Genomic DNA, 230,686 nt, shown 5'->3' on the forward strand with positions numbered 1-230,686 from the left:
GAAACGATGCTTCATTTAGCAGACCTATTGCCGACGCACGCCCATCAAAATGTATTATGGGTAATGGCTTATGATGATTATCCGATGACATCGATTGAAAATAAGCAAAAGTGGATGAAGTATGGTGCTGAAAACGATGCTTGGTTCACTTTTTATCATGACGCGTATTATCGCGCAGTAAAGTGGAATGAGGAAGGTCATATCGTAGAAAAAATAGAACGGAAAACGGGTATAGAAGCATAAAAATGGGAGGGTGTTCCAGCAGTCTGTTGGAGCAGTCTCCTTTTTGTTGTCGTTTTTTGTCGGTAAGTCGATATATTTCAAAAAACGCCGATATAATTTCAAGCACTATCTGCAATTAAAAAATAAGAGGTTCACCTAATGGGAACCCTCCTGTTTATGCTGCTATAACCTCTAAAACAGTACCTGTTTTAGCATCAACTAAAAATTCAAATCGTTCTTGTATATCATTTAACATCGTTGTAAGACCGCCGCGATACACTTCATACGCGACATCATATTTTTCAAATGTCTCTGGAACCATATGTACCCAAGAGCCAGTAATTTCACCTTTATGACTTAATGCTTGTTTTACCATTTTCAATGCTTTTTCTGAAGAAATATGGGATTGTTCTTGTACTTTGTTTGCAACGAAATAACCAGCTGCGAACCCAACGCCAAGACCTGCTACTAAACCTTTCCAGCTCATATATTCACCTCAATTCTATAAAATAAAAATAGTGTACCGATAATAATTATAAAGCAAATACAGCTAAAAAAGAAGAAACTAGAAACATTTCGAAAATTTCGTTACAATAAAAGAGGTATTCTACTAAGGTTTGAAAGAAGGGGACTTCGTGAATAAAGAGACATTACAATTATTTCGTACGTTAACAGAATTACAAGGTGCATCAGGTTTCGAACATGATGTACGCCGTTTTATGAAGCAAGAATTAAGCAAATATGCAGATGAAATTGTACAAGACGGTTTAGGTAGCGTATTTGGTCTGAAAAAAGGGGACGAAACTGGCCCGCGTGTTCTTGTAGCAGGTCATATGGATGAAGTAGGTTTTATGGTTACGCAAATTACGAAAAACGGAATGCTTCGTTTTCAACCTTTAGGCGGCTGGTGGAGCCAAGTACTATTAGCTCAGCGCGTTCAAGTTATGACGAAGAATGGCCCTGTTATTGGGGTTGTTGGTTCTATTCCTCCTCATTTATTAAGTGACGCGCAACGTGCAAAACCGATGGATATAAAAAATATGTTAATTGATATAGGCGCAGATAGCTATGAAGATGCGATTGAGATTGGTGTAAAACCAGGACAACAAATCGTGCCAATCTGCCCGTTTACGCCGATGGCAAACGAAAAGAAAATTATGGCGAAAGCTTGGGACAACCGTTATGGGTGTGGCCTTGCAATCGAATTACTAAAAGAATTAAAAGACGAAACATTACCAAACACATTGTACTCTGGTGCGACTGTACAAGAAGAAGTTGGTCTTCGCGGTGCTCAAACTGCTGCAAATATGATTCAACCAGATATTTTCTATGCGCTTGATGCAAGTCCAGCTAACGATGCATCTGGTGACAAAACACAGTTCGGTCAATTAGGAAAAGGTGCTCTTCTTCGTATTTATGACCGTACGATGGTAACGCATAGAGGAATGCGCGAATTCATTTTAGATACAGCAGAAACACACAACATTCCGTACCAATACTTTATTTCACAAGGTGGTACAGATGCGGGCCGTGTACATACAAGTAACTCAGGTATCCCATCAGCAGTAATTGGTGTTTGCGCACGCTACATTCATACACATGCTTCTATTTTACATGTTGATGACTATGCAGCAGCGAAAGAACTAATTACGAAGCTTGTAAGAGCAACAGATAAAACGACGTTAGAGACAATTAAGAATAACGCGTAGAGAAGAAGGGCTGAAGAGCCTTTCTTTTTTTGGATTGAATAGATGACCCATCCATGTGTGGGAGCGGTCAGTGCCTAATTGGTGTTCGAATGGTGTATTAAGACCCTGAGTAGGAAAAGAGAGGAAGGCTGTTTTTGTGTTCGAAGACGGTAATGGTGAGGAAATCCACCTTCTTTTTTTAGGTTGAATAGATGGCCCGGTGATGTATGGTAGTGATTGATGTTTAATTTAAGTAGAACAAAATGATAAATTTTTATAGAGGTGAATGAAATGAAAGTAGTAGTTGGATCGAAGAATAAAACGAAGGTTGGAGCTGTGGAGAAGGTTTGGAAAGATGCCGAAATTACATCTCTTTCTGTTCCTTCAGGAGTAGCAGCACAACCGTTTTCAGATGAAGAGACGATGCAAGGAGCGATCAATAGAGCGAAGCGAGCGCTAGAGGAAGGGGAAGCTCAAATTGGCATTGGACTAGAAGGCGGCGTGATGAAAACGGAGTACGGTTTATTTATGTGTAATTGGGGCGCACTAGCAACAAGTGATGGTAAAACATTCGTGGCCGGCGGGGCGCGTATTACGTTACCGGATGATTTTTTAGCACCTCTTGAAGAGGGCAAGGAGTTAAGTGAAGTGATGGAAGAGTTTGTACAGAGAAAAGATATTCGTAGTCATGAAGGTGCTATCGGTATTTTTACGGATGATTATGTGGACCGTACGGAATTATTTGTACACGTTGTTAAGTTACTTGTTGGGCAATATAAGTATGATGAAAAGCAAGCATAAACCTTGCACCGTGCGCGATGTATGGTAGTATAAAAGAAAGATTATAACATGAAAAAATGCACTCGTTAGAGGAGGAAATATAGATGAAATCATTAGAAAGCATGGAGCAATTCCAAGAGTTAAAAAATGAAGAGAATGTAATCTTTATGTTCTCAGCAGAATGGTGTCCAGACTGCCGCTTCGTAGATCCATTTATGCCAGAAGTAGAAGAGAAATATAGTGATTTCTCATTTTACTACGTAGATCGTGATGAGTTTATTGATTTATGCGTAAAATTAGACGTATTTGGCATTCCGAGCTTTGTAGCGTACAATAAAGGTGAAGAAACAGGTCGCTATGTAAACAAAGATCGTAAAACACAAGAACAAATCGAAGAGTTCATTGAAGGTTTAAAATAAGGCAATTTGCCAATTGAATTGTAAAACAACCTCTACCTTCGCGGGGGAGGTTATTTTTTTGGAAGGGAGGAAAAAGAGATGAAGATGACAAGTAAAAAGATGAAAGACGAGTTAATGAAGAGATTATCTCGCCCGGAATGGGACTTTCAGTATGATAGTGAGAAAGAAGTTCTACGTATAGAACAGAAAGACTCAAAAAAAGGTATTAACGTATCGCTTCCAGGAGTTGTAGCAAAATGGGAAGTGAATAAAGAAAAGGCGATTGAAGAGGTTGCCTACTACGTACAAGAAGCGTTAATTGCGATGCATAAGGAAGAAAATAGCGCGGCGAAAATTTTACCTGTTATTCGCTCTACTTCTTTCCCGAAACAAGCAGAAGAAGGAAATCCGTTTATTATGACGGATCATACGGCGGAAACACGTATTTACTATGCGCTAGATTCGAATAAAACATATCGTCTCATTGACGAGCGTTTATTACAAAAATTAGGGCTTACAGAGCAACAAGTACGTGAAATGGCATTATTCAACGCTCGCTCATTAAGTTATGAATTTAAACAAGACACAGTAGCAGGTAATACATTCTACTTTTTAAACACAAATGATGGGTATGATGCCACTCGTATTTTAAACGAATCGTTACTACAATCGATGCGTGAAAAGATTTCTGGTGACATGGTTGTTGCTGTTCCTCACCAAGATGTATTAATTATTGCTGATATCGTCAACGAAATCGGTTATGATATTATTGCACAAATGACAATGAAATTTTTTGCCGAAGGGCATGTTCCGATTACATCACTTTCATTCGTATATGAAGATGGGGACTTTGAACCAATCTTTATTTTAGCGAAGAATCGGAAGAAGACAGATGGAAAAGAGAAAGGATGAACGAAGTGAACGTTTTTTACAACCTTGAAGGAATTGGTGACACTTTAATTGTTGCCTTACAAGATATTACTTTAGAGAACCGTACTTTTGATCGCAAAGGAGATGTTGCACGCGTATATGACCGTGAAAGCAACGAAACAGCAGGATTCAACATCTTTAATGCATCTTCTTACTTAGAAGTAAAAGAAACAGGTAACCTTACATTAACGAAAGAACTTGTAGAAAAAATTAACGAAATTTTAGCGAAGAACGGCTTTGAAGAAACAGTAGAAGCAGATCTTTCTCCGAAATTTGTTGTAGGCTATGTAGCTGAAAAAGAGAAACACCCAAATGCCGATAAGCTAAACATCTGTAAAGTAGAAATCGGTACAGAAACATTACAAATCGTATGTGGCGCACCAAACGTTGATGCAGGACAAAAAGTTGTCGTTGCAAAAATCGGCGCTGTAATGCCAAGCGGTATGTTAATCAAGCCAGCTGAGCTTCGCGGAGTTCCTTCTGCTGGAATGATTTGTTCAGCACGTGAATTAGAGCTTCCAGATGCTCCACAAGAAAAAGGTATTCTTGTATTAGAAGATAGCTTTGAAGTTGGACAAGAGTTTAAATTTTAATTGATATAAGAAAAGAGAGGTTGTCCTTTTGGATGACCTCTCTTTTCGTTTTTTTTGTCAGTAAATCGATATCCTGTGTTGAATCGTTGATATATTGCGAGTTGTGACAGATATATTCAAAAAATCATTCATATTATAAGGATGTCACCTTTTTTCACAAAATCTATATTGTATTTTATAAATAATCTAGTTAAAATTTAGAAAAATAGAAGGGGATAGACGTATGAAACAACAACTAAAAATCGCAGAACTTCTGAAACGAATTGAAACTTCAAAACAGCAAGATATCGAGTTAGGTACTTATGAGATATATTTGTTTAGTGAAAATGAATTAGAAAAAGGACAAATTGGTTATCGATATGATAAACATAAAAATTCATTAATAAGTAAAGAACACGGAAAATGGAAAGATGAATGGATTGTTATTGGATATGAAACAGATATGGGAGACCCAGTTTTCGTGAATATCGATGATGATGCGTATCCAGTGTATACGGCAGAGCGTGGTACAGAATTGTGGCAACCCGTTCATATTGGAAATATAGATGAGATTATAAAACAATTATAAAAAACTTTGAGACCGGTGCAAAGTGTAACGGATAGTGTAGATGAGTATCGGAAGAGTAAAGCTTGAACGCATTCTTACATGTAAGAATGCGTTTTTCTATATGAAAACACTCGTAAATTAGAATATTATGGATAAATATGACATGCTTAATTTTACCTGCACTTTTTGCCGAATGCTGATACAATAAAGGATGTTACTATTTAGTAGAAAGAGTGGTAAGCATGTTAGATTGGATGAAAAAGCTGTTTAACAAAGAGGAAGAACAAACAGCGATGAATAAAGAAGTACAAAAGCAAGTTGAAAGTCAGCCGAAAATTCCTCGTGTAAACCACTACACTGAAGCAAGAGAAGCACAAATGGCAAGTAGGAATGCAGGTAAATGCCGTTTTCCATTAGTACCGGATAATGGGTTCGATGAAGAGGATGTTATAGAAACAGGGCGTTTTGAAGAACAACCTGTTCAAGCTGTAACATATGAGAATCAGCCTATTCAAAGAGGAATCAAAGTGGAAAGAAGCAGACGACAGTATGTGGAGAAGGTAGTTTCTACATATGAAGAGCCGGAAATACAATATGAACCGGAGCGAGAGCCTGTCGTAAAGAAAGCATCTACACCAGCGCAAGAAAGTAACCGTAGACCATTTCGTCCAACAGAAATGATTTCGCCAATTTACGGATATAACCGTCCTTCAGTAGAGAAAAAGGAAGAAAAGCAGGAGGAAGTAAAGGAAAGAGAAGACCTTGAAATATCTGTAGAGGGCAAATCAGTCGTTGATGCATGGTTAGAGAAAAAAGGATATACATTATCTGATTTCTCAGAAGGACAAGCACCGACTTCTTCTAGTCATAGAGCTGCTAACGAGCAAGGAGAGCAACAATATGAAGAGAGTAAAAAGGAAGAAAAGTCAGTTGTTGATCAATGGCTAGAGAAAAACGGTTATGAAATCGAACGCCAAGAGCCTATAGTGGAAGAAAAAGAAGTGGTTCAAGAAATGAGTGCACCGCAGGAAGTTCCAGCGGCTGAATTACTTCATGAAACAATTGCTGAGCGCATGGAAGGTGCGAAGCAAGAAAGTGATGTAGTGGACAAAAACATTCTACAAGAGGAATTAGTAGATTCTAAAGTAGAGCACGAGGATACAATATTATCAGAAGAAATTAAACGTAGTACAGAAATAGAACAACCTACTATTGAAGTAGAAAAACAAGCACCAGAAGAATCAGTGATTGTCAAAGCAGAAGAAAAACTTGAAGAAACAATTATTGTAGAAATACCAGAAGAAGTGGAAGTAATTGCGGAAACAGAAGAGTTAGAAGAAATAGAAGTAATTGCAGAAACAGAAGAGTCAGAAGAAGTGGAAGTAATTGCGGAAACAGAAGAGTCAGAAGAAGTGGAAGTAATTGCAGAAACAGAAGAGTCAGAAGAAGTGGAAGTAATTGCAGAAACAGAAGAGTCAGAAGAAGTGGAAGTAATTGCAGAAACAGAAGAGTCAGAAGAAGTAGAAGTAATTGCGGAAACAGAAGAGCAAAAAGAAGTGGAAGTAATTGCGGAAGCGGAAGCACCAGAAGAAGTGGAAGTAATTGCGGAAACAGAAGCACCAGAAGAAGTGGAAGTAATTGCGGAAACAGAAGAGCAAGAAGAAGTAGAAGCAATTGCGGAAGCGGAAGAGCGAAAAGAAGTAGAAGTAATTGCAGAAACAGAAGCACCAGAAGAAGTAGAACCTGTAGCACTTGAAGAAATGCAACAAGAAATGGTGTTAAATGAAGCAATTGAACAAAAGAATGAATTCATACATGTTGCTGAGGCTGATGAACAAACGAAAAAAGATGTTCAAAGCTTTGCGGATATTTTAATTGCAGAAGAACAGCCAGTTGCAGAAGAAGCACCGGTCGTAGAAGAACAACCAGCTGCAGAGGAAGCACCGGTCGTAGAAGAACAACCAATTGCAGAAGAAACACCGATTGTAGAAGAACAACCAGTTGTACAAAAAGAAGAACCAAAACGTGAGAAAAAGCGTCACGTACCATTTAATGTTGTTATGTTGAAACAAGATAGAGCGCGATTAATGGAAAGACATGCGTCTAGAACGAATGCAATGCAACCTTCTATGAGTGAACGAGTAGAGAATAAGCCTGTACATCAAGTAGAAGAACAGCCACAAGTGGAAGAAAAACCAATGCAACAAGTAGTAGTGGAACCACAAGTGGAAGAAAAACCAATGCAGCAAGTAGTGGTAGAACCACAAGTGGAAGAAAAGCCAATGCAGCAAGTAGTAGTAGAACCACAAGTGGAAGAAAAACCAGTGCAACAAGTAGTAGTGGAACCACAAGTGGAAGAAAAACCAGTGCAGCAAGTAGTGGTAGAACCACAAGTGGAAGAAAAACCAATGCAGCAAGTAGTGGTAGAACCACAAGTGGAAGAAAAACCAATGCAGCAAGTAGTGGTAGAACCACAAGTGGAAGAAAAACCAATGCAGCAAGTAGTAGTGGAACCACAAGTGGAAGAAAAGCCAATGCAGCAAGTAGTGGAGCCACAAGTGCAGCCAGTACAACAAGTAGTGGCAGAGCAAGTACAAAAGCCAATTTCAAGTACGGAAGTAGAAGAGAAAGCATATGTTGTAAATCAAAGAGAGAATGATGTGCGCAATGTATTGCAAACGCCACCGACGTATACGATTCCATCATTAACATTACTATCGATTCCGCAGCAAGCAGCGTTAGATAATACGGAATGGTTGGAAGAACAGAAAGAATTATTAGATACAACGTTTAATAATTTCCACGTTGGCGCACATGTTATTAATGTATCGCAAGGTCCAGCAGTAACTCGTTTTGAAGTACAGCCAGACCCAGGTGTAAAAGTAAATAAAATTACAAACTTAAGTGATGATATTAAGCTAAGTTTAGCTGCGAAAGATATTCGTATTGAAGCGCCGATTCCAGGGAAGAGTGCGATTGGAATCGAAGTTCCCAATAAAGAAAGTAAGCCAGTATTTCTTCGTGAAATTTTAAGAAGTCCTGTGTTTACAAAGAGTGAATCACCGCTTACGGTTGCGCTTGGACTTGATATTTCAGGTGATCCAATTGTAACGGATATTCGAAAAATGCCACACGGACTTATTGCAGGTGCAACAGGTTCAGGTAAAAGTGTGTGTATTAACGCCATTTTAACGAGCATTTTATATAAAGCGAAACCACATGAAGTGAAGTTAATGTTAATCGATCCGAAGATGGTTGAGCTTGCACCATACAATTCTGTTCCACATCTTGTAGCACCTGTTATTACGGATGTAAAAGCAGCGACAGCTGCATTAAAATGGGCAGTTGAAGAAATGGAGCGCCGTTATGAATTATTTGCGCACGCAGGAGCTCGTGATTTAACTCGCTACAATACGATTGTAAGTGAGCGAGAAATTCCAGGGGAGACATTACCTTATATCGTTATTGTCATTGACGAGTTAGCCGATTTAATGATGGTAGCACCTGGTGATGTTGAGGAAGCGATTTGTCGTATTGCGCAAAAAGCACGTGCTTGTGGTATTCATTTATTAGTAGCGACGCAGCGTCCATCTGTAGATGTTATTACAGGTTTAATTAAGTCAAACATTCCAACGCGTATTGCGTTTACAGTATCGTCTCAAGTTGATTCGCGTACGATTATCGATATTGGGGGCGCGGAGAAATTACTTGGCCGTGGTGATATGTTATTCTTAGGGAACGGTACATCTAAGCCAGTTCGTGTACAAGGTGTATATGTATCGGATGATGAGATTGAAAAAACAGTTGATCATGTGAAAAAGCAAATGAAGCCGAATTACTTATTTAAGCAAGAGGATTTATTAGCGAAAACAGAACAAGCTGAGTCGGAAGACGAATTGTTCCTTGATGCATGTCAATTTGTTGTAGAACAAGGGGGAGCGTCCACATCTTCTGTACAGCGAAAATTCCGCATCGGTTATAATCGCGCGGCACGTCTCATTGAAGAGATGGAATCGCAAGGAATTATTTCTGAAGCACGAGGAACGAAGCCAAGAGATGTCCTTATTTCTGAGGATGAATTTGCCGCTATGCAGGAAACAAATGTATAGTAAACGGTTTTGCTGTATACTAAGAGAAAATGTTGGATAGTAAAGTAGGGAGTAAAGCGACATGAAAGAAATTGAATTAAAATTAAAAGGTGAAATAAATAGACTAACAAATAAAACATTTAAATTTGATGAACGCGTTGGAGAAGGTTGGTTCTCTGCCGTTTACTTTTTAAAGACTAGAGAAATCATTCAAGAATTTCGCCCGAAAAGTGTTGTAACGATGCAATTTTTCCAAAAGGAAAATGCAGTTCTTTGCGGAACAGATGAAGTCATTGCATTGCTACAAACATTCGCTAAAAATCCTGAGGAACTTGAGATTAACTCTTTAAAAGATGGCGATAAAATTAGTCCATTTGAAACAGTGTTAACAATTCATGGTCCTTATGAAAATTTCGGATTTTTAGAAGGTGTTATTGATGGGATTTTAGCTCGTCGTACATCGGTTGCGACAAACGTATATAACGTTGTCCAAGCTGCACGTAGCGTAGATAAAGAAAAACCAGTTATTTTCATGGGAGACCGTGATGATCATTATACACAACAAGCTGGTGACGGTTATGCAGCATACATCGGTGGTATGAGCGCACAAGCGACGCATGCGATGAATGAATGGTGGGGCAAAAGTGGTATGGGGACAATGCCTCACGCATTAATTCAAATGTTTAATGGTGATGTTGTGGAAGCGGCAAAAGCATATCATAAAAAATTCCCAGAAGATGAATTAGTTGTATTAATTGATTACAACAATGATGTCATTACAGATGCACTTCGCGTAGCACGTGAATTTGGATCAACATTAAAAGGTGTACGTGTAGATACGTCTCGCACGATGATTGATCAATACTTCATTCGCCACCCAGAAGTACTTGGAACATTCGATCCACGTGGTGTAAACCCATCGCTTGTATTCGCACTTCGTAAAGCACTTGATGAAGAAGGATTCCAGCATGTAGACATCGTTGTAACTGGTGGATTTGATGAGAAACGTATTCGTGAATTTGAAGCTCAAAACGTACCTGTTGATATATACGGAGTAGGAAGTAGCTTATTAAAAATGAATATTGGCTTTACTGGTGATAACGTAGAATTAAATGGAAAACCAGAGGCGAAAGCTGGTCGTAAATATCGTCCAAACCCACGTCTAGAACGTGTTCAATTAGAAAAAAGAGAAGATATGTGAGAGAGAGAAAAACTGATAGGTGATTGACCCTATCAGTTTTTCTGTTATCATAGTATAGCGGCTTCTTTTTTGCTATAATGGATTTGTTATGGACATAAAAAAGAAGTACGTACGAGTTTATCCTGATAAGTGAAGGGAAGAATAACTTCACTACATCAAAAATGTATGATGATTACCAAAATAAGAAAAGATTCATATACTGTCTTATAGATAGGCCGTTGTATTAGTTCGAAATGTTGGAGGTTCTTTAAGATGACAGTTTACCATTTTGTAGGAATTAAAGGAACAGGAATGAGTTCATTAGCGCAAATTCTTCATGACATGAAGCATACTGTTCAAGGGTCTGATTATGAAAAGCGTTTCTTTACACAAACAGCGTTGGAAAAGCGTAGTATCTCGATTCTTCCTTTTGATAAAAGTAATGTAAAAGAAGGACAAGTGATTATTGCAGGAAATGCATTTCCTGATACGCATGAAGAAATCGTAGCAGCAAAAGAATTAAACATCCCAGTACATCGTTACCATCACTTCTTAGGTGACCTTATGAACCAATACACAAGTGTTGCTGTAACTGGTGCACATGGAAAAACATCAACAACTGGTTTGTTAGCCCATGTAATGCAAGGTGCACACCCTACATCTTACCTTATTGGAGATGGAACAGGGCATGGGGTAGAAAATAGTAAGTATTTTGTATTTGAAGCTTGTGAGTATCGTCGTCATTTCTTGTCTTACAATCCAGACTATGCGATTATGACAAACATTGATTTTGATCATCCTGATTATTTCACAGATATCAATGATGTATTCAGTGCATTCCAAGAGATGGCATTGCAAGTGAAAAAAGGCATTATTGCATGTGGAGATGATGAAGAACTTCAAAAAATTCAAGCGAAAGTACCTGTTATTTTCTATGGATTTGGAGAAGATAATGATTTCCAAGCACGTAACATTCAAAAGAGAACAGATGGTACTATTTTCGATGTATTCGTTCGTAATACGTACTATGACACGTTCAAAATTACAGGATACGGCAATCACAGCGTATTAAATGCATTAGCAGTAATCGCGCTTTGCCATTATGAAAATGTTGATGTAGAAGCAGTTAAGCATCAGTTAACAACTTTTGAAGGCGTAAAACGTCGCTTTAATGAGAAGCCGATGGGAGAGCAAGTTATTATTGATGACTACGCACACCATCCGACAGAAATTAATGCAACGATTGAAGCCGCTCGTCAAAAACATCCAGAGCGTGAAATTGTCGCTGTATTCCAGCCGCACACATTCTCACGTACAGAAAAGTTCTTAGATGAGTTCGCTGAAAGCCTAAGCAAAGCTGATCAAGTATACTTATGTGATATTTTCGGATCAGCGCGCGAAAACAAAGGTGAATTAACAATCGAAGATCTGCAAAAGCGTATTGACGGTGCAGAATTAATTACAGATACAACAACGGATGTATTAAAGAAACATAAAAACGGCGTTCTCATTTTCATGGGCGCAGGAGACATCCAAAAATTCGAAGCAGCTTACGTAAAAGAAGTTCAAGTTGCAGAGAAATAATAGAAAAGACGCATAGCTTAGCTGTGCGTCTTTTTTGTTGTGTTGTAGGGTGTAGTAATGTTGTCGAATTTAGTCGGTAAGTCGATATCCCTTGTCGAATCGTCGATATATTTTAAAAATCGTTGATATATTAGATGGGCATTTTCTATTTAAAAATGTTAGAATAATAAGAAAAATAAAAAGGGGAGCTAAAAAACATGTTCACACTCCGGGTAGATGACGAAATCGAACTACAATTACTAGAAAAACATCATAAAGAGGAACTATATCAATTAATAAATCAAAACCGTAATCATTTAAGAAGATGGCTTCCTTGGGTAGATGGGACGAAATCTGCTGATGCTTATAATGAGATTTGTCCGATGTGGTTAAAGAAGTTTGCAGAGGGAGACGGTTTTGAAAGTGGTATACGTTATAAAGGAAAGCTCGTTGGGATGGTAGGTATTCATCCAGTGAGCTGGGGGAAGAAAGCGGCGAGTCTTGGATATTATCTTGCAGAAGATGCTGGCGGGAAAGGTATTATGACGCGTAGCGTGAAGGCTGTACTTCACTATGCATTTGAGAATTTAAAATTAAATAAAATGGAAATTAGATGCGGTGTTGAAAATGTGAAAAGCCGCGCTATTCCAGAACGTTTAGGGTTTAAGTTAGATGGTGTTTTAAGAGATGAAGAATGGTTATACGATCATTTTCATGATGTGGCAGTATATAGTTTACTAGCTTCAGAGTGGAAGGAGATTCGATGAACGAGAAGATACGCATTATTCCGTATGAAAGTACGTTTCAAGATGAAGTAGTAGATCTTATCGTTCATATTCAGCAAAAAGAGTACAATGTCCCCATTATGAAAGAAGAGCAGCCGGACCTGCTTGAAATAGAAACATTTTATCAAAGGAATCATGGCAACTTTTGGGTAGCAATTTATGATGGTAAAGTAGTTGGAACAGTAGCTTTATTAGATATTGGGAATCATCAAGTAGCGTTAAGAAAAATGTTCGTAAAAAAAGAATTTCGGGGAAAAGAGTGGGGTGCATCACATAAGTTGCTCCAAACAGCAATTTCGTGGGCTGAGAATAAAAAGCTGAAGGATATTTACTTAGGAACGACAGTGAAATTTTTAGCGGCGCATCGCTTTTATGAAAAGAATGGTTTTGAAAGTGTGAGTATAGATGAGTTGCCAAAAAGTTTTCCAGTGTTGCAGGTGGATAAGAAATTTTATAGATATATTGTTTAAGAAGGTCATGTAGAAATGGCCTTTTTTATGAACTAAAATGGAAAAAGTGGTATAATTTAGGTTAGGGGGTGCGTGTATGAACTTTCCGATTCAAAGAAGTAAGTCAGTAGTCATTTTCGTTTGTCTCACGTTAGCTTTTATGTTTGTGTATCCACTCGTCATGATTGTCGCAAATAAAGAGCAGTGGATGACAGCGTTAATTGGGATGAGTTTATGCTTCCTTGTTAATGTACCACTCGTTTGGGAAGTATTTATTAAAAAGCATAAAGTAGAAGATGGTGTATTAAAGTACGGTATTTTAAATGATGATATTGTATTAAAAGATATAAGAGTTGTTCGTCAAGTTGGAAACTACCTTGAAATTACGACGAATGCATACAAAGTACATATGGTTGCGATGCCGCAACATATGACTGAATTTTTGGCACTTATTGAGAAAGAGAATCCACATGTGAAAATAGAAATGGTAGGGAAGAAATGAAATATGTAAAACCTTTGTTTTGCTTGGAAATATTATTTGTACTTGTTGGTTGCACTAGAGTATATATGAAATGGGATCTGCCTTTATATGTTCCTATATTGATTGGTACTATTGCAGTGGCGCTTTTGTATTATTTTCACTTCCAGCAAACAAAAAGTGAGAAAAGTAGCTCAATATAGAGTGAAGATAAAAAAACGCTCGGAAAAAATCCCGAGCGTTTTTCATTATTTTAAGTTCTCTGGATTTAAAGCTTCTAATTCAGGTACAACGAAGCGTCCGTCTTTACGGATTAGTACGTCGTCGAAGTAAATTTCGCCGCCGCCGTATTCAGGGCGTTGGATGCATACTAAATCCCAGTGAATGTTCGAGTTGTTACCGTTCCATGCATCGTCGTAAGCTTGTCCAGGAGTGAAGTGGAAGCTGCCATCGATTTTTTCATCGAATAGGATGTCTCCCATTGGATGTAAGATGTATGGGTTTACGCCAATTGCGAACTCACCAACGTAGCGTGCGCCTTCGTCTGTATCGAAGATTTTGTTAATGCGTTCTGAATCGTTTGCAGTTGCTTCAACGATTTGGCCGTTCTCGAACTTAAGTTGTACATTTTCAAATGTATAACCGTTGTAAGGAGATGGCGTGTTGTAAGAAACTGTACCGTTAACAGAATCACGAACTGGTGCAGAGTATACTTCACCGTCTGGAATGTTTAAATGACCTGAGCATTTAATTGCTGGAATGTCTTTAATAGAGAATGTTAAGTCAGTTCCAGGTCCAGTTAGGCGCACTTTATCTGTTTTATTCATTAATGTAACAAGGCTATCCATCGCCTTATCCATTTTACCGTAGTCTAAGTTACATACTTCGAAGTAGAAGTCTTCGAAAGCTTCTGTGCTCATTTTCGCAAGCTGTGCCATAGAAGCATTTGGGTAGCGAAGAACAACCCAGCGTGTTTTTGGAACGCGAATGTCTCTATGAACTTTCTTACCAACTGTTTGACCGTGAATTTGCATTCTTTCACTTGGCACGTCAGCTTGTTCGTTAATGTTATCGCCAGAGCGAAGACCGATATAAGCGTCCATATCTTTCATTACGCTTGCTTCATAGGCTGCGATTTGTTCAAAATGTTCTTCAGTAGCACCCATTAATAAAGAGCGATCTACTTGATGATCTTTTAAAGAAACGAATGGGAAACCACCAGCTGCATATGCTTCTTTAACAAGTGCAGTTACAAGTTCTTTTTGTAAGCCAAAGTTTTCAATTAATACTTTTTCGCCTTTTTGTAAGCGAATAGAGTAGTTAATTAAATTGTATGCTAACTTTTCAATGCGTGGATCTTTCATATGTAAAGCCTCCCTACTAATTATGTATCCTCTCCTATTGTAACCTACTTAGTGGAATTTGTTGAATCATTTATGTTAAAGTTAACGAATAAGTATGAAAATTCTAATGGAAAGATAGGGATTAGAACGAAACGGAAAATGATTGTATAATAGGGGAAAGTATGAAAAAGATAAAGGAAGTGATGAAATGCAAGTTCTTTTATATGTAAGTGCAGCTATTATCGCGGTTGCTTTCGCTGTATTAGTAGTGTATGTATGCAGAACGTTGTTATCGGTTCAGAAGACGTTAGAAAACGTTGCAAGCACGTTAGAAGGTTTAGAAAAGCAAATGCAAGGGATTAGCGTAGAGACGGAGCAATTATTACATAAAACAAATGCGTTAGCTGATGACATTCAACAGAAGTCACAATCATTAAATAAAGTAGTATCGGGTGTAGATGGAATTGGAACGACAATCCATTCTTTAAATACGAAACTTCGTAATGTATCAGAGTCTGTTACGGACGAAATTGAAAATAATGCAGATAAAGTAGCGCAAGTTGTACAGTGGAGTAGCGCAGCAATTGAAGTATACAATCATTATCGTGCGACAAGACAAGAGAAAAAGGTTGAAAAAGAAGAACGTAAATTAGAAAGACTCGAGAAAAAAGCTGAAAAGAAAGAAAAGCGCTCTAGACTTCGTATGAGAGGTGAATCGTAATGAATATGACAAAACTTGAAACAATTGAAGAGCTTGAAGTACTAGTAGAAAAAAACGAGCCTTATGTTCTTTTTAAACATAGTACGACATGCCCGATTAGTCATGGTGCCTATACAGAATTTCAAGCTTATTGTAGTGAAGAAAGAGCGGTACCAGCGTATTACTTATACGTACAAGATGCGAGAGATGTTTCGAATCGTGTTGCAGAACAGTACAGCATTAAACATGAATCTCCGCAAGTGTTATACATAAAAGATGGGATGGTAGTATGGAATACGTCTCATTGGAACATAAAAAAAGATGCTTTAGAAGAGAATATTAAGTAAAAAGAAGCAAGCAAAAGGTGCTTGCTTCTTTTTTTTGTTTTTGTTGAAATATATTTAATGGTAAACTGTTAATAGTTCAAACTAAATAACTAGATTGTTGAAAGTAGGTTTTAAGTAATGAAGAAAATGGCATTATCCTTCGCAGTCGTAAGTTTATTACTAGGAGCTTGTAGTAATGATACGATTAGTAAGAAGGATGAAGTTATACAGAAAGATACGAAAGAAAAAAGCATGATTCCGAGAACTGCTGTTTCTAAAGATTATTATAGAACTGTAATTCCTTTAAAAGAACAAAAGGTTATAAATACAGCTAATGTAAAAACAAATTCTAAATTAGATTTAGCAGAGTATGAAAATGGTTTAATGAATATTGCAAAAGAGCAATTTGATACAGAAAACCATGTGCTTCAATTAAATCAGTATATTCCTGAGAAGTTAGTTGATGAACTAGTCGCAAAAGTAGAAGCACCCGTTTTGACAAATATTATAGAACAAGACTATTTCGGGAAACAGAATTCAAATGAATTAAGTTTATCTGGCGTTGTAATTGGGTTAGCTATGTCTTCAAGTGTATCCAATGAAGAGGCAATGTCTAAGGGGACTGAAGTTGCTAAGCAACTTATTGAAGCTATTCATAAAAATGACAAGTATAATAAATCCCCAATTACGTTTGCTATCTTTAAGCAAGAAAGTACAAGTTCTTTAAAAAATGGAACGTATATTGCTAGTGCTACCGTTCAAAAGAATGATACGAACCTTGGAAATTGGAATGCAATTGAAGAAAAAGCGTATTCATATCCTTCCGATGAATTTACACAAGCACATGGAGAAGATAATGAAAAAATAAATAAATTTGCTGAGGCAATGAAAGGTTTTTCTCCTGGAGACTTTATCCCAGTAAATGCTAAAGTTTCTTATAAGAAAAATCAAATGGATACATTAAATATGGATATTGTTATTAAATATAACGGTAAAACAGAATTAATGGCTCTTACTCAACTCGCCGCTCAAAGTATGTTAGACCAATTACCGAAAGATGCAAAAGTACAATTGCAGATAAAGTCCGAGAATAAAATTGAGGCAATTGTTATAAAAGAGAAAAACAGCGATAAACCGTTTGTTTCCTTCTTATAAAAAAAGACAGTGTTTAAACTGTCTTTTTTTACTGTAAATGAAAGGGGACGATGGGACAAGGCATCACGTAATACGCTCCATATTTCCGCTGTACTAATCTCAATTTACCCCTTACATTGTCGATGTAACGCATTCTACAGGGGGATGGGATCTTCTATTGCCAATTGTAGAGTACTTCCAGATCCAGCGCATCAAATGCCTATCATTGTCGATTTTTGTTGGTAAGTCGATATATTCAAAAAATCGCTGATATAAATTTCAATTACTAGCTAGTGTACTGCTTAAAATAAGATTTCTACTTATGAAACATCTATATTTTTACAAAAAATACCCTTTTTTTCATGAAAAATACGAAAATACGAGAAAAGAAGCGAATTTTTTCGAAACTTTTGCGGGAAAATATTGTATGACCCTGCGTTTTTATCGTATCATTAGTAAAAGGAAGAACTCGGGACGATTGGTGGCATCTGCAAATAGAGTTGATGTCTTTTTTTCATTCAAGTAACCGATACATAAAAATAGATAGCAAAAATAGAAGGAGTGTGCGATGAGATGAACGTAACAATATATGATGTAGCGCGCGAAGCGAACGTTTCAATGGCTACCGTGTCACGCGTTGTGAACGGTAACCCAAATGTAAAGCCTACAACAAGAAAGAAAGTATTAGAAGCAATTGATCGTTTAGGATACCGCCCAAATGCGGTAGCACGTGGATTAGCAAGTAAGAAGACAACTACAGTAGGTGTTATTATTCCTGATATCTCAAATACGTTTTATGCAGAACTTGCTCGTGGAATTGAAGATATCGCAACAATGTACAAATATAACATCATTTTAAGTAACTCTGACCAAAACAAAGAGAAAGAGTTCCATTTATTAAATACGATGCTTGGAAAACAAGTGGACGGAATTGTTTTCATGGGTGAAGATATTACAGACATTCACATTGAAGAATTTAAAAAGTCTCCAGTACCAATCGTATTAGCAGCGTCATTTGATGAGCAAAATGAAACGCCATCAGTAAACATTGATTATACACAAGCAGCTTACGACGCAATGAAGCACTTTATTGAACAAGGACATAAGCGTATCGGTTTCGTCTCTGGTCCTTTCATTGATAAAGCGGGAAGCGCGAAGAAATTACAAGGTTATAAAAAAGCTCTAGAAGAAGCAGGTATTTCATATGATGAAAATCTTGTAATCGATGGAGATTACACATATGACTCAGGTATCGAAGCATTCGAAAAGCTTTGGAGCCTTGATGAAAAGCCAACAGCGATCTTCGTATCTTCTGACGAAATGGCACTAGGTGTAATCCACGCAGCACAAGACACTGGATTAAATGTACCAACTGATGTAGAAGTACTTGGTTTCGATAATACACGCCTTGCATTAATGGTTCGTCCACAACTTTCAACAGTTGTACAACCGATGTATGATATCGGTGCAGTAGCAATGCGTCTATTAACAAAGTATATGAACAAAGAAAAAGTGGAAGATCACACTGTTATCTTACCTCACCGTATCCAATTTAGAGATTCAACGAAGTAAGTATAAAAAAAGCTCACAGCGATTGCTGTGAGCTTTTATTTATATTCAGGATAGTATGTTTGAACTATAGTATCCACCGTTTCATTTTTCTTAACGTGTAAAAATCTTGCGTATAATTCTTTTCCGGTTTCAAATGGTGTATCGTCTAATTCAAATACATGTAATAGTTTTCGAAACGTCCACGTTACTTGCTCACCGTACATATTATCGTACGTATGCTCAGACTGTATAGCGATTTGTTCACCTAGTGCATGGGCCTCTTCCAAACTGTGTGCCTTAACAAGAATAATACTTTCTTCAAAAAGTGTATCGTGATTTTCTTCATAATGCTCATCCATTTTCGTAGGATCAGGCTCACCAGAATGAACAGATTCAAACAATAATTTTACAGCGTACATATTATGCTGCATGTTTCATTCTATAAATAATACTTGCGACAAGTGAAGCAGGTATTGTAAATACGTTACTTTGGTAATGGTAATGTATTTGGGATTCTTCATAAGACATGTTGTCATATAGTTCGTTTTGTGACATATTCATTTTCTTCTGTTTTTCTTTGAGTATTTTAATGTAGTTATACTGTATTGGGACGAGAATGATGAAATAGGCTAATACGATTAGTGAAATCCAAATCATTATGAACACTCCCTTATAAAGAATATCTATATATGGTAATTATATCAATATATATGAAAAATATCCATTTTTTTCTGGTGGTCAATTTCCTTTCCAAAATGTAAAAAGTTCTTCAGGACTTCGTAAATTATGTTCAAGACATGTTTGTGCAGTGTGTTTAAAGTTTTGTATGAATTGTTCTAACCTAGAAGGATCATATTGTTTCACATTGCCAGCAATAATAGTTTCATCTTTATCTAAGTTAAGTGATATTTTTAGCGAAGTTATATTTGTTTCTATTTGTACAATTTCCATATAAAAAAACTTTTTGTCTAAGTTGATTGTAATATAATGGAATCGCTCTACTTGTTTAAAATATCCTACAATATCATCTTCCAATTGAAATCCTCCCGAGTATATGGCTTATTGGTGACTTCGCTACAAAATAGTATTGTTCCTTGTTATATGTCACATAAGTGTAAAAATAACTATTATAGGGCAATGTCATGTATAATAGAAAGAAAAGGCTTGTGAGGGGGGAGAAGAGATGATCGTTCTTTGGATAATTACGCTTTGTATGACTGCTATTTTTGCATATATGACGTTAAAACAAAATGGTTTAAAGCGATTTGTTCCAGGAAGTATTCTTGCAGGAATTGCCCTTATCACGTATGTAATTTCTATTTTTATTGAAAGTGTATCAGTGGATATGAGCACAAGTTTAATGTTTATGGGAATTACACTATTTGCAAGTAGTATTATGGTACTTATGGTTGCTGGTATTATTTTATTTATTCATATGAATTCGGAAACGTTATAGCATATAAAAAAGGCATGTCCCTCTCGGGACATGCCTTTTTATCCGTTCAATTATGCTCTATCTTTAGAAGAGTTTTGCTGTTTTAGCAAGTCGCGAATTTCGCTAAGAAGAACTTCTTCTTTTGTTGGTTCTGGAATTTCTTCCTCTTTTTCTTCTTCTTCTTTTCTAGATGTTAGTTTGTTGAACACTTTAACGAACATAAAGATAGCCGCTGCAATAATTAAGAAATCAAAAATTGTTTGGATGAAGTTACCGTACATAATAGATGACTTACCGAATGTAAGTTTTAAATCTGTAAAGTCAACGCCACCTAATACCATACCAAGTAATGGTGTAATAACATCTTTTACTAAAGAACTAACGATTTTACCGAATGCAGCACCGATTACAACCCCGACAGCTAAATCAACGACATTCCCTTTGAACGCGAATTTCTTAAACTCGTTCCACATGTGTTAATCCCATCCTTTCCACGATTCATTATGAAATTTATAATTCCTATCAACATATTCTATAGAAATTTTCGAGAGAAATAAAGAGGGAATGGGAATGAAAGTAAATTCTGAAAAATGTATCCGTTTTAATTTTTGTTTACATTATTCAGCAGAGATTGCAAAAGTTGCTGCGTTTTTAATCCTTCTAATCCATCTACAACAGGCTTTGTATCTCCTTGCACACATTCAATGAAATGATGAACAGCATCTTCAAAACCACGTTGTTTTAACGTCGTATCCCATGATGGGGAACCAATTTGAGAAACTGCATTTTCTTGCTCAACTTCAAATGTGTTCATGTTTTTTACGCGAATGATTTTTCCCGACGTTACAAGTTCAATTTGTTCTAAATTTGTACCGGCATGGCGATGCATTGCGGTAGAAAGTAACAGTCCACTTGGCGTTGTATATGTATGATGTCCGTAAAGAAGTTTATTCTTTTCATTGATTTGCATCATATTATGAACGACGTTAAGCTCATCGTTAGCTAACCAGCGAGCAGTATCTACAATATGTAAGTAATCATCTAACATCGTAAAGTCGTACGTATAGGGCCCGACTTTATTTGTACGATGCTTTTCAATTCGAATCCATGAAATATGATGAGCTTGCTCTTTTGCCGCAACATACATAGGAACGAAGCGGCGATTAAATCCGACCATTAACTTTCGGTTATATTTTTCGCTCAACTCGACTAGTTTTTCAGCCTGTTCCACTGTAGCAGCTAGCGGCTTATCAACGTAAACATCGATTCCTTTTTTCAGAAGTTCAGAAACGATTTCATAATGCGATGCAGTTGAACTATGAACGAAGATTGCATCACATTCTGAAGCTAACGTTTCAATAGAATGGAAGTCTTGAATGCGGTATTGCTGGCAAACTTGTTTCCTTTTCTCCGCGTTAGGTGTAAACGCCCCTACAAAATTCCAATCTGTTTCTTTTGTAAGTGTTGGAAGATAGGCTTTTTGTGCGATACTTCCAAGTCCAATCATCCCAATTTTAGGTTTGTTCATGTGTATTCCCACCCTATTCATATTGATATAACGGCTTAAATGTAGCATAGGGCGGGGAAGGAAAGCAAAAATTAGCGTTTTACTTATGTTCTTCTAACAAAATCTTCTCTATCTCTTTAAAGTGATGAGCACGAGCATGCTCTAGCGGAGTAACACCATCATTATCTGGAATGTTTACATCTGCACCGTGCTCAATAAGAAGGCGGATGACTTGTTGTTGTGTTTCATCTCCGTTGCTTAGTACGATGGCTTCCATTAAAGCTGTCCACCCGAGATTATTGACATGGTTTACATCGATATTTGTTCGCGTGAGGAGTTCTTTTATAACATCAATATAACCATGTTCTGAGGCAGGGATAAGGGCTGTTCCGCCGTAACGATTCGTAAGTGTTGGATCTGCGCCGGCATCAATCGTTAGTTTTAAAATATCCAAGTAACCTTCTGCCCCGGCGTATAGAAAGGGATTGTTTTTCATATCATCTTGGATATTTACGTCAGCACCAGCGTCGATAAGCGCTTTTGCGGTTTTTACATCATTTTTGTATGTAGCAATCATAAGAGGGGTGCGTCCTTTATTGTCTGTTATATTTATGTCAGCCCCTTTTTTGAGTAACGATATAACAGTATTCGTTTCTTGTTTCTCAGTAGCTGTTAGTAGCGCTGTCTCCATGTTTATCATCTCCTTTTTAACTTCTTGTTCTTGCGAGCAACCTTGCAAAAAAATTACGCAACATATCATGCTTACTGTTTTTTTGAACATGGAATTTCAACCTCCTCATTTCAACTGTAAAAGAAGAACATTAAATTTTTATAAACTGACGCTAAAATTACTATAAAATCGCTTGAGTATTTGAACATATATTTTTATGCTTATGAGTAATAAGGTTTGATAAAGTGAAACTTTAATCAGTGGGGGTTTTGTTCATCCCATTATTAGTTGAACCAATCGGGCTTTTATGGGCAGTTGATCCCCCACTTAACTTCTTTGCTTTCTCTGAATTTTTGGGTGGGGATCTTACTGCCCGGCAAATAGCGGGGTAAAGTGAGGATGTAACATATGTCTATTAAAACAAGGTTTTTATTTTCTTATATCGCTGTCATTCTCGTTTCCATTACGCTTATATTAATCGCGGGATTTTTAATCGTTTTTTCGATAACAGGTGATTTGGAAGCAGTGAAAAATTTCTATAAAAGCTCCTATATTCAAAAGCCGCTTACGTCAGAAGAAGAGAATGTGTATATTGAGTTAAAGACGGCAGCAAAGAAACATCAATCGCAACTATTAGATGAATCATTCGTTTCATCACTTGAAAAAGAAGGGGTGAAAATTGTTGTAAGAAAGGGAGAAACCATTTCTTATGCTACAAAAGTACTTGAAAGTGGGGCTTTAAAGGAAGCTCTTCCGAAATTTGAATCAGCAAATATTAATAGTCGTGGTACAACGGAATTAGGCGATACATTTTATCGATATGTAAAGTTTGATTTTTATTTTCCTCAGGAAGAAGAGGGGAGTATATTTGTATTAAAGAAGCAAAGTTCATTTGTAGATCTTACACAAAAGTTATTTCCGATTTTGTTCGTATCACTTTTACTGTTAGCTATTTTACTTATTGGATTATTAAGTTACCTCGTCTCAAGAAGTGTTATAAAACCAATCTTTGTATTGAAAGATGCCACTGAAAAAATTAAAGAAGGAAATTTAGATTTTCAAATACCAGTTACATCGCACGATGAAATTGGGCAATTGAATCAAGGATTTGAGGAAATGAGGAAGAAATTAAAAGAATCGATAGAGATGCAAACGCAGTATGAAGAAAATCGAAAAGAGCTCATTTCAAACATCTCTCACGATTTAAAAACACCGATTACATCTATTATTGGATATGTAGAAGGAATAAAAGACGGAGTAGCAAATACGCCAGAAAAAATGGATAAGTATTTGACAACTATCCATACGAAAGCAAGACATATGGATACACTTATTGATGAATTATTTTTATTCTCAAAGCTCGATTTGAATCGAGTTCCCTTTCAGTTTGAAACGGTTGAATTAAATATGTTTATGCAAGAATTAATAGAAGAGATGCAGATGGATTTAAGTAAAGAAGGTATAGAAGTTAACTTACAATTACATGCATCACCACTTTATGTAAAGGCTGATTGCGAAAAGATAAATAGAGTGATATCAAATTTAATTCATAATAGTGTGAAATACATGGATAAAGAAGAAAAGAAAATTACTGTAACAGTATCGAGTGATAACAATAAAGTGATTGTGAAAGTAATGGACAACGGATCAGGTATAGAATCTGATACACTTCCTTATATTTTTGAACGTTTCTATCGTGCAGAGCAATCGAGAAATTCTAGTACAGGTGGAAGTGGACTTGGCTTAGCGATAGCGAAGCAAATTATTGAAGAACATGGCGGGGAAATTTGGGCGGAAAGCGAGCTTGGGGAAGGCACAAGCATTTTCTTCTCATTGGAAAAAGTAGAGAAATGTGGTGAGTAAATTGAAAAGAATTTTACTAATAGAAGATGAAGTAAGCATTGCAGAATTACAGCGAGATTATTTAGAAATTAATGATTTTCAAGTTGATGTCGAACATTCAGGAGAAACAGGTTTACAAATGGCCCTGCAAGAAGACTACGATTTAATTATTTTAGATATTATGCTTCCGAAAATGAATGGATTTGAAATTTGTAAGCAAATTCGAGCTATAAAAGATATTCCGATTTTACTTGTTTCAGCAAAAAAAGAAGATATAGATAAAATTCGCGGGCTCGGTTTAGGAGCGGATGATTATATAACGAAACCGTTTAGCCCGAGTGAATTAGTCGCAAGGGTAAAAGCACATATTTCTCGTTATGAAAGATTATTAGGAAATGTAAGTAAGCAACGCGATACGCTATATATTCACGGAATCTCTATTGATCAAAGGGCGAGGAAAGTTTTTATAAACAATGAAGAAGTTGCGTTTACAACGAAGGAATTTGATTTATTAACATTCTTTGTCACAAACCCAAATCAAGTATTAAATAAAGAACAGCTATTTGAACGTATTTGGGGATTAGACTCCGCTGGTGACTTAGCAACTGTTGTCGTTCATATTAGAAAGCTACGTGAAAAAATTGAAAGAGATCCAGCTCACCCGCAATATATTGAAACGGTATGGGGAGCTGGTTATCGTTTTAACGTGTAGGGAACCTGTCAAAGCTTTGGCAGGTTTTTTTATGTGATCAAAAGGGAAGAATAAGTAATTTATGTTAAAATATAAAAAGAGATAAAAAGGCAGTATTCCTTGATGTAGGTTTAATGATTGTTTTGTTCTGCTTGTTGTTTTTAGTATGAAATATTTCTTTTGAAAAAAGCTCATAGTCTTATAGAGGCTGTGAGCTTTCTTTAATAATAACGGTACTAGTGTAATGATTTATAAAATTCTTGAGTAGTAGAAATAAATTGAGCAGCTTCTTCTAAAAAAGGATAATGATTACTCTCTTCAAATGTCACAAAAATAGAATTACGTATGCCCTCATGCATCTCAATAGAATACTGAATCGGGCACTGTACATCGTGTCTTCCGCACATAATTATTGTTTTTGTTTTTATAGAAGGTAAATGCTCTCGTAAATCAAATGATGGATATTCATGAGCAAAAGCGTTCATCCGGCTAGCGGACATTGTTTTTTTGATTGGTTTATCAAAACAAGAGTTGTAGTTTTCTCGTTTATACAATGATAATTTTGTTCTCTCAGTAGATAGTTCTTTCCGTTCCTCATTTGTAAGGTGAGGACTTTTTAAGTGTTCGATGAGTTGTTGCATATAATGAAACTTTGGGTGTGCTGGGTGATAAATGCAAAATGGTGTTTCAGTATAATTACTTGCTGCGGCCCCAACGACGACTAGTGATTGTAAGGAATTTGGATATGTAATCGCATATAAAAGTCCAAGCATACCACCTGTTGAATGACCGGCGAAATGCCATGTTGGAAGTTGTAATGCTTCTCGTATAGCTTCTAAATCGTGAATTGTTTCAATCATACTTAATTCGTTTTCTACCTGGGCTTTTGCTGAGTTACCAGCGTCTCGTAAATTAATGAGCAATACACGATGCGTAGCAGTGAAAACATCCGCAAAGTAATCACCAGTCTCATTAAATTGCGAATAGTGATGTGTAATGCAAAGCGGTTCGCCACTGCCTTTAGTAAAAAGCTCGAATGTACCGCGTTTCGTGTTGATCATTTGTTGTTTCCACATAATATCACGACCTTTTCCCATAAAGTCCGTTAGTACATAAAAATATATCAGCGATTATTAGAATATATCGGCGCAACTCGGAATATATCAGCGATTATCAAAATATATCGGCGCAACTTGAAATATATCAGCGATTATTAAAATATATCGACTTACCGACAGAAACCGACAATAAATAAAAGGAGGCTATTCAAAAACGAGCCTCCTTTTCGTTTAGTACAAAGATTTTTTCATATTATTCCGAATAATTTCAAGGGATTTCGCTACAGTTAATGCGTTCTTTTCTTCAATTTCTGGTTTTCGGGGGATAGGTTTATACATGTTGTCTGGATCTTCCCACGTGAGAGGAAGTTCTGTTTCTGCTTGTCCTTTCCAAGCTTCAATCCATTCTGGAGGGAGATAACCTGAGATGTTTTGGATGTTGTTCATTTCGAGCCAAATGAGTGCCCAAGCCCTTGGGACGACGCGCCAGTGGTCATAGCCACCGCCGCCGACAGCAATCCAGCGACCTTCGCAATATTCGTTAGCGATTTCGCGAGCGAGCTTCGGTATCTCGCGGTAAATATTCATCGTTGCGCAAAGGTGTGTAAGTGGGTCGTAATAATGTGCGTCAGCACCATTTTGCGTTAAAATAATATCCGGTTTAAAGTATGCGGCCACTTCTCTTACGACAGTTCGATAGGAATCTAAAAACGATTCGTCTTCTGTAAAAGCATCGAGTGGAACGTTAAAAGAATAACTATAGCCATTACCTTGTCCTCGTTCGTTTACAGCGCCAGTTCCAGGGAATAAATATCGACCAGTTTCATGTAGTGAAATGGTGCATACGTTAGGATCGTCATAAAAGGACCACTGTACACCATCACCGTGATGAGCATCTGTATCAATATATAAAACGCGTAAACCGTATTTCTTCTGAATATATTTCATTGCGATGGAACTGTCGTTATAAATACAAAAGCCAGATGCCTTGCCGCGGAAGCCGTGATGTAAGCCGCCACCTAAATTAAGCGCGTGCTTTACTTTTCCAGAAAGAACAGCGTCAACAGCTGTTAATGTACCGCCAACGAGTAATGCGCTTGCTTCGTGCATATTTGGAAACATCGGTGTATCTTCTGTTCCGAGTCCATATGTCATTGCAATTGATTTTTCTAACTTTCCTTCTCCAGCACGTTTTACCGCATTTATGTACTCCTCTGTATGAATGTAGGCAATCTCTTCATCTGTAGCCATCCGTGGTGAGATGATTTGAGAAGGAGAGATGAAACCACCCTTTTGTAATAAATCGTACGTAAGTGTGACGCGCAGTTGGTTAAAAGGATGATCAGGGCTAAATGAATAGCCCCGAAAGTCCTCCGAATAAATAAACGCGCTACTCATGCTTGCATCCCCATGATGTTTGGCCATAATACGCGGTAGCCTTCTGCTTCAAGTGCATCAATCACTTTTAGCGGATTCATCGTTTGAATGCGGAAAACGAGTACTTTATCATTCTCATCTTTTGCTGGATAGACGAGAACGCTCACGATATTTATTTGTAACTCACTAAAAATAGCAACGACTTTTCCGAGAATGCCAGGTTCATTTTTTACTTGAATTTCAATTTGTGAACTCGGTTGATGTGCTCCTGTTAATTTCACTAACGTGTGCAGTACAGTAGATTCAGAAATAATTCCAACTAACTTTCCTGCCTTTGTAACAGGAAGACAGCCAATTTTATTTTCAAAAAATAAAGTAGCAATTTCCTCAACAAAGTCGAGAGGATGGCAAGTCATAACAGGATGTTTCATAATCAGTTCGAGCGGTTGCTTCAGCATATCGAGTGAAACTTGTTCATCTAAAATAGACGGACTTGCATCTCTTACATCCCGATCAGAAATAATGCCTACGACATGATTATTTTGATCGACAATTGGAATGTGCCGAATGCCTTTCGTGCGTATCGTTCGGATTGCTGTTTCGATTGTATCGTTTGGATGTAGTGTCACCACATCTTGATTCATAATTTCTTCTACAATCATTCCAGTTGCCCCCTTTATTAATACATAAAACGATTGTGAAAACGTAGACGATCAAATGCTTGAATAGAATCCGTATCAACGCGTTTACCGATGCGGACCATTAAACAGTTAGCAGGATGTGAACAAATTTCAGGATCATCTGTAGCCATCCATTGTAACCCGCCAGCATTCATCATCTTTTCCATTACTTTTCGGTACTCCCAAACATTTAAGCCTGTTTGTTTCAAATCCCAGTGCCAATAATATTCAGTCGTCAATATAATGTAATCTTCCATATAATCGTCCATCATAGAAACCTCTAGTAAGTTCTTTCCGACAGAACTCCCGCGGAAGGCTGGGACCACTTCAATTGCCCCAAGCTCAATTAAGTTTTCCATTTTTCCTTCTGACCATCGTTCAAGTGGATCAGGATACAAGTATGTAACATATCCAACAATCGTTTGGTCATGTCTAGCAATAATGAGACGAGCTTCTGGCAATTTAGAAATTTCGACAATTGCTTTATATTGCTGCTCGGCAGGACGAAACGCAACTAAATCTGGATGAAATTCATACATTTCTAAGTTATGTGTAGAGACAGGCCCTTCAATAATTAAAGTGCCTTTCGCTGTTTTTAAGTTTCTAGCATTATATATTTTTTTATGGATCAATGTATTGCTCACCACCTTGAGGGTTTGTGAATCTATTCATATCGTACTTTATAATATATGCGATGTGAATCGAAATTTGTCATTAAAAATTTGTCTAAAAATCAACAAATATACTGAAAATTTTAAATAATGTTATTATAATAGAATACATAGGAGGGGGATGTAAAGTATGAAAGTAGAAACGCTTCCTGTCATTAAAGGAGAAAATAATTTGCCGAATTATGATGAGGCATACGCGAATTTTAACTGGGAAGAGGTTAATAAAAACTTTACTTGGAATGAAACAGGCCGAGTGAATATGGCGTATGAGGCAATCGATAAGCATGCGAAATCCGATCGGAAGAATAAAGTAGCCCTTTATTATCAAGATGGATCTCGAAAAGAGAAGTATACATTTAAGGAAATGAAGGATTTTTCTAATAAAGCAGGAAATGTCCTAAAAAATTATGGCGATGTAGAAAAAGGCGATCGCGTTTTTATTTTTATGCCGCGTTCCCCAGAGTTATATTTCGCACTTCTTGGTGCAGTGAAGTTGGGAGCAATTGTTGGTCCGCTATTTGAAGCATTTATGGAAGGCGCAGTTCGCGATCGTTTAGAAGATAGCGAAGCAAAAGTGTTAATTACAACACCTGAATTGTTAGAGCGTGTACCATTAAATGATTTACCTGCTTTAAAAACAGTCTTTCTTGTTGGAGATAATGTAGAAGAAGGCGGTAAAACGGTAGCATTCAATCCTTTATTCGAACAAGCTTCAAAAGAATTACATATTGAATGGTTAGGCCGTGAAGACGGTTTGATTCTACATTACACGTCTGGTTCTACTGGTAAGCCAAAAGGTGTGCTTCATGCACAAAACGCAATGGTTCAGCACTATCAAACGGCGAAGTGGGTATTAGATTTAAAAGAAGACGATGTATATTGGTGCACAGCTGACCCAGGCTGGGTAACGGGAACTGCTTACGGTATTTTTGCACCGTGGTTAGTCGGAGCATCAAATGTTATTTTAGGCGGACGCTTTAGTCCAGAAGCGTGGTATGAAGCACTGCAAGATTACGGTGTAACAGTTTGGTATAGTGCACCAACAGCATTTCGCATGTTAATGGGCGCTGGACAAGATGCAATTAAAAAATACGATTTATCACAAGTGCGCCACGTATTAAGCGTTGGTGAACCGTTAAATCCAGAAGTAATTCGCTGGGGTATGAACGCATTTGGACTTCGTATTCATGATACGTGGTGGATGACAGAAACAGGTGGACAAGTTATTTGTAACTACCCTTGTATGGAAATATGTCCAGGTTCAATGGGGAAACCAATTCCAGGTGTAAAAGCAGCGATTGTTGATAATGAAGGAAATGAAGTGCCTCCATACACAATGGGTAACTTAGCAATTGGTAAAGGTTGGCCAGCTATGATGCGTGGAATTTGGAATAACAAGCAAAAATATGAGTCTTATTTTATGCCGGGTGATTGGTACGTATCAGGTGACTCTGCCTACATGGATGAAGATGGATACTTCTGGTTCCAAGGACGTATTGACGATGTAATTATGACGTCAGGTGAGCGCGTTGGACCATTTGAAGTAGAAAGCAAATTAATCGAGCATGCTGCTGTTGCAGAAGCTGGTGTAATTGGTATTCCTGATCCGGTGCGCGGCGAAATTATTAAAGCATTTATCGCGCTTCGTGCAGGGTACGAACCATCTGAAGAATTAAAAGAAGAAATTCGTCAATTTGTAAAGAAAGGTCTAGCAGCTCATGCAGCGCCAAGACAAATTGAATTTAGAGATAAATTACCGAAAACGAGAAGCGGTAAAATTATGCGCCGCGTATTAAAAGCGTGGGAGTTAAACTTACCAACAGGTGACTTATCAACGATGGAAGATTAAGAGAGAAAGGTCTGAACGAAATAGTGTTCAGGCCTTTCTTTTTTCTTCCCTCTTTAACCTACATATAAAGAGGGAAGAAAATGAAAACAGAAAAAGAAAAAATGATACTAGGAGAAATATATATACCGACTGATCCAGTTGTATGAAAAGATGTGCCAAATCATGTAGTAGTTGGCGGAAATCCTGCAAAGATTATAAAGAAATAAAATAATATTTGAACGAAGTGCCTTCCTCGTCTGTATACATTTATGAAAGAATAGATGAGGGAGGCTTTTTTATGTCTAATAAATTACTTCTTACTTTTGCTTTAATTGGAGTTATGGTCGTATTTTCTTGTGGTTTGCTATTACCGATGCCAATCGGATTTAAAGTATCAATGATTACAGCTGGAGTTATGATGATTGTTATGTTTTCAATCATTATTCCATTTGATAGAAAACATATAGTAAGAAAAAATGGATATAAAATTGATTTTACGAAAACAAAAGTATATTTTCGCTGGAATGTATTTGATACGATTTCGGCTTGTCTTGCAGTGTATGCATGCATATGTGTGCAAGCATTAAATATTTTAGTTTCAACTGGCCATACAATTCAAAACCCGTACGTTCAATTTTTTACGAATCAATCGCAAGTATGGATTATTGTCGCAAGCTGCTATTTAATTTCCCGTATTTCATTAACGTTAAAAGGAATAAAGGAGATCAAAAACCATGGCGCAGATTGGGATTGAGGAAGAGCTCATGCTTGCGTATCAAAGTGGAGATAAGCAGGCTGGGGAAAAACTATACGTTTTAATCAAACCAGCGCTATACACATTTTTATATCGATTTAACCGAGATGAACAATTAAGTATCGATCTCGTGCAAGATACGTTTTTGACGTTAGAACGAAAGAAACATATGTATGAACTTGAAAAAGGAAAAATAAAAACGTATTTATTTCAAATCGGTTATCGTCTTATGATTAATAAATTAAATAGGAGAAAAAAGTGGCGTACGCTTTTGCCGTTTTTAGCGCCGATTCCGGAAAAAGAATTCTCTCACGAAGATCGGCTCACAGTAAGAGAAGCAATTTTGAAAGTTCCAGAAGAGCAAAGAGCGGTCCTAATCCTTTCTTATTATCATGATATGCAACAAAAAGAGATTGCAGAGGTATTAGATATTCCAGTCGGAACGGTGAAATCAAGACTCCATAACGGGATAAAGAAATTGAAACAATTGCTGGAGGTGGATGAAATTGAGCGAAAATCCCTTTAAGAGTGAATATAAGTTAAAGCAACATTTAGATAGTGATCATGTAGAAATACCGGACTTTCCAAAAACGGTAAGTCGCTTCGATCGATTAATCGGATTTCTTGGTTCTCCGGCGAAAGACCCTGTGGAAGCGACGATTGGGAATGATTTATCAGTTGTGTTTCATGTCTCGTTGCTAGTTGGAGTTCCAATTCTTTCTCTTATTACGATACTCTGTATGACGTTGTAAAGGATTGGCAAGAAGAGAAACTCGACCTCTATTTGACACGCCTATATAAATGATGGTATAAAGAAAAGTATATGAATAATTGAGCGTGGAAAGGGAGAAGTAGTGATCATTTCCCTGTTTTAGAGAGCTGATGGCCGGTGAAAATCAGCACATAGATGATCGCGAATTACGCCCCTGGAGCATCTTTTTTCGATTGAATTGTATTCAAAAGGGAAGAGACGGTGCTAAGCCGTTATGTAAATAAGGTGGTAGGCTTTTTTGGTCTGCAACTAGGGTGGTAACGCGATAATCAAAATCGTCCCTTATTTGAAGGGGCGATTTTTTTATGTTTTTAACCTTCACGCCAGTAATGAACTTAAAGGAGAGTATGTAGGATATGGGTATTTTACAAGATCTTGAATTTCGCGGTCTAATTAATCAGCAAACAGACGCTGAGGGCCTTGAGCAATTATTAGAAAAAGAAAGCGTTAAATTATACTGTGGTTTCGACCCGACAGCGGATAGCTTACACATCGGTCATATGTTACCAGTATTAATGTTACGTCGTTTCCAATTAGCTGGTCACCAACCAATCGCACTTGTTGGCGGTGGTACTGGTATGATCGGTGATCCAAGTGGTAAAAAAGCAGAGCGTACATTAAATACGAAAGATACAGTTGCTTACTACACAGAAAGCATTAAAAACCAACTTTCAAACTTCTTAGAGTTCGAAAACGTGGAAAACCCAGCAACAATGGCTAACAACTATGACTGGCTTGGTAACTTAGATGTCATTTCATTCTTACGCGATATCGGTAAAAACTTCGGTTTAAACTATATGTTAGCAAAAGATACAGTAGCATCTCGTTTAGAGACTGGTATTTCATTTACTGAGTTTAGTTACATGATTTTACAATCATACGACTTCTTAAACTTATACCAACACCATAATTGCCGCCTACAAATCGGTGGTAGTGACCAATGGGGTAACATTACAGCTGGTCTTGAATTAATCCGTAAATCAGAAGAAGATGCGAAAGCATTCGGTTTAACAATTCCACTTGTTACTAAATCTGACGGTACGAAGTTTGGTAAAACAGAAGGCGGCGCAATTTGGTTAGACCCAGAGAAAACAACTCCTTACGAGTTCTACCAATTCTGGATTAACACAGATGACCGTGATGTTGTTAAATACTTAAAATACTTTACATTCTTATCTCATGAAGAAATTCTTGAGCTTGAAAAGCAAGTAGCTGAAGCACCAGAAAAACGTGCAGCACAAAAAGCATTAGGTGCAGAAATGACAAAACTTGTTCACGGCGAAGAAGCATTAGAACAAGCGATTAAAATTTCAGCTGCATTATTCAGCGGTTCTGTAGCAGAACTAACTGCAAGCGAAATCGAGCAAGGATTCAAAGACGTACCATCTGTAGAACGTACTGCAGAAGATACAGTATTAATCGACTTACTTGTAGAAAGCAAAATCTCTCCATCAAAACGTCAAGCACGTGAAGATGTAACAAACGGCGCAATCTACGTAAACGGTGAGCGTACACAAGCATTAGACTACGTTGTAACAGAAAAAGACCGCATCGAAGGTAAATTCACAATCATTCGCCGCGGTAAAAAGAAATATTTCTTAATTCGTTACTAATCCGAAACGAATATAAACAAATAGTACCCCGAATTGTAGGCTGAAAAGTTTATGATTCGGGGTTTTTATGTATGGATTTAAAACGCCGCATCTTTTCTTTTAAATAGAATATAAAGAATTAATATGAGCATATAAAGTAAACTCACTAGCATAACGATAAATGCTGTTGGATAAAATTTTGCTGCGTATATAAAAAAATCGATTTGATAAATATCTTCGTAATTTGAAACGGTGCCTTTGAAGTAATTCGTAAACTTAGCGCTATATTTCCATTCATCAGGATCATCTATTAAATTACTTCCCTGATACCAATTAATAAGCGCGGAAGTAATAAACAACATACATGCACTGCCTAACTGAACCATTTGGTTTATTGTCAAAATGAATCAACCTCCTATTTTATGGTTATTATAGCGTGCATTCATATACTTGTAACCATTTTGTTGTAATCTCCTTTTCGAGTTCATACGGAAATCACATGTAAGCGGTATGATAAATGTATAACAACTAGAAAGGAGTGGTAAAACAAAATGTCACTAGAAGCGCTCATTATTTTTTCTTTGCTAAATGCGGGTCAGCTTGCAGAGAATTCGAAGGTGGATATACATAAAGAGCAGAAAGATGCTTATGTATATGTTCAGAAAGAGGAAAATAAATAATTTTATTTTATATATAAACGAAAAAAGCCAATCCACAGGATTGGCTTTTTGTCATTAACGAGAGTAGAACTCTACGATTAATGCTTCGTTGATTTCAGCTGGTAACTCAGCACGCTCAGCGTGACGAGTGTAAGTAGCTTCTAATTTGTCAGCATCGAAAGTTAAGTATTCTGGTACGAAGTTGTTAACTTCGATCGCTTCTTTAACAACAACAAGGTTGCTAGATTTTTCGCGAACGCTGATAGTTTGACCAGGTTTTACACGGTAAGATGGGATATCTACGCGAGCGCCATCAACCATGATGTGACCGTGGTTTACTAATTGGCGAGCTGCACGACGAGTGCGAGCTAAGCCCATACGGTAAACTAAGTTGTCAAGACGAGCTTCAAGAAGGATCATGAAGTTTTCGCCGTGCTTACCAGGCATTTTACCTGCTTGGTCAAATGTGCGACGGAATTGACGCTCAGTCATGCCGTACATGTGACGAAGTTTTTGTTTCTCTTGTAATTGTAAACCGTATTCTGAAAGTTTCTTACGTTGGTTAGGACCGTGAGGACCTGGTGCGTAAGGGCGTTTTTCTAATTCTTTTCCTGTGCCGCTTAGAGAGATTCCAAGACGACGAGACAGTTTCCAAGCTGGACCTGTATAACGAGCCATAGTTGACTCCTCCTTTAAAATGTTTTTATTTACGTAAAATAAAAACAGACGTAATCGATATTTACGGGCATTTTGTTTTCATGTACCTTCGCTCCAGCAGCAGGGAGTTACGAGATACACCTCCGTAGAGGAACAAAATACAAACGATAAACTCACATTACAAGGCTGCCTTTTTATTTTACACAAACGCTATTATATCTTTTACCCAGAGTTTCGTCAAGCGAGTACGTTTTTGTTTTATGCATATAAATTTTGGAAATGAACAAGAAGGAATTTAAAACGATATAAAAGAAGAGATAGAAACACAAATAAAACGCTTACATAAAATGAAGTAAAACGTTCATCAAAGTTTTAATGATGAATATGCGGCAATAAAAACATAAAAGGGGATGTTTTTATGAAAAAGAAGCATATGGAGACAGCGTTAATTCATCACGGTTATACATCAGAGGAACATAAAGGAAGTTTAACACCGCCTTTATTTCAAACGTCTACATTTACATTTGAGACTGCGCAGCAAGGAGAGGCAAGTTTTGCGGGAGTGGATCCATCTTATATTTACTCAAGACTTGGAAATCCGACTGTGAAATTATTCGAAGAACGTATGGCGGTGTTAGAAGGAGGAGAAGAAGCGCTTGCTTTCGGATCCGGTATGGCAGCTATTTCCGCAACGTTAATTGGTTTTCTAAAAGCTGGAGATCATATTATTTGTTCAAATGGATTATACGGCTGCACATACGGTTTTTTAGAAGTGTTAGAAGAAAAATTTATGATTACGCATTCGTTTTGTGATATGGAGACAGAGGCTGATATGGAAAATAAAATTCGCCCGAATACAAAGCTTATTTTCGTTGAAACACCGATTAATCCGACAATGAAATTAATTGATTTAAAACAAGTGATTCGGGTTGCGAAGCGAAATGGGTTACTTGTTATTGTTGATAATACGTTTTGTTCACCTTATTTACAAAGACCGCTTGAACTTGGCTGTGACGCGGTTGTTCATAGTGCGACAAAATATATTGGTGGTCACGGTGATGTTGTGGCGGGTGTAACAATTTGTAAAACGAAAGCGTTAGCTGAAAAAATCCGCCCGATGCGAAAAGATATCGGCGGTATTATGGCACCGTTTGACGCATGGTTATTGTTACGCGGATTAAAGACACTAGCAGTAAGAATGGATCGTCATTGTGATAATGCAGAAAAAATTGTATCGTTCCTAAAAAATCATGATGCGGTAGAAGGTGTTTGGTATCCAGAAGGAGAGTTAGCATCTCGCCAAATGAAACGTGGGGGCGGTGTTATATCTTTTTCAATTAAAGGCGGGAAAGAAGAGACGCAGGCGTTTATTAATGACCTTCACTTTATTACAATTGCGGTAAGTTTAGGAGATACAGAAACGTTAATTCAGCACCCAGCAACGATGACGCACGCCGCGATTCCAGCTGCGTTAAGACAAGAAATGGGCATTTATGATAATTTAATACGTTTATCTGTCGGTTTAGAATCGTGGGAGGATATTGTTTCTGATTTAGAGCAAGCGTTAAAGAAAATATCTACTGTTAGTAATCAATAAAAAAAGAGCTAGCTATCGGTTTTGTACGTCATGTACTTAATCGATAACTAGCTCTTTTTTGTTACATATGTTTTAGGAGTGTTTCCACAAACTTTTCTAAATAGCGCTGATCTACTTCGTCGAAACGGTTTTTTTCAGGGCTATCAATATCAAGTACACCAATGACATTCCCATCCTTAATAATCGGTACGACGATTTCTGAATTTGAAGCACTGTCGCAAGCGATGTGTCCTGGGAATTGATGAACGTCTGCTACAAGCTGTGTTGTTTTCGTTTCAGCTGCAACGCCGCAAACGCCTCGTCCAAATGGAATGCGCACGCAAGCAGGCATTCCTTGGAATGGTCCAAGAACAAGCTGATTTCCTTCTGTTACGTAAAAGCCAACCCAATTAACACGATCCAAAAATTGGTTTAATAATGCGGACGCATTTGATAAGTTTGCGACTACGTTTGATTCGCCAGTTAATAATGCATCCAGTTGTTTTATTACTGTCTCATATTGCTGCACGCGAGATCCTGTATAACTTTCTTTAGTAAACATGGAAACAGCTCCTTTTTTATCGAGATGTGTAAAATATTAGCAAAATACGATGTATTTCACATGACTTTGTCGATAGAAAATTAAAGGAATTTGTCTTAAAAGTCAAGAAATTTACACTATAGCTGTTCAGTGAGAGGAAGTGAGCGCATGAAACAGACGAAACAAAAAGTAATTGATGCGGCAATATCGTTGTTTAACACGAAAGGTTATGATGGAACGTCGGTGCGAGACATTGCAAAGCGAGCGGATGTGAATGTAGCGAATATTTCATATTATTTTGCTGGAAAGCAAGGCCTATTAGAGCAGCTTATTACTAATTTTTTAGAAGGGTATATTCATGTGATTGAAACGTCCTTTGAACAGAGAGAATATTTGTCGGCTAAAGATGTGATGGTGCAAATGGTGCGCGGGATTTTACGATATCAATTTGATAATAGGGAGCTGACACGTTTCTTTTACCGAGAGCTGTCGCTTGATACGACATTAATTCGCGAAGTGATGACCGTTTATTTTTCTAAAGAAAGATATTATATAGAGCAAATGATTAGACAAGGACAAATGAAACAAGAATTTAAAAAGGTATCTTTTACAATGTTTATGACGCAATTAAAAGGCATGATGAATATGCCGTTTTTATATCCGCAATATATATCAGAAGTGCTACATTCTTTTCCATCTGAGACCTTTTTCTTAGAAATGTACACGAAAGAAATTGAACAATGGATAGAACAAACATTATGTATAACGAATATGTATTATGAATGGCCAAGAGCTGTTCATATGTGAAAAATCCCCACCTAACGAACTGAGGTGGGGATTTTTGTGCTTTCTTTTCTTTTCTTTGCCATAAATTGTTGCATAATAGCGCGATAATTGTTAATGAGGCGCCCACAATTTCAATTTTGTCGACTGTATAACCTCGAAAGATGGAACCGATAAGTGCAAGTATAGGAACTAAATTCATAAATAATATGCCATTAATAGATGAAATATAGCGATTTCCTGCGTTCCAGCAAAATACTGCGATAACGCCTGCAATAATAGACATATATAAGAGTTCAAAACGAACGTTCATAATTGTCGATAGTGAAGGTACAGTAACGACGTTTGTATAAGTTAAAAAAGTGACGATAGTGATGAGTGAAATTGAGCCAAATAAACAAGTTAACGTCGTATACCTAAGTGGCGACCAAGATTGAAAACTAGCACCACCGTTTGTATAAATGACCCAGCAAGTAACGCCGCACAGCATAAGTATATTTGTTGAGAGATGGCTGGCAGCTCCAAATAATAAGTGAATATTTCCTTTTGAAATGACAAGCATAACACCGAATAATGCAACAAACATACAAAGGAATGTATAGTTTTGTGGGCGTTTATTTTTTGTTATCCACTGCAATAATAAAGCGATGAGTGGCATAAGAGACTGAATCATCGCGGCATGGATGGCTCCAGACGGTCCGGCAAGTTGTTGTCCATAGAAAACGAGAAAACCATATCCTGCGAAACCGACTGTTCCGTAAAAGAGTAACGAAAGTGTTTTCTTTTCTAAGCGGAGTGACTTTGTCCCTTCGGTAAGTAATAGCAGAATAAGAAAAATAATAGCTGCTGATCCATAGCGAATCGTTGTGAAGAAGAACGGATCGATAAACTGTAAGGCGTTTGCCATGACAGGAAACATAAATCCCCAAGCCGTTACGGCAAGTAAGCATAGGAGGGACCCGAGTAGCATTTGTTTTTTGTTCAAGAGTATCTTTCCCCTTTACATTTCGTTATAGTAAGTTGATGAAATAAGTATAAAGAGTAATTGTTTATAGAAGGAAATATCGATTTTTTATGACAGTTATAACTTTTTGTTAGAGGTGTGTACGATGGATCTAGAGGCAGTACAATCGTTTATTGAAGTGAAGAATACGCGAAGTTTATCAAAGGCGAGTAAGATTTTACATATTTCTCAGCCGGCGCTTAGTAAACAAATTCAAAGGTTAGAAGCGGATTTAGAGGTTACTTTATTAAAACGTTCCGCGCAAGGAGTCGAATTAACAAGTGCTGGAGAGTTATTCATAACAAGAATGTTACCGATTTTGGGACACATACATGAAGTGAAAGCCGAAATGAAGAAATTTCAAGAGAAGCGGAACATTTCTATAGGCATATTGCCAAGTTTAGCAGCACATTACATAGCGAAATGTAAAGATATATTAGGTGACGGGTTCGAAATAGAATGGAAAATTGAGCATACGAAAGTACTGATAGGACTTTTTAAAGAACGGAAGATTGAAGCGATGTTCATCGATTCAGTAGTAGAAGGTGCTACGTGTATAAAAGAAATACGAGAAGAAAAAATTGTGTGTGTCGTTTCAAATGATCATCTTTATAAAGAGAAAACAGTAATTCGAATGGAAGATTTGCAAAATGAAAAGTTAATCGTATACCCAGAAATCTGCGATGTAAGGAAAATGATTACGAATCTGTTTCAAGGGATAGGTGCGAAACCGATTATTGCATTTGAAACTTCTTATGCAGAACCGATGCTTGCGATGGTCAGTGCTGGACTTGGCATCACGTTACTTCCAGAAATAGCAGTAGAGCAAGCGGTAAGACAAGGAAATGTGCATGCGATTTCTATTGAACCGACAATTGTACGTAAAATATATTTCGCATCTCATATGGAAGAAGGCCCTTTGCTGCATTCATTTGATGATGAGAGGTAATCCAAACGGAATATTGAGAAAGATTACAATTGCATTGAAAGAAACATGAAATTTTAAAAAAACTAGGTCAAAAACAAACCATTACATGGTATGATTAGTACATTGTTAGTTGTTAAATATAGGGGAATTCCCTTTTTATACATAATGCCTTCCATTTCATAAACGGAACGGACAAAAAAAGAGATATAACTAGGAGGCTTTTTTGCATGGATTCTATCCTGACGATCGTTATCATTGTAGTAAGCTCTATTCTAGTGCTGCTCATGATAGAGCTTGTGATAAGAAATCGTTCATATAAAGATATTGAAGCACTTGAGCAGTGGAAACAAGAGATAAAAGATAAACCTGTGGCAGATGAACTAAAACGGGTGAAAGATTTAAATATGACGGGTCAAACAGAAGAACTGTTTGGTAAATGGCGTGAAGAATGGGATGAAATTGTATCAACAACCATTCCGAAAGCTGAAAAAGATTTAGCGCAAGCGCGAAAATTCGCCTCGCAATTCTCCTTCCGAAAAGCAAAGCATGCGATGAATGAATCCATAAGTGGTTTAGATGACGCTGATAATCGTATTACAGACATTTTAAATGAATTACAGCAATTGTTAGAAAGCCATGAAAAAAATAGCTCGGAAATCGAAGGGTTACGTGATACATATCGTAGTATGAAGAAGAGTGTTCTTGCTCATAGACATATGTATGGAGCAGCAGAGCAGAAAATCGAAGAGATGCTAGACGCTGAATCTGAGAAATTTAAAACCTTTGAAGAAGCAACAAACAATGGCGACTATTTAAAAGCGAGAGAAATTGTTATTAGTTTGGAAGAAGGTTTAGCAGATTTAGAAATCATTATTCACCAAATTCCAGATTTATTGGTAGAGTGTCAAGCGACGTTACCGGTTCAGTTGGAAGATTTATTACACGGACATAATGATATGGTAAGACAAGGTTATGTATTAGAGTATTTGGAAATTCCTAAAGAAGTTCGCGATATGAAGAAACAACTACAAATATGTTTAATGGATATACAGGAGCTTCACATAACAGAAGCGGCTGAAAAAGTAGAGAACTTAAAAACAAGTTTAGATAGCTTCTATGATCAACTAGAACAAGAAGTACATGCGAGACATTATGTGGAGCAAAAAACACTTTCTGTTTATGAAGACTTAGAAGAAATTCGCATTGAAACGATTGAAACAAAAGCAGAAACACAGCTCGTGAAACAAAGCTATCAGTTACAAGATAAGGACATTGAGTCTCAAAAAGTAATTGAAAAGCAAATGCACATTTTAATGAAACGTTTTGAAATGTTGCAATTACGGGTTGCGGAACAAGATATTGCCTTCTCTATTATTCGTGAGGAACTAGAAGAGATTTATGAGCAATGTGAAACATTAAAAGTACTTCATGCAGAATATAAAGAAATGCTGCAAACGATGCGCAAAGAAGAATTTGAAGCGCGTGAGAAGTTACAAGAAATGCGAAATACTATTTTCGAAACGAAACGCTTTATGCAAAAGTCGAATTTGCCAGGTCTTCCAGAGAGCATTATGGAAGATTTAAAAAGAGGACAAATGGCAATGCAAGCTGTATATGAGCAATTAGAAGTGAAGCCGTTAAATATGAATGCTGTAAATAGCAGTTTAGAAGAAGCTTACACAACTGTTAATGGTGTTGCTGAAATGACAGAAGAGTTAATTGGACAAGCGTATTTAGTTGAAAAATTAATTCAATACGGTAATCGTTACCGCAGTCATGATGAAAATCTTGCAGAGAGCTTAAATTATGCGGAGAAATTATTCCGTGAATATCAATACGATGCAGCTTTAGAACAAGCGGCTTCTGTACTAGAGCAACTTGAGCCTGGCGTTGTTCAAAAAATAGCTGAATATGTAGACAATGAACAAACCCTTTCATAAGGGTTTGTTTTTTGGTGTAATTTTGCAGGCGATGTTGCTATAATGAATAGCGGAATACAGTAAGGTTATTCGTTTTAAAATATAACGGAACCTTTGCGTAGTCTTAGCGTAATGACACGTATTTGTGATATGATTATATGATGTGACAGCGCTGAAAGGGGAAGAACGATGATCTATTTTGATAATAGTGCGACGACAAAGCCATATCCAGAAGCTCTTCAATCGTACGTAACGGTTGCGGGGAAATATTTTGGGAATCCTTCTTCTATTCATTCGCTTGGAGGAGAGGCAGAGCGTCTATTAACACAATCAAGAACAATTGCAGCGCAGCTTCTTCACGTTAAGCCTTCTGAAATTATTTTCACATCAGGTGGAACGGAAGGGAATAACCTTGCGATTAAAGGAATAGCGATGAGGAATCGTTCGCGCGGTAAACATATCATTACAACAAATATTGAACACGCGTCTGTGTTTGAAGCATATAAACAATTAGAAGATCTCGGTTTTGATGTAACATATTTACCGGTTAATGAGCATGGTGTTGTATCGGTAGAGGATGTAAAACGAGCGCTTCGTGAAGATACGATTCTTGTGTCAATTATTCACGTGAACAACGAGACTGGAGCAATTCAGCCTGTTGCTGAAATTGGAACGTTATTATCGAATTATCCGAAAATAAGATTCCATGTGGACCATGTACAAGGGATAGGAAAAGTACCGCTTAATTTATACGCTTCTCATATTGATCTTTGCTCAATATCTGGACATAAATTCCATAGTGTAAAAGGAACGGGTCTTCTTTATGTACGTGATGGCGTAAGGTTAGATCCAATTTTATCAGGTGGTCAACAAGAGCTGAAGTATCGCTCTGGTACAGAGAACTTACCTGGAATTGTAGCGATGGTGAAAGCACTTCGCATGACAATGGAGCAAGTGAAAGAAAAGGTAGCTCATTTGCAAAGTTTACAAGCAGAGCTTGTTCGTTTCTTTAAAGAGATGGAAGATGTAACGATTAATACGTCGCTTGCATATGCAGCACCACACATTTTAAATGTATCATTTGTAGGTTTAAAACCAGAAGTGGTCGTTCATGCTTTAGAAGAGCACGGTGTATATGTATCAACGAAATCTGCTTGTTCTTCAAAAGCAAATGAAGTGAGCAGAGTGTTAGTGTCAATGGGAGTACCACATGCCGCTGCTGCAAGTGCTATTCGCATTAGTTTGGCACCAGAAAACACGATGGAAGAAGTAAAGCAATTTGAAGGTATTGTGAAAGAGACGATGCCAAAATTATATGAAGTGATGAGGTAAAGGAATATGATGACATATGAATATATTTTAGTTCGTTATGGAGAGATGACGACTAAAGGTAAGAACCGTTCTAAATTTGTAAGCACATTAAAAGATAACGTAAAGTTCAAACTGAAAAAATTCCCAAATATTAAAATCGATGCAACACATGATCGTATGTATATCCAATTAAATGGCGAAGATCATGAAGCGGTATCTGAAAGATTAAAAGATGTGTTTGGTATTCATAAGTTTAACTTAGCGATGAAAGTACCATCAGAATTAGAAGACATTAAAAAAGGTGCATTAGCAGCTTTCTTACAAGTAAAAGGCGATGTGAAAACATTTAAAATTACTGTACACCGTTCTTATAAGCATTTCCCAATGAGAACGATGGAATTATTACCTGAGATTGGTGGACATATTCTAGAAAATACAGAAGATATTACTGTAGATGTTCATAATCCAGATGTAAATGTACGCGTAGAAATTCGCAGCGGTTATAGCTACATTATGTGTGATGAGCGTATGGGAGCTGGTGGTTTACCAGTTGGCGTTGGCGGAAAAGTAATGGTACTTCTGTCTGGCGGTATTGATAGCCCAGTAGCAGCGTACTTAACGATGAAACGCGGCGTATCTGTGGAAGCAGTTCACTTCCATAGCCCACCTTTCACAAGTGAGCGCGCAAAACAAAAAGTAATCGATTTAGCACAAGAGTTAACGAAATACTGTAAACGTGTAACACTTCACCTTGTTCCATTTACAGAAGTGCAAAAAACGATTAATAAAGAAATCCCATCTAGCTATTCAATGACAGTTATGCGCCGTATGATGATGCGTATTACAGAGCGTATCGCAGAGGAGCGTAACGCACTAGCAATCACGACTGGTGAAAGTCTTGGACAAGTAGCAAGTCAAACGTTAGATAGTATGCATACGATTAACGAAGTAACAAACTATCCAATTATTCGTCCGCTTATTACGATGGATAAATTAGAGATTATTAAAATCGCTGAAGAAATCGGCACATATGATATTTCAATTCGTCCGTACGAAGATTGCTGTACAGTATTCACACCAGCAAGCCCAGCGACGAAGCCGAAGCGTGAAAAAGCGAATCGTTTTGAAGCGAAATACGATTTCACACCATTAATCGATGAAGCTGTAGCGAACAAAGAAACAATGGTATTACAAACGGTAGAAGTAGTAGCGGAAGAAGAAAAATTCGAAGAACTTTTCTAAAACCATAAATTACCATATGTAAACCGTGTATGAAGTCATGTTATTTATCACACTCTATACTCACAAGGAGGTGATATAACATGGCACGTAGCACAAATAAATTAGCGGTTCCTGGTGCTGAATCAGCATTAGACCAAATGAAATACGAAATCGCTCAAGAGTTTGGTGTTCAACTTGGAGCTGATGCAACAGCTCGCGCTAACGGTTCTGTTGGTGGCGAAATCACTAAACGTCTAGTTTCACTAGCTGAGCAACAATTAGGCGGTTACCAAAAATAATCCCATATGATGGCTTAGAAAGAGCGGGTTCTCCCGCTCTTTCTTTTTTATGTTGTGGCGCCATTTGTCGGTAAATTGATATATTTAATTTTTTGTTAATATATTCTAAGTTGTGTTCGATATATTCGACAGAACTAAAAAATTTGTCAAAAGATGAGGGTTCAAAATTGACAGAAAATTCTTTATTATATAAGGGAGGCATAAAGAAAAAGGAGGATGTTTATGAAGAGAGAGGAATTGTTGGCACCACCGTCTTATAATTTAGTTTCTGAAATAGAGAAATATACAGGTGATAAAGAGAAGCTTGCTTTAATTTGGCAAGATGATAAAGGGAATCGCCGAGAAGTTACATACGCGGAGTTAATGAAAGGTGCAAATAAAATTGGAAACGCTTTTATAAAGAGTGGTCTGCAAAAAGGGGACAAGCTCCTCATTATGATGCCGCGTTTAATTGAAGCATACATGACGTATATCGCTGCGATTAAAGCAGGATTTGTCGTAATTCCGAGTTCGGAAATGTTACGCAAAAAGGATATTGAATACCGTATTGGACATGGGGAAGTAAAAGCAATCGTAAGTTATGAGCCGTACATTGGACAGTTTGATGATATAGAAGCGATGGAATCTCTTCAAAAATTCGTTCTGAGCGAGCAGTCAGTAGATGGATGGATGAATTTAAAAACAGCGTTAGAAACAGAAAGTGACATGTTAGAGATGGCAAAGACAGATAAAGAAGATATGGTCTTTTTATCTTACACGTCAGGAACGACAGGAAATCCAAAAGGTGTTGTTCATACACATGCGTGGGCATACGCTCATTTACGTACGAGCGCTCCAAATTGGCTCGGAATTGAAGAGAATGATGTTGTATGGGCAACAGCTAGTCCAGGATGGCAAAAGTGGATTTGGAGTCCGTTTTTAGCAACTCTAGGCTCGGGGGCAACAGGATTTGTATACCACGGTAAGTTTGAACCAAAAACGTATTTAAATTTATTAGACGATAATAAGGTGAATGTGCTTTGTTGTACGCCAACTGAGTATAGATTAATGGCAAAGGTAGAAAATTTAAGCGAGTACAATTTAGAAGCGTTACATAGCGCTGTATCCGCAGGTGAGCCGTTAAATAGAGAAGTCATTGAAACGTTCCAAAAGCACTTTCATATTACAGTAAGAGACGGCTATGGGCAAACGGAAAATACATTGCTTGTTGGTGTAATGAAAGGGATGGATATTAGACCAGGATCAATGGGGAAACCGACGCCGGGTAACCACGTTGATATTGTAAATGAGGAAGGTATTCCAGTGAAAGTAGGCGAAGTTGGTGATATTGCAGTTCACATTGAAACGCCGGCCCTCTTTAAACAATATTACAAAGACGATGAGCGTACAGCGATGCAATTCCGCGGTGATTATTATATTACAGGTGATAAAGCGAAAAAAGATGAAGACGGCTATTTCTGGTTTGAAGGGCGCGGTGATGATATTATTATTAGCTCTGGTTATACAATCGGGCCGTTTGAAGTAGAAGATGCGCTCGTAAAGCACCCTTACGTGAGAGAATGTGCGGTTGTCGCAAGTCCTGATGAAATTCGCGGAAGTGTCGTGAAGGCATTTATCGTATTAAGAGAGAATATAGAAAAGAACGAAGAAACATTAATTCCAATACTCCAACAACACGTCAAAGAACTTACTGCACCATATAAATACCCTCGCAAAATTGAATTTGTAGATGAACTACCAAAAACGATTTCTGGAAAAATCCGCCGTATTGAGCTTAGAAAACAAGAGATGGAGATTCCGTCAAAATAAATTTGAAAACAGTGAAGGAAATAGTTGAATGAAATGGCAAACAATGATAATATAAAAACGAACACAAGTTCGATTTTATAAATTGAAAAAAGAGGTGTCCGTATGATTTTAGGTATTAATCCGTACTTAGTTTTAGATGGTAGTGGGCAAGAAGCTGTACAGTTTTATAAAGAGGCGTTAGATGCAAAAGTGGAAGTCATGCAAACTTTTGGTGATATGCCTGAAAATCCAGAATACCCGGTTCCAGCTGAAGCGAAAGAACGCGTTTTACACGCTACTTTAAAAGTTGGTAATACGGATCTTATGATTTCTGATACATTCCCAGGTCAAGGGCATGCAATTGGATCTCAAGTAACAATCGCAATTCAAATTAGTAACGTAGAAAAAGCGAAAGAAGTATTCGATAAGTTACAAGAAGGTGGCGAAGTTATTATGCCCCTTCAAGAAACGTTCTGGAGCCCAGCATACGGACAAGTAAAAGATAAATTTAATATTGAATGGCAAGTTACAACGTCTACTACTGAACAAAAGTAATGTTTAGAAAAGCACCATGTTTTGAAATGGTGCTTTTTTTTATACAATAAAAAATAAAGGGGATGAAATATATGGGGGAAATTTGGTATGGCGGCACCATTTACACAATGAGAGAAGAAAATGAAAAAGTGGACGCTGTTTACGTTGAAAACGGTATGATTGTTGATGTTGGAAGTAAAGAAGAGTTAGAAAGCCGATATGCTGCGGTTACATTGCATAATTTAGAAGGCAAAACAATGATTCCAGGTCTCGTTGATAGCCATATGCATCTTATTGGTCACGGGGAGAGATTACTTCGTCTAGATTTATCAAATTGCACATCATATAGCGAAGTGCTTACTCTCGTTCAGAAGCGCGTAGAAAAAGCCCCAAAAGGTTCTTGGATTATTGGAGAAGGCTGGAATGAGAATAACTTTACAGATACGAAAGATGTTCACGCAAAAGATTTAGATGCAATTTCAAGAGAACATCCCATTTTATTAAAGCGCGTTTGTCGCCATGTTACATGGGTGAATTCATACATACTGCAAGAAGCGAACATAACAGAAAAGGCAGAAGATCCGAAAGGCGGGAAAGTTGGACGGGACTCATTCAATAAATTAAAAGGACTTTTATATGAACAAGGCCAAGAGTTAATCAAACATGTCCAGCCTGAAATTGATGAAGCCTACTTACAAAGTGCTTTGCAAACAGCAATTAAAGACTGCTGGCAATATGGACTCGTTGGCGGGCATACGGAAGATTTAAATTATTACGGTGGATTTAGAAAAGTGCATAATGCGTTTTCTCATGTTATAAAAGAAATGCCATTTAAAGCACATTTACTCGTTCACCATGAAGTAGCACATGAACGAAAAGAATATGAAAATGAGCATTATATTGAGTTTGGGGCAATGAAAATTTTTTCTGACGGTTCTTTTGGCGGAAGAACAGCTTTATTAAGTGAACCGTATGAAGATGCGAGAGAAACAAATGGAGTTGCCATTTTCTCACGTGAAGAACTTGCGGAATTAGTGAAGAAAGCACGAGACTTACATATGCCAGTTGCGATTCATACTATCGGTGACTTATCGCTTGAATATGTCATTGATGCGCTTGAATTGTATCCGCCAGCAAAAGGATTACGCGACCGTATTATTCATTGTCAGCTAGCTCGTGAAGAGTTGATTGAAAGAATGAAAAACTTGCAAGCCATTATTGATATACAACCAGTCTTTGTTTCATCAGATTTTCCATCAGTCATTGAAAAACTAGGCGAGCACCGTCTTCGTTATGCGTATGCTTGGAAGACGTTACTGGAAGCGGGATTACACTGTAACGGGGGATCTGATGCTCCGATCGAGCAAGTAAATCCGTTTCTAGGCATATATAGCGCTGTTACACGTAGAAGTTTTATTGACGGTTTATGTTATATGCCAGAAGAAAGATTAACGGTATATGAGGCTGTTTCTTTATTTACAACAGGAAGTGCCTATGCAATCGGAAAAGAAGCGAAGCGAGGGCAAATTACAAAAGGATATGAGGCAGACTTTACAATATTAGACCGCGATATTTTTGAAATAGAGGCAGAGGAAATAAAAGAAGTACAAGTAGAGATGACCGTAATAGATGGCAAAGTCGTTTATAGAAAAGGTGCGTGAAAATATATGAGCGATTATCGGAATATATCGACCGTAACCTGAATTATATCAGCGATTATTGAAATATATCGACCGTAACTCCAAATATATGAGCGATTATTAGAATATATCGACTTACCGACAAAAACTGACAAGAATATCGGCCGGATAGCGAGAGGTTGTTGCTCGCGCCAATCGGGGTAAATAAATAACCGTAGAATTATGGGCCACCATAATTCTACGGTTATTTTAATCTTATAAAAACGTTCTCTGTACTTTTTCCCAGAAAGAGTTGTTTTTTAATTTAACTGTTTTAATTTGTTTATCGCTTAAGCGTACAACAGCTTTTTCCACTTGTTTAATGCTAAGCGCTTCGTTATCCATGCCGATAACAGGATAATCGTTACCGTCTGGTCTTAGTTTTAAAGTTAATGTACGTTCGTGATTTAAAATGAACGGTGAACCAAGTGTACGATATGTGTTGTTATTTAAAGATGCCAATTCACTTACTTGGAAGCAAGGGATAAGCGGGTCAACAACTGCACCACGTAACGATTTATTGTAAGCTGTACTTCCTGTTGGGGTAGAAACAACTAAACCGTCACCTCTAAAAGTTTCGAAATATAAATCATCAACGTGAACATCTACAACGAACGTTTTAATAATGCTAGAACGTAATGAGAACTCATTTAAACAATGGAAAGATGTGCTACCATCTACATCTACCTCAATTGTTGGATATTTTCGCACTTCAATTTCATTTTTTGTAATTTCTTGAAGGGCTGTATCAACGTGATCAATATGGAAATCGCAGTAGAATGAAATTTCATCTTTCGTAGAAATCCCTGCGTATAAGCAATCTTCCCTAAAACCAGTTTTACGAACGGCTTGTAAGAAAGTTGCATCATCTCCAACACTGACGATAGCGTTTGTATTTTTTGGATGATCTAATATGGTGAATCCATTCTCTTCTAAAATACGATAGATTGGTTTCATTTTTTCAACGAGCTTTGCTTTGTCATCACCATAAAAGAAAAATAAATTGCGACGATCTGCCATTATGTATCCCTCCACTGCAGTTAAATTTTCTATGCTTCGTGCTACATATCATTAGAGTCCGTTCCCTGACGATATGTTCAAATAATATATTTCGATATAAATTGTCAAAATACCTTTTTATTTTTAGAAAAATTTTTATATTCAATCTTATGAAACGCTGTTTAATGATGAATAAAGTTGTCGATAATGGGTACGGAGTGAAAGGATGATACGTATGAAGTGGCTCGTAATTGGAATAATAATTCTTCTCCTTTTTATTTTGTTTATACTATTGTCGAAAATAAAGCTTAAAGTGACATTTTTATATTCAGAAATGGAAAAGCAATGTTTGCTTCAAGTGAAAATATGGATGATTCGATATACATTTGATGTGTTGGAAAGAATTGAGAAACAGCAGAAGAAAACAGGACAAAAAATCGAAAAAGCTGAAGAGGACGGCGGACTAGACAATAAAATTATGGCACAACTTGATAGTATGGGGGAACTGATAAAAAAGCTTCAAGAAGTTCATACTATTGTTAAAGATTTTCTCAAACGAGTGAAAATCAATGGTTGGAAATGGCATACACAAATTGGAGCAGGCGACGCAGCTAGTACTGGAATTGTCACAGGATATGCATGGGGGACAAAAGGAATGGCTGCTGGAGTTGTAGGACAATATATGCATATTGTCGACGTACCAGAATTTGAAATTACTCCTGTTTTTCAAGGGAAAGGATTTGCATCAAGATGTGAGTTAACAGCATCTTTTCGTATATTCCGTACTATAAAAACAGCGGTGAAATTACTCGTGTTTATGAGAAGACAAAGATCTGGTACGACAGAAAAATCTGTTCAAGCATAGGGGGGATATAGAATGGACCATCCAATTCAAGGTTTAATGACAACTGCAATGCAGCATTTAAAACAAATGACTGATGTAAATACAATTGTCGGCGATCCAATTAAAGCTGCTGATGGAAGTGTAATTCTTACCGTTTCAAAAGTTAGCTTCGGATTTGCGGCTGGTGGAAGTGAATTTGGTAAAATAGAACATTCAGGCCGCCATCCATTTGGCGGGGGAAGCGGTGGAGGAGTTTCTATTAATCCTGTTGCTTTTCTTGTTATAAATGGAGAAGGCGTAAAAGTGTTGCACTTAGATAAGCAAACACACGTCATCGATAAAATAATTGAATTAGCGCCACAAGCTGTTGATAAAGTGAAAGAAATGATGGATAAACGAAAAGAAGACGATCCTGAATTTCAAATTTAACGAATAAAGAAGCTGATCAATAGATTAGCTTCTTTAATTTTTTTGTAAATAAAGCGATTTTATTTGCATTATCGATAGGGACAAACTATCATTTACATTGTACATATTTTGTTTAAATAAGGGAGGATTTTCAAGTGGCAAACGTAACTTTTAAAGGTAACCCAATGACTTTAGTTGGAACAGAAGTTAAAGTTGGCGATCAAGCGCCAAACTTCCAAGTGTTAGCAAATGACTTATCTCCAGTAAGTTTAGAAACATACAAAGGTGAAGTGAAATTAATTAGTGTTGTACCTTCTATCGACACAGGTGTATGTGATGCACAAACACGTCGTTTTAACCAAGATGCAGCAGGTATTGAAAACGCGAAAGTATTAACGATTAGCGCTGACTTACCATTCGCTCAAAAACGTTGGTGTGCAGCAAACGGTTTAGAAAATGTTGTTACACTTTCTGACCACCGTGACCTTTCATTCGGTGAAGCTTACGGCTTAGTAATGAAAGAGCTTCGTTTACTTGCTCGTGCAGTATTCGTAGTAGATAGCAATGACAAAGTAGTTTACGTAGAATACGTAAGCGAAGGTACAAGCCATCCAAACTATGAAGCAGCATTAGAAGCAGCAAAAGCTGCAAAATAATGTGAACGAAGATGACCTCTTTGTAAGAGGTCGTCTTCTCTCATATATTGCTATATGGAATCGATATACGAGAGAAGACGTTACATCATACATCACTAAAAAGGGAGCTCTTAAAAAGAGGTCGCTTTTTCTTTTGGGAAAAAATCAGATTATGGTATGATATAAGTTATGTGTAAAAGAGAGAAGGAGGAATGTACGTGAGTCAGACAGTAGAAACTTTATTTTCTATTTTTGATTCTTCTGCGGTAGTTTTACGTAAAGAATTAGATGTAACATATTTAGAGGCGCTTGTAGAAACAGGGGATAACTTGTTTGAAGGAGCGATTTTACAAGAGGAATTATCAGAATCAGCAATTGAAAGGCTGAATCGTGAATATAGTACGTTTAATGAAGAAACATATAAAGGTGAAGAAATTCGTAAAGCATTTCAGTTAGCCATCTTAAAAGGAATGAAGGAAGGCGTACAAGCGAATCACGAAATGACGCCTGATGCAGTTGGTATGTTCATGAGTTACTTATTCCATAAATTTATGAAGGGTCAAAATGAAATTACTGTGTTAGACCCTGCAATTGGAACAGGTAACTTGATGACGACAGTTTTCAATAGTGCTCAAGAAAACGTTACGATGAGTGGATTTGGTGTAGAAGTGGACGAAGTGCTAATTAAACTTGCTTTAGTAAATGCGAATTTACAAAAGCATGCAATCGAATTCTTCCATCAAGATGGACTAGCACCGCTTTATATCGATCCAGTTGATGCAGTCGTTTCAGACTTACCGGTTGGTTACTATCCAAATGAAATCGGTGCAAGTGAATATAAGTTAAAAGCAGATGAAGGAATGTCATATGCCCACCACCTATTTATTGAACAAAGTGTGAAGCATACGAAAGAAGGCGGATACTTATTCTTCCTAGTACCGAACTTCATTTTTGAAAGTGATCAAGCACCGAAATTACATGCATTTATTAAAGAAACATGCTTTATTCAGGGGTTATTACAGCTACCTGTTTCCATGTTTAAAAACGAGAAAAATGCAAAAAGTATATTTGTTCTCCAAAAGAAAGGTCCTAGTGTAACGATGCCAAAACAGGCGTTATTAGTGGAGTTACCTAAATTCTCCAACATGAAGGCGATGGAGGACATTATGGACCAATTAAATACTTGGTTTGCAACGCATAAATAAGGCTAGGTATATGTAACAGGGTTAGTAATTCATGTAGTACAGTTTTATATGATATGTCATATTTTTAAATATATACAAGATTTAACTGAATTTTTTTGAAATCTGTAATATATTTTTTTTCTTGGTGTTACAATTTTTTCACTTGAAATATATGTCGTACGATGTTTAAATTAAAATCGTGAGTATAAAATTTACTAATGATGAAACGTTTTCATATTTAGTAAATTTGATCAGATAAAATCGAGCGGTTTGTGGAAACATCCACACAACTACCAAGAGAAAAAGGGGCGAAAGACTAGATGTCAAAAATCATCGCGATTAACGCAGGAAGCTCTTCCTTAAAATTCCAATTATTTGAAATGCCAAGTGAAACAGTATTAACAAAAGGTTTAGTAGAACGTATCGGTTTAGAAGATAGTATCTTCACTATTACTGTAGATGGCGAAAAACAAAAAGAAATTACAAACATTCCAGATCACGCAGTAGCAGTTAATATGCTTCTTAAAAAATTAACTGAAAACGGAATCGTTAAATCTCTAGATGAGATTGGCGGTATCGGTCACCGTGTTGTTCACGGCGGCGAAAAATTTGCTGACTCTGTTCTAATTACTGATGAAGTATTAGCTGATATCGAAGAATTAAGCGATTTAGCACCACTTCACAACCCAGCAAACGTTGTTGGTATTAAAGCATTCCAAGAAGTATTACCAAACGTACCAGCAGTAGCAGTATTCGATACAGCATTCCACCAAACAATGCCGGAATCTGCATTCCTATACAGCTTACCATATGAGTACTATGAAAAATTCGGTATCCGTAAATACGGTTTCCACGGAACTTCTCATAAATATGTAACTGAACGTGCGGCTGAACTATTAGGTCGTCCACTTGAAAGCTTAAGCTTACTTTCTTGTCACTTAGGTAACGGTGCAAGTATCGCAGCAGTAGAAGGCGGTAAATCTATCGATACTTCTATGGGCTTCACTCCACTTGCTGGTGTAACAATGGGTACACGTTCTGGTAACATTGACCCTGCGTTAATTCCATACATCATGGAAAAAACAGGCCAAACAGTAGAAGAAGTAGTTAACGTATTAAACAAGAAGAGTGGTATGTTAGGTCTTACTGGTTACTCTAGTGACCTACGTGACATCATTGCGAAAGAAGAAGAAGGCGATCACCGTGCGAAAGTAGCACTTGATGTATTCGTAAGCCGTATCCACAAATACATCGGTTCTTACACTGCTCGTATGAAAGGTGTAGATGCAATCATCTTCACAGCTGGTGTAGGTGAAAACAGTGCGATTATTCGTGAACGCGTATTAGAAGGCCTTGAATACATGGGCGTATACTTCGATGCAAAACGCAATAACGTATTCGGTGAGGAAGCATTCATCAACTTCCCACATTCTCCAGTAAAAATTATTGTAATTCCAACTGACGAAGAAGTTATGATCGCTCGTGACGTACTACGTCTTGGAAACATCGGTTAATATATGAAAAGAAAGACGAAGTCCTATAGGATTTCGTCTTTTTTCTTTTGGGTATAGTTTAAAATTCCATCTGGATATAGTGCTTTTTTCTCCTGAATGAATGCTGTAATGGGAATCCACTTCGCATACGATACTGTTTGTTCATCTTGTATATTCAGTACTTCCATTCCATATAGTGACGTGTCTAATAAGCGTAAAGAATATAACTGAATGATTTCATGAGCAATTTCTCCATCAAGATGAAAGATGTTTTCTAAGCAACCTAAATAAGCAGTGATTTCCACTTCTGTATGAAGCTCTTCTTGAAATTCACGAATAACAGTATGTGCTGATTTTTCACCAAGTTCAATTGAACCGCCAAGAGGCCGGTAATATGTTTCATCGTCTGTATGATATTCTTGTACGAGAAGCCGCTCGTGATGTAAAGCAAGACCGAAAGCTTTTGCACGTGGATACATATACAATCACTCCTTATTTATCCCGCTTTAACGGGCAGTAAGACCCCCACCTCAAAATTCAGCGGAAGCAAAGAAGTTAGGTGGGGGTCGGGCTGTCCGTAAAAGTCCGATTGGTGAGGGCTGATAATCAGTGGGGGATGAACAAAACCCCCACTGATTAAAGTTTCACTTTATTTTGTATAAGGATGATTATAATGTATTGCGTAATAAAAGTGTCGTGTATTTAAGAATGTGGTCGAATTACGATGCCATTAAATAAGTCATTCCAAAATGTTTCATTGTACTGAAATACATCCATAATAGGACATTTTATAACGCAAATATTTTGCAATCCCCAATCTTCTTCCGTAACAGTTGGTACATCTTCAGGAATGAGTAATAGGACAGAGAATGTATGTGTAACGATTTGAGATAAAATGTGTTCCAAGGAACGTGCTTCTTCGTATGTTCCTCCAGTTCGAATAAATAATATGGATTGTGCTGTGTCAATTGTTGTTAGAAAACGATTAATTCGGTGCTCATAATTTAACTTAATTTCTGTATAAGAAGGCCAAGAAGTTGGTGTATTTACATCTGTTTTAAAGTCGTGGCAGGAGTCGATTTCGTATAGATTGTCCCGTAGTCTTAATTTCGCATCATCATCCCAAAATGAGATGAAGGATAAGTTTTCTAACTGTAAAAAACGGTCAAATCGATTTTGTAATAATATATTCACCTTTTCTAATGATGGGCTTAGCATAAAATCAATAACGCCAAAAAATGGTGATAATTTGAATTGATATAACGCCCAAGCAGGCCAGCAGTTTTGTCCTAAACTGAATACTGCATGATATTCTTTTTTTATATCGGATAGATTCATGTGATTTATCTCATCCTTTTTGTTAATATTTTATGTCACTAAAAGTGGTATGTGAATAAAGATAGACAAGCATATTTGCAAAGAATAAGCAGAAATATGTTACAATAGAAAAAAATCGAACGAGGTGGTTGTTACGATGCGATCGAAGCGAGAACAAGCCATTTTAGACAATATAAAAGAATGGGAATCGCAATTAGTTGAGCAAGAAGCGACTGATTTTCAAAAACTGTTTGATAAATGGGTACATAATACAATTGCGAAACTACCTGAGAAAAAACGAAAAGATTTCTTTACGAAAGCAGATGGATGGCTCTTTCATTTGCATGCATTGATTCAAAGTTCACAATCACAGTTAGAGGCGCGTAATCGTATTTTAGGAACATCGAGATTATTTGATGAATCGATTGAGCAACTAGAGGATTTAAAAGCATTATCTATCGATCAATTAACATACATAGCAGAGCAGCAAACAGCACGCCATCGCCTATATTCATTCGTACAAGGCGGAGCAACGGGTGCTGGAGGTTTATTATTATTAACAGCTGATTTTCCGGTTATGATTGCGTTAAATGTGAAGGCTGTCCAACTTATTGCAACGTCATTTGGGCATGATGTGAACAAGCCTTATGAAATGATGCTTGCGTTAAAGGTATTTCATGCGTCATTACTACCAGGAAGACTTCAGCAATACGCATGGTACAATTTACTGCAAGAGCTAGAACAAGAAGATTCCTTCTTCTACGAAGGAGATGAAGCGGTGTTACAACCAGCTTCGACTGAAATTATTTTAAAACAAATTTTGAAAACATTTTCGATTTATGCTCTTCGTCGTAAATTATTCCAAGGTATTCCGGTAATTGGAATGGCAATCGGGTCTACAGTGAATTATCGTTTAACAAGAAACGTTACTGAATTTGCAAATAGATTTTATCAAGTGCGCCACATAGTCGAGAAGGAAAAAAGAGCATAAAAAAAGCGAGAGGCCGAAGCCTTTCGCTTTTTTAATTTGTTGCATGCTTTTTGGACATTGGAATAGATACTGGCTGCTTTTCTTCTGCTTTTTCTGTTTTTGGATAATAAATTAAATCCAATGTTTTTGCCTGTACGGCAATCGAAAGAATAGTAAAAGCAATTTCTGTCCAATTTAAATAATATAATGAAAGCGCAAGAACAATCGCGTCAAAGACGAAGAAAATTTGCCCAATTGTAAAACGTGTTTTTTTACTTAATACAATTGTTAAAATATCGTCTCCACCGGTTGCACCGCCAAATCGCAATATAAAACCGAGTCCAATACCAGCTAACGCACCGCCAACTACTGCAGCTATAAATAAATTGTTTGATAAATCGACCGTAAATGGAGAATAATTTTCCATAAGAGAATAAAATACTCCGAATGAAATTGAACCTAAGAATGAATAGCCAACCATTTTTCTACCTAACAATGAAGCGCATAGTAGAATAATTGGGATATCCATCATTACAGTTGAAATAGATGGTGAAATATCATAAAAATTTTGGATGAATAGTGCGATACCTACAAAGCCACCTTCTGTTAAGTGGTTTTGGAAGTGAATGTGATATAGCGCTGCTGCTAAAATAAATGAACCGATTAAAACCATAAAAACTTCTTTAATAATTTGTCGACTTTGGATGTTCCTCATCGTTATTCCTTCTTTCCGTAGTTAGTAGTCCTTTTTTGTGTTGTAAACTAACTACGAGCTCACATGTAGCTTCAGTTAGTTTACGAAAAAACTAACTACGCTATATGTCGCTGAAGAAATAACGAATAATCCTCTCGTCCATCAATTCTCCCTACTTTCGTTTTAGTTTAAGTCTTAAAACGACTAAACAAAACGTGGAGTAGGATTCTTCATTTAGCAATCCTGCTCTTCTTTGTTTTGTTTAGCTAGTAACAATTAAGCCCTAAACAAAACGCTATGTGTAAGAAGAGTCTTTTTTTTGCCAAATTATCCTTCGGGCAATCATAATTTCCCCACTCTCGTATTTTTTTCGCTAGACTAAAGTATCTGAGCTGGAAAATACGCTACGTGTATGATTCGTCAATACGATGCCACATGCTCCTTCGAGCGATCATGATATCAAAATCCCTTCCTTCAAGATTTATATTATTATATCATACTTTCAAAAAATGTATGCGGATGGAAACCGACAATAACCGGAGGAAATCTACAAAAATTGTTATGTTTAAATATTTTTGTAGAAAAGCCTAAGTTATTTCGCAGAATTGGACAGTTTTTAACGGGTTGTCCAATAAGTAAGAAAAATGGGTTTTATTCAGTTGTATCCTTTTTATCTTTAAAAAACGCATCCCAGCTAATCACACTTAAAAAAGTTAAAGCGATAATAACGAAAGCGCGTATAAGTGTAAGGCCTCCTTTTGTACATAGTATATGAATCATTTACTTTATAATGTGTCATTTTTTTACAAGTTTTAACTATTATGAGAGTATATTAATATAGACAGATGAAGAGGAGAGTGAGAATATGCTAAAAGACATGTTTAAAAGAAAAGAGTTAATATGCGTTTCATGTCAGAAAAAGATTCAATATGAAGAAGAGCTTGTTGCTTTTGTAAAGTTGCCGAAAGAAAGAAGTATATTAGTTGGTCCATTTGATGTGTGTTTGGCAAAAACAGCACAAGAGATATATTGTAAATCGTGTTACGACAAAAAAGCATGACCCAAAGTAATTGAGGGGCATGCTTTTTTTATTGGTGTGCTTTCCCCTCAGATACATTTTGAGTGAGTCGATACCAAAGCCAAAGGTCATTAATGATGGAAGCGAGATCGGCAATTTCTGAATTCAGTTTGCAAGAAATTTCGAAGTCTTCTTCGTTATTTAAATGATGTTGTTTTGCATTTATATAGTGTTCCAGTTCTTTTATACGATCAGGAATTTTCCCGCGAACTTGTTCCCATTTTAATAAAATCGCATGTTGCATTTTTTCGGGGATATCTTCCCAGTCTTCTTGTAAATGCGGAATTTCAATTCCGAGATGTTCATCGTATAAGAAATACTTTTCCATAAGTTCACCCCCGTTTTCCTGCTTATATTGTACAAAAAAACAGAAAGAAGTTCGACAAAATTGTTTGAAAAAATTTGAAAATGACTCTTGATACATTTTGTAAAAGGTGTTAAAGTGTGAATTATTATAAAAGAAAATGAATATTTATTCTTTAGGGGGATGCAAAATGGAGAAGAAAAAAGTTGTATTAGCATATTCTGGAGGCCTTGATACTTCCGTTGCAATTAAATGGTTACAAGAGAAGAATTATGATATTATTGCGCTTTGTTTAGACTTAGGGGAAGGTAAAGACTTAGCATTTGTAAAAGAAAAGGCACTTTCAGTAGGTGCAATTAAATCATATATGATTGATGTTCAAGAAGAATTTGCAAACGAATATGCATTGATGGCGATGCAAGCACACACGTTATATGAAGGGAAATATCCTCTCGTTTCGGCGTTATCTCGTCCACTTATCGCAAAGAAATTAGTAGAGATTGCAGAACAAGAAGGAGCGACTGCAGTGGCACACGGATGTACAGGGAAAGGGAATGATCAAGTTCGTTTTGAAGTTTCTATTCAAGCGTTAAATCCTTACTTAGAAGTGATTGCGCCTGTACGTGAATGGAAATGGTCACGTGAAGAAGAAATTGCCTATGCAAAAGAAAACGATGTACCAATTCCGATTAATTTAGACAGCCCATTTTCAATCGATCAAAACTTATGGGGACGCAGTAATGAATGTGGCATTTTAGAAGATCCATGGGCAGCACCGCCAGAAGATGCATATGAGATGACATTAGCATTAGAAGATACACCGAATAAACCAGAGTTTGTAGAAATCGGCTTTGAAGCAGGCGTACCGACGACTTTAAATGGTACTGCATACCCACTTTCAGAACTTATTAAAACGTTAAATGCACTTGCTGGAAAACATGGCGTTGGACGTATCGATCACGTAGAAAATCGTCTTGTCGGTATTAAATCGCGTGAAGTATACGAATGCCCAGCAGCAATGACATTAATTACGGCGCATAAAGAACTTGAAGATTTAACACTCGTAAAAGAAGTAGCACATTTTAAACCGATGATTGAGCAAAAAATAACAGAGCTTATTTATAACGGTTTATGGTTCTCGCCTTTAAAACAAGCGCTTCATGCTTTCTTACAAGAAACGCAAAAGAATGTAACAGGCATGGTGCGTGTGAAATTATTTAAAGGTCATGCAATTGTAGAAGGACGTAAATCTGAGTACTCTTTATACGATGAAAAATTAGCAACGTATACTGCTCAGGATGAATTTAATCATGATGCAGCAGTTGGATTCATTTCATTATTCGGTTTACCGACGAAAGTATACAGCCAAGTGAATCAAAAGAAGGTGGAAGCGTGAGCAAACTTTGGGGCGGACGTTTTACAGAAGAAGCGGAAGCGTGGGTTGAAGAGTTCGGGGCATCCATCTCCTTCGATCAACAATTAGTAAATCAAGATATAAACGGGAGTATTGCGCACGTAACGATGCTAGCAAAGCAAGGCATCGTTACGAAAGAAGAAGCAGAGAAAATAAAGATAGGTCTTCAATATTTATTAGAAGAAGCGAAACAAAATAAATTGCATTTTTCCGTTGAAGCGGAAGACATTCATTTAAATATCGAAAAGATGTTAATTGAAAAAATCGGTGAAGTAGGCGGGAAACTTCATACTGGCCGAAGTCGTAACGATCAAGTAGCGACAGATATGCACTTATATTTAAATGAAAAAGTAGAGCATATTATAAAAGCTACAAAACAATTGCAGACGGTTCTTGTTCATCAAGCAGAAAATAATATTGAGACGATTATGCCTGGTTATACGCACTTGCAGCGTGCCCAGCCAATTTCATTTGCGCATCATATTCTCGCTTATTTTTGGATGTTAGAGCGTGATGTGAATCGTTATGAAGATTCATTAAAGCGTATTAACATTTCACCATTAGGAGCAGGAGCGTTAGCTGGGACAACATTCCCGATTGACCGAGAATATAGTGCGGGGCTTCTTGGATTTAATGGAATCTATGAAAATAGTTTAGATGCAGTAAGCGATCGCGATTTCATATTGGAGTTCCTCAGTAACTCATCTATGCTTATGATGCACTTATCACGCTTTTGCGAAGAACTTATTTTATGGAGTAGCCAAGAGTTTCAATTTATTGAAATGAGCGATCAATACGCAACGGGAAGCAGCATTATGCCGCAAAAGAAAAATCCAGATATGGCGGAACTTATTCGTGGTAAAACAGGCAGAGTGTACGGTAATTTATTTAGCTTACTTACAGTAATGAAAGGATTGCCGCTCGCTTACAATAAAGACTTGCAAGAAGATAAAGAAGGAATGTTTGATACAGTAAAAACAGTAGAAGGATGCCTTAATATTATGGCAGGCATGTTAGAGACAATGACTGTAAACAAAGAAAAAATGGGGCAAGCTGTAACGCAAGATTTCTCTAACGCAACAGAAATTGCTGACTACTTAGCAAACAAAGGACTACCATTCCGTCAAGCTCATGAAATTGTTGGAAAGCTAGTGCTGCACTGTACACAAAAAGGAATTTATTTAGTAGATGTACCACTTGAAACGTATAAAGAAATGAGCTCGTTATTTGAAGAAGATTTGTATGAAGTGCTGTCACCATATGCAGCTGTAAAGCGTCGTAACAGTGCTGGGGGAACAGGATTTGAACAGATTGAAAAGGCTTTGGAGAAGGCGAAGGGATTAACGAAAGAAGTTATCAAGAATTGAGTTAAAAAGTACGCCAGTCTGTTAAAGTCTGGCGTACTTTCTTTTTTACTAGTATTTAAGTTATGATATAGTAAAAAAGAATAATTTAGGGGAAGTCTATGAAAAAAATAATATTTATCGTTTTACTGTTAATTAGCTTAAGTGCAAATGTTAAAGTGTTTCTCCTAGACAAATATATCTTTGTTGGTGAACAAGTAAAGCGAGAGGAAGCGATTCTTGCAACGATGTGGCACTTGCAAGAAAAAGGATATAAAGAAAGTGATATTTCGTACATAAAACCGGCCTTTTATAGTAAAATCGGTTCTTACGGTATGAATGTACAGTTTAAAGATGAACCAAACGAATCATATACATATAGAGTTTTGAAAGATGCGAAAACCAATAAAGTAACTGTACACCAAGATAGCAATGAGCCAGGTGGTATGGGCGGGAAGCATCAAGAGCTTAAATAAAGAAAGAAAAACGACTGATGGCATTCGCCTGCAGTCGTTTTCTTTTAATCATACTTATGTCGATCTTCCGTAATTCGAATATACTCAATATCCATTAAATCTCGCAGTAATGCACCATTACTTAGCTCAATTCCATGCGTTTCTCTAAAATGTGCGCGAATTGTATCTAACATTTCGATTTCTTTCCCATTCACATCTAAAATAATACGTTCAGAATCATCCATGTGGCACCCTCCTTTTTTAAACATATATATTTTGTCCATCTATTTCTAAAAAATGTATGTTAACCTAATGTTAGGAAATAAGAAAGGGATGGAAAATGAGACGTATTTATTTTATAGGGTTAATTTTGTATACGCTAATTGTATTGCACGTTGCATTCCCAAATATCTTTTCATTTGAGGATGTAGAAACAGTACATATCGGGATATTTATCTTTATTCTATTTGTAGTAGACTGCTGTATTTCGATATGGCTTTCGAAAAGAAAACATGTACAAGATAAAAAAGAAATGGAACGAAAAAAGAGAAAACGTTCATTTTGGATGATGACGTACTGTTTGTCTTTAGTGTTTACTGCTGTCTTTTTTAGTGAGCATATTCCAATAGAAAGATTAAATATTGGATTTGGAGCGTTCGTATTTGCATACTATTTTTTCATGCATTTTCTTCCTTATATGAAAGAAAAGCGAGGAGAAGAGGAAGATCCGCTTGTAGAAGAAGCGAGAGAACAAGAGCATAAGAGAATAGAAGAAGATATACAGAAACTTGGGGAACAAAAATGGTATTTGAAATCTAAAATTATATATGTTCTTTGCTTTATTACGCCGCCAATCGGTTATTTGTATGTATTCTGCCTTCGTAAAAAAATGACAGAAGATGCAAGGCAATCTTATTTAACAGTAGCTACGATTATGATGGCATTATGGTCTTTGAAGTTTCTTCCGCCTTATGTGTTGGCGATCGTTATTGTTGTTGTGGTTTGTTTTGTGTTTATAGTAAAGTATGTGAAATAAGTTGTAGTTATATAGACTACAGCTATATAATTATAATCGCAATAGTTTTATATAATGATATTAAAAAGGAGATGCGGTATGAGTTTAATTAAATTAGTAACTAAAGCAGCCGCTAAAGTTACAGCCGAAGTAGTGGGCGGTGCGATAGAAGCAGTAGGAGAAGTTACGAACAGTAATTTCATAAAGGATGTTGGAAAAGGTGTTAATAAAGCTACTGTGAAAACTGGGGAAATCGTTGGGAATCTTGCTGATGGGACGTATGATGCTATAGGTGGTCTTATTACAGATGATAAACAGCAAGCGAAGCGAGGATACGAAGAAATACTTGGAACAGTTCAAGATACAGCAACGACAATTGGAAAAGGGATTGTACATGTTTCGGAAAAGGGAGTTGAAACTGTACAAGCAATAAGAGAAGGAGATACTGATAAAGCAATAGAAGCAGGGAAAGAATTAGCTAAAGTTGCAGCTGTAGGCGTCTTCTCAGTTGGAGTTATTGATATAGTTGATGGTGTGGATGGAATCGCCGACGGAGTAGAAGGTGATAGTGTAGCACAAGCATCAGCTCCAGAAGTAATGGATGCAGAATATACAGCGGAGGAAAACCCGAATACGCATCATGTAACACCCCATGAAAGAGTTTTACCTGACGGGAGAACAATATGGGTAGATGGTGATGGCGATACGAGTGTACATACACAAGGTGGCTGGGAACAGCATAATCCAGATTACAGAATTCCAAAAGTATAAATGAAAATAGGGTAAATAAGAGAAGCCTCTTATTTACCCTATTTATTTTTATAAATTAAAGCTCACCTTGCTCCTCATCACCACGAACAACAAGGACATCGCATTTCGCATAGCGAATAATATGTTCAGAGACGCTACCAATTAGGAAACGCTCAACAGCATTTAAACCAGTTGCACCACACATAATTAAATCTACTTTATGATTTGGAGCGATTTCTTTTGAAATTTTTGATTTAGGATTACCAAATTCTAATACAGTTTCAATTTTTTCAAGGCCAGCTTCAAGCGCAGTTTTTTTGTAGTCTTCTAATAAGTCTTCTGCAAATAGATTTGCACGTTCAGCAATTGCACGGCTATAAGCTTCTACTGCTGAGTATGCTTTTACATCAACGATATGAGCAATAGTTAATGTTGCATTGTTGCGTTTTGCGACTTGAATTGCTTTTTTAAAGGCTTTTTCTGCTTCTTTAGAACCATCCACCGCGATTAAAATATTTGTATATGTATTATTCATAGTAAATTCCTCCCAATCATTTTTATTACCGTTTACAACTTTATTATAAAACAAATTTTGGTAATGTGCTTGCCAGAAACGTTACAGAATTTCGAAAACTCTGTTTTGATTCATTTTAGTTGTAATTGGTGCGAGAACTTGTTACATATGAACTATAGCAATTTAAAAGGGGGCCGTTTTGTGAGACACGCGCTCATTACAGCCGGTACGAAAGGTTTAGGAAAGCAAGTAACAGAAAAATTATTGGCTAAAGGCTATTCAGTAACAGTAACATATCATAGCGATATCACGGCTATGGAAAAGATGAAAGAAACATATAAAAATATGGAAGAGCGTCTACAATTCGTGCAAGCGGATGTCACGAAAAAGGAAGATTTACATAAAATAGTAGAAGAAGCGATAAGCCGTTTTGGCAAAATCGATTTCTTAATTAATAATGCTGGTCCATATGTATTTGAACGAAAAAAGTTAGTCGATTATGAAGAAGATGAATGGAATGAAATGATTCAGGGTAATTTAACAGCGGTGTTTCATTTGTTGAAACTTGTCGTTCCGATTATGAGAAAACAGAACTTTGGCCGTATTATTAATTACGGATTTCAAGGGGCGGATAGCGCACCGGGATGGATTTATCGTTCAGCTTTTGCCGCAGCGAAAGTAGGACTTGTTTCATTAACGAAAACAGTGGCTTACGAAGAAGCTGAATATGGTATTACTGCAAACATGGTATGTCCTGGTGATATTATTGGTGAAATGAAAGAAGCGACGATTCAAGAAGCACGTCAGTTGAAAGAACGTAACACACCAGTTGGTAGATCTGGAACAGGTGAAGATATTGCAAGAACGATTTCGTTTTTATGTGAGGACGATTCCGATATGATTACCGGTACAATTATTGAAGTGACTGGTGCAGTTGATGTTATTCATAGACATCGATAGAGAAAAATAAAGAGAAGTTTCGAATAATTGGACAGTTTATCCTTTATGCAAAGAGGTGCGGATAATACTGTCCTTTAATATAAAATTAAATCTATCGGAAAACTTGTATTATTTTTTGTCAAATATTGAGATATTATGTTAAAATATAAGAGCGTAGAAAGCGCTTTAAAAAATGATTCAGGGGTCATTTCATAACTCAAGGGGGAACTAATAATGCGTATCGGTATTCCAACAGAAATTAAAAACAATGAAAACCGCGTGGCAATGACGCCAGCGGGAGCAGTACATTTAGTACAAAATGGTCATGAAGTTTTTGTTCAAAAAGGAGCAGGTTTAGGATCTGGCTTTACGGATGAAGAATACGTACAAGCTGGTGCGAAACTTGTTGAAACTGCTGAAGAAGCATGGAATCAAGATATGGTTATGAAGGTAAAAGAGCCAGTAGCAAGTGAATACGGTTATTTCCGTGAAGGTTTAATTTTATTCACATACTTACACTTAGCTCCAGAACCAGAATTAACGAAAGCATTAATTGATAACAAAGTTGTATCAATTGCATACGAAACAGTACAATTAGACAATCGTTCATTACCATTACTTGCACCTATGAGTGAAGTAGCAGGTCGTATGTCTGCACAAATCGGTGCACAATTCCTTGAGAAAAACAAGGGTGGTAAAGGTATTTTACTTGCAGGCGTTCCAGGGGTAAAACGCGGCAAAGTAACAATTATCGGCGGTGGTCAAGCTGGTACAAACGCAGCGAAGATTGCAGTAGGTTTAGGTGCAGATGTAACAATCATCGACTTAAGTGCAGAACGTCTTCGTCAACTAGATGACATTTTCGGTAACCAAGTAAAAACGTTAATGTCTAATCCATACAACATCGCAGAAGCTGTAAAAGAATCTGATCTTGTTATTGGTGCAGTATTAATTCCAGGTGCAAAAGCGCCAAAACTTGTAACAGAAGAAATGATTCAATCAATGGAACCAGGTTCTGTCGTTGTAGATATCGCGATTGACCAAGGTGGTATTTTTGAAACAACTGACCGTATTACAACTCATGACAACCCAACTTACGAAAAACATGGTGTTGTTCATTATGCAGTTGCTAATATGCCAGGTGCGGTTCCACGTACATCAACTCTTGCATTAACAAATGTAACAGTACCATATGCAGTACAAATTGCGAACAAAGGCTACAAAGATGCTTGCTTAGGCAACACTGCATTACTAAAAGGTATTAACACATTAGATGGATACGTAACATTCGAAGCAGTTGCAGAAGCTCACGGTTTACAATACGCTGATGCGAAAGAGCTTCTTGAAAAAGCTCCTGCTTTATCATAATAGAAATACATGTAAGCCCCTCCTTTCGTAAGGAGGGGCTTTTTATTTGGGTTAATTATCTAGTTTCTTTACAATTTTCAATCCGAACATCATTGTAAAGAAAAGAATGCCGAACAAGTAATATAAGGCATACTCAACTCGTATCATCGAGTTTTTGTCAGTGATATATAAAATAAATAGTATCACAGAGCCGACTAAATGAGAGAGACCGAAAATTTGTGCCATAAGCTTTAAACTCATCTTCTCGATTCTTTCATCCATCTCAGGTAATGGATATTTCTCGGAAACGCTCTTTTTTTTCTTAAAGAATATTTTTTTCACTACTAATAGTATTAAATCTAAGAGTATGTATACACCAACGAATAGAAGGACAGAACTAATCTTTTCTTCGTCGTTACTATTGAAATAAAGTAATGATGATCCTAACAATAAAAGAGTAAGATGTGAAATGAACTTTTGATTAGAAGTATTTTTCATTCTTTTTCCTCCCCAGTTTTATCTAATTGAAATAAATCTTCTACTTTACAGTTGAAAAACTCACATAATTTCAATGCTAATTCTAAACTTGGGTTGTATTTGTTTTTTTCGATAGCGATGAGGGATTGTCTAGTGATTTGAACAGAGGAAGCTAATTGTTCTTGGGTGATGTCTCTAACGACGCGGAATTGTTTTACCTTATTTTTAATCAAATATACAAAGTCTCCTTTTTATAAATTTGTTACATTTATTATATCCATTTTTAGGTAATAAGTAAATAAAGCTTTACAAAAAGTAAACAAAACTTTACGTGAAATATAGCTTGTTATAATGTTGTTTTTTGTGATAATTTGGAATTAAATGAAAAATAAAAGTCAAAAGAGGGGATTGGGTGGGGAGCAAAAAGAGGAAGAAAAAGCAAGCGAAGAGACAAAAGTATATAAAGAAAAAACAGGAACAGAACATACCTTTTTCTAAAAAAATAGTCATTATGATAGAGAAAACATTTCGGTATATTTGTATGTTCTTGTACGTAATTTTTTGTGTGTTTTTATGCGGAATGGTTAAAAGTTTGGGGATCACCCCTAATTTTATTGAAGGTATTTTTGGCGTTACACTTGTTATGGTAGAAGGAATCTTATTCTTTATATTATTTAATAAAGTATGGCCTAGTCATGAAAGTAAGAAAGATAAGCAAAGAAAAATGAGCAAAAAATCTTCATACGCCTCAAGTTCATCAAGTGGATTCGGTGACTACAGTAGCAGTGATTGTAGTAGCTCAAGTGATGGCGGAGGAGATTGCGGAGGCGGTGGAGATTAAATTAGTTTTTTCAGAAGAACGATTAATGAAAGGGTGGGACGAAATATGGAGACTGTGAATTTATTAGAATTAACAAAAGACATTCAAGATCAACATAAAAACTTCGTTGTTTCAAATGTGAATAGTCATTGCTTACGAATCGCTGTATTTACTGGTGAATATGATTGGCACTATCATTCTAATTCGGATGAATTATTTATTGTGTTAGAGGGAGAATTACTTATTGATTTTGAAGATGGAGAAACAGCGGTATTAAAGCCGAATGATTCTATTTTAATTCCGGCATGTACGATTCATAGAACGAGAGCATTAAAGAGAACGGTAAATCTTTGTTTTGAACATATAGAGGCGGATACGATTAAAGTGGAGCAATTATGAAAAAATTATCTGTAGCCGAGTATAGAAAAATCCTTCCGATTTTAGAAAGTCATACAAAAACGACGACGTTTGCTTATGCGGTATGTGATCAAATGATAGATGGTGAGGTTTTTGTAAACGAGAAGTTAACAGCAGGACTCATTCGTACAGCGAATGGCATTTATTATGTATTTGGTCATACGGATGATCAAAATTATAACGAAGATTTATTTTCGTATATAAAAACGTCTATTGAAAAAACAGAGAAGAGATTTACATTGTTCACTTCGAGTGACGAGTGGGAAATGATGATAGAAGAGCGTTTTAGTCATGTACTTCGAAACATTCCGCGAATGAAATTTCAAAGTGTAACCTTTGAAGGGAGAAAACGAGATTGTAACAAAAATACATATGAAGTGAAGCGTATTGATAGAAGAGATATAGAACGAAGCAGTGAATTTACAGAGGAGTATTACAAAGAATATTGGGGATCAAAAGAAACATTTTTAAACGGTGGTTTTGGATTTTGTATAGAACAAGAGGGAATGATTGTAGCGGAATGTGTTTCAATATTTAGTGGGAATGGATTCGCTGAAATTGATATTGTGACGCATAAAGCATATCAAGGGAAAGGATTAGCCCAAGCTGTTGCAACACGGTTCATTGAACATTGCATACAAAATGATATTACACCGTGCTGGGATTGTTATGTAGACAATATTTCTTCGCGAAAATTAGCTAGCAAATTAAGTTTTCATAATCCAATAGAATATAGATTATTTGTACGGAAGAAAACGGGGGAATAAAAAATGAATGTGGAATTAACGAGATTTAAAGTAAAGCCTGGTAAAAGTCATCGTGTAGATGAATGGATGCAGCTTCTGAATGACAATATGAAAGAAGTACTTTTGACATTAAACGACGAAAAGATGTACGTTGAGACAATTTTCCGGGAAATAAGAGATGGAGAAGAGTACTTATATTGGTATTCTGTGCAAGGAGAAGGCGGGGCTCTTGTCGAAAATTCTCATCATGAAATTGATAAAAAGCATTTGGAATTTTGGTATGAATGTATTGATGAGGAAGTCTCCTCTGTTGATATGAAAACAGAAGTCGTTATGATTCAAGATGTTGTGAAGGATGCGATGAAATAATAGATTGGTATTTTATAACCGTAAAATGGTCATCTGAGTGAGAGTTTTTGTTTCAAAAAATGATTTATATGTTACTAAAGTATATGTGAAGGGCGCATCAAAATAGATGTGCTTTTTATTATGATAAAAATGTAGAAAAGCTGTATTTGGATATCTTTAAGTGAAAATAAAAGTGGGATATTAAGAATCTTTTAGGATAAACTATAAAGAAATAAAAAACAGAAAACCAAAAGACCTACCAATATAAGGTGTAATTGTAACAGGTAAAACAGAGGATTTACAAAGTTTACAAGGAGCACCATATATTAAGGCTGCTGTTAGAGGTGTAACAGTTGAGAAATATTAATTACAGTCTATTAATGTGAATAATCAGAAAATTTATGTTATAATATGGGGAAAGGAGGTTTTATATGAGGCAAATACATGGAGCGATTTATATTTACATAACAATGTTTTTCGTGGCAATATCTTATGGATTAGGGCACGTGTATTCGCATCCTATACTAACTTTTTTAAGCGGAGCATGTATGGCGTTTGCGCTTCTTGTCCACCTTTTCTCAGTTTGGATCGTGAAATTTCAATTAAATATTAGTGAAATAGAAGAAGGTACTTTTTAAGTGGCCTTCTTTTTTTAATAATATTTTGGAAGTTCTTGTAGCAATTTTTCAATTTTGCATTCGGTTTCTTCACATATAGACAGTGTGCGTAGTCGGAAAAACAAACTACGTAAGAAAGATTTTACATTTCCGTATAAGTACTCGTACGATTCAATATGTAATGTTTGTTTTTTGACGGGTAATTGAGCTACTAAGTCATGAAGGGCTAATAGGAGTACTTCTTCCTTTAGACCATTTTGTAGCATTGCCACAATCGGATAAACGAGACGCTCGTCTTCTTCATATTTGTAGTAAATAGAATGGACACAGACTTTGTTTAATAAAGTTTGTAATATTTCTTCGTAATATAAAGTTTCCAGTTTAGGACTACGAACAAGCGCTTCAAATGTATCGGAAGCATGAGCGATACTATGTGCCCAGCCGTGGTCTTGCACATATCCCCGGAAATCATGTTCGTTGTTCATATATAGAATTAGTTGATCTTTTACATTTGAAATATCAGTCCGTGATAAGAAATTATGATTTGTATCAGCATCAATAATGAGGGCAATTAATAATGTTGTAAATGCTCGCGTAAATACCGCATCTTCATCAGCCGAATGAATCTTATACAATAAATATTTTTCACTGATGCTTTCTAATAGTAGTTTCTGTAATTGCGTGTGTGAAAGGTATTCCTTTTTGATGAGATGATAAAAAGTAGAGTAAATAAGTTTGTCTCTTAAATAGCTATCAGTAACACCGATATGTTCAAGCATATTGGAACTTAAAGAATCAATGTTAACTTTGTTATCCAGCATGTAATTATTATTACGAATTTCTTCTAACTGTTGTTGTAACATATAAACCTCCTATTTTAGAAAATTCTGTATTTTAATAGTATAATAGAAGGAAGAAATAGACAATAAATAAGTGCATTTGAATGGAGGGGCATGATGAAGAGAGCATTATTCTTTTTCATTAGTATTTTCTTTTTAGGAAGCTGCTCGATTTGGTATGTTACTTTTTCTAGCGAGAGCAAAAGTTGGACGGGACAATATAAAGGCCATATTAAGGATGACAGTGAAGATGGAATGTTTACATTTCAGTATAAGGGCGGAGATGGAAATACAGAATTTAAAAATTTAGAGATTGCTATTAATGGAGCCTTTAGCACAATGACACAAACGTCAGAAAATCATAAAGGAGCAAAGATTGAAATGAAGTCTTCTTGTGTAAGTTGTGCGCCTCTATCTAAAGATGAACCGATAGAGATTGTGATTAAATGGGATGATAAGTATGAAGAGAAGATGGTGTTAAAGCAGAAATAGTGTAGGATAAGGGGTTAGGAATGAATAGGCATATGAAAATTTCTATGTATATATTTTTAAGTGCATTTCTACTCGTAATATCAGCGTGTACTACAAAACAAGTAGCGGTAAAAGCAATAACTAAAGAAGGATATATTATATTAAGAAATGACACGGTGTTTTTTGTCGGTGATAAAACATTTAAGACAAAAATAGAGTTGCAAAATTATATAGAACAAAAAATGAATCAAGATTATCCATCAGATATAGTCCTAATTTTTAAGGATAAAGATGCATATGATCAATTAAAAATAGGGGATAAAATAAAAGTATGGTCTTCTCAAATGCTTGAAAGCTATCCCGCAAAAATGATTGTAGAGAAGTTTGAAATAGTAGAGAAATAAAAAAGGCAGCACTCACGCTGCCTTTTTTATTATTTTACAAATTGTAATTCTTTCGGGAATTTCGTTAAAATTTCTGATCCGTCTTTTGTGATATAAATATCATCTTCAATACGAACGCCACCTACGTTTGGTACGTAAATACCTGGCTCGATTGTGAAGACCATACCTTCTTTTAATGGAGATTCGTTACCAGCTTTTACATCTGGATATTCGTGTACGCTAATTCCTAGTCCGTGACCAAGGCGGTGCGGGAAGAAGTCGCCGTAACCTGCATCTGCGATAACAGAACGAGCAGCGTTGTCGATTGCACCAAGTGTAACACCTGGTTTACATGCTTCAACTGCTTGTAGTTGTCCAGCAAGTACAGTGTTGTAAATACGAGTTTGCTCTTCAGAAATGTCGCCGAATGCTACTGTACGTGTAATGTCAGAGCAATAACCGTCAATGATTACGCCTAAATCAAATAGTACGAAATCGCCGCGTTTCATTTTGTTTGCACCTGGAATACCGTGTGGAAGAGCAGAGTTTGCACCTGCTAATACCATCGTATCAAATGACATTTTATGTATGCCTTTTGTTTTTAATTCGTGTTCAATAATTGCTAATACTTCTAGTTCGCTACGATCTTCTTTAATTGCATTTACACCAACCTCAACAGCATAGTCTGCCATTTTAGCTGCTTCGCGTAAAATAGAAAGTTCTTTTTCGTCTTTAATTAAACGAAGTTCACGAACTTTTTCCTCAGCTGACGTGAAAGCTGCATTTGGGAATAATTTTGTTAATTCTTCGTAGCGCTCTACGTTTAAATGTTCTTTTTCAATTGCAACTGCATTTGCATTGATACCGCGGTCTTTAATTGCTTTTGCAATCATATCCCATGGTCTGTCAGTATCAGTAAATCCGATAATTTCATGTGCCCAGCCAGCGTTACGTGCTTGGCCTTCTTCCATTTTAGGGCAAATTAAAATAGGTTCTTTTTCTTGGAATACAAACATACCAAGAAGTCTTTCGTGTGGTTCACAGTGGAAGTTTGTCATGTAGAAGACGTTCGGTGTAGAAGTTAAGAACGCAGCTTCAACGTTTTTTTCTTTTAGCCATTGCATTAAATTTTCTAATCTAGCATTCATCGATTGGCACCCCCGAGATATTTAATTACAAATATAACTTTAACTCGGAAGAAAGCGTTATGACAAGTAAATCGATGTTAGAAAAGACAGGGAATTGAAAAATCATGTAGAATAAAAAGTGAGAATGTAATAAGGGGAGGAATGTAATAATGAAAGTATCTTATCACGGGCATTCAGTTGTAAAGATTGAAACGAATGGAAAAGTAATTTTAATTGATCCGTTTTTAACAGGAAATCCAAAAACAGATTTAAAGGCTGAAGATGTAAAAGTAGATGCGATTCTTTTATCACACGGTCATGGTGATCATGTTGGAGATACAGTAGAACTTGCGAAGAAAAATAATGCAGTTGTAGTGGCACCGTTTGAACTAGCGACATTTTTAAGTTGGCAAGGTGTAAAAACGCATCCGATGCATATTGGTGGTTCACATGAATTTGACTTCGGAAAAGTGAAGTTTACACAAGCATTCCACGGCTCTAGTTATATTGATGAAGAAAATAAGACGATTACATATACAGGTATGCCAGCGGGTATTTTATTTACAGCAGAAGAGAAGACTTTGTACCATGCAGGGGATACAGCTCTATTCTCTGATATGAAATTAATTGGGGAATTAAATAACATTGATGTAGCATTTTTACCAATTGGTGATAATTTCACAATGGGACCAGAAGATGCTGTTTTAGCAGCAAAATGGGTTCAGGCGAAAACTGTTGTACCGATGCATTACAATACGTTCCCGGTTATTGAACAAGATCCATATCAATTTGTAGAAAAGCTACAAAATTGTACAGGGAAAGTATTAGAAGCTGGAGAAAGTATTACACTATAGAAAAGAAACCCTTCATTTGAAAAGACAAGTGAAGGGTTTTTTACGTGTGTAGGACAGCTTGTAAAGGTTGTACTTGTTTTGATGATTCTTTTCTTTTTGGAAGTGGCTGTTCAGGTGTTTCATTCAATTCCATTGCAACTTTTTTCCCGTCTACGAAAGCTAACAATACAGCACCTACAACTTCTAATAATTTTTTCATCATGTATCCGCTCCTTTGTTTCATTTCTTGTCTTCATTGTATATGGAAGTGGCTGGACAAACTATCGAACGAGATGACAATACCATTACATTGTTGTAATAGAAGAAGTGGTGTAATGTAAGGTGTATTTTGTTATAAAAAAAATAGTACAGATATACAAAGAGAGAGTGTAACAGTTTTGAAAATATAGTATACTGAAAATACAACACATGAAGAATTTAGGGAAAAGAAAGTATGGTGAAACCATTTGGCTACCAAGCATAACCAAATTTTAGAACATATTAATAGCCTGCCAGTAGGGCATAAAATTTCTGTAAGGCAAATTGCAAAAGATTTGAGTGTAAGTGAAGGTACAGCTTATCGTGCAATTAAAGATGCAGAAAATAAAGGGTATGTTAGTACGATTGAACGTGTCGGAACAATTCGAATTGAACAAAAGAAGAAAGAAAATATTGAAAAGCTGACATATGCAGAAGTCGTTAACATTGTCGATGGTCAAGTACTTGGAGGCAGAGAAGGACTACATAAAACGTTAAATAAATTCGTAATCGGAGCAATGAAATTAGAAGCGATGATGCGCTATACAGAAGCTGGAAACTTACTTATTGTCGGTAATCGTACGAACGCACATCAATTAGCGTTAGAAACCGGAGCTGCGGTGTTAATTACGGGCGGATTTGATACGGAAGATCATGTGAAGAAATTAGCAGATGAATTAAAACTGCCGATTATTTCAAGTAGTTACGATACATTTACAGTTGCAACGTTAATTAACCGTGCGATTTACGATCAGCTTATTAAGAAAGAAATTGTACTCGTTGAAGATATTTTAACGCCAATCGAAGAAACGTTATATTTAAAGCCAGATGATACAGTGCAGCAATGGCATGCGTATAACGAAGAGACGATGCACGGAAGATATCCGATTGTTGATGAAAATAAAAAGGTGTTAGGTATTGTAACTTCAAAAGATATGATCGGTGTAGCGAAAGAAACACCAATTGATAAAGTGATGACAAAGCATCCGATTACGGTAAATGGAAAAATGTCTGTCGCAGCTGCGGCGCGTATGATGGTGTGGGAAGGTATTGAGTTACTTCCAGTTGTTGATGAAGGAAATAAGTTGCAAGGTATTATTAGCCGTCAAGATGTACTTCAGGCGTTGCAAATGATTCAGCGTCAACCGCAAGTCGGTGAAACAATCGATGATATTGTAACGAATCAATTTATGACGCCGAAAGAAGCGAAAAATGAGCATCTATATCAATTTTCAGTGACACCGCAAATGACGAATTCAATCGGAACGCTATCTTACGGTGTATTCGCAACGATTGTGACAGAAGCAACGAATCGCGTTATTCGTGCGCAAAAGAAGAGCGATTTAATTGTTGAGAACTTAACAATTTATTTCGTAAAACCAGTTCAAATTGACAATGTTGTATCGGTTCATCCAAAAGTATTAGAAATTGGACGTAAATTTGGTAAGGTTGATGTAGAAGTACATCATGAAGGTAATGTTGTTGGGAAAGCATTGCTTATGGTGCAATTGATCGATAAATAAAAAGATGGAGCAAGCCGCTTTGGTTTGTTCCATTTTTTTAAGAAGGTATAGTAGAGCTTTTTAAAATTTAGTTATCAACTGAATCTATTATGTTTTGAATTGCAAAAGAAAAAGGTAAATTACGTTCTGTTTCATATTTATAAATAGAAGCGTGCAATCATTTGAAGATGCTTGAACAATAATTGTGGAGGTGTCGAATGGGAGTAATAATTCTCTTTTTAGGGGTAGTATTTGCAATAACTTTTCATGTGTTAACACATCGAAGAATGGATATAAAGAAAAAGAAATTGTATGTAGTAAGTTTGATTTTCGCTATTGTTTGTTCCTTTATCTCTACAGCTGGAGAAAATAAGGGCGATTTTCTATACTTTGGTGTACCAGCTGAAACATTTGTTTATTATGGTGGATGGGAAATATCTTTTAATCCATTAGGCTTTTTCTTTAACTTTATTTTGTTTTATTGGATTTTGAAGCTGTTATTTAAGCTGCGTAAGAGTTTGGGTAGTGAAGTGCAAAAATAGCAGTATATGTTGGAGACTTTAGCTAATCTATATCAGGTTAGAGAATTGGTTGTTAGTCGATAGAAAAGCTTACACTACTAATTATTAAAGGGAAACTATGCTGCACTATATGTACTAGGGGGGAGAAGAATGGATTTTCACATTAAAGAGCAGTTATGTAAGCAATATAATTTAAATAGTCTTATGAAAGTTTCATTGTTGCATGGGGGAGAAAATCAAACATATATGTTCGAATCGGACAAAAATAAATTTGTAGTTAGGCAGTATAGAGAAGGACGTTATACAGCCGAGCAAATAGAAGCTGAAATACATTGGTTAATAGCGATACAAAAACAAATGTTAGTACCAGAAGTAGTTGTAAATAAAGATGGTGACTGGATCACACCTGTTATGAAAGATGAGGGAAGTATCCAGTATTTTGTTGTCTTTAGGTTTATAAATGGAAGTGAAATTATAGAACCAAAGGATAAAGATTATGAAAAACTTGGATCACTCATGCGAATGTTTCATGAAAAAGCAAATGGAGTACTTAAAAGTGTGCCGCAAACTTGGAGGGGTTATGAAAGACCTATATATAGCGAGAAAAAGATGATTCATGAGCCTTTACAATGTTTATTACATGCTTCTTTTTTATCTTATGAGGATAAAAATAAATGCTTGAGAATTGCAGAAAGAATACAAGCACTTACAAACTCAATTCAATTGGGAGAAAAACAATTTGTTCACGGAGATATGCATTTTGGAAATATTCTTGTAGACAAAGAGGATTGGTATTTACTCGATTTTGATGAATGTGGATTTGGGTATAAAGAGTTTGATATTGGTGTTCCTAGATTGCATTTAATTGCTTCTGGACAGTTAGAAGAGGCATGGGGGAACTTCATGATGGGATATGGGGGAAATATTTCGGAAGCAGCCATTCGACTTGGAACTGCTTTAAGAATCTTTTATATGGCAGGGAAAATACCATTAAGACTTGATATTGAACCTATTAAAAAGAATCCTGATTATTTCATTCGCCGATATATTCAGTATGCGGAAGAGGAGTTATACAGTAAGACAATTGTCTGATAAAAAAACAGAATATTAATTCATTTGGATTCTAGACTATGTTATAATTCAATTGTAAGAAAATGGATTTCTGAAAGGTGGTATGCATGATGTCATCAACAGTACTCTTTTTTGGTAGTATCGCACTATTTTACTTCCTTGTAATGATACCGATTCAATATTTATACTTACAAGGTTTACATGAAAAAAAGAAAAAAACAGGATTATCTCAGCGAGAACTATACGAAAAAATGTCTTTTGGGGAAGAACAATTACATCTTCATGTGCAAGGCAACCCATTTAATATACCATCTGCGTTTGTCGCATATATGATTTTGAAAGTTAGAGGACGTAAAAAAGCATCACAATGTTGATGCTTTTTTACGTTGCTTCATAGACTTCGGCTTCTTCAACTGCTAATGGTAAGAAATGTTTGTATTGGCGAAATCCATTAAAGGCACTTGCACTGCCAAATAGAACGAATAAGATACCAACGATAATACGAGCGGTTGAAAGTTCTAAAAAGAATTGGTTTATCCCGAAGAATAAGACGAATGAACCGAGTGCCATTGCGGATTTTCCTGAGAGCCAACCTTTCTCCATTGGGCGGTTTGTACGAAAGTATTTTGTTTTGTAGAAGAGGTACAACATAAATGAGACGATAATACAGAAGACTAATACTGGCATCATGCACACTCCCATCGCTTTATGAAAAGATAGTAGAGAAAAAAGAAATATCTAAACTTTCTAATTTTTATTATAAAGCAATTGTTCGCATGTATGAAATACTTTCCGTTATAATGGAGGATAAAGTGAGATTTTCATTAGTGTGGGGATGTTTCCGCGCTAATGATTAGCCCACATTCATTGGGCTTTTACTGCACGTTAAAGTGAAGAAGTTGAATAAAAAGGAGATTATACATATGCATGAGCAAATTTTAGGAGCAATTAAAGAGTTTGATACAATTATTATTCATCGTCATGTGCGTCCGGATCCAGATGCGTTAGGTTCACAGGGCGGTCTTAGTACAATTCTACAAGAATCGTTTCCAAAGAAAAATATTTATACGGTTGGGTACAATGAACCGTCATTAGCATATTTACGAGTAATGGATGATATTGAAGATAGTGTATACGAAAATGCGCTCGTTATCGTTTGTGATACAGCAAACCAAGAACGTGTTGACGATCAACGCTATACAAAAGGGAAGATGTTAATCAAAATTGATCATCATCCAAATGAAGATCCATACGGAGACATTACGTGGGTAGATACGACAGCAAGTTCTACAAGTGAAATGATTTATGAGTTTTATAATTATGGAAAAGATAAAGGATTAAAAATAACAAAAGAAGCAGCTCGTCTTATTTTAGCGGGTATTGTTGGGGATACAGGTCGTTTCTTATTCCCGAATACAACAGCAAAAACACTTCGTTACGTAAGTGAGCTTGTTGACATGGGTGTGAAATTCACAGATTTATACAATGAAATGTATAAGACAAAAGAAAAAATCGCTCGTTTAAACGGTTATATTTTACAAAACTTTACGATGGTAGAAGAAGGAGCAGCTTACATTAAATTAACGAAAGAAGTATTAGAAGAATTTGATGTACTTCCTTCTGAGGCATCCGGCGTTGTTGGAGCACTTGGTAATATTGATGGATTAAAGGCATGGGTTCTATTTTTAGAGGAAGACGATGTGATTCGTGTTCGCCTTCGTTCAAAAGGACCAGTTATAAATAAATTAGCAATGCAATATAACGGCGGAGGGCATCCGATGGCTTCTGGTGCAAAAGCATCTTCTTGGGAGGAAGCGGATCGTCTATTTGCTGATTTACGTGAGATTTGTAAATAAGAAATTATATGTTAGAACGAAAAGAAGGAGTGGTGCTAAAGCCCTCCTTCTTTATTTTTCTTTCTCTATCGTAATGCTAATTTCCAGCACGGTATCAAAGGATATTGTATCGACTTTAAACCGGTATAGCCGATCGTAATGTTTGTACGTTTTGTTTTCGATTACCTTTTTGAGTAGGTCTTTATTTTTTGCGATACTTTGTATGTTTTTCGTTAAAAGATGCTGGAGGTCATTATGGATAGAAGTAGTCATGTTTTCAATTGTAAGGTTGTCTAAATCGTATTTTTCTCGATTTATAAGTTTTATTTTAATCTCTTGAATGGTTAAGAGCCGTTTATTTTCAGTATTTAATTTTTCTTGATCTTCGAGAAGGACGTGGAGTTTTGCTTCTTGTTTTTCTATAATTTCTCTTTGTTCTGCTATTTTACTAGCTTGTTCTTCTTGAAAAACACCGTATATGTACAAAAAAATAAACCAGCTCAATACACCCCCAACAGCAGCCCCAGCTAAAACTAAATACCATCTTTTTGCTGTATTGGCACTTGGTACTCTCATACATGCTCCTGCGTTAGCCATTTAATAATAATAAGACCAGTTTGCATACCACCTGTTGCGAAAAAAATAAGGAGAATTTGTTTTACGATATCTTTCATATCCCCGCCAAAGAAACTTCTTTCAAAACTATAAAAAGTATCAAATGTTCCGCCGATCGCTGCAACGAGTGCCCAAATTCTTAAATTTTGAGCGAATTGATTAATGTAAGTGAGGGTTGGTTTTCCGATAAGAAATGCACCAAATCCACCAATTAATGAACCACCAAGTATAACCCCAAAGGCAATAAAATAACTAATAATAAGCAGAGAGAAAAAAGTGTGTTCTCTTACATCCATCGTCATTCCCCTTTCTTCTTCATATATATGGACAAAGTATAAGAAGTATGTTTTGATTTCCTCTTTCCTCTTCACCTATAATAAAAGTAGTCAAATAGGTAAAGAGAGGGTACAACAGTGAAGTTTGTGCATTTACAATGTCAAACCGTTTTTAGTTTATTAAAAAGTGCTTGTAAAATTGATGAACTTGTAGTTAGGGCGAAAGAGCTCGGTTATTCATCACTAGCTATTACGGATGAAAATGTTATGTATGGCGTTATTCCGTTTTATAAAGCATGTAAGAAACATGGTATACATCCTATTATCGGCTTAACAGCTTCTATTTTTAGTGAAGAAGAAGAAAAGTCTTATCCGCTTGTCTTACTTGCTGAAAATGAAATAGGTTATCAAAATTTATTAAAGATTTCTAGTAGCATTATGACGAAGTCAAAAGAAGGTATTCCTAAGAAATGGCTTGCACATTATGCGAAAGGATTAATTGCTATTTCACCAGGTAAAGATGGGGAAATCGAACAATTATTATTAGAAGACAAAGAGAGTCAAGCTGAAGAAGTAGCTCGTATGTATCAAAATATGTTCGGCAGTTTTTATATGAGTTTACAGCATCATGCGATTCAAGATGAACTGCTTCTGCAAGAAAAATTACCTGCATTTATGAATAGGATAAATATTCCGGTTGTAGCGACGAACGATGTACGCTACATCAATCAAAGTGACGCACTTGTTCATGAATGTTTATTATCTGTTGAAAGTGGAACGAAAATGACGGATCCTGATAGGCCGAGGCTGAAAACAGATCAATATTATTTAAAATCATCAGATGAAATGGAAGCCCTATTTTCTCACGTAGAAGAAGCGATTTATAACACAGTAGAAATTGCAGAACGTTGTAGAGTAGAAATACCGTTTCATGTAAATCAATTACCGAAATTCCCTGTTCCATCTAACGAGACGAATGATATGTATTTGCGCCGCGTTTGTGAAGAAGGATTACAAAAACGTTATGGTACGCCGAAAGAAGTACATATAAAGCGTTTGAATCATGAATTAAACGTGATTTCTAGCATGGGATTTAGTGATTATTTCCTCATTGTCTGGGATTTTATGAAGTACGCGCATGAAAATCATATTTTAACAGGACCAGGTCGTGGATCAGCGGCTGGCTCACTCGTTTCTTACGTATTAGAAATTACAGATATTGATCCAATTGAATACGATCTATTATTTGAAAGGTTTTTAAACCCAGAGCGTGTGACACTTCCAGATATTGATATTGATTTTCCGGATATAAGACGTGATGAGATGATTCGATATGTGAAGGATAAATATGGTCAGCTTCGTGTTGCGCAAATTGTAACGTTTGGGACGCTGGCAGCGAAAGCGGCAATTAGAGATATTGCGCGTGTAATGGGTCTTCCGCCGCGAGATATCGACATATTCTCAAAACTTATCCCATCAAAGCTTGGTATAACGTTAAAAGATGCATATGAGGAATCGCAATCACTCCGTGAGTTTATACAAGGAAACCTTTTGCATGAACGTGTGTTTGAAATTGCAAAACGTGTAGAAGGCTTACCGCGTCATACGTCTATTCATGCAGCTGGCGTTATTATGAGCCAAGAGCCATTAACCGGAAGTGTTGCAATTCAAGAAGGGCATAACGATGTGTATGTTACGCAATACCCAGCTGATGCATTAGAAGAACTTGGGTTGCTCAAGATGGACTTTTTAGGATTACGTAATTTAACGTTACTTGAAAATATTATAAAGTTTATCGTGCAAAAAACAGGAAAAGAAATTGATATAAGAAATTTACCACTTCAAGATGAAAAGACATTCCAATTGTTAGGTAGAGGGGATACAACAGGTGTATTCCAGCTTGAATCAGGTGGTATGCGAAATGTACTTCGCGGGTTAAAGCCGAATGAATTTGAAGATATTGTTGCTGTTAACTCGTTATATAGACCAGGACCGATGGAACAAATTCCAACCTTTATTGAATCAAAACACGGAAAAAGACAAATTGAATATTTACATCCGGACTTAAAGCCGATTTTAGAAAGAACATACGGTGTAATTGTATACCAAGAACAAATTATGCAAATCGCGTCGAAGTTGGCGGGTTTCTCGCTCGGAGAAGCCGATTTATTACGCCGTGCAGTGAGTAAAAAAAATCGTGATATTTTAGATCAGGAACGTAAGCATTTTGTGCAAGGGTGTTTACAAAATGGTTATGACGAGACATCTGCAGAGAAAATTTATGATTTAATTGTAAGATTTGCAAATTACGGATTTAACCGAAGTCACGCTGTAGCCTACAGTATGATTGGATATCAGCTTGCTTACTTAAAAGCGAATTATACGCTGGAATTTATGACGGCACTATTATCGAGTGCAATTGGAAATGAAGATAAGATTGTGCAGTATATACGCGAAACGAAGCGAAAAGGTTTTCATGTTTTGCCGCCGTCTCTTCAGAAAAGTGGTTACAATTTCCAAATAGAAGGAAATGCAATACGTTACAGCTTACTTTCCATTCGAAACATCGGAATGGCTACAGTGACAGCATTAATCGAAGAACGAGAGAAAAAAATGTTTGAAGATTTATTTGAATTTTGTCTGCGCATGCCATCAAAGTTTGTAACAGAGCGAAATTTAGAGGCGTTCGTCTGGTCTGGGTGTTTTGACGATTTCGGTGTTTCGAGAACGAATTTATGGAAAAGTCTTAAAGGAGCGTTAGAGTATGCCAATCTTGCACGTGATTTAGGAGATGCTGTTCCGAAATCAAAATACGTACAAGGAGAAGAGCTCTCTTTTATTGAACAGTTAAATAAAGAGAAGGAAGTACTAGGTTTTTATTTATCAAGCTATCCGACAGCGCAGTATGTGAAGTTAGCGAAAGAATTAGAAATTCCAACTCTCGCTCAGGCGATGCGACATAAGAAAAAAGTACAAAGAGCTATCGTGTACATAACAAGCGTGAGAGTGATTCGTACGAAAAAGTTGCAAAAGATGGCATTTATTACATTTTGTGATCAAAATGATGAAATGGAAGCAGTTCTTTTCCCCGAAACGTATATACATTTCTCAGATAAGTTACAAGAAGGAGCAATTGTTTTAGTTGACGGCATGATTGAGCTTAGAAATCATAAGCTACAATGGATTGTAAATGGACTATATCCGTTAGAAGAAATGGATGTGTATGAAGAAAAGAAAGATGCGTCTGTTTACGTGAAATTGCCATCTCAATATGAGAAAAAGCTTTTAAATCAGGTTACTAAAATATTGTTTGACTATTCGGGTTTTGCGAAAGTACTAATTTATTATGAAAAGGAACATAAAATGGTACAATTATCACGAAGTTTATCGATTCATCCAAGTGAAGAATGTTTAGGAGCACTTCGTGAAATTGTCGGGGAAGAAAATGTGGTTGTGAAAATATAATGGACAATTTCCCTACACTTCGATTATTATAGTAGTAGTGTTCGTGGTCAGACCACTTGGAGAAATTGATATCAGCAAGAATAATTTGAGGAGAGTGGATAGTTTGTCAACACTTCGTGAAGAAGCACTTCACATGCATAAAGTGCATCAAGGAAAATTAGAAACTGTATCAAAAGTAAAAGTAGAAAATGCAAAAGATTTAAGTCTTGCATATTCTCCAGGGGTTGCAGAACCTTGTAAAGAAATTTATGACGATAAAAGTAAGGTATATGAATATACGATGAAGGGAAATATGGTAGCAGTTGTGACAGATGGAACGGCTGTACTTGGTCTTGGTAACATCGGACCTGAAGCATCTCTTCCAGTAATGGAAGGTAAAGCTGTATTATTCAAGAGCTTTGCTGGTGTAGATGCATTCCCAATTGCCTTAAATACAAACGATGTAGATAAAATTGTTGAAACTGTAAAATTAATGGAGCCAACTTTTGGCGGCGTTAACTTAGAGGATATCGCAGCACCAAACTGCTTCATTATTGAAGAACGTTTGAAAAAAGAAACAAATATTCCTATCTTCCATGATGATCAACACGGAACAGCTATCGTAACAGTAGCGGGTCTTGTGAACGCGCTAAAACTAGTTGGAAAGAAAATGTCTGACATTAAAGTTGTCGCAAATGGCGCAGGTGCAGCAGGTATTGCAATTATTAAACTTTTATATCGCTATGGCGTACGCGACATTATTATGTGTGACCGTAAAGGGGCAATCTATGATGGTCGTCCTACAGGTATGAATCCGGTGAAGGATGAAGTGGCAAAATATACAAATAAGAATCGTATCGAAGGTTCTTTAGCTGATGTTGTACAAGGTGCGGACGTATTCATTGGTGTATCTGCAGAAGGTGCATTAACAGAAGAGATGGTTCGTACAATGAATGACGATGCAATTATTTTTGCAATGGCGAATCCAGTTCCAGAAATTATGCCAGAATTGGCAAAAGCAGCGGGCGCAGCTGTTGTTGGAACGGGTCGTTCTGACTTCGCAAACCAAGTAAATAATGTACTAGCGTTCCCTGGTATTTTCCGCGGTGCACTTGACGTACATGCGACACAAATTAACGAAGAAATGAAGATGGCAGCTGTACAAGCTATTGCTGAGCTTGTAGCAGAAGATGAGTTAAATGCAGACTATATCATTCCAGCACCGTTTGACGCGCGTGTAGCGCCTCAAGTAGCAGCTTACGTTGCAAAAGCTGCAATGGAGACAGGGGTAGCTCGCCGTCAAGTAGATCCAAATGAAGTTGCTGAGAAAACAAAACAATTAGCGCTGATTGGTAAAGAATAAGCGAGGAATTTCCATTGACATCATCAAATACAAAAGTATATCTCGAAATTGTAAAAAAAATCCGTTCCATTATGGAAGAGGATGGATTGGTAGCAGGGGATCGTTTGCCGTCTGAGCGTGAGTTAAGTTCACGTTTAAACGTAGGACGTTCCTCTGTAAGAGAAGCGTTGCGTGCTTTAGAACTTGTAGGATTAATTGAAACGAGACGTGGTGAAGGGACGTTTATTCGAAACTTTTACGATAACGGTCTTGTACAATTGATTGCTCCGTTCTTGCTGCAAGATGAGAAAACAATTCGTGATTTATTACAAACAAAACGATTGCTTGAGAAAGATATGATTCGAATTGTATGTAATTTACCGAAAGAAATGTTTTCTAAAGTGCTAAGTAAATTACATCAAGTGCTTGAAGGAAATGAAAACTCAGTTCCAATGCTTCACCAAACGTTCTTTAAAACACTTATTGAACAAGTCGATAATTATTTACTATATCGCATTTGGATGATCGTAAATGATTACGTATCAACGCTTTCTTGTAAAGTTTCAGGAGATTCTATCGATATGTATAGAAAGCTTTACGCTATTTTGGAAGAAAAACAAGAAAATGATGCACTAAAAATTTACGATGAATTAGTAGAGAATATACAGTTTCACTCGTAATGTATAAAATTTGTCGAAATGACCATGACACGTTATGACAAACATTCTATCGCGTAGCGGTTAAAGTTAAACGTAAAGAGTGAGGTTATTAGACAGATTGAGAAGATAAGGCTAACATCAAACTTTGGTGTTAGCCCAATTTTCTTCTTACGCTAACCTTAGCTCTCAACGAAGGGGGTCAAATTGTGCTAAGAGATTTATTCGTGAAAAAGAAAAAGTACGCTGCAATACCTTCAGAACAAGTACGAAAAGATGTACCAGACGGCGTTATGACAAAATGTCCGAAATGTAAAAAAATCATGTATACGAAAGAGCTTCTAAAAAATTTAAAAGTATGTGTGAATTGTGGATATCATCATCCTATGAATGCATGGGAACGTCTTGATAGTATATTGGACGAAGGGTCATTCCGTGAGTATGACAAAGAAATGGTTTCATTAAATCCACTCGAGTTTCCAGATTATGAAGAGAAACTAGAGAGCGATCGTAAGAAGACTGACTTGAACGAAGCGGTTGTAACTGGTGAAGGAACAATTGATGACATGCTTGTTGTTGTTGCAGTAATGGATTCTCGTTTTCGAATGGGGAGCATGGGCTCTGTTGTAGGAGAAAAAATTGCCCGTGCGGTTGAAAAGGCATACGACTTACAAGTTCCATTTATTATCTTTACTGCTTCGGGTGGTGCCCGTATGCAAGAAGGGATATTAAGTTTAATGCAAATGGCAAAAACAAGCGTAGCTTTGAAAAAGCATAGTAATGCAGGAGGATTATTTATTTCTGTTATGACTCACCCAACGACGGGCGGGGTTTCAGCGAGTTTCGCTTCACTTGGTGATTATAATCTTGCAGAACCAGGGGCGCTGATCGGATTTGCTGGTAGACGTGTAATTGAACAAACGGTGCGTGAGAAACTACCGGAAGATTTCCAAACGGCAGAATTCTTACTAGAACATGGTCAATTAGATGCGGTGGTACATCGTGATGATATGAGAGAATCGCTTCGTAAGATTTTAGAAGTTCATCAAGGAGGGGAAATGGCTGTATGGCAGAGCTAGAATTTGAGAAACCAGTTGTTGAGCTAAGAAATAAGATTCGTGAACTGAAAGACTATACGAAAAACAGCCAGATGGACTTCAGTGAGGAGATTCGTATTTTGGAAGACAAGCTAGAAAATTTAGAGGAAGATATATACGGCAATATGAAAGTATGGGACCGTGTTCAAATTGCTCGTCATGCAGAACGACCGACAACGCTCGATTATATTGAGCACTTATTTACTGATTTTTTTGAATGTCATGGAGATCGTCTATTTGGCGATGATGCAGCGATTGTCGGCGGCATTGCGAAGTATAAAGGGATGCCTGTAACTGTAATCGGGCATCAACGCGGAAAAGATACGAAAGAAAATATTCGCCGTAATTTTGGGATGCCTCACCCAGAAGGATATCGAAAAGCATTGCGTTTAATGAAGCAGGCGGAAAAGTTCAATCGTCCAATTATTTGTTTTATTGATACGAAAGGAGCTTATCCTGGTAAAGCTGCTGAAGAACGTGGTCAAAGTGAAGCGATCGCCCGCAATTTATTTGAAATGGCAGGCTTAACGGTGCCTGTTATTTGTATCGTTATCGGCGAAGGTGGTAGTGGTGGTGCACTAGGTCTTGGAGTAGGAGATTACATTCATATGCTAGAAAATTCCACTTATTCTGTTATTACGCCAGAGGGTGCAGCGGCAATTCTTTGGAAAGATGCAGGAAAAGCAAAGGAAGCTGCAGAGGCGATGAGAATTACAGCAGCAGATTTGAAAGAATTAGGTGTAATTGACGAAATTATTCCAGAGGCAAAAGGTGGAGCACACCGTAATGTTTTGAAACAGTCAGAAAATATAGATTTAATGCTTAGAAAAACTTTTGAACAATTAAACGGAATTTCGAAAGATGAATTAATCGAAAAACGTTATGAAAAATATATGAAAATTGGGCAAGTTTCGTTTTCAAACGCTTCCATTTGGATAAAATAAGAAAAGCGTGCGTTCCACTTCGCGAATGCACGTTTTTATTATGAAAAGACACATCTTCTCCATTGTATTTTTATATTTTTTCGTGTTATTTTATTATAAGGCAAATAATCTTTATGAGGTGAGTACAAATGAAACGTATTGGTGTATTAACAAGTGGTGGAGATTCACCTGGTATGAATGCTGCCATTCGTGCAGTTGTTCGTAAAGCGATTTTCCATGATATTGAAGTATATGGTATTTACCATGGATACGCTGGATTAATTTCTGGTCACATTGAAAAATTAGAACTAGGTTCTGTTGGCGATATTATCCACCGCGGTGGTACGAAATTATATACAGCAAGATGTCCTGAGTTTAAAGACCCAGAAGTACGACTAAAAGGTATCGAGCAATTAAAGAAACACGGTATCGAAGGACTTGTTGTTATTGGTGGAGATGGTTCTTACCAAGGCGCTAAAAAATTAACTGAACAAGGATTCCCATGTGTTGGTGTACCAGGTACAATCGACAATGATATCCCTGGAACAGACTTTACAATTGGTTTCGATACAGCTTTAAATACTGTTATTGATGCAATTGATAAAATTCGTGACACAGCTACATCTCATGAACGTACATATGTTATCGAAGTAATGGGACGTCACGCTGGTGATATCGCATTATGGGCTGGTTTAGCTGATGGTGCGGAGACAATCTTAATTCCAGAAGAAGAGTATGACATGGATGAGGTTATCGCTCGTCTGAAACGCGGTAGTGAACGTGGTAAAAAACACAGTATTATCGTTGTAGCTGAAGGTGTTGGAAGTGCAATTGACTTCGGTAAGCACATTGAAGAAGCAACAAACTTTGATACTCGTGTAACTGTATTAGGTCACGTACAACGTGGTGGATCACCAAGTGCACAAGACCGTGTATTAGCAAGTCGTCTTGGTGCAAGAGCAGTTGAATTGTTAATTGCTGGTAAAGGTGGACGTTGTGTAGGTATTCAAAATAATAAACTTGTTGATCATGACATTATCGAAGCGTTAGCTCAAAAACATACAATCGATAAAGATATGTGTCAATTATCTAAAGAATTATCCATCTAATCGGCGTAATGTCGGATATTTGGGAACGGTTTCATAATTTTCGGAGGTGCAATATGCGTAAAACTAAAATTGTATGTACTATAGGTCCTGCTAGTGAAAGTATTGAAAAATTAGAGCAATTAATCGAAGCAGGTATGAACGTTGCTCGTTTAAACTTCTCTCATGGTAGCCATGAAGAACACGGCGCTCGTATTAAAAACATTCGTGAAGCTTCAAAGAAAACTGGTAAAACAGTTGGTATCTTACTTGATACAAAAGGTCCAGAAATCCGTACTCACGACTTCGTAGACGGACAAGCTGAGCTTGTGACAGGTGCAGAAGTAGTTATTTCTACTGAGCAAGTATTAGGTACTGCAGAGAAGTTCTCTGTATCTTATGCTGGTCTTTATGACGATGTAAACCCAGGTTCTCGTATTCTAATCGATGACGGTCTTATCGAGCTAGAAGTAATCGAAAAAGCTGACGGAAACATCCGTACAAAAGTTCTTAACAGCGGAACTGTAAAAAATAAAAAAGGTGTTAACGTACCAAACGTAAGCATTAAGCTTCCTGGTATCACTGAAAAAGACGTAAAAGATATCATCTTCGGTATCGAGCAAAAAGTTGATTTCATCGCAGCTTCATTCGTACGTAAAGCAGCTGACGTATTAGAAATCCGTGAATTACTAGAAGAGCATAACGCTCAATACATCCAAATCGTACCAAAAATCGAAAACCAAGAGGGTATCGACAACATCGATTCAATCTTAGAGGTTTCTGACGGTTTAATGGTAGCTCGTGGTGATATGGGTGTAGAAATTCCACCAGAAGAAGTACCATTAGTACAAAAACGTCTAATCAAAAAATGTAACGTGTTAGGTAAACCAGTTATTACTGCAACACAAATGTTAGATTCTATGCAACGTAACCCACGTCCAACTCGTGCGGAAGCAAGTGACGTAGCTAACGCAATCTTCGATGGTACAGACGCAATCATGCTTTCAGGTGAAACAGCTGCTGGACAATACCCAGTAGAAGCAGTAACAATGATGGCTAACATTGCAGTACGTGTTGAAAAATCATTACAATATGAAGATATGTTCAAAAAACGTATTAAAGAGTTCACTCCAACAATTACAGATGCAATTAGCCAATCTGTTGCGCATACAGCACTTGCTCTTGATGTAGCTGCAATCGTAGCTCCAACAGAAAGTGGATATACTGCGAAAATGATCTCTAAATACCGTCCAAAATCTCCAATCGTAGCTGTAACATCTGACGAGCAAGTAGGACGTCGTCTTGCACTTGTTTGGGGTGTACAAGCATTTATGGCTGAGAAGCGTGCAGCTTCTACTGACGAAATGTTAGATACAGCGATTCAAACAGGTATGGATGCAGGTCTAATCGGACTTGGAGACACTGTAGTAATCACTGCTGGTGTTCCAGTTGCTGAAACTGGTACAACAAACTTAATGAAAATCCACGTTGTTGGTGAAGAAGTTGCTAAAGGACAAGGAATCGGTCGTAAAGCTGCAAAAGGTAAAGTAGTTGTAGCGAAAACAGCTGCTGAAGCTGTAGCAAACGTAAACGAAGGTGATATCCTTGTTACAACAAGCACTGATAAAGATATGATTCCTGCAATTGAAAAAGCTGCTGCTCTAGTTGTAGAAGAAGGCGGCCTAACAAGCCATGCGGCTGTTGTAGGTGTATCAATCGGTATTCCTGTTATCGTTGGTGTAAACGGCGTAACAGCAACTTTAAAAAATGGCCAAGAAGTAACAGTTGATGCAGCACGCGGAATTGTTTATAATGGACATGCGGAAGTGCTATAAGTAATACGGAGAGAAGGATCGGAGTCCTTCTCTTTTTTTTTACACAAAAATGAGGTGAAACTAGCTTTAAACGTCTGAAATTGCTTTTAAAAGCTGTTTGTTATGAAGTTTGATGGGAAAGTGCGTTTAGCTTTTATATGGTGTATATGGACGTTGTGAGGGTGTTTAAAGTGATAGGATATGAAAGGAGTGTAGAACTATGAAGTGGTTACTATTCTTGTTTATATTAATACCGGCTATTGAGATTACAGTCTTAATTGGATCGAGTCATGTAATAGGTTTGTGGTCTACGTTCGCTATGATCGTATTTACAGGCGTTGTAGGTGTGTATTTGGCGAAAAGACAAGGGTTTAAAGTACTTGGAGAGATTCAATCTAAGTTGAATAGAGGAGAAATGCCAGGAGCAGCGGTTTTAGATGGTATTTTTATCTTTGTAGGGGGTATTCTTTTAGTGCTTCCTGGATATGTAACGGATATAATGGGTTTTATCTTTGTTATTCCTGTGACGAGGGCTTTGTTGAAACCGTTTGTTATGAAGTGGATGGAATGGAAGTTTAGAAAGAACTCTACTATTATTGTGCAGAAATAGTACTTAGATCATAGCGATCTAAGTACTATTTTTTTATCTGCAACAGGATGAGAGGGTGGTTAAAGTTCAGTTAACGAAAGATGTGTTTTAATATGCGGCGAATGTGACGGTTAATAATCGATGGGGATAGGATCCTTGTAGATTAAAGTTTTACTTTATTGTATTTGTTGTGTATTTTTTCGATTTGAGGAGTTATTAGCTCTTAATCAGTGTGTTTAAAGTGGGAATCTGAACTTAAGATTGTTTTTGTATGTAAAAGAATGAATTGGAACGAAAAAAGTTAAATAAGAGCAGGGAAATGGTCAGTTTAAGTCTTATTCTGTGCTATTTTGTATATTTATTCATTTACATAAAAAGTAATAAATGTAAGTAATAATTATAAAATTAATAGAATAAATATGTAAAAACACCACGAAATATGCGTTTTTTATGCAAAAAAACAAGAGAATTATCTTTTTTGAGTGCAATTCTCTTGTTTTATGTAATGAGTATGAAAAATAAGTACAAGGAATAATCAGTGGGAATTTCCCACTGATTACATGTAAGTTTTTGGTTGTGTATGAATTAGAAACTATTATTTTGAAGGTGAGCCTTTAATATATTTCCACAAATCATGGAATACACGAGCTTTGTGCAATGTATTAAGTAGTACTAAGGTGACTGGACCGATGATTAATCCTAAGAAGCCAAAGAGCTTAAAGCCGACAAAGAGAGCAATCAGTGTTGCTAATGGATCAAGACCGATATTAGATGAAAGTACCTTTGGCTCCATAATTTGTCTTTGGACAATCACGACGATGTATAAAATGAGAAGACCGATGGCGAAAGCAGTGTCTCCAGTGAAAAATACGTATATAACCCAAGGAACGAAGACAGCTCCTGTTCCTAAATACGGGAGTAAATCTACAACCCCTGTAATAATCGCGATAGTAATGGCGTATGGTACGCGTAATATTAAAAGTCCGATTAGTACAATAACAGTTGTCATAGATACGAGTGTAAGTTGTGCTTTAACAAAACCGAATAAAGCTTTTCTTAAATCCACAAAAATAGTTTTTCCATAGCCATGAACACGGTTGGGCAAAAACTTTCTTACTTTCTGAGCAAGACGATGCCAATCGTAACTAATGAAGAAAGTGGCTAATAAAACGAATACAAGTACAGTTAAAGTAGTTGGTAGTGCACTAATGAAATTTGTTAACCCGCTTATAATAGCGGTTAAAAGTTCTTTCATTTGCGTCGTTGCTTCGGTTCCTAAGTTTTGAATGTTTTGTGTAATCGTATAGCGCTGCGGTTCCCCAAGATGATTAAATTTAGAGATTAAATCATCGTAGAGAGGCATAATATGATTAAGTGCAAACTGCTGAGCGAATGCAACGATATCCGGAAATTTTACTGTAACAAGTTGTAGTAAGTATGTTGTGGCAGATATTGCTTCTGTTACAAGATATGTAACGAGTCCGACGATAGCTCCAAATACGAGAATTAAGCTAACGAGTACTGCGAGTGCGCGAGGAAATTGTAGTTTTTGATTCAGGAAATTGACGACAGGATTAATTAAATAAGCAAATGCGAAAGCGATAATAAAAGGATAGATAAGTCCTGACATATATAGTAATGCATAGAACCCGGCTACCGTCGCTATAATGACAAATACGAGTCGCAATATCATATATAGTAAGTTTCGATTCAAAGATGTATACCTCCCATTCCAATTTGGATTATCCTAATTCGTTCAACTTATAACGAGTGTGCCCCACTGATTAAAGTTTCACTTTATGTTATAGTGGAATGATGGATTTTCCTGCTTTTTCAGTATGTGAGTGACTGTGAAAGCGTGGTGTTGATGCTTCTACTATATGGTAAAAACTTCATTTTCTCTTCTTTTTATTTTACCTGTTTCTAATTAGAAAAGAAAGGAGAGACGCCCGTTTTTTAAAATGTATACATGCTTACATTTGGATGGTGAAAGTCTCAGTTTGTCATTTTAAAATGCGTAAAAAAATGAAGTGATTCATGTTGAATAGGCATCGATATAGCATGTATAACGATAGGTTTAAAGGTATTTTTGTTTGGAAATGAGTTCATTATTTTCAGAAAGGAAGTGCAAACATGATTAGTCAGTCAACGTTATTTTTATTCATACTACTTATTATAGGACTTATTGCGAAAAACCAATCGCTTACTGTAGCTATTGGTGTGTTATTTCTATTAAAATTTACATTTCTAGGGGATAAAGTCTTTCCTTATCTACAAACGAAAGGGATTAACCTCGGTGTTACGGTTATTACAATAGCAGTACTCGTACCGATTGCGACGGGGGAAATAGGATTTAAGCAACTTGGAGAAGCAGCGAAATCGTATTATGCATGGATTGCTTTAGCTTCAGGGGTAGCAGTTGCTTTGTTAGCAAAAGGTGGCGTACAATTATTAACGACAGATCCTCATATTACAACTGCGCTCGTTTTCGGGACAATTATAGCAGTTGCTTTATTTAATGGGGTCGCTGTAGGTCCATTAATTGGGGCTGGAATTGCCTATGCAGTAATGAGTATTATACAGATGTTTAAATAAGGAATTTTATAGTAATATAAAATTTTTGAATTCTTTCTGTTCACAAAAGTCAGATAATTGTTTATAATAGGATTAGAAACTTTGAAAAGTTACATAACAGCAGAGACTTTACACCAGATAAAATAAAAACAACATAAAACAATTTTATAATGATATTGTTTTATGTTGTTTTTATCATAAAACTCTTCGGAATTCATTTTCCTCACTAACTTGTTGTTTTGAGCGTGAGGATTCGGGGAGACATTCACGCTCATGCTTTCCATGTAGACAATGGACAATAAGAGGGGAACATCGCAACAAATTTGCATGATCGTGCATTTTGCTTGCCTAAAGAGTGAACGGGCGTTCATAATTCAAAAGGGGAGCAAATAGATATAAGAAGCAAGGTTGGGAGAATTTTCAGGAAAAGGAGAGAATGTCATGACTGTTATTCGAGGTTTAGAAGGGGTAGTAGCAACAACATCATCTGTGAGCTCTATTATTGATGATACATTAACTTATGTTGGGTATAATATTGATGATTTAGCTGAGAATGCTACATTTGAAGAAGTAGTGTACTTATTATGGCATCGCAAGCTTCCTAACGAGCAAGAACTAGCGAAATTTAATGAGATTGTATCGGAATACTATAAAGTTCCAGGTGAGATTTTAGCATATTTGAAACAAGTAGATTTAAAAATCGCACATCCGATGTCTGTTTTACGAACTGCAATTTCCATGCTATCATTATACGATGAGAGCGCTGAAATTATGGATGAAAAGTCCAATTATTTGAAAGCGGTTAAATTACAGGCTCAAGTGGGTACTTTAGTTGCTGCTTACGCAAGAATCCGTAAAGGTTTAGATGTTGTTGAGCCTAGAAATGATTTATCATTAGCTGCAAACTTCTTGTACATGTTAAATGATCGCGAGCCAAATGAAGTTGAAATTGAAGCTTTTGATAAGGCGCTTGTACTTCACGCAGATCATGAGTTAAACGCTTCTACATTTACTGCACGCGTTTGTGTAGCTACACTTTCAGATGTATATTCTGGCATTACAGCAGCAATCGGTGCGTTAAAAGGTCCTCTTCACGGTGGGGCAAATGAAAATGTAATGAAGATGTTAACTGAAATTGGCGAAGAAGAAAATGTAGAATCATATATTCATAATGCTCTTCAAAATAAAGTGAAAATCATGGGCTTTGGCCACCGTGTATATGAGCAGGGTGATCCGCGTGCAAAACATTTACGCGAAATGTCTAAGAGATTATGCGTGCTTTTAGGAGAAGAGAAATGGTATAATATGTCTATCAAAATTGAAGACATTGTAACAAAAGAAAAAGGTCTTCCACCAAATGTTGATTTCTATTCAGCTTCTGTATACCATTGTTTAGGAATTGACCATGACTTATTTACACCTATTTTTGCAATTAGCCGTATGTCAGGCTGGTTAGCTCATATTCTAGAACAATATGAAAATAACCGTTTAATCCGTCCGCGTGCTGATTATAATGGACCAACACATCAAGTGTATGTTCCAATTGCACAACGATAAGCGAATAACACTATTTTGATAGTGAAAATACGCTTTCAAAAGTCTGATTTTTTCGGAAAGATGTAATGATTAGAATATTTTAATTTGACTAACGGTTTGAACTGAGGGGTTATTCCCTCAGTTTCATACATATGAAATTTCAAACATGGGGGTTATCACATTGACGACAGGTGAAAAAATTACTGTAACTAATGGTGTTATGAATGTACCAAACAATCCGATTATTCCATTTATCGAAGGAGATGGAATTGGTCCTGATATTTGGGCAGCTGCATCTCGTGTACTAGAAGCAGCAGTTGAAAAAGCTTATGATGGTGAGAAGAAAATCGTTTGGAAAGAAGTGCTTGCAGGGGAAAAAGCATTCAACCAAACAGGCGAGTGGTTACCAGAAGAAACTTTAAATTTAATTCGTGAATATTTAATCGCGATTAAAGGTCCACTTACAACTCCAGTTGGCGGTGGTATTCGTTCTCTAAACGTAGCACTTCGTCAAGAATTAGATTTATATGTATGTCTACGTCCAGTTCGTTATTTTGAAGGTGTTCCTTCACCTGTAAAACGTCCGGAAGATACTGATATGGTTATTTTCCGTGAAAATACAGAAGACATTTATGCTGGAATTGAATATGCGCAAGGATCTCCAGAAGCAGAAAAAGTTCTTGCTTTCTTAAAAGAAGCAATGGGTGTTAATAAAATCCGCTTCCCAGAAACATCTGGTATTGGTATTAAACCAATCTCAGAAGAAGGGACAAAGCGTCTTGTTCGTGCTGCAATTCAATATGCAATTAACGAAAAACGCTCTTCTGTTACATTAGTTCATAAAGGAAACATTATGAAATTTACAGAAGGTGCTTTCAAAAACTGGGGTTACGAAGTAGCGGAACAAGAATTCGGCGACAAAGTATTTACTTGGGCTGAATATGATCGTATCGTTGAGAAAGATGGCAAAGATGCAGCGAATAAAGCGATGGCAGACGCTGAAGTAGCTGGAAAAATCATCGTAAAAGATTCTATTGCAGACATCTTCTTACAACAAATTTTAACTCGTCCACGTGAGTTCGATGTTGTTGCAACAATGAACTTAAACGGAGACTACATCTCTGATGCACTTGCTGCACAAGTAGGTGGAATTGGTATTGCACCTGGTGCAAACATTAACTATGTAACTGGACATGCTATCTTTGAAGCTACGCACGGTACAGCTCCAAAATATGCAGGTTTAGATAAAGTAAACCCATCTTCAGTTCTTCTTTCTGGTGTATTATTATTAGAGCACTTAGGATGGAACGAAGCTGCGAAATTAGTAACTGCTTCAGTTGAGAAAACAATTGCTTCAAAAGTAGTAACTTATGATTTCGCACGCTTAATGGAAGGTGCAACAGAAGTGAAATGTTCTGAGTTCGCTAATGAACTTATTAAAAACATGGATGTAGCGATAATCAAAAACGCATAATTAAAGCGGGGGGTAAATTATGACAATCAAACGCAAGAAGGTTTCAGTCATCGGTGCAGGATTTACAGGAGCAACAACAGCATTCTTATTAGCACAAAAAGAACTTGCAGATGTTGTATTAGTGGACATTCCACAGCTGGAAAATCCAACAAAAGGGAAAGCGTTAGATATGTTAGAAGCGAGCCCAGTACAAGGTTTTGATGCTAACATTATTGGAACATCTGATTACGCAGATACTGCTGATTCTGACGTTGTTGTGATTACAGCAGGTATTGCGCGTAAGCCTGGTATGAGCCGTGATGATTTAGTAGCAACAAACTCCAAAATTATGAAAAGTATTACGCGCGACATTGCAAAACATTCACCAAATGCAATTATTGTTGTGTTAACAAATCCAGTTGATGCAATGACATATTCTGTATTTAAAGAAGCTGGATTCCCGAAAGAGCGTGTTATCGGTCAATCGGGCGTATTAGATACAGCTCGTTTCCGTACATTCATCGCACAAGAATTAAATCTTTCTGTGAAAGACATTACAGGATTTGTTCTTGGTGGACACGGTGACGATATGGTACCTCTTGTACGTTATTCTTATGCAGGTGGCATTCCGTTAGAAACGTTAATTCCGAAAGAGCGTTTAGAAGCAATCGTAGAACGTACCCGTAAAGGTGGCGGCGAGATTGTAGGCTTATTAGGAAACGGTAGTGCATATTACGCACCAGCTGCTTCTTTAGTTGAAATGACAGAAGCAATCTTAAAAGATCAACGCCGTGTATTACCGGCTATTGCGTACCTTGAAGGTGAATACGGTTATAGTGACCTTTACTTAGGGGTACCAGTAATTCTAGGTGGTAACGGAATTGAAAAAATTATTGAATTAGAACTTCTTGCAGATGAAAAAGAAGCGTTAGATCGCTCTGTAGAATCTGTACGTAATGTTATGAAGGTTCTTGTTTAATCATTAAATATAAGTAGAAAAAGATTCGGGGCCCCGAATCTTTTTCTACTATTTATACAAATGTTTTTTTGAAATAACATGAAAACGCTATCATTTGTAATATCCTATAATGAAACTGTAGATTTATACTATACATTGCCCTCATCATAGTAAATGTCGGATCAAGTATCGCTTTTAGTAGGATAATAAGGTGAAAAAATCGGAGGGGGTTGTAACATGTTAAAGAAAAAAGTTCAAATTGGTCGTAAAATGGATGAAATTACAGTAGGAGAGAAATTATCTATCACTGAAAAAATTGAGGATAAAGATTTGTTATTGTACTTAGGGTTAACGAATGATGCCAATCCATTATATATTCAGCATGATTACGCATCCCAAACTCCGTATGAAAAGCCGATTGTACCAAGCATTATGCTAACTGGAATGATTACAACGGCAGTTACGAAATATTTACCAGGTCCAGGTAGTCATATTACGAGAAAGGACCTTACGTTCGTGAAGCATGTTCACCATTATGAAACGTTACAAATCCACTTTGAAGTTGTGGCTGTTTCTGAGGAGGAACATACAATTGATATGCTTGTATCTGCTCATGATGAAAAAGGGGATACTGTTGTGAAAGGCTCATTAACAGTAACACCACCTTACAAATCAGTCTCTATTATGGAAAAAGCATTAGATAATTTTTAAAACATGAAAATGTGAATAGCGCTAGCATACCTTTCATAAGGGGGCTAACGCTATTTTTAGTTGAAGAATCCCTCTTTGAACCCTTCAGCAAAATCTGAACACCCCGTTTTAATCGTATCCCAGCTCGGTACGTTAAAAGTAAGGAAACATGTTACTAATAAAGTTAAAATAGATAGTAATATTCGCATAATAGCTCCTTTATTGCATTTATTAATATATTAAAATTAATAATATATTAATTGGTAATTAAAGTCAATTAAAGGGTTTTTTTAAGATGAAGTGGAAGAGAGAAGACGTTATCTTTGAAACGATAAGAGAAGCTGAAGTATGGGCGGACGGGGTTGCGAATGAAATGTATGGAAGACTATTTGATGGATATGAAACGCTAGATTATAAAATAGCGTACGCTGTATCTTTTTCTTAGCGCAAAGTCGAGAATATCATATCCATACGAGTATTGAATTTAATAAAGATATAGAAGTGTATAAAGTATGGATCACTACAAGTTAATTGCGCAATCCGAATCCATGAATAGACAATTATATTGAGAGGGACCTTGTTTTCTAGTATGATGAGAATAACGGGGAAAATACTAGGATGAAGAAGGTTTCAAGTCTATAACTTGGAGGAAAAGAATGAACAATCGTATTTTAGTAGTTGATGATGAGGAGTTTATCTTAACTTTAATCGAATTTAATTTACAACAAGCTGGTTTTGAAGTGATAACAGCGATGGATGGAGAAATGGCGCTTCAAAAAGCGACAACAGAACGTCCAGATTTAATTATATTAGATTTAATGCTTCCAAAAATGGATGGTATGGAAGTATGTAAAGAATTACGATTGCAGCGCGTTATGACGCCGATTTTAATGTTGACAGCAAAAGATGATGAGTTTGATAAGGTGCTAGGTCTTGAACTTGGGGCGGATGATTATATGACGAAGCCATTTAGTCCAAGGGAAGTTGTCGCGCGTGTGAAGGCAATTTTACGCCGCACGAAATTACAACAAGAAGAGCAAGTTACAGAATCGTCAGATGAAGAGAGCATTACAATTGCTGAACTTAAAATTTTACCGGAGTTTTATGAGGCTTATTTCCAAGGAAGAAAGCTTGAATTAACACCAAAAGAATTTGAACTACTTGTTTATCTTGCGAAAAATAAAAGTCGCGTATTAACGCGTGATCAATTATTAAGTGCTGTATGGAATTATGATTTCGCTGGTGATACACGAATTGTTGACGTTCATATTAGCCATTTGCGCGATAAAATTGAACAAAATACGAAAAAACCGACGTACATTAAAACGATACGTGGTTTAGGATATAAATTAGAGGAGCCAAAAGGGGATGAATAAATTTCGTTCCAGGCTTCTTTTTACATTTGTTTCTCTTATTGTTTTTATTTTAGTCGGACTCGGTTTATTGCTGGAAACCGTGTTTGAAAACTATTATATAGATCATGCGAAAGAGAGAATGGTAAAAGAGACAGAGTATGTTGCGGTATTAGCAGAAGAACAAGGTTTTGATGATGTTTTAAAAAATCCATATATATTTAAAAAGCTAGAAGAAAAAATTCAGGCTTCTATTGCCTTTGTAGATGAGAAAAAGAAAGTTCAATATAGCGGGGGAGAACCGTCTGCTTTTAGCCAAGGGATAATAAAAGAACTTTCCTCTGAAACAACGAAACAAAGAAATAAAGTCATTACGAAAGAAACAGATCAAAATAATGAATTTTACCATGCGGTGTTCGTGCAAGATGTAGCAGGGAAACAAGGATACATTTTTGTGAAGAGCACAATTGAGCCTTTGAAAGACGTTCATCAAAAAACGTGGGGATTATTAATTATCGGATTTGTTATTGCGTGTCTTGTAGTCGTATTTTTAGGTATGAAAATTACAGGGCAATATATTAGGCCGATTGAGTCCGTTACGAAAGTTGCCATCGAATTAGCGAAGGGTAATTATAAAGCACGCGCTTATGAAAGTCATTCGGATGAAACGGGAATGTTAAGTAAAGCGATTAATATTTTAGCTCGTAATTTACAAGAGATGACACTTGAGCAAGAAATGCAACAAGATCGTCTGCATACGTTAATTGAAAATATGGGAAGCGGAATGATTTTAATTGATAGCCGCGGTTATATCAACCTTGTAAACCGTTCGTATAAGGAAACTTTCCACGTCACAGATGAAGAATATTTAGATCGTTTATATTATGAGTCGTTTCATCATCCGGAAATTATAGAGCTTGTGGAAGAAATCTTTATGACAGAAGTGAAAGTGCGCAAACAAATGTTATTGCCACTTGGAATTGAGCGAAAGCATTTCGAGGTATATGGAGCACCGATTATCGGGACGAACCATGAATGGAAAGGGATTGTCCTTGTATTCCATGACATTACTGAGCTGAAAAAGTTAGAACAAATGAGAAAAGACTTTTTAGCGAATGTTTCTCATGAACTAAAAACGCCGATTACTTCTATTAAAGGTTTTTCAGAAACACTTTTAGACGGTGCTATGGATAATAAAAAATTCTGCGAACATTTCTTGCACATTATTTTAAAAGAAAGTGAACGTATGCAAGGATTAATTGAAGATTTATTAGATTTATCAAAGATTGAGCAACAAGGATTTAAATTGAATATGGGTACCGTTGATATGAAGGGACTTCTTGAAGATATTCATATGGTGCTTGATAATAAAGCGGGAGAAAAAGAAATCTCTTTACAAGTAAATGCATTAAAACGTGTCTCTGTCATTGGAGATCCAAGTCGTTTGCAGCAAATCTTTATTAATTTAATGAATAACGCAATCGTATATACACCGGCTGGAGGCGTTGTTTCTGTAGAATTAGCAGAAGATAAATATAATGCTTATATAAAAGTGTCGGATACTGGAATTGGTATTAGTAAAGATGAAATTCCACGTATTTTTGAACGCTTTTACCGAGTGGATAAAGCGAGGAGTAGAAATACTGGTGGTACAGGTCTTGGGTTATCAATCGTAAAGCATTTAGTCGAGGCCCATCACGGTACGATTACAGTGGATAGTGAAGTAGGAGAAGGGACAACCTTTACAGTTGTTTTACCAAAATCAGCAACTGAAAAATAGGATGAAGGATGTTTACAATATATTAACAATGGCTTAATTAAATATTAATAAAGCTCTGTTAATATAATACATGAAAACCCCTTCATCCAAGGAGTAATTTTGGACGAGAATAGTTAAGCTATTCTCGTCACTTCCCTTTATGCCAATATAAGTCTGTTTTATATATGAAAGAAAATAACCGTTATTTTTCTTCTCTCTATTAGTCATGTTAATATAGAGAGAGGAAAGAAACGGTTTTTTTCTGTGAAAAAAATCATTTCAAATTTGTATGGGGAGGTTTCTGATTTGGAAAAAAAGGTCGTATTAGTAGATGGTAATAATATCGCGTATCGTGCTTTCTTTGCACTACCGCTTTTAAATAACGACAAAGGTATACATACGAACGCAATTTACGGTTTTACAATGATGTTAATGAGAATATTAGAGGAAGAAAAACCGACGCATATGTTAGTTGCATTTGATGCGGGTAAAACAACGTTCCGTCACAAAACGTATAGTGAGTATAAAGGAGGACGTCAAAAGACTCCGCCTGAGTTATCAGAGCAATTCCCATTTATTCGTGAGATGCTTGATGCATTCAATGTACCGCGTTATGAATTAGAAAATTATGAAGCGGATGACATTATGGGAACGCTAGCGAAAGAAGCGAGTGAACAAGGAGCTAGTGTAAAAGTTATTTCAGGAGATAAAGATTTACTTCAACTTGTTTCTGATAACACGCTTGTATGTATTCCTCGAAAAGGGATTACGGAAGTAGATGAATATACGAAAGAAGCTTTATTTGAGAAATACAGCTTATCACCGAAGCAAATTATCGATATGAAAGGTTTAATGGGAGACCAATCAGATAATATTCCAGGTGTACCAGGAGTTGGTGAAAAAACTGCGATTAAATTGTTAACACAGTTTGGAACGGTTGAAGAAGTGTATGAAAATATAGATCAAGTAAGCGGGAAGAAATTAAAAGAAAAGCTGGAAGCAAATAAAGACCAAGCTCTTATGAGTAAAGATCTTGCAACGATTATTACAGACGCACCGATTACTGTGCATGTGGATGATATGGAGTATAAAGGATATGAGCCAAGTGATGTCATTCCAATGTTCGAGAATTTAGGATTCACATCTCTTTTAAATAAATTAGGTGTTACTCCAGAAGAAACGGCTCCAGCTGAATTAGATGATATTACATTTGATATTGTGGAAGAAGTTACAGAAGAAATGCTTCAGCAAGATAGTGCGCTTATCGTTGAAGTACAAGAAGATAATTATCATAAAGCAGATATTCAAGGTTTCGGTATTCAAAATGAAAACGGATGTTACTTTATTCAGACAGACATTGCACTTAAGTCAGATGCTTTTAAAGAGTGGCTTGCAGATGGAGAAATGAGAAAGTATACATTTGATGCGAAGCGTGCGATCGTTGCACTGAAATGGAACGGTATAGATGTGCAAGGGATTGACTTTGATCTATTAATTGCTGCTTACTTACTTGACCCGGCTGATACAGATAAAGATTTCCGTACTGTAGCGAAAATGAAAGAAACACATGCTGTGAAATCTGATGAAGAAGTTTACGGAAAAGGTGCGAAGCGTGCTGTTCCAGAGTTAGAGATAGTAGCGGAGCATGTAGCTCGTAAAGTGCATGTATTATATGATGTGAAGCAAACATTCGTTGAAGAGTTAGAAAAGAATGAGCAATATGAACTGTTTACAGAGTTAGAATTACCACTTGCACGTGTATTAGCTGATATGGAAGTAAAAGGTGTAAAAGTTGATACAGAACGTCTTCGTAATATGGGAGAAGAACTTGCAGGTAGATTAAAGGAAATGGAACAGGAAATTTATAAGCTGGCGGGAACAGAATTTAATATTAATTCACCGAAGCAGCTTGGTGTTATTCTGTTTGAGAATTTAAACTTACCGGTTATTAAGAAGACGAAAACAGGTTATTCTACGTCAGCTGATGTACTAGACAAGCTGATGGATCACCATGAAATTATTCCAAACATTTTACATTACCGTCAATTAGGGAAACTAAATTCAACTTATATTGAAGGTTTATTAAAAGTTGTACATGAAGATTCATCTAAAATCCATACTCGTTTCAATCAAGTATTAACGCAAACGGGCCGATTAAGTTCAACGGATCCAAACTTACAAAATATCCCGATTCGATTAGAAGAAGGAAGAAAGATTCGTCAGGCATTCGTTCCATCAGAAGAAGGATGGATTATGTACGCAGCGGATTATTCACAAATTGAACTTCGTGTATTAGCTCATATTGCAAATGATAAAGGGCTAGTCGACGCGTTCCAACATGACATGGATATTCATACAAAAACAGCTATGGATGTATTTGGCGTTGAAAAAGATGAAGTAACTTCAAATATGAGACGACAAGCGAAAGCTGTTAACTTCGGAATTGTGTATGGTATTAGTGATTATGGTCTTTCACAAAACTTAGGAATTACAAGAAAAGCAGCAGCGGAATTTATTGAAAAGTATTTAGAAAGTTTCCCTGGTGTACAAGAATACATGGATGACATCGTAAAAGATGCGAAACAAAAAGGATATGTAGCTACATTATTAAATCGCCGCCGTTACATTCCGGAAATTACGAGTCGTAATTTTAACTTGCGTAGCTTTGCTGAGCGTACAGCTATGAATACACCAATTCAAGGTACTGCAGCAGATATTATTAAAAAAGCGATGATTATTATGGCAGATCGTTTAGAAGAAGAAGGATTACAAGCGCGTCTTCTATTGCAAGTACACGATGAATTAATATTTGAAGCACCAAAAGAAGAAATTGAAAAATTAGAGAAGCTTGTACCAGAAGTAATGGAGCATGCAATTGAACTCGCAGTTCCGTTGAAAGTTGATTATTCTTACGGTCCAACTTGGTACGACGCAAAATAAGGAAGTGATGAAATGCCTGAATTACCAGAGGTTGAAAACGTCAGACGGACACTTGAAAATCTTGTAACAGGAAAAACGATTGAAGATGTTATTGTTACTTATCCGAAAATCGTAAAACGACCGGATGATGCAGAAATCTTTAAAGAAATGCTAAAAGGCGAGACGATTGAAAATATAAAGCGAAGAGGAAAGTTTTTGCTTTTATATGTAACAAATTATGTCATTGTTTCACATTTGCGTATGGAAGGTAAGTTTTTACTGCATCAAGAGGATGAGCCAATTGATAAGCATACGCACGTCCGTTTCTTATTTACAGATGGAACTGAATTACATTATAAAGATGTGAGAAAGTTTGGTACGATGCATCTCTTAAAAAAAGGTGAGGAAATGAATCAAATGCCTCTTGCTGACTTAGGTCCGGAGCCATTTGATGCTGAATTGACACCACAGTATTTACAAGAGAGATTGCAAAAGACAAATCGTAAAATAAAAGTTGTATTGTTAGACCAGCGTCTTTTAGTAGGACTTGGAAATATATATGTAGATGAAGTTTTATTCCGTTCTCAAATTCATCCAGAACGAGAAGCGTCGTCTTTAACAGTAGAAGAAATTGAGCGAATTTATGAGGCGACTGTTACAACGTTAGGCGAAGCAGTGAAGCGTGGCGGAAGTACAATTCGAACGTATATCAACTCACAAGGGCAAATTGGCTCATTCCAAGAACTTCTAAATGTATATGGAAAAAAAGGAGAACCGTGTGTGACTTGCGGTACGATATTAGAAAAAACAGTTGTTGGTGGAAGAGGAACGCATTACTGCCCAATTTGTCAGCCAAGAATATAGAAAAGAGATAACATCGGATAGGCATTTGTCATATACATACAGCAGAGCTATGTATAAGGGAGGAGCTTACCGATGTACCTTTATTTATCTCTTATTTTATTAGCTTTTACATTAAGCTTAGATAGCTGTAGTGTAGGGCTAACATATGGTTTAAGAAGCGTAAGAATTCCACTAAGATCAATTGTAATTATCGGGATGTGTTCAGCGGCTGTTATGCTTGTTTCAATGGGAATTGGACATATGATCGCGAAAGTATTTTCACCCGTTATCGCAACGCGTATCGGTGGGCTTGTTCTTATTGGAATAGGAATTTGGGTATTATACCAATTTTTTCGAAGTGAGAAAAAAGAAGAACCGAAGCAAGAGGAGAAGGTATGGAAATTAGAGATTGCCTCGCTTGGGTTAGTCATTCAAATTTTACGGAAACCGACTGTAGCAGATTTCGATAAATCAGGCACCATTTCTGCAGGAGAAGCGTTACTTCTTGGTATCGCTCTTTCTGTAGATTCATTTGGTGCTGGAATTGGTGCATCTTTATTAGGGTATGCACCTGCTATGATGGCGATATTAGTTGCAGTGATGAGTTCTTTGTTTTTATTTATTGGAATGAAACTTGGAACGGTTTTATCAAATATGAAATGGTTGCAAAAATTTACATTCCTGCCTGGGGTATTACTCATTATTATTGGAATTTGGAAAATGTAAGTACGGGCGTGGAACATTAGTTTCGCGCCTTTTATTATGAGGAGGATTATATGATGACAGTAGTAATTGGATTAACGGGAGGTATTGCAAGCGGAAAAAGTACAGTATCTCAAATGTTTCGCGAGCTAAATATACCAGTTATTGATGCAGATATTATTGCGCGAGAAGTTGTAGAACGAGGAAAGCCAGCATATAACAAAATTGTAGAAGTGTTTGGAACAGAAGTATTACAAGAAGATGGAGAACTAGATCGTCCAAAACTAGGAAGTGTCGTTTTCTATAATGAAGAGAAACGATTGCAGTTAAACAAAATTGTTCATCCTGCAGTGCGTGAGGAAATGAATAGGCAAAAGGAAATGTACATAAAAGAAGGTATGCAAGCGGTTGTGTTAGATATTCCTCTCTTATTTGAAAGTAAATTAACAAGTCTCGTTGACCGCGTTTTAGTTGTAGCAGTTAAGCCACATACGCAATTAGAACGTTTAATGAAGCGAAATAATTTTTCAGAAGAAGAAGCGACAGCTCGTATTCAATCTCAAATGCCGTTAGAAGAAAAAGTGAAACATGCAGATGAAGTGATAAATAATGATGGCACAATTATGGGAACGAAAACACAATTACAGGGGATTTTAAAGAAATGGAACATTATTGACTAAAAAATTGTGAAATTAATGAAAATGCTTAGTGACATATCCCCTTTTTGTGTTATACTATTATTGGGATTGGAGATAAATAGTATAACGCATTCAAGGGGGATAACATATTATGACTCGTGTGGCAATTAATGGATTTGGACGTATTGGGAGAATGGTATTTCGTCAGGCAATAAAAGAAAGCGCATTCGAAATTGTAGCAATCAATGCAAGCTATCCATCTGAAACGTTAGCACATTTAATTAAATATGATACAGTTCACGGCAAGTTTGACGGAACAGTAGAAGCATTTGAAGATCACTTATTAGTTGATGGGAAAATGATTCGCCTTTTAAACAACCGCGATCCAAAGGAATTGCCTTGGACAGATTTAGGTGTTGAAGTTGTAATTGAAGCAACTGGTAAATTTAATTCAAAAGAAAAAGCAATTCTTCACGTTGAAGCTGGAGCGAAAAAAGTTATTTTAACAGCGCCTGGTAAAAATGAAGATGTAACAATTGTAGTAGGTGTGAACGAAGACCAATTAGATATTACAAAACATACTGTTATTTCAAATGCATCTTGTACAACAAACTGTTTAGCACCTGTTGTGAAGGTGTTAGATGAGCAGTTTGGAATTGAAAACGGTTTAATGACGACAGTTCACGCTTATACAAATGACCAAAAAAATATTGATAACCCACATAAAGATTTAAGAAGAGCACGTGCTTGCGGACAATCAATTATTCCGACAACGACAGGTGCTGCGAAAGCGCTAGCAAAAGTTCTTCCGCATTTAAATGGAAAACTTCACGGTATGGCACTTCGTGTACCAACACCAAACGTGTCTCTTGTTGACTTAGTAGTAGATGTAAAACGTGATGTGACAGTTGAAGCTATTAACGATGCATTCAAAACTGTTGCAAACGGTGCGTTAAAAGGCATTGTAGAATTCAGCGAAGAGCCTTTAGTATCTATTGACTTTAATACAAATACACACTCAGCTATCATTGATGGTTTATCTACAATGGTAATGGGTGATCGTAAAGTGAAAGTGCTGGCTTGGTATGATAACGAGTGGGGCTACTCTCGTCGTGTTGTAGATCTTGTAACGTTAGTTGTTGACGAATTAGCGAAGCAAGAAAATGTGCAACATATTTAAGTGAATAAGGGAGAGGGCAAGTGGAAGATTTGCCCTCTTTTTTTTATTTTTTTCTGAAAAGGAAAAAAATTATAGGAGTATATTTTTGAAAGTGGACATACCACGAAACGTTGGGGTTACTGTATTTGTGAATCATTTATTTTTTTTAGGGAAAAGTAAAGAGGAAAATATGACAGAAAATCGAAAAAACTGTTGTTGCAAAATGAAAATAAACAAAGTATACTAACACTCGTAAACTTAAGAGCTGAGGTACGTAGTCACTACTTAAAGGGTTAGGACCTCTCTGGACTAACTTTCCCCCGTGGTAGTGGAGCAAGCCAAATTGCAAATTAGTTTTCAATTCGAACAGTTAGAATAAATTTACAAGGGGGAACTGTAGAATGGATACTATGGATACGATGGGTCGTCACGTGATCGCTGAACTTTGGGATTGCGATTTCGACAAGCTTAATGACATGCCGTATATTGAACAATTATTTGTGGATGCAGCACTAAGAGCTGGTGCTGAAGTGCGTGAGGTTGCTTTCCATAAATTTGCACCACAAGGTGTAAGTGGAGTAGTAATTATCTCGGAATCACATTTAACAATTCATAGCTTTCCGGAGCACGGTTACGCAAGTATTGATGTTTATACTTGTGGGGATCGTATTGATCCAAATGTTGCTGCAGAATATATTGCAGAAGGTTTAAACGCGAAAACGCGTGAGAGCATCGAGCTTCCTCGAGGCACTGGTAGCTTCGAAATTAAGCAGAGAGAAACAAAAGCTCTTTAAAAAAGAACATAATTGATTTAAAATGTAAAGAGGTGTATAATGCACCTCTTTTTTAGTTTATAAAAAAGGGAAAATATAATGTACTCGTTAGTTGAATAAATGGAGCTCTTACGAATAAGTTAACAACGCATCTATCATCGTATTTTTTTAAACGAGATAATAATGCGCTTAAACTTAAAGTGGTAAGAGAGTTAAAATGAGTTATATAATAATGTATATATATTGTCAGATGAAGTAAGTAGAGAAAAAATAAAGAGTATAGTGTAAAGGAGTGAATATATTGCGTTGTCCATCCTGTTCTCATAATGGTACAAGAGTGTTAGATTCGCGTCCGGTAGACGAGGGGCGCTCTATTCGAAGAAGGAGAGAGTGTGAAAGCTGTTTAAGCCGCTTTACGACATTTGAAAGAGTGGAAGAGTCACCTCTTATCGTTGTAAAAAAAGAAGGAACACGAGAAGAGTTTAATAAAGAAAAGATTTTACGTGGCTTAATTAAAGCGTGTGAAAAAAGACCAGTATCTTTAAGACAATTAGAAGAAGTGACTCAAAGTGTGGAACGTGAACTTCGTAATTTAGGTATATCAGAAGTGAAAAGTGATATGATTGGTGAAATTGTTATGGAAGAACTACGTGATATCGATGATGTTGCTTACGTGCGTTTTGCTTCTGTATATCGCCAATTTAAAGATTTAAATGTATTTATTGAAGAATTAAAAGATATACTGCAAAAAGAAAGAGAGTAGAATCTGTATCGTATTCTCTTTACATACCGTAAGTAATGAGATAAGAGAGCTAGAAGCGAAAGCTAATAGCTCTTTTTCGCTAATAAATTATATAGTGAAGATTGGATGAGAGAAAGGAAAGCAAGAATGGAAAAACAGTCATGGATGGAGCTATTGCCGATTGATCGTTATAAAGTAAGTGCGAAAGGATTATTGCATAATTACGACCGAAAAGTGTTAACGATGTTATATCAGCCGTTAATAGGTAGTAGAGCTTTTAGCTTGTACATGACGCTATGGGGAGAGTTAGAACAAGATCGTGTATTTGGAAAAGAGAATACGCATCATTCCCTTATGGTGACCATGCAAATGCAACTTCCCGAAGTATATGAGGAACGAGTAAAGTTAGAGGCAATTGGACTTTTGAAAGTATATATTAAGAAAGAAAAAGATATTCGAATGTTTATATATGAGCTGCAACCACCTTTATCTCCGAAGCAGTTTTTTGATGATATTGTTTTAAGTATCTTTTTATACAATCGATTGAGTCGGACAAAATATAATCAAGTAAAGCATTATTTCTTAGAAGAAGAATTTGATTTTGCATCTTATGAAAATGTTACGCGTTCTTTTAATGATGTGTTTGGTTCGTTTAATCCAGGGCAGCTTGAGCATGCGCAAGAAGACCTTCGTATTCCAAAAACGACAGCTATGCCAAGTAATGAAAAGGGAGACGCTCCAAAAGTTTGGAATGATTTCTTTGATTTCTCCTTATTTGTAGATGGCTTGTCCGCTCTTGTTCCTAAAAAGGCGATTACAGATCAAGTGCGAGAATGTGTCATTACACTTGCTTACGTGTATGATGTAGATGTGTTATCGATGCAAAATATCGTTCTTGGTGCGGTGACAGAGCTGCAGACAATTGATATCGAAAGGCTTAGAAAAGGAGCGCGTGATTGGTATCAGTTCGAAAACGGACAAGCGTTACCTGTATTAAGTGAAAGAGTACAGCCTCACGCTGCACGTATGATGAAAGAAAAAGAGCCTTCTACGCAAGAAGAGATGTTAATCAAACAGTTAGAGGAAATCTCACCAAAACAACTATTGAAAGAAATCTCTGGCGGTGCAGAGGCAACGAAGGCTGACTTGCAAATCGTTGAAGATGTAATGATCAATCAAAAATTAACGCCAGGTGTTGTGAATGTACTTATTTATTACGTTATGCTACGCTCAGATATGAAACTTGCGAAAACGTATGTGGAGAAGATTGCTGGACATTGGGCACGTAAAAAGGTCGGCACAGTAGCTGAAGCAATGGCGTTAGCGAAAGAAGAAAACCGTCAATATCAAGAATGGGCTGAGACGAAGAAGAAAGGCCGTACGTCGAAGAAAACGGTACGAAAAGAAATGGTACCAGATTGGCTGAAAGAAGAGCCGAAAGAACAAGAGAAAGAAACTGTGAAAAAAGATGTAAGTGCTGAAAAAGGTGCAAGTACGTTAGAGGACGAACGAAAACGATTAGAAGAAGTGTTAAAAAAATATAAGCGTGATTAATAGAAGAGAATGAACGCTCTTTGAGGTGAGAAAATGGAGCATATTCAAAATTCATTTGCAAAGTTAATGGAAAATGAAAATTTTAAAAATAGATATGAAGTATTAAAGGCGGAAGTAATGGCACATCCGCGTGTGAAAGAATTTATAGACGAACATAAAGGGGAAGTAACAACGTCTATGATTGAACGCAGTCTTGTGAAATTATACGAATATATTGGACAAAGTGTAGGTTGCGCGGATTGTCCGGATCTAGGTTCGTGTAAAAACATGCTGCAAGGATATGAGCCAAAACTCGTTATCCAAGGGAAGATGATTGATATTCAATATGATCGTTGCGTTAGAAAAGTAGCATATGACGAGAGGAAGAAATATGAAAAGCTCGTTCAAAGTGTATATATGCCAACTGATATTTTACAAGCAACGATGGAAAACTTAGACCCTTCAGATTTAGATGCGCGTATTGATGCAATTGGTGCAGCTAATGAATTTTTAAGTACATATGAACCTGGTAAAAAAGTACAAGGTTTATATTTGTACGGTAAATTTGGTGTAGGGAAAACGTATTTATTAGGAGCAATTGCGAATGAGCTTGCTCGAAAGAAAATAAGTTCAATGCTCGTATATTTCCCTGAATTTTTACGTGAAATTAAAAGTTCAATTCAAGATAATTCGATTGGGGAAAAGATTGATGCGGTGAAACGCGTACAAGTTTTAATGTTAGATGATATTGGAGCAGAAGCGATGTCAAGCTTTGTGCGTGATGATGTACTCGGTGCAATTTTGCAATTCCGTATGTTAGAAAACTTACCGACGTTCTTTACGTCTAACTTTGATTTTAAACAACTAGAACATCATTTAACATATACGCAGCGCGGTGAAGCGGAAGAAATGAAAGCAGCTCGTATTATGGAGCGAATTAAATATTTGGCGAAACCAATACCGATTGGCGGGAAAAACCGTCGTCATAAGTAAAGAGCAAGCTGAGAAGCTTGCTCTTCTTTTGTAGTTAAACGCTTTTTAAAGTAGCCGAATGATAAAATGAAAAGTTCTTATTGAAAATTCCTAGTAGCTTGTATCATTTTTTTCTCTCTCCCTTAATATATATAAAATTAGCAAGCCATATCGAGTGGATTTTCTAACGATAAGAAATGTAATTCTACTAAGAGTGAACTTTCACGCGGGACGGACTCTTATAGGATTTGTAACGTATAGATACAGTCCTTTAGAGCAGGGATAAAAGGGGGGACAAAAGTGATTGAAATTTGCTTCGAAGAAAAAAATGATGCTATGCACGTATATAGACAACTATTGAAAAGAGCGGAACTGTTATATAAGGAAACGAGTGTGTATTTACAGGAACAAAAAGTGGTGATTCACATACCAGTATGTGAATCAAATTATATTGAAAAGATTTTATTGCCAGTAATGGTATATTTCATTGTGAATGTGAAACAAAATGAGTGGATATATACAATCTTAAAAGAGAAGTTTTTTTATGAAGAAGAGGAAGAATGCCATCAAATATTGCATATGGCACAAGAGATTTTAAAAGGAAGAAGAAAAGGAATTGCTCGTGAATTAACACGTCACACATTTGAATCATATATTAAATCCTCTTTAAATAACTGGCTTTGTGATCCGCTTTCATTCTCGTTTTCATCATATGTTCGTTTTCGTCTTCGTACATATAGGGAAATGGTAGCTAAGCTTGCTGAAGTGGCAATTGATGAGTATAAGTTAGAACAAGAATATCAAATGTTTATTGAGACGCTCCGGCAACAAGTCCGTAGCCGGAAATCACGTTTGTCATGTGTACATCTTATTTTTGATGAAAGTTTTATTTTCTATGATGATAAAGGTAGACGTTTAAAACAAGAGAAATTGGTTCAATATATAGATGAAGACTTATTAAAACAAAAGGATGTATATATTGATACGAAAGTAATTGCACCACTTCTTTCTATTTCGCCGAAAAAAATTTATTTGTATACGAAAGAACAAGACCATAATATGATTATTACTTTGCGAAATGTATTTCAAGAACGGGTACAATTACATGGATTACATGAGTTTGAGCGCAATGTGAAAAATTTAAAAAATAAAGGTAACGCCCTTGATTTTCTAAGTTTTTGAGCATATAATTACCTACATAAATGAAATATATTGAAATGTCATGATGAGGACATGAGTAGTTTTCTACGATTTTCAGAGAGGGAAGCCTTAGGGTGTGAGCTTCCTAGTACGGGATTATTACTTACCACCTCTAAACTTTAGCAGTGAACGGTTTTTCTAGTAATTGCTAACGGACAACACCGTTATGTTGAACTTGAGCAATTAACAATTATGTTAATTGGAACAAGGGTGGAACCACGAATTCAACACTCGTCCCTTTTTACGGGATGAGTGTTTTTTATTTTGAGAAAAAGAGGAGTGACCAGTGATGGCAGATGTAGTTAAAATTACTTTCCCTGATGGAGCTGTGAAGGAGTTTCCAAAAGGCGTAACAACTGAAGAAATCGCAGCTTCTATTAGCCCAGGCTTAAAGAAAAAAGCTGTGGCTGGAAAATTAAATGATGAGATGATTGATCTTGTTACACCAATCGAAGAAGATGGTGCAGTTTCTATCATTACATTAGATTCTGAAGATGGCTTATATATTTTACGCCACTCAACAGCTCACCTTTTAGCGCAAGCGTTAAAACGTTTATATAAAGATGTTAAGGTTGAGCTTGGCATTGGTCCAGTAATTGAAAATGGCTTCTACTACGATATTGATATGGAAGAAGCAATTACAGTTGAAGACTTCAAGAAAATCGAAAAAGAAATGCAAAAAATTGTGAACGAGAACTTAGAAATCGTTCGTCATGAAGTACCACGTGCAGAAGCAATTCGTCGTTTTGAAGAAATCGGCGATGAGTTAAAATTAGATTTAATTAACGATCTTCCAGAAGATGCAGTTATTTCAATCTATGAGCAAGGCGAATTCTTCGACCTTTGCCGTGGTGTCCACCTTCCATCTACAGGGAAAATTAAAGTATTTAAATTATTAAGCGTTGCGGGTGCTTACTGGCGCGGCGATAGCAATAATAAAATGTTACAACGTATTTACGGTACTGCATTCGTTAAGAAAGCAGAATTAGATGAGCATTTACGTATGCTTGAAGAAGCGAAAGAGCGCGATCACCGTAAATTAGGTAAAGAATTAAAACTATTTACTAATAGCCAAAAAGTAGGACAAGGTTTACCACTTTGGTTACCAAAGGGTGCAACAATCCGCCGCATTATCGAGCGTTACATCGTTGATAAAGAAGCAAGCTTAGGCTATGATCACGTATACACTCCAGTACTAGGAAGCAGAGAGCTTTATGAAACTTCTGGTCACTGGAACCACTACCGTGATGGTATGTTCCCATCAATGGAAATGGATAATGAAGAGTTAGTTCTTCGTCCGATGAACTGCCCTCACCACATGATGGTTTATAAAAACGATATTCACAGCTACCGTGAATTACCAATCCGTATTGCGGAACTTGGAACAATGCACCGCTACGAAATGTCAGGTGCGTTATCTGGATTACAACGTGTACGCGGAATGACTTTAAACGATGCGCACATTTTCGTACGCCCAGATCAAATTAAAGAAGAATTAAAACGTGTTGTAAACTTAACTCTAGAAGTGTACAAAGATTTCGGTTTAGAGAACTACTCATTCCGTCTATCTTATCGCGACCCAGCAGATACTAAAAAGTACTATGCTGATGATGAGATGTGGGAAAAAGCACAAGGTATGTTAAAAGAAGCTATGGATGAAATGGGTCTTGATTACTATGAAGCTGAAGGTGAAGCGGCATTCTACGGTCCAAAACTTGACGTTCAAGTTCGTACTGCTCTTGGAAAAGACGAAACACTTTCAACTGTACAATTAGACTTCTTACTTCCAGAACGCTTTGAACTATCTTACGTTGGTGAAGACGGTAAACAACACCGTCCAGTTGTAATTCACCGTGGTGTTGTATCTACTATGGAACGTTTCGTAGCCTTCTTAATTGAAGAATACAAAGGTGCATTCCCAACTTGGTTAGCTCCAGTTCAAGTACAAGTAATTCCAGTTTCTCCGCAAGTACATTTAGACTATGCGAAGAAAGTACAAGACGAATTACGCCGTGCTGGTATCCGTGTTGAATTAGATACTCGTGAAGAGAAAATTGGTTACAAAATCCGTGAAGCACAAATGCAAAAAATTCCGTACATGCTTGTAGTAGGTGACAATGAAGTAACTGAAAACGGCGTAAACGTACGTAAATACGGTGAACAAAAATCAGAAACAATCCCATTAGATGCTTTTGTTGATATGATTAAAGTAGAAGGAAAACGATAAGAAAAAGCCGCGGTATACCGCGGCTTTTCTATGTAATATGAGTAAGGGAAATTAGAAAAAAAAACCATGTAACACTTATCGTAAAAAAGTATTGCAAGTATGTTAGTTGTTTGTTACAATATTTCTTGTTGTTAGTAAAACACATCGCGTCTTCTTGACAGACGTCATGTCCTATGATAAACTCATCAAGGATAATAGAATATTGTTTTGTGGAACAAGTAGAAGCACCCGCTTCTCACCTGATGGACGCATTCGCAGTTTACAGGTAAATGTATTTCTTACTTAAGATTTTACAAGTGTGGGTGTCGTATGCCCGCACTTTTTTTGTCGGGTTCTATGACTACAAACTATGTTCTGAGAAAACCTTGGAGGTGGCTTACTATTAGCAAGGATATGATGATTAACGAGCAAATTCGTGCACGTGAAGTACGTTTAGTTGGTGCAAATGGCGATCAACTTGGAATCAAGTCTCGTAATGACGCTTTAGACTTAGCTGCAAATCTTAATCTTGATTTAGTATTAGTTGCTCCAAATGCGAAACCGCCAGTATGCCGCATTATGGACTACGGTAAATTCCGCTTTGAGCAACAGAAGAAAGAAAAAGAACAGCGCAAAAATCAAAAAGTAATTAGCATGAAAGAAGTTCGTTTAAGTCCAACAATTGATGAACACGACTTTAACACAAAACTTCGTAATGCTATCAAGTTTTTAGAGAAAGGCGACAAGGTTAAAGCGTCAATTCGCTTTAAAGGACGTGCCATTACTCATAAAGAAATCGGTCAACGTGTTTTAGATCGCTTCTCAGAAGCTTGTGCTGAAGTTAGTACAATCGAATCTAAGCCTAAAATGGAAGGACGCAGTATGTTCTTAGTTTTAGCACCGAAAAACGATAAGTAATAGATAGAGGAGGAAATACCTATGCCTAAACAAAAAACTCATCGCGGCGCTGCAAAGCGTTTCAAAAAGACTGGATCAGGTAAACTGAAACGTTCTCACGCTTACACAAGCCATTTATTCGCTAACAAATCTACAAAAGCTAAACGTAAACTACGTAAAGCTGGTGTAGTAAGCGCTGGTGACTTCAAACGCATTCGTCAAATGCTTGACAACTTAAAATAAGTTCGGCTGATATATAGAACAATTAGGAGGTAATATTATGCCAAGAGTAAAAGGTGGTACAGTTACTCGTCAACGTCGTAAAAAAGTAATTAAATTAGCAAAAGGTTACTACGGTTCAAAAAATACATTATTCAAGGTTGCTAACCAACAGGTTATGAAATCTCTAATGTATGCATTCCGTGACCGCCGTCAAAAGAAACGTGACTTCCGTAAATTATGGATTACACGTATCAACGCAGCAGCTCGTATGAATGGTCTTTCTTACAGCCGCTTAATGCACGGTCTTAAAAATGCTGGCATCGAAGTTAACCGCAAGATGCTTGCTGACTTAGCTGTTCATGACGAAAAAGCTTTCGCTGAATTAGCAACAGTTGCAAAAAACAACATTAACTAATTAATTAGTTGAAACCTTAGAAGATTTTTCTTCTAAGGTTTTTTTATTTGTATGCAAAGAGAAGTGTGTCGTTATCGATATGACAAAATCAATATAAAAGTTATAGCAATATAGAAGAATATGCATATGAAGTCAGGAGAATCCTCCTGGCTTCTTTTAATTATCATCCTCTGGAAAGAAGAGTATCTTTCCTACCTGAAACGACACTGCTATAATGGAAAGATGATATGGAACTTTCATCAGATAAAATAATATTTTTAATAGTGGGCAATTCCTGGATAATTATTAACTATCACCAATCGGAGTGAACAATCTAATCGTGATGATTGAAACGTATTTGTAAATTAAGGACAAGCTATTTTGTGTAAAGAGGTAAATGGCTGACTTATTAATAAGAAACGAAAAATAATAATGAACTTTGAGATGAAACAACATTGTTGCGTAAAATGCGATGTTGGAGGAGGACAATAGAGTGGACTTACTACAACTATTTAAATTACAAAAAGAATTAGATGACCGTATTGCGAAAGAACATGACTTACAACCGAAAAAATTGTTAAAAGAGAAAATGTTAGCTCTTCTTGTAGAAATTGGAGAACTTGCAAATGAAACACGTTGTTTTAAATATTGGAGCAACAAACCAGCATCAGAACGTGAAGTCATACTAGAAGAATACGTAGATGGCTTACATTTTATTTTATCAATCGGAATTGATTTAGGTATTGATAAAAACTTCTTATTCTATAAGTGTGCACAGACGAATAAAACACAAGTAGAAATTTTCTTAGACACGTATGCGAAGGTGATTCGTTTTACAGATCAACCATCTATTACGAACTATATTGAATTATTTACAAGCTACCTTCGACTTGGACAAGCACTTGAGTTTGAACAAGAAGAGATTGAAAAGGCATATTTAGATAAAAACGAAGTAAATCATCAGCGTCAAACACAAGGATACTAAGTTAATTTTTGAATATTTCAATTTCCTTTTGTATAATGAAGTGACTGAAGAAAAAGGAGGGTGTTGGCAATGACAAAATTAGACGAGACATTGACAATGCTAAAAGAATTAACAGATGCACGTGGTATTGCGGGTAACGAGCGTGAACCACGCGAAGTAATGAAGAAATATATTGAGCCGTTTGCGGACGAACTTTCTACTGATAATTTAGGAAGTTTAGTTGCGAAAAAAGTAGGGGAAGAAAACGGCCCGAAAATTATGGTTGCAGGTCATTTAGATGAAGTTGGCTTTATGATTACGCAAATTGATGACAAAGGTTTCCTTCGTTTCCAAACAGTTGGTGGCTGGTGGTCACAAGTTATGCTTGCACAGCGCGTAACAATTGTAACGCGTAAAGGAGATGTAACAGGTGTTATCGGTTCAAAACCACCGCATATCTTACCTCCAGAAGCGCGTAAAAAGCCAGTTGAAATTAAAGACATGTTCATCGATATTGGTGCTTCTAGCCAAGAAGAAGCAATGGAGTGGGGCGTACGACCAGGAGATCAAGTTGTACCTTACTTTGAATTCCAAGTGATGAAGAACGAAAAAATGTTACTTGCAAAAGCATGGGATAACCGAATTGGTTGTGCAATTGCAATTGACGTATTAAAACAATTAAAAGATGAAAAGCATCCAAACGTTGTATATGGTGTAGGGACTGTACAAGAAGAAGTCGGTCTTCGTGGTGCAAAAACATCTGCAAACTATATTAAACCAGATATCGCGTTCGCGGTAGATGTTGGTATTGCTGGTGACACACCGGGTGTAACGTCAAAAGAAGCGCAAAGTAAAATGGGTGATGGACCACAGATCATTTTATATGATGCTTCTGTTATTGGTCATACAGGTTTACGTGACTTTGTAGTTGATGTTGCTGATGAATTACAAATTCCATACCAATATGATTCAGTAGCGGGCGGTGGAACGGATGCAGGTGCAATTCATATTGCTGTAAATGGTATTCCGTCTATGGCAATTACGATTGCAACCCGTTACATTCATTCTCATGCGGCAATGTTACACCGTGATGATTATGAAAATGCAGTGAAGTTAATTGTAGAAGTTATTAAACGTCTTGATAAAGAGGCTGTACATAACATTACATTTAATTAATAGAAAAAGCGAAGGAGCCTCTCCTTCGCTTTTTTGTGTTTTAAAAAGGTCGTTCTAATCCTGCGGCAGTATGAGCCCCTAAAATGATTAAACGAGTTAATTGCATGGCCATAAAATGCGGGGTATATATCATCCCTTTTTTTAGCCATGACATAATCATGCCGAGATGGGCACCAGTAACATAACTAAGGAGAATGTCACGTGGAACCATTAGTTTTTCATCGTTAGGCTGTGCAATAGAGAGGCTTAATGTTAAATGTGTTTGAATGGCTTTCATCATTTTATACGTAAAGTTTCCGGCAGCTTTATCACCAAGCATGACGTTATAGAAGTTCGCATTTTCTGCGATATGTTCAAATAAAGACAAGAAATTTGGATGTGGTGAATCAAATGTAAGTTGAAAATCTTCTTTATTTCTATTTTTCGGTTTAATAACTTCTGTTAGCTTCTCTAACATTTCTTCAATGCTTTTGTCTAGTAAGTCATATTTATCGTGGTAATGGCTATAAAACGTAGCGCGATTTACAGGAGCACGTTCTGCAATATGTTGAACAGTTACATTTTCAAACCCTTTTTCGCCTACTAAAGCGACAAAAGCATCCTGTATGAGTTGTCTCGTCCGTTTTACACGTGGATCATTTGTATTTTTAATAGACATTTTTATTTCCCCTCGTTTAATTTTCTGTATTTAAACAACATATTGGTATTATATTGTTGTTTAAGCGACATTTCATACGTAAATTGTCGGTTGTAGATTTGAAATAATTATTTATAATTATAAACGATAGTCCTTCAGAAATCAGCACCGCTTGCAGGTAGATAAATTTCGATTTACACCGCAGATGGTGTGATTTTTTTGTTTAAAAGTTAATATAATTAACAATTAAACAATCTAAACAATAAGGACGTAAATAGTCTAGAAAAAAATTATATGCGATATAAGGAGAGGAATGCAATGAATCAGTTTCGAAGAATGGTGATTATCAACATTATCACATTAATTGTACTAGTTGGTGGCGGTATTGGCGGTTATTACTATTACAATCAAGCGGAAAATTACTTAAAAACAGACAATGCAAAAATTGATGGAAAGGTAATTCCGATTGCATCACCAGTAGCAGGGAAATTAACTGACTGGAAAGCTGAAGTAGGTAAGAACTACAACGAGAATGATAAATTAGGTGCTGTCACTGTAGCGGCAGCGAATGGAGAACAAACAGTAGATGTAACAATTCCACAAAATGCAACAGTTGTACAATCAAACGCAACAACAAATGCTTTCGTTGGAGCAGGTAGCCCAATCGCTTATGCATTTGATATGAACAATTTATGGGTAACAGCAAATATTGAAGAAACAGATGTTGATGATGTTCAAAAAGGTCAAGATGTAGATGTGTATGTAGATGCATACCCAGATACAACGTTAACAGGAAAAGTAGAACAAGTTGGCTTAACAACAGCGAACACATTCTCTATGTTACCATCAAGCAACGCAACAGCGAACTATACGAAAGTAACACAAGTAGTACCAGTTAAAATTTCTTTAGATCATAGCAAATCAGTAAATATTGTTCCTGGCATGAATGTGACAGTTCGTATTCATAAGTAAGGGGGAGATGAGATGTCCTCAATTGTAATTGCAGGATATGCACTATTTTGTATAATCGTCTTCTTCCTTGTAAATCGTCTTTTACGAAAGAAAAAAACGAAAATGGGAGAAGAACAAGTCCCAGCCGTAAGTAAAATAGAAGTAAGTAAAGTTGAAACAGAAGAGAAAGACATTGAACGAAAGCAAGAACCGGAAATTTCTAATGTAGTTGAGTTGGAAACAGGAAAGCAAGAAGAAGTAAAACAAGAAAAAGAAGTGCCGAAAAAACAAATGTCTATGCCTGTAGAGAATGTGAACGTAAAAGCAGTGGTAGCTGTATTAATTCTCGGCATGTTCGTTTCTATTTTAAACCAAACAATCATTAACGTTGCATTGCCTCCGTTAATGAATGAATTTAACGTATCAACTTCAACAGCACAATGGTTAATTACAGGCTTCATGCTTGTAAATGGTATTTTAGTACCGATTAGTGCCTTTTTAGTTTCACGATTTACGTATCGTAAATTATTCGTAGCAGCAATGTTATTCTTTACGGTAGGATCTATCATTTGTGCTACTTCAGGAAACTTTACAATGATGATGACGGGCCGCGTTATTCAAGCGGTTGGTGCGGGTATTTTAATGCCGGTTGGTATGAATATCTTCATGACATTATTCCCGCCTCATAAGCGCGGAGCTGCAATGGGATTACTAGGTGTAGCAATGATTTTAGCACCAGCTATCGGACCAACTGTAACAGGTTGGGTAATTGAAAATTACAGCTGGAACTTAATGTTCTATGCGATGTTTATTATCGGTTTAATTATTACGTTCCTATCTTTAAAATTCTTTACACTAGCGCAGCCAGTGTCTAAAACAAAATTAGATATATTTGGTGTTGTTAGTTCAAGTATTGGACTAGGAAGCTTATTGTACGGATTTAGTGAAGCTGGAAATAATAGTTGGACTAGTGCAGAAGTTGTTATTTCACTTATTATCGGTGTAATTGGTTTAGCGTTATTTATTTGGAGAGAGTTAACAACGGACAATAAAATGCTTGATTTACAAGTATTTAAATATCCAGTATTTACTTTCACTTTAGTAATTAACGCAATCGTTACGATGGCATTATTCGGAGGTATGTTATTACTTCCGGTATATCTGCAAAACATTCGTGGCTTTACGCCAATTGAATCTGGTTTACTACTTCTTCCAGGATCATTAATTATGGGGATCATGGGACCAGTAGCGGGTAAATTATTCGATAAATATGGCATTCGTCCATTAGCGATAATTGGATTGGCAATTACGACGTATGCGACATATGAATTTACAAAATTATCGATGGATACACCGTATAGCGTTATTATGACGGATTATATTATACGCTCAATTGGTATGTCATTCATTATGATGCCAATTATGACAGCTGGTATGAACGCGCTACCGATGAAATTAATTTCTCACGGTACAGCAACGCAAAATACGTCAAGGCAAGTAGCTGGTTCAATTGGAACAGCGATATTAATCACGCTTATGACGCAACAAACGACTGCGCACGTAGCAGATTATGGAAATATGTTAACAACGTCAAACCCAATTTTAGTTGATAAAGTACACGGCATGGGGCAAAGCTTAGCAGCGATTGCTGGATCAGCACAAGCAGGAGATGCGATGAGCACGCAACTATTATTCGGACAAATTTCAAAGTTATCTGCAATTAACGGTATTAACGATGCCTTCTTAATTGCAACGATACTCGCAGGGATTGCTTGGGTGTTATCGTTCTTCTTACCATCAGGCAATAAACCAAATAGAAAAGCAGGGAATTAATTTCCCTGCTTTTTTGTGCTTTTTATGCAGTTACATATAAAAGATGATAACCAGTTACGGAGCAAAGCCCTGCTATAAACAAAATCGTCCCCATAGAACGAATACTCGATATTTGTCTTCCGCTTATAATAGCTAATAGTCCAGCTAAAGAGAAGAAGCACCAATATAAAGTTCCCGAAATTGGAACCATCCCCTCTAAATCTATTCCAGAACCTATACAAATGATAGGAACAACGATAAGGAATATGCTAATGAAACCAGCTATAGTGGTAAGTGATTTCCGATGTTTCATGCCACCAATAATTAAAAAAATACCGACGATGAATTGGCATAACATCAAAGTAAGAGCTAAAATCATCCAAGTTAATATTCCGAACACTTCTGTACTACCTCCGATTTGTGAGTTTCAAAAAATATTATATATAGTATGAATCACCCACAGTCATGAGTAACCAGAAGATAACCCCTAATATACCAGCGATAAAAATAATGAATCCCATATTACGGATACTTTTAATTTTTGCTTGTAATCCACTTACTCCAGCTAATAATCCAGTTAAAGAAAACAGTATCCAATATAAAGTAGTTGAAATAGGAAGGATTGTATTGCCCTCCATTCCCATGCCCCAAAAAACAAAAGGTAGTGTGACAAAGGAAAAGCTAAGTAGCCCCATTAAACCGACAAATAATTTACGGTGTTTCACGCTAGTAACAATTAAAAAAATACCACCAAAAAATCCGCATAAAACAAGAAGTGGCATATAAATAACCCAAAGTAAGCTCAACATATATAATCTCCTTCTGTGTAATCAGTTATATTTTACTACATGAGGTTTATTTTGGATATTATTAATGAATATGTATAATTTGATAGAAATGAGTAGTGGTCATACGAATTAATAAAAGAGGTATCGCGATGATACCTCTTTTTAACTCAAGAACGCCAACATATTATTCATAATATGAAATAACATAGCTGGAATAATGGATTTTGTTTTTTTACATAAAATAGCCATTAATAATCCCATGAAGAAAGTAATTACCATAACCCCAAGTGAGTATGTATGAGCGATACCGAAGAAGAAACTTGTTACGATGGCTGCGATCCAAAATGGAAAGCGTTCTGAGAAGAAGCGAAGTATAAAACCACGGAAAATAAGTTCTTCAAAAATGGGTGTGAGTATGGCGAAGCTGAGAAGCAATAATATTTGATATTGCTTAAAGACGTCTAAGCTTAGTGCGGAAGATTGCTGCTTCGTTGCATTTTGGAACACATAATTTAACAGTATGTAATTGAGTACGATGTTTATAACGAAGAAAAGAAGTAAATATACGTATGTGCGCCATTCTTTCAGTGCTTTAAAGTTAAAAGATTTTAGTAGTAATTTTTTTGCGGGTTCGAATTTAAAAATGAAGAATAACAGTACGGCTAGTTGTAATACGGTACTTGCGGTATTGGCAATAGATTCGTACAGGGCAATTTGTTTTTTATTTGTGAGACCAGCTGTATAAATTGTTAATGGCATTGCGAGGAACACAGTAATAAGTCCGGTTCCGAAAAAAGCGAATAAAACGGAGCTAATAAATTGTAACCATGACATAGAGTATTTCTGTTCATTAGAAAGTTGTGTAGCGGGTTGCATTTGTAAAATCACCTCTTTATATTTGTATATTTAATTATAAAGCATATTGTTTTCGGGTGTAATATTTAAATATTACATATAAAGGTGTATTTTCCATAAAATAATAAAAGAGGTATCACCCTATAGTGATGCCTCTTTCTCATTGATAACTATGTTCTGTTTTGTTGTTTGATTTCGATTGCTCTATTTGTAATTCACGCTCTACCAATCGGTCTAACTGTTGAATTGCTTTTAGTGCTTTTTCATAAGAAATTGTTCGATAATGATGCGCTCCGCCTGGTTCTTCATCTGCTTCGTCTGCCCATTTAATAATGTTTTGCAGAGATGTTCTTTCGATTTCTTGCTGTACTAAGAAAGAATCTGTATGAAGAAGAATTGCGATAGAAATTTCTTTTGCTAGTTTAGGGTGTTCTCCTAATCTAATAAGCAATTTATGAGCTCTTTCTGCTCCTTTAATTGCGTGTATATCATTCTTTTTATATAAATCATAGTCCCATTCGCCGCCTGTGTACCACGTATGATGTCCGATATCATGAAGGAAACCGGCTTTTGTCGCAGCATCGACTGAGGCGTGATGCTTTTTAGCTAAGTGAAACGCATGGTAAGCGACAGCGATCGCGTGGACCATCCCAGAACGATTTACGTATTTTTGTGTAATGTGGTGTTTAAAAATTTGTTCAAGCGTAATACGGTGCATAAAACATTCACTCCTTTTATCTAATGGTGTATATGAAGAAAAATCGATCGGTTTAAATGTATTTTGAACATTGTACTCCATCGAGTAGCGTTAGTAAAGTAGAAATGTTTAGGAGAAGAAAAAAATCACCTTAGCTTATGCAAAGGTGATTTTTAAATTGCTTATTTTTTTAATCCTTGCTCTAGTGTTTCTAACATTTCATGCTTTTCATTTTCATCAGCGTTTTTCCAAATGACTTCAAATAAGACACCAAGACCTGGAAGCATTTTCTCTTCACCGCTTTGAATTGCATCGACAATTGTTTCTTGTAATTGATCTTGTGTATTACCAGATACATTTGCTAATACAGCACCGCGTAAATTAAAACTCATTGTTTTCACCTCTTCTTCAGAATTGAAACTGACGTTAGTTTTTGTTCTTTTTTATGTAAATATGTATGAAAAATAGGCTATAATGATAAGACAAGAAGAGAGGGAAATACATATTATGAAAAACATTGATTCAGTACAAAATCCGCGTGTGAAGCAGTGGAAAAAGCTGCAAACGAAGAAAGAGCGCGATAAAAAAGGTTTATTTTTTGTAGAAGGATTCCATTTAGTGGAGGAAGCTTTAAAAGCAGGAGTTGTAACAGAACTTATCGTTTCAGATCAGACAGACCTTCCGAAAGATTGGACAGTTAATGATGTAGAAATGTATATCGTACCGGAAGCAATCGTAAAAGTACTTCGTGAAACAGAAACGACGCAAGGTGTATTTGCTGTTTGTGAAAAGCATGAGAAGGAAGTAGCTCTTGCTGATGGGAAGTTTCTTTTATTAGATGGCCTGCAAGACCCAGGTAACTTAGGGACAATTATTCGTACAGCTGATGCAGCTGGTATTCATGCCGTTGTGCTTGGAGAAGGTTGTGTTGATGTTTATAATAGTAAAGTACTCCGTTCTACACAAGGTTCTATTTTTCACTTACCAATTGTAAAAGGGAACTTAGAAGAATGGGTAGACAAGCTAAAAGAAAATAACGTTCCTGTATATGGAACAGCTCTTGAAAATGGAGTTCCGTACGGGGAAGTAACACCAGCTGGTAGCTTTGCATTAATTGTAGGAAATGAAGGAAACGGCGTACGCCAAGAAATTCTTGCAAAAACGGATCGAAACTTGTATATTCCGATTTACGGCGGGGCAGAATCATTAAATGTTGCAGTTGCAGCAGGGATTTTAACGTATTATTTGCAAAGCCCGGTTGCGAACAAATAAAAAACTTCTTATAATAAGTTGAAGTACATTATATTAAAAGTTAAATAACGAAAAACGTTGATAGAGAAGAGTAGCTTACAAAATCGCCATATAGGGAGAGAATGCCGTAGACTGAAAGCATTCTTATGGTAGACGGAAGTGAATTCACCTCTGGAGTTGACGCCAGGACCATGTATATGTAAAGGCGTTCCGGTCAGAATTGATCGTTATAACTAATGAGTGGGCAGACATGTTCTGTCAATTTAGGGTGGTACCGCGAATTTACCTCGTCCCTTTTTGGGAGCGAGGTTTTTTTATTTTTAAAATTAGGAGGGTTCCAAATGGAAGCACGTTTAAAAGAGCTAAAGCAAAAAGCGTTAGAGCTTATTGAAGAAGCGAAAGAGCTAAAAGGCTTAAACGACGTACGCGTAGCGTATTTAGGAAAAAAAGGTCCAATTACAGAAGTATTACGCGGCATGGGAAAATTATCAGCAGAAGAGCGTCCACGTATGGGAGCATTAGTAAATGAAGTACGTGAAGCGATTCAAACGCGTCTAGACGACAAAATCAGCAACTTAGAAAAAGCAGTAATTGAAGCGAAATTAGCAACTGAAACAATTGATGTTACATTGCCAGGTCGTCCTGTTGAAACAGGTTGTCACCATCCGTTAACAGCTGTTGTTGAACAAATTGAAGATGTATTCATCGGTATGGGTTATGAAGTAGCGGAAGGAACAGAAGTAGAAAAAGACTACTACAACTTCGAAGCATTAAACTTACCGAAAGATCACCCAGCGCGTGATATGCAAGATACATTCTACATTACAGAAGAAACGTTACTACGTACACATACATCTTCTGTGCAAGCACGTACGATGGAAAATAATAAAGAAAAAGGCCCAATTAAAATTATTTGTCCTGGTAAAGTGTATCGCCGTGATGACGATGATGCGACGCATTCACACCAGTTCATGCAAATTGAAGGTCTTGTAATTGATAAAAATATTCGTATGAGTGACTTAAAAGGTACACTGCAAGTATTCGTGAAAAAGATGTTCGGTGAAGATCGTGAAATCCGTCTTCGTCCAAGTTTCTTCCCATTCACAGAGCCATCTGTAGAGATGGACATTTCTTGTATGATGTGTCATGGCAAAGGTTGCGGCACTTGTAAAGGAACTGGTTGGATTGAAATTTTAGGCGCAGGTATGGTTCACCCGAACGTACTTGAAATGGCTGGTTATGATTCAAAAGAATATCAAGGTTTCGCATTCGGTATGGGCGCAGAGCGTATCGCAATGTTGAAATACGGCGTAGATGACATTCGTCATTTCTATACAAATGATGTACGTTTCTTACAACAATTCAAACGAGCGTAAGGGAAGGAGAGGATAAGTATGTTCGTATCATATCGTTGGTTACAAGAGTATGTAGATATTAAAGATGTAACGGCACAAGAACTAGCAGACAAAATCACGAAAAGTGGTATTGAAGTAGAAGGTGTTGAAGTATTAAATAAAGGTGTAAAAGGTGTTGTAGTTGGTCACGTATTAGAATGTGAAAAACACCCAGAAGCTGATAAGTTAAGCAAATGCTTAATTGACATCGGCGAAGAAGAACCAGTTCAAATTATTTGTGGTGCTGCTAACATTGCAAAAGGTTTAAAAGTACCAGTTGCAAAAGTTGGCGCTGTACTTCCTGGTAATTTCAAAATTAAAAAAGCAAAACTACGTGGTGAAGCTTCTCACGGTATGGTTTGTGCTCTTCAAGAGCTTGGCATTGATGGAAAGTTAGTTTCAAAAGAATACGCAGATGGTATCTTCATCTTCCCAAGTGACGCTGAAGTTGGTGCAGATGCACTTGAAATTTTAAACTTACATGATGAAGTACTTGAGCTTGGTTTAACACCAAACCGTGCAGATTGCTTAAACATGTTAGGTGTTGCATATGAAGTAGCTGCTATTTACGGCCGTGAAGTAAAACTTCCAGCTATCGACTTACAAGAAACAGCAGAGAAAACTGCCGATTACATTTCTGTAAGTGTAGAAGCGAAAGAAGAAAATCCATTATACATTGCAAAAATGGTGAAGAACGTAAAAATTGGTCCATCACCAATGTGGATGCAAACTCGCCTTATGGCAGCTGGCATTCGTCCGATTAGCAACGTAGTTGATATTACAAACTACATTCTAATGGAATACGGTCAACCGTTACATGCATTCGATTACGATAAATTAGGTTCAAAAGAAATCGTTGTTCGTCTTGCAAAAGAAGGCGAAAAAATTGAAACGTTAGATGATCAAGAACGTACGTTACAAAGCCACCACCTTGTTATTACAAACGGCACAAAAGCGTTAGCTGTTGCTGGTGTAATGGGCGGAGCGGATTCAGAAGTTACAAATGAGACAGTAAACGTTCTAATTGAGTCTGCATACTTTGCAGGTCAAACAGTACGTCGTACATCAAAAGACTTAGGTCTTCGCAGTGAATCAAGTGCACGTTTTGAAAAAGGAATCGACCCAACGCGTACATTTGAAGCAATTCAACATGCAGCTGCGTTAATGGCGAAATACGCTGGTGGTGAAGCACTTGAAGGTGTCGTAGAAGCTGACAACTTACAAGTACAAGAGCGTACAGTATCTGTTACTGCTGAAAAAGTAAACCGAGTATTAGGCACAAATATTTCTGCGAGTGAAATGGGTACAATATTCACAAACTTGAAATTCCCATTCACAGAAGTAGAAGGAACATTCCACGTGAATGTACCAGCACGTCGTCCTGATATTACAATTTCAGAAGACTTAGTAGAAGAAGTGGGCCGTCTATACGGTTATGACCACATTCCAGTTACATTACCTTCTGGAACAATGACTCGTGGTAAATTAACAGCAGCGCAAACGAAACGTCGTAAAGTACGTCGCTTCTTAGAAGGTGCTGGTTTATATGAAGCAATTACGTATTCATTAACAAGCGCTGACAAAGCGAAACAATATATGGTGGAGCCAAACGAAAAAGCGCCTGTAGCTCTTGCACTTCCAATGAGTGAAGAACGCAGCCAACTTCGTTTAAGCTTAGTGCCACAATTGTTAGAAGCAGTTTCATACAATGTCGCTCGTAAAAACGATAGCGTTGCTTTATACGAAGTAGGTTCTATCTTCTTACCGACAGAAGAAGGAGAACTTCCGAAAGAAGAACAACATCTTGCGGGTGTTATGACAGGTCTTGCTCTTCACCATGCATGGCAAGGTGAGAAAAAAGTAGTAGACTTCTTCGTTGTGAAAGGTGTACTAGAAGGTCTATTTGACGTACTTGGCGTTTCAAACCAAATCACATATGCACCAGCAAAACGTGAAGGTATGCACCCAGGTCGTACAGCTGACATCGTATTAGAAGGCGAAGTAATTGGTTTCATCGGTCAATTGCACCCAGAAGCAGAAAAACAATTAGATGTGAAAAATACATTCGTATTCGAACTATCTCTTGTAAAAGTATTCGGTGCAGACGCTGAAGAAACTTACTACTCAGCAATTCCACGTTTCCCATCTATGACACGTGACATGGCTGTTGTCGTAACGAAAGAAACAAAAGCTGGCGAAATGAAGCAAGTTATTGCTGAAGCTGGTGGAGAACTTCTGAAAGACGTAACACTATTTGACTTATACGAAGGTGAAAAAATGGAAGAAGGCAAGAAATCACTTGCATTCTCTATGAACTACTTCGATGCAGAGCGTACGTTAACAGACGAAGAAGTAACAGAAGCACATAACCGCGTGTTAACAGCGGTAGAAGAGAAATTTGGTGCGGAGTTACGTAAATAATAAGAAATTGCCGGATCTATTCCGGCAATTTTTTTAGTGGATTGGTTGTCGGAAAATGTCGGTAAGTCGATATATTACAAAAATCGCCGATATATTTGGAGTTACGGTCGATATATTACAAAAATCGCCGATATATTTGGAGTTACGATCGATATATTATAAAAATCGCTGATATATTTGGAGTTACGATCGATATATTACAAAAATCGCTAATATATTTTCCGACATCTTGCATCTTTCTCTCGAATGTAGTACATTAATTTTAGTTTAACAAAATGAAAGACGATGATAAGGAAAAGTAGTATATACTATAATCCAAAGCGAGTCAGGGACGGTGAGAGCCTGATGAGGCGGTATATGTGAAGAACACCTTGGAGTTGCTAACCGAAATTGAATCTTGTATTCAAGAGTAGACTTAGACGGGAATCCGGCCTGTTACAAACCGGGAAGTATGTATTACATACGAGTTAAAGTTGGTCTTTATGACAAATTGGGTGGTACCGCGAAGTTTAACCTTTCGTCCCTTTATGGATGAAAGGTTTTTTTGTATTTAAATATATCAGCAAAGGAGAATTTCACTATGGAAAACACATTAGTAAAAAGTCTGTATAGAGATACAGATAAATACGCAGGTCAAACAGTACAAGTATCAGGGTGGATTCGTAACTTACGTGATTCAAAAGCATTTGGCTTCATCGAATTAAACGACGGTAGCTTCTTCAAAAGCGTTCAAATCGTTTTCGATACAGAATTAGATAACTTTAAAGAAATTGCAAAGCTTCCACTTAGCTCTTCAGTTAAAGTAGAAGGTAAAGTAATTGTAACGCCTGGAGCGAAACAACCATTTGAAATTAAAGCAGAAAAAATTGATATTGAGGGCTTATCAGATTCTGATTACCCACTTCAAAAGAAACGTCATACGTTTGAATACTTACGTACAATTGCTCACTTACGTCCAAGAACAAATGCATTCTCTGCAACGTTCCGCGTACGTTCTATCGCAGCATTTGCGATTCACCAATTCTTCCAAGAGCGTGGATTCGTACATGTTCACACACCAATCATTACTGGTAGTGATACAGAAGGTGCGGGCGAAATGTTCCGTGTAACAACGCAAGATTTAAACAACGTACCAAAAGGCGAAGACGGACAAGTTGATGAATCAAAAGACTTCTTCGGCAAAGAAACAAACTTAACAGTAAGTGGACAGCTGAACGCTGAAGCTTATGCATTAGCATTCCGTGATGTATACACATTCGGACCTACATTCCGTGCAGAAAACTCAAACACAACTCGCCACGCTGCTGAGTTCTGGATGGTTGAGCCTGAGATTGCATTCGCTGAACTAGGTGACGTAATGAACCTTACAGAAGATATGCTGAAATATGCAATGAAATACGTATTAGAGCATGCACCAGAAGAAATGGAATTCTTCAACAGCTTCGTTGATAAAACAGTTTTAGAGCGCATGAACAACGTAATTAACTCTGACTTCGGTCGCATCACTTATACAGAAGCAATTAAAGTACTTCAAGAATCAGGTGCTGACTTCAAATACCCAGTAGAATGGGGTATTGACTTACAAACAGAGCATGAAAGATACTTATCAGAAGAAATCTTTAAACGCCCTGTATTCGTAACGGACTATCCGAAAGACATTAAAGCATTCTACATGCGCTTAAATGACGACGGTAAAACAGTAGCTGCTACTGACCTTCTAGTTCCTGGCATCGGTGAATTAATCGGCGGAAGTCAACGTGAAGAAAGAATGGACGTTTTAGTAGACAGAATTAAAGAATTAGGCATGAAAGAAGAGGACTACTGGTGGTACTTAGAACTTAGAAAATACGGCGGTACAAAACACGCTGGATTCGGTCTAGGTTTCGAGCGCTTCCTAATGTACATCACTGGCATGGCTAACATCCGTGACGTAATTCCATTCCCAAGAACTCCAGGTTCTTCTGAATTCTAAAATATGAAAAAAGCGAGAGGATTTCCTCTCGCTTTTTATTTTGTATAGTTTACTGCCTCGTAGCAAAAAGTAACGCGAAGGGGTGAATATAAATGAGTAAAAAAGTGAAAAAAGATCATTCAAGATCGGGCCTCGGTTCTCCAGAAGTAGAAGGACAAGGAACGACGACGCATGAAACAGGTTCTCATAAAGTATCTTCATCTAATAAGAAGCAGAAACAAAGCTAACATAAAAAGGAGAGTCTTGGCGACTCTCCTTTTTATGTGTTACATCTTTTTATCATGAATCTCTTTTGTAATGTTATCCCGCATTAACGGGCAGTAAGACCCCCATCTCAAAATTCAGCGAACACGAAGAAGTTAGGTGGGGGATCAACTGCCTGTAAAAGCCCGATTGGTTCAACTAATAATCAGTGGGAGATGAACAAAACCCCCACTGATTAAAGTTTCACTTTATCTACATCTTTGTCTAATCGATCGAAATAGAAAAACCACAGTAAACTCATGAACACGTAATAGATGGCCATCACGCCAAGATTATCAGATATATTTTCAAATGTAGATTTAGTAGTGAAAAAAGCTCCCCAAATGGTAGAAATAGTGAGGTAAGATAGAGGACCTACGATGTGTACGAAAGCATATAATACCTTTTTAACTTTTACAGCGTTCATATGAAAAACCTCCTTTTTCTAATCATACATTCAAGTTCCTCACAGAAGTGTTGTAGTTTTGCTGGATTATGTATTAACAAGCGGGCATCGTGTTTCCCGATAAATCTTCGAATCCGAAAGTTTAATAAGAAAGATCGACCATAGCGCTCTATTAAATCGTTGAACTCTCGTTGTTCGCTTAGTAGATGAATGTTTTCCCTAATTTCGAACTGTCTTTCGTGTGGATTACCTAGTAAAATATTTAGAATCATTTGTAGAAGTAGCAATAGGGATCCCCTCCTATGTTAGAATAATCTGTATATTATAATTATAACAAAACTATAAGGATAATAGTAGGATGAAACAAAAAACAGGAGTTTGTAGGCTCCTGTTTTTGTCGATACTATTTTAGTAAGCGAAACGCCTTTTCCGTATTAGCAAAATGCAGTTTCACAAACTCAGGTAATCGTTCTTTACCAAGCTTTTGAATTAATTTAGCGGCGGCGATATCAACTTGTTTACCTGCACCTTTTGGAAGGGGCATACCAGCTTTTTTGCTTAGTTCGTTAAATTGTTTTACGAATGAGTAACGAGCTAAAATGGAGGCGGCGGCTACTGCTAAATGGACGCTTTCGCCTTTCGTTGCGAAGTAAACATTTTCACGTTGTACCTGTTTTTGTTTTGCTAAATATTTGTAGTATGTATCAGGCTGTGTGAATTGGTCGATTAAGACGCCTTCAGGTTTTATAGGTGCCATTTTAGCTAATAAGTTTGTAATAGCTTTATTATGTAGCAAAGCTTTTAGTTTACCTTGGTTGTTTCCTTTATCAAATAGCTCGTTATATTTTTCGTTATGAAGAACGAGAGAGCTGTAAGGAACAACGTGTAGAAGTTGTTTTGCAATGGCAGTAATTTGTTCGTCATTTAAGTTTTTAGAGTCTTTTACACCAAGTTCTTTTAGTAGTGGAATTTGCTTCGCATCCACATATACAGCAACGACTGTCATCGGTCCGAAGAAATCACCAGTCCCCACTTCATCTGACCCTACGATCGACATTGTACCGATGGAAGCAGGCGGTGCATAACGGTGTGAATCAACAGATCTTTTTACAGCTGTTTTCGGTGTTTGAGAGACAGTTTGCCAACGAGAAGCTTCTGCTTCAGCACGTCCACCTTGGAACATTACTTTTCCAGATTTATACGCTGTGATTGTGCAAGATGGCACTTTTGCCATGAAGATTCCGCCTTGTGGAGTTTTCGGGCTAAGCGAATGTTTATATTGTTGTTTCATGTCTTCAATTACTGTAGAATTTGTTTGAATTACGATAGAATTTGACATAATGGTCACCCCTTTTTTTATATTGTTATTTTTATCATATCGGATTGTTCTTTCTGTTTCCATATTATGAAGGTTCATGGTATGATAAACTTTAGGATTCTGTACGTGATTGGAGGCCGGTGAGTTGTCACAACAAAAGGGAAAGAAAAGTCGAATTAATGTAGAAATCTATGGTCAGCAATATTCAGTTGTTGGCGATGAAAGTACAAGTCATATCCGCATGGTAGCAGCGATTGTGGATGATAAAATGCGCGAACTCAATGCCAAGAATCCTTCGCTTGACACGAGTAGACTAGCGGTATTGACGGCGGTAAACGTCATACACGATTACATAAAATTAAAAGAAGAACATGAGAAATTGAAAGAAAGTATGACAAAAAAAGGAATGGAATAACATGATTGATATTATTATCATTTTACTGCTTGTTATGGGATTTTTCCTCGGCTTACGCAGAGGGTTTATTCTGCAACTTGTAAAGTTAACAAGCTTTATTATCGCATACCTTGTTGCATACTGGTACTGTAAAGATTTAGCGCCAGCACTTGCGAAATTTATTCCGTATCCATTTGATAAAAATGTATCTGTTCCAGAATGGATTGATGCAAATAATATTGAGACAGTATTTTATCAAGCGCTTGCGTTTATCATATTGTTTATTATCACAAAAATTGCACTTTCATTACTTGGTAATTTGTTAAATATGTTTGCAGAAATACCGGTTTTAAAGCAAGTAAATGCGTTTGCGGGGGCACTCCTCGGATTTTTAGAAGTATATATTATTTTGTTTGTCTTAATTATCATTGGAAACATTCTTCCGATTGAACAATTACAAACACCATTACAACAATCATCAATTAGCAAAATAATTGTAGACGATACACCGATTCTCTCTGAAAAGGTGAAGGAACTATGGCAGACAGGTAGCAGAGTATAACTTCTCTTTTTTCGGAAAGAGAAGTTTTTTTCTATGAAAGAAAGGCGGGACAATGATGAAAGTAAATAAAAAACAAGTTATCAAATTATTAGAGACAATCGGGCTTTTTATGGAACTAAAGGGCGCGAATCCATTTAAAATATCTGCATTTCGTAAAGCGGCAGCAGCATTAGAAAGTGATGATCGTAGTCTTTCTGAGATTGAAGATTTCACGAAGATTCCGGGAATCGGAAAAGGAACAGCAGCAGTTATTCAAGAATATATAGAGTCGGGAACATCTGAAGTATTACAAGAGCTTGAACAAGAAGTGCCAAGTAGCTTATTACCGTTATTAAAATTGCCAGGCCTAGGTGGTAAAAAGGTAGCTAAGTTATATAAAGAACTTGGTGTTGTTGATATGGAATCGCTAAAAGCGGTTTGTGAGGAAAATAAAGTACAAGCTTTAGCTGGTTTCGGCAAAAAAACAGAAGAGAAAATATTAGAAGCAATCGATCAAGTAGGATCTCGTCCAGAGCGTTTACCAATCGCGATGGTATTGCCTATTGCCGGGGAAATAGAGGAGAAATTGTCGAATATTGCTGAGGTAATTCGTTTCTCTCGCGCTGGTAGTTTGCGCCGTGTTCGTGAAACAGTAAAAGATTTAGACTTTATTATTGCAACGACAGAACCAGCTGCAGTACGTGAGCATTTACTACAATTTGATAATATGATTGAAGTAATCGCGAGCGGGGATACGAAAGTTTCTGTTCGTTTTCAATATGAATATGATATTTCAATTGATTTTCGCTTAGTAAAACCAGAAGAGTTTATTACAACTCTTCACCATTTCACAGGATCCAAAGACCATAACGTAAAAATGCGTCAAATCGCAAAAGATAAAGGCGAGAAAATTAGTGAGTACGGTGTAGAGAACTTGGAAACAGGGGAAGTGAAAACATTTGAGACTGAAGAAGAATTCTTTGCTCATTTCGGTCTTCCATTTATCCCGCCAGAAGTTCGTGAAGATGGAAAAGAAATTGAATTAATTAAAGAGTATCCAAACTTAATTCAGTTCTCTGACATACAAGGTGATTTACATATGCATACAACATGGAGTGACGGTGCTTTTTCTATTGAAGAGATGGTACAAGCGTGCCGTGCTCGTGGATATAAGTTTATGGCAATTACTGATCACTCACAATACTTGAAAGTAGCGAACGGTTTAACGAAAGAGCGCCTTCGTGAACAAGCGAAAGAAATTGAACGTATGAACGAAAAGTATCCAGACATTACAATTTTACGCGGAATTGAAATGGACATTTTACCGGATGCCTCGCTTGATTTTGATGATGAAGTATTAGCAGAACTAGATTATGTCATTGGAGCAATTCACTCTAGCTTCTCACAAGACCGTGAAACGATTATGAAACGTCTTCGTGCTGCACTAGAGAATAAGCATGTCACAATGATTGCCCATCCGACAGGACGTCTCCTTGGACGCCGTGAAGGTTATGATGTAGATACAGACTTATTAATCGAACTCGCAAAAGAAACAAATACAGTTTTAGAATTAAATGCGAATCCAAACCGTCTAGATTTAAGCGCGAAATTATTAAAACAAGCACAAGATGCTGGTGTAAAAGTAGCGATTAACACGGATGCTCATACACTTGAAATGTTAGAAGATATGGAAACAGGTGTAGCGGCAGCACGTAAAGGTTGGATTCAAAAAGATAACGTGATTAACACGTGGGATATTGAACGTTTATTAGACTATATTAAACGTAATAAGTAACACAAGGGGGACCTGCAACATGTTAGAAAGAACGTTGCGTGTATTAGAATATAATAAAGTAAAAGAACAATTACTTGAACATACAGCATCTTCACTTGGTCGTGACAAAGTGAAGAACTTAGTGCCGAGCACTGATTTTGAAGAAATTGTAGAGATGCAAGATACAACGGATGAAGCAGCGAAAGTCATTCGTTTAAAAGGCAGTGCGCCATTAGGTGGTATTACGGATATTCGCTCCAATGTGAAGCGTGCAAAGATTGGAAGTATGTTAAGTCCGAATGAACTACTTGATATTGCGAATACGATGTATGGTAGTCGCAATATGAAACGTTTCATTGAAGATATGGTTGATAATGGTGTCGAGCTTCCGATTTTAGAAACTCATGTCGCTCAAATTGTATCTTTATATGATTTAGAAAAGAAAATTACAAATTGCATCGGTGATGGCGGTGAAGTAGTCGATAGCGCAAGTGATAAACTGCGTGGTATTCGTACTCAAATTCGTACTGCGGAAAGCCGTATTCGTGAAAAGTTAGAAAATATGACGCGTTCTTCAAACGCGCAAAAGATGCTGTCTGACTCAATTGTAACGATCCGTAACGAACGTTACGTAATCCCAGTAAAACAAGAATACCGCGGCGTATATGGCGGTATTGTTCATGATCAATCAGCTTCGGGACAAACGTTATTTATTGAACCGCAAGTCATTGTAGAGTTAAATAACGCGCTCCAAGAAGCACGTGTGAAAGAAAAACAAGAAATCGAACGCATCTTATTAATGTTAACAGAAGAAGTGGCAGTAGAAGCCGATATCGTTTTATCAAACGTAGAAGTAGTTGCAAATCTTGACTTCATTTTTGCGAAAGCTTTCTATGCGAAGCGAATTAAAGCAACGAAACCAATCGTAAATAACGAGCGTTACATGGATTTAAAACAAGCACGTCATCCGCTTATCGATCCAGAAATTATTGTGCCAAATAACATTATGTTAGGGAAAGATTTTACGACAATTGTTATTACAGGACCGAATACAGGTGGTAAAACAGTTACGCTGAAAACAGTTGGTATTTGCGTATTAATGGCACAATCTGGTCTTCACATTCCAGTAATGGATGAGTCAGAGATTTGTGTGTTTAAAAATATATTTGCTGATATCGGTGATGAGCAATCGATTGAACAAAGTTTAAGTACGTTCTCCTCACATATGGTGAACATTGTTGATATTTTAGAAAAAGCTGATTTTGAAAGCTTAGTTTTATTCGATGAATTAGGTGCTGGAACAGACCCGCAAGAAGGGGCTGCACTTGCCATTTCAATTTTAGATGAAGTATGTAATCGCGGTGCTCGCGTTGTTGCTACGACGCATTACCCAGAATTAAAAGCATACGGATATAATCGTGAGCAAGTTATCAATGCGAGCGTTGAGTTTGATGTAAATACATTAAGTCCAACGTATAAATTATTAATCGGTGTACCAGGACGTAGTAATGCCTTTGAAATTTCGAAACGCCTTGGATTATCTGATCGCGTCATTGAGCAAGCACGCAATCACATTAGTACAGATACAAACAAAATTGAAAATATGATTGCGAAGTTAGAAGAAAGTCAAAAGAATGCAGAGCGTGACTGGAACGAAGCAGAAGCACTTCGTAAGCAATCTGAAAAACTGCATCGTGAATTACAACGTCAAATTATTGAATTTAACGAAGAGCGTGATGAACGATTATTAAAAGCGCAAAAAGAAGGGGAAGAAAAAGTCGAAGCTGCAAAGAAAGAGGCAGAAGGCATTATTCAAGAACTTCGTCAATTGCGTAAAGCACAGCTTGCAAACGTGAAAGATCACGAGTTAATTGAAGCGAAGAGCCGTCTAGAAGGCGCAGCACCAGAGCTTGTGAAGAAACAAAAAGTAAATGTGAAAAATACTGCGCCGAAACAACAGTTGCGCGCAGGTGATGAAGTAAAAGTATTAACGTTCGGTCAAAAAGGTCAATTGCTTGAAAAAGTAAGCGATACAGAGTGGAGCGTACAAATTGGTATTCTGAAGATGAAAGTAAAAGAATCTAATATGGAATACATTAATACACCGAAACAAACAGAGAAAAAAGCAGTTGCAACAGTAAAAGGTAGAGATTATCACGTTTCATTAGAACTTGACCTTCGTGGTGAACGATTTGAAAATGCAATGGCGCGCGTCGAGAAATATTTAGACGATGCCCAGCTTGCAAGCTATCCTCGTGTATCAATCATTCACGGTAAAGGAACAGGAGCACTTCGCCAAGGTGTTCAAGATTACTTGAAGAAGCATCGTGGTGTGAAAACATTCCGTTACGGTGACATGGGCGAGGGAGGCCTTGGCGTAACAGTTGTCGAATTAAAATAGAAAACAACGAAACAAAGGGGAAACCATTATATGTTTATGGACAAACTTGCAAAAGTATTGTTAGCTTGTTGCGGAATATTTTTGGTGATTGGGGTTATTTATTTAGTTGTTTTTGCGAAGTAAACGAGCGTCAATCGTGGCATAATGATATTGCCATAGATTGACGCTTTTAATATATATGAAAAGGAATAAGCTATGAAAATCAACCAATACATAAGCGAAGCAAAATCCTGCTCAAGACGTGAAACAGATCGCCTTATTAAAGCTGGACGCGTGGCGATTAACGGCGAAATATGTACGCACGGTGCACTTGTGAGCGCAGGTGATGTTGTAACGATTGATGGGCAGGTTATTGCAAAAGAAGAGAAAGAAAAGGTGTATATCGCCTTTCATAAGCCAGTTGGTATTACTTGTACAGCAGCTGATCATATTGAGGATAATATTATTGATTATATTAATTACCCTGAGCGTATCTTTCCTGTTGGACGATTAGATAAAGCGTCAGAAGGCCTTATTTTATTAACGAATGACGGTGCGATTGCAAATCAAATTTTACATGGTGATCATGAGCACGAGAAGGAATATGTTGTCACAGTCGATAAACCTTTTACGGACTGGTTTATTGATGAGATGTCCAGCGGTGTAAAGATTAAAGATGGAATGACGAAGCCATGTAAAGTGACGAGAGTGGATCAGTCTACATTTCGCATCGTTTTAACGCAAGGAATGAACAGACAAATTCGTAGAATGAGCCGTGTTTTCGGGTTTACTGTAACAAAGTTAAAGCGAGTACGCATTATGAATATAGAGCTAAATGAGCTTGAAGTTGGAAAGTGGCGGAGCGTTACAGCTGAAGAGTTAGAAATTTTAATAGGGCAGTTATAGGGAGGGGAAATTTTCTCCCTATATTTTTTTGTCAGAAAAAATAAAACTATTGATTTTTTAAAAAATAGCCCATATAATAAAAAACAACAAGTTTCGACAAGATATTTTATAAAAGTAATGATGAGGACATGAGTTGTTTTTTACGATTCTCAGAGAGGGAAGCCTTAGGCTGTGAGCTTCCTAATACGGAAAGACGAACTTACCACCTCTAAACTTCAAGAGTGAACTGCATGCATAATGCATTGTAATTCTTGGCGGATAAAACCGTTATCAATTTACACGAGCTATAAAATGAGCTTATTTCGTTATAAATTCATTTTATTAGAATAAGGGTGGAACCACGATTTCAACACTCGTCCCTTTGTTAGGGACGGGTGTTTTTTGCGTTCTTTTACGGGGAAGTATGCTTGAAAGAGGATATATGACGGATTTTAATTCAGAATATTTTGTTAATTTATAATTATGTAGGAGGTTAGTAGAAATGAAATCATCTTTAAAGTTTTCTGAGATGTTTGCAATAAGTTTAATGTTATTTGCACTATTTTTCGGTGCGGGTAATATGATTTTTCCACCAGCATTAGGACAAGGCGCTGGAACAGATGTATGGATCGCGCTATTTGGTTTTGTCGTAACAGGCGTTGGATTGCCTTTATTAGGAGTTATCGTTATAGCTTTAAAGGGAGATATTAATGAGCTAGCAGGGCGTGTACACCCTATATTCGCACTAGTTTTTATTACTGCAATTTATTTATGTTTAGGCGTATTCGTAAGTGTGCCGCGTACAGGAACGGTTGCTTATGAAATGAGTGTTGCACCATTTTTACCAAGTGAAATAGCTGGTCAATCGTATCCACTTGTTATCTTTACATTTATTTTCTTTGCTCTCACTTTCTATTTAGCTTTAAACCCATCAAAATTAGTGGGCCGCATCGGTAAAGTATTAACTCCGATTTTATTAGCTGTTATTGCAATTATTGTAGGTAAAGCACTTATTACACCAATGGGTGAATTTGGTGCACCGACAGAAGCATATAGTGCTCCGCTATTTAAAGGTTTTATTGACGGATATTTAACTTTAGATGGACTTGCAGCACTTGTATTCGGAAATGTTGTTATTCATGCGTTAAAAGAAAAAGGTATTACAAATAAAAATAGCATTGCAAAAGTAACAATTTTTGCAGGATTTATTGCAGCACTTGGTTTACTACTCGTTTACTTAGCGCTTGCTTATCTCGGAGCTTCTAGTGTCTCTCTTGGAATGGGGGCAAACGGCGGAATTATTTTAACAAACGTTGTAAATCATTTATTCGGTAGTTACGGAACTTTATTATTAGGAATCGCAATTTCAGCAGCATGTTTAACAACTTCAGTAGGGATTGTCGCAGCTTGCGGAGAATATTTCTCTTCTTTATTACCGAAGCTTTCTTATCAAAAAGTTGTTTTCATTTTCTGTGTATTAGCATTTATGGTAGCGAATCTTGGTTTAACTCAGTTAAATGCATTAGCATTACCAATCTTAATCGCAATTTACCCAATTGGTATCGTGCTAATTATATTATCACTGGTTGAAAACTATATTCGTCTTCCTTTAGTCATGTATGTAGGTGGTATTGTAGGAGCATTCATGATTAGCTTCTTTGATGGATTACACAATGCAAATCTTGAGATTGCAGCATTAACACCAATTTTAAATAAAATTCCATTATATAGTGTTGGGATTGGTTGGTTCGTTCCTGCTCTAGTAGGTATTGTAATTGGATATGTCATTTCATTGTTTCAAAAGCAAGAAGTTGCTGTAGAAAAATAGAGAAAAGAGGCTTTCTATGAAAGAAAGCCTCTTTTTTTTGTAGAAAAAGCCACATATAAGGAAATTCAGATATTTAAAGTTTTATACGTAATATAGTTGACAAAAAAATTATGAGTAGGCTAAGATTGACTTAGTTGTGGAAATATTGGAAGGAAAGTGAGGAGTGAAAGGTATAAGGTTTTCTATAACAATATTATTTTTGTAGATAGAGGTGATCAAGTAGGAAGATGGATAGTTTTATTTTTTTTGAGATTCATTGAGAATGATAATCAACAAAATAAATAGAGACTTATGTTAAAATAAGAATCGCTCTTTATAAAGAATAGAGAGGGATATTATTTTTAACATTAATTGAGAATGATAATCAATAATATCTGTATTACATAAACAAATTACAATTAAATAAGGATAGAAGATTATTATTTTTTTCTAATATAATGAGAATAATTATCATTTTCAAAGAGTATGGATGAAAGATAAACAAGGAGGAAGTAAGCCAAATGAGAAAGATTTCTGTATTACCCGCTTTTATTATAACGTTCGTATGTATGCTAGCTTTTCTTATCATGCCATATGGGAAAGTTTCAGCACAACTAGCTGACGGTACGTATGACATTAACTATGTCATTCAAAAAGCAGAAAATGATTCAGCTTCAATGGCAAATGATTATTTTGAAAAACCAGCTAAGCTAATTGTGAAAAATGGTGAGATGAGAGTGCAAATCCCGATGAATCATAGTGCTTGGATTACAGAATTTAAAGCACCTGAAAACGGGAATTTTGTTGATGCAAAAGTAGTTAGCAAGGACGAGGCTGCTGATAAAAGAACGGTTGAATTTAAAATTGATGATTTATCAAAACCATTAGGAGTAAAAATTCATGTTGTCGTACCAAGTGCAAACTATGACCACCACTACACAATTCGTTTTGCTTTTGATGCAAATGTAAAAGCTGTAGGTGGAGATAACGGCGCGGCTGCTACAACAAAAAACAATGATCAAACGAAAACAGGTACACAAGTTAAAGAAGAGAAAGCAAAAGTAGAGAATAAAGAAACAACAAAAGAAGCGAACAAAGAGACAAATAAAGATACAAAAAATGAAAATGGTAAAGCTGAAAAAACAGATAATCCTAAAACAGGCGATGAAGCACGTATCGGATTATTTGCGGTGTTAATTCTTATTTCAGGTGTTTTCTTAATTCGTAACGTGAAGTTTAATAAATAAATAAAAAGGAGCGTTATTTCATTGAACAGGTATCTTAAGATTGTTGTTGCTATGTTTTTAATGATATTTACATTCGTATCAACACTACAACCACTTGCAGTTCAAGCAGCTACTCAATTAGCTGACGGTGAATACTCAATCGGTTTTAAAGTTCTTAAAGACGCATCGGATGAAGTATCCATGATGAATGAATACTCTGTAAGTCCAGGAACTTTAAAAGTGAAGGATGGGAAAAAGAAAGTGTCCTTTACATTAAAAAATAGTTCATGGATTACGAAATTTGAAACAGACAAAGCAGGTCAACTTGTTGAGACAAATGTAATTAGTGAAGATAAAGAAAAAGATACAAGAGTAGTAGAATTCGATGTGGAAGATGTAGAGAAGATATTAAAAGCGAAAGTAAAAGTAGATATTGATTTTCTGAACTATCATCATGAATATGATGTTCGTATTGCATTTGATCAAAATAGCATTACACCAATTCATGTAGAAAAACCAGATGAAAAAGAGGACCCAGCTAATAAGCCAGATCCAAATGAAACTACGGATCCAGGTCAGAAGCCCGACCAAAAGCCTGACCCAGATCAACAACCAAATTCTAACACAATTGAAGATGGTGCGTACAGCATTCCTTTCAAAGTGTTAAAAGATCAAACAGATGAAGAATCTAAAATGAATAGTTACATGGAAAATCCAGGAGTATTGAAAGTAGAAAATGGTAAGAAAAAAGCGGTTGTAACGTTAAAAAGTAGCTCATTAATTAAAAATTTCCAAACGGAAAAAGATGGTGCATTTGTTGATGCAAAAGTAGTGAGTGAAGATAAAGAAAAAGATACAAGAGTAGTAGAGTTTGAAGTAGCTGATTTATCGAAAAAACTTAATACAAAAGTATTTATTGAGATGGCATCAAGAAATTATAAACAAACGCATGACGTACAACTTGTATTTGAACAAGACAAAGTGGAAGCTATTAAAAGTGAAGACAAAGAACCAGACGGAGACAAAGAACCAGACGGAGACAAAGAACCAGACGGAGACAAAGGACCAGACGGAGACAAAGAACCAGACGGAGACAAAGAACCAGACGGAGACAAACAACCAGACGGAGACAAACAACCAGACGGAGACAAACAACCAGACGGAGGTAAACAACCAGACGGAGACAAACAACCAGACGGAGACAAACAACCAGACGGAGACAAACAACCAGACGGAGACAAACAACCAGACGGAGACAAACAACCAGACGGAGACAAACAACCAGACGGAGGTAAACAACCAGACGGAGACAAACAACCAGACGGAGGTAAACAACCAGACGGAGACAAACAACCAGACGGAGGTAAACAACCAGACGGAGACAAACAACCAGACGGAGGTAAACAACCAGACGGAGACAAACAACCAGACGGAGGTAAACAACCAGACGGAGACAAACAACCAGACGGAGGTAAACAACCAGACGGAGACAAACAACCAGACGGAGACAAACAACCAGACGGAGATAAACAATCAAACGTAGATACCATTAAAGATGGTGAATACAGTATTGGTTTTAAAGTATTGAAAGATAAAACAGAAGAAATTTCAATGATGAATACGTACACGAAGAGTCCAGGTGTATTAAAAGTGAAAGATGGAAAGAAATATGTATCCTTCACATTAACGAATAGCTCATGGATTACAAAGTTCGAATTTGAAAAGAATAATTCATTTGTTGATGCAAGTGTATTAAGTGAAGATAAGAAAGCTGATACACGTGTAGTAGAAGTGGAAGTAGCTGATTTATCTAAGAAACTAAATGCAAAAGTGAAAGTAGATATTGATTCAATGAATTATCACCATTTCTATGATATTCAATTTGCATTTGATAACGATAGTATTCAACCGTTAGACAACCAAGGTGGAAACAACAATCAAGGCGGAAGTAACGACCAAGATGGAAACGACAACCAAGGTGGAAACAACAACCAAGGCGAAAATAACGACCAAGATGGAAACGATAACCAAGGCGGAAACGACAACCAAGGTGGAAACAACAACCAAGGTGGAAATAACGACCAAGGCGGAAACGACAGCCAAGACGATAACACAGCAATTGATCCAAACGCTCTTAAAGACGGTGAATACAGTATCGGTTTTAAAGTGTTAAAAGATAAAACAGAAGAAATTTCAATGATGAACACATATACGAAGAATCCAGGTGTATTAAAAGTGAAAGATGGAAAGAAATATGTATCCTTCACATTAACAAATAGCTCATGGATTACGAAGTTTGAGTTTGAAAAGAATGGTGCGTTCGTCGATGCGCAAGTATTAGGTACAAATAAAGAGAAAGATACAAGAGTAGTAGAAGTGGAAGTAGATGATTTATCGAAAAAGTTAAATGCAAAAGTGAAGGTAGATATCGATGCAATGAATTATCATCATTTCTATGATATTCAATTTGCATTCGATAAAGGAAGTATTAAAGCTTTAGGTAACCAAGGTGGAGATACTAACCAAGATGGTAATGGTAATCAAATCGGAAGCGACAACCAAGGCGGAAGCGACAACCAAGGTGGAAACGACAACCAAGATGGAACGAATAATCTAAATGAAAACCCAACAGTTGATCCGAAAAATTTAAAAGATGGTCAGTACGATATTGCTTTTAAAGTGTTAAAAGATAAGACAGAAGAAATTTCAATGATGAATCAATATGTTGTAAGTCCAGCAAGATTAACAGTGAAAGATGGCAAGAAGTATGTTGCAATGACACTGAAAAATAGTGACTGGATTACGAAATTCCAAACAGAAAATAATGGTGGATTTGCAGATGCAAAAATAGTAAGTGAAGATAAGGCTGCCAATACAAGAGTCGTAGAATTTGAAGCTAATGATTTATTTGCAAAATTAAATGCAAAAGTAAAAGTAGATATCGATTCAATGAATTACCATCATTTCTACGACGTACAAATTCAATTTGATACGACGAAGATTGGCGCTGTAGGAACGGTAAAAGAAGAGCCAAAGAATGAACCGAAAAACCCAGTAACTACACCAAAAGTAGATAATGTAAAAACAGTAGGAACTCCTGATTTTAACCGAAATGCAGATGGTAAAAAGAAAAACGAAGCTACAAATAATGATTCGAAAAAAGAGAAAAACTCAAAAACTGCAGATACAGCACAACTTGGTTTATACATGATGTTACTGCTAGGTTCACTTGCTTTACTAGTTCGTAAATATAGAGCAGGTAGATTGTAATTTTTGGAGTCTTGATGCATGTTCGCGTGCATCAAGACTTGTTTCATATTGTTTGGAAAGGAGTGGTGATTGAGAGTGAGGAAAATTGCAAGTGTACTAATGGCTATCATTTTATTAGTGAGTATAGCTGGGTGCTCATCACCTAAAAAAGAAACTGCGAAGCAAGTAAAGAGTGAAAGTAAAGAGCGAATTGTTGCAACGACAGTCGCTGTTACTGAAATTATGGATGTGTTAGAAGTAGATTTAGTTGGTGTTCCAACTAGTTCTAAAACCTTACCGAAGCGATATAAAGGTTTACCTGAAGTCGGGAATCCGATGAGTCCTGATATGGAAAAAGTAAAGTCGTTAAAGCCGTCAGAAGTATTATCCGTGACAACACTTGAATATGAATTAAAGCCAGTGTTTGACGGTGTAGGTATGAAAGCAAATTTTGTGGACTTAACTAGTTTAAAAAATATGCAAAATTCCATTAGTAATTTAGGTAAGCAATATGGACGCGAAAAGCAGGCTGAAGCAGTTGTAACGAAGTTAGATAAAAAGGTTGCTAGCATTCAAAAAGAAGTAAAAGGAAAGAAAGAACCGACAGTGCTTATTTTATTAGGTGTACCGGGGAGCTATTTAGTAGCAACTGAGCATTCCTATATTGGTGATTTAGTGAAACAACTAGGTGGTAAAAATATTGTACAAGGTGAACAAGTAGAATATTTAGCTTCTAATACAGAGTATTTAAAGAAAGCTGATCCGGATATTATTTTACGAGCAGCTCATGGTATGCCTGATGAAGTTGTAAAAATGTTTGATAAAGAATTTAAAACAAATGATATTTGGAAACACTTCGCTGCAGTTAAAAATAATCGTGTTTACGATTTAGAAGAGCGTTTATTTGGAACGACAGGAAATTTAGCAGCAATCGAAGCTTTAGATGAATTGAAGAAAATGATGTATCCGTGATGCATTTTCATATAAAGGAAGAGTGAAATGAATAAAAAAACTTGGAGTTTCTTCATTGTTACTGTATTGCTTATTGTTATGACGTCATTGTCAGCGATGAAAGGGAGTTTAGAGGTTGGTATCGTTGACCTTGTACAAGGGATATTTACAGGGGCAAATGAAGATGTTGAGGTCATTAAAGATTTACGTTTCCCGCGCATTATTATTGCACTGTTCACTGGGGCGGCTCTTGCTGTTTCTGGTGTTCTTTTTCAAGCTGTAATGAAAAATCCACTTGCCGATGCTGGGGTAATCGGTATATCTTCAGGAGCAAGTTTTATGACACTTGTTATTATTACGTTATTCCCGCAATTCTTTTTCTGGACACCAGTATTCGCCTTTTTAGGTGGTGCGTTTGCGTGTTATCTCGTTTATGCCTTTTCATGGAAGTCAGGGTTAAGTCCACTTCGTATTATTTTAGTTGGTATAGCTATTAATGCGATGTTTACTGGATTAAATGAATCTTTCATTACGATTTGTGGATATTTCATTAAGAGTATTAAGCAAACGACGACTTCTAATATAACGATGAAGACGTGGGGCGATGTAGAAATAATGGTTACGTATGGAACAATTGGTTTGGTTCTTGCACTGTTTGTAGGAGCTTGGTGTAATTTATTATCGCTACAAGATAAGACTGCGAAAAACTTAGGTTTGCACGTGACGAGAGTTCGTCTTATTATTTCTGCTATTGCAGTACTCTTAGCTGCAGTATCAACAGCGATTGCAAGTGTTATTGCTTTTGTAGGATTACTCGTTCCGCACATTTCAAGGCAATTAGTCGGTTCAGATCATAAAGTATTAATTCCATTTTCTGCTCTTGCAGGAGCGTTATTAATTTTGACGGCGGATACGATTGGAAGGTTAATTGTACCACCTAACGAAATTCCAGCGGCGACGATTATGGCAGTTATTGGTGGCCCATTCTTAATATTCTTGCTTAGAAAGAGTGATAAAGTTCATGGAAATTAAAAATGTAACCTTTTCATACGATAATGTAACAAATCGTTTAAAGTCTGTTAGTAGTGAAATAGAGATTGGGAAAATTACAACAATCATTGGTCCGAATGGTTGCGGAAAATCAACATTACTTGGTGTTATGTCTAGAAATCATGCTCCTAATAGTGGGGAAGTAATACTTGATGGAAAAACGATTAGTGAGTATAAACCGAAAGAGTTCGCTAGAAAGTTAGCTGTTGTCCATCAACAAAATGAGGCGCCAGCAGATATTACAGTGGAAAAACTAATAAGCTTTGGGCGTATGCCATATAAAAATGTTTTTTCTTCGCAAACTGATGAAGATAGAGAAGCAATTGAGCGTGCACTAACATGTACAAATTTGCAAAGTAAGCGTGAAAAGCCAATTCATGCTTTATCGGGCGGAGAGAGACAGCGAGTTTGGATCGCGATGACATTAGCTCAAAGTACACCAATGCTTTTCTTAGATGAACCGACAACATATTTAGATATTTATTATCAGCTAGAAATATTAGAGTTAGTGAAAGAGTTAAATGAAGTGTATGGATTAACGATTGTGATGGTACTACATGATATTAATCAAGCCATTCGTTATAGTGATCATATTATCGTTATGAAAGATGGGGAAATTGTTACGAAAGGTAATCCTAATGAGGTAATAACAGAAGAAATGGTTAAAGCAATATATGGTGTAGATGTCGTTGTAAAACAAGACGAAGATACAGGGTTATACATGGTACCAATGGGAATTTAAAGGCTGGGCATAATCCGTTTTGAGGTGATAATTTGAATAGTAAGAAAGAACGGAAAAAGAATTCTTTTTTTCAACGAATACTTACAATTGTATTTTTAGGAATCTTTTTCTATTCAATGTATGAATTGGGTGGGATTTTCATGGATTATTATGAAAATCGTAAAGTAATGGCTGAAGCGCAACATATTTATAAGAGAAGTCCAATGGAAGAAAAATCAGAAGATGGGGAAGTACGTAAACAGTTTCAAGCTCTCCAAAAAATTAATCCAGAAATAGTGGGATGGATTACGATGGATGATACACAAATCAATTATCCAATCGTTCAAGCGAAGGATAATGATTACTATTTATTTCGTAATTATAAAGGCGAGGATATGAGAGCGGGAAGTATTTTTATGGATTATCGTAATGATGTGAAATCTCAAAACCGAAATACTATTTTATATGGTCATCGTATGAAGGACGGTTCTATGTTTGGAAGTTTAAAAAAGATGTTGGATGAAGATTTCTTCATGTCCCATCGTAAATTGTATTACGATACATTATTTGAAGGATACGACGTTGAAGTTTTTTCAGTATATACGACAACGACGGACTTTTATTACATTGAAACGGATTTTGAAAGCGATGCAGCGTATACAGCATTCTTAAAGCAAATTCAAGATAAATCCCTTTACAAAACGGATACGAAATTGACGGCTAATGATGAAATTATAACACTTTCTACATGTGACTATGCACTTGATCCAGAAGCAGGAAGATTAGTCGTACATGCGAAACTAGTAAAAAGACAGTAAATAAAAAAGTATAGAATATGAGAAGTGGTAACGCTTCTCATATTCTATACTTTAAAAAAACAGTTTTTACTGTGCTGCAGCCATTGGCATACGTACAACTTTTACATCATAGTAAGAGATTTTATTATCAAGAATATAATCTGGCATTCCGCCTTGATGGGAGTGAGCAGCTTTAAATGCTGGGCTCTTTGTCCAACCTTGGAAATCTTCTTTTGCATTCCAGCGCGTGCTAATTGTTACCTCGTCATAATCAACTGTATTTTGCGTTAGAAGAACTTCTAATCCTAAAAATCCTGGCATTGTTTCGACTTGACCTACTTTATTAAAACGATCAATTAATTTATGTCCATTTCCCTTTGTAATTTTAGCTGTATTTGTAACAATAATCATGTTTATTCCTCCTATAAGTTGTAGCCTTTATTTTCGAGAATTCATATACATTAAATGATAATGAAAATCATTATCATTGTCAATGGTAATCTTAAATTATGATAATATTTTTAATCCCGCTATTTGTTGGGCAGTAAGACCCCCACCTCAAAATTTAGCGAAAGCGAAGAAGTTAGGTGGAGGGCGGGCTGATTAAAGTTTCACTTTATGTAGTATAATATCCTCCTGTTGACTATATATTTAACTTGGTTATATATTGTGTAAATAGAATCAATCGAAAATATATAGAAGTAAAGTATGGTTTATACTTTGCTGTCGCAATACTATGAACAAGGAGGGCATTATGGTTGAATCACTTTTACTTAGTATCGTTATTATTATTACATTAGGTATTGCTTCACAATGGACTGCATGGCGCTTCCAGCTTCCTGCGATTGTTGTTATGGCAGTTGCTGGATTATTAATTGGTCCGGTTTTCGGTATTATTAATCCAAAAGAGGTGCTTGGGGATGTTTTTAGTCCACTCGTATCACTCTCTGTTGCGATTATATTGTTTGAGGGTAGTTTAAGTTTAGATATACGTGAACTGAGGGGGCTATCAAAACCAGTATTTCGTATCGTTACGTTTGGTGCGTTTATCGCGTGGATTGCTGGTTCACTTGCAGCTCATTACGTCGCTGGATTAGATTGGGCGGTTGCATTTATTATTGGAGGACTTTTTATTGTGACAGGTCCAACGGTAATTATTCCGTTGTTACGCCAAGCGCGATTAAAACCAAGAACAGCTGCAATTTTAAAATGGGAAGGGATTATCGTTGATCCATTTGGCGCTTTGCTTGCTGTATTCGCCTTTCAAATTGTAAATTTCTTAACGAAAGAAAATGTACAATTACATACGTTGCTGTACTTCTTTGCAGGTTCATTATTTGCAATGGTACTCGGTTATGTATTTAGTATTTTTATGAGCTATATGATTTTAAAGGGAAAAGTACCAGAATATTTAAAAGCCCCAATTTTGCTAGTTACGGTACTGTTATGTTTTGGCATTGCGGATGAAGTGATGCATGAAACAGGTATGCTAGCTGTGACAGTAATGGGGATTACGCTTGCGCGGATGAAAAAATATATTTCTTCTATCGGTGATATTCGTCATTTTAACGAAAATATTTCTGTGCTACTAACGTCGACTGTTTTTATCATATTAACAGCATCCCTTCCAAGAACAACGATTATGGAGATTTTCAGCTGGCCTATTATAAGCTTCGTACTTATGATGCTATTTGTTGTACGCCCTTTATCGATTTGGATATCGACAATCGGCACAGAGTTAACAAAAGCAGAACGGGCGCTAGTTGGCTGGATTGCGCCGCGAGGTATTGTTGCATTAACGGTTTCAAGTTACTTTGCGACGGAGTTATTACAAGAAGGTTATAAAGATGCTTCTATATTAACGGCACTTACATTTGCACTCGTTATTACGACCGTTTGTGCTCATGGATTTTCAATTGGATTTTTAGCGAAAAGATTGGGATTGGCGAATACGGAGCCACCGGGAATTTTAATTTCAGGTGCGAGTACATTCTCATCTGCTTTTGCATTGCACTGTAAAGAGATGGGTATTCCGAGCTTAATTGTAGATGTATCAGAAGAGCATTTGCAATGTGCAAAGGTGAAAGGGCTTAATACATATAATGGTCAAGTACTCTCTGAACAGTTACAATTTGAAGTTGATATGAATCAGTATGAATACTTAATTGCAGTTACAGATACGGATTCTTATAATGTATTAGTCGCAAATACATACGTACCACAGTTTGGACATCATAATACATTTTTACTTCCAATCCATGATGTAGAAAAGATTGAACAAGAACGCATTTCCCTTTCGAAAAAAGCTCATTTACTGTTTGGTCAAAATGAAATTTATGAAGAATTAAATAGAAAAATTGAAGATGGTTATACGTTTAAAACGATACAAGTTGCAGAAGAACAAAAGATTAATAAAGAAGAAATCGATTCAGAGGATTTAATATTATTTATTCGCCATAGAGATGGTAGTCTTACTTTTTCAACATTGTATAAATATATAGCTGTTATGCCAGGGGATGAGCTAGTTGTACTAGCAAAGCAATAATATGGTATAGTGAAACGAGGCTGTTTTTCAGTCTCGTTTTTTAAGTGCTTCCTATAGAGAAAGCATGCAAATGGAAAGGAAGTTTTTATATGCGATCAGAAGTAACTGTAAAAATAAAACCGAAATTTATAAAAGAAATTAAAAGTGGATATCCGCTTATTTTAAAAGATGCGATTCAAAATTTAAATGATGTTCAGGAAGAAGGAACAATCATTAAAGTGGTAGATGAGAAGAACCATTTTGTCGGAAAAGGTTATTATGGAAAACAAAATAAAGGATACGGCTGGATTTTAACGAGAAAAGAGAGTGAACAAATTAATCAATCTTTCTTTGAAAGTAAAATTAAATCTGCCTTACATAAACGAAAGCAATTTTATAAATCAAGTGATACGACAGCATTCCGCGCTCTAAACGGTGAAGGTGATGGGCTTGGAGGCTTAATCATCGATTATTATGACGGCTATTATGTAGTAAGTTGGTATAGCGAAGGGATTTATACTTTCAGAGATGAGATTATAGCAGCTCTTCAAAAAGTAGCAAATTTTAAAGGTATTTATGAGAAGAAGCGCTTTGATACGAAAGGGAAATACATTGAAGGCGATGATTTCGTAGCAGGAGAGCGCGGTGAGTTCCCGCTTATCGTAAAAGAGAATGGTGTGAATTTCGCTGTTTATTTAAATGACGGAGCGATGGTTGGTGTATTTTTAGATCAGCGTAACGTGCGAAAACAAATTCGTGATAAATATGCGAAGGGAAGAACAGTGTTAAATATGTTCTCTTATACAGGTGCCTTCTCTGTATTTGCAGCGCTTGGCGGAGCAAGCAAAACGACGAGTGTCGACCTTGCAAATCGTAGTTTAAGTAAAACGATTGAGCAGTTTAGTGTAAATGAAGTTGATTATGAAGCGCAAGATATCATTGTAGAAGATGTATTTCTTTACTTCAAATATGCAGCGAAGAAAAAAATGAAATTTGATATGGTCGTACTTGACCCTCCAAGCTTTGCGCGTTCAAAAAAATATACATTTAGTGCAGCGAAAGATTATAAAAACTTATTAAAAGAAACAATTGCCATTACAGAAAATAACGGGATTATCGTTGCTTCAACAAATTGTAGCGCATTCGATATGAAAAAGTTTAAAGGCTTTATCGATACAGCCTTTAAAGAAATGAATGGTAAATATAAAATATTAGAAGAACATTCTTTACCAGAAGATTTCCGTACAATCGATCAATTTAAAGAAGGAGACTATTTAAAAGTAGTTTTCATCGAGAAAATTAAAGGATAATAAAGAAAAAGGAGCTCGAGTTTACTTGAGCTCCTTTTCTTATTGAACGATATTTTGTACTCTACCGACTTGCCCGTCCTGCAATCGCACTTTAATGCCATGCGGATGAGAAGGGGAGTTCGTTAAAATATCTTTTACAATGCCACGTGTTAATTTGCCAGTTCGTTGATCTTGTTTTAATACAATATCAACTTCAAGGCCGGGTGCGATATTAGAACGTTTTTGTCCGTTCATTTATACACCTGTACGTCTACGTTGGTTGTTTGTCTTTTTCGTTTGTTGGTTTTGTAACTTTTTTGTTTCTTGGCTTTGGTTTTTGGCATTTTGACCATTACCGTTACCTTGCTTTTTCTTTGCAAGTTGTTCGCGCATTAAATCAGCTAAGCTTACTTTTTTGTTTTCTGACATGATAAGTCTCCTTTATATAAAGTTAATTATGAACAATCGTAGTGAATTTCATCATATCATTGTTAAGGAAGGAAGGGAAGTTGGTTTGAAAATTCATATATTTGTTTCAAGTCTGTAGTAGTTACGATACAATTGAATTGTTAACGTTTGTAAAAAGGGGATAGACATATGTCACATCATATATTATTAGTTGAAGATGATCTCTCAATTCAAGAGATGGTGGAAAAGTATTTAATAAAAGAGGGCTTTCAAGTTACAATCGCGTCTGATGGAGAAGAGGGCGTGAACACATATTTAAAAGGTTCATTTGATTTGATTATCCTAGACATTATGATGCCAAAGTTAGATGGCTTAGAGGTTGTGCGAATCATTCGAGAAAAAAGTGCTGTTCCGATTTTAATGATGTCGGCAAAAGATACAGATGTTGATAAAGCTGTCGGATTAGGGCTTGGAGCAGATGATTACATTTGTAAGCCATTTTCTATGATTGAATTAGCCGCGCGTGTAAAAGCAGGAATTCGGAGATCTACGAAATATTCAGCTACAGAAACAACAGAAAAGATGATTCAAATTGGTGATTTAACGATTGATCCAATTAATTTTACTGTGGAAAAAAACGGGAAGCCTCTCAAACTTACTTTAAAAGAATTTGAGATTTTAAAACTGTTTGTAAAGAATCAAAATCGTGTATTTACAAAAGCACAAATATATACGCTAATTTGGAACGAAGAGTATTACGGTGACGATAACGTTATTAATGTTCATATGAGAAGATTGCGTGAGAAAATCGAAAGTGATCCATCTAATCCAGAATACATTAAAACGTTATGGGGTATCGGTTATAAGTTGGAAGTGATGTAATATGGTCAATTTGTTAATAGGTATTATTTTTATATTGTTATGTGTCATTTATATACAATATAAAATGAGGAAAAATAGTAGCAAAAATTTGCGATACACATATGAAAAGTTAGAAAGTATTGTTAATGAAAAAACAGGTGAGAAGTTACTTGTTATGACAGATGATCTAGAATTGCAAAAATTGTTAGTGGCAATTAATCAATTGTTAGATGCAAAACAGAAAACGAATGCAGATCATGCGAAAGTAGAAATTTCGATGAGAAAAATGCTTTCAAATATTTCACATGATTTGAAGACGCCACTAACAGTTATTCTTGGATATACAGAAATGTTAAATAAGGATAAAACGATAAATGAAGAAGAACAACAAATATTACTTGAGAAAGTGCATACGAAAACACTAGAAGTGATGGAACTAATTCATAAGTTTTTTGATTTAGCAAAATTAGAATCTGGTGACAAAGCAATCGAGATGACAAAAGTGAATATGAATGAAGTTTGTCGTGAGAAGATTTTATCTTTTTATGATTTAGTGACGTCGAAAGGTTTTCATGTTCATATTGATATACCAGAAAGAAATATATATGCACTTGGAAATGTAGAAGTATTAGGTAGGGTATTGAACAATTTTATATCAAATGCGATTACATATGGAGACGATGGAAAGACACTTGGTATGACGTTAAGAGATGATGAAACGAATGTGTATATAGACGTATGGGATACAGGAAAAGGAATTGATGAATCGCATATTGATAAAGTGTTCGAGCGTATGTACACACTTGAAGATTCAAGAAATAGATTGTACCAAGGGAGCGGTTTAGGGTTAACGATTACGAAAAGGCTTGTGGAAGCGATGGATGGAAAAATTCATCTTTCTAGTAAGCCGTATGAAAAAACAATTTTTACAGTTGCATTAAAAAAGATGCAGTTTTAGCTTGTAGAGAAGTAGATTCTACAAGCTTTTTTGCAGCGTAAGGAATTTGTAAGAAACGGGTAAGAAAAAAGAGATTTCCGTTGTCTATTATAGAAATATAAAGTAGTGCGAAAGGGGAAAGTGATATGACCTATATATTAAAAACGAATCAGTTAACGAAAGTGTTTAAAGGAAAAGAAGTTATTTCTAGCGTTAACATGCATGTGAAAAAAGGAGAGATATACGGTTTCTTAGGACCGAATGGTGCTGGTAAAACAACGATTATGAAAATGATTACAAATTTAATAAAACCGACGAGCGGTGAGATTGAAATTTTCGGTGAGAAGTTAACAGATACATCTTATGAAGTATTAAAGAGAATGGGGACGATTATTGAATATCCAATCTTTTATGATAAATTAACGGCGAAAGAAAACTTAGAATTACATTGTGAATATATGGGCTATTACGATAAAAATGAAATTGACCATGCTTTACATTTAGTGAAGCTGCAAGGTATAGATAATAAAAAAGTAAAAGATTTTTCATTAGGAATGAAACAACGACTCGGTATTGCAAGGGCAATCGTAACAAAGCCAGAATTACTCATTTTAGATGAACCAATTAACGGTTTAGATCCAATTGGTATTAAAGAATTAAGAGACTTATTTAAAATGCTCTGCAAAGAATATGGCATTACATTATTAGTCTCTAGTCATATTTTAGGTGAGATGGAGCTAATGGCGGATACAATTGGTGTCATTCAAAATGGAAAACTAATAAAAGAAGTTTCAATGAAGAGTATTAACGGAAAACAAACAGAGTACATTGAAATCACTGTTCCTGATGTGAAGCGTGCAGCTTATATTTTAGAAGATAAACTTGGCATAAAAAATTATAAAATAATGAGTGGAAATATGATTCGTGTGTATGATACAGAAGTGTCTCAGCAAGCCATTTCAAAAGCGCTTATTATGAACGATGTGGAAATTGAAAGTATTAATAAGAAACATAGTTCCTTAGAGGAATATTTCTTAAATGTAATGGATGGAGAGGGCATTCATGCTTAATGGATTGTTAGTGAATCTAGTAAGTGGATTGGTCGTAATGTTCATAAGCGGGATTTTATATTATAGGAAACCAGAGCGGAAATGGTTGTTAATTCTACTAATGATAGGAATGTTAAGCGTAGTTACTGCTGGAATTAGAATGTTAGCAGCATAAAGACAGTTATATAAAGAATGGAGGAGTGGTTTTGTATGCTTAGATTAATGAAGCTCGAATGGAAGAAACATCAATTATCTAGTTACTTTAAAAGTGTAGCAATTTGTATTATAGCAATTTTCGCTGTAGTAAGCCTTATGGCAGTGGGAATGAAAGCCGAGGAAGACGTGCTCTTCTCTGACTTCACACAGAACATGGCTTTAGTAAATATTTTTATTAGGGTAACATTCATTATTTTTAGTTCGGTCATTTTATCACGTTTAGTAATTGATGAGTATAAGAACAAAACGATACAACTATCATTTATGTATCCACTGCAAAGGAAAATGCTAATGAGTGCGAAACTAACAATTGTTTTCTGTTTTTGTTTTGTGAGCACGATTATCGCGACTTTCATTATTAGCTTGCTCGTATATTTTGTGAGTCCAATGATGGGACTGATTGAAACACCTGCTACGATAGGCGAAATAATAGCTATCGTTCCAGGTACTATTATAAGTGCATTTATGATATCTGGTATAAGTTTAATTCCTTTATTTTTTGGAATGAGAAAGAAATCGACACCGACAACGATTACTTCGGCAGTAATAATTGGTATGCTGATTAGTGGTAACGTTGGTGCTGGAAACGGTCAAGTAAGTATGTTTGATTTTATAGCTATCCCAATCGTGCTCTGTTTATTAGGAATTTTCATTAGTTATCTATCATTTCGTAAAATCGACAAGATCGATGTGGCGTGAAGTAAGCTTAAAACAAAAACGAACTGGGGTATGAATAATGAAAAAAATGATAGTAATTGCAATAGTATTCATTACAATTGCTAGTGTAGTTTTTGGTATTAAGGTATTTCAGGGGAAAGATTTTAAGAAAGAAAAGTCTTTTGAGATAAATAATATAAAAGAAATAGAAGTAGACAATGAAAACTGGGATATTGAATTTAAAAGTACAGATGCTAATAAAATAGTAATTTCCGCTCAAGGTGAACAAGTAGATAAAGAGATAGATCCCGTCAAAATAGAAAATGACGAAAATAAAATTGTGATTAAGCAAAAACAAAAGGCAGCCAAATTTTTTAATGGTTTTACGTTTAGAAAGAAAAATAGTATATGTATAGCTATTCCGAAGAAAGAGATAGGTAAAATTGTAGTAAATAATAAATCGGGTGATGTGAAAATAAACGATATAGTAGTAAAAAGCATCGTGACAAAAGGCAAATCTGGGGATGGAATGATTGTAGGATTATCAGCCGAGAAAGGTGAATTCATATCGCAAAGTGGAGAGTTAGTTGTAAAAGATAGTTCAGTACAAGAATTAAATATAAAGTCTACGACTGGTGATAACTATATAACAAATGTAAGTAACTCAAATATGAACATCACTTCAACATCTGGGGAAGTATTGCTGAAAGATATGATAGAAGGAAAATCATTATTTATAGAAACAAAATCAGGGGATATTGGCGTACGGTATAAAGGTGTCCCGGCATCATTGAAGCTTATGGCTAAAAGTAATTCGGCTGACGTAATAGTAGATTTAAAAGGACTTAAGAAAGATAAAAGTACAGAAAAAATAAAAGTAGGAACAATTGGTGATGCGAAAAATGAAGCGAAGATTTTAAGTGAAACAGGAGTCATTTATATTGATTAAATCTTAGGAGGAAGGAGGACTATCATGCTACATTTAATGAAGCTAGAATTGAAAAAGTTTAAGCTTGGTTGGTACGTGAAGAGGGCAATTATTGCGAATATTGTTATACTGGCAGTAATGATCTTTGTGAGCATCATCGCTCAAGTAGAAGGTGATGCAGAAATAAGGAATCCAGAGACGATATTGTTAATGGCTAGCACAATAGTAAGAGCAACATTTATTATTTTTGGTAGTGTATTAATCGCAAGGTTAATAATTGGCGAATATAAAAATAAAACAATACTACTTATGTTTTCTTATCCTATTAACCGAAAGAAAATGATGGCTAGTAAGTTGGCTATTACAGCGATAGTAACATTTATAACAGTTATTGTATCTAACATTTTAGTAGTAGGAATTTTCTTTGGGATAGATAGCTATTTTTCAATTCTTCCTAATTCATTCACAGTAGATCAATTGGTGCAAGAAGGAATAAAACTGGTTCCTTTAGCCATTGCAACTGCGGGAATGAGTTTAATCCCTCTATATTTCGGAATGCGTAAACGTTCAGTGCCAACTACAATTGTTTCATCTCTTATCGTTGTCTCAATTGCAATGAATAGCAACCCAGAGTTTTCTACAGCAACTTTTCTTCCCCTTCAACTAGCATTGGCAGCAATTGGAGTTGCCATTGCATATTACGGAATTAAAAATATAGAGAAGGAAGATATAACTGTATGATAAGAATACGTAAAATAGTTTCACATGAAACAAGTTACAGAAAAAGACAAGATGTGTAAACACCTTGTCTTTTTCTGCTGTTACATTTTAGGAGCTTCCATTCCAGCGGCAGCCCATTCTTCTTTTGCAGGGCCATATACGCCAGGGACTGTTAAGCCAGCTTGCCTCATTAATACCGTCATTTGTCCGCGGTGGTGATTTTGATGATTAATAAGTGTCATTAAAAATATAGAATTTGGCATAGGACGACCAAAGAAGTCATTAATAGTTGCTAAATCTTTATCAGCCCATTTACTTTGAAGTGCTTCAACAAAAGCTGTATTCACTTTACGATATCCATCTGCAATTGTTTTTGCTGAAGTTGGAACAGGATAATCTTTCGTTTCTCCTTCAAATTTAAGTCCCGTACCAGATAGTATAACTGGTATTGCCGTCACGATATGCCAAGAGACTCTGCCTAACGTCCAGTGCCCAGGTGCAATTTCTTGTGATAAAGACTCATCGGTTAATGCATCGAGCATCTTTTGAGTAGACTCAGCCTCGTATGTCCATGATTGCAAGAAACCTTCAATAGTTTGATACATATTTATCCCCCCTAGTTATGTTCATAGGTTAAATTCGTGAAAAAAAGATAGTTTCCTTTGGGCTTATGAGAATGAATGAAAAAAGAGGCTTCTCACATAAGAAGCCTCTTTTTTTAATTAATCTTCTTTCCACTCTTCCTTATTAACCATAGGAAATAAGTTGATCCAAGTACAGCAACGTTCAAATCTGTGTTAACAATAAAGGGGTGAATAATCGCTGAGCCGGGAGTTGAAATACCGATTCCTATTAAAGTAAGGGGTGTTGAGCTAAACTCTAATTTTCATGAAAAGAAAAGTAAAATTCCAACTGCAAGTAATCCACCAATGAATATACCAATTGGATTGAAATTTATATGTATATGCAGAATGGAGAAAAAGAATTTCGTTTGAGCAAGAAGGCGAAAGTACAAGCAAAAGGAGAGCAAATCGCATGTAATAATTACTAGAATGTATGGAATAAATCTGCGTTTATCCCCACTAGGCAAAGTATGTCTTTGTTATTTAGATAGTTGTTTTCTAACTCGTTGATTGTACTTAAAAGATCGAATGTAAAGGAAGTGATCAACATGTCTTCATGGCTCAATAATACAAATGGATATTGTAGTTGTAATAATCAAAATGGTGTACATGTTGATTCATGCTGTTTTAGTTGCGATGGGACAGTGCCTAAAGTTGGTCCAACGGGTCCGACGGGGGCAACAGGATTAACGGGAGCGACAGGCCCAACAGGATCAACGGGTCCAACGGGAGTAACAGGATCAACGGGAGCGACAGGAGTAACAGGATCAACGGGTCCAACGGGAGCGACGGGAATAACAGGATCAACGGGTCCAACGGGAGCGACAGGAGTAACAGGATCAACGGGTCCAACGGGAGCGACAGGAATAACAGGATCAACAGGTCCAACGGGAGCGACGGGAATAACAGGGTCAACGGGTCCGACGGGAGTAACAGGTACAAGTATCACGGCGACGTATGCATTTGCAAATAATACGTCAGGAACAGCGATATCGGTACTTCTAGGTGGAACGAATGTCCCGCTTCCGAATAATCAAAATATCGGTCCTGGTATTACGGTTTCCGGGGGAAATACAGTATTTACGGTTGCAAATGCTGGGAATTATTATATTTCATATACGATTAATATAACGGCTTCATTATTAGTCAGTTCTCGTATTACAATTAATGGAGCACCACTTGCTGGAACGATCAATTCTCCTGCGTTAGCAACTACATCATTTAGCGCAACAATTATTACAACTCTTGCAGCAGGAGATGCTATTAGTTTGCAACTATTTGGTTTGTTAGCTGTTGCAACATTATCAACAACTACACCAGGAGCTGTGTTAACGATAATAAGATTAAGCTAAATAATAACTCTCTTATTTTTTTATAGATTAGGAGAGTTTGTACATATAATAAGAAGTTAATGGAGTGAAGCATAGTTATATAAAAGTCAGAATATTATGATTGTAACGTTATGGTGACTATAATATAATGAAAACAACCTCATGAATGAACATTCATTTATTTTTATGTATTTGAAGGGGGAATGAAGGTGGAAAAACCATGGTTGAAAAATTATCCAGAGGAAATTCCAAGTACAATTTCTTATGATATTCAGCCGCTTCATAAATATGTAGAACAGATGGCTTCTCGCTACCCAGAAAAGAAAGCGCTTCACTTTTTAGGGAAGGATATTACATTTTCAGACTTTCATGATAAGGTGAAGAGATTTGCAAATTATCTTCAAAAGCTCGGTGTGGAAAAGGGTGATCGAGTTGCCATTATGTTGCCGAATTGTCCGCAAGCTGTAATCGGTTATTACGGTACATTACTTGCGGGAGGTATCGTAGTCCAAACAAATCCATTATATACAGAAAGAGAATTAGAATATCAACTTCATGACTCGGGAGCAAAAGTCATTCTTTGCCTCGATTTAGTGTTCCCAAGAGTAACGAATGTTCAATCTGCTACAAAAATTGAGCATATTATCGTAACTCGTATTGCGGACTTTTTGCCCTTCCCTAAAAATCTATTGTATCCATTTGTGCAGAAAAAACAGTCAAATTTAGTTGTGAAAGTATCAGAGAGTGAAACGATTCACCTTTGGAACTCAGTAGAAAAAGAAGTGAATACGGATGTTGAGGTGCCTTGTGATCCTGAAAATGATTTAGCTCTTTTACAGTACACAGGAGGAACAACTGGATTTCCGAAAGGCGTTATGTTAACGCATAAAAACCTCGTTTCTAACACTTTGATGGGAGTTCAATGGTTATATAATTGCAAAGAAGGAGAAGAAGTCGTTCTTGGGGTTCTTCCATTTTTCCACGTGTATGGCATGACGGCTGTCATGAATTTAAGTATTATGCAAGGATACAAAATGGTTCTTATTCCAAAATTTGATATGAAAATGGTTTTTGAAGCGATTAAGAAGCATAAAGTGACATTGTTCCCAGGGGCACCAACTATTTATATCGCTCTTTTAAATAGCCCGCTTTTAAAAGAATACGATATTTCGTCTATTCGTGCTTGTATTAGTGGATCAGCACCACTGCCAGTAGAAGTACAGGAAAAGTTCGAAACAGTTACAGGGGGTAAACTCGTAGAGGGATATGGTTTAACAGAATCATCTCCAGTTACACATAGTAATTTTTTATGGGAAAAGCGAGTGCCAGGTAGCATTGGAGTTCCGTGGCCAGATACAGAAGCAATGATTATGTCGCTTGAAACTGGTGAGGCATTACCACCGGGAGAAATCGGTGAAATTGTAGTAAAAGGCCCTCAAATTATGAAAGGATATTGGAATAAGCCAGAAGAAACAGCAGCTGTACTGCAAGATGGGTGGCTCCATACAGGGGACGTTGGCTACATGGATGAAGATGGCTTTTTCTATGTGAAAGATCGTAAGAAAGATATGATTGTTGCGAGTGGATTTAATGTGTATCCTCGTGAAGTAGAAGAAGTATTATATGAGCATGAAAAAGTGCAAGAAGTAGTGACAATTGGAGTTCCCGATCCGTATAGGGGAGAGACAGTTAAAGCGTTTGTTGTGTTAAAAGAAGGTACAGAGTGTTCTGAGGAAGAATTAAATCAGTTTGCTCGTAAATATTTAGCGGCCTATAAAGTTCCGAAAGTATATGAGTTTAGAGATGAACTGCCGAAAACGACAGTTGGGAAAATTTTGCGCCGTGTCCTAATTGAGGAAGAGAAAAGAAAGAATGAGGATGAGCAAACGGGCTAAGGCCCTTTCTTTTTGAAAAAATGGGATTGACACTTTTCTAAATAGTCAGTATTATAAGAATGTGAATGACTATTCATTCAGTCATCTTCTTGAAGGGGACAGTAAAGTGAAGAAAAATAGACCGAAATACAATCAAATTATTGATGCGGCAGTCATTGTGATTGCGGAGAATGGGTACCACCAAGCGCAAGTTTCTAAAATAGCAAAGCAAGCTGGGGTAGCTGATGGCACGATTTATTTATATTTTAAAAATAAAGAAGATATATTAATATCCTTATTCCAAGAGAAGATGGGAGAATTTGTCGAAACAATTCGTCAAAAAACAGCAGGAATTGAAAGCGCTGTATCGAAGTTATTCATGTTGGTAGAAACGCACTTCTTGCTGTTGTCGCAAAATGATCCTCTTGCTATCGTTACGCAATTAGAGCTAAGACAGTCCAATCAAGACTTACGCCTGAAAATAAATGAAGTATTAAAAGGCTACTTACAAGTTATTGATGAGATTTTAGAGACTGGTATAAAGCAAGATGAATTCCAAGCGGATTTAAATGTTCGCGTGGCAAGACAAATGATCTTTGGAACAGTAGATGAAGTTGTGACCAATTGGGTAATGAGCGATCATAAGTATGATCTGGTCGCACTTTCAAAAACGGTACATGGGCTACTTATTGCAGCTTGTGGTTATCGTCAATAATGGGAGGGATCATGTTGAAATTCCTATCTGTAAGAGTTGAAGATCATATCGCGGTGGCTACGTTAAATCATGCGCCAGCTAACGCGATGTCTTCACAAGTTATGCATGACGTTACTGAATTAATTGATCAAGTGGAGAAGGATGATAACATTCGTGTTGTTGTTATTCACGGTGAAGGGCGCTTCTTCTCGGCGGGAGCAGATATTAAAGAATTTACATCTGTTACTGAAGCGAAGCAAGCGACTGAATTAGCGCAGCTTGGACAAGTTACGTTTGAGCGCGTTGAAAAATGTTCAAAACCAGTTATCGCGGCAATTCATGGAGCGGCACTTGGCGGCGGCCTTGAGTTTGCTATGTCTTGCCACATGCGCTTTGCAACTGAAAGTGCAAAACTTGGTTTACCTGAATTAACACTTGGATTAATTCCTGGATTTGCAGGTACACAGCGATTACCACGTTATGTTGGGAAAGCGAAAGCTTGTGAAATGATGTTAACAAGTACACCGATTACTGGTGCAGAAGCATTAAAATGGGGACTAGTTAACGGAGTTTTTGCTGAAGAAACATTTTTAGATGATACGCTTAAAGTTGCAAAACAGATTGCTGGAAAAAGCCCAGCGACGACTCGTGCTGTACTAGAGTTATTGCAAACGACGAAATCGTCTCATTATTATGAAGGTGTACAACGCGAAGCTCAAATCTTTGGTGAAGTATTTACGAGTGAAGATGGAAGAGAAGGTGTAGCGGCGTTTTTAGAAAAACGTAAGCCTTCATTTAGCGGCAGGTAGTTCAATTATTTTTTTAATATAAATTAACAGAAAATTAAAATTGATAGAATCTTTCTGAAAAACAAGGGGGTAAATGGAATGAACATCTACGTACTCATGAAACGAACATTTGATACAGAAGAAAAAATCGTAATTAAAAACGGTGCAATTTACGATGGCGAAGCGGAATTCATCATCAACCCTTACGATGAATATGCAATTGAAGAAGCAATTCAAGTAAGAGACGCACAAGGTGGAGAAGTTACTGTCGTAACAGTTGGTGGCGAAGATAGTGAGAAAGAACTTCGTACGGCGTTAGCGATGGGCTGCGATAAAGCGGTATTAATTAATATTGAAGATGATGTAGAAAATGGTGACCAGTTCACGACAGCAAAAGTGCTTGCTGAATATTTAAAAGATAAAGATGCAGATTTAATTTTAGGCGGAAACGTTGCAATTGATGGTGCATCTGGACAAGTTGGTCCGCGTGTAGCTGAAGCGTTAAATATTCCGTACGTAACGACAATTACAAAACTTGAAATTGACGGTACAAACGTGAAGATTGAGCGCGATGTTGAAGGTGATACAGAAGTGATTGAAACTTCATTACCAGTTTTAGTAACAGCACAGCAAGGTTTAAATGAACCTCGTTATCCATCGCTTCCAGGTATTATGAAAGCGAAGAAAAAGCCACTAGAAGAATTAGAATTAGATGATTTAGATTTAGAAGAAGATGATGTGGAAGCAAAGACAAAAACAATTGAAATCTATTTGCCTCCTAAGAAAGATGCAGGAAAAGTGTTACAAGGCGAGCTGCAAGATCAAGTAAAAGAACTTGTATCGTTGCTCCATACAGAAGCGAAAGTAATCTAATAAAATACGAAATTATATATGCAGGAGGGAAAATCTATGGCTCGTAAAGTATTAGTAATGGGTGAAGTTCGTGATGGATCGCTACGTAACGTTTCGTTTGAAGCGGTAGCAGCAGCAAAAACAATTGCAGAAGGCGGTGAAGTAGTAGGTCTTCTAGTTGGAGATAGCGTTGCTTCTTTTGCAAATGAATTGATTCATTACGGTGCAGATCGCGTTGTGACAGTTGAAAATGATAAATTAAAATCATATACATCTGATGGCTATGCACAAGCATTTTTAGCTGTATATGCTGAAGAAAATCCAGAAGGAATTGTATTTGGACATACAGCACTTGGGAAAGATTTATCACCAAAATTAGCAGCGAAGCTTGAAGCTGGTCTAGTTTCTGACGTAACTGCTTTAGAAGTTGAAGGTGGAAATGTTATCTTTACTCGTCCAATTTACTCTGGTAAAGCGTTTGAGAAGAAGATTGTAACAGACGGCATCTTATTTGCGACAGTGCGTCCAAATAACATCGCAACGCTTGAAAAAGATGAGTCTCGCAGTGGTGACGTGTCTTCTATTACAGTAGATGTGAAAGACTTACGTACAATCATTCAAGATGTCGTCCGTAAGACGGCAGAAGGCGTTGATCTTTCTGAAGCAAAAGTGATTATCGCTGGCGGACGCGGTGTGAAGAGTGAAGAAGGGTTCAAGCCATTAAAAGAGTTAGCTGATGTATTAGGCGGCGCTGTTGGAGCATCTCGTGGTGCTTGTGACGCTGAGTATTGCGATTACTCATTACAAATTGGTCAAACTGGTAAAGTTGTTACGCCAGACCTATACATTGCATGCGGTATTTCTGGAGCGATTCAGCATTTAGCTGGTATGTCTAACTCAAAAATAATCGTTGCGATTAATAAAGACCCAGAAGCAAGTATCTTCAAAGTAGCTGACTACGGTATTGTTGGCGATCTATTTGAAGTGGTACCTCTTTTAACAGAAGAGTTTAAAAAGTTAAAAGTACATTCATGATTTGAGTACCCTTGAGTTCCAAGTGAAGTACCCCTATATATAGAAAAAGGTGAGAGATCCCCTGTCTCTCATCTTTTTAGTATTTAATCCGTATTTTTATATAGTATAAAGGAACACTTTTTTGTTACAATACATAACGATACATATTATTCGCCACGTATATAAGTTAATGATATACTCTTGGTAGAATATACTTGAAGGAGGAAATAAAATGGCAATTGTAAACGCAAATGACCAAAGCTTCGCAGCAGAAACTAGCGAAGGTGTTGTATTATTAGATTTCTGGGCACCTTGGTGTGGACCTTGTAAAATGATCGCTCCTGTATTAGAGGAAATTGATGCAGAACTAGGCGAAAAAGTAAAAGTAGTAAAAGTAGACGTGGATGAAAATCAAGAAACTGCTCGTCAATTCGAAGTAATGAGCATTCCAGCTCTTTTCGTATTAAAAGACGGTAAAGTAGTTGATCAAGCGTTAGGTTACAAACCGAAAGAAGCGTTAGTAGAATTAGTTTCTAAACACTTCTAAAATAAAAAGGCTACCATTTGGTAGCCTTTTTTATTTTCCTTTTTTACACCTTTCCGTTACAATGAAAGAACGTATGTTGGGTGTTTTGGCATAGTATGTTTTCATGTGAAAATAAAAATGCTAAGCATGTAGAAATGGAGGGTAACGAGTGCACGAACATTTAAAAGAGAAGTTGGCTATTTTACCAGATCAACCTGGTTGTTATTTAATGAAAGATAAGCAAGGAACGGTTATATATGTCGGAAAGGCAAAAGTGCTTAAAAATCGTGTGCGCTCGTACTTTACTGGTTCGCATGATGGAAAAACACTTCGGCTAGTAGGGGAAATTGTAGATTTTGAATATATTGTAACCTCCTCAAATCTAGAGGCGCTCATTTTGGAGTTAAACTTAATAAAAAAACATGACCCAAAATATAATATTCAATTAAAAGATGATAAAACATATCCTTTTATTAAAATTACAGCTGAGAAACAACCGCGATTACTTATTACGCGAAATGTAAAAAAGGATAAGGGAAAGTATTTTGGTCCTTATCCGAATGCACAATCAGCTCATGAAACGAAAAAACTGCTAGATCGTATGTACCCGCTTCGTAAGTGCTCAAATATGCCCGATAAAGTTTGTTTATATTATCATATGGGTCAATGTTTAGCACCTTGTGTGAAAGAAGTTACGGAAGAACAAAATAAAGAAATTGTAGATGAAATTATTAAGTTTTTAAATGGTGGACATAAAGAAGTTCGTTCGGAATTAGAAACAAAAATGTATGAAGCTTCAGAGAAACTAGAGTTTGAACGTGCAAAAGAGTTACGTGATCAAATCGCTCATATCGATGCGATTATGGAAAAACAAAAGATGATTATGAGTGATTTAGTGGACCGTGATGTGTTTGGCTATGCAGTTGATAAAGGGTGGATGTGTGTTCAAGTTTTCTTCGTTCGAAAAGGAAAGCTAATCGAACGTGATGTTTCTATGTTTCCAATCTACGATGAACCAGAAGAGGGGTTCTTAACGTTTATCGGTCAATTTTATGAAAACAGCAGTCATTTTAAGCCGAAGGAAATTGTCGTTCCAGGAAGTATAGACTCAGAGTTAGTAGAACGCTTTTTAGAAGTGGAAGCGACACAGCCGAAACGCGGTAAGAAAAAAGATCTTGTAGAACTGGCAAATAAAAATGCGAAGATTGCCTTGGAAGAGAAATTCTATTTAATTGAACGTGATGAAGAGCGAACGATTAAAGCGGTAGAGAATTTAGGGAAGCAGCTCGGAATTGAAACGCCTTATCGTATTGAAGCGTTTGATAACTCAAATATTCAAGGGACAAATCCTGTTTCGGCAATGATTGCTTTTATTGATGGGAAACCAGCTAAGAAAGAATACAGGAAATATAAAATTAAAACAGTTCAAGGACCAGATGATTATGAGTCTATGAGAGAAGTTGTGAGACGCCGTTATACAAGGGCGCTGAAAGAGGGGTTACCTTTACCAGATTTAATCATTATTGATGGCGGAAAAGGTCATCTGGCGGCTGCAAGTGATGTTTTAGAAAATGAGCTCGGTTTATATATTCCGATGGCAGGTCTTGTAAAAGATGACAAACATAAAACATCTCATTTAATTATTGGAGATCCACCTGAACCTGTGATGCTTGAGAGAAATAGCCAAGAATTTTATTTATTACAGCGCATTCAAGATGAAGTGCATCGATTTGCAATTACATTCCATCGTCAATTACACGGGAAATCTGTCATTCAATCGGCACTCGATGATATTCCTGGAATTGGAGATAAACGAAAAAAGATATTGTTAAAACATTTCGGATCGCTAAAAAAGATGAAAGAGGCTTCTGTAACAGAATTTGTCGAAGCGGGTATGCCGAAAAATGTCGCAGAGACGATTTATAGTTATTTAGCGGATAAGAAGACGTTGTAGTTTACAACGTCTTCTATTTTTTGGTATAATTTCTGAAGATTTAAAATAAATTCAAATGAATGAAAATGCAAAAAGTCAACTAAACTGATATGTCTAGTTGACCGCGGGTAATGCTACACTTCAATGAGATCTTTTATATCCCATTTTACGAGAAATGTAATAGAGTCTGAACGTTTTTTCTTTTCTTCGTAGGACTCTGCAACGACGTTTCGTTGCTTTTGAATTTGTTCAGCGATGAACCCAGCTTCTAATTGATAAGAAGAATGTCTTTTTTGTTTTTGACGTTCAGCGATGAGTGTGCCTTTAAGTTGAAACTGCATTTCACGACGCTTATGTTCAATAATGCTTAAAGTGCCCCAGCCAGCTTTTTCAAAGAACTGAATGACTTCTTCAATTGTGTCTAGTGGATATTTTCTTGCAAGGTTTCTACCGGACCAGTATAAAATACCATCTAGATCGTTACCGATTAAATCAGGTAGTAATTCTTCACGTAGCAATTCGTAAGCGAAGGCGTTCAATGAAACATCTTCTAAAGATGTTGTATCGATTGTATTTTTACTCACAATATTCCCCTCTTTCTATAGGGATTATTATATAACATTTCTCATTTATAAAAACAGATTTTTCTTTGGGAAAATCTGAATATATAAGAAGAAAAAAAGAATTGGCAAATTATATGCAAATTATGTATACGTTTTCTTGACGCTTCGACAAAAATAGGAGTAAAATGAACTTGGTATCAAATTATGCTGAAATATTTCGAATAATTTTTTCAGTTTTTCTTATGCCAATAGTGAAAAAACATTATTGCCATAAACTAATCTGAAAACAGCAGTCAATCATTCAAGGGGGGTAATGGGGACATGAAAGGCCGCGAGTATACGTTTCGTAAGTGGCACTCATTAATGGGGGTCATCCCGGTTGGTGTCTTTTTGACGCAACATTTAATTGTAAACAACTTTGCAACACGAGGAGCAGAGGCTTTTAACAAAGCTGCAGGCTTTATGGAGCTCCTTCCATTCCGGTATGCGCTAGAAATTTTCATTATCTTTTTACCAATACTGTACCATGCTATATATGGCTTATATATTGCATTTACAGCTAAGAACAATGCGGTTTCTTACGGTTATTTCCGTAACTGGATGTTCGTCTTCCAAAGAATTTCAGGTATCGTTACACTGATTTTCATTTCTTGGCACGTCTGGGAAACTCGTATTCAAGCAGCGTTAGGTAAAGAGGTAAACTATGACATGATGGCAGATATTTTAAACAATCCAGCTATGTTTGCATTCTACTTAGTTGGTGTTGTTTCAACAATTTTCCACTTTGCAAATGGACTATGGACATTCTGCATCAGCTGGGGAATTACAGTATCTCCACGTTCACAAAGAATCTCTACTTATGTAACATTAGCTATTTTCTTAGGTCTATCTTATGTAGGTGTGAGTGCATTATTAGCGTTCATCGATCCACAGCTAGCAAACCAGTAAGGAGTGGGAGAGCATGAAAGGGAAACTTATAGTAGTCGGCGGTGGCTTGGCTGGCTTAATGGCAACGATTAAAGCGGCGGAAGCAGGAGTAAATGTTGAACTGTTCTCTTTAGTACCAGTAAAACGTTCGCATTCTGTATGTGCCCAAGGTGGAATTAACGGTGCCGTAAATACGAAAGGTGAAGGGGATTCTCCATGGATCCACTTTGACGATACAATTTATGGTGGGGACTTCTTAGCGAACCAACCACCAGTTAAAGCAATGTGTGAAGCAGCACCTGGTATCATTCATTTAATGGACCGTATGGGTGTTATGTTCAACCGTACGGAAGAAGGACTTCTTGATTTCCGTCGTTTTGGTGGAACGCAACATCACCGTACAGCATTTGCTGGTGCAACAACTGGACAGCAATTACTATACGCATTAGATGAGCAAGTACGTCGTCACGAAGTAGCAGGACTTGTAACGAAATATGAAGGTTGGGATTTCTTACGAGCTGTTATTGATGATGAAGGTGTGTGCCGAGGAATCGTTGCACAAGACTTACAAACTATGGAGATTAGAAGTTTCCGAGCTGATGCCGTGATTATGGCAACAGGGGGCCCTGGTATCATCTTCGGAAAATCAACAAACTCCATTATCAATACAGGTACAGCAGCTTCTGCTGTATATCAACAAGGCGCATATTATGCAAACGGTGAGTTCATTCAAATTCACCCAACGGCAATTCCTGGAGACGATAAATTACGTCTGATGAGTGAATCTGCACGTGGTGAAGGTGGACGTGTTTGGACATATAAAGATGGTAAACCATGGTATTTCTTAGAAGAAAAATATCCGGCTTACGGAAACCTTGTACCTCGTGATATCGCAACGCGTGAAATCTTTGATGTTTGCGTAGAGCAAAAACTAGGTATTAACGGTGAAAACATGGTGTACTTAGATCTTTCTCATAAAGATCCGAAAGAACTAGATATTAAACTTGGTGGAATTATTGAAATCTATGAGAAATTTACAGGTGATGATCCTCGTAAACTACCAATGAAAATCTTCCCAGCTGTTCACTATTCAATGGGCGGGCTATGGGTTGATTATAAGCAGATGACAAGCATTCCAGGTTTATTTGCAGCAGGTGAGTGTGATTATTCTATGCACGGTGGTAACCGTCTTGGAGCGAACTCACTATTATCAGCAATTTACGGTGGTATGGTAGCAGGACCAAATGCAATTGAATATATGAAAGGTCTTTCTAAATCATCAGATGCTGTTCCATCTACTGTGTATGAACAAAATGAATTAATCGAAACAGAGAAATTTAACAATATTTTAACGCTCGATGGTAACGAAAATGCGTATGTTCTTCATAAAGAGCTTGGAGAATGGATGACAGATAACGTTACAGTAGTTCGTGAAAATAAAAAATTATTAGAAACAGATGCAAAAATTGAAGAGTTAATGGCTCGCTACAAACGTATTAACATTAACGATACAGCGAGATGGAGCAACCAAGGTGCTTCATTTACACGCCAACTTGCAAATATGTTTGAATTAGCACGTGTTATTACAATTGGTGCATATAACCGTAATGAGAGCCGTGGGGCGCATTACAAACCTGAATTCCCAAATCGTGATGATGCAAACTTCTTAAAAACTACGATGGCGAAATTTGAAGGAGAAGGAAATGCACCGGCATTCCATTACGAAGACGTGGATATTTCATTAATTAAACCACGTAAACGTGATTATTCTTCAAAACACGATGTAGCTGCTAAGAGTGAAGAGAAGGGGGATAAACAACATGTCTGAGAAAACAATCCGCCTCATCATTACGAGACAAGACGGACCAGATGCGCAAGCGTTTGACCAAGAGTTTGAAATTCCGTATCGTCCGAATATGAATATTATTTCGGCGCTTATGGAAATTCGTCGTAATCCTGTTGATTCAAAAGGAAACAAAACAACTCCGATTGCATGGGATATGAACTGTTTAGAGGAAGTATGTGGTGCATGTTCGATGGTGATTAACGGAAAACCACGTCAATCATGTACAGCGCTTATCGATCAATTAGAACAACCAATTCGCTTAAAACCGATGAAGACATTCCCGGTTGTTCGTGACTTACAAGTTGACCGTAGTCGCATGTTTAATGCTCTAAAACGTGTTAAAGCTTGGATTCCAATTGATGGTACGTATGACTTAGGACCAGGACCAAGGATGCCAGAGAAGAAACGTCAATGGGCTTATGAGCTTTCAAAATGTATGACATGTGGTGTTTGCTTAGAATCATGTCCAAACGTAAATAGTAAATCGGACTTTATTGGACCAGCACCGTTATCACAAGCTCGTTTATTTAACTCACATCCAACGGGTGAAATGCATAAAGCAGATCGCTTACGTGCAATTATGGGTGATGGAGGACTTGCAAACTGTGGTAACTCTCAAAACTGTGTGCAATCATGTCCAAAGGGTATTCCATTAACAACTTCAATTGCGGCGTTAAACCGTGATACAACAATTCAATCGTTCAAAGATTTCTTTGGTAGCGACAATAACTATTAAAAAATATTGCCTCTTCATTTCGAAGGGGCAATATTTATAACTATATTTTTCTGTTTATTCTGTTTATTTTAAAACGAAAAGGAGAGGGAACAATGAAGAGGATTTCTTATATTGAAGACTTTGAGCAATGGGAAAGTGGTTTTTCGTTTTACAATCCTGTAAAGGTTCGTTTTGGTGAAGTAGATATGTTTGGACATGTAAATAATGTCGTTGCCTTCACCTATTTTGAAGAAGCGCGTATCGCATTGTTTAAAGAACTTGGATTTATGCAAGAATGGACGCATGAATCTTCAGAAACGATGATTGTTGTTGCGGATTTACAATGTAATTTTATTAAACAAATATATTTTGATGAACAGTTGAAGGTGTATGTAAAAGCGGGATCAGTTGGAAATTCTTCATTAGATTTGCATTATATGGTGAAGAATGCAGAAGGAGAGGTTTGTTTAGTTGGTCGTGGAATGATGGTCCAAGCGTCGAAAAAAACGGGAAGAGGTGAACCGTGGCCTGAAGAGTGGAAGGAAAAATTAATACAATGATAGAGTGAAAGAAAAATAAGAGAGCAAATTGCTCTCTTATTTTTTGTCTTCCAGCGCCTCTTCTAATGTTAAATGATGTTTATATATGTATGTAGCGTATGGATTTCCAACGTAGCGCAAATGCCACGGTTCATATGAGTATTCTGTTGTTTCTGTTTTATCTTCTAAATAACGAATGACAAAGCCAAATTCATGAGCATGTTTTGCAACCCATTTACCTTCGTTTGTCTCTCCAAAAATAGGCTCTAATTGGAATTTAGCAGATTTTGAACTAATATCCATTGCTAAACCAGTTTGATGTTCACTCGTACCGGGAATGGCACTTACTGAATCCGCCTCAGCTTTTCCTTGGCGTCTAACGTATGTATCATGTAATGATTTTTGGCGTTTGTATGAACGATAACCAGATACAGCTGTAAGTTCAAGTCCTTCTTTCTTTGCCACTTCAAACATACTTTCAAGCGCATTTGCAGCATCTTTGCGCAGCAATGTTTTTTCTTTATCTTTTGGACTAGTAAATGGTACGTTTGGTCTCGTTAAGTCTTCAGGTATGTATCCGTCTGGTAGTTTTCGATGTTTATTAACTAATACAAGATTAGACTCTGGATTTGTTACAACGGAAAAATCATTGTCTAGCTTCTTTGCATTATGATCAGCTTTTGGAAAAGCAGGAATCTCTTCTTTTTGGTGGTTACTATGCTGTTGACTTTCGACAGCTTTCGCATTATTTTGTAATGGTGATTTAGAACTAAAGTAAGCGAAAGAAGTGATACCGATTACAATAGTAGTGGCAGAAATAATAATTATCTTTTTCATGATGCCTTGTAATCACAGTCCTTTCTTAATAAAATGTGTATCGTTTCTTATTATAAGTCTAGTTTAATGAAAAAGAAATATAAGAGTCGTAACGTAATAGAAATGCAAAGAAAATGTCAGAAAATGTGTGAAATTGTAGTATTTTTTCATTTAATTCATTTCTTATCTTTCATGAAATGAATTTTTTATGTAATATATATACATAAGAAGATGTAGCGATTATCGAGAATAAAGAACTTCTTGTATAGACTAGGAGTGAATGGGAATGGATTTTGCAACAATTATTGGACTTATTTTAGGATTTGTAGCAGTGGTAGTAGGGATGGTCGTCAAGGGCGCTGACGTAACAGCCTTATTGAATCCTGCCGCAGCATTAATTATTTTTATCGGTACATTTGCTGCAGTATGTATAGCCTTTCCGATGAATCAACTAAAAAGAGTTCCAAAATTATTTAAAGTTCTTTTTGGTTCAAATAAAAAGGATTTAAGTTATGAACAGTTGCTAGAATTATTTGTTCATTGGACATCAGAAAGTAGAAAATACGGTATTTTGTCTTTAGAGCAACAATTAGACAAAATTCAAGATGAATTTCTTTTACGTGGTATGAAATTTGTAATTGATGGCGTATCTGCAGAAGATTTAGAACAGATTTTAGAAGCTGAATTAGAAGCAATTGAGGAAAGGCATGCAAAGGGAGCTGCAATTTTTTCTCAAGCTGGTACATATGCACCAACATTAGGGGTTTTAGGTGCTGTTATCGGTCTTGTAGCTGCACTTGGTAATTTAACTGATATTGAAAAGTTAGGACATGCTATTTCAGGTGCGTTTATTGCGACGATTTTTGGTATTTTTTCAGGTTATGTATTATGGCATCCATTTGCTAATAAGTTAAAACAAAAATCTGCAGCTGAAATCGAAAAAAAGCGTTTAATTATTGATTGTTTATTAATGTTACAAGAAGGTACATATCCGTTTATTATGAAGAACCGCATTTTAGGTTCACTATCTGCGACTGAGCGTAAAAAGCTAGAAAAAGGAGCAGAGAAAAATGCGGAGTAAGAAAAATAGAAGAGGCAAAAAGAAAAAACATGAGGAACATATCGATGAAACGTGGTTAATTCCATATTCTGATATGTTAACGTTGTTATTTGCACTGTTTATCGTTTTATTCGCAATGAGTAGTATAGATGCAGCGAAGTTTAAACAGATGGCAGTAGCGTTTCGAAGCGAACTAGCAGGTGGAACAGGTAACAAAGAATTTTTAAGTGATCAGAAGCCAAATGATGAAAAGGAATTATCAGCAAGTAGCCTTGAGGCAGAACAAGCAAAAAAACAAGAAGAAGCTAGAGAAAAAGAAAAAAAAGAAATGGATGAATTGAAAGCATTACAAAAAAAGATTGATCAATATATTAATGAGAAACAATTATCCTCTTCTTTTCAAACTAAATTAACTGAAAAGGGATTAATGGTGACAATATTAGAGAATGTACTGTTTGATTCCGGAAAAGCAGATGTGAAGTTAGAATCACTAGGGATTGCGAAAGAAATGTCTAGCTTACTTGTTTCAGCGTCACCTCGTGAAATTACAGTATCTGGTCATACAGATAATGTCCCTATTGCAAATTCCCAATTTGCATCAAATTGGGAATTAAGTACGCAGCGGGCAGTTAATTTTATGCAAGTATTGCTCCAAAATAAAGAATTACAACCAGAAAAATTTAGTGCAATTGGTTACGGAGAATACCGTTCAATTGCTCCAAATGATACACAAGAAGGAAAGGCGAAAAATAGGCGTGTAGAAGTGTTTATCTTGCCTTTAACAGAGAAAGTAAAATAAAGAGGATGGCGAATGCCATCCTCTTTATTTTGCATCAAATGATTTTAAGTTGTCACGACGGATTTTATCTTTTTCTGCATCTGATTTTTTGAAATCATAATCATATAAAGCGCCTTCCCAATCGCCATACATTGGATTTGGGAAAATAATAAATTTCTCCCCAAATTGTGCTTTTGAATCTGAGACTGCTTGGTTTCGGTCCTTTACAGACTTTCCATCAAAACCAGTGAAGTCAGATAAGTTATCACCGAAGAATAAGACGATATCATGTGTTTGAGAAACGAGTTCACGTCGTTTTTCTTTTCCTTTTTCTTTCGGATCTTGTAGTAATATATGTTCTTTTGTTGCTTGAGGAGCGCCTACACGCTCAAGATTTTTAATTGTTGCATCTAATTGGTTCGTTTTACGATTTGAGATGTAGTAAATGTCTACTCCTTTAGACTCTGTATATTTTAAGAAATCAATTGAACCTGGAAGGGCCTCAGCTTCAGCTTTATTAATCCAGTCATCCCATTTATATGGATAGCCTTTGCCTGTTTTTACGCTCATTGCTTGATGAGGACTATTATCTAAAACAGTTTCATCTAAATCAAGTACGATAGCAGGTTTTTTCTCTGTCCCTTTTGCAAGAGCTGCATCAAGTTTCAATTGACCGATATTGTATCCTTGGTAGTACAGTGCTTTCGTTTCACCGGCTGTTTGATACCATAAATCAGCCATTAATTGCTGGTCTGTTAATTTTACTTTCTCTTCTTTCGCCACTGTTTTCTCTTGTGTTCCTGAACATGCTACAAGTGATGTAGATAGAACCGCTACAGATAATAAAGTGGTAATGCCCCTTTTCATCTTCATATGTATCCTCCTTGATGTTAGAAAACCAGTTAATATTATATATCGAAAAATAATATTTTTTGTATGAACATTTGCATATTGTCTTTTGTATATATAGTAGTATGTCCTATATTAGAAAGATGAGAAAAAATGATGGGAATTATTTTGACAAGTTTAATTGTCGAAATGACAATAATAATTGACAAATCATGTAATTTTATTTACAATTTTAACTAAATGAAACAAATGATGGATTAGAGAGATGCTACATAATAAGAGGATGGAGTGTAGTGCTATATTTTATCCTGAATAAACATAGTCTTTGAAAGAGAGTATGAATGATACTAAAGGGGAGGCTTTATACTTTGAGTTTACAAATTCAAAACTTAACGAAACAATTTGGGGAATCAAAAGCAGTTAACGGCTTGCAAATTTCGTTACCAAAAGGTGAAGTGTTAGGATTACTTGGACGAAATGGTGCAGGAAAAACAACGACAATCAAAATGCTTCTCGGATTATTAACGCCTAATGAAGGCTCTATTACATGGGATGGAAAACCATTTGGGACTAGTGGGGTAACGATAGGATACTTACCAGAAGAAAGAGGTTTATATACTAAAAGTAGAGTAATAGACCAGTTGCGATATTTTGGTAGATTAGAAGGAATGACGAAAAAAGAAGTAGATCTTGCTATTGATCATTGGTTAGATCGATTAGCAATACCAGAATATAAAATTAAAACAGCAGGAGAGCTTTCAAAAGGGAACCAGCAAAAAATTCAATTAATTGCTGCTCTTCTTCATAATCCAGAACTTCTCATTTTAGATGAGCCATTTAGCGGACTGGATCCAGTGAATGCTGGAATGTTAGCTAGCATTATTGAAGAACAAGTACAGAGCGGAAAGACAATTATTTTATCTAGTCATCGTATGGAACAAGTAGAGGCTTTTTGCCAACATGTATGTATTTTGAAAAAAGGCGAAGCAGTCGTAAAAGGCCAGTTAAGTGATATTAAAAAACAATATGGTTTTCGTAATTTAACGATTGAAGATACAGAAGTGAATGAGAAGGGATTAGAATCTATACATGTATCGTATGAAAAACAACAAGGCCTTCTTTATGTGCGAGTACAAGATGATGCAGAAGCTCTAAACATTTTACAACAATTACAAGAACAAGGTGTTACCTTACGACAATTTAAGATGTTAGAGCCGACGTTAAACGAAATCTTTGTAGAGAGGGCGAAATAACGATGCGTAAATTTTCTCACGTATTTTCATTTTATTTTAGAGAAGCATTTTTATCTAAAAAATCATTAATTATGAGCGCAATTTTATTTTTAATTGTTTTTGGAATTTTTGCGTTCAATCATCTTACTTCAAATAATGATAAAAATAAGGATAAAGATAAAATTGCAGTTGTGTCAGAGAGTTCTACATATAAAATCCAAAAAGAAGAGTTAACTAAGTTATTACCATCAGCTAAATTAACAATTGGTTCAAAAGAAGATTTCAATAAACTACATAAACAAGTAGAAGAAGGCGAGTTAGACGGCTTGTTTCGTGTAACTGAAAAGAATGGAGTTCCAGAAATTACGTATATGTTTAATGGGTTCGCTAGTGAAACAACTTCTACAATTATAGGTAGTTATTTAAAGGGGCAATATATGGCGGTAACTGTTGCTAAGCATAATGTTTCACCAGAAATTGCACAACAATTACAAACGGACATTTCCGTGAAACAAGAAGCAATAAAAGATCGTTCTGCCTCTGCCGGAATTGCATATTTCTTCATATTCGCTTTATATATGTTTATTGTTGCGTTCGGAAGCACAATTGCGATGAATATTGCTTCTGAAAAAGCTTCTCGCGTTATGGAAGTTATGATTCCGAAAGTAAAACCTCTTACGATGATGTATGCAAAAATTTTAGCGGTTGTTTCAACGGCGTTATTGCAACTTATCATATTAGCATGTGGTTATTTAGTTCCTTATTTACTAGGGTGGATAGATTTAGAAAATGGTTCATTATTTGGCGTAATTGATGTTACAAAGTTAGATGCAAAAATAATCGGTATGTTCTTAATTTATTTTGTTACAGGATATTTCCTGTATGCGATGATGTATGCAGCTGCTGGTGCGGTTGTTTCTAAGACTGAGGATTTGCAAGGTGTAATGCTACCGATTTCAATTTTAATAATTGCAGCATTCTTTATAAGTCTTAAATCATTAGGTGACCCAAATAGTACTATCGTTGTTATAAGCTCTTATGTTCCATTCTTTACCCCGATGGTTACATTCTCTCGCTTTGTAGCTGGCGAAACTGGTATGTTAGAAATTATGATAACATTGGCGGGGCTTTTAGCGACAATCGGTATATTAAGTGCTGTTACAAGCCGCATTTACGTAAATGGTGTAATGAATTACTCAGACAAAGTGAAATTTAAAGACTTAGCGAAATTTATAAAGCGTCAATAATGAGAGAAAAGCATGATTTCCTAATGAAATCATGCTTTTTCTTTATGTATAAATTAAAAATAGTATATAATAATAAGAGTCGTCTTTTAATAGAATGAATAAAAAGGAGGGTGTGCAGATGGGAATTAGTAGTCGTTTTACAGTAGGTGTTCATATGCTGACATTACTTGCGATAGATCGAAACTCTCGCTGTACCTCTGAATGGATTGCCGGTAGTGTGAATACAAATCCAGTTGTGATTCGTCGCATTACAGGAATGTTGAAGAGAGCAGGACTTGTTGATGTACAAGCTGGTAAAGGTGGTACGACACTTGCTCGTGATTTAGAAGAAATTACATTACTTGATGTATATAAAGCAGTGGAAGTTGTAGAAGAAGGACAGCTATTTTCCTTCCATGAAAATCCCAACATTGAATGTCCAGTAGGAGCTAATATTCAATCAGTATTAGAAATTATTTTAATGCAAGCACAAGAAGCGATGGAAAATGTACTTGCAAATGTAACGGTAGATCAACTAGTTACAAATTTAAAGTCTAAAATGAAAGAGTAAAAAAGCGAGCATCCTCATAATGAGGGCTCGCCTTTTTTTATTCAGAAATATTGAAAATTCTATTTTTCAGTATTTAAAATGAATTTACCTACGATAGCTGCTACGATACCACCAAGAATTGGTGCGATGATGAATACCCATAGTTGAGAAAGGGCTTCTCCGCCAGCGAATAAAGCTGGGGCGATACTACGAGCTGGGTTAACAGAAGTTCCAGTTAACGGAATACCTAATAAGTGAACTAAAACTAATGTGAAACCAATTACTAATCCTGCTAGAGAAGAACTTCCTTTTTTACCTGTTACAGCAACGATCACTAAAATGAATACGAAAGTTAAAATAAATTCAACTAGAAATGCTCCAGATAAACCAAGAGTTCCAAAACCGTTTTGTCCTAAATTATCTAAAGGTGTTTTAGCAGATTTTAAAATTGTTACTAACGTTGCAGTTCCTAATAAACCACCTAAAATTTGAGCTAATACATAATAACAAAGTTCCATAGCGTTCATTCTTTTATTGATGAACATAGCTACTGATACTGCTGGGTTAATGTGACATCCAGAAATTGTTCCGATGCTATATGCCATAGCCACAATAGATAGACCGAAAGCCATAGCGATTCCTAATGTTCCAATTCCTTCAATTCCGCCGCCAATGACAGCTACTCCAGTTCCGAATAATACTAGTACAAACGTACCAATAAATTCAGCGATTGCTTTTTTTAACATAATTTACCTCCTATTGTTGCGCATGAACCGTATTATAACATAGGTTTTAGTATAAACCGTTAATGAAATACTATTCTGATAAGGCGCAATAGGGAGACAATAAAAAAGAGTATAGTTCTTTGTTACAGAACCATACTCTTTTTTTATGCTGTTTTTTTCTGTTTAACGACTGGAACAGAACGGTTTAAAATGCTATTTGCAACCATTCCTAACATAATAATAATCATTCCAAGTAGGGAAAGCCCGCCAGGAAATGAACCATTTAAGAAAACAATTTCGCCAAGCACGGTAAAGACCATCGTTCCAGCTTGCGTTGCTTCAACAGCTCCAAGTAGAGCGAGATTATCTTTGGCTAAGTCAGTAGCAAAGAAAAATGTCATTGTCGCTATAACGCCAGAACATAATGCTAACAAAAATCCTTGTAGCATTTGGCTTGATGTTGGAATACCAGTAGTAGAAAATCCGTATATACCAAGTAAAATTGTTATAGGAAGACTGCCTATTGCCATTCCTAATACACGTTGGAATGTATCAAGACGCCCGCCAACAAGTTCCATCATTTTTCGGTTACCGAACGGATATAAGAAAGCAGCTAACACGACAGGTAAAAACCCTGAAATGAACTGAGTTATTGTAATGTGACCTGCAGCAGTTGTTTGCATACAAATTACACCAAGTAAAATAAATAATGCAACGTATAAACTACGAAGTGGAATTTTTCCGCGTACAAGTTTCGTACCTGATTTCGTTTCTATTTTAACGAAAAATAATGGCGAGAGTAGTAAACCTGCTAATATAGTAACTTGCCAAGTTCCAGCAACGAGCCAAACTGGAGAAAAGACAGCTGCAAAACTTAATAAAGAATAGAAACCAATACCAGCAACAGAACCCCACCCGATCCAAGCCAATGGATGTTTCTTTAATTCTTCCCATAACTCCCTTAAGTTTTTGCGAAATAAAACGATAAGGAATAAAATAGGGAGAGCAAATAAAAAACGGAAGGAAGCTGTCCAAGCCCAGCTCGTTCCAGATACATTCATCGCTCGATTTATAATAAAAGTTGCGGAAAAAAAGGCTGATGATAAAAGGCCTAATAAAATTGCGCGCATGAAGTATAGCACTCCTTTCGGAATTTAATGATTATGTATAGTATAATATACTTTATCTAGATAAAAGTAAACTATTTTATATTTTAAGGTGGTTTTATAGATGAAAGAACATGAAGATATGCAAACGAAAGAAGTCATTCAGCAAGTAGGTCAGTTATTAAGGCAAATTCGAAATGAACAAAAATTAAGTTTAGAAGAATTAGCTCAAAAAACAGGGGTTAGTAAATTAACATTAGGAAAGATTGAAAGAGGCGAAACGAATCCGACGTTAGCTGTCATTTGGAAAATAACGAAAGGGTTATCGATTCCTTTATCGAGATTGATGGTTGTTGGAGAACCTGTAGCGGTTGCGCGCTGCGGAGAAGGATTTGCAGTAGACGTAGGACAAGCATGGCATTTAGAAACAATGTTCCGTTATACGAAAGAAACGGGTATGGAAATGCACCGTGCTTGTTTAAGGTCGAATAGTATATATGAACCAGAAGCTCATCATGAAGGTGCTATTGAGCTTGTAACGGTAATGAAAGGGAAAGTATCGATTCAAGTAGAAAGCGATGTTTACGAATTAAATGAGTTTGACTCTATTCAATTTGAAGCGAATAAGAAACATAGTTATAAGAATGAAGAAGATGAAGTGGCGGTATTACATTTAACGATGAAATATTCTTCATGAAAAAATCCCCTATAGAAAAATCTATAGGGGATTTTGTATACACTATGCTCAAATATACGAAAGAATGTTATTAGTAAGAGCGTGGCATAAGTAATAAACAAATAAAATAAACTAAAAACCCCGTCCCAAAACATAAAACTGCAATGACCCAAAGTATGCGAATGAGAGTAGAGCTAATATCAAAATATTCTCCTAAACCACCGCATATACCAAATAGCATTTTATCAGTTTCGGATTTATATAATTTTTTTGACATATTACGATCAACTCCTTTTTATAGCAAACTATATACTTCTATTCTATATGGAAATCTATGAGGAGACTATGAGGTTGTATGACATTTTTTTATAAAGTGAACCGTATTTTACAATTTAGATGTGAGGTCATATAAACAATAAATCTAATTTATAGCGCAGTATAATAGTTTGCGATAAAAATAAAAAGGCCTTAGGTAGCAAAATTTAAGCTACCAAAAAGGCCTCATATTATTGTTTCATTTTATAGTTGAATTGTTGATGTATCCAATGTGAAAACAGAAAACAAATACTTAGTGAAAGAGTAACCGCTATACTAACCCAAATGCTCGTTAAAGGACCGATTAAGAAGTAAACTACATAACCGGTAAGAGCACCAATAATCGAGATGAGCGGTATAATGATGCTGATTTTTTGCTTGCTGAAAATAACGAATAATATTGTGATGATAAGAGATGTATAAAGAATACCAAAGAAAAAAATATTTTCTAAAATCGTATAGTTTGTAGTAATTGTAATGAAAAAAGCTAAAAATCCGATAGTGATAGAAATAAAATGAGTTGTATATAATTTGAAATTTATTTTTGTAGGTATCATCGGTATAAAATCTCGAATGAGTTTAGTAAATCCATGTATCCAAGAAATAAAACTAGAAGTTATTGCGCTTAACGAACCGATAACGAGCAGATAAAATAAAATGGTAAATTCTATTTTTTTTGGAAGCTGGACTAGAAGATCGTATAAATGATCTAAGCTCCCACTAAAGATAACTATCATAATTAGAGAAGCGAATGCCAAAGGGATAGTAATCCATATAAATCCTGATAGTAAAAAAGTTGGAATAATTTTTTTAGGATGAATACGGAAAGCTTTATCCCAAGATGCAGGGCTTATTAATACTCTTCCTGTTTCAATGAGAATACCGGCAGTAAGAAAATATATTCCATTTCTATTTTCATAAAATAGCAAGTACGGGTGATATAAGCGGATTCCATCGTATACATGGGTAATGCCATCTTGCACAAAAAAATAAATTGGAATAATGATCATAGTAGAAAACATTAATACAGTTTGCATAATAGCCATTTTAGTAAATAGCTTAGCGTTACTTAATATTACGAATATTGTACAAAGGGTAATGAAAAGGAAAGAACCCAATGTATATGGAATATGGAAAAAAACATTAAGTAAAATACTAGCAACTTTCGTTTGAATGAACATACTTTCTATACTTAATAGAACAAGGAAAGAGCATACAATTATATATCCTTTGCGAGAAAGTTTATAAGATAAGTAATCGTGAATGGATTCTCCTTCTGGGAATGTAGAACGTATTTTTTTTATTAAAATCCCCAATAAAATAAGAGTAAAAGGGCCAATCATCGCATAAAGAATACCAGCGATTAGCCCATAATTAATAATCGATTCAGGTAAAGCGAGCGTCGATATACTTGCGACCCATTTAGATAATAAAAGAACAGTACCAGTTCCAATGCCTAATTGTAAAGGTGTGAAAGCTGAGTTGTTTTTCTTCACAATTTATCCCTCGCCTCTATATTCTTTCGGAGTCATTCCGGTCATCTTACGAAAAACAGTGCTGAAATAATGCTGACTATTAAAACCAGATCTTTCAGAGATTTGAGAGATACACCAATGTGGGTGTTCCATTAAATATTTCTGTGACATTTCAATCCGATATTGCATGATATATCCGGAAAATGAAACCCCTACTTCTTCATGGAATTTTCGGCTTAAATAAGTCGGATTTGTATGTACTTTAGTTGCGATGTCTGCTAAGTGTAGTTTGTCATGAAAAGTTTCATGGATGATGTCTAATGTATCTTGAATAATACGTGAGTAGGAAGGGGTATTAGCATCTCCTTTGTACTTTTGTAATATATCGATGAGTTCTTTCTCTATAATTGGCTTTGTTATGTAGTCAATAACGCCTAGACGAATAGATTGTTTTGCATAATCGAAATTTTGATATGCGGTTACAATAATGATATCGAGGTTAGAGTTATTATTTTTTAATTTCTCACCTAGTTGTAGGCCGGATATGCCCGGAAGGTGAATATCTAAAAGTGCCAAATGAATTGAGAATTTTTCATTTATACGTAAAGCTTCAGCCGCATCTAAAGCTAGATGTAATGTCCAATTAGGGAACTGACGGTGGATAAGAAATTCTAATTGTTCCAGTTCCAGTGGTTCGTCATCTACTAATAGCACATTCATTTTTGTATTACCTCCTCTGTGTTTTTTTCTGTGATGAAAGGCCATGTGATTTCTACTTTCGTGCCATTCTCTTTTGTAGAGAGGAAAGAGAATGTAGTTTGTTCTTGAAAGAATAACTGAAATCGTTGTTTTATATTTTCAAGTCCGTATCCGCTTTCTTCCGTATGGGAAGTAAATGGTTCGTTTTGAGTACCGTTGTCGGATACTAGAAGTGTAATTCGGTTATTTGTATTGTGTAGATGAATATTTAAAATAGCTTGACCAGCTTTTTTTTCAAGACCGTGTTTAAAAGAATTCTCAACTAACGTTTGAATAACGAAAGGTGGAATATAAGCATTCTGTAAATCTTCAGAAGAAGTAATATTTATTGAAAGTCTCGAGCGAAACCGCATTTTTTGAATCTCAATATAATAATTCGTATAAGCCAGTTCTTCAGAGATTGGAATTAACAAATCTGTTGTTTTATATTTTCCTTTCAAAAATAGAGAAAAGATCTCGAGTGATTTGACAACTTCATCTGTTCTCTGTAGACGAGCTAAGCTCAAAATTGTATTTAATGTATTGAATAAAAAATGAGGCTGAATTTGTTGCGTAAGTTGATGATATAAAGACTGTTGCAACTCTCGTTCCAGTGCTATTTTTTTCTTTTCACTTTCTAGTAAATCGATTCGTTTTTCAAAAATAAATAAACATAATAAAATAATAGCTCCAAAAATTGGAGCTAAGACAAGTATAGTTATTAATACAGCAAATGCTTCATAAGTTAACATACATACCTCAATCTTGTTTTTTATTATTATACTAAAGCGTTGTAAATGTTTCTATTATTCAGACTCGGATCAAATGATATGACAGGCTACTTTATGACCTTCGCTTATAGATTGAAAACTTGGTTGCTGCGTAGCGCATTTTTCAATGGCATACGGACAACGAGTATGAAAACGACAGCCTTTTGGCGGGTTTAGAGGAGAGGGGAGGTCTCCTTTAAGTTCAATGCGTTCTTTTTTCGTTCCTGCACTAATGGTAGGAATTGCTGAGAGAAGCGCTTTTGTGTAAGGGTGTTGCGGATTGTTAAAAAGAGAATGTTTGTCGGCAATCTCCACAATGGTACCAAGGTACATTACAATGATGCGATCTGATATGTGACGAACGACAGCTAAGTCGTGAGAGATGAATAAATATGTTAACCCGTATTGTTGTTGCAACTGCTTTAATAAATTTAAAACTTGTGCTTGCACTGAAACATCTAAGGCGGAGACAGCCTCGTCACAAATAATGAGTTTTGGATTAACAGCTAAGGCGCGTGCGATTCCGATTCTTTGCCGTTGACCACCGCTAAATTCATGTGGATAGCGCTTCACTGCATCAGGTGGAAGACCAACTTTCCCGAGCAGCTCAATAACTTTCGCCATTCTTTCACCTTTTGGGCATACGTTTTGAATGGCTATAGCTTCTTCTAAAATGCTCCCTACAGTTTGCCTAGGGTTTAAAGAAGCAAAGGGATCTTGAAAAATAACTTGTAAATCTTTTCGAACCTTTCGCATTGCTGAGTTATTTAATTCTAGTAAATCCTTGTCTTGAAAAATAATTTTTCCACTTGTTGCTTCATCAAGGCGTAATATTGCACGCCCAGTGGTGGATTTTCCGCAACCAGATTCACCAACAATACTAACAGTTTCCTTTTCGTAAATTGTAAAGCTAATATCGTCAACCGCTTTAATATAGTTAATAGAGCGTCCTAGAATTCCTTTTTTTATAGGGAAGTATTGTTTTAAGTTTTGTACTTGTAATAACTCTTTTTTATTTATTTGCGTAGCAGTAGACATATTATAATACCTCCAATTTTTCTGAAGATGATTTATCCCAAAGGTCTGTAAACATCCAGCATCGAACTTTACTTCCATCTTGTGTGAGTTGAAGTTCTGGAAGAGTATTGTGACATAGTTCTTTTGCATGTGTGCATCTATCAGCAAAGCGACATCCGCTCGGCATATGGTATGGACTCGGTACGGATCCAGGAATAGTTTGTAACTCTTCTTGGTCTGTATCGAGTCTTGGAAGAGATTGAAGAAGTCCGATTGTATAAGGATGTTTTGGACTAGTAAATATATGCTCGATATCTGCATATTCGACGATTTTTCCAGCGTACATAACGGCGACTCTATCGCATGTTTCTGACACGACTCCTAAGTCATGTGTAATCATGATAATTCCCATACCGAGTTGTTTTTGAAGTGATTTCATAAGTGATAATATTTGGGCTTGAATTGTTACATCAAGAGCAGTTGTTGGTTCGTCTGCAATGAGTAAATCTGGATTGCAAGCAAGTGCCATTGCAATCATAATGCGTTGTCGCATTCCTCCGCTTAGTTCATGAGGCTCTTGTTTTGCACGCTTTTCAGGAGAAGGAATTCCAACTAGTTTCAACATATCTACGGCTTTATTCCAAGCTTCCTTTTTATTTAATTTTTGATGGATACGAATTGCTTCTGCGATCTGTTCCCCAACAGAATATACTGGATTCAAAGATGTCATTGGTTCTTGGAAAATCATTGAGATTTGATTTCCGCGAATTGCACGCATTTCAGCTTCGTTTTGTTGTAATAAATCTTTTCCTTTAAATAAAATGCTCCCCTCAATTTTACTGCCGCTTTCTCGGTCAATTAATCTCATAATGGATAGAGAAGTGATACTCTTCCCACAACCAGATTCACCTACGATGCCGAGTGTTTCTCCTTTAGAAACAGAGAAATTTAAACCATCAACCGCTTTGCTTACACCTTCGTCCGTAAAGAAATGTGTTTTTAAATCTTTAACTTGTAATACCTCTTCCTTTTTATTCATGTTTGTGCACCCCCTTAATTAAGTTCAATACGTTTATTGAAATGACGGTATAAAATATCAACAATAAGATTGACTAGAACGAAGATGACCGAGGCGATTAATACGCCTCCTTGTAACATTGGTAAGTCTCTCATTCGGATAGCGTCTACGATCAATCTTCCAAGTCCATTTATAGCAAAAACTGATTCTACTAAAACTGTACCGCCTAAAAGGGCACCAAATTGTAATCCAACAACAGTAATAACGGGAATTAATGCGTTTCTCAAAGCATGTTTATATATAACAACTCTTTCTTTTACCCCTTTTGCTCTTGCTGTTCGTATATAATCTTGGCGTATAACATCAAGCATACTTGAGCGAGTCATACGTGCTACAATTGCTGCGCCAGATGCACCAAGTGTAAGTGCTGGTAAAACCATGTGCATCCAAGTTCCCCAACCAGAAACCGGGAATATTTGAATTTGGACAGAGAAGTAGAAAATGAGCATAAGTCCAAACCAAAAGCTTGGTAATGAGACACCTAACAAAGCGATAATCATAATAGAAACATCTGTCCAAGAATATTGCTTTGTAGCAGAGATGATACCAGCAATCATCCCAATTACAACTGTAATGACGATACTACACAGTGCGAGTTCAATAGTGATTGGAAGGCGGATTAATACTTCGTCTAACACTGGGCGGTTAGAACGAATTGAAACCCCGAAATCTCCTTGTAATATATTTCCGATATAAGAGAAATATTGCATGATAAAGGGTTTGTCTAATCCTAATTGATGGCGTATTTGCTCGACAGTTTCTTTTGATGCTCCTTCACCAGCGATAAGGAGAGCTGGGTCACCGGGTACCATTTGCATAATTAAGAAAACGACGAATACAACGCCGAAAAGAACGGGAATTAATTGTAGTATTCTACGAAAAATAAACATTAGCATGTATAATGCCCCTTTCTATTTTTTAAGTCTCGGATCTAGTGCATCACGTAATCCGTCACCAAACATGTTTAAACCGATTACGAGTGTAGACATTGCGATTCCAGGAAACATTGCAATATGTGGTGCGGTAAATAAAAAGTCGCGCCCATTACTTAACATGGCACCCCATTCAGGTGAAGGTGGTTGCGCTCCAAGTCCTAAAAATGATAATCCAGCTGCAGATAAAATTGCTGTAGCTAAGCGTAAAGTAGCTTGGACGATAATAGGTGATAAGATATTAGGGAATATGTGTTTCATAATAATAGTAAAATCATTTGCCCCTAGTGCTCTTATAGCATCGATATACTCTAATTTTTTTACTGTTAATGTAGAAGCTCTAACGATACGAGCGAACATAGGGATTGAGAAAAAGCCAATAGCGATAATTACGTTCACAAGACTTGGTCCTAGTGCGCCTACAATGGCAAGAGCAAGTAAAATACCAGGGAAAGCTAGCATAATATCAATGATTCGCATAATGATTGTGTCAAACCATCCACCGTAATAACCAGAAATGATACCAAGAATAATGCCGAACAATGCCCCTATAAATACAGAAGAAAATCCAACAAGTAACGAAAGGCGTGTCCCGTGTAAAAGGCGGCTTAAAATATCTCTGCCTTTATCATCTGTTCCCATCCAATGTTCCATAGATGGTGGTTGTAATTTGTTAACTAACTGAATATCAAATGGATTGTAGGGTGCTAACAATGGGGCAAATATAGCTATTAAAATATAGAAAAGAACGATAATACCCCCGATAAATGCCATCTTATTTTTTTTCAGTTTTCGATAGCTAATGATCCATTTCGATGTGTTCTTCGTTTGAATTGTTTGCAAAGAAGTATTTTCTTCTTTAGAAAGACGAACTTCCATTTTTTATACCTCCCTTTCTTTCTTTATGATTAAATTATCAGAAAATTAAAACAAGTCAACAAGTTTAAAACAATAAGTAAAGAAAGTGCAAATAGAAGTAAAGATGTTTCAAAATAATTCAGAAAATTCAATAAGTAAAGAAAGTGCAAATAGAAGTAAAGATGTTTAAAAACTTTTTTCGCAAAGTTATTTATAATTACAAATACATAGACGAAATTGAAAAAGAAAGGGTGGTGGAATGATCTGCTATTAGAAAGTAGGGGATAGAAAGCTAGATGTAAGGTTTCACTTTAGGATGTAGAGATAAAAGAAAGTGGAGGGGGAAGGGCGATGAGATTCAAAAGGGGACTTGTGATTTGTTTTATCACAATTTTATGTCTTTCAGTTTTTCTAGCGGGGTGTTCATCTAATACGAAGACAGGAAATGAAGGATCAGGAAGCAATGGAACAAAAGAAGGCGGTGTTTTAACAATTGCTAGACTGTCAGATGCTGATAATTTAGATCCGCATTTTATTACAAACATCCCTTCCGCAAGTGTTGTGTACCATAAAGTATATGAAAATCTTGTACAGCGAGATAAAAACATGGATTTTAAGCCGATGTTAGCAAAGGAATGGAAACAAATTGATGATTTAAATTGGGAATTTAAGTTGCAACAAGGAGTGACATTCCAAGATGGTGCACCATTTAATGCTGAGGCAGTAAAGAAAAACTTTGAACGTGTATTAGACCCGAAAGTAGGTTCAAATCGAGCAACTGTTTATTCCATGATTCAAGAAATAAAAGTAATTGATGAATATACAGTACAGTTCGTATTGAAATACCCATACTCACCTCTTTTATCTATTTTCGCAAGTAATGAAGGAAGTATTTTAAGTCCGAAGGCAATTGATGAAAAAGGGAAAGGCTTAGCGCAGCATCCGGTTGGGACAGGTCCATATACTTTTAAATCATGGAAACCAGGTGAAGAAATTCGCCTTGAAAAGAATAAAAATTATTGGGGTGAAAAATCAAAGATTGATGAAGTGGTATTCAAAGTAGTACCAGAAGATGCAACACGTATTGGAATGATTGAAACTAGTGAAGCTCACATTGCAGAGAATTTACCTGTAACTGAAGTAGAACGTGTGAAAAATTCACCATCTATGGAGTTAATTGAAAATGAAGGTTTAGGTGTAGAATATATTGGATTTAATGTACAGAAAAAGCCATTTGACAACCCGCTCGTTCGTCAAGCGATTGCACATGCAATTGAAACGAAAGGGATTTTAAAAGGGGTATATAACAATGTTGGGACTGAAATAAACTCCGTAATGACTCCTAAAGTGTTCGGTTATACGAAAGACGTAAAAGGATATAAGTATGACATTAATACTGCGAAAAAATTATTAGCAGATGCTGGTTATCCAAATGGATTTAAAACAACAATTTGGACGAATGACAGCAAAGTTAGAATGGCGTTAGTGGAAGTAATTCAATCTCAATTAAAAGGGATTGGCGTTGATGTAGAAATTAAAGTTATGGAATATGGTGCGTTTTTAGCTGCAACGAATAAATCAGAACATGCGATGTTTGTTGGAGGATGGGGAAACGCAACAGGTGATGGTGACTATAATCAATATAATTTATTCCATTCTAGTTCACACGGAGCAACTGGTAACCAATTTTTCTATAGTAATCCGGAAGTAGATAAATTAATAGAAGAAGCTAGAAAAGAAAAAGATGAGACGAAGAGAAAAGAATTGTATAAACAGTTACAAGAGATTGAATTAAAGGATGCTTTACTAGTACCAATTCGAGGGATTAATCATATTGCGGCAACTACGAAAAATATAAAAGGATTTTGGATTGATCCATCTGGGTATTTGCGACTGGAAGGTGTAGAACTACAGTAAAATAGAAAATTCTATCAGTGTAAAAATGATTTTACACTGATAGAAATTTTTATCTGTTTTTGTTTCGTTTGTAAGTAGAAAAATCATATTGCGAAGGGAGATTGACAAAGTGAGTGTGAAATCACAATATTGGTTAACGAATGTAAAACTTGAATGTGGGTACGTATATGAGGAAGCGCGAATTACAAGTACAGAAACAGAAATTTGTAGTTTATTTATTGAAGATGGAAAGATTACGAACATATTACCTGGAATTGTATCAGAGCAAGATGGTGAAGTAGTAAATGCAAATGGTTTACTGGCATTACCAGCATTTGAAGAAATGCATATTCATATTGATAAAACGTATTATGGTGGACCATGGAAAGCATGTACACCAGTAAAAAGTATATTCACTCGTATTCATGAGGAGCAAACTATTCTTCCGAAGCAATTAGAAACTGCAAAGAGTAGAGCGGAGAAAATGTTGCAATTACTTCTTGAAAATGGAGCGACAAATATTCGAACACATTGCAATATTGATCCTGTAATTGGTCTTGGGAATTTAGAAGCAACGATTGCGGCACTGGAAACATATAAAGATAAGTTATCAGCAAAAATTGTAGCATTCCCGCAACATGGTTTGTTAAGAAGTAATTCCGTAGAGCTTGTAAAAGATGCTATGCGTATGGGAGCTCATTTAGTAGGTGGAGTAGACCCAGCCACAGTAGATGGTAATATTGAAAAATCATTGAATACAATTATGGATATTGCAGTAGAGTTTGATTCAGACATTGATATTCATTTACATGATGCGGATCAACTTGGAACATTTACAATGAAGAGATTAGCTGCACTAACAGAAGAAGCAGGGTGGCAAGGAAGAGTTACGATTAGTCATGCTCTTGGACTTGGAGATGTATCTGTAGAAGAAGCGGAGGAAATGGCTGAACGACTTGCGGCATTAGGTATTGATATAACGTCAACAGTTCCAATTAGTAGACATGTAATTCCAGTTCCGTTATTAAATCGTAAAGGTGTAAAAGTTTCGCTAGGAAATGATAGTATAACTGATCATTGGTCTCCGTTTGGGACAGGAGATATGTTGCAAAAGGCAAATTGTCTAGCGGAGAGATTTAGATGGATTGATGAGCGCTCTTTAGGGAAAGCACTTCAGTTTATTACGGGTGGGAAATCTATATTAGATGATCAAGGAAATCGTCAATGGCCAAAAATTGGGGATGAAGCAAATATCGTCTTTACAGAAGCATCATGTTCAGCCGAGGTAGTAGCAAGACAAACGGAGCGCTGTGCGGTTTTATATAAAGGGAATGTTGTTGCTGGTAGTTTGGAAAAAACGGCTATAAATAATCTTGTTTGAGAGGATGATTGAAATGCAAAATGTGTATTGGTTAACGAATGTACGATTAGAAACAGGTTACAAGTTTAATAATGAAGTAGTTACAGGTACAGAAACAGCTTTGTATCATTTACTTATACAAGATGGAAAGATTGCAAAGATTGTACTTGCGGATGTACCGCTTCAAACGGAATATGAAATGAAAGATGCGAAAGAATTGCTTGTTCTTCCGTCGTTTGTGGAAAATCATTTTCACCTTGATAAGACAAGACTTGGTGGTCCATGGGAAGCATGTACACCAGTAAAAAATATTATTGAGAGATTAGAGTTAGAACAGCAGGAGTTACCAATTTTAGCTCAAACAACTGGAGAGAGAGCAGAGTTATTACTAAGCAACATTTTAAATGCTGGTTCGACTCATATACGAACGCATGTAAATATTGATCCGTATATCGGTCTTAAAAACTTAGAATCTGTACGTCAAACTTTAGAGAATATGAAAGATGCGTTTACATATGAAATCGTAGCATTCCCGCAGCATGGTTTACTTCGTACAGAAGCGCATTCTCTTATGAGAGAAGCGATGAAAATGGGCGCAACTTTAGTAGGTGGTGTAGATCCAGCTACTGTAGATAATAATATTGAAAAATCACTTTTTGATATGATGGAAATTGCTGTAGAAGCAAATGCCGATGTTGATTTGCATTTACATGATGCAGGGCATTTAGGTATTTATACAATTAAAAAGTTAGCTCAGTATACAGAGGAGGCTAGTTGGGACGGACGTGTTGCGGTCAGTCATGCGTTTAGCCTAGGAGATGTATCTAAAGAAGAAGGAGCAGATATGGCAGACTTATTAGCTGAAAGAGGAATGTCTATTATTACGACGGTACCAATTAACAGAAATATGCCGCCAGTACCATTACTTACAGAAAAGGGTGTTTCCGTTTCTTTAGGTTGCGATAGTATGTTTGATTCATGGGGACCATTTGGAAATGCTGATATTTTTGAAAGAGTAGGGCGTTTAGCGGAAAAGTATCGCTGGATTGATGAAAAGTCTTTAGCTTCTTCTTTAACTTATATTACAGGTGGAAAAACCCCATTGGATCAAGACGGAAATCAAGTTTGGCCTAAAGTAGGAGATAAAGCTGATTTTGTTTTCTTACAAGCTACTTGTTCAGCAGAAGCGATAGCTAGACGTGCACAGCGACCTGCTGTGATGAAAGGTGGAAAAATAGTAGCAGGTTCCTTGCAACATGTTCAAGGCGTATTGATTTAATTTACGTATCTCCCTAATTTATCCCGCTTTAACGGGCAGTAAGACCCCCACCTCAAAATTCAGCGGAAGCAAAGAAGTTAGGTGGGGGATCAACTGTCCGTAAAAGTCCGATTGGTTCAACTAATAATCAGTGGGGGATGAACAAAACCCCCACTGATTAAAGTTTCACTTTATATATATTTTTTCAAGGGTTCCTAATGAAAGAATAGGAATCCTTCTTTTTTACGAGAAAAGGAGGGGAATAGATGACACGTACATATATATTACTGTTTATATGTGTAGTAGTTTGGGGGAGTAATTTTATATTTGGTGCGATTTTAGTGAATACATTTCATCCGGTGTTGTTAACGACACTTCGCTTACTATTTATTAATTTGTTTTTTCTAGCGTACGCTATTATGTGTAAGAAAGGCTTATATATAGAAAAGAATGAAATGAAAGGTGTATTATTAATTGGAGTCATAGGTGTCGCGATTAATCAATGGTCTTTTTATGAAGGGTTACAAACAGCAGATCCAACAACAGCTGCGCTAATATTAGCACTTACTCCTGTCATGACTTCTATTTTAGCGGTATTTATTTTAAACGAACCGTTAACAGCTAAGTTAGTAATAGGAGGGGGAATTGCTACTTTTGGAGTGTTTTTTGTAATTGGTGTTGGGCAGAGGTTTGTCTTTTCAGAAGGGTTAATATGGATTTTTATAACGATGCTATCTTTTTCTTTATCTATCGTTTTAATTCGGAAATTGGGGAACAGAGATGATATGTTTTTGATTACATTCTTTTCTTCAATTTTTGGTTTTTTAATTATGCTACCGTTTCTTGTTTTTACCTTTTCTCACATAACGTTGAAATACTCTATAGAGAGTTGGTCGCTTCTTATTGTGACAGCAATACTTATGCATGGAATTTGTACATTGGCTTGGAATAATCAATTGAGAAAAGCACAAGCATCAACAGCAGCCATGTTTTTAAATTTAGAACCATTCGTTACGATGGTGGTAGGCTATATTATATTGCAGAAAAGTGTAACAGCTATTCAAATAATTGGAGCTGTTTTTATCGTTTGTGGAGTGTACACTGCGACATTTGGATACGGGAAGAAATCGAAGGGACAAAAAGTTTTGTTTCGAAAAGCTACGTAATAGTATAGTGTGTATTTCTATGTGAAATGTATGGAAGGGATGAAAAATTTGGACAATCAACATAACCAAAATCATATTATGGGAACTTTGCAATGGTTTATCTTTTTATTAGCGAATTCAATCGCATTACCAATTGTCGTTGGCGGATTATTTCATCTTACGACGGAGGAAATATTTTATTTAATGCAGCGTACATTTTTTGTAGTTGGTATATCTTCTTTTTTACAAGGGTGGCTTGGACATAGACTACCAATTGCAGATGGACCAGCTGGATCATGGGTTGGCGTATTTACTGTACTTGCTTACGCAACTGTCGGGCAAGATCAATTACATAGTACATTGCAAATTTTAGAATTGGGAATGATTATTTCTGGTATTATTTTAATAGGATTAGGCGTAACTGGTTTTATCGGACGTATTTTATTTTTATTTACACCGCTTGTGACAGGGACGTTTTTACTTTTATTATGCTTACAATTAAGCGGTGTATTTTTAAAAGGAATGCTAGGAATTACTGCTACTGTTTCTCAAATTGATGCATTTACAGCGATAATTGCGTTTAGTATATTTCTTTTCGTTATTATACTATCTAATTTTGGGAAAGGTTTTGTCAAAAGTTATGCGGTTTTAATAGGATTAATTAGTGGGTGGATTCTTTTTCTCATTGCAGGAAAAGTGACGATTCCATCTCAAGTAACTCATTTTGTGCAACTTCCGCAAATATTTGCTTGGGGACTTCCAAAATGGAATACAGGTATGGCAGTATCAAGTTTCGTTATGGTATGTATTTTAGTTTCAAATACAGTGGCAGCTATTATAGCGATTAATCAAGCTACCATTCAAAAAGCGACTATTGAACAGAAACAGTTGAAGGATGGAACGTGGGTTGGAGGCATTTCACACATCATTTCTTCCATATTTTCAACTGTAGGTGTCGTGCCGTTACCGGCAACAGCAGGATTTATACGTTTAACGAAACAAAAATATATACGTTCGTTCTTACTAGCATGTATGTTACTAGTCGTAATGTCGCTGTTCCCAAGTATTATTCGTTATTTAGCATCTTTACCATCCGCTGTCGCATCTGCGGTTTTAATGGCTTCTTTCGTACAGTTAATTGGAATTGGGTTAAATAATATAAAACAAGTGGAGCTTAATGAAAGGAATGTAACAATTTTAGGCGTTGCAGTATTATTTGGTAGCGGCGTTATGTTTTTACCGTCTGGAGCGCTCCAGTCCTTGCCGTCTGTCATACAATATATATTTGGAAATGGTTTGTTCGTAGGTACAGTTGTCAGCATATTACTAGAACAAATATGGCGTACCGAAAAGTAAGTGGATACAAAGAGTGAACGCACTGTATAAAAGTCTAAAATAACATGTGAAATAAAGCCCATTTTCATTCACCACCCGCACATTTCGTTCATACAATATCTTGACTAAATAAACACCCAACTTACACATACACAGCTCTGGCTTAAGCAAGGAGGGTTATACCAGTTGAAGGAAAAAGCGTATCAATCTAAACCTTTACTCACAAAGAGAGAGAGAGAAGTATTTGAATTACTGGTTCAAGATAAAACAACGAAGGAAATTGCAGGTGAACTTTTTATCAGTGAAAAGACAGTTCGCAACCACATCTCAAACGTGATGTGTAGTGATTGCAAATAGATGAAATCTATTTTATAAAACAGAAGATGGAATTATTACTTAAGCAATCAGAGAAGCTTTTTTTTACAAGAAAAACTCCTTTTTTTAATGGTGTAAGTATTTTTATAATTGTTATTTTTATGTGGTATGATTATGGTAATACTAGAAATCATTTCAGGGGGAAGGTAGTTTGGTAAGCAAGCAAAAAAAGTATATTTTATTTATTGATGAAACGGGAATTGCTCAAAGTAGCACTCAGCCATTTACTTTAACAGGTGTGATTTTTGAAAACAAGTATGCTGTTGATCAAAATGGTAGAACAAGTGAATTACGTAATCGGCTTAATCGAGTAAAAATGCAATGTTTTGGAACACAAGATGTAATGTTACATTTAGATGAAATTTCTAGGGGGCGAGGTGATTTTGCGAAGTTTAAAAAAGAACAGCGTGCGGATTTTTATAACAATATGCCTAATTTCTTAGGTAACCTAGATTTTAAAATCATATCGGTAACAATTGATAAAGTGAAACTAAAACAATATTTTCTAGCACACAAGGATCCATACGTTGTTGCATTTATACATATCCTTGAAACGTTTTATTCATTTTTGAGTCAAACAGATGTAGAAAATGCACGGATTGTATTAGAATCTAGAGATGATTATGAGAATCTTTTGATTCAAAAAGCTTTCTTTGAAGTATTCAACAATGGAACAATGCATTTAGATTTTCAGAAGTATAGAGAAAAAATAAAAGGGTTTATACTTGCAAAAAAAGGCGATCCTTTATACCAATCAGGTTTAGAAATTGCTGATCTGGTTTGTAATCCAATCGGTCGGGTTCGAAAAGGAATTGTAGAAGCAAAGCCTAAATGTATAAAAAATTATGGAACAGAAAATAAAATTTTTAAAGCGATAAAGACAAAAATTTATAGCCCAAGCCCGGATCAAGATTTTAGAAACTGGGGATTTAAGAAGATTCCAATTACTAAAAAGAAAAGGGATTGGATTGATGATCCAAGACAGGATGATGAAGCAACAGGGGCTTGATGGACTTTTTAAAAGAAGGAATATTTTACATAAGTAAGTATATACTAGATATACAGGTCCTGTAAAAGGAGTAGGGGGATCGGAAAACTGATCGCCCGATGATCTCCTGTTAATTTTTTCTTGACTTGAAATAAAAAAGATGGTAAATTCTACTTAGCCAAAAAAAACAGGGAGTCGGTTGATCTGACTGCTTGGAACTTACATATCAATTTGGGGGTCGGTTGATCTGACCGCCATAAAAAAGCCTTCGTGTCTACGAAGGTTTTTTGCGTTTATTGACTTTTTTATTTTATAATTTCTCTAGTAACTCAATATTTTCATATGAATTCCCAACAACAAAGCAAGTATTAACCAGCTCTTTTATATTTCGATGGAGTTCTCCTTTTCGGATTAAAGAAAATTGTGCATTACCCGTATCCCACTTCACTCCATAGATCTTATTATTGATTTCAACGATATCTGATTCATAAATTTCTCTTTCTTTTTGATCAAAAAGTCCTGTAGATTGCATTATGGTGGATGGATGGTCATCAAAAGAAAAATATTTTTTATCTAAGGGATTGTCACTATAAACCATAAGATAGTTTTCTTGAGAGTTATTATGCCAAGAAATATATTTTCTGAATTTAAAAATCATATTTATCACCCTCTCGCTATTCTTTTGTAATTTACATCTTTGATTTGTCAATCCTCTAAAAAAATAGACCATACAAATGACGGTCTATTTTCGTAAATATCCATATTCGGTTCAAGAGCGATTTTTTATAAGGATCTTACTTATATAATCATCGGAACAAATTATTCTTCTTTAAGGATTAACTTATTTTTAACTTGTTCTTCTGTTAAATAGAACTCGGATATAACCTCGTCTGGAGCCATACCATTTTTATTCTTGATGTGTTCATTTAATCTTTGTATTGCTAACCATAGTGGCATTTTTACAAATTCATAGGTGAATCCTCCGAATCTTTCGGTAATGGGTTTTTGGGTGATAGGATGTATCGTATCTGTTTCAAATCCGTATACAAATCGATCTGCAATTTTATTATTTAGGGTGTTTCTAACAAATACGATTTCATCGGCTGGTAAGTAGCCTATATTTCGCTTGTTTTCGATTCTAAAAGATAAGTTACCCCCAGTGTCTAATTGAGATTCATCAAATTTATCAAGGAAACAAAAACAACCGACTATTTTATTATTTTTATTGTATTTTGCTTGTTCAGAAGAGATTGTAATACTTTGATTTAAATCAGTTATTGTCACGTTTAAAAAGTCCAAAGTTGTATTTTGGTGATAGGGTTTAATATCAAATCCATGGTTAGACATGCGAATAACTTTAATTTTTTTCTCTGTAGACAAAAGGTTCACCTGTTTCTTTTTGATAGTTTACGTGGGATAAAAAACAACTTCAATTGATGAAATTAGATTTGAACAAGACATTCATATAAAGGAACAATTGTGTATGAAGATCTCCTTTATTATTTACACAGGTATTGAATTTGTTTCGAAGAACATTTTTTTTACGCCTCTTGTAATAAAGGTTCTGTCAAATAGATGATTTACTTCTCGTATCATATCAGCAATATCTTCTTTTTTTGTAGAATCTAATGGAATCGGTCGAGTGAGAACAGGATTTAAACGGATTAAGTTTTCACCAATGAGGTATTTTGCCGTATGTTCAGCCCCTTTTGATTGTGCTTGAAACGTGAGCTCAACCAAATTTTTCTTCCATGACAATAGCCCACCAGCTTCCGCGATTTTATTTGGAGCATTATATAAACAATCGCCTGTTCCTAAAGATAATACTTTGATTTGATCTAACGAATATCCTAATTTCTTAGCTTCAGCAATACCGACTAATACGGGATTATTAGCCCAGAGTCCCCCATCTATTTTACATTCGCCTTCTCCAATATTGGCAGCAGGGAAATAGGATGGAGCAGCAGAAGTTGCTAGTCCAACCTCCCACATATAACGTTCGCCATCTCTGATATAATCTGAGTGGTGAGGAGTTTTAAATACTTTTGGTTCTGCTTTGTGATGTTCAATTGATGGGATGCAGAGCATTGTATTAGCATCTAAAATCTTCTTATCAGCAAACTTTTCTATTAATAGTTTTTTTAATGGGTGGTTTGAATATGAAGCATTTATCAAATATCCCTTTGCTTTTTTTGTACCGAAAATTTGATTTCCTTCCTGGATATAAAGATTTGCAATTTGTTCAGCGCTCATTCCAGATGCTAAACCGAGACAAATGATACCTCCAGTCGAAGTACCTGTTAATAAATCGAAGTGTTGATGAATAGGCTCTCCTATTATATGTTCAATTTTTTTGAGGTATTGAGAAGGAATAACGCCTTTCATTCCACCGCCATCAATTGATAAAATTTTAAAAGTATTCGGCTCTTTGGTTTGCCAAGAACCTTTTTTGTAATGATCCCAATTTAACATGTATTACGTCCTTTCTTAACAGGGGATGGGGCTATGAGGGGCTTCTTTTCCCCACCAAATACCCTCTTCTAACCAAATATTATAGAAAAAAAGCCACTCACAGGTCCAAGGGATAAGAGTATCTGCAATTAATAAATTAGGACGATAACTCTTATCGTTTGGGTGATATAGGCATAAAGATTGATCCGAATAACGATGAGGAGCACTTTTTAAGATTTGTGGCTCCATAATGAAAACTTTTGGTTTATACGGAGTATAGCTAATTTTAACCGTATATTTTACTGCGTGGGGAGATGATTCTAATTCTCCTAACCAAAAAATATCTTGATGGTTTTTTTTATAAAGTTTAAGTGAAGGGAACTTTTTTTGAATCGCTAAATTTTGTAATCCAAGATTGATTGTTTTTATACGCTTCATTTATTCACCATAAAAACGATGTTCACGAATTTTTGTACCTTGTTCTTGATTTAATAAACCAGTAGGTGCTACTTTTATTAAACCATTATTAATTCTATTTGCCATATCTTTTGCTTCCCCTAATTCAGAAGGGAAATAGGATTTTCCAAAAATGTCTTGCCACTTTTCTATACTGTCTTCTTTATTCTTTTCATCCATAGCGTCTTGACAGTTTTCTTTAAGCTTTTGCACTTTTTTCAAGAAACGCTCTGCTTTTGTTTGATCCCAATTTCTAGCCAAATTCTCATCTTCGAGAGAAGGATTTTTAACAAATACGTCACCATCATCTTCTTCTATAAGTTCGTTCAAATCATCGATTAAAACGTCTAGTGTTTCTACTAGAGTTTCAGCAATAGAATTTTTTTTCACAAAGGCGTTACCGATTAAAGTTGTCATTAAAATGGATTTAGGTGCTGTATCTTTTCCGACGTTATCATCGCGCCAATGTTTCATGATTTTTACTACTTTTTCAAAATAGCTATCGGTTTTGCTATTAATAGCATTGCACCAATTAGTAAATCCTTTAGGGTTTGTTTTGCACCATTCGTTTTCTTTTTTAGAAGGAATTTTTATGACGCCTTCACATGGCAATGCAGGAACGATATCTACATGGAAGTCTCCAGCATAATCAATTCGTACACATCGGTCTTTTGTTTTAACACTTTTTTCAAATTCTTTATGGCTTTTAATTCGTGAGGCAATCCATTTAAGGATATCTTGAGGTTCATTTTCTTCATCCAGTTCAAGGAGTAATATAGCATCAACGTCGAATTCATCATCGTTTTTTGGCTTAATCCCAGTATTTGTACTATAGGATCCTTGTGAATAAAAATCGAGAAATAGATCTTCTATCTCTTCGTCTTCTTTGAAGTTTTTTCCCCAATGAGATAAAGCACTTTCTACGCGATTAATACGGGTGGGATTTAAGGAAATGTTTGCAACAAATTTTTTAAAATAATCGTTTAACTTCATAAAATTCCTCCAAATAATAGTATGTAATAGAAATAGCAGAGTGACAGTGACAGTAGTATATTTATGTAAAAAATAAAGAAATTTTTGGTAGAATTGCTAACGGAGTTATTATACTATAAATTTAATATAAATATCAATACTTAGTACGAATATTTGTTCTTCGATACGATATGTGGTGTTTTCCGGGAGGTTTAACTATATGTTGTAGTATGTAAAGAGACCTGGTGAACCATTACCATATTAATCTCTAAAATAAATGGAATAGTCCGTCCAGAGTCAATCCTTACATATAGTGGTGATAGGGTGTTGCTTTATAAAAATAAAAACATCCTCACTTAAACTAGGCAATGAAATGTCCTTTACGTTGAAAATTGAAAAAGCGTTTTTAAATAAAAGGGGATCAGAAAGATTAACGTATGAAAAGTTAGAGAAAATAAAATGGTTGTTAAACTCCACTAGATTTGATGAGCTTTACGATATAGAGCTACAGTGGGAGCATATGCTGGAAATGATGAACTATAAGAAGGTGTTAATGAATCAGTTTCAGTCGAAAATTGAAATGCAATTATCCCAGTGGGGAAGTATACCACAGATGATGATTTTCCAAGGCTACAAAATTAGATAAACAGTGTATTTTCAAAGGGAGCGGAATCTTCTCCTTTTGAATTGTTATATTTTGTAGAATGATTCAATTGTAAAAATTGAATTTTATTTTCCTTTATGGTAATAATAGGTAAAAAGGAGCGTTAAGTAAGTGTTTTTGCAGGATTGTTTATTCTTCAAGTAACAAGGTTAACAATTAATAACATAGGTGAATTTTTTGGAGTACATATATCGAAGGATAAATTAAATAGGGAGGTAATGTTATGGGTTTTTTTAAAGATAAAGAAGAGATGTTTAATCATCGGGCTGATCGTTTTAGTCGAGAAGCTGATCAATACGTACGAGAAGGAAAAACAGAAAAAGCAGAATGGGCTAAAGAACAAGAATTTGAAAATCGTGAAAAAGCTGATAAATATAAGGGGCAAGATGGTTGGTAAGTGGAATGCTTATTTAATAAAAAACGAGAAACATGTATGTTACAATAAGTTATTTAACTAAAAAAAAGAAAATGAAACTCAGGGTTAATTCCTAGTTTCATTTTCTTTTTTTCTTCTTTTTCCAAATTCAAGAGCATCTTTATATAGTTTGGATGCACGTGAAAAACGATTGGGGTCATTTAATTCTTTTATAAGTTCTTTCGTTGTTTCACCATTCGCTTTCAAGCGTCTGCGTACCACTATCATCCCTCCAATTATCTAACGATTGTTAAATATATGAGTATGTCTGATAGTATTAGAACTTTTAAAAGATTCCTTTTTCAACCGTAAGTTTATTAGGGAACGGAAGTCTCATATGTGTTAGTCCATCATAGGTTTCTAAATTTGTTTTTACAAACCCTTGTTTTTCATACCAAGAAATTGCTTTTGGCTTTGATTTGACAAGAAGGTGACTGAACCTAAGCTAAACGCTTTTAGTAGTTTAGGAGTAAGATGGATGAGCTATATGCAACGTAAAAACTAACATTTGATATAATATAAAATGTAGTCAGGGTGAATTAACTACGTATTTAAATCGTTTATTAAAATATCGATAACATAATTGTCTAGGGGGAATTACAATGCAAGAAGATACTAAAAGTGTTTTTATTAGTTATAGCTGGGATAGTCCAGAGCATCAACAGTGGGTTATGGATTTAGTTGGTTTATTAAGAGACAACGGGGTAGATGCGAGTTTTGATATGTTAGAAACTCAATCTCAAACAGTAAATTTAAATGCAATGATGGTTTCAAATGTACGTGATAATGACTATACGGTCATTGTGTTAACTGAAAACTATAAAAAGAAAGCGGAAGCATTACAAGGTGGAGTTGGGTTTGAAACGCTATTAACAATGCCATTATTGATGAAAAATCCGAATAAATTAATATTAATTGTAAGACATGCTGGCAATTTTGAATCAGTGGTTCCATTCCATTTGGATGGATGGTATGCCATTAACTTTTCGGATGATGCTAATTTTGAGAGGGCATTTAAAGAATTACATTATCGTATCGAGGGAGTACCGTTATATGAGAAAAAACCTTTGGGGAAAAAACCAAAATTAACCCCTCTTAAGGGTATAGTTGAAAAGCCAAGCATTGATTTTTCAGATTTTGATATACCGAGTCTAAAACGCATTACTGATTTAGAAAAGGAAAAATTTATTAATGAAAGTTTTCAAGAAATGAATACGATCTTTAAAGAGCTGTTTTCACAAATGAAACAAAGTAACTTAAATTTTGATTTTACCGTGGAAAATGGAGAAGCGAAGTGTATTTATAAATTGTATGTAGATGGAAATGTGAAGAGTGGATTAAAGATTTGGTTATCAAATGATTTTGCTACTACAAGCATAAAAATGGCTTATGGACGTCTGTCTGTGTCTCCTTTGGATAACAGCTATAATGAAAGCATTGTATGCGAAGTAAATGAAAAGAATGAATTAGCTTTAAAAATGCAAATGAATATGTTTGGGGGAAAAGATACAAATGAACCACTAAGTATTGTAAAAACAGTTTGGAAAAACCATATAACTCCTTATATTAGTTAACGTAATAGTAATTTACAAGTTACATGGTGTAAATATTAAACTTTTAATTTATACAATTTCTTATTTTCATATAAAATTTTCAGAAAGGAATGTAGAAAATAGGGTAGTCCGTAAAATATTATCGCATATAGTGGTGATGAGGTGATGCTCCATGACAACAAAACCATCTCCACTTAAACTAGGCAATGAAATGTACGGTACGTTGAAAATTGAAAAAGCGTTTCTTGAAGCATTAGAAATGTATTTTATAAAACAGCAAGACCAAAAAAACTCCTAGTTAATTAGGAGTTTTTTATTTCGTTGAAAAAGATAAAGTAGTAGATATGATCATTCAGTTTTATAAATCCATACGTAATTTTCACCTATATAAGTATCCCAGTATTTCCATTGCCAAGGTGGAGGGGGTGTATCTTGATAATATAATTGATAAAAGACATTTAACCATTTTAGAGAATAATGATTAATTTTTAGCGAGTGATACAAAGCGCTTGGAATAGGAAAAGCCAATTGATATCCACCGCTACCTTTTCTTGAATAATGGTATATATGGAAAGGTTCATTCAAGGGTAAGCTTTTTAAATCAGCTGTGTAAAAAAGAATGCCGTAGTTTTTAGCCCCTTCAAAAAATTTAAGAAGGGATTCAACATCTGAATATTGTGTGTTTCGTATGCCGGTGTTTAATGTGAGAAGTTTCATTAAAGAGCCTCCTAAAGTAATAAGGATTTTTCCTATCTATCATACTTTCCAGATTTAATAAAAATATTCATTTATATAAAAAAATTTTATTAAAATGAATTTTTTGTTTGTGTTATACAGACATGAGACAAAATTATCTCTTCATACATTAAAGAAATAACTTACATAGAAAGAAGGAAGAGAGCATGAGAGGGAGGTTACAACAGCTTCAAAAAATATATTATTTTTTAATAAAAATATATAAAAACTAGTAATGTACAGATTAGTTGCATATCCTAATAACATTTGGCATAATATAGAAAAAAGGGTGTACGGTTAGGAAAGGAGGAAAACAAGATGAAAACGACGATTCCTGCTTGTTTGGTTGATTTATCAGCACAAGATCAATTCATTATTGATACAGAAAGTTATAAATATTCATTTATGATTCGTTATGCATATAAAAGATTACAAGAAGGAATGGCAGTCGGTTCTCTTGAAAAAATTCTTTCTGCAAAAACAAATACTAATATTCGTGTAGCAAAAGATGCCGTAGCGGAAGCCGTTCAATTAATCAAATCTAGAAAAGCATTAATGATAGAGTATTTCGAATTATGGAAATCCCGTTTTGAGAAAACAAGCACAAAACTAGAAAAACTACTTTGTATTCCAGATATAAATCCAAATTCAAAACGGATATTAGGATTACAAAACAAATTAGAAAAACAAATTTTGAAAATGGATCATTATGAACAACATGTGAAACATGATACGTATGATGAAGTCATATTTGGCGGGCGTGAAAACTTTGAAAAACGTACTAAAGGTTTAATTACAAAAGAACAATGGCAAGAGTTACGAAATGGACGTTTTTCTTCACGTGGTGATAAAAGCAAAAAAGGGAATCCTAATCTTCGTGTCATCGAAGAGAATGGTTCTTTTTTCTTAGAGATGACAACAAGTAATCCATTCCAAAAAGGAAAGAAAACGTTATATCAAAAAGTACGCTTTTCTTTATATATTGCATCAAAAAAATCGAAAAAAACAGGTCAATATAACGGACGAAATTACCCTGCATTGATGCGTCAAGCGTTAGCTTCTGGTGATGCATATGCGGTTGAAATTTTAAAGCGAAACGGAAAATATCGGGTTCATATTTCGATTACAGAACAACCTGCGCCACTTGTTACTTTTCCTGTGAATGGATATCGTGGTTTAGATACAAATCCAGACGGGTTGGCTATTTGTCATGTTAAGAAGGACGGAAATCCCAAATCATTTGAATGGTTAGGAGAAGGTGGATTACAAGACTATCCATCTGACAAACGAGAAAATTTAATTTATGAACTTTGCCATAAGTTAGTGAGAAAATGTGTGGAAGACGGTACAGGTCTTATTGTCGAAGATTTGAAATTCATTCAAGATAAAAGTATTAGTGCGAAGTTTAGACGTATGAGTCATTCTTTCTGTTATCGAAAAATCTTATCTACGTTAGAACGTTTGTGTGAACGATACGGTGTGGAGTTTATCAAAGTAAAACCTGCGTTCACATCGATTTCCGGAAGACTAAAATATCAACAAAAATATCGAATATCTGTTCATGAATCAGCAGCACTTACCATTGGTCGTCGTGGCATGGGAATGAAAGAAAGAATTCCAAAAAAATTACAAGATATATTAACGAAACAGCAAACAAAATCATGGAAAAAACAAAACGAATGGGCACGTTGGAGTACAGTTCGAAAACGGATTACAAATATACTCAAAAAACGAAAAGCGAAATTCCATCAATGGTTTCATCATAAACAACACGTGTATCAAACGATAAAAAAATAAAAAACCTCTTGTGCTGGAACGTAGTGAAGAAGGTGCAAGATATCTTTTACAGGGTCGGGTAACACCCGAGGTCGAGGAATCCTTCTTAGTAAGTAGAAGAAGCAACATCCCTTGTCGGTGGAGCGAGAGCTGTCCCCTAGTGCGGAATCCTGTGAGCGCACGTCGTGAAAACGATGAAAACTTCTAACTAAACTATTTTAATAGTTTTTATTAGATTTTTTTAACCAGGCTTATGACTGTTCGACTAAAACAAATTGTACCGATATACACAGAAAGTATTTCTGAAACGGTTAAGAAAAGGATGGTACGTTGCATATGGAATGGTGAAAATCTGTCAAAATACCTAGTTTTGGAGAAAGATCCAAATCATAAAAGATATTATTTACTATCAGGATATGTAGCCTACGAGGCGTATAAAGAAGCAGGAATAAGTGTTGTCGATTGTATCGTCAAGCCTTTTTCGAATAGAACAGAACAGATGGTGCAGCTGTTACAAAATATGTTTCATAATTCTAGAAGTGATTGGATGGGGAAATCGGCTTTAATTTCTACATTGTTAGATCAAGGAACAAGCATAAAGGAAATTGCAAAAAGAGTAGGCGTAAAAAATCAAGATTTGGAACGGTATTTACTTCATCCGGAAATTCCATTGGAAATAGCGAATAAGGCTTATGAATTAAAGTGTGTACCCTTAGTTGATAAAGTAAGACGGTTAGGTATTTCAGATATATTAAAATATCGTTTATATGAGAGAGCGGTATTAAACAAGAGCAATCCTGCTCGCTTAAAGCATGATCAGTTACATAAGGTGAAGTGGTTGTTGGATTTAACGATATTTTATGAATTGTATGACATTGAATCGCAGTGGCAATATATATTGAAAATGATGGATTATAAAACGGTTTTAATAAGTATGTTGCAGTCCGAAATTGAAAAAGAGCTGTCTCATTGGGGGAGAGGTCCAGATGACGATGATTTTCCAAGCTTAACAAATTAAAAAAGAGAAACTCTATAGGAAGAGATTCTCCTTTTTTCTTTGTTCTACGGTAATTGGTAAATACTACCAAATTGGAGTCGAGGTGCTCTCCAGTAGGTGTCGTTTTTTAGTTAATTGGAATTTCTAATTCATGATATTTTCCGTTTTTTCCTTTAGAAAAGTAAATAAATGATACCTTGCTGTAATTAATTGTGAACGATTTGTATGCTCTATTAGGATCATCTCCTAAGAAATATTTGGTTCCTATATAACCACGAACTGTTTTCCCAGGGGGGATTACAGAATCGAATTTGTATTTATCGGGAAGTTCCATGGAGTATGGGATTAAATTATAGAAGTCACCTAATTTTGCGTAAAATAGGGTGTTTTCTATAGCACTGTTGCTTAATATATCAATTGTTTGGTCTGTTGTATTCGTAATGTCTAAAGGTAAAATAAGAGTAACAGTCTCTCTACCATTATAAGGATCAAAATATTTGATTGGCTTCAATGGCTGAAGTACATGATATTTAATTCCTTGCAAATCTTGAAAAGTACGATTGGATGGAAAATTATCTTTTTGGATTGTATACATGTTATTATTTGCGTTTACAGTCCTGTATTGCAGTATACTAAAAACAAGGAATAGTAGTGTGAAGGTTATTCCTAAAATAAAGTATATTTTTTTCATTCTTCATCAACCAACCTTCCTTCGCTAACACAAATAATACGATCGATGATAGGATTACTTAATATTGTTTCATCGTGACTAGCTAAAATAATGGTTGTTCCTTTTTCTTTTTCATTTTTCAAGAGTTCTAAAACAAGTTGTATTCCTTTACTGTCTAGGGCGTTAGTAGGTTCATCTAATAATAGTAATTTGGGTTTTTCCATTAAGGCTTGTGCAATTCCCAAACGTTGTTTCATGCCTAACGAGTATCTTTTATATTTCCTCTTATCTAATTTGTTTAGACCTACTGTATCAATTGTGCTTAAAATTGCTTCATCTGTGACCTTTTTATTAATAGATGCTAGAAATTTTAAATTTTGAAATCCAGAGTACCCGGGGATAAAACTTGGATATTCAATCAATATTCCCATATCCTCTGGGAATTGAATATCTTTACCAATTTTTTTGTTATCTACGTAAACTTCACCTGAATTTAAATGAAGTAATCCAGCTATTGCCCGTAAAATCATCGTTTTTCCTGATCCGTTATGTCCTTTTAAAACTAACACTTCGCCTTTTTTTACTGAAAAGCTTATATTATTTAAAACAAAATTGCCTTTTAATTTCTTCACCATATTTTCGCATCGGATAAATTCTGGCATATTTTAATCTCCTATCACATCTAATTTTTTAAAACTCAAAAAGCTTACTATTAGTATCAAAATAAATGTAATGAATGAAACTAAGAAAAACTCATTATATTGAATGGAGTGAGAATGACTGGCTGTTAGTTGGATTGGACTATGATCCACAAAATACCAACGTCCTGGCATTACAAAAGATCCTAACAGATAATGGCTATGAATAAATACAGAGCCTACTAAGTAGGTTACTAAGCAGCTCAAAGCAATAATACTAGGCATATAGAGTGTAAACAGTTCATAAATTAAACATAGTATATAGCTAATAATTATTTGAATTGCCATGGTGTACAATATATTACTAAGAAATAGATTATTTGACATAGAGGAGGAACCTAATACATTTATAAGTGAAAAATACAATGTGAACCAAATAACATACATAACAATCCAAAGTACGAACGTATAAACGAATAATGAGATCATTTTACTTGACCATAACAAAGATTTTTTTCTAACACGAGGAAGCAAATATACACCGTTTTTTTGTATATCTGAATGAGTAAAATGTCCTAGTGCCAATAAAGGAATCAACTGAAAGAAGAGCCAGTAAAAAGGGAATGTTAGACGACCTTCTTTATAAAAGTGAGCTAGATTAATAAAATCTACACCTGAAAATATTTTATAAAAATTAATACTTAGAGAAACATGTCGCTCATTCATGGCGGTAAGTTGATTCCATGTACAATAAAAAACAATAGCAGTGTATAAAAGGATTAGAAAAGTAGACATTTTCATGGTATCTCTAAAGCGTAAATACAAGTCTCTTTTTAATAAATAGTATAATATCATTTATTAATGCACCTCTTTCTCTTCTTCCGAAGAGATATAATTCTTTTTCTCAATAATGAATATGCTAAGGGCATATATGAAAAAGAATATACCTACACGTAAGGCTATTATGCCTATGCCGTTGGCTGGATTTTGGAAAAAGGTATGTATAAATAAGTAGCCGTTTAATAGTAACGCATCTACTGTTATTGTACATATTAAAATAATTATTACCAGAATGTTTGGTAATAGAAGTTGTAAAAAAGCAGCCACTACCCCTATGAAAATAATAGAAAACATCTGAAATGGTACAAACCTAAAAAAGTTAATTTTTTCTGTACCTGAGGAAATTACATAGGCAGTTAAACTACTCTGAAAAATAATAACCCCGCCAATTATCATTGTAAATATGATTACTTTTAGATAATATATGCTTACCAGTTTTAACGTATTATTCATTCGGTGGATAACGTAAATATTAAAAAATCCCGACATGGTATATACAGCAAAAATAATTATTAATGGAATGAAAATCATTGATAAATGATGAACAGATAGTAATTTGAAAAGTACCTCTAGACTGCTCATTTGATTGTGTACAGTATCTTTTGTTAAGAGGTATATTGTAAGTATACTCAATGCCAAAATAACTAATAATGATTTGTATTTTGTTTGTATAGTTTCTTTTATCGAATTATAAAAGAACATGCTTTTTACTCCCCCAAACATAAACACATAAGGATAAAATCCAAATAATAATTAAGACAATTAAGAAGTTTTGAAGTTCAAAAAAGCCAAGATCTTTAATTAAGTATTCTTTTGGATTAATAAATGATTGTCCAATTGTTAACCAAAAGATATGTAAAATAAAAGGAACTACATAAACAAAATATACTCTTTTGATGAAAAAGGAGACAGCTAGTGCTAAACTTGAACAAATTGCGCCATACATCCCGTTTAAAAATACATACATAAGAAAATATATGTTGGGGTGCCCATAATAAACGGTATGAAATTGAGCGGTTGGAGAGATAGTAGCCGACGTATAATTTATTATTGGATTTGGAGCAACCGCTGGGTATGTCATTAAATATAAATAAAAATTAAAGAGCAGTGGAATAGCTATAATTAAAAACGAAATAATAAAATTAATTGAATACAATGATAAAAAGTAACGTTGAGTTCCCATCTTGATTAAAACTGAATATAAAAAACCATTATTTCGATCCATTCGGTACATTCCTGAAAAAGTAACTGCAGCTGCTATAGGTAATACAATGAGATACAGTTCACTGTAAAATGGAAATCTATTAAAATATAGAATATTAGACAAATATGGGGATATAACTATTGAGTGCGTACTATTAAATCCCTTAGTTGTTATAAAGGTAAATATATATTGTATAAAACTAATAATTAACATCATGAATAATGTGATCCATAATATTTTACCTTTGAAAAGTCGTGTTAAAAAATAACTCATTGTTGGACATCCTCCAAAATATTACCAGATTTAATTTTTTGTAATGTGAATAATTGATCTGCCACACCATAACATTTGTTATTTGTATTTAGCCATATATAGCGAAAAGAAATATAGGCTTGTTTGCCCTCAAATTTAGGCATTTGAATTTCATACTGATAAACATCTTTAGTGCCATTTTTTTTCATATACTTAATTTCTTGTTTCCATTGTATAACTTTCCCATCTTCCTGTTCGATTCGTCCTAATAAATAATTGGGCTTGTTTTTATTACTAAAACCTGATAAAAAAATATAATTTTGTTCTGGTAATACACCCGGTTGAATTTTTTTATTTGATATGTTTTGTTTTATACGAATGTCGTTTACATCTATTTGCTTATCGTAAAATGTTTTTCCATCTTTACTTTCAAAAAATACCTGATTGAAAATGGCATTGTTATTTTTATTTTTTAATTCAATTCTCCTTAAATTTTCTTTTTGACTCGTTGCATCATCAATAATGATAATGGGTTCTTTAATTTCTTTTTGACAGGCAGTTAACAAGAATAAGGTTGTTGCGGAAATACATAATAAAATTAAATATCTTACTAATTTGATTTTGATTACCTCCAATCAATTTTATGGATAAAATAACCTAGTGATATTACACAAGAAAACGTGTCATTCTTTTTGGAAAGGGAAAAGAAGTCCATCTTTTATTATAATAGTTTTTTATATCCGATTTCCCTTAAATTTTTATGGTATTAATAATTGTAATAATTTTTTCAACTGTTTTCTGATAAAGGATTACACTGGTGAAAGTTGTTTTATAGTGAAATAATTAATTAATCCTTTTGTCAGTAATAGTTATTTTAGTCTATCAATTTACAATGTTTATCGTAATCCTCTGACAAAAAAAGTTGTATGATTCTTATTAAGAATCATACAACTTTTACATGTAGCAAAAAAATTTTAAAGAGCGCGGTATTATTTGAAAATATTACTATGATTTAATTTTTACTTAATATTCAGTATAAGATCCTTTTGGTCTAACGCTATCAGGGCTCCAATCAACATTATATGAGTTATTCTCTCTTGAATACCCACCAAAACGGACAGGAACTTGTTTACCATAAGTCTCAACTGCATTATTTATGAAGAGATATGTACGCCCTGGTTGTACAGCACCTTCATGTTTACCATCCCCAGAAGCGTTTTTCCAATCTCTTCCCCCACTCCACACATTGGCATCTGCTTCCGCCCAAACATTGAAAGAACCTGCGGAATTGCTAGAATTCACACGCATATACATTGAGGAAGTATTATCTTTTCTACGAGCGTTTGTATAATCCCAAGCACTATTCCATTGGAAAGTAAAATTGACAGTTTCATCACTTGTATCAGCTAGCGAAAATTTACTTACTCCAAAAATACTGAAAAATGTACCTAAAGCTAATATTAATATAAGAGCGAAACGACTATTTTTTCTAATTATCATTTAACATTCTCCTCTTTTATTATTAGAATATTTTAAATAATTCCGCCTCTAAATATTAACATCTTCTTCCTATAAATGTTAATATGTGAAATTCAAATAAAATATTTCTCAATAAAAATCAGAAAAATCAATTTTTAATTCGCTTATTTTATACTTTCATAATTTGAAAACAATATTTGAAGGATGGATGTTTTAATTAGGATGGTTGAATTGTATACGAAATGGAGGAAGTGGTAACTTATCCTCTAAGTTTAGAACAAAAATTAGGTAAAAAGATATCAGCATACTGGATGTATAAAAAAGAAGGAAGCGCTATATTGATTGTATTGTAAGTCAATTTTTTTTAGAAAGAAGCAACCAGTTTTATTATTGAAAAGTATCTTTCAAATGGTTGGAGTGAATTGGTGGATAAATCTATTGTGATTTTTAAACGTTAGACAAGGAAGGGAAATTTAATCATCGGGCAAGGTTGTTTCAAGTGAGAAGCTGATCAATATTTACAAGAAGGAAAAAATAGATAAATACAAAGAAGAAGATGGTTGGTGATCAGCTAGAGGATATCAGTTGGTAAGTAGAATTATTATTTAATAAAAAAACGAGAAACATGTATGTCACAGGGTTTCTCGTTTTTTATGTTTGGTTTGAAAATCTTTTACTTATGAAGGGGCTGATGCCCTTTTAGTGGTGAGCGATTTAATTTTTGATGTAGTTTCTTCTGTATTACTTTGTAAATCATTAAATCGTATGAAGGTGTATCAAATACAATAGGTAATATTTCTTCAGGACGAATACGATTTGTGTGATCTGGATTGTTGTATAGAAATTTGCATGTGAAGGTAAGATCTGCTTCCGGTTGTGGATTTTGTTGTATCTGAATAGCACTCCAAAGATTTTTATTTTCTTGATAATAAAGAAAACAAAAATCTTGCTCAATATGTGTTTTCCATTGTTTTTCTATCTCGACTCCACGTTTAATCTTTTTGAAATTATTTAATGCAGAAGCATGTTTTTTTTCTAAGGCTGTTATAGAAGAGCTTATACTAGATATAGTATCTTCTAAGTTCGTAATATTAGCTTCGATATTTTGTTTTTGTTTGGTAAAGGAATCTAGTTGTATTGTTAAGTTGTTTTGTTTAGATTTTAATTCTTGTATTTCTTTTGATTCAGATCCAGCATAAATAAATCGAGTCCATTTACGGAATTTATTGCTGAATTGTTTTTCTGTTTCTTTGATTTTGGATTTTGTAATGCGAAGTTGCTTTTTTATATTTGCTGTGTCAATTAATAATGTGTTATGAAGGACGGACATACTGTTTTTCTCTTGGGTTTTCATTTCTTTTTCCTGAAAAAGCAGTTGTTGTTTTTGTTGGGTTTCTTGAACTGTTTGTTTTATTTTCTTGAAATCCGATTGAGCTTGTCTGTGAAAAGTAAACATTCCAGGGTGATATGAATGAAGTTTACTATGATGAAATTCCATTGTACGTGTAAGTAGTTTCTGAATTCGATCAATATTAATACTGGGTGTTCTAAAAGGACAAGGTTCACTTTTTTGTAAATCTAAAAATACAATTTGATGATGTAAAGAAAATAACTCTATTTGTGAAAAGCCCTGATTATGTTTTAAACGCCCGTAACATCCGATTTTTCTATTTTCTAGGCATTGTAAATCTGTTTCATTATAAATATGATAAGGTGATACTGACAAGCGAAATGGACGATCGGATTTATTTGAGCCTTGTTTAAATACAATGTTGATATAACCACCGTTATTACGAGCCTCAACTCTTTGTATTGTTCCATATACAATTGCGATTTTGTTTGGGTATTGTTTAGATGAGTCAATTGCTTCATCGGGAGATAGCAATAAATTTTCGATTTTTTTAGTTTCATTATCTTCGGTTATAACAGGTAATTCTCTCCAACTTTCCCCGTAGCGATTGTAAATGTCTTGCAGAGCACCGAATGTTTGTAGGTGTGAAGCTTTAGGTTTAATTGTTTTTCCTAAACCTTTTGTGGAAGATCTAATTTCAGTTTTTAATATTTGATTCATCCGATTTAATATGATGAGGCGGGCAGTTTGTTTTTCAGCAATTTCGATATGGTCGAAAGAATCAGATAGTTCTTTGTAATAATCTGATGGATCATTAAAATAGCAGCCTTTGAGATGATCATGATTTTTCTCTTGTGATTTGCGACGGAGTTTGAAGTGGGTTTTATTTCCGTTTTCATATATATAATGTGTTAATTTAGGTAGGGCATAATCAAAGGGTTCAGTATGATTTTCTTTTATCCATTTTTTATAGCAACCATAGCAATAAAAGCTATCTTTAATTAATTCATAATAAGGATGAGTGTCTCCATGTTTTAATCTTAATTTTTTAATATCTTCAGCGGTATCTTTTATCCAGTTAGAATCATTTTTTCGTACTGCATAGGGCATAGAACTTATAGAAGTCATATTTCAACATCCTTTTTAATAAATTTTCTTTTTTATTAACATAAGTTTTTTAATTTAGAAGAGTTAGTACATATTTTGTTTTGATTTGTAAAATTCTAATTTTTCTTTCGTTAAATTTATTATACTAGAATTATTGTGTTTCAGAAAAGAGAAATATTCACATGTATCTGCTGTTGTAGCAAAATTAGGGTTGAAAAATTGAAACGGCAAATAGGTATTGTATAGATGAATTCATTAATATTTAGTAATTAATAGATTGAATTAAAACGCTAAATTATTATAAAATGATAATATATTTCATGAGAGGAAGATAATTTGTGGACATTATTGACATTGACATATTAAAACCTATCTTTGATCAACTAGCTATGCGAGTAGCGATGATTTTATTCATTCCGCTACTGATTACATTATTAGGTGTTGCGATTTTAAATAGATGTAATGCACCTAAGGTTGTTATTTTATATGGTATGGTATCTGTATTTTTGTTTTCTGTGTATAAAATGTTTGGATTATTCTATATGTAAGTAGAGGACAATTTGTCTATGGAGTAAAATATAGGTATAAACTGTTTCCAGCTTTTAATGATAATTATGAATTTCAAATTTGCTGTCTTTTGATGAAAATAGTTAAGAGATTTAAGAAGTTGTACAACAATTAGTTTAAACTGGTCGATTTGTAACAACATTCCAATATCGTTTAGATCCGTTATTTACAGTACGTTATGTTCATACGACGCCGGTGTTAAATAACTTAATTAATCAGTAAATAAAAAGAAGATGGCTGTTAACAGCCATCCTTTTTTATTTTAAAGCAATAATTCGAAAAAAGTACATTGAAAGAACATAGCATATATTTAATGTTTATTCTTTGTGTTTGGGATTTTTGATTATTAACTGATTATAAAGGGTTACATATCGACCGTTTTCAATAACAGTATGTTCCGGGGCACCATAAAAAATATTATTAACGCCATATTTATCTTGGAGTTTTGAAATAATACTTTTAATGGTTTGTGTCATATCGTTTTGGGTATATAAAATCCCTTCTTCTAGTAACATATCTTCTATTGTGTCAATGTAATCATCCCCGATAAAGTTAACATCACTTTCAAGTTGAACATGTACCCATTCGAGGTAGTCATTAGCTACTTTTAGTAATTCTTCTTTCATATTGATTCATCTCCTTAATTAGAAAAAAGAGAACCTCTTTTTATAAAGGTTCTCCTATTTTCGAGAATTTATTCATATTTATAAAAATAATTCATAATAATGAATAATAGGTAGACAAGTTGTTCATAATGAGAGTAGGGTGTTTATTTGGGTTGATAAAGTTCCAAACCTTTTTCAACATGAGCAATAAAGTAATCCGCTAACTCTGGATTTTCATCATGAGTTTTTTGTAATACTTGGCATAATCGTTGTAAACGAAAATCAAGTTCATGGTTTGGAGAATCTGTTTCCTGGGTGAGAGCAGGGAACAGGTTCAGTTCTTCTTGTATTTGTTCTAGAAATGTAAGTGAAACAGTATCGGTTTTCATTGTTTCTAAATTACTGAGGTAGCCTGGTGAAACATGTAATGTTGCTGCAAGGTCATTTAGTGTAATCCCTTTGTGTTTTCGTAATGTTCGGATGGTTTGCCCGAGATGTTGTAACAAGTAAATACCTCCCTTAATTAGTTCTTAAACAAATATTTTATCTTTAAAAATATATGCAGTTGGGGAAGAAAACAGACTTTTTATAAATGACTTTTATGAAAATGAAATAGTGGAAGGAGTGGAGTTTTTGAAAGATACAGAAGCAATCGGGTACATTGTAATGGGAGTAAGTAGGATGGGATATGGATTAGATGTTATATTTCAGGCAATGGATGTAGCTCAATTGGTGTTAAATCAAACATTAAAAGAAGAATTGTGGAATGAGGATGTCTTAGAGGTAGTTGGAAATTTAGTACATGAAATAGAAATAAATGAAGACGAGTTAAAATCTGAAATGTACTGGAGTTTTGATATTCACACAGAAAACGAAGCGGGTATCATTTATAAAAAAATTATGGATTTAAGAAAGAACGAATCAAAATTAACGAGATAACAATAGTGTGATTATGTAAATAGGATTTAGCTTGAGGGAGAGCTAAATCCTATTTTTTTATTTTTAATATTACTTTTGTGTAGTTATATCTGTTATATGACATTCATAAAATTATTAGAGATATGAGGTGAGGTGGAATATGACAAGGTGGATTAATGTTCAAGAAGCGATGAAGATTTTAGAAGAAAACTATATAAAGGTAAGTTATAAAACATTTACGGATTGGCTTCGGAAGTTAGAAATTGCAGCAGTTCCATCAGAGAATCGGAAGGAGGGATGGAGTATTCGCGAGGAAGATTTATTTGAGTTTATCGATAAGAAACGTCCAGGGTTACGTCAAATTTTGCAGGAATATCAGCATCTTATTCAAGATATAAATGATGTAAAACAACAAGTACAAGTTTTATTTCATAAAAAAAATGAAGGAGAAGTTGAGTATTTGGAAGGAAGGGCGAGTATAACGAATGGGGACATTCATTTTTTATATGATGTGGTAAATATTATGTGTGAAGAGATATCAGCATTGCAAAAGCAGAATCAATGGATGAAAGATGTGTATGAACAAGTGGTAGAAGAATATGATTTATTGCAACAAAAAGTGAGTACGTTGGACGCAGTGATTGAAAACAGACAACCACTGAGCAACATAGATGAAAATAGGATTCAGGGTTTGGATGAAAAAGCATTTCAAGGGCTATTAAGAGCTCAATTTAAAAGACTCTTTCCTGATCGTACATATTCATTAAAAGGAGAGAAGGGATTGCAAATATATCAAGATTTTTGCAATCTTGTATTTCCAAAAGAAGATAAACATCTGGGGATAATAAAGAAAGGAGACGAGTATATTTATCAACGAACAGATGAAAAATCTACACAGGTAAATCGTCTTTATAATAAAGTAATAAAAGAGTTATTAGAAGATATGGAAAAAAGAGCCGTTTTGGGAAAATAGGCTCTCTTTTTCAGGGTACTTTATTCATTTTTGTAAATTAATTTTATAAAAATGAATAACTAGTTCTTAATTGGTAATAATAACCACTAAGCAACTATTCCTTTTGGTATAATATCAATCCTTGTTCAATATGAGAAATAAAATAATTTGCTAACTCGGGATTGGTATCATGTAGCGTTTTCAGTAGTTCGCATACCCGATCTAGTCGGAAATGTAATTCATGATGAGGAGAAGTTGTGTGATTCAGGGAAGGAAATAAATCAAATTCCTCATTCAATTTTGCGAGTAACGTTAAAGAAATGGTATCTGTTTTTTGTGTTTCAAGGTTACTTAAATATCCCGGAGAGACTTCAATTTGCTCAGCGAAATTTTGAAGAGAAATTCCCTTTTGCTTTCTTAAATTACGAATGGTTTGTCCTAATTGCGTAATCAATTGTAATTCCTCCTATGCAATTTGTTTTGAAAGGTGATGATTTTAATGGCTGTACAAAAGAAGCTTCAACTCAGATCGATTTCGTATATTCATGATCCTGAAGCTGCACAAAAATGGTTTCAACTATATGTGGAACTTTTAGTAGAAGTAATGAAACAAAATGATTCTATGGACAAGGATGACGTGCATACATTGTAAGCACAACATGATGGAAGGGCTGGTTGTATTGAAGAAAACAGTCGCATATTACCGTAGTTCATCTAAAAAACAAGAACACTCCGTTCGAATGCAGAAATATTATGCAAAGGCGTATTGCAGAGATCATTATATGAAGCTGGACTATGAATATGAAGATCCATATGTATCGGCTAGAATTATACATATGAATCAGCGACCGGGTTTACGAAAGTTGTTGGAAGCAATTCGAAATGATGAAATTGAACATTTAATTTTGTATAAGAGAGACCGGTTAGCAAGAAATGTAATCGAGTATATGGAAATTTATGAACTTCTTCAGGAGAAACAGATAAAAGTTCATTTTACGACTGTTGGAGAACCGGTAATGGAATACACGCCGATGAATCGCTATCTAGAAGTGATTATGGCTGGCTTCGCACAACATGAAGGTGAACAAATTAATAAACGGTTTGATGCTATGCGTCAGAGTAAATTTGATGCAGGAAAAGCAGTGAGTCGGCTGCCATATGGTTTCCAAAATAATAAAAAGAAAAAAGAAATTGAAATCGTAAAAGATGAAATGGATATAGTTATGTTTATTTTTAATGAATTTTTGAACGATACATGCACATCTTTGCAACAAATAAAAGATCGTTTAGATGGAAAAGGTTTTAAGAAACGAAAAGGACTTCCTTGGGAACTACAAGATATTAGACGTACATTAGAAAATTCCTTTTATATGGGTGTATATAGTATTCGATTGAAGGGAGTTCAACAAGAACATCAGCTAGAAGGCACAATGCCGATTGAACCGCACCAATGGGAAGCTGCGCAAGAAAAACTAAATCAAATAGTAAATAAGCGTGGTTCTACGAAAATGAAAAAGGAAATTGCTAAAGAAGATATTCTGTATCGTATAGAAGGACTCCTGCAATGTTCTTATTGTAAAAAACAATTAGAGGGAGTGGTTAAACGGAGAGGAAATACATTTTTAATAGGATATCGATGCAAAGAACATCGTTTGTATATTGATAAGGAATATATCGAACAAAAAACATTTGAAAAAATGAAATGTTTTTTTCTTAATTTACGAGAGAAAGAATTTGATGGCTTGTTTCAGCGTTACTATAGACAAAATGTAAAAGAAATAGAACGAATGATACAAGGGCATAGTCAGCGTTTAGATCAAAAGAAAAAGACAGTGCACACAAAAGTACAAAGATGGTTAACGGAAAAGAAAAATGAAAAGTTACACAAAGAATTACTTGGTTCTTATCAACATTTTCAGGAACACAAACAAATAAAAGAAGAATTGGAATTAAAACTAAATGTATTAAAAAAGGTGCCTGGTGTAGTAAAGGATTTGGAGTCTAATGTCCATAAACAACTGATGTTAGATTCCTTACCAGATTATAAGGTTATGGAGTTATTTCAAGATTTGATTTTTACTGTAATTGTAGATAGACACGGTTATGAAATTATTTTTAAACATCCATTTTTACATTATCAAGAGGTGCATACATGTGAAGACAATTCGTGATGTTTTAGAAAAAGGAAAAAAAGGAGCTTTTTATGCGAGGGTTTCATCTGATCGTCAAACAATCGATGCACAAAGACATCATGTATATGAATTTATAAAAAACTATGATTGTGAAATTGTGAAAGAATATGTAGACCCTGGAGAATCGGCATTTAAAAAGAAGTTAATCAAGCGTCCCCAAATCATGGCGTTATTACGAGACGTAGAACAGGGGAAATATGATTTTGTGATTACGTATGCAGATGACCGCCTTGCGCGATCAGAGATTGAACATGTACAAATACGAGTAATAATGAAAGAAGCGAAAACAGATGTCATATTGACGAGTACGGGAGAATTGTATACAGAGCGTGATATTATTACACAATTAATTCGAGAGGGTGGAACTCGTTATGAAGTAGAGCGAATCAGTGCACGTACGAAAGATGCGTATGGACAAAGAACAGACTATGGTCAATGGATGGGAGGACCTGTACCATTTGGATATGTACAGGATGAAAATACCAAGAATTTCTTTATTCTAGAAGATGAAAAAGAAATTGTGTTAAAGATATATCAGTTATATCAAAATGGCGAAGGGTTTGCGGATATCGCCAAAATATTAAATGAGCAAAAGGCGAAAACAAATACAATCCATTGGAAAAAGGAACGAGTAAAGCACATTTTGACCAATCCAATTTATGCAGGGTATGTTACATTCGGAAGACTAAAACCTGGATCTGGGAATAGTATTGAAGACTTATCCAAATGGAAAATGGCAAAATGTGAAGAGATTCCACCTATTATGACCAAGGAAGAATGGTTAGCTACTTTTCAAATGTTTGAGAAAAAAAGAAACAAGGAATTACCTCCCAAACAATTAAAAACAGAGTATGTTCTACGGGACTTAATTTATTGTAAAAGTTGTGATGCTCCCTTGCTTCCAAAGAATCAAGAAACTAGAGGGAAAAATGGCAAGAAGTATGGAATCAAGAAATATATGTGTTCGAATAAATTATGTAAAGTTTGGTTCTCAACAGATGAGCTACATGCACTGGTTTTTGATAGTGTTATAAAAGAGGTTACGGATAAAGTCATTTCTAAATCTCAAACAGAACTGATGTATGAAATGGAACAAATTTTAGAAAAAGACATAAAACAAATAAAAAAAGAAATCCAGCGTTTGAAAAAACAGGTGGATAATTGTCTAGTTTGGATTAAGGATGCGGAACGTGAAATAGACGAATTATATAATCAAAAGAAGAAATTGGTGGAAGTTGATCCGAAAATAGATCCTTTGTTGGATGTAATGTTGGATTATCGTTTGCATTTGTTGCACGAAATCAGGGGGACAGAGGAGTTAATCGCAAAAAAAGAAGCAGAAATGAAGCATATTGAAGACGTCGATTCTAACCAAGGTATGTTACAAAAAAATGTGTTACAAGCATTTCGAATAGAATTTACAAATTTACAAAAAGATATGAAACGAGTTCGTCAACTTTTGGTGTATTTAATTGATAAAATTATAATAGATCAAAATGGGAAAACAGAATATATTTTAAAAATAAATTTAGAGCAATAAAAAGTAACTCGGAAATTTGAGTTTCTTTTTATTGCTTTTTAATATCACAAATATGGACGTGCTATATGTTGTCATTTAGAAATATGCTAGTTTCAAAGAAAATATTTTTCTCGGCAAAAAGGTGAAGGAGTTATGCCAAGAAAAACGTTTACTCGGTATTAAGTTAGTAATGGTATACCATTACTAACTTAATACCGAGTAGTTTTTTGAAAAAGTGGGACGAGACCTTATGAGATGTAAGGTTTGTCTTTTTGGTTTTAAATAAAGAATATTCTGATTTTTGATTCTCGGTAGAAAGATGAATTATATTTTTGGGTTACGGTTTTGGGGTGAATTAATCCGGTGTATATTTGAGGTTTAGTAGTGACTCTTGAAATAAGTAAGAAGAATATGTTATGTAACATTTATAATAAGAGCTTATTTTTTTCAAAACACTATTATGATATAGATTATATTAACATGTTAATAATACCTTCCTTATATAAGGAAGGTGTTATTATTAATGAACTTTTACTTGTGAAAATATTTTGGCTTGCGTTTGATGATGTGTAATCCATTCTTTGTATGTCATTCCTACTTCTTTAGCAAAGTTTTTGCGTATTTTAGTGGGGTTTGAGGATACTCTTTAAATCCATGATATGTAAATGTTTCTTCCTTGTATCCTTGCTCTCCTAAAACAAAAGGAGGCTTAAGGGAGAAATCTAAATATTTCTCCAGTTGTATAGTAGAGGTATCGATGACAGAATTTTGATATAAAACAAATGCATGTAATGTGTGCATCAAGTCTGAACCTTCGCCTGTTGAAGGTAACTTATAATTTTTAGAAGGTTTAGTCCGTGCAAAACCTTGTACGTACTTTAAATGTTTATTATCAAGTGCGAATTCTTCACGTAAGAGACAGTATAATAATGCACTTGCATAAATACATAACCCTAATTTACGGTTATAATGATTTAGTTGTTCTAAAATCAAGTTATCTACTACATCGAATGGCACTTTTTTATTTTCTGGAGTCATTTGAAAAACAGATGCGAGTACAGCGTGATGAACATATCTAATATTTTTAAGTAATGCAGCTTGTTGCATTGAGCTTAGATTTATAAATGGCTTCGGAGGAAAAAATTCGATTGTTGATGCATCATATTTAAAACCAGTTAACCACCTTTTTTGCCATTGGGATACTAAAACGTTGGTACTTTGTTTTACGCTGTTAAAAGAATGATATCTTTCTGCGTCGGTCATCATTAGTAACACTCCTTACTGTAAATTTGATTTAACATTTAATAATCTATATATTAGTTATAATAAATGTAATGGTAAGAAAAATAAACAGCTATCTCCTACGATAGCTGTTTATTTTTAGTTTGGTTACTTTTCTTTTCTAACACCTTTGAAAGGTGTTGTACTACTTGTTTTTTGGTCAAGGAATCGTCCGGTTGCGCTGTCACGCTTAATCCAATTTCCGTTTGGACCTTGTAATTGGCTACGCCCTTTTACTGCGCCAATACGTCCTTTTCCAGGTTCTCCATTTTTCGCCATGAAAATTCTCCTTTCTTCTGTGCTTCATGATGTATATCTTGTTGTATGATTATTATTTTATATGAAAGTATTAGATTTTTATATCATTTTTAGTGTCAACTTATTCAACTACAACATTCTCATAAATTCTTCTTCGCTAATAATTTCAAGCTCCTTCCCCTGTGCAATCAATTTTTCTGCTTTCTCTAATTTAGAAGATTTATTTCCTTTTATCATCACGTTGTCGAAATCTCCGATGATAATATAGTTAGTGTTTTTGTTAATACCGTTTTGTGGAATGCCACCTTTATTAGCAATTAACTGTGCGGCTTCTATACGAGTATACGCATTTAATTTGCCTGTAAATACGATATGTTTTTGATAAAAAGGATGATCTTCAGATACTTCTGTTGCTACGTTAATATCTTTTAAATTTAAAGAGGAGTAGGATTGAGATTGAACTAATGAAGATCTATAGGTGTTACCAGAGATTTCGCCAGTTCTAATGTGTGTTTTGGAATAAATTTCTTCTATATTTGGTAGATCATATTTATGAGATAGTTGTAACATGAGTTGAGCACAAGCCCTTGCATCTTCCAAAGCATTATGATGGTTATTTAATTCAATGCTAAAATGTTTGCAAAGGTATTTTAAGGTATAGCTCTTTTCTCCGGTTATTAATTTTTTTGATAGTTGGTATGTACAAAGTAAGTTGTTATAAACAGATGGAAGTTCATACCGTCTTAAACTATCCCGGAGTGCGTATCCATCAAAAGGAAGATAATGAGCGACTAATAATTTGTTTTCAAATCTTTTTTTATACGCTTCATAAAATTCTGGAAATGTGAGGGCGTCTTTTACATCACTTGGTGTAATTCCGTGAATAGCGATATTATAATAGTCAAAATCTTCTTCTGGATTAATTAATTCATAGAGGGTATCAATGATTTCTCCATTTTCGACAAAGACCATACCAACAGCACAAATGCTATGACGATGATGGTTAGCAGTCTCAAAATCAAAAGCTACGAAATTATGCATTTTGCACCGCCTTCTCGATAATAACGCGTGTAATAAGGGTATATGTTGTAACCACGTTCTTCGGGATCTGCCACATGTTTATGAATCTCGTCTAATATCTTTTGAGTCAGTTCTTCACGAGTGGGCGCAAAACAACTACGTCCATGCCCGACGAATCGCCATATATAAGATTTTCGTTTGTTTGTATTTCCTTCCGAATCTATATAGGATTCAAATCCGAAGAGTACATAGCCTATTCTATTTTCTAAATGCCATAATTCGTAAATAGGAATGTTTTTTAAGTTTTTATATGCAGAGATTTCTTTTGTGAAAGATTGATAAGAACGTACTCCGTGGTCAAATAAAAACAGTAATGCATCATTTTTATGTACAAAAGATTCTTTGATACCTGTATCAGTCTCCGCAACATATCGTTCATCCATAGGCAGATCGGGATGCGGATTGGTGAAATAAAATAGTTTGCCGTGTTTCAATGCAAACACTCCCTTTCTAATTGAATATTTTTAATTTTATATTATTAGTATATAACATATATGGAAAGAGGAGTTAATTGAATAGTCATTTTTATACATAATTTCTATGTGAAGACAATTTGATCAGCGTATAAATTAATTCTTTTGTAGGTTACTACATCTTTTTATTTTTGAGTGTTATGGTCTTAACTTTGTATAAGAAACTCTATTATTATAAAATATGAAATATAAAATAAAGAAACAAATAATAAGAACGAATCATGTCAAAAAGGAAAAGGTGTACAAGGATGAAGAAATTCGACTTAAACATTGAAAAAGTTTTGGAACATTGGACTGTAGCACATGCATTAAGGGAAATCATCGCGAATGCATTGGATGAATCGAATTTAAGTGAAACAAAAGAACCTATTATATGGAAAGATGATGATGGAAAATGGCATATTAAAGATTATGGAAGAGGGCTAAAACATAATCATTTAACACAAAACGAAAATAAAGAAAAAATGAGCCGTGTTGAAAAAGTAATTGGAAAATTTGGAGTCGGATTGAAAGACGCTTTGGCAACCTTTGATAGAAGAAACATACATGTATTGATAAAATCTAAGTATAATGACATTACAATTAAAAAGTTATCAAAAGAAGGATTTGCGGATATTACGACATTGCATGCAATCGTTCAAGAACCTTCGAATTGCAATATGGTTGGGACCGAATTTATTTTAGGAGGGCTGCAAGATTCAGATATTGAAAAAGCGAAAGATTTTTTCTTGTTATATTCAGGAGAACAAGTGATTGAAGAAACAAAATATGGCGCTTTACTCGAAAAAGTGGATAATAAGGAATCTCGCATTTATGTGAATGGACTCTGCGTAGCTGAGGAAGAAAATTTGCTGTTTTCCTACAATATTACTTCACCAACTAAAAAACTTTTAAAATCGTTAAACAGAGAAAGAACAAATGTAGGAAGAAGTGCGTATTCGGATCGAATGAAATCCATCTTACTGGCATGTACTGGATCTGTATTTGCGGAAAAATTGGTAAGCGATCTTGAAAAAATTCAAAAAGGTAACTCTCATGATGAGCTGCAATGGATAGATGTGCAACTGCACGCATGTAAGATTTTAAACTCGAAAGAAAAAATATTGTTTTTAACCTCGGATGACTTAATCGGGGGCAGTAAATATATCAATTATGCGAAAGATGAAGGGCATAGAATTGTTACCATACCAGAAACGCTTGCACTCAAATTATCCAAAGCAAAAGATATTTCTGGAAATGAAATCGTGAATTTGGATTACTATTCAGTGCATTGGAATGATAGTTTTGAATTTAAATTTGTAGATGAAAAAGACTTAAGTAAAAAAGAAAAGGAAATTTATGAGTTAAAACATGTGATTCAAGGATGGTTTCCGAAAAATATAAAACCTGTAAAGGAAATCAAGATTTCTGAAACCATGAGACCTGATAGCTTTACTGGATCAGATGCGTTAGGATTATGGGATAAATCGGACCGTACCATTATCATAAAAAGAAGCCAATTGAAAAGTGTTGAAGCATATACTGGAACGTTAATTCATGAATTTGTTCATGCTTATACAGATACAGATGATGAAACGATAGAATTTGAAAGCGGATTAACAGATATGTTAGGTAAAATAGCGACAATGGTCATAACGAGTAAAGAAAAAGATACATGGTTCAAACGAGTGTTCAAGTTTTAGTAAGTAGGTCCCTTGCTACTTTCTAACGTTGAAGTGGTGAGCTTCTCGCGATAATGATAAAAAGAGGTTGTCCCAAAAGGTCGTTAAAAATGAACTTTTGGAGACAATTTCTTATGTTTTACCTTTATATGGATAAAACCCCAATCATAAGTAGAAAACCAATAGGTTTTCTACTTATGATTGGGGTTTTTTTGCTTTTGATTGAGCTCGGTAAAGAATGTTCTTTACTGTTTTTTGAACCGATTTATTTTTCCGAAAGAGTTTTGATTTTCTTTTTGTTCCCCAAAAATTTATCGAATAATTCCATAGGTGATATATTTTTTTGTTTTTCTTAATATTAAAATATATGATTTGACGCTATCCCGTCTTTTGTTCTCAATTCCTAAACGCGTGATTTAAGGTTCTTCTATGTAGTAAATAAGGGCACTTGTGGTACAAAAAAAATCTCGCAATGTTTTTTTATTTTTTATAAATTCATTTCCATGAAATGTTTTTACTGAAATGAATTTTATACCTTGTTAAAGACATACTAATATTAAAACAAGCTGTTTTAATATTAGTAATGAAAAAACAGCAGAATGTCATATCTTTTATAAAAGGATAAAAATTTTTCATATGAAATTCGGTAGTCTAGTGGTTCGGAGATGGGAAGGTGAAAGCAGTGGAGTCTTACGCAGTATATGTTCGTGTGTCAACTGACCGAGATGAACAAGTTTCATCTGTCGAAAACCAAATAGATATCTGCCGGAACTGGTTAGAACGAAATGGATTCAATTGGGATGAGAAACGTGTTTTTAAAGATGAAGGGGTAAGTGGAACTTTATTTGTAGACAGACCATCTATTCAATTACTGTTAAAAAAGGCAAAAGCAAAAGAAATTAATATGGTTGTTTTTAAATCTATTTCCCGTTTAGCGAGGGATTTGAAGGATTCGTTAGAAATTCGCGAAGTATTTTTAGCTCATCATGTTCGAATTATTTCTGTTGAAGAAGGCTACGATTCTATAAAGGCTGGCAAAAACGATATGGCATTTGAACTTTGGTCTTTGTTTTCGGCTCAATACAGTAGAACGCTTTCTTCTAGTATTACGGCAGCATTGGCGGTAAAAGTTCGTCGCGGGGAGCATATCGGGAAAATTCCATATGGGTATAATCGTGAAGAGCAAAAATTGGTGATTAATGAGGAGGAAGCGCAAGTTGTCAAAATGATGTATAAATGGTATTGCGAAGGTTTGGGATATAAAAAGATAACAAATGAATTAAATCGATTGGGTATAAAGTCGAAAACTAAAAAGAACTGGCAAATGACATCGGTTCAAAGAATCCTTCAAAGTGCAATTTATAAAGGAACTTTTATTTTAAACCAATATACTTCAGTAAAAGTTGGCGGTAAGAAAAAACAAATCCGGAACCCAAAAGAAAAATGGTTTGTTTTTCCTAACCATCACCCAAAGATTGTGGAAGAAGAGATATGGAATCAAGCGAATCGAAAAAAAAATAAAACAAATAAAACGAAAATCACAGCTTGGAATGAATTTCGCAATCTAGCAAAATGCGCGGTTTGTGGTTCTAATATGGTAATTGTACAGTCTCATTTGAAAAAGAAAAGTGGGGAGCGAACAGAATGGAAATATTTAAAGTGTTCTCAATATCGTCGGGCAGGAAAACATGGTTGTGTAAATCATGTGCCAATTCAATATGGGCATTTTCGTCAGTTCATTATAAATTTATTAGTGGGAAAAGGAGAGTCTGTTTCTTTAAGACTTCAAAGTAATGTTGAAAAGGGGCAAGAGAAAAATATAAAGAAGTTGCAACAGCTTGTGAGTACAAATCAGCAAAAGAAAAAAGCACTGCTAGATTTGTACTTAGAAGAACTTATTAATAAAGGAGAGTTTGAACAAAAACGGAACGATCTTGAAGCGGAAATAACCAAAGCGAATCATGAGTTACTGGTAATACAAAATGGTAATCATGTTCAAATTGATATTCAAACGATAAAACAAGCTTTTGAGCAGTTACAAAAGCAAGAGCAAGATTTGATTCATGTATTTCAAGCGTTAATTCAAAAAATAAGTATTCATCAAGATGGAGCGATAGATATTACATACACTTTTGAAAGTCCATTATAAGAAGGGATATTATACATATTCCTTCTTAATTTTTGTATTAGAAAATAATATTGTACAAGTAGTTATATATTCATTTTCCTTGCATATTTTTTAATGATATGGAATAAAGGGGGATATGAAAAATGTATATTTTGAATGATATAAATCTTGAAGAAGATACACTTTTAGAATCTTATCCAGTTTGTATGAAGGATAAATATAATGGAGAGATTTCTTGTATGGGTATATTAGTGAAAAGGGAAATAGAAAATCATCAATCAAAATTGGAAGGTACACACTATTATCAATTTGTCTATTTTTATGGAAAAAGTCCTATTAATTTTTCTAAATCAGACTATAAGGAATTGCAAGAAAGGGTCCGCTTTGATATGGATCTCGAAATGGTTGCGGATTTCCGATATTCTTTTAGTGAATATAGTTCATCTCCAGGATTGAGTTCATCAATTAAAAATAAGAACTCTTTAACGGACATATTAGGGGATGATATTATGCAGGTTAGCTATGAATATCGCATTTAGGAGATGTTCCTCTTAGTATCTGTAAAAACTAAACAGCTCAAATATTAGGATTAGAAGGCGCTTATAAGCAGTAGTTGAGTTTGTTCATATGGGAGGGATGAACTATAAGAAAGCAGCCGACTTTTACATAAAAGTCGGCAATTTTTCTTTCTATTTAATCTTTAAAAGATATGTATTCTTTAACGGTATAGGTGATTCATATCAAAAGTACCCTGGAAATTAGGGTGCTTTAGTTATATATATTTATGTTAGTATCTAATTAGAGAAATGTATTTGTTAAGAGAGATACTTTGAGAAAATAAATTAATTCTATTCAGAGAGGGATAATTATGGGGATATTCAATACAATCAAGAAGTTATTTTCTAATCCGGCTGTTAAGGAGTCTAATAATGGTCCAATGATGAATTCAGAGCGTCATTTAGGTAATGTTAAACAAAATAAATATTACGATTTTATTGATAAGGATACAATTCGACCAATATCAACGATTCTATTACAAACGGATAGCAAGCAAACATGGGATTCGTTCTTTTCTGTAGCCAAGAAAAATCCTAAATTAATAAATTTTGAAATCAGGTCTCGTAGGAAATTTCGTCATCTTTATCATAATCAAGATTTACTTGTTGTCGAAGCGGCAGGAACTATTGAAATGATTACTAAAGAGCAAGTACAACAAATCAATTTAAAAGAAACGCCATTAGAAAAAATGCATCCTGTTGCTGTAAATCATATGGGTGTTCTACTTCACGATAAAGAAAAGGTTGCTTTTGTACATTATAAGAATCAACGAGCTATTGTATATGAATTTCAATGGCAGCCTTTTAGATTTGCCATAGGTAACGATTTTTGGTTAGTGGGAACACGGGAAACATATGACGGTCCAGGTAAACTCTATTGTTTTGACTTTAATGGAGATTTAAAATGGGGCATTGCTTTTAAAGAAGTATTCTCTACGATGTTTGGTGAGCTTAGTTTTATGCCTTATTTACTTGAGGTGTCAGCAGATTCAACGGATATTTTTGTCTCGAGTATGGATAGATTGTATCGATTGGACAATAATGGTAATTTGAAAGCGAGAATTGCTATTTCTGAACTGAAAGAAAAAGAATTACAACAGAAACAAGAAGAGCTTCAACATGAATTATCTGCACCGCCAAAAAGTGAAGAAGAAGCAATAAGTATGTCCGCTAAACAATTAGCAGCTCAATTTACTATGGGATTTGAGAGAATGAGTTTTAATTCGCCATTCGCTGGTTTTGCGCATGATTACAAAACTGACATGGTGTTCATTTTAGAAGAGAAGGGGCGAGTTTCTGCCTGGGATAGTAGTGGGAGGCTCAAATGGATTAATGCATTTAAAAATGAAGGTAGGTATATCTGTTGGATAGAGAATAAATTGGTTGTCTCTTTTAAATCTGGAGAAACCTTCTGGTTAAACAGGGATGGGAAATTTATTTATGGAGCACAGTTACCAAAACAAGCTTCCACTATTCAATTGATTCCTAATCAAGAAAAATATTTAGTTGTATGTGAAGATAATAGATTGTATGAACTATACAAAGATACCGGTAACCTCATAACAGGTTCAGAAGGGCATCCTGGAATGGAACTATTCATTTTATTTGGTCGAAATGTATTTTTTGATGGAGGGGTTCATAATCAAGGGTATTTTTGGCTAGCTCCTGAAAATCACCAATGGCAACATTTTGAGGCTAAAACCTTTAAGGATGTAGACAAGGTTGTTGTTCAAAGTGAGGTGGCACCTGAGATTGCTGCGACTAAGCAGTTTACGGGGGGATGGGAGATAAAGAATAAAAAAGAGTGGTTTGGTAATCGGGTTATTGACATGAAAAACCAAAGGGTCTATGTGGTTGAGGAAGGACCGCGGAAGTCAATCAATGAATTGGTAAATTTATCTGATAAACAAAGAGAAAAAGACCGTTTGAGTCATAAATTAGTGTGCTATGACCTTGGTGGAAATATTATTTGGGAAAACCATATATATTCATCTATGTGATCGCTATTTTTATCTTTAGATGGAGAGGTTTTGTTCACAAGTA

At 35.8% G+C, this 230,686-nt stretch carries 245 protein-coding genes, 4 pseudogenes and 6 other annotated features (2 of these 255 only partly in view); of the genes and pseudogenes, 167 read left to right on the forward strand and 82 right to left on the reverse strand.

The window, feature by feature from the left end; translation table 11 throughout:
• Window positions 1-243, forward strand: the 3' end of a protein-coding gene (locus QCI47_RS03875; protein ID WP_309422332.1) for a YtnP family quorum-quenching lactonase. 612 nt of this gene lie to the left of the window's left edge; 243 of the gene's 855 nt are visible here — the last part of the coding sequence; the start codon falls outside the window, past its left edge; its stop codon occupies window positions 241-243.
• Between the two features lie 154 nt (window positions 244-397).
• On the opposite strand, the gene QCI47_RS03880 is transcribed toward QCI47_RS03875, so the two are convergent.
• The gene (locus tag QCI47_RS03880; protein ID WP_000118540.1) at window positions 398-709 is read right to left on the reverse strand and encodes a PepSY domain-containing protein; all 312 of its coding nucleotides are present in this window, start codon (window positions 707-709) and stop codon (window positions 398-400) included.
• Between the two features lie 148 nt (window positions 710-857).
• Here QCI47_RS03880 and QCI47_RS03885 point away from each other — a divergent pair, with 148 nt between their 5' ends.
• The 13 genes from QCI47_RS03885 (at window position 858) to QCI47_RS03945 (ending at window position 13,904) form a co-directional block, all read left to right on the forward strand.
• Window positions 858-1,931, forward strand: a complete 1,074-nt coding sequence (locus QCI47_RS03885) for a M42 family metallopeptidase (RefSeq protein ID WP_001031510.1) — start codon at window positions 858-860, stop codon at window positions 1,929-1,931.
• Window positions 1,932-2,201: 270 nt separating this feature from the next.
• The gene (locus tag QCI47_RS03890; RefSeq protein ID WP_000869929.1) at window positions 2,202-2,711 is read left to right on the forward strand and encodes a DUF84 family protein; all 510 of its coding nucleotides are present in this window, start codon (window positions 2,202-2,204) and stop codon (window positions 2,709-2,711) included.
• 83 nt (window positions 2,712-2,794) lie between these two features.
• A complete protein-coding gene (locus QCI47_RS03895) occupies window positions 2,795-3,109 on the forward strand; it encodes a thioredoxin family protein (RefSeq protein ID WP_000838188.1) in 315 nt (104 codons plus the stop codon).
• A gap of 78 nt (window positions 3,110-3,187) precedes the next feature.
• Complete coding sequence (locus QCI47_RS03900) at window positions 3,188-4,000, forward strand: DUF1444 domain-containing protein (protein WP_000784614.1); 813 nt, start codon at window positions 3,188-3,190, stop codon at window positions 3,998-4,000.
• The gene (gene ytpR / locus QCI47_RS03905; protein ID WP_001006759.1) at window positions 3,997-4,611 is read left to right on the forward strand and encodes a YtpR family tRNA-binding protein; all 615 of its coding nucleotides are present in this window, start codon (window positions 3,997-3,999) and stop codon (window positions 4,609-4,611) included. Before QCI47_RS03900 ends, ytpR begins: the two co-directional genes overlap by 4 nt.
• Window positions 4,612-4,834: 223 nt before the next feature.
• On the forward strand, window positions 4,835-5,179 hold the full coding sequence (locus QCI47_RS03910; protein ID WP_000813288.1) for a hypothetical protein: 345 nt from the start codon (window positions 4,835-4,837) through the stop codon (window positions 5,177-5,179).
• A 221-nt stretch (window positions 5,180-5,400) separates the two neighbouring features.
• Window positions 5,401-9,267 (forward strand): DNA translocase FtsK, encoded by a 3,867-nt coding sequence (locus tag QCI47_RS03915; RefSeq protein WP_353811703.1) that lies wholly within the window; start codon window positions 5,401-5,403, stop codon window positions 9,265-9,267.
• Window positions 9,268-9,328: 61 nt separating this feature from the next.
• Window positions 9,329-10,447 (forward strand): nicotinate phosphoribosyltransferase, encoded by a 1,119-nt coding sequence (locus QCI47_RS03920; RefSeq protein WP_000658375.1) that lies wholly within the window; start codon window positions 9,329-9,331, stop codon window positions 10,445-10,447.
• Window positions 10,448-10,699: 252 nt separating this feature from the next.
• Window positions 10,700-12,010 carry a UDP-N-acetylmuramate--L-alanine ligase gene (gene murC, locus QCI47_RS03925; RefSeq protein WP_000219470.1) on the forward strand — a complete coding sequence of 437 codons (1,311 nt, stop codon included), beginning with the start codon at window positions 10,700-10,702 and terminating at the stop codon, window positions 12,008-12,010.
• Window positions 12,011-12,207: 197 nt separating this feature from the next.
• Window positions 12,208-12,756 (forward strand): GNAT family N-acetyltransferase, encoded by a 549-nt coding sequence (locus QCI47_RS03930; protein ID WP_000494674.1) that lies wholly within the window; start codon window positions 12,208-12,210, stop codon window positions 12,754-12,756.
• Window positions 12,753-13,244: a GNAT family N-acetyltransferase gene (locus QCI47_RS03935; protein ID WP_061132037.1), complete on the forward strand. Its 492-nt coding sequence runs from the start codon at window positions 12,753-12,755 to the stop codon at window positions 13,242-13,244. Before QCI47_RS03930 ends, QCI47_RS03935 begins: the two co-directional genes overlap by 4 nt.
• 76 nt (window positions 13,245-13,320) lie before the next feature.
• Window positions 13,321-13,725, forward strand: coding sequence for a PH domain-containing protein (locus QCI47_RS03940; RefSeq protein WP_061132038.1), 405 nt, complete (start codon window positions 13,321-13,323; stop codon window positions 13,723-13,725).
• Window positions 13,722-13,904 carry a hypothetical protein gene (locus tag QCI47_RS03945; protein WP_000878351.1) on the forward strand — a complete coding sequence of 61 codons (183 nt, stop codon included), beginning with the start codon at window positions 13,722-13,724 and terminating at the stop codon, window positions 13,902-13,904. Before QCI47_RS03940 ends, QCI47_RS03945 begins: the two co-directional genes overlap by 4 nt.
• Window positions 13,905-13,949: 45 nt before the next feature.
• On the opposite strand, the gene QCI47_RS03950 is transcribed toward QCI47_RS03945, so the two are convergent.
• The gene (locus QCI47_RS03950) at window positions 13,950-15,065 is read right to left on the reverse strand and encodes an aminopeptidase (protein ID WP_000654735.1); all 1,116 of its coding nucleotides are present in this window, start codon (window positions 15,063-15,065) and stop codon (window positions 13,950-13,952) included.
• Between the two features lie 187 nt (window positions 15,066-15,252).
• Between QCI47_RS03950 and QCI47_RS03955 the strand changes: the two genes are divergently transcribed.
• The 4 genes from QCI47_RS03955 to ccpA all read left to right on the forward strand — a co-directional run bounded on the left by QCI47_RS03955 (window position 15,253) and on the right by ccpA (window position 18,776).
• Window positions 15,253-15,765 carry a DUF948 domain-containing protein gene (locus QCI47_RS03955; protein WP_001197726.1) on the forward strand — a complete coding sequence of 171 codons (513 nt, stop codon included), beginning with the start codon at window positions 15,253-15,255 and terminating at the stop codon, window positions 15,763-15,765.
• The gene (ytxJ, locus tag QCI47_RS03960) at window positions 15,765-16,091 is read left to right on the forward strand and encodes a bacillithiol system redox-active protein YtxJ (protein WP_001057466.1); all 327 of its coding nucleotides are present in this window, start codon (window positions 15,765-15,767) and stop codon (window positions 16,089-16,091) included. The genes QCI47_RS03955 and ytxJ overlap by 1 nt, the downstream gene beginning before the upstream one ends.
• A gap of 117 nt (window positions 16,092-16,208) precedes the next feature.
• On the forward strand, window positions 16,209-17,225 hold the full coding sequence (locus QCI47_RS03965) for a CamS family sex pheromone protein (protein ID WP_000738019.1): 1,017 nt from the start codon (window positions 16,209-16,211) through the stop codon (window positions 17,223-17,225).
• Window positions 17,226-17,777: 552 nt separating this feature from the next.
• Window positions 17,778-18,776 carry a catabolite control protein A gene (ccpA, locus tag QCI47_RS03970; RefSeq protein ID WP_001103296.1) on the forward strand — a complete coding sequence of 333 codons (999 nt, stop codon included), beginning with the start codon at window positions 17,778-17,780 and terminating at the stop codon, window positions 18,774-18,776.
• Between the two features lie 35 nt (window positions 18,777-18,811).
• Here the strand turns inward: ccpA and QCI47_RS03975 are convergent, their stop codons facing one another.
• The 3 genes from QCI47_RS03975 to dhp61 form a co-directional block, all read right to left on the reverse strand.
• Complete coding sequence (locus QCI47_RS03975; RefSeq protein WP_071742008.1) at window positions 18,812-19,174, reverse strand: DUF4288 domain-containing protein; 363 nt, start codon at window positions 19,172-19,174, stop codon at window positions 18,812-18,814.
• Between the two features lies 1 nt (window position 19,175).
• Window positions 19,176-19,412: a DUF3949 domain-containing protein gene (locus tag QCI47_RS03980; protein ID WP_000637880.1), complete on the reverse strand. Its 237-nt coding sequence runs from the start codon at window positions 19,410-19,412 to the stop codon at window positions 19,176-19,178.
• 81 nt (window positions 19,413-19,493) lie between these two features.
• Window positions 19,494-19,790: a protein Dhp61 gene (gene dhp61 / locus QCI47_RS03985; protein WP_061132039.1), complete on the reverse strand. Its 297-nt coding sequence runs from the start codon at window positions 19,788-19,790 to the stop codon at window positions 19,494-19,496.
• A 148-nt stretch (window positions 19,791-19,938) separates the two neighbouring features.
• On the opposite strand from dhp61, the gene QCI47_RS03990 reads away from it, so the two are divergent.
• On the forward strand, window positions 19,939-20,211 hold the full coding sequence (locus QCI47_RS03990; protein WP_000636593.1) for a DUF3917 domain-containing protein: 273 nt from the start codon (window positions 19,939-19,941) through the stop codon (window positions 20,209-20,211).
• Between the two features lie 50 nt (window positions 20,212-20,261).
• Here the strand turns inward: QCI47_RS03990 and mscL are convergent, their stop codons facing one another.
• The 3 genes from mscL to QCI47_RS04005 all read right to left on the reverse strand — a co-directional run bounded on the left by mscL (window position 20,262) and on the right by QCI47_RS04005 (window position 22,478).
• On the reverse strand, window positions 20,262-20,663 hold the full coding sequence (mscL, locus tag QCI47_RS03995; protein ID WP_270726801.1) for a large-conductance mechanosensitive channel protein MscL: 402 nt from the start codon (window positions 20,661-20,663) through the stop codon (window positions 20,262-20,264).
• 128 nt (window positions 20,664-20,791) lie between these two features.
• A complete protein-coding gene (locus QCI47_RS04000; protein ID WP_309422325.1) occupies window positions 20,792-21,718 on the reverse strand; it encodes a Gfo/Idh/MocA family protein in 927 nt (308 codons plus the stop codon).
• 79 nt (window positions 21,719-21,797) lie between these two features.
• Window positions 21,798-22,478, reverse strand: coding sequence for an ankyrin repeat domain-containing protein (locus tag QCI47_RS04005; protein WP_074543136.1), 681 nt, complete (start codon window positions 22,476-22,478; stop codon window positions 21,798-21,800).
• 297 nt (window positions 22,479-22,775) lie between these two features.
• Here QCI47_RS04005 and QCI47_RS04010 point away from each other — a divergent pair, with 297 nt between their 5' ends.
• Complete coding sequence (locus tag QCI47_RS04010) at window positions 22,776-24,230, forward strand: sensor histidine kinase (RefSeq protein ID WP_000023851.1); 1,455 nt, start codon at window positions 22,776-22,778, stop codon at window positions 24,228-24,230.
• A 1-nt stretch (window position 24,231) separates the two neighbouring features.
• Window positions 24,232-24,921, forward strand: coding sequence for a response regulator transcription factor (locus tag QCI47_RS04015; RefSeq protein ID WP_001993852.1), 690 nt, complete (start codon window positions 24,232-24,234; stop codon window positions 24,919-24,921).
• A 215-nt stretch (window positions 24,922-25,136) separates the two neighbouring features.
• Here the strand turns inward: QCI47_RS04015 and QCI47_RS04020 are convergent, their stop codons facing one another.
• The 4 genes from QCI47_RS04020 to acuA form a co-directional block, all read right to left on the reverse strand.
• A complete protein-coding gene (locus tag QCI47_RS04020) occupies window positions 25,137-25,976 on the reverse strand; it encodes an alpha/beta fold hydrolase (RefSeq protein ID WP_309422323.1) in 840 nt (279 codons plus the stop codon).
• 213 nt (window positions 25,977-26,189) lie between these two features.
• Complete coding sequence (gene acuC / locus QCI47_RS04025) at window positions 26,190-27,356, reverse strand: acetoin utilization protein AcuC (protein ID WP_076868242.1); 1,167 nt, start codon at window positions 27,354-27,356, stop codon at window positions 26,190-26,192.
• Window positions 27,353-27,997 carry an acetoin utilization AcuB family protein gene (locus QCI47_RS04030; protein WP_000634568.1) on the reverse strand — a complete coding sequence of 215 codons (645 nt, stop codon included), beginning with the start codon at window positions 27,995-27,997 and terminating at the stop codon, window positions 27,353-27,355. Before QCI47_RS04030 ends, acuC begins: the two co-directional genes overlap by 4 nt.
• 17 nt (window positions 27,998-28,014) lie before the next feature.
• Window positions 28,015-28,647, reverse strand: a complete 633-nt coding sequence (gene acuA / locus QCI47_RS04035) for an acetoin utilization protein acetyltransferase AcuA (protein WP_000581400.1) — start codon at window positions 28,645-28,647, stop codon at window positions 28,015-28,017.
• A 169-nt stretch (window positions 28,648-28,816) separates the two neighbouring features.
• Between acuA and acsA the strand changes: the two genes are divergently transcribed.
• The 5 genes from acsA (at window position 28,817) to tyrS (ending at window position 33,653) form a co-directional block, all read left to right on the forward strand.
• Entirely contained in the window at window positions 28,817-30,535 is a 1,719-nt protein-coding gene (gene acsA / locus QCI47_RS04040) for an acetate--CoA ligase (protein WP_353811704.1), read from the forward strand.
• A 277-nt stretch (window positions 30,536-30,812) separates the two neighbouring features.
• Window positions 30,813-31,268: a hypothetical protein gene (locus tag QCI47_RS04045; RefSeq protein WP_061132045.1), complete on the forward strand. Its 456-nt coding sequence runs from the start codon at window positions 30,813-30,815 to the stop codon at window positions 31,266-31,268.
• The gene (locus QCI47_RS04050; RefSeq protein ID WP_048557724.1) at window positions 31,249-31,794 is read left to right on the forward strand and encodes an RNA polymerase sigma factor; all 546 of its coding nucleotides are present in this window, start codon (window positions 31,249-31,251) and stop codon (window positions 31,792-31,794) included. Before QCI47_RS04045 ends, QCI47_RS04050 begins: the two co-directional genes overlap by 20 nt.
• Window positions 31,775-32,020: a hypothetical protein gene (locus QCI47_RS04055; protein ID WP_061132046.1), complete on the forward strand. Its 246-nt coding sequence runs from the start codon at window positions 31,775-31,777 to the stop codon at window positions 32,018-32,020. The genes QCI47_RS04050 and QCI47_RS04055 overlap by 20 nt, the downstream gene beginning before the upstream one ends.
• A gap of 77 nt (window positions 32,021-32,097) precedes the next feature.
• Window positions 32,098-32,326 (forward strand) — a binding site (T-box leader).
• A gap of 70 nt (window positions 32,327-32,396) precedes the next feature.
• Complete coding sequence (gene tyrS / locus QCI47_RS04060; protein WP_000512096.1) at window positions 32,397-33,653, forward strand: tyrosine--tRNA ligase; 1,257 nt, start codon at window positions 32,397-32,399, stop codon at window positions 33,651-33,653.
• A gap of 77 nt (window positions 33,654-33,730) precedes the next feature.
• Here the strand turns inward: tyrS and QCI47_RS04065 are convergent, their stop codons facing one another.
• Window positions 33,731-34,033, reverse strand: a complete 303-nt coding sequence (locus QCI47_RS04065; RefSeq protein ID WP_000154634.1) for a YjdJ family protein — start codon at window positions 34,031-34,033, stop codon at window positions 33,731-33,733.
• A gap of 150 nt (window positions 34,034-34,183) precedes the next feature.
• Here QCI47_RS04065 and QCI47_RS04070 point away from each other — a divergent pair, with 150 nt between their 5' ends.
• Entirely contained in the window at window positions 34,184-34,312 is a 129-nt protein-coding gene (locus tag QCI47_RS04070) for a hypothetical protein (protein WP_000050940.1), read from the forward strand.
• Window positions 34,313-34,366: 54 nt separating this feature from the next.
• On the opposite strand, the gene rpsD is transcribed toward QCI47_RS04070, so the two are convergent.
• On the reverse strand, window positions 34,367-34,969 hold the full coding sequence (rpsD, locus tag QCI47_RS04075; RefSeq protein WP_000135319.1) for a 30S ribosomal protein S4: 603 nt from the start codon (window positions 34,967-34,969) through the stop codon (window positions 34,367-34,369).
• A gap of 397 nt (window positions 34,970-35,366) precedes the next feature.
• Between rpsD and megL the strand changes: the two genes are divergently transcribed.
• Window positions 35,367-36,545 (forward strand): methionine gamma-lyase, encoded by a 1,179-nt coding sequence (megL, locus tag QCI47_RS04080; protein ID WP_000726590.1) that lies wholly within the window; start codon window positions 35,367-35,369, stop codon window positions 36,543-36,545.
• A gap of 61 nt (window positions 36,546-36,606) precedes the next feature.
• Here the strand turns inward: megL and QCI47_RS04085 are convergent, their stop codons facing one another.
• The gene (locus QCI47_RS04085) at window positions 36,607-37,086 is read right to left on the reverse strand and encodes a GAF domain-containing protein (protein ID WP_000494346.1); all 480 of its coding nucleotides are present in this window, start codon (window positions 37,084-37,086) and stop codon (window positions 36,607-36,609) included.
• A 147-nt stretch (window positions 37,087-37,233) separates the two neighbouring features.
• On the opposite strand from QCI47_RS04085, the gene refZ reads away from it, so the two are divergent.
• Window positions 37,234-37,872 (forward strand): forespore capture DNA-binding protein RefZ, encoded by a 639-nt coding sequence (refZ, locus tag QCI47_RS04090; protein WP_000814932.1) that lies wholly within the window; start codon window positions 37,234-37,236, stop codon window positions 37,870-37,872.
• A gap of 11 nt (window positions 37,873-37,883) precedes the next feature.
• Here refZ and QCI47_RS04095 read toward each other — a convergent pair.
• Window positions 37,884-38,833 (reverse strand): annotated as a pseudogene (locus QCI47_RS04095) (DMT family transporter).
• A gap of 124 nt (window positions 38,834-38,957) precedes the next feature.
• Here QCI47_RS04095 and QCI47_RS04100 point away from each other — a divergent pair.
• The 8 genes from QCI47_RS04100 to QCI47_RS04135 all read left to right on the forward strand — a co-directional run bounded on the left by QCI47_RS04100 (window position 38,958) and on the right by QCI47_RS04135 (window position 48,512).
• Window positions 38,958-39,800, forward strand: coding sequence for a LysR family transcriptional regulator (locus QCI47_RS04100; protein ID WP_309422318.1), 843 nt, complete (start codon window positions 38,958-38,960; stop codon window positions 39,798-39,800).
• A 206-nt stretch (window positions 39,801-40,006) separates the two neighbouring features.
• On the forward strand, window positions 40,007-41,719 hold the full coding sequence (ezrA, locus tag QCI47_RS04105) for a septation ring formation regulator EzrA (RefSeq protein WP_000377297.1): 1,713 nt from the start codon (window positions 40,007-40,009) through the stop codon (window positions 41,717-41,719).
• A 168-nt stretch (window positions 41,720-41,887) separates the two neighbouring features.
• Window positions 41,888-43,030 carry a cysteine desulfurase family protein gene (locus QCI47_RS04110; RefSeq protein ID WP_000638965.1) on the forward strand — a complete coding sequence of 381 codons (1,143 nt, stop codon included), beginning with the start codon at window positions 41,888-41,890 and terminating at the stop codon, window positions 43,028-43,030.
• 6 nt (window positions 43,031-43,036) lie between these two features.
• A complete protein-coding gene (gene thiI, locus QCI47_RS04115) occupies window positions 43,037-44,251 on the forward strand; it encodes a tRNA uracil 4-sulfurtransferase ThiI (protein WP_000989282.1) in 1,215 nt (404 codons plus the stop codon).
• An 80-nt stretch (window positions 44,252-44,331) separates the two neighbouring features.
• The gene (locus QCI47_RS04120; RefSeq protein WP_000124489.1) at window positions 44,332-44,529 is read left to right on the forward strand and encodes an alpha/beta-type small acid-soluble spore protein; all 198 of its coding nucleotides are present in this window, start codon (window positions 44,332-44,334) and stop codon (window positions 44,527-44,529) included.
• Between the two features lie 222 nt (window positions 44,530-44,751).
• Window positions 44,752-46,338, forward strand: a complete 1,587-nt coding sequence (mbcS, locus tag QCI47_RS04125; protein WP_000817751.1) for an acyl-CoA synthetase MbcS — start codon at window positions 44,752-44,754, stop codon at window positions 46,336-46,338.
• 102 nt (window positions 46,339-46,440) lie between these two features.
• Window positions 46,441-46,872, forward strand: a complete 432-nt coding sequence (locus QCI47_RS04130; RefSeq protein WP_017560209.1) for a VOC family protein — start codon at window positions 46,441-46,443, stop codon at window positions 46,870-46,872.
• 71 nt (window positions 46,873-46,943) lie between these two features.
• On the forward strand, window positions 46,944-48,512 hold the full coding sequence (locus QCI47_RS04135) for an amidohydrolase (protein ID WP_309422316.1): 1,569 nt from the start codon (window positions 46,944-46,946) through the stop codon (window positions 48,510-48,512).
• A gap of 234 nt (window positions 48,513-48,746) precedes the next feature.
• Here QCI47_RS04135 and QCI47_RS04140 read toward each other — a convergent pair whose 3' ends face one another.
• Window positions 48,747-49,550: an NAD kinase gene (locus QCI47_RS04140; RefSeq protein ID WP_309422315.1), complete on the reverse strand. Its 804-nt coding sequence runs from the start codon at window positions 49,548-49,550 to the stop codon at window positions 48,747-48,749.
• A gap of 205 nt (window positions 49,551-49,755) precedes the next feature.
• Between QCI47_RS04140 and QCI47_RS04145 the strand changes: the two genes are divergently transcribed.
• The 5 genes from QCI47_RS04145 (at window position 49,756) to ackA (ending at window position 54,114) form a co-directional block, all read left to right on the forward strand.
• Window positions 49,756-50,394 carry a DUF2953 domain-containing protein gene (locus tag QCI47_RS04145; RefSeq protein ID WP_000620650.1) on the forward strand — a complete coding sequence of 213 codons (639 nt, stop codon included), beginning with the start codon at window positions 49,756-49,758 and terminating at the stop codon, window positions 50,392-50,394.
• A gap of 12 nt (window positions 50,395-50,406) precedes the next feature.
• On the forward strand, window positions 50,407-50,802 hold the full coding sequence (gene ytfJ / locus QCI47_RS04150) for a GerW family sporulation protein (RefSeq protein WP_000350002.1): 396 nt from the start codon (window positions 50,407-50,409) through the stop codon (window positions 50,800-50,802).
• 134 nt (window positions 50,803-50,936) lie between these two features.
• A complete protein-coding gene (tpx, locus tag QCI47_RS04155) occupies window positions 50,937-51,437 on the forward strand; it encodes a thiol peroxidase (RefSeq protein WP_000024528.1) in 501 nt (166 codons plus the stop codon).
• Between the two features lie 197 nt (window positions 51,438-51,634).
• Complete coding sequence (locus QCI47_RS04160) at window positions 51,635-52,621, forward strand: class I SAM-dependent methyltransferase (protein ID WP_000084357.1); 987 nt, start codon at window positions 51,635-51,637, stop codon at window positions 52,619-52,621.
• Between the two features lie 299 nt (window positions 52,622-52,920).
• Window positions 52,921-54,114, forward strand: a complete 1,194-nt coding sequence (gene ackA / locus QCI47_RS04165) for an acetate kinase (protein WP_000034576.1) — start codon at window positions 52,921-52,923, stop codon at window positions 54,112-54,114.
• Window positions 54,115-54,137: 23 nt separating this feature from the next.
• On the opposite strand, the gene QCI47_RS04170 is transcribed toward ackA, so the two are convergent.
• Both QCI47_RS04170 and QCI47_RS04175 read right to left on the reverse strand, forming a co-directional pair.
• On the reverse strand, window positions 54,138-54,572 hold the full coding sequence (locus QCI47_RS04170) for an NUDIX hydrolase (protein WP_309422313.1): 435 nt from the start codon (window positions 54,570-54,572) through the stop codon (window positions 54,138-54,140).
• 223 nt (window positions 54,573-54,795) lie between these two features.
• Window positions 54,796-55,431 carry a DUF1796 family putative cysteine peptidase gene (locus tag QCI47_RS04175; RefSeq protein ID WP_001053724.1) on the reverse strand — a complete coding sequence of 212 codons (636 nt, stop codon included), beginning with the start codon at window positions 55,429-55,431 and terminating at the stop codon, window positions 54,796-54,798.
• A gap of 136 nt (window positions 55,432-55,567) precedes the next feature.
• On the opposite strand from QCI47_RS04175, the gene QCI47_RS04180 reads away from it, so the two are divergent.
• Entirely contained in the window at window positions 55,568-56,401 is an 834-nt protein-coding gene (locus tag QCI47_RS04180) for an EcsC family protein (RefSeq protein WP_001256869.1), read from the forward strand.
• 31 nt (window positions 56,402-56,432) lie between these two features.
• On the opposite strand, the gene QCI47_RS04185 is transcribed toward QCI47_RS04180, so the two are convergent.
• Window positions 56,433-57,095: a YitT family protein gene (locus QCI47_RS04185; RefSeq protein ID WP_001244531.1), complete on the reverse strand. Its 663-nt coding sequence runs from the start codon at window positions 57,093-57,095 to the stop codon at window positions 56,433-56,435.
• A gap of 844 nt (window positions 57,096-57,939) precedes the next feature.
• Here QCI47_RS04185 and QCI47_RS04190 point away from each other — a divergent pair.
• The gene (locus QCI47_RS04190) at window positions 57,940-58,134 is read left to right on the forward strand and encodes a hypothetical protein (RefSeq protein ID WP_000910278.1); all 195 of its coding nucleotides are present in this window, start codon (window positions 57,940-57,942) and stop codon (window positions 58,132-58,134) included.
• A gap of 28 nt (window positions 58,135-58,162) precedes the next feature.
• On the opposite strand, the gene QCI47_RS04195 is transcribed toward QCI47_RS04190, so the two are convergent.
• A complete protein-coding gene (locus QCI47_RS04195; RefSeq protein ID WP_000417212.1) occupies window positions 58,163-58,480 on the reverse strand; it encodes a hypothetical protein in 318 nt (105 codons plus the stop codon).
• A gap of 166 nt (window positions 58,481-58,646) precedes the next feature.
• On the opposite strand from QCI47_RS04195, the gene QCI47_RS04200 reads away from it, so the two are divergent.
• The 3 genes from QCI47_RS04200 (at window position 58,647) to QCI47_RS04210 (ending at window position 61,689) form a co-directional block, all read left to right on the forward strand.
• Window positions 58,647-59,852, forward strand: coding sequence for an argininosuccinate synthase (locus tag QCI47_RS04200; protein WP_000412313.1), 1,206 nt, complete (start codon window positions 58,647-58,649; stop codon window positions 59,850-59,852).
• Entirely contained in the window at window positions 59,849-61,237 is a 1,389-nt protein-coding gene (argH, locus tag QCI47_RS04205) for an argininosuccinate lyase (protein WP_309422312.1), read from the forward strand. The genes QCI47_RS04200 and argH overlap by 4 nt, the downstream gene beginning before the upstream one ends.
• A gap of 98 nt (window positions 61,238-61,335) precedes the next feature.
• On the forward strand, window positions 61,336-61,689 hold the full coding sequence (locus QCI47_RS04210; RefSeq protein ID WP_061132057.1) for a DUF3139 domain-containing protein: 354 nt from the start codon (window positions 61,336-61,338) through the stop codon (window positions 61,687-61,689).
• 44 nt (window positions 61,690-61,733) lie between these two features.
• Here QCI47_RS04210 and QCI47_RS04215 read toward each other — a convergent pair whose 3' ends face one another.
• Complete coding sequence (locus QCI47_RS04215) at window positions 61,734-61,913, reverse strand: hypothetical protein (protein WP_000342755.1); 180 nt, start codon at window positions 61,911-61,913, stop codon at window positions 61,734-61,736.
• A gap of 95 nt (window positions 61,914-62,008) precedes the next feature.
• On the opposite strand from QCI47_RS04215, the gene QCI47_RS04220 reads away from it, so the two are divergent.
• Both QCI47_RS04220 and QCI47_RS04225 read left to right on the forward strand, forming a co-directional pair.
• A complete protein-coding gene (locus QCI47_RS04220) occupies window positions 62,009-62,704 on the forward strand; it encodes a hypothetical protein (protein ID WP_061132058.1) in 696 nt (231 codons plus the stop codon).
• Between the two features lie 78 nt (window positions 62,705-62,782).
• Entirely contained in the window at window positions 62,783-63,454 is a 672-nt protein-coding gene (locus QCI47_RS04225; protein WP_000052602.1) for a hypothetical protein, read from the forward strand.
• Between the two features lie 55 nt (window positions 63,455-63,509).
• Here QCI47_RS04225 and QCI47_RS04230 read toward each other — a convergent pair whose 3' ends face one another.
• A complete protein-coding gene (locus tag QCI47_RS04230; protein WP_001066673.1) occupies window positions 63,510-63,968 on the reverse strand; it encodes a universal stress protein in 459 nt (152 codons plus the stop codon).
• Between the two features lie 147 nt (window positions 63,969-64,115).
• Here QCI47_RS04230 and QCI47_RS04235 point away from each other — a divergent pair, with 147 nt between their 5' ends.
• Window positions 64,116-64,907, forward strand: coding sequence for an SDR family oxidoreductase (locus QCI47_RS04235; protein ID WP_025991611.1), 792 nt, complete (start codon window positions 64,116-64,118; stop codon window positions 64,905-64,907).
• 213 nt (window positions 64,908-65,120) lie between these two features.
• A complete protein-coding gene (gene ald / locus QCI47_RS04240; RefSeq protein ID WP_001219405.1) occupies window positions 65,121-66,254 on the forward strand; it encodes an alanine dehydrogenase in 1,134 nt (377 codons plus the stop codon).
• A gap of 51 nt (window positions 66,255-66,305) precedes the next feature.
• Here the strand turns inward: ald and QCI47_RS04245 are convergent, their stop codons facing one another.
• A complete protein-coding gene (locus tag QCI47_RS04245) occupies window positions 66,306-66,731 on the reverse strand; it encodes a hypothetical protein (protein ID WP_000799452.1) in 426 nt (141 codons plus the stop codon).
• Window positions 66,728-66,943: a helix-turn-helix transcriptional regulator gene (locus tag QCI47_RS04250; protein ID WP_000594567.1), complete on the reverse strand. Its 216-nt coding sequence runs from the start codon at window positions 66,941-66,943 to the stop codon at window positions 66,728-66,730. The genes QCI47_RS04245 and QCI47_RS04250 overlap by 4 nt, the downstream gene beginning before the upstream one ends.
• A gap of 227 nt (window positions 66,944-67,170) precedes the next feature.
• Between QCI47_RS04250 and QCI47_RS04255 the strand changes: the two genes are divergently transcribed.
• From QCI47_RS04255 to QCI47_RS04280, 6 genes and pseudogenes are all read left to right on the forward strand, one after another.
• Window positions 67,171-67,551, forward strand: a complete 381-nt coding sequence (locus tag QCI47_RS04255; protein WP_262726482.1) for a hypothetical protein — start codon at window positions 67,171-67,173, stop codon at window positions 67,549-67,551.
• A 45-nt stretch (window positions 67,552-67,596) separates the two neighbouring features.
• Window positions 67,597-67,929, forward strand: coding sequence for a cupin domain-containing protein (locus QCI47_RS04260; RefSeq protein WP_061132060.1), 333 nt, complete (start codon window positions 67,597-67,599; stop codon window positions 67,927-67,929).
• Window positions 67,926-68,714, forward strand: coding sequence for a GNAT family N-acetyltransferase (locus QCI47_RS04265; protein ID WP_061132061.1), 789 nt, complete (start codon window positions 67,926-67,928; stop codon window positions 68,712-68,714). The genes QCI47_RS04260 and QCI47_RS04265 overlap by 4 nt, the downstream gene beginning before the upstream one ends.
• Before the next feature lie 3 nt (window positions 68,715-68,717).
• Window positions 68,718-69,062, forward strand: coding sequence for a DUF6176 family protein (locus tag QCI47_RS04270; protein ID WP_061132062.1), 345 nt, complete (start codon window positions 68,718-68,720; stop codon window positions 69,060-69,062).
• Between the two features lie 153 nt (window positions 69,063-69,215).
• Window positions 69,216-69,408 (forward strand): annotated as a pseudogene (locus QCI47_RS04275) (anti sigma factor C-terminal domain-containing protein); the annotation flags it as partial.
• A gap of 64 nt (window positions 69,409-69,472) precedes the next feature.
• The gene (locus QCI47_RS04280; RefSeq protein ID WP_001248905.1) at window positions 69,473-69,679 is read left to right on the forward strand and encodes a hypothetical protein; all 207 of its coding nucleotides are present in this window, start codon (window positions 69,473-69,475) and stop codon (window positions 69,677-69,679) included.
• A 14-nt stretch (window positions 69,680-69,693) separates the two neighbouring features.
• On the opposite strand, the gene QCI47_RS04285 is transcribed toward QCI47_RS04280, so the two are convergent.
• Entirely contained in the window at window positions 69,694-70,521 is an 828-nt protein-coding gene (locus QCI47_RS04285; RefSeq protein WP_000941484.1) for a DUF2785 domain-containing protein, read from the reverse strand.
• Between the two features lie 90 nt (window positions 70,522-70,611).
• Between QCI47_RS04285 and QCI47_RS04290 the strand changes: the two genes are divergently transcribed.
• A complete protein-coding gene (locus QCI47_RS04290) occupies window positions 70,612-70,989 on the forward strand; it encodes a hypothetical protein (protein WP_074543119.1) in 378 nt (125 codons plus the stop codon).
• Between the two features lie 20 nt (window positions 70,990-71,009).
• A complete protein-coding gene (locus QCI47_RS04295; RefSeq protein ID WP_061132064.1) occupies window positions 71,010-71,372 on the forward strand; it encodes a DUF3221 domain-containing protein in 363 nt (120 codons plus the stop codon).
• 29 nt (window positions 71,373-71,401) lie between these two features.
• On the opposite strand, the gene pepQ is transcribed toward QCI47_RS04295, so the two are convergent.
• The gene (pepQ, locus tag QCI47_RS04300) at window positions 71,402-72,499 is read right to left on the reverse strand and encodes a Xaa-Pro dipeptidase (RefSeq protein ID WP_000994042.1); all 1,098 of its coding nucleotides are present in this window, start codon (window positions 72,497-72,499) and stop codon (window positions 71,402-71,404) included.
• 149 nt (window positions 72,500-72,648) lie between these two features.
• Here pepQ and QCI47_RS04305 point away from each other — a divergent pair, with 149 nt between their 5' ends.
• Window positions 72,649-73,332, forward strand: coding sequence for a metal-dependent hydrolase (locus QCI47_RS04305; protein WP_000868938.1), 684 nt, complete (start codon window positions 72,649-72,651; stop codon window positions 73,330-73,332).
• 40 nt (window positions 73,333-73,372) lie between these two features.
• Here the strand turns inward: QCI47_RS04305 and QCI47_RS04310 are convergent, their stop codons facing one another.
• Window positions 73,373-73,531, reverse strand: coding sequence for a hypothetical protein (locus tag QCI47_RS04310; RefSeq protein ID WP_162200387.1), 159 nt, complete (start codon window positions 73,529-73,531; stop codon window positions 73,373-73,375).
• Between the two features lie 247 nt (window positions 73,532-73,778).
• Here QCI47_RS04310 and QCI47_RS04315 point away from each other — a divergent pair, with 247 nt between their 5' ends.
• From QCI47_RS04315 to QCI47_RS04330, 4 genes are all read left to right on the forward strand, one after another.
• Window positions 73,779-75,092 carry a CBS domain-containing protein gene (locus tag QCI47_RS04315; RefSeq protein ID WP_000201583.1) on the forward strand — a complete coding sequence of 438 codons (1,314 nt, stop codon included), beginning with the start codon at window positions 73,779-73,781 and terminating at the stop codon, window positions 75,090-75,092.
• Between the two features lie 197 nt (window positions 75,093-75,289).
• The gene (locus tag QCI47_RS04320) at window positions 75,290-75,613 is read left to right on the forward strand and encodes a hypothetical protein (RefSeq protein ID WP_000538208.1); all 324 of its coding nucleotides are present in this window, start codon (window positions 75,290-75,292) and stop codon (window positions 75,611-75,613) included.
• Window positions 75,614-75,742: 129 nt separating this feature from the next.
• A complete protein-coding gene (locus QCI47_RS04325) occupies window positions 75,743-76,684 on the forward strand; it encodes a phosphotransferase enzyme family protein (protein WP_353811705.1) in 942 nt (313 codons plus the stop codon).
• An 89-nt stretch (window positions 76,685-76,773) separates the two neighbouring features.
• Window positions 76,774-77,037 (forward strand): DUF3949 domain-containing protein, encoded by a 264-nt coding sequence (locus QCI47_RS04330; protein ID WP_000099739.1) that lies wholly within the window; start codon window positions 76,774-76,776, stop codon window positions 77,035-77,037.
• A gap of 7 nt (window positions 77,038-77,044) precedes the next feature.
• On the opposite strand, the gene QCI47_RS04335 is transcribed toward QCI47_RS04330, so the two are convergent.
• Window positions 77,045-77,350 carry a YtpI family protein gene (locus QCI47_RS04335; RefSeq protein ID WP_044790633.1) on the reverse strand — a complete coding sequence of 102 codons (306 nt, stop codon included), beginning with the start codon at window positions 77,348-77,350 and terminating at the stop codon, window positions 77,045-77,047.
• Window positions 77,351-77,586: 236 nt separating this feature from the next.
• On the opposite strand from QCI47_RS04335, the gene QCI47_RS04340 reads away from it, so the two are divergent.
• The gene (locus QCI47_RS04340) at window positions 77,587-78,519 is read left to right on the forward strand and encodes a DHH family phosphoesterase (protein ID WP_061132067.1); all 933 of its coding nucleotides are present in this window, start codon (window positions 77,587-77,589) and stop codon (window positions 78,517-78,519) included.
• A 51-nt stretch (window positions 78,520-78,570) separates the two neighbouring features.
• On the opposite strand, the gene ytrI is transcribed toward QCI47_RS04340, so the two are convergent.
• Window positions 78,571-79,074, reverse strand: coding sequence for a sporulation membrane protein YtrI (ytrI, locus tag QCI47_RS04345; RefSeq protein ID WP_001265735.1), 504 nt, complete (start codon window positions 79,072-79,074; stop codon window positions 78,571-78,573).
• Entirely contained in the window at window positions 79,071-79,484 is a 414-nt protein-coding gene (locus QCI47_RS04350) for a YtrH family sporulation protein (protein WP_001998397.1), read from the reverse strand. The genes ytrI and QCI47_RS04350 overlap by 4 nt, the downstream gene beginning before the upstream one ends.
• A gap of 42 nt (window positions 79,485-79,526) precedes the next feature.
• Between QCI47_RS04350 and dnaE the strand changes: the two genes are divergently transcribed.
• The 8 genes from dnaE to QCI47_RS04390 all read left to right on the forward strand — a co-directional run bounded on the left by dnaE (window position 79,527) and on the right by QCI47_RS04390 (window position 90,359).
• The gene (gene dnaE / locus QCI47_RS04355) at window positions 79,527-82,853 is read left to right on the forward strand and encodes a DNA polymerase III subunit alpha (RefSeq protein ID WP_061132068.1); all 3,327 of its coding nucleotides are present in this window, start codon (window positions 79,527-79,529) and stop codon (window positions 82,851-82,853) included.
• Between the two features lie 133 nt (window positions 82,854-82,986).
• Entirely contained in the window at window positions 82,987-84,195 is a 1,209-nt protein-coding gene (ystJ, locus tag QCI47_RS04360) for an NADP-dependent malic enzyme (protein WP_001970845.1), read from the forward strand.
• Between the two features lie 14 nt (window positions 84,196-84,209).
• Window positions 84,210-84,854, forward strand: coding sequence for a FadR/GntR family transcriptional regulator (locus tag QCI47_RS04365; protein WP_000204431.1), 645 nt, complete (start codon window positions 84,210-84,212; stop codon window positions 84,852-84,854).
• Window positions 84,855-85,039: 185 nt separating this feature from the next.
• A complete protein-coding gene (accD, locus tag QCI47_RS04370; RefSeq protein WP_000942861.1) occupies window positions 85,040-85,909 on the forward strand; it encodes an acetyl-CoA carboxylase, carboxyltransferase subunit beta in 870 nt (289 codons plus the stop codon).
• Window positions 85,897-86,871 (forward strand): acetyl-CoA carboxylase carboxyl transferase subunit alpha, encoded by a 975-nt coding sequence (gene accA / locus QCI47_RS04375; RefSeq protein ID WP_000818794.1) that lies wholly within the window; start codon window positions 85,897-85,899, stop codon window positions 86,869-86,871. The genes accD and accA overlap by 13 nt, the downstream gene beginning before the upstream one ends.
• 128 nt (window positions 86,872-86,999) lie before the next feature.
• Window positions 87,000-87,959, forward strand: coding sequence for a 6-phosphofructokinase (pfkA, locus tag QCI47_RS04380; protein WP_000821160.1), 960 nt, complete (start codon window positions 87,000-87,002; stop codon window positions 87,957-87,959).
• A 53-nt stretch (window positions 87,960-88,012) separates the two neighbouring features.
• Entirely contained in the window at window positions 88,013-89,770 is a 1,758-nt protein-coding gene (gene pyk, locus QCI47_RS04385; protein WP_001232661.1) for a pyruvate kinase, read from the forward strand.
• Between the two features lie 199 nt (window positions 89,771-89,969).
• Window positions 89,970-90,359: an FxsA family protein gene (locus QCI47_RS04390; protein ID WP_000871627.1), complete on the forward strand. Its 390-nt coding sequence runs from the start codon at window positions 89,970-89,972 to the stop codon at window positions 90,357-90,359.
• Window positions 90,360-90,933: 574 nt separating this feature from the next.
• On the opposite strand, the gene ytvI is transcribed toward QCI47_RS04390, so the two are convergent.
• The gene (gene ytvI, locus QCI47_RS04395) at window positions 90,934-92,052 is read right to left on the reverse strand and encodes a sporulation integral membrane protein YtvI (protein WP_001081394.1); all 1,119 of its coding nucleotides are present in this window, start codon (window positions 92,050-92,052) and stop codon (window positions 90,934-90,936) included.
• Between the two features lie 419 nt (window positions 92,053-92,471).
• Between ytvI and QCI47_RS04400 the strand changes: the two genes are divergently transcribed.
• From QCI47_RS04400 to QCI47_RS04420, 5 genes are all read left to right on the forward strand, one after another.
• The gene (locus QCI47_RS04400) at window positions 92,472-92,933 is read left to right on the forward strand and encodes a DUF441 domain-containing protein (protein ID WP_000625507.1); all 462 of its coding nucleotides are present in this window, start codon (window positions 92,472-92,474) and stop codon (window positions 92,931-92,933) included.
• A gap of 387 nt (window positions 92,934-93,320) precedes the next feature.
• Window positions 93,321-94,469 (forward strand): citrate synthase, encoded by a 1,149-nt coding sequence (gene citZ, locus QCI47_RS04405; protein WP_000503660.1) that lies wholly within the window; start codon window positions 93,321-93,323, stop codon window positions 94,467-94,469.
• 160 nt (window positions 94,470-94,629) lie between these two features.
• Window positions 94,630-95,922: an NADP-dependent isocitrate dehydrogenase gene (gene icd / locus QCI47_RS04410; protein WP_000206898.1), complete on the forward strand. Its 1,293-nt coding sequence runs from the start codon at window positions 94,630-94,632 to the stop codon at window positions 95,920-95,922.
• 19 nt (window positions 95,923-95,941) lie between these two features.
• Window positions 95,942-96,880, forward strand: coding sequence for a malate dehydrogenase (mdh, locus tag QCI47_RS04415; protein WP_000153232.1), 939 nt, complete (start codon window positions 95,942-95,944; stop codon window positions 96,878-96,880).
• 216 nt (window positions 96,881-97,096) lie between these two features.
• On the forward strand, window positions 97,097-97,570 hold the full coding sequence (locus tag QCI47_RS04420; protein ID WP_000914178.1) for a MaoC family dehydratase: 474 nt from the start codon (window positions 97,097-97,099) through the stop codon (window positions 97,568-97,570).
• Window positions 97,571-97,626: 56 nt separating this feature from the next.
• Here the strand turns inward: QCI47_RS04420 and QCI47_RS04425 are convergent, their stop codons facing one another.
• Window positions 97,627-97,758: a hypothetical protein gene (locus QCI47_RS04425; protein ID WP_002022497.1), complete on the reverse strand. Its 132-nt coding sequence runs from the start codon at window positions 97,756-97,758 to the stop codon at window positions 97,627-97,629.
• A gap of 86 nt (window positions 97,759-97,844) precedes the next feature.
• Here QCI47_RS04425 and QCI47_RS04430 point away from each other — a divergent pair.
• The 19 genes and pseudogenes from QCI47_RS04430 to QCI47_RS04520 all read left to right on the forward strand — a co-directional run bounded on the left by QCI47_RS04430 (window position 97,845) and on the right by QCI47_RS04520 (window position 118,000).
• Window positions 97,845-98,080 (forward strand): annotated as a pseudogene (locus QCI47_RS04430) (hypothetical protein).
• Between the two features lie 125 nt (window positions 98,081-98,205).
• Complete coding sequence (gene phoP, locus QCI47_RS04435; RefSeq protein ID WP_001065225.1) at window positions 98,206-98,925, forward strand: two-component system response regulator PhoP; 720 nt, start codon at window positions 98,206-98,208, stop codon at window positions 98,923-98,925.
• On the forward strand, window positions 98,918-100,681 hold the full coding sequence (phoR, locus tag QCI47_RS04440; protein ID WP_001032115.1) for a sensory box histidine kinase PhoR: 1,764 nt from the start codon (window positions 98,918-98,920) through the stop codon (window positions 100,679-100,681). The genes phoP and phoR overlap by 8 nt, the downstream gene beginning before the upstream one ends.
• 285 nt (window positions 100,682-100,966) lie before the next feature.
• Window positions 100,967-103,600 (forward strand): DNA polymerase I, encoded by a 2,634-nt coding sequence (gene polA / locus QCI47_RS04445; protein ID WP_000412815.1) that lies wholly within the window; start codon window positions 100,967-100,969, stop codon window positions 103,598-103,600.
• A gap of 12 nt (window positions 103,601-103,612) precedes the next feature.
• Window positions 103,613-104,443, forward strand: coding sequence for a DNA-formamidopyrimidine glycosylase (mutM, locus tag QCI47_RS04450; RefSeq protein ID WP_309422310.1), 831 nt, complete (start codon window positions 103,613-103,615; stop codon window positions 104,441-104,443).
• A gap of 72 nt (window positions 104,444-104,515) precedes the next feature.
• Complete coding sequence (gene ytaF, locus QCI47_RS04455; protein WP_000281751.1) at window positions 104,516-105,148, forward strand: sporulation membrane protein YtaF; 633 nt, start codon at window positions 104,516-104,518, stop codon at window positions 105,146-105,148.
• A 53-nt stretch (window positions 105,149-105,201) separates the two neighbouring features.
• A complete protein-coding gene (coaE, locus tag QCI47_RS04460; protein ID WP_000219295.1) occupies window positions 105,202-105,804 on the forward strand; it encodes a dephospho-CoA kinase in 603 nt (200 codons plus the stop codon).
• A 109-nt stretch (window positions 105,805-105,913) separates the two neighbouring features.
• The gene (locus QCI47_RS04465; protein WP_000198972.1) at window positions 105,914-106,942 is read left to right on the forward strand and encodes a glyceraldehyde-3-phosphate dehydrogenase; all 1,029 of its coding nucleotides are present in this window, start codon (window positions 105,914-105,916) and stop codon (window positions 106,940-106,942) included.
• 389 nt (window positions 106,943-107,331) lie between these two features.
• Complete coding sequence (gene speD, locus QCI47_RS04470; protein WP_002003660.1) at window positions 107,332-107,715, forward strand: adenosylmethionine decarboxylase; 384 nt, start codon at window positions 107,332-107,334, stop codon at window positions 107,713-107,715.
• Between the two features lie 280 nt (window positions 107,716-107,995).
• Window positions 107,996-108,457: a transcriptional regulator NrdR gene (gene nrdR / locus QCI47_RS04475; RefSeq protein WP_001203687.1), complete on the forward strand. Its 462-nt coding sequence runs from the start codon at window positions 107,996-107,998 to the stop codon at window positions 108,455-108,457.
• 126 nt (window positions 108,458-108,583) lie between these two features.
• Entirely contained in the window at window positions 108,584-109,990 is a 1,407-nt protein-coding gene (locus QCI47_RS04480; RefSeq protein WP_000415041.1) for a replication initiation and membrane attachment family protein, read from the forward strand.
• A 33-nt stretch (window positions 109,991-110,023) separates the two neighbouring features.
• Entirely contained in the window at window positions 110,024-110,962 is a 939-nt protein-coding gene (dnaI, locus tag QCI47_RS04485) for a primosomal protein DnaI (protein ID WP_000400101.1), read from the forward strand.
• A gap of 279 nt (window positions 110,963-111,241) precedes the next feature.
• A complete protein-coding gene (gene ytxC, locus QCI47_RS04490) occupies window positions 111,242-112,123 on the forward strand; it encodes a putative sporulation protein YtxC (protein WP_000569618.1) in 882 nt (293 codons plus the stop codon).
• 31 nt (window positions 112,124-112,154) lie between these two features.
• Window positions 112,155-112,383 (forward strand) — a binding site (T-box leader).
• A 47-nt stretch (window positions 112,384-112,430) separates the two neighbouring features.
• A complete protein-coding gene (thrS, locus tag QCI47_RS04495; RefSeq protein ID WP_309422309.1) occupies window positions 112,431-114,368 on the forward strand; it encodes a threonine--tRNA ligase in 1,938 nt (645 codons plus the stop codon).
• 210 nt (window positions 114,369-114,578) lie between these two features.
• Window positions 114,579-114,699: a sequence feature (ribosomal protein L20 leader region), on the forward strand.
• Window positions 114,700-114,761: 62 nt separating this feature from the next.
• A complete protein-coding gene (gene infC / locus QCI47_RS04500) occupies window positions 114,762-115,265 on the forward strand; it encodes a translation initiation factor IF-3 (protein ID WP_000973214.1) in 504 nt (167 codons plus the stop codon).
• A 21-nt stretch (window positions 115,266-115,286) separates the two neighbouring features.
• On the forward strand, window positions 115,287-115,487 hold the full coding sequence (gene rpmI / locus QCI47_RS04505) for a 50S ribosomal protein L35 (RefSeq protein ID WP_001125945.1): 201 nt from the start codon (window positions 115,287-115,289) through the stop codon (window positions 115,485-115,487).
• A gap of 37 nt (window positions 115,488-115,524) precedes the next feature.
• Window positions 115,525-115,881: a 50S ribosomal protein L20 gene (gene rplT, locus QCI47_RS04510; protein WP_001138362.1), complete on the forward strand. Its 357-nt coding sequence runs from the start codon at window positions 115,525-115,527 to the stop codon at window positions 115,879-115,881.
• 472 nt (window positions 115,882-116,353) lie between these two features.
• Window positions 116,354-116,845 (forward strand): dUTP diphosphatase, encoded by a 492-nt coding sequence (locus QCI47_RS04515; RefSeq protein ID WP_000365050.1) that lies wholly within the window; start codon window positions 116,354-116,356, stop codon window positions 116,843-116,845.
• 69 nt (window positions 116,846-116,914) lie between these two features.
• Window positions 116,915-118,000 carry a M42 family metallopeptidase gene (locus tag QCI47_RS04520; RefSeq protein ID WP_000163568.1) on the forward strand — a complete coding sequence of 362 codons (1,086 nt, stop codon included), beginning with the start codon at window positions 116,915-116,917 and terminating at the stop codon, window positions 117,998-118,000.
• Window positions 118,001-118,040: 40 nt separating this feature from the next.
• Here QCI47_RS04520 and QCI47_RS04525 read toward each other — a convergent pair whose 3' ends face one another.
• The gene (locus tag QCI47_RS04525) at window positions 118,041-118,658 is read right to left on the reverse strand and encodes a TetR/AcrR family transcriptional regulator (RefSeq protein WP_000023670.1); all 618 of its coding nucleotides are present in this window, start codon (window positions 118,656-118,658) and stop codon (window positions 118,041-118,043) included.
• Window positions 118,659-118,955: 297 nt separating this feature from the next.
• Between QCI47_RS04525 and QCI47_RS04530 the strand changes: the two genes are divergently transcribed.
• Together QCI47_RS04530 and QCI47_RS04535 are read left to right on the forward strand one after the other, a co-directional pair.
• Entirely contained in the window at window positions 118,956-119,609 is a 654-nt protein-coding gene (locus tag QCI47_RS04530; RefSeq protein ID WP_001071404.1) for an HlyD family secretion protein, read from the forward strand.
• Between the two features lie 12 nt (window positions 119,610-119,621).
• Window positions 119,622-121,421, forward strand: a complete 1,800-nt coding sequence (locus QCI47_RS04535) for a DHA2 family efflux MFS transporter permease subunit (RefSeq protein ID WP_000095286.1) — start codon at window positions 119,622-119,624, stop codon at window positions 121,419-121,421.
• A 22-nt stretch (window positions 121,422-121,443) separates the two neighbouring features.
• Here QCI47_RS04535 and QCI47_RS04540 read toward each other — a convergent pair whose 3' ends face one another.
• The 5 genes from QCI47_RS04540 to sspI all read right to left on the reverse strand — a co-directional run bounded on the left by QCI47_RS04540 (window position 121,444) and on the right by sspI (window position 124,132).
• Window positions 121,444-121,800, reverse strand: a complete 357-nt coding sequence (locus tag QCI47_RS04540) for a hypothetical protein (protein ID WP_000467061.1) — start codon at window positions 121,798-121,800, stop codon at window positions 121,444-121,446.
• A 37-nt stretch (window positions 121,801-121,837) separates the two neighbouring features.
• Window positions 121,838-122,209 (reverse strand): hypothetical protein, encoded by a 372-nt coding sequence (locus QCI47_RS04545; protein WP_000950045.1) that lies wholly within the window; start codon window positions 122,207-122,209, stop codon window positions 121,838-121,840.
• A gap of 141 nt (window positions 122,210-122,350) precedes the next feature.
• A complete protein-coding gene (locus QCI47_RS04550; protein WP_001182127.1) occupies window positions 122,351-123,064 on the reverse strand; it encodes a CPBP family intramembrane glutamic endopeptidase in 714 nt (237 codons plus the stop codon).
• A gap of 139 nt (window positions 123,065-123,203) precedes the next feature.
• Entirely contained in the window at window positions 123,204-123,761 is a 558-nt protein-coding gene (locus QCI47_RS04555; RefSeq protein WP_000554792.1) for an HD domain-containing protein, read from the reverse strand.
• A 161-nt stretch (window positions 123,762-123,922) separates the two neighbouring features.
• Window positions 123,923-124,132 (reverse strand): small acid-soluble spore protein SspI, encoded by a 210-nt coding sequence (gene sspI / locus QCI47_RS04560; protein WP_000009513.1) that lies wholly within the window; start codon window positions 124,130-124,132, stop codon window positions 123,923-123,925.
• Window positions 124,133-124,214: 82 nt separating this feature from the next.
• Here sspI and QCI47_RS04565 point away from each other — a divergent pair, with 82 nt between their 5' ends.
• The 5 genes from QCI47_RS04565 to QCI47_RS04585 all read left to right on the forward strand — a co-directional run bounded on the left by QCI47_RS04565 (window position 124,215) and on the right by QCI47_RS04585 (window position 131,005).
• Window positions 124,215-125,012, forward strand: coding sequence for a TrmH family RNA methyltransferase (locus QCI47_RS04565; RefSeq protein WP_001993769.1), 798 nt, complete (start codon window positions 124,215-124,217; stop codon window positions 125,010-125,012).
• Window positions 125,013-125,060: 48 nt separating this feature from the next.
• Window positions 125,061-125,289, forward strand: a binding site (T-box leader).
• A 43-nt stretch (window positions 125,290-125,332) separates the two neighbouring features.
• Window positions 125,333-126,367, forward strand: coding sequence for a phenylalanine--tRNA ligase subunit alpha (pheS, locus tag QCI47_RS04570; protein ID WP_000388219.1), 1,035 nt, complete (start codon window positions 125,333-125,335; stop codon window positions 126,365-126,367).
• A gap of 18 nt (window positions 126,368-126,385) precedes the next feature.
• Complete coding sequence (gene pheT, locus QCI47_RS04575; RefSeq protein WP_000498166.1) at window positions 126,386-128,806, forward strand: phenylalanine--tRNA ligase subunit beta; 2,421 nt, start codon at window positions 126,386-126,388, stop codon at window positions 128,804-128,806.
• A 276-nt stretch (window positions 128,807-129,082) separates the two neighbouring features.
• Window positions 129,083-129,334: a binding site (T-box leader), on the forward strand.
• A 52-nt stretch (window positions 129,335-129,386) separates the two neighbouring features.
• The gene (gene asnS, locus QCI47_RS04580) at window positions 129,387-130,778 is read left to right on the forward strand and encodes an asparagine--tRNA ligase (RefSeq protein ID WP_000432166.1); all 1,392 of its coding nucleotides are present in this window, start codon (window positions 129,387-129,389) and stop codon (window positions 130,776-130,778) included.
• A gap of 92 nt (window positions 130,779-130,870) precedes the next feature.
• Window positions 130,871-131,005, forward strand: a complete 135-nt coding sequence (locus QCI47_RS04585; protein WP_000039589.1) for a YuzL family protein — start codon at window positions 130,871-130,873, stop codon at window positions 131,003-131,005.
• 212 nt (window positions 131,006-131,217) lie between these two features.
• On the opposite strand, the gene QCI47_RS04590 is transcribed toward QCI47_RS04585, so the two are convergent.
• From QCI47_RS04590 to rnhC, 3 genes are all read right to left on the reverse strand, one after another.
• Window positions 131,218-131,448, reverse strand: coding sequence for a hypothetical protein (locus QCI47_RS04590; protein WP_048557713.1), 231 nt, complete (start codon window positions 131,446-131,448; stop codon window positions 131,218-131,220).
• Window positions 131,445-131,714 carry a hypothetical protein gene (locus tag QCI47_RS04595; protein ID WP_046198149.1) on the reverse strand — a complete coding sequence of 90 codons (270 nt, stop codon included), beginning with the start codon at window positions 131,712-131,714 and terminating at the stop codon, window positions 131,445-131,447. Before QCI47_RS04595 ends, QCI47_RS04590 begins: the two co-directional genes overlap by 4 nt.
• A 116-nt stretch (window positions 131,715-131,830) precedes the next feature.
• Window positions 131,831-132,766, reverse strand: coding sequence for a ribonuclease HIII (gene rnhC, locus QCI47_RS04600; RefSeq protein ID WP_000071600.1), 936 nt, complete (start codon window positions 132,764-132,766; stop codon window positions 131,831-131,833).
• Between the two features lie 124 nt (window positions 132,767-132,890).
• Here rnhC and zapA point away from each other — a divergent pair, with 124 nt between their 5' ends.
• From zapA to srtB, 12 genes are all read left to right on the forward strand, one after another.
• Window positions 132,891-133,160: a cell division protein ZapA gene (zapA, locus tag QCI47_RS04605; RefSeq protein WP_000082701.1), complete on the forward strand. Its 270-nt coding sequence runs from the start codon at window positions 132,891-132,893 to the stop codon at window positions 133,158-133,160.
• Between the two features lies 1 nt (window position 133,161).
• Window positions 133,162-133,701, forward strand: coding sequence for a CvpA family protein (locus QCI47_RS04610; protein ID WP_000565413.1), 540 nt, complete (start codon window positions 133,162-133,164; stop codon window positions 133,699-133,701).
• A 55-nt stretch (window positions 133,702-133,756) separates the two neighbouring features.
• Window positions 133,757-135,475 carry a DNA polymerase/3'-5' exonuclease PolX gene (gene polX / locus QCI47_RS04615; protein WP_353811706.1) on the forward strand — a complete coding sequence of 573 codons (1,719 nt, stop codon included), beginning with the start codon at window positions 133,757-133,759 and terminating at the stop codon, window positions 135,473-135,475.
• Between the two features lie 19 nt (window positions 135,476-135,494).
• Window positions 135,495-137,855, forward strand: a complete 2,361-nt coding sequence (locus QCI47_RS04620; RefSeq protein ID WP_000893747.1) for an endonuclease MutS2 — start codon at window positions 135,495-135,497, stop codon at window positions 137,853-137,855.
• A 195-nt stretch (window positions 137,856-138,050) separates the two neighbouring features.
• Window positions 138,051-138,740 (forward strand): 23S rRNA pseudouridine(2604) synthase RluF, encoded by a 690-nt coding sequence (locus QCI47_RS04625; RefSeq protein WP_309422305.1) that lies wholly within the window; start codon window positions 138,051-138,053, stop codon window positions 138,738-138,740.
• A gap of 108 nt (window positions 138,741-138,848) precedes the next feature.
• Window positions 138,849-139,104: a binding site (T-box leader), on the forward strand.
• 117 nt (window positions 139,105-139,221) lie between these two features.
• Window positions 139,222-140,547 carry a branched-chain amino acid transport system II carrier protein BrnQ6 gene (gene brnQ6 / locus QCI47_RS04630; RefSeq protein ID WP_061132074.1) on the forward strand — a complete coding sequence of 442 codons (1,326 nt, stop codon included), beginning with the start codon at window positions 139,222-139,224 and terminating at the stop codon, window positions 140,545-140,547.
• Window positions 140,548-141,047: 500 nt separating this feature from the next.
• Entirely contained in the window at window positions 141,048-141,773 is a 726-nt protein-coding gene (isdC, locus tag QCI47_RS04635) for a heme uptake protein IsdC (RefSeq protein WP_061132075.1), read from the forward strand.
• Between the two features lie 51 nt (window positions 141,774-141,824).
• Window positions 141,825-145,022 carry an NEAT domain-containing protein gene (locus QCI47_RS04640; protein ID WP_353812002.1) on the forward strand — a complete coding sequence of 1,066 codons (3,198 nt, stop codon included), beginning with the start codon at window positions 141,825-141,827 and terminating at the stop codon, window positions 145,020-145,022.
• A gap of 69 nt (window positions 145,023-145,091) precedes the next feature.
• Window positions 145,092-145,973: a heme ABC transporter substrate-binding protein IsdE gene (isdE, locus tag QCI47_RS04645; protein ID WP_002163510.1), complete on the forward strand. Its 882-nt coding sequence runs from the start codon at window positions 145,092-145,094 to the stop codon at window positions 145,971-145,973.
• A 27-nt stretch (window positions 145,974-146,000) separates the two neighbouring features.
• A complete protein-coding gene (locus QCI47_RS04650) occupies window positions 146,001-146,984 on the forward strand; it encodes a FecCD family ABC transporter permease (RefSeq protein ID WP_353811707.1) in 984 nt (327 codons plus the stop codon).
• Window positions 146,974-147,744: an ABC transporter ATP-binding protein gene (locus QCI47_RS04655; protein WP_000403755.1), complete on the forward strand. Its 771-nt coding sequence runs from the start codon at window positions 146,974-146,976 to the stop codon at window positions 147,742-147,744. The genes QCI47_RS04650 and QCI47_RS04655 overlap by 11 nt, the downstream gene beginning before the upstream one ends.
• 32 nt (window positions 147,745-147,776) lie before the next feature.
• Window positions 147,777-148,541 carry a class B sortase gene (gene srtB / locus QCI47_RS04660; protein WP_001086113.1) on the forward strand — a complete coding sequence of 255 codons (765 nt, stop codon included), beginning with the start codon at window positions 147,777-147,779 and terminating at the stop codon, window positions 148,539-148,541.
• A gap of 66 nt (window positions 148,542-148,607) precedes the next feature.
• On the opposite strand, the gene isdG is transcribed toward srtB, so the two are convergent.
• Window positions 148,608-148,931, reverse strand: a complete 324-nt coding sequence (gene isdG / locus QCI47_RS04665) for a heme oxygenase (protein WP_000587815.1) — start codon at window positions 148,929-148,931, stop codon at window positions 148,608-148,610.
• Between the two features lie 343 nt (window positions 148,932-149,274).
• Here isdG and QCI47_RS04670 point away from each other — a divergent pair, with 343 nt between their 5' ends.
• Window positions 149,275-151,065, forward strand: a complete 1,791-nt coding sequence (locus QCI47_RS04670) for a cation:proton antiporter (RefSeq protein WP_000230341.1) — start codon at window positions 149,275-149,277, stop codon at window positions 151,063-151,065.
• Window positions 151,066-151,154: 89 nt separating this feature from the next.
• On the forward strand, window positions 151,155-152,354 hold the full coding sequence (locus QCI47_RS04675; RefSeq protein WP_001255958.1) for a class I SAM-dependent rRNA methyltransferase: 1,200 nt from the start codon (window positions 151,155-151,157) through the stop codon (window positions 152,352-152,354).
• A gap of 39 nt (window positions 152,355-152,393) precedes the next feature.
• Here QCI47_RS04675 and QCI47_RS04680 read toward each other — a convergent pair whose 3' ends face one another.
• Entirely contained in the window at window positions 152,394-152,588 is a 195-nt protein-coding gene (locus tag QCI47_RS04680; protein ID WP_001014310.1) for a YwbE family protein, read from the reverse strand.
• Window positions 152,589-152,762 (reverse strand): hypothetical protein, encoded by a 174-nt coding sequence (locus tag QCI47_RS04685; RefSeq protein WP_001293578.1) that lies wholly within the window; start codon window positions 152,760-152,762, stop codon window positions 152,589-152,591. It lies immediately after the preceding gene.
• A gap of 168 nt (window positions 152,763-152,930) precedes the next feature.
• On the opposite strand from QCI47_RS04685, the gene QCI47_RS04690 reads away from it, so the two are divergent.
• The 7 genes from QCI47_RS04690 (at window position 152,931) to QCI47_RS04720 (ending at window position 158,130) form a co-directional block, all read left to right on the forward strand.
• Window positions 152,931-153,623, forward strand: coding sequence for a response regulator transcription factor (locus QCI47_RS04690; protein WP_000018056.1), 693 nt, complete (start codon window positions 152,931-152,933; stop codon window positions 153,621-153,623).
• A gap of 1 nt (window position 153,624) precedes the next feature.
• Entirely contained in the window at window positions 153,625-154,560 is a 936-nt protein-coding gene (locus QCI47_RS04695) for a HAMP domain-containing histidine kinase (RefSeq protein ID WP_000247662.1), read from the forward strand.
• Window positions 154,561-154,685: 125 nt separating this feature from the next.
• Window positions 154,686-155,609, forward strand: a complete 924-nt coding sequence (locus tag QCI47_RS04700) for an ABC transporter ATP-binding protein (protein WP_000221094.1) — start codon at window positions 154,686-154,688, stop codon at window positions 155,607-155,609.
• Window positions 155,602-155,763, forward strand: coding sequence for a hypothetical protein (locus QCI47_RS04705; protein WP_000931773.1), 162 nt, complete (start codon window positions 155,602-155,604; stop codon window positions 155,761-155,763). Before QCI47_RS04700 ends, QCI47_RS04705 begins: the two co-directional genes overlap by 8 nt.
• A 35-nt stretch (window positions 155,764-155,798) precedes the next feature.
• Complete coding sequence (locus QCI47_RS04710) at window positions 155,799-156,503, forward strand: ABC transporter permease (RefSeq protein ID WP_000945219.1); 705 nt, start codon at window positions 155,799-155,801, stop codon at window positions 156,501-156,503.
• 37 nt (window positions 156,504-156,540) lie between these two features.
• Window positions 156,541-157,410 carry a DUF4097 family beta strand repeat-containing protein gene (locus QCI47_RS04715; protein ID WP_076873237.1) on the forward strand — a complete coding sequence of 290 codons (870 nt, stop codon included), beginning with the start codon at window positions 156,541-156,543 and terminating at the stop codon, window positions 157,408-157,410.
• 24 nt (window positions 157,411-157,434) lie between these two features.
• Window positions 157,435-158,130, forward strand: a complete 696-nt coding sequence (locus QCI47_RS04720; RefSeq protein ID WP_074543109.1) for an ABC transporter permease — start codon at window positions 157,435-157,437, stop codon at window positions 158,128-158,130.
• Window positions 158,131-158,210: 80 nt separating this feature from the next.
• Here the strand turns inward: QCI47_RS04720 and QCI47_RS04725 are convergent, their stop codons facing one another.
• Window positions 158,211-158,714 carry a DinB family protein gene (locus QCI47_RS04725; protein WP_076873235.1) on the reverse strand — a complete coding sequence of 168 codons (504 nt, stop codon included), beginning with the start codon at window positions 158,712-158,714 and terminating at the stop codon, window positions 158,211-158,213.
• Between the two features lie 155 nt (window positions 158,715-158,869).
• A pseudogene (locus QCI47_RS30250) lies at window positions 158,870-159,061 on the reverse strand (hypothetical protein); the annotation flags it as partial.
• A gap of 219 nt (window positions 159,062-159,280) precedes the next feature.
• Here QCI47_RS30250 and QCI47_RS30255 point away from each other — a divergent pair.
• From QCI47_RS30255 to uvrC, 8 genes are all read left to right on the forward strand, one after another.
• On the forward strand, window positions 159,281-160,084 hold the full coding sequence (locus tag QCI47_RS30255) for a BclA C-terminal domain-containing protein (protein WP_483299102.1): 804 nt from the start codon (window positions 159,281-159,283) through the stop codon (window positions 160,082-160,084).
• 188 nt (window positions 160,085-160,272) lie between these two features.
• Complete coding sequence (locus QCI47_RS04740) at window positions 160,273-161,958, forward strand: long-chain-fatty-acid--CoA ligase (RefSeq protein ID WP_000414715.1); 1,686 nt, start codon at window positions 160,273-160,275, stop codon at window positions 161,956-161,958.
• Between the two features lie 106 nt (window positions 161,959-162,064).
• Window positions 162,065-162,652, forward strand: coding sequence for a fatty acid metabolism transcriptional regulator FadR (locus QCI47_RS04745; protein ID WP_483299103.1), 588 nt, complete (start codon window positions 162,065-162,067; stop codon window positions 162,650-162,652).
• Window positions 162,653-162,663: 11 nt separating this feature from the next.
• A complete protein-coding gene (locus tag QCI47_RS04750) occupies window positions 162,664-163,440 on the forward strand; it encodes an enoyl-CoA hydratase (protein ID WP_000911295.1) in 777 nt (258 codons plus the stop codon).
• 78 nt (window positions 163,441-163,518) lie between these two features.
• Complete coding sequence (gene etfB, locus QCI47_RS04755; protein WP_001029030.1) at window positions 163,519-164,292, forward strand: electron transfer flavoprotein subunit beta; 774 nt, start codon at window positions 163,519-163,521, stop codon at window positions 164,290-164,292.
• Between the two features lie 36 nt (window positions 164,293-164,328).
• The gene (gene etfA / locus QCI47_RS04760) at window positions 164,329-165,306 is read left to right on the forward strand and encodes an electron transfer flavoprotein subunit alpha (protein WP_000101965.1); all 978 of its coding nucleotides are present in this window, start codon (window positions 164,329-164,331) and stop codon (window positions 165,304-165,306) included.
• 211 nt (window positions 165,307-165,517) lie between these two features.
• A complete protein-coding gene (trxA, locus tag QCI47_RS04765; protein ID WP_001018943.1) occupies window positions 165,518-165,832 on the forward strand; it encodes a thioredoxin in 315 nt (104 codons plus the stop codon).
• A 148-nt stretch (window positions 165,833-165,980) separates the two neighbouring features.
• Window positions 165,981-167,765 carry an excinuclease ABC subunit C gene (uvrC, locus tag QCI47_RS04770; protein WP_000544272.1) on the forward strand — a complete coding sequence of 595 codons (1,785 nt, stop codon included), beginning with the start codon at window positions 165,981-165,983 and terminating at the stop codon, window positions 167,763-167,765.
• A gap of 113 nt (window positions 167,766-167,878) precedes the next feature.
• Here uvrC and QCI47_RS04775 read toward each other — a convergent pair whose 3' ends face one another.
• Window positions 167,879-168,328 carry a YslB family protein gene (locus QCI47_RS04775; RefSeq protein ID WP_000042220.1) on the reverse strand — a complete coding sequence of 150 codons (450 nt, stop codon included), beginning with the start codon at window positions 168,326-168,328 and terminating at the stop codon, window positions 167,879-167,881.
• A 300-nt stretch (window positions 168,329-168,628) separates the two neighbouring features.
• On the opposite strand from QCI47_RS04775, the gene sdhC reads away from it, so the two are divergent.
• The 4 genes from sdhC to QCI47_RS04795 all read left to right on the forward strand — a co-directional run bounded on the left by sdhC (window position 168,629) and on the right by QCI47_RS04795 (window position 172,355).
• Window positions 168,629-169,255 (forward strand): succinate dehydrogenase cytochrome B558, encoded by a 627-nt coding sequence (gene sdhC, locus QCI47_RS04780; protein WP_000678352.1) that lies wholly within the window; start codon window positions 168,629-168,631, stop codon window positions 169,253-169,255.
• A 13-nt stretch (window positions 169,256-169,268) separates the two neighbouring features.
• Window positions 169,269-171,062, forward strand: a complete 1,794-nt coding sequence (gene sdhA, locus QCI47_RS04785) for a succinate dehydrogenase flavoprotein subunit (protein ID WP_071741889.1) — start codon at window positions 169,269-169,271, stop codon at window positions 171,060-171,062.
• Window positions 171,055-171,816, forward strand: coding sequence for a succinate dehydrogenase iron-sulfur subunit (sdhB, locus tag QCI47_RS04790; protein ID WP_001291826.1), 762 nt, complete (start codon window positions 171,055-171,057; stop codon window positions 171,814-171,816). The genes sdhA and sdhB overlap by 8 nt, the downstream gene beginning before the upstream one ends.
• Before the next feature lie 92 nt (window positions 171,817-171,908).
• Window positions 171,909-172,355, forward strand: a complete 447-nt coding sequence (locus QCI47_RS04795) for an acyl-CoA thioesterase (RefSeq protein ID WP_000822738.1) — start codon at window positions 171,909-171,911, stop codon at window positions 172,353-172,355.
• Window positions 172,356-172,391: 36 nt separating this feature from the next.
• Here QCI47_RS04795 and QCI47_RS04800 read toward each other — a convergent pair whose 3' ends face one another.
• Window positions 172,392-173,171, reverse strand: a complete 780-nt coding sequence (locus tag QCI47_RS04800) for a M15 family metallopeptidase (protein WP_074543105.1) — start codon at window positions 173,169-173,171, stop codon at window positions 172,392-172,394.
• Between the two features lie 265 nt (window positions 173,172-173,436).
• Here QCI47_RS04800 and motA point away from each other — a divergent pair, with 265 nt between their 5' ends.
• Window positions 173,437-174,231 carry a flagellar motor stator protein MotA gene (motA, locus tag QCI47_RS04805; RefSeq protein WP_000344858.1) on the forward strand — a complete coding sequence of 265 codons (795 nt, stop codon included), beginning with the start codon at window positions 173,437-173,439 and terminating at the stop codon, window positions 174,229-174,231.
• A complete protein-coding gene (gene motB, locus QCI47_RS04810; protein ID WP_001256745.1) occupies window positions 174,221-175,009 on the forward strand; it encodes a flagellar motor protein MotB in 789 nt (262 codons plus the stop codon). The genes motA and motB overlap by 11 nt, the downstream gene beginning before the upstream one ends.
• A 24-nt stretch (window positions 175,010-175,033) precedes the next feature.
• Here motB and QCI47_RS04815 read toward each other — a convergent pair whose 3' ends face one another.
• Window positions 175,034-175,861, reverse strand: a complete 828-nt coding sequence (locus QCI47_RS04815) for a 5'-nucleotidase, lipoprotein e(P4) family (protein WP_061132083.1) — start codon at window positions 175,859-175,861, stop codon at window positions 175,034-175,036.
• A 344-nt stretch (window positions 175,862-176,205) separates the two neighbouring features.
• On the opposite strand from QCI47_RS04815, the gene QCI47_RS04820 reads away from it, so the two are divergent.
• The 3 genes from QCI47_RS04820 to QCI47_RS04830 all read left to right on the forward strand — a co-directional run bounded on the left by QCI47_RS04820 (window position 176,206) and on the right by QCI47_RS04830 (window position 178,866).
• Complete coding sequence (locus QCI47_RS04820) at window positions 176,206-177,090, forward strand: ABC transporter ATP-binding protein (protein WP_353811709.1); 885 nt, start codon at window positions 176,206-176,208, stop codon at window positions 177,088-177,090.
• 2 nt (window positions 177,091-177,092) lie between these two features.
• The gene (locus QCI47_RS04825; protein ID WP_001224962.1) at window positions 177,093-178,316 is read left to right on the forward strand and encodes an ABC transporter permease; all 1,224 of its coding nucleotides are present in this window, start codon (window positions 177,093-177,095) and stop codon (window positions 178,314-178,316) included.
• A gap of 118 nt (window positions 178,317-178,434) precedes the next feature.
• On the forward strand, window positions 178,435-178,866 hold the full coding sequence (locus QCI47_RS04830) for an Rrf2 family transcriptional regulator (RefSeq protein ID WP_000512998.1): 432 nt from the start codon (window positions 178,435-178,437) through the stop codon (window positions 178,864-178,866).
• Window positions 178,867-178,925: 59 nt separating this feature from the next.
• Here the strand turns inward: QCI47_RS04830 and QCI47_RS04835 are convergent, their stop codons facing one another.
• Both QCI47_RS04835 and QCI47_RS04840 read right to left on the reverse strand, forming a co-directional pair.
• Entirely contained in the window at window positions 178,926-179,591 is a 666-nt protein-coding gene (locus QCI47_RS04835) for an MIP/aquaporin family protein (protein ID WP_000913198.1), read from the reverse strand.
• Window positions 179,592-179,734: 143 nt separating this feature from the next.
• Complete coding sequence (locus QCI47_RS04840; RefSeq protein WP_309422294.1) at window positions 179,735-180,700, reverse strand: DMT family transporter; 966 nt, start codon at window positions 180,698-180,700, stop codon at window positions 179,735-179,737.
• Window positions 180,701-180,800: 100 nt separating this feature from the next.
• On the opposite strand from QCI47_RS04840, the gene QCI47_RS04845 reads away from it, so the two are divergent.
• Window positions 180,801-181,373 (forward strand): helix-turn-helix domain-containing protein, encoded by a 573-nt coding sequence (locus QCI47_RS04845; RefSeq protein ID WP_000658051.1) that lies wholly within the window; start codon window positions 180,801-180,803, stop codon window positions 181,371-181,373.
• Between the two features lie 70 nt (window positions 181,374-181,443).
• Here QCI47_RS04845 and QCI47_RS04850 read toward each other — a convergent pair whose 3' ends face one another.
• The 8 genes from QCI47_RS04850 to nikC form a co-directional block, all read right to left on the reverse strand.
• The gene (locus QCI47_RS04850) at window positions 181,444-181,629 is read right to left on the reverse strand and encodes a PspC domain-containing protein (protein WP_000038791.1); all 186 of its coding nucleotides are present in this window, start codon (window positions 181,627-181,629) and stop codon (window positions 181,444-181,446) included.
• A gap of 229 nt (window positions 181,630-181,858) precedes the next feature.
• Entirely contained in the window at window positions 181,859-183,163 is a 1,305-nt protein-coding gene (locus QCI47_RS04855) for an SLC5/6 family protein (protein ID WP_353811710.1), read from the reverse strand.
• A 3-nt stretch (window positions 183,164-183,166) separates the two neighbouring features.
• Window positions 183,167-183,862: a response regulator transcription factor gene (locus QCI47_RS04860; protein ID WP_001101757.1), complete on the reverse strand. Its 696-nt coding sequence runs from the start codon at window positions 183,860-183,862 to the stop codon at window positions 183,167-183,169.
• Entirely contained in the window at window positions 183,859-184,632 is a 774-nt protein-coding gene (locus QCI47_RS04865) for a sensor histidine kinase (protein ID WP_000958967.1), read from the reverse strand. Before QCI47_RS04865 ends, QCI47_RS04860 begins: the two co-directional genes overlap by 4 nt.
• Before the next feature lie 69 nt (window positions 184,633-184,701).
• The gene (locus tag QCI47_RS04870; protein WP_000102013.1) at window positions 184,702-185,688 is read right to left on the reverse strand and encodes an ABC transporter ATP-binding protein; all 987 of its coding nucleotides are present in this window, start codon (window positions 185,686-185,688) and stop codon (window positions 184,702-184,704) included.
• 1 nt (window position 185,689) lies between these two features.
• Entirely contained in the window at window positions 185,690-186,706 is a 1,017-nt protein-coding gene (locus QCI47_RS04875) for an ABC transporter ATP-binding protein (protein ID WP_001034321.1), read from the reverse strand.
• 14 nt (window positions 186,707-186,720) lie between these two features.
• On the reverse strand, window positions 186,721-187,641 hold the full coding sequence (gene nikB, locus QCI47_RS04880; RefSeq protein ID WP_000928487.1) for a nickel ABC transporter permease: 921 nt from the start codon (window positions 187,639-187,641) through the stop codon (window positions 186,721-186,723).
• Window positions 187,642-187,656: 15 nt separating this feature from the next.
• Complete coding sequence (gene nikC / locus QCI47_RS04885) at window positions 187,657-188,556, reverse strand: nickel transporter permease (protein WP_000453816.1); 900 nt, start codon at window positions 188,554-188,556, stop codon at window positions 187,657-187,659.
• Between the two features lie 330 nt (window positions 188,557-188,886).
• Here nikC and QCI47_RS04890 point away from each other — a divergent pair, with 330 nt between their 5' ends.
• The 7 genes from QCI47_RS04890 (at window position 188,887) to QCI47_RS04920 (ending at window position 196,913) form a co-directional block, all read left to right on the forward strand.
• Entirely contained in the window at window positions 188,887-190,452 is a 1,566-nt protein-coding gene (locus QCI47_RS04890; RefSeq protein WP_001211304.1) for a glutathione ABC transporter substrate-binding protein, read from the forward strand.
• 109 nt (window positions 190,453-190,561) lie between these two features.
• Window positions 190,562-191,812, forward strand: a complete 1,251-nt coding sequence (locus QCI47_RS04895) for an amidohydrolase family protein (RefSeq protein ID WP_076867538.1) — start codon at window positions 190,562-190,564, stop codon at window positions 191,810-191,812.
• A 13-nt stretch (window positions 191,813-191,825) separates the two neighbouring features.
• Complete coding sequence (locus tag QCI47_RS04900) at window positions 191,826-193,070, forward strand: amidohydrolase family protein (RefSeq protein WP_001181871.1); 1,245 nt, start codon at window positions 191,826-191,828, stop codon at window positions 193,068-193,070.
• A 245-nt stretch (window positions 193,071-193,315) separates the two neighbouring features.
• The gene (locus QCI47_RS04905; protein ID WP_270726727.1) at window positions 193,316-194,215 is read left to right on the forward strand and encodes a DMT family transporter; all 900 of its coding nucleotides are present in this window, start codon (window positions 193,316-193,318) and stop codon (window positions 194,213-194,215) included.
• Between the two features lie 30 nt (window positions 194,216-194,245).
• The gene (locus QCI47_RS04910) at window positions 194,246-195,550 is read left to right on the forward strand and encodes a purine/pyrimidine permease (RefSeq protein WP_139339156.1); all 1,305 of its coding nucleotides are present in this window, start codon (window positions 194,246-194,248) and stop codon (window positions 195,548-195,550) included.
• 165 nt (window positions 195,551-195,715) lie between these two features.
• Window positions 195,716-195,886, forward strand: a complete 171-nt coding sequence (locus QCI47_RS04915; RefSeq protein ID WP_000659490.1) for a helix-turn-helix domain-containing protein — start codon at window positions 195,716-195,718, stop codon at window positions 195,884-195,886.
• A gap of 169 nt (window positions 195,887-196,055) precedes the next feature.
• A complete protein-coding gene (locus QCI47_RS04920; protein ID WP_088106392.1) occupies window positions 196,056-196,913 on the forward strand; it encodes a DUF3800 domain-containing protein in 858 nt (285 codons plus the stop codon).
• Window positions 196,914-197,202: 289 nt separating this feature from the next.
• Here the strand turns inward: QCI47_RS04920 and QCI47_RS04925 are convergent, their stop codons facing one another.
• The 5 genes from QCI47_RS04925 to QCI47_RS04945 form a co-directional block, all read right to left on the reverse strand.
• Window positions 197,203-197,550: a YopX family protein gene (locus QCI47_RS04925; RefSeq protein WP_000576359.1), complete on the reverse strand. Its 348-nt coding sequence runs from the start codon at window positions 197,548-197,550 to the stop codon at window positions 197,203-197,205.
• A gap of 161 nt (window positions 197,551-197,711) precedes the next feature.
• A complete protein-coding gene (locus QCI47_RS04930; protein WP_076868878.1) occupies window positions 197,712-198,272 on the reverse strand; it encodes a hypothetical protein in 561 nt (186 codons plus the stop codon).
• Between the two features lie 123 nt (window positions 198,273-198,395).
• The gene (locus QCI47_RS04935) at window positions 198,396-199,364 is read right to left on the reverse strand and encodes a CBASS cGAMP-activated phospholipase (RefSeq protein ID WP_088106393.1); all 969 of its coding nucleotides are present in this window, start codon (window positions 199,362-199,364) and stop codon (window positions 198,396-198,398) included.
• A gap of 15 nt (window positions 199,365-199,379) precedes the next feature.
• A complete protein-coding gene (locus tag QCI47_RS04940) occupies window positions 199,380-199,781 on the reverse strand; it encodes a type II CBASS E2 protein (RefSeq protein WP_088106394.1) in 402 nt (133 codons plus the stop codon).
• Window positions 199,782-200,792 (reverse strand): SMODS domain-containing nucleotidyltransferase, encoded by a 1,011-nt coding sequence (locus tag QCI47_RS04945; RefSeq protein WP_176359595.1) that lies wholly within the window; start codon window positions 200,790-200,792, stop codon window positions 199,782-199,784. It lies immediately after the preceding gene.
• 352 nt (window positions 200,793-201,144) lie between these two features.
• On the opposite strand from QCI47_RS04945, the gene QCI47_RS04950 reads away from it, so the two are divergent.
• Both QCI47_RS04950 and QCI47_RS04955 read left to right on the forward strand, forming a co-directional pair.
• A complete protein-coding gene (locus QCI47_RS04950; protein ID WP_076868875.1) occupies window positions 201,145-201,417 on the forward strand; it encodes a hypothetical protein in 273 nt (90 codons plus the stop codon).
• Between the two features lie 241 nt (window positions 201,418-201,658).
• A complete protein-coding gene (locus QCI47_RS04955; RefSeq protein WP_154644223.1) occupies window positions 201,659-201,832 on the forward strand; it encodes a hypothetical protein in 174 nt (57 codons plus the stop codon).
• A gap of 84 nt (window positions 201,833-201,916) precedes the next feature.
• Here QCI47_RS04955 and QCI47_RS04960 read toward each other — a convergent pair whose 3' ends face one another.
• Window positions 201,917-202,072 carry a hypothetical protein gene (locus QCI47_RS04960; RefSeq protein WP_175879550.1) on the reverse strand — a complete coding sequence of 52 codons (156 nt, stop codon included), beginning with the start codon at window positions 202,070-202,072 and terminating at the stop codon, window positions 201,917-201,919.
• A gap of 380 nt (window positions 202,073-202,452) precedes the next feature.
• On the opposite strand from QCI47_RS04960, the gene QCI47_RS04965 reads away from it, so the two are divergent.
• Window positions 202,453-203,424 carry a toll/interleukin-1 receptor domain-containing protein gene (locus tag QCI47_RS04965; RefSeq protein ID WP_076868874.1) on the forward strand — a complete coding sequence of 324 codons (972 nt, stop codon included), beginning with the start codon at window positions 202,453-202,455 and terminating at the stop codon, window positions 203,422-203,424.
• Between the two features lie 151 nt (window positions 203,425-203,575).
• Window positions 203,576-203,701, forward strand: coding sequence for a hypothetical protein (locus tag QCI47_RS04970; RefSeq protein WP_258959470.1), 126 nt, complete (start codon window positions 203,576-203,578; stop codon window positions 203,699-203,701).
• 50 nt (window positions 203,702-203,751) lie between these two features.
• Here the strand turns inward: QCI47_RS04970 and QCI47_RS04975 are convergent, their stop codons facing one another.
• Window positions 203,752-204,120, reverse strand: coding sequence for a hypothetical protein (locus QCI47_RS04975; protein WP_076868873.1), 369 nt, complete (start codon window positions 204,118-204,120; stop codon window positions 203,752-203,754).
• A gap of 336 nt (window positions 204,121-204,456) precedes the next feature.
• Between QCI47_RS04975 and QCI47_RS04980 the strand changes: the two genes are divergently transcribed.
• Both QCI47_RS04980 and QCI47_RS04985 read left to right on the forward strand, forming a co-directional pair.
• Window positions 204,457-205,935: an IS200/IS605 family accessory protein TnpB-related protein gene (locus tag QCI47_RS04980; protein WP_076868872.1), complete on the forward strand. Its 1,479-nt coding sequence runs from the start codon at window positions 204,457-204,459 to the stop codon at window positions 205,933-205,935.
• A gap of 232 nt (window positions 205,936-206,167) precedes the next feature.
• Entirely contained in the window at window positions 206,168-206,932 is a 765-nt protein-coding gene (locus QCI47_RS04985; protein ID WP_076868871.1) for a helix-turn-helix domain-containing protein, read from the forward strand.
• Between the two features lie 106 nt (window positions 206,933-207,038).
• Here QCI47_RS04985 and QCI47_RS04990 read toward each other — a convergent pair whose 3' ends face one another.
• From QCI47_RS04990 to QCI47_RS05020, 8 genes are all read right to left on the reverse strand, one after another.
• Window positions 207,039-207,602, reverse strand: coding sequence for a hypothetical protein (locus QCI47_RS04990; protein ID WP_076868870.1), 564 nt, complete (start codon window positions 207,600-207,602; stop codon window positions 207,039-207,041).
• A complete protein-coding gene (locus QCI47_RS04995) occupies window positions 207,599-208,243 on the reverse strand; it encodes an ABC transporter ATP-binding protein (RefSeq protein ID WP_076868869.1) in 645 nt (214 codons plus the stop codon). The genes QCI47_RS04990 and QCI47_RS04995 overlap by 4 nt, the downstream gene beginning before the upstream one ends.
• Window positions 208,244-208,246: 3 nt before the next feature.
• Window positions 208,247-209,074: a hypothetical protein gene (locus QCI47_RS30260; protein WP_076868868.1), complete on the reverse strand. Its 828-nt coding sequence runs from the start codon at window positions 209,072-209,074 to the stop codon at window positions 208,247-208,249.
• A gap of 3 nt (window positions 209,075-209,077) precedes the next feature.
• Window positions 209,078-209,761: a hypothetical protein gene (locus QCI47_RS05000; RefSeq protein WP_076868867.1), complete on the reverse strand. Its 684-nt coding sequence runs from the start codon at window positions 209,759-209,761 to the stop codon at window positions 209,078-209,080.
• Window positions 209,748-210,536 (reverse strand): hypothetical protein, encoded by a 789-nt coding sequence (locus QCI47_RS05005; RefSeq protein WP_076868866.1) that lies wholly within the window; start codon window positions 210,534-210,536, stop codon window positions 209,748-209,750. Before QCI47_RS05005 ends, QCI47_RS05000 begins: the two co-directional genes overlap by 14 nt.
• On the reverse strand, window positions 210,533-211,135 hold the full coding sequence (locus QCI47_RS05010) for a hypothetical protein (protein WP_076868880.1): 603 nt from the start codon (window positions 211,133-211,135) through the stop codon (window positions 210,533-210,535). Before QCI47_RS05010 ends, QCI47_RS05005 begins: the two co-directional genes overlap by 4 nt.
• Window positions 211,136-211,538: 403 nt before the next feature.
• A complete protein-coding gene (locus QCI47_RS05015) occupies window positions 211,539-212,015 on the reverse strand; it encodes a hypothetical protein (RefSeq protein ID WP_076868781.1) in 477 nt (158 codons plus the stop codon).
• Between the two features lie 652 nt (window positions 212,016-212,667).
• Window positions 212,668-214,473 carry a hypothetical protein gene (locus QCI47_RS05020; protein ID WP_076868780.1) on the reverse strand — a complete coding sequence of 602 codons (1,806 nt, stop codon included), beginning with the start codon at window positions 214,471-214,473 and terminating at the stop codon, window positions 212,668-212,670.
• Between the two features lie 317 nt (window positions 214,474-214,790).
• Here QCI47_RS05020 and QCI47_RS05025 point away from each other — a divergent pair, with 317 nt between their 5' ends.
• Complete coding sequence (locus QCI47_RS05025) at window positions 214,791-215,000, forward strand: hypothetical protein (protein ID WP_000351252.1); 210 nt, start codon at window positions 214,791-214,793, stop codon at window positions 214,998-215,000.
• A gap of 336 nt (window positions 215,001-215,336) precedes the next feature.
• Here the strand turns inward: QCI47_RS05025 and QCI47_RS05030 are convergent, their stop codons facing one another.
• Window positions 215,337-215,645 carry a hypothetical protein gene (locus tag QCI47_RS05030; RefSeq protein ID WP_076868779.1) on the reverse strand — a complete coding sequence of 103 codons (309 nt, stop codon included), beginning with the start codon at window positions 215,643-215,645 and terminating at the stop codon, window positions 215,337-215,339.
• A 143-nt stretch (window positions 215,646-215,788) separates the two neighbouring features.
• Complete coding sequence (locus QCI47_RS05035; protein WP_076868778.1) at window positions 215,789-216,130, reverse strand: helix-turn-helix domain-containing protein; 342 nt, start codon at window positions 216,128-216,130, stop codon at window positions 215,789-215,791.
• 118 nt (window positions 216,131-216,248) lie between these two features.
• On the opposite strand from QCI47_RS05035, the gene QCI47_RS05040 reads away from it, so the two are divergent.
• Both QCI47_RS05040 and QCI47_RS05045 read left to right on the forward strand, forming a co-directional pair.
• Window positions 216,249-216,563, forward strand: coding sequence for a hypothetical protein (locus QCI47_RS05040; protein WP_254848097.1), 315 nt, complete (start codon window positions 216,249-216,251; stop codon window positions 216,561-216,563).
• Between the two features lie 139 nt (window positions 216,564-216,702).
• A complete protein-coding gene (locus QCI47_RS05045) occupies window positions 216,703-217,515 on the forward strand; it encodes a DNA-binding protein (protein ID WP_076868776.1) in 813 nt (270 codons plus the stop codon).
• A gap of 94 nt (window positions 217,516-217,609) precedes the next feature.
• Here the strand turns inward: QCI47_RS05045 and QCI47_RS05050 are convergent, their stop codons facing one another.
• The gene (locus QCI47_RS05050) at window positions 217,610-217,948 is read right to left on the reverse strand and encodes a helix-turn-helix domain-containing protein (protein ID WP_000632660.1); all 339 of its coding nucleotides are present in this window, start codon (window positions 217,946-217,948) and stop codon (window positions 217,610-217,612) included.
• A 45-nt stretch (window positions 217,949-217,993) separates the two neighbouring features.
• On the opposite strand from QCI47_RS05050, the gene QCI47_RS05055 reads away from it, so the two are divergent.
• The 3 genes from QCI47_RS05055 to QCI47_RS05065 are packed head-to-tail and all read left to right on the forward strand — an operon-like array spanning window position 217,994 to window position 221,226.
• Window positions 217,994-218,146, forward strand: coding sequence for a hypothetical protein (locus tag QCI47_RS05055; protein ID WP_175879545.1), 153 nt, complete (start codon window positions 217,994-217,996; stop codon window positions 218,144-218,146).
• Window positions 218,147-218,174: 28 nt separating this feature from the next.
• Window positions 218,175-219,665: a recombinase family protein gene (locus QCI47_RS05060; protein WP_258959472.1), complete on the forward strand. Its 1,491-nt coding sequence runs from the start codon at window positions 218,175-218,177 to the stop codon at window positions 219,663-219,665.
• Window positions 219,649-221,226: a recombinase family protein gene (locus QCI47_RS05065; RefSeq protein WP_072770216.1), complete on the forward strand. Its 1,578-nt coding sequence runs from the start codon at window positions 219,649-219,651 to the stop codon at window positions 221,224-221,226. The genes QCI47_RS05060 and QCI47_RS05065 overlap by 17 nt, the downstream gene beginning before the upstream one ends.
• 573 nt (window positions 221,227-221,799) lie before the next feature.
• Here QCI47_RS05065 and QCI47_RS05070 read toward each other — a convergent pair.
• From QCI47_RS05070 to QCI47_RS05085, 4 genes are all read right to left on the reverse strand, one after another.
• Window positions 221,800-222,471, reverse strand: coding sequence for a hypothetical protein (locus QCI47_RS05070; RefSeq protein WP_088106397.1), 672 nt, complete (start codon window positions 222,469-222,471; stop codon window positions 221,800-221,802).
• 123 nt (window positions 222,472-222,594) lie between these two features.
• Complete coding sequence (locus QCI47_RS05075; RefSeq protein ID WP_001097071.1) at window positions 222,595-222,765, reverse strand: hypothetical protein; 171 nt, start codon at window positions 222,763-222,765, stop codon at window positions 222,595-222,597.
• Between the two features lie 108 nt (window positions 222,766-222,873).
• Window positions 222,874-223,785: an exonuclease domain-containing protein gene (locus QCI47_RS05080; RefSeq protein ID WP_000551413.1), complete on the reverse strand. Its 912-nt coding sequence runs from the start codon at window positions 223,783-223,785 to the stop codon at window positions 222,874-222,876.
• Window positions 223,770-224,267 (reverse strand): hypothetical protein, encoded by a 498-nt coding sequence (locus QCI47_RS05085; RefSeq protein ID WP_088106398.1) that lies wholly within the window; start codon window positions 224,265-224,267, stop codon window positions 223,770-223,772. The genes QCI47_RS05080 and QCI47_RS05085 overlap by 16 nt, the downstream gene beginning before the upstream one ends.
• Window positions 224,268-224,545: 278 nt before the next feature.
• Here QCI47_RS05085 and QCI47_RS05090 point away from each other — a divergent pair, with 278 nt between their 5' ends.
• The 5 genes from QCI47_RS05090 to QCI47_RS05110 form a co-directional block, all read left to right on the forward strand.
• On the forward strand, window positions 224,546-225,979 hold the full coding sequence (locus tag QCI47_RS05090; protein ID WP_088106399.1) for an ATP-binding protein: 1,434 nt from the start codon (window positions 224,546-224,548) through the stop codon (window positions 225,977-225,979).
• A 652-nt stretch (window positions 225,980-226,631) separates the two neighbouring features.
• The gene (locus tag QCI47_RS05095; RefSeq protein WP_000648666.1) at window positions 226,632-228,107 is read left to right on the forward strand and encodes a recombinase family protein; all 1,476 of its coding nucleotides are present in this window, start codon (window positions 226,632-226,634) and stop codon (window positions 228,105-228,107) included.
• Between the two features lie 122 nt (window positions 228,108-228,229).
• Entirely contained in the window at window positions 228,230-228,625 is a 396-nt protein-coding gene (locus tag QCI47_RS05100) for a hypothetical protein (RefSeq protein ID WP_088106401.1), read from the forward strand.
• A 329-nt stretch (window positions 228,626-228,954) separates the two neighbouring features.
• Window positions 228,955-230,643: a hypothetical protein gene (locus tag QCI47_RS05105; RefSeq protein WP_258959473.1), complete on the forward strand. Its 1,689-nt coding sequence runs from the start codon at window positions 228,955-228,957 to the stop codon at window positions 230,641-230,643.
• 30 nt (window positions 230,644-230,673) lie between these two features.
• Window positions 230,674-230,686: the 5' portion of a hypothetical protein gene (locus QCI47_RS05110; protein ID WP_258959474.1), read on the forward strand. It continues 821 nt past the right edge of the window; the window shows 13 of its 834 coding nt (coding positions 1-13); the start codon lies at window positions 230,674-230,676; its stop codon lies off the right edge, out of view.

Origin of the sequence: Bacillus cereus group sp. RP29, assembly GCF_040459765.1 — a bacterium.
In the GTDB taxonomy this organism is placed as follows: domain Bacteria; phylum Bacillota; class Bacilli; order Bacillales; family Bacillaceae_G; genus Bacillus_A; species Bacillus_A paranthracis.

What these genes read in the sequence shown, in the direction of transcription:
- QCI47_RS03880 (WP_000118540.1), bottom strand. Translation starts at nt 709, where the DNA reads ATGAGCTGGAAAGGTTTAGTAGCAGGTCTTGGCGTTGGGTTCGCAGCT.
- QCI47_RS03890 (WP_000869929.1), top strand. Translation starts at nt 2,202, where the DNA reads ATGAAAGTAGTAGTTGGATCGAAGAATAAAACGAAGGTTGGAGCTGTG.
- QCI47_RS03895 (WP_000838188.1), top strand. Translation starts at nt 2,795, where the DNA reads ATGAAATCATTAGAAAGCATGGAGCAATTCCAAGAGTTAAAAAATGAA.
- QCI47_RS03900 (WP_000784614.1), top strand. Translation starts at nt 3,188, where the DNA reads ATGAAGATGACAAGTAAAAAGATGAAAGACGAGTTAATGAAGAGATTA.
- ytpR (WP_001006759.1), top strand. Translation starts at nt 3,997, where the DNA reads ATGAACGAAGTGAACGTTTTTTACAACCTTGAAGGAATTGGTGACACT.
- QCI47_RS03910 (WP_000813288.1), top strand. Translation starts at nt 4,835, where the DNA reads ATGAAACAACAACTAAAAATCGCAGAACTTCTGAAACGAATTGAAACT.
- QCI47_RS03915 (WP_353811703.1), top strand. Translation starts at nt 5,401, where the DNA reads ATGTTAGATTGGATGAAAAAGCTGTTTAACAAAGAGGAAGAACAAACA.
- QCI47_RS03920 (WP_000658375.1), top strand. Translation starts at nt 9,329, where the DNA reads ATGAAAGAAATTGAATTAAAATTAAAAGGTGAAATAAATAGACTAACA.
- murC (WP_000219470.1), top strand. Translation starts at nt 10,700, where the DNA reads ATGACAGTTTACCATTTTGTAGGAATTAAAGGAACAGGAATGAGTTCA.
- QCI47_RS03930 (WP_000494674.1), top strand. Translation starts at nt 12,208, where the DNA reads ATGTTCACACTCCGGGTAGATGACGAAATCGAACTACAATTACTAGAA.
- QCI47_RS03935 (WP_061132037.1), top strand. Translation starts at nt 12,753, where the DNA reads ATGAACGAGAAGATACGCATTATTCCGTATGAAAGTACGTTTCAAGAT.
- QCI47_RS03940 (WP_061132038.1), top strand. Translation starts at nt 13,321, where the DNA reads ATGAACTTTCCGATTCAAAGAAGTAAGTCAGTAGTCATTTTCGTTTGT.
- QCI47_RS03945 (WP_000878351.1), top strand. Translation starts at nt 13,722, where the DNA reads ATGAAATATGTAAAACCTTTGTTTTGCTTGGAAATATTATTTGTACTT.
- QCI47_RS03950 (WP_000654735.1), bottom strand. Translation starts at nt 15,065, where the DNA reads ATGAAAGATCCACGCATTGAAAAGTTAGCATACAATTTAATTAACTAC.
- QCI47_RS03955 (WP_001197726.1), top strand. Translation starts at nt 15,253, where the DNA reads ATGCAAGTTCTTTTATATGTAAGTGCAGCTATTATCGCGGTTGCTTTC.
- ytxJ (WP_001057466.1), top strand. Translation starts at nt 15,765, where the DNA reads ATGAATATGACAAAACTTGAAACAATTGAAGAGCTTGAAGTACTAGTA.
- QCI47_RS03965 (WP_000738019.1), top strand. Translation starts at nt 16,209, where the DNA reads ATGAAGAAAATGGCATTATCCTTCGCAGTCGTAAGTTTATTACTAGGA.
- ccpA (WP_001103296.1), top strand. Translation starts at nt 17,778, where the DNA reads ATGAACGTAACAATATATGATGTAGCGCGCGAAGCGAACGTTTCAATG.
- QCI47_RS03975 (WP_071742008.1), bottom strand. Translation starts at nt 19,174, where the DNA reads ATGTACGCTGTAAAATTATTGTTTGAATCTGTTCATTCTGGTGAGCCT.
- QCI47_RS03980 (WP_000637880.1), bottom strand. Translation starts at nt 19,412, where the DNA reads ATGATTTGGATTTCACTAATCGTATTAGCCTATTTCATCATTCTCGTC.
- QCI47_RS03990 (WP_000636593.1), top strand. Translation starts at nt 19,939, where the DNA reads ATGATCGTTCTTTGGATAATTACGCTTTGTATGACTGCTATTTTTGCA.
- mscL (WP_270726801.1), bottom strand. Translation starts at nt 20,663, where the DNA reads ATGTGGAACGAGTTTAAGAAATTCGCGTTCAAAGGGAATGTCGTTGAT.
- QCI47_RS04000 (WP_309422325.1), bottom strand. Translation starts at nt 21,718, where the DNA reads ATGAACAAACCTAAAATTGGGATGATTGGACTTGGAAGTATCGCACAA.
- QCI47_RS04005 (WP_074543136.1), bottom strand. Translation starts at nt 22,478, where the DNA reads ATGTTCAAAAAAACAGTAAGCATGATATGTTGCGTAATTTTTTTGCAA.
- QCI47_RS04010 (WP_000023851.1), top strand. Translation starts at nt 22,776, where the DNA reads ATGTCTATTAAAACAAGGTTTTTATTTTCTTATATCGCTGTCATTCTC.
- QCI47_RS04020 (WP_309422323.1), bottom strand. Translation starts at nt 25,976, where the DNA reads ATGTGGAAACAACAAATGATCAACACGAAACGCGGTACATTCGAGCTT.
- acuC (WP_076868242.1), bottom strand. Translation starts at nt 27,356, where the DNA reads ATGAGTAGCGCGTTTATTTATTCGGAGGACTTTCGGGGCTATTCATTT.
- QCI47_RS04030 (WP_000634568.1), bottom strand. Translation starts at nt 27,997, where the DNA reads ATGATTGTAGAAGAAATTATGAATCAAGATGTGGTGACACTACATCCA.
- acsA (WP_353811704.1), top strand. Translation starts at nt 28,817, where the DNA reads ATGAAAGTAGAAACGCTTCCTGTCATTAAAGGAGAAAATAATTTGCCG.
- QCI47_RS04045 (WP_061132045.1), top strand. Translation starts at nt 30,813, where the DNA reads ATGTCTAATAAATTACTTCTTACTTTTGCTTTAATTGGAGTTATGGTC.
- QCI47_RS04050 (WP_048557724.1), top strand. Translation starts at nt 31,249, where the DNA reads ATGGCGCAGATTGGGATTGAGGAAGAGCTCATGCTTGCGTATCAAAGT.
- tyrS (WP_000512096.1), top strand. Translation starts at nt 32,397, where the DNA reads ATGGGTATTTTACAAGATCTTGAATTTCGCGGTCTAATTAATCAGCAA.
- QCI47_RS04070 (WP_000050940.1), top strand. Translation starts at nt 34,184, where the DNA reads ATGTCACTAGAAGCGCTCATTATTTTTTCTTTGCTAAATGCGGGTCAG.
- rpsD (WP_000135319.1), bottom strand. Translation starts at nt 34,969, where the DNA reads ATGGCTCGTTATACAGGTCCAGCTTGGAAACTGTCTCGTCGTCTTGGA.
- megL (WP_000726590.1), top strand. Translation starts at nt 35,367, where the DNA reads ATGAAAAAGAAGCATATGGAGACAGCGTTAATTCATCACGGTTATACA.
- QCI47_RS04085 (WP_000494346.1), bottom strand. Translation starts at nt 37,086, where the DNA reads ATGTTTACTAAAGAAAGTTATACAGGATCTCGCGTGCAGCAATATGAG.
- refZ (WP_000814932.1), top strand. Translation starts at nt 37,234, where the DNA reads ATGAAACAGACGAAACAAAAAGTAATTGATGCGGCAATATCGTTGTTT.
- QCI47_RS04100 (WP_309422318.1), top strand. Translation starts at nt 38,958, where the DNA reads ATGGATCTAGAGGCAGTACAATCGTTTATTGAAGTGAAGAATACGCGA.
- ezrA (WP_000377297.1), top strand. Translation starts at nt 40,007, where the DNA reads ATGGATTCTATCCTGACGATCGTTATCATTGTAGTAAGCTCTATTCTA.
- QCI47_RS04110 (WP_000638965.1), top strand. Translation starts at nt 41,888, where the DNA reads ATGATCTATTTTGATAATAGTGCGACGACAAAGCCATATCCAGAAGCT.
- thiI (WP_000989282.1), top strand. Translation starts at nt 43,037, where the DNA reads ATGATGACATATGAATATATTTTAGTTCGTTATGGAGAGATGACGACT.
- QCI47_RS04120 (WP_000124489.1), top strand. Translation starts at nt 44,332, where the DNA reads ATGGCACGTAGCACAAATAAATTAGCGGTTCCTGGTGCTGAATCAGCA.
- mbcS (WP_000817751.1), top strand. Translation starts at nt 44,752, where the DNA reads ATGAAGAGAGAGGAATTGTTGGCACCACCGTCTTATAATTTAGTTTCT.
- QCI47_RS04130 (WP_017560209.1), top strand. Translation starts at nt 46,441, where the DNA reads ATGATTTTAGGTATTAATCCGTACTTAGTTTTAGATGGTAGTGGGCAA.
- QCI47_RS04135 (WP_309422316.1), top strand. Translation starts at nt 46,944, where the DNA reads ATGGGGGAAATTTGGTATGGCGGCACCATTTACACAATGAGAGAAGAA.
- QCI47_RS04140 (WP_309422315.1), bottom strand. Translation starts at nt 49,550, where the DNA reads ATGGCAGATCGTCGCAATTTATTTTTCTTTTATGGTGATGACAAAGCA.
- QCI47_RS04145 (WP_000620650.1), top strand. Translation starts at nt 49,756, where the DNA reads ATGATACGTATGAAGTGGCTCGTAATTGGAATAATAATTCTTCTCCTT.
- ytfJ (WP_000350002.1), top strand. Translation starts at nt 50,407, where the DNA reads ATGGACCATCCAATTCAAGGTTTAATGACAACTGCAATGCAGCATTTA.
- ackA (WP_000034576.1), top strand. Translation starts at nt 52,921, where the DNA reads ATGTCAAAAATCATCGCGATTAACGCAGGAAGCTCTTCCTTAAAATTC.
- QCI47_RS04170 (WP_309422313.1), bottom strand. Translation starts at nt 54,572, where the DNA reads ATGTATCCACGTGCAAAAGCTTTCGGTCTTGCTTTACATCACGAGCGG.
- QCI47_RS04175 (WP_001053724.1), bottom strand. Translation starts at nt 55,431, where the DNA reads ATGAATCTATCCGATATAAAAAAAGAATATCATGCAGTATTCAGTTTA.
- QCI47_RS04180 (WP_001256869.1), top strand. Translation starts at nt 55,568, where the DNA reads ATGCGATCGAAGCGAGAACAAGCCATTTTAGACAATATAAAAGAATGG.
- QCI47_RS04185 (WP_001244531.1), bottom strand. Translation starts at nt 57,095, where the DNA reads ATGAGGAACATCCAAAGTCGACAAATTATTAAAGAAGTTTTTATGGTT.
- QCI47_RS04190 (WP_000910278.1), top strand. Translation starts at nt 57,940, where the DNA reads ATGCTAAAAGACATGTTTAAAAGAAAAGAGTTAATATGCGTTTCATGT.
- QCI47_RS04195 (WP_000417212.1), bottom strand. Translation starts at nt 58,480, where the DNA reads ATGGAAAAGTATTTCTTATACGATGAACATCTCGGAATTGAAATTCCG.
- QCI47_RS04200 (WP_000412313.1), top strand. Translation starts at nt 58,647, where the DNA reads ATGGAGAAGAAAAAAGTTGTATTAGCATATTCTGGAGGCCTTGATACT.
- QCI47_RS04210 (WP_061132057.1), top strand. Translation starts at nt 61,336, where the DNA reads ATGAAAAAAATAATATTTATCGTTTTACTGTTAATTAGCTTAAGTGCA.
- QCI47_RS04215 (WP_000342755.1), bottom strand. Translation starts at nt 61,913, where the DNA reads ATGGATGATTCTGAACGTATTATTTTAGATGTGAATGGGAAAGAAATC.
- QCI47_RS04220 (WP_061132058.1), top strand. Translation starts at nt 62,009, where the DNA reads ATGAGACGTATTTATTTTATAGGGTTAATTTTGTATACGCTAATTGTA.
- QCI47_RS04225 (WP_000052602.1), top strand. Translation starts at nt 62,783, where the DNA reads ATGAGTTTAATTAAATTAGTAACTAAAGCAGCCGCTAAAGTTACAGCC.
- QCI47_RS04230 (WP_001066673.1), bottom strand. Translation starts at nt 63,968, where the DNA reads ATGAATAATACATATACAAATATTTTAATCGCGGTGGATGGTTCTAAA.
- QCI47_RS04235 (WP_025991611.1), top strand. Translation starts at nt 64,116, where the DNA reads ATGAACTATAGCAATTTAAAAGGGGGCCGTTTTGTGAGACACGCGCTC.
- ald (WP_001219405.1), top strand. Translation starts at nt 65,121, where the DNA reads ATGCGTATCGGTATTCCAACAGAAATTAAAAACAATGAAAACCGCGTG.
- QCI47_RS04245 (WP_000799452.1), bottom strand. Translation starts at nt 66,731, where the DNA reads ATGAAAAATACTTCTAATCAAAAGTTCATTTCACATCTTACTCTTTTA.
- QCI47_RS04260 (WP_061132060.1), top strand. Translation starts at nt 67,597, where the DNA reads ATGGAGACTGTGAATTTATTAGAATTAACAAAAGACATTCAAGATCAA.
- QCI47_RS04265 (WP_061132061.1), top strand. Translation starts at nt 67,926, where the DNA reads ATGAAAAAATTATCTGTAGCCGAGTATAGAAAAATCCTTCCGATTTTA.
- QCI47_RS04270 (WP_061132062.1), top strand. Translation starts at nt 68,718, where the DNA reads ATGAATGTGGAATTAACGAGATTTAAAGTAAAGCCTGGTAAAAGTCAT.
- QCI47_RS04280 (WP_001248905.1), top strand. Translation starts at nt 69,473, where the DNA reads ATGAGGCAAATACATGGAGCGATTTATATTTACATAACAATGTTTTTC.
- QCI47_RS04285 (WP_000941484.1), bottom strand. Translation starts at nt 70,521, where the DNA reads ATGTTACAACAACAGTTAGAAGAAATTCGTAATAATAATTACATGCTG.
- QCI47_RS04290 (WP_074543119.1), top strand. Translation starts at nt 70,612, where the DNA reads ATGATGAAGAGAGCATTATTCTTTTTCATTAGTATTTTCTTTTTAGGA.
- QCI47_RS04295 (WP_061132064.1), top strand. Translation starts at nt 71,010, where the DNA reads ATGAATAGGCATATGAAAATTTCTATGTATATATTTTTAAGTGCATTT.
- pepQ (WP_000994042.1), bottom strand. Translation starts at nt 72,499, where the DNA reads ATGAATGCTAGATTAGAAAATTTAATGCAATGGCTAAAAGAAAAAAAC.
- QCI47_RS04305 (WP_000868938.1), top strand. Translation starts at nt 72,649, where the DNA reads ATGAAAGTATCTTATCACGGGCATTCAGTTGTAAAGATTGAAACGAAT.
- QCI47_RS04310 (WP_162200387.1), bottom strand. Translation starts at nt 73,531, where the DNA reads ATGAAAAAATTATTAGAAGTTGTAGGTGCTGTATTGTTAGCTTTCGTA.
- QCI47_RS04320 (WP_000538208.1), top strand. Translation starts at nt 75,290, where the DNA reads ATGGGAGTAATAATTCTCTTTTTAGGGGTAGTATTTGCAATAACTTTT.
- QCI47_RS04325 (WP_353811705.1), top strand. Translation starts at nt 75,743, where the DNA reads ATGGATTTTCACATTAAAGAGCAGTTATGTAAGCAATATAATTTAAAT.
- QCI47_RS04330 (WP_000099739.1), top strand. Translation starts at nt 76,774, where the DNA reads ATGTCATCAACAGTACTCTTTTTTGGTAGTATCGCACTATTTTACTTC.
- QCI47_RS04335 (WP_044790633.1), bottom strand. Translation starts at nt 77,350, where the DNA reads ATGCCAGTATTAGTCTTCTGTATTATCGTCTCATTTATGTTGTACCTC.
- QCI47_RS04340 (WP_061132067.1), top strand. Translation starts at nt 77,587, where the DNA reads ATGCATGAGCAAATTTTAGGAGCAATTAAAGAGTTTGATACAATTATT.
- ytrI (WP_001265735.1), bottom strand. Translation starts at nt 79,074, where the DNA reads ATGAGAGTACCAAGTGCCAATACAGCAAAAAGATGGTATTTAGTTTTA.
- ystJ (WP_001970845.1), top strand. Translation starts at nt 82,987, where the DNA reads ATGCATAAAGTGCATCAAGGAAAATTAGAAACTGTATCAAAAGTAAAA.
- accA (WP_000818794.1), top strand. Translation starts at nt 85,897, where the DNA reads ATGGCAGAGCTAGAATTTGAGAAACCAGTTGTTGAGCTAAGAAATAAG.
- pfkA (WP_000821160.1), top strand. Translation starts at nt 87,000, where the DNA reads ATGAAACGTATTGGTGTATTAACAAGTGGTGGAGATTCACCTGGTATG.
- pyk (WP_001232661.1), top strand. Translation starts at nt 88,013, where the DNA reads ATGCGTAAAACTAAAATTGTATGTACTATAGGTCCTGCTAGTGAAAGT.
- QCI47_RS04390 (WP_000871627.1), top strand. Translation starts at nt 89,970, where the DNA reads ATGAAGTGGTTACTATTCTTGTTTATATTAATACCGGCTATTGAGATT.
- QCI47_RS04400 (WP_000625507.1), top strand. Translation starts at nt 92,472, where the DNA reads ATGATTAGTCAGTCAACGTTATTTTTATTCATACTACTTATTATAGGA.
- mdh (WP_000153232.1), top strand. Translation starts at nt 95,942, where the DNA reads ATGACAATCAAACGCAAGAAGGTTTCAGTCATCGGTGCAGGATTTACA.
- QCI47_RS04420 (WP_000914178.1), top strand. Translation starts at nt 97,097, where the DNA reads ATGTTAAAGAAAAAAGTTCAAATTGGTCGTAAAATGGATGAAATTACA.
- QCI47_RS04425 (WP_002022497.1), bottom strand. Translation starts at nt 97,758, where the DNA reads ATGCGAATATTACTATCTATTTTAACTTTATTAGTAACATGTTTCCTT.
- phoP (WP_001065225.1), top strand. Translation starts at nt 98,206, where the DNA reads ATGAACAATCGTATTTTAGTAGTTGATGATGAGGAGTTTATCTTAACT.
- phoR (WP_001032115.1), top strand. Translation starts at nt 98,918, where the DNA reads ATGAATAAATTTCGTTCCAGGCTTCTTTTTACATTTGTTTCTCTTATT.
- mutM (WP_309422310.1), top strand. Translation starts at nt 103,613, where the DNA reads ATGCCTGAATTACCAGAGGTTGAAAACGTCAGACGGACACTTGAAAAT.
- ytaF (WP_000281751.1), top strand. Translation starts at nt 104,516, where the DNA reads ATGTACCTTTATTTATCTCTTATTTTATTAGCTTTTACATTAAGCTTA.
- coaE (WP_000219295.1), top strand. Translation starts at nt 105,202, where the DNA reads ATGACAGTAGTAATTGGATTAACGGGAGGTATTGCAAGCGGAAAAAGT.
- QCI47_RS04465 (WP_000198972.1), top strand. Translation starts at nt 105,914, where the DNA reads ATGACTCGTGTGGCAATTAATGGATTTGGACGTATTGGGAGAATGGTA.
- speD (WP_002003660.1), top strand. Translation starts at nt 107,332, where the DNA reads ATGGATACGATGGGTCGTCACGTGATCGCTGAACTTTGGGATTGCGAT.
- QCI47_RS04480 (WP_000415041.1), top strand. Translation starts at nt 108,584, where the DNA reads ATGGAAAAACAGTCATGGATGGAGCTATTGCCGATTGATCGTTATAAA.
- dnaI (WP_000400101.1), top strand. Translation starts at nt 110,024, where the DNA reads ATGGAGCATATTCAAAATTCATTTGCAAAGTTAATGGAAAATGAAAAT.
- thrS (WP_309422309.1), top strand. Translation starts at nt 112,431, where the DNA reads ATGGCAGATGTAGTTAAAATTACTTTCCCTGATGGAGCTGTGAAGGAG.
- infC (WP_000973214.1), top strand. Translation starts at nt 114,762, where the DNA reads ATGATGATTAACGAGCAAATTCGTGCACGTGAAGTACGTTTAGTTGGT.
- rpmI (WP_001125945.1), top strand. Translation starts at nt 115,287, where the DNA reads ATGCCTAAACAAAAAACTCATCGCGGCGCTGCAAAGCGTTTCAAAAAG.
- rplT (WP_001138362.1), top strand. Translation starts at nt 115,525, where the DNA reads ATGCCAAGAGTAAAAGGTGGTACAGTTACTCGTCAACGTCGTAAAAAA.
- QCI47_RS04520 (WP_000163568.1), top strand. Translation starts at nt 116,915, where the DNA reads ATGACAAAATTAGACGAGACATTGACAATGCTAAAAGAATTAACAGAT.
- QCI47_RS04525 (WP_000023670.1), bottom strand. Translation starts at nt 118,658, where the DNA reads ATGTCTATTAAAAATACAAATGATCCACGTGTAAAACGGACGAGACAA.
- QCI47_RS04530 (WP_001071404.1), top strand. Translation starts at nt 118,956, where the DNA reads ATGAATCAGTTTCGAAGAATGGTGATTATCAACATTATCACATTAATT.
- QCI47_RS04535 (WP_000095286.1), top strand. Translation starts at nt 119,622, where the DNA reads ATGTCCTCAATTGTAATTGCAGGATATGCACTATTTTGTATAATCGTC.
- QCI47_RS04545 (WP_000950045.1), bottom strand. Translation starts at nt 122,209, where the DNA reads ATGTTGAGCTTACTTTGGGTTATTTATATGCCACTTCTTGTTTTATGC.
- QCI47_RS04550 (WP_001182127.1), bottom strand. Translation starts at nt 123,064, where the DNA reads ATGCAACCCGCTACACAACTTTCTAATGAACAGAAATACTCTATGTCA.
- QCI47_RS04555 (WP_000554792.1), bottom strand. Translation starts at nt 123,761, where the DNA reads ATGCACCGTATTACGCTTGAACAAATTTTTAAACACCACATTACACAA.
- sspI (WP_000009513.1), bottom strand. Translation starts at nt 124,132, where the DNA reads ATGAGTTTTAATTTACGCGGTGCTGTATTAGCAAATGTATCTGGTAAT.
- QCI47_RS04565 (WP_001993769.1), top strand. Translation starts at nt 124,215, where the DNA reads ATGATAAGACAAGAAGAGAGGGAAATACATATTATGAAAAACATTGAT.
- pheS (WP_000388219.1), top strand. Translation starts at nt 125,333, where the DNA reads ATGGAAGCACGTTTAAAAGAGCTAAAGCAAAAAGCGTTAGAGCTTATT.
- pheT (WP_000498166.1), top strand. Translation starts at nt 126,386, where the DNA reads ATGTTCGTATCATATCGTTGGTTACAAGAGTATGTAGATATTAAAGAT.
- asnS (WP_000432166.1), top strand. Translation starts at nt 129,387, where the DNA reads ATGGAAAACACATTAGTAAAAAGTCTGTATAGAGATACAGATAAATAC.
- QCI47_RS04585 (WP_000039589.1), top strand. Translation starts at nt 130,871, where the DNA reads ATGAGTAAAAAAGTGAAAAAAGATCATTCAAGATCGGGCCTCGGTTCT.
- QCI47_RS04590 (WP_048557713.1), bottom strand. Translation starts at nt 131,448, where the DNA reads ATGAACGCTGTAAAAGTTAAAAAGGTATTATATGCTTTCGTACACATC.
- rnhC (WP_000071600.1), bottom strand. Translation starts at nt 132,766, where the DNA reads ATGTCAAATTCTATCGTAATTCAAACAAATTCTACAGTAATTGAAGAC.
- QCI47_RS04610 (WP_000565413.1), top strand. Translation starts at nt 133,162, where the DNA reads ATGATTGATATTATTATCATTTTACTGCTTGTTATGGGATTTTTCCTC.
- polX (WP_353811706.1), top strand. Translation starts at nt 133,757, where the DNA reads ATGAAAGTAAATAAAAAACAAGTTATCAAATTATTAGAGACAATCGGG.
- QCI47_RS04620 (WP_000893747.1), top strand. Translation starts at nt 135,495, where the DNA reads ATGTTAGAAAGAACGTTGCGTGTATTAGAATATAATAAAGTAAAAGAA.
- QCI47_RS04625 (WP_309422305.1), top strand. Translation starts at nt 138,051, where the DNA reads ATGAAAATCAACCAATACATAAGCGAAGCAAAATCCTGCTCAAGACGT.
- brnQ6 (WP_061132074.1), top strand. Translation starts at nt 139,222, where the DNA reads ATGAAATCATCTTTAAAGTTTTCTGAGATGTTTGCAATAAGTTTAATG.
- isdC (WP_061132075.1), top strand. Translation starts at nt 141,048, where the DNA reads ATGAGAAAGATTTCTGTATTACCCGCTTTTATTATAACGTTCGTATGT.
- QCI47_RS04640 (WP_353812002.1), top strand. Translation starts at nt 141,825, where the DNA reads ATGTTTTTAATGATATTTACATTCGTATCAACACTACAACCACTTGCA.
- QCI47_RS04650 (WP_353811707.1), top strand. Translation starts at nt 146,001, where the DNA reads ATGAATAAAAAAACTTGGAGTTTCTTCATTGTTACTGTATTGCTTATT.
- QCI47_RS04655 (WP_000403755.1), top strand. Translation starts at nt 146,974, where the DNA reads ATGGAAATTAAAAATGTAACCTTTTCATACGATAATGTAACAAATCGT.
- isdG (WP_000587815.1), bottom strand. Translation starts at nt 148,931, where the DNA reads ATGATTATTGTTACAAATACAGCTAAAATTACAAAGGGAAATGGACAT.
- QCI47_RS04670 (WP_000230341.1), top strand. Translation starts at nt 149,275, where the DNA reads ATGGTTGAATCACTTTTACTTAGTATCGTTATTATTATTACATTAGGT.
- QCI47_RS04675 (WP_001255958.1), top strand. Translation starts at nt 151,155, where the DNA reads ATGCGATCAGAAGTAACTGTAAAAATAAAACCGAAATTTATAAAAGAA.
- QCI47_RS04680 (WP_001014310.1), bottom strand. Translation starts at nt 152,588, where the DNA reads ATGAACGGACAAAAACGTTCTAATATCGCACCCGGCCTTGAAGTTGAT.
- QCI47_RS04685 (WP_001293578.1), bottom strand. Translation starts at nt 152,762, where the DNA reads ATGTCAGAAAACAAAAAAGTAAGCTTAGCTGATTTAATGCGCGAACAA.
- QCI47_RS04690 (WP_000018056.1), top strand. Translation starts at nt 152,931, where the DNA reads ATGTCACATCATATATTATTAGTTGAAGATGATCTCTCAATTCAAGAG.
- QCI47_RS04695 (WP_000247662.1), top strand. Translation starts at nt 153,625, where the DNA reads ATGGTCAATTTGTTAATAGGTATTATTTTTATATTGTTATGTGTCATT.
- QCI47_RS04700 (WP_000221094.1), top strand. Translation starts at nt 154,686, where the DNA reads ATGACCTATATATTAAAAACGAATCAGTTAACGAAAGTGTTTAAAGGA.
- QCI47_RS04705 (WP_000931773.1), top strand. Translation starts at nt 155,602, where the DNA reads ATGCTTAATGGATTGTTAGTGAATCTAGTAAGTGGATTGGTCGTAATG.
- QCI47_RS04710 (WP_000945219.1), top strand. Translation starts at nt 155,799, where the DNA reads ATGCTTAGATTAATGAAGCTCGAATGGAAGAAACATCAATTATCTAGT.
- QCI47_RS04715 (WP_076873237.1), top strand. Translation starts at nt 156,541, where the DNA reads ATGAAAAAAATGATAGTAATTGCAATAGTATTCATTACAATTGCTAGT.
- QCI47_RS04720 (WP_074543109.1), top strand. Translation starts at nt 157,435, where the DNA reads ATGCTACATTTAATGAAGCTAGAATTGAAAAAGTTTAAGCTTGGTTGG.
- QCI47_RS04725 (WP_076873235.1), bottom strand. Translation starts at nt 158,714, where the DNA reads ATGTATCAAACTATTGAAGGTTTCTTGCAATCATGGACATACGAGGCT.
- QCI47_RS30255 (WP_483299102.1), top strand. Translation starts at nt 159,281, where the DNA reads ATGTCTTCATGGCTCAATAATACAAATGGATATTGTAGTTGTAATAAT.
- QCI47_RS04750 (WP_000911295.1), top strand. Translation starts at nt 162,664, where the DNA reads ATGTTGAAATTCCTATCTGTAAGAGTTGAAGATCATATCGCGGTGGCT.
- etfB (WP_001029030.1), top strand. Translation starts at nt 163,519, where the DNA reads ATGAACATCTACGTACTCATGAAACGAACATTTGATACAGAAGAAAAA.
- etfA (WP_000101965.1), top strand. Translation starts at nt 164,329, where the DNA reads ATGGCTCGTAAAGTATTAGTAATGGGTGAAGTTCGTGATGGATCGCTA.
- trxA (WP_001018943.1), top strand. Translation starts at nt 165,518, where the DNA reads ATGGCAATTGTAAACGCAAATGACCAAAGCTTCGCAGCAGAAACTAGC.
- sdhC (WP_000678352.1), top strand. Translation starts at nt 168,629, where the DNA reads ATGAAAGGCCGCGAGTATACGTTTCGTAAGTGGCACTCATTAATGGGG.
- sdhA (WP_071741889.1), top strand. Translation starts at nt 169,269, where the DNA reads ATGAAAGGGAAACTTATAGTAGTCGGCGGTGGCTTGGCTGGCTTAATG.
- sdhB (WP_001291826.1), top strand. Translation starts at nt 171,055, where the DNA reads ATGTCTGAGAAAACAATCCGCCTCATCATTACGAGACAAGACGGACCA.
- QCI47_RS04795 (WP_000822738.1), top strand. Translation starts at nt 171,909, where the DNA reads ATGAAGAGGATTTCTTATATTGAAGACTTTGAGCAATGGGAAAGTGGT.
- QCI47_RS04800 (WP_074543105.1), bottom strand. Translation starts at nt 173,171, where the DNA reads ATGAAAAAGATAATTATTATTTCTGCCACTACTATTGTAATCGGTATC.
- motA (WP_000344858.1), top strand. Translation starts at nt 173,437, where the DNA reads ATGGATTTTGCAACAATTATTGGACTTATTTTAGGATTTGTAGCAGTG.
- motB (WP_001256745.1), top strand. Translation starts at nt 174,221, where the DNA reads ATGCGGAGTAAGAAAAATAGAAGAGGCAAAAAGAAAAAACATGAGGAA.
- QCI47_RS04815 (WP_061132083.1), bottom strand. Translation starts at nt 175,861, where the DNA reads ATGAAGATGAAAAGGGGCATTACCACTTTATTATCTGTAGCGGTTCTA.
- QCI47_RS04825 (WP_001224962.1), top strand. Translation starts at nt 177,093, where the DNA reads ATGCGTAAATTTTCTCACGTATTTTCATTTTATTTTAGAGAAGCATTT.
- QCI47_RS04830 (WP_000512998.1), top strand. Translation starts at nt 178,435, where the DNA reads ATGGGAATTAGTAGTCGTTTTACAGTAGGTGTTCATATGCTGACATTA.
- QCI47_RS04835 (WP_000913198.1), bottom strand. Translation starts at nt 179,591, where the DNA reads ATGTTAAAAAAAGCAATCGCTGAATTTATTGGTACGTTTGTACTAGTA.
- QCI47_RS04840 (WP_309422294.1), bottom strand. Translation starts at nt 180,700, where the DNA reads ATGCGCGCAATTTTATTAGGCCTTTTATCATCAGCCTTTTTTTCCGCA.
- QCI47_RS04845 (WP_000658051.1), top strand. Translation starts at nt 180,801, where the DNA reads ATGAAAGAACATGAAGATATGCAAACGAAAGAAGTCATTCAGCAAGTA.
- QCI47_RS04850 (WP_000038791.1), bottom strand. Translation starts at nt 181,629, where the DNA reads ATGTCAAAAAAATTATATAAATCCGAAACTGATAAAATGCTATTTGGT.
- QCI47_RS04860 (WP_001101757.1), bottom strand. Translation starts at nt 183,862, where the DNA reads ATGAATGTGCTATTAGTAGATGACGAACCACTGGAACTGGAACAATTA.
- QCI47_RS04865 (WP_000958967.1), bottom strand. Translation starts at nt 184,632, where the DNA reads ATGTTAACTTATGAAGCATTTGCTGTATTAATAACTATACTTGTCTTA.
- QCI47_RS04870 (WP_000102013.1), bottom strand. Translation starts at nt 185,688, where the DNA reads ATGTCTACTGCTACGCAAATAAATAAAAAAGAGTTATTACAAGTACAA.
- QCI47_RS04875 (WP_001034321.1), bottom strand. Translation starts at nt 186,706, where the DNA reads ATGAATAAAAAGGAAGAGGTATTACAAGTTAAAGATTTAAAAACACAT.
- nikB (WP_000928487.1), bottom strand. Translation starts at nt 187,641, where the DNA reads ATGCTAATGTTTATTTTTCGTAGAATACTACAATTAATTCCCGTTCTT.
- nikC (WP_000453816.1), bottom strand. Translation starts at nt 188,556, where the DNA reads ATGGAAGTTCGTCTTTCTAAAGAAGAAAATACTTCTTTGCAAACAATT.
- QCI47_RS04890 (WP_001211304.1), top strand. Translation starts at nt 188,887, where the DNA reads ATGAGATTCAAAAGGGGACTTGTGATTTGTTTTATCACAATTTTATGT.
- QCI47_RS04900 (WP_001181871.1), top strand. Translation starts at nt 191,826, where the DNA reads ATGCAAAATGTGTATTGGTTAACGAATGTACGATTAGAAACAGGTTAC.
- QCI47_RS04905 (WP_270726727.1), top strand. Translation starts at nt 193,316, where the DNA reads ATGACACGTACATATATATTACTGTTTATATGTGTAGTAGTTTGGGGG.
- QCI47_RS04910 (WP_139339156.1), top strand. Translation starts at nt 194,246, where the DNA reads ATGGAAGGGATGAAAAATTTGGACAATCAACATAACCAAAATCATATT.
- QCI47_RS04925 (WP_000576359.1), bottom strand. Translation starts at nt 197,550, where the DNA reads ATGATTTTTAAATTCAGAAAATATATTTCTTGGCATAATAACTCTCAA.
- QCI47_RS04935 (WP_088106393.1), bottom strand. Translation starts at nt 199,364, where the DNA reads ATGTTAAATTGGGATCATTACAAAAAAGGTTCTTGGCAAACCAAAGAG.
- QCI47_RS04940 (WP_088106394.1), bottom strand. Translation starts at nt 199,781, where the DNA reads ATGAAGCGTATAAAAACAATCAATCTTGGATTACAAAATTTAGCGATT.
- QCI47_RS04945 (WP_176359595.1), bottom strand. Translation starts at nt 200,792, where the DNA reads ATGAAGTTAAACGATTATTTTAAAAAATTTGTTGCAAACATTTCCTTA.
- QCI47_RS04950 (WP_076868875.1), top strand. Translation starts at nt 201,145, where the DNA reads ATGTCCTTTACGTTGAAAATTGAAAAAGCGTTTTTAAATAAAAGGGGA.
- QCI47_RS04955 (WP_154644223.1), top strand. Translation starts at nt 201,659, where the DNA reads ATGGGTTTTTTTAAAGATAAAGAAGAGATGTTTAATCATCGGGCTGAT.
- QCI47_RS04965 (WP_076868874.1), top strand. Translation starts at nt 202,453, where the DNA reads ATGCAAGAAGATACTAAAAGTGTTTTTATTAGTTATAGCTGGGATAGT.
- QCI47_RS04970 (WP_258959470.1), top strand. Translation starts at nt 203,576, where the DNA reads ATGACAACAAAACCATCTCCACTTAAACTAGGCAATGAAATGTACGGT.
- QCI47_RS04975 (WP_076868873.1), bottom strand. Translation starts at nt 204,120, where the DNA reads ATGAAACTTCTCACATTAAACACCGGCATACGAAACACACAATATTCA.
- QCI47_RS04980 (WP_076868872.1), top strand. Translation starts at nt 204,457, where the DNA reads ATGAAAACGACGATTCCTGCTTGTTTGGTTGATTTATCAGCACAAGAT.
- QCI47_RS04985 (WP_076868871.1), top strand. Translation starts at nt 206,168, where the DNA reads ATGACTGTTCGACTAAAACAAATTGTACCGATATACACAGAAAGTATT.
- QCI47_RS04990 (WP_076868870.1), bottom strand. Translation starts at nt 207,602, where the DNA reads ATGAAAAAAATATACTTTATTTTAGGAATAACCTTCACACTACTATTC.
- QCI47_RS04995 (WP_076868869.1), bottom strand. Translation starts at nt 208,243, where the DNA reads ATGCCAGAATTTATCCGATGCGAAAATATGGTGAAGAAATTAAAAGGC.
- QCI47_RS30260 (WP_076868868.1), bottom strand. Translation starts at nt 209,074, where the DNA reads ATGATATTATACTATTTATTAAAAAGAGACTTGTATTTACGCTTTAGA.
- QCI47_RS05000 (WP_076868867.1), bottom strand. Translation starts at nt 209,761, where the DNA reads ATGTTCTTTTATAATTCGATAAAAGAAACTATACAAACAAAATACAAA.
- QCI47_RS05005 (WP_076868866.1), bottom strand. Translation starts at nt 210,536, where the DNA reads ATGAGTTATTTTTTAACACGACTTTTCAAAGGTAAAATATTATGGATC.
- QCI47_RS05015 (WP_076868781.1), bottom strand. Translation starts at nt 212,015, where the DNA reads ATGATAATTAGAAAAAATAGTCGTTTCGCTCTTATATTAATATTAGCT.
- QCI47_RS05020 (WP_076868780.1), bottom strand. Translation starts at nt 214,473, where the DNA reads ATGACTTCTATAAGTTCTATGCCCTATGCAGTACGAAAAAATGATTCT.
- QCI47_RS05030 (WP_076868779.1), bottom strand. Translation starts at nt 215,645, where the DNA reads ATGAAAGAAGAATTACTAAAAGTAGCTAATGACTACCTCGAATGGGTA.
- QCI47_RS05045 (WP_076868776.1), top strand. Translation starts at nt 216,703, where the DNA reads ATGACAAGGTGGATTAATGTTCAAGAAGCGATGAAGATTTTAGAAGAA.
- QCI47_RS05055 (WP_175879545.1), top strand. Translation starts at nt 217,994, where the DNA reads ATGGCTGTACAAAAGAAGCTTCAACTCAGATCGATTTCGTATATTCAT.
- QCI47_RS05070 (WP_088106397.1), bottom strand. Translation starts at nt 222,471, where the DNA reads ATGATGACCGACGCAGAAAGATATCATTCTTTTAACAGCGTAAAACAA.
- QCI47_RS05075 (WP_001097071.1), bottom strand. Translation starts at nt 222,765, where the DNA reads ATGGCGAAAAATGGAGAACCTGGAAAAGGACGTATTGGCGCAGTAAAA.
- QCI47_RS05080 (WP_000551413.1), bottom strand. Translation starts at nt 223,785, where the DNA reads ATGCATAATTTCGTAGCTTTTGATTTTGAGACTGCTAACCATCATCGT.
- QCI47_RS05090 (WP_088106399.1), top strand. Translation starts at nt 224,546, where the DNA reads ATGAAGAAATTCGACTTAAACATTGAAAAAGTTTTGGAACATTGGACT.
- QCI47_RS05100 (WP_088106401.1), top strand. Translation starts at nt 228,230, where the DNA reads ATGTATATTTTGAATGATATAAATCTTGAAGAAGATACACTTTTAGAA.
- QCI47_RS05105 (WP_258959473.1), top strand. Translation starts at nt 228,955, where the DNA reads ATGGGGATATTCAATACAATCAAGAAGTTATTTTCTAATCCGGCTGTT.